205 protein-coding genes, 4 tRNA genes, 3 pseudogenes and 1 riboswitch (2 of these 213 cut by a window edge) are annotated in these 228,863 nt (G+C 69.6%); of the genes and pseudogenes, 94 read left to right on the top strand and 118 right to left on the bottom strand.

Features of this window, described 5'->3' with window-relative positions:
* Window positions 1-728, top strand: the 3' portion of a protein-coding gene (locus tag ABZ532_RS03860) for a DUF5937 family protein (protein WP_361279355.1). Its footprint begins 271 nt before the window's first position; the window shows 728 of its 999 coding nt (coding positions 272-999); its start codon lies off the left edge, out of view; the stop codon is at window positions 726-728.
* A 179-nt stretch (window positions 729-907) separates the two neighbouring features.
* Here ABZ532_RS03860 and ABZ532_RS03855 read toward each other — a convergent pair whose 3' ends face one another.
* On the bottom strand, window positions 908-1,540 hold the full coding sequence (locus tag ABZ532_RS03855; RefSeq protein WP_361279353.1) for a hypothetical protein: 633 nt from the start codon (window positions 1,538-1,540) through the stop codon (window positions 908-910).
* 137 nt (window positions 1,541-1,677) lie between these two features.
* On the bottom strand, window positions 1,678-1,920 hold the full coding sequence (locus tag ABZ532_RS03850) for a hypothetical protein (protein WP_361279351.1): 243 nt from the start codon (window positions 1,918-1,920) through the stop codon (window positions 1,678-1,680).
* A 448-nt stretch (window positions 1,921-2,368) separates the two neighbouring features.
* On the opposite strand from ABZ532_RS03850, the gene ABZ532_RS03845 reads away from it, so the two are divergent.
* Complete coding sequence (locus tag ABZ532_RS03845; RefSeq protein ID WP_361279349.1) at window positions 2,369-3,307, top strand: aminoglycoside phosphotransferase family protein; 939 nt, start codon at window positions 2,369-2,371, stop codon at window positions 3,305-3,307.
* Window positions 3,308-3,563: 256 nt separating this feature from the next.
* Window positions 3,564-4,829 carry a hypothetical protein gene (locus tag ABZ532_RS03840; protein ID WP_361279347.1) on the top strand — a complete coding sequence of 422 codons (1,266 nt, stop codon included), beginning with the start codon at window positions 3,564-3,566 and terminating at the stop codon, window positions 4,827-4,829.
* A 36-nt stretch (window positions 4,830-4,865) separates the two neighbouring features.
* Here the strand turns inward: ABZ532_RS03840 and ABZ532_RS03835 are convergent, their stop codons facing one another.
* Entirely contained in the window at window positions 4,866-5,459 is a 594-nt protein-coding gene (locus ABZ532_RS03835; RefSeq protein WP_361279450.1) for an XRE family transcriptional regulator, read from the bottom strand.
* A gap of 287 nt (window positions 5,460-5,746) precedes the next feature.
* Between ABZ532_RS03835 and ABZ532_RS03830 the strand changes: the two genes are divergently transcribed.
* Window positions 5,747-5,944, top strand: coding sequence for a hypothetical protein (locus tag ABZ532_RS03830; RefSeq protein ID WP_361279345.1), 198 nt, complete (start codon window positions 5,747-5,749; stop codon window positions 5,942-5,944).
* 424 nt (window positions 5,945-6,368) lie between these two features.
* On the opposite strand, the gene ABZ532_RS03825 is transcribed toward ABZ532_RS03830, so the two are convergent.
* Window positions 6,369-6,662, bottom strand: a complete 294-nt coding sequence (locus ABZ532_RS03825) for an MTH1187 family thiamine-binding protein (protein ID WP_361279343.1) — start codon at window positions 6,660-6,662, stop codon at window positions 6,369-6,371.
* Entirely contained in the window at window positions 6,659-7,003 is a 345-nt protein-coding gene (locus ABZ532_RS03820; protein WP_361279341.1) for a DUF3817 domain-containing protein, read from the bottom strand. Before ABZ532_RS03820 ends, ABZ532_RS03825 begins: the two co-directional genes overlap by 4 nt.
* Window positions 7,004-7,202: 199 nt before the next feature.
* On the opposite strand from ABZ532_RS03820, the gene ABZ532_RS03815 reads away from it, so the two are divergent.
* The 4 genes from ABZ532_RS03815 (at window position 7,203) to ABZ532_RS03800 (ending at window position 9,853) form a co-directional block, all read left to right on the top strand.
* Window positions 7,203-7,835, top strand: a complete 633-nt coding sequence (locus ABZ532_RS03815; RefSeq protein WP_361279449.1) for an AIM24 family protein — start codon at window positions 7,203-7,205, stop codon at window positions 7,833-7,835.
* A complete protein-coding gene (locus tag ABZ532_RS03810; RefSeq protein WP_361279339.1) occupies window positions 7,835-8,485 on the top strand; it encodes an AIM24 family protein in 651 nt (216 codons plus the stop codon). The genes ABZ532_RS03815 and ABZ532_RS03810 overlap by 1 nt, the downstream gene beginning before the upstream one ends.
* Window positions 8,482-9,258: an AIM24 family protein gene (locus ABZ532_RS03805; protein ID WP_361279337.1), complete on the top strand. Its 777-nt coding sequence runs from the start codon at window positions 8,482-8,484 to the stop codon at window positions 9,256-9,258. The genes ABZ532_RS03810 and ABZ532_RS03805 overlap by 4 nt, the downstream gene beginning before the upstream one ends.
* A gap of 118 nt (window positions 9,259-9,376) precedes the next feature.
* Window positions 9,377-9,853, top strand: a complete 477-nt coding sequence (locus tag ABZ532_RS03800) for a MarR family transcriptional regulator (RefSeq protein WP_361279335.1) — start codon at window positions 9,377-9,379, stop codon at window positions 9,851-9,853.
* 54 nt (window positions 9,854-9,907) lie between these two features.
* Here ABZ532_RS03800 and meaB read toward each other — a convergent pair whose 3' ends face one another.
* Both meaB and ABZ532_RS03790 read right to left on the bottom strand, forming a co-directional pair.
* Entirely contained in the window at window positions 9,908-10,864 is a 957-nt protein-coding gene (gene meaB, locus ABZ532_RS03795) for a methylmalonyl Co-A mutase-associated GTPase MeaB (protein WP_361279333.1), read from the bottom strand.
* 71 nt (window positions 10,865-10,935) lie between these two features.
* Window positions 10,936-12,138, bottom strand: a complete 1,203-nt coding sequence (locus tag ABZ532_RS03790) for an acetyl-CoA C-acetyltransferase (protein WP_361279331.1) — start codon at window positions 12,136-12,138, stop codon at window positions 10,936-10,938.
* Between the two features lie 148 nt (window positions 12,139-12,286).
* On the opposite strand from ABZ532_RS03790, the gene mce reads away from it, so the two are divergent.
* The 7 genes from mce to ABZ532_RS03755 all read left to right on the top strand — a co-directional run bounded on the left by mce (window position 12,287) and on the right by ABZ532_RS03755 (window position 22,730).
* Entirely contained in the window at window positions 12,287-12,727 is a 441-nt protein-coding gene (gene mce / locus ABZ532_RS03785) for a methylmalonyl-CoA epimerase (protein ID WP_361279329.1), read from the top strand.
* 178 nt (window positions 12,728-12,905) lie between these two features.
* Complete coding sequence (gene scy, locus ABZ532_RS03780; RefSeq protein WP_361279327.1) at window positions 12,906-16,859, top strand: polarized growth protein Scy; 3,954 nt, start codon at window positions 12,906-12,908, stop codon at window positions 16,857-16,859.
* Between the two features lie 858 nt (window positions 16,860-17,717).
* Window positions 17,718-18,653 (top strand): cellulose-binding protein, encoded by a 936-nt coding sequence (locus tag ABZ532_RS03775; RefSeq protein ID WP_361279325.1) that lies wholly within the window; start codon window positions 17,718-17,720, stop codon window positions 18,651-18,653.
* 184 nt (window positions 18,654-18,837) lie between these two features.
* Complete coding sequence (locus ABZ532_RS03770) at window positions 18,838-19,794, top strand: ATP-binding cassette domain-containing protein (protein ID WP_361279323.1); 957 nt, start codon at window positions 18,838-18,840, stop codon at window positions 19,792-19,794.
* 3 nt (window positions 19,795-19,797) lie between these two features.
* The gene (locus ABZ532_RS03765) at window positions 19,798-20,577 is read left to right on the top strand and encodes an ABC transporter permease (protein WP_361279320.1); all 780 of its coding nucleotides are present in this window, start codon (window positions 19,798-19,800) and stop codon (window positions 20,575-20,577) included.
* A gap of 120 nt (window positions 20,578-20,697) precedes the next feature.
* On the top strand, window positions 20,698-21,903 hold the full coding sequence (locus ABZ532_RS03760) for an ABC transporter ATP-binding protein (RefSeq protein WP_361279318.1): 1,206 nt from the start codon (window positions 20,698-20,700) through the stop codon (window positions 21,901-21,903).
* Window positions 21,900-22,730 (top strand): ABC transporter permease subunit, encoded by an 831-nt coding sequence (locus ABZ532_RS03755; protein ID WP_361279316.1) that lies wholly within the window; start codon window positions 21,900-21,902, stop codon window positions 22,728-22,730. Before ABZ532_RS03760 ends, ABZ532_RS03755 begins: the two co-directional genes overlap by 4 nt.
* Window positions 22,731-22,742: 12 nt before the next feature.
* Here the strand turns inward: ABZ532_RS03755 and ABZ532_RS03750 are convergent, their stop codons facing one another.
* Complete coding sequence (locus tag ABZ532_RS03750) at window positions 22,743-23,072, bottom strand: ATP/GTP-binding protein (RefSeq protein ID WP_361279448.1); 330 nt, start codon at window positions 23,070-23,072, stop codon at window positions 22,743-22,745.
* Between the two features lie 215 nt (window positions 23,073-23,287).
* On the opposite strand from ABZ532_RS03750, the gene ABZ532_RS03745 reads away from it, so the two are divergent.
* Window positions 23,288-24,328 (top strand): LLM class flavin-dependent oxidoreductase, encoded by a 1,041-nt coding sequence (locus tag ABZ532_RS03745; protein WP_361279313.1) that lies wholly within the window; start codon window positions 23,288-23,290, stop codon window positions 24,326-24,328.
* 164 nt (window positions 24,329-24,492) lie between these two features.
* Here the strand turns inward: ABZ532_RS03745 and ABZ532_RS03740 are convergent, their stop codons facing one another.
* Entirely contained in the window at window positions 24,493-24,885 is a 393-nt protein-coding gene (locus ABZ532_RS03740) for an SCO5389 family protein (protein WP_361279311.1), read from the bottom strand.
* 450 nt (window positions 24,886-25,335) lie between these two features.
* Between ABZ532_RS03740 and nucS the strand changes: the two genes are divergently transcribed.
* Complete coding sequence (gene nucS / locus ABZ532_RS03735) at window positions 25,336-26,007, top strand: endonuclease NucS (RefSeq protein WP_361279309.1); 672 nt, start codon at window positions 25,336-25,338, stop codon at window positions 26,005-26,007.
* 59 nt (window positions 26,008-26,066) lie between these two features.
* Here nucS and ABZ532_RS03730 read toward each other — a convergent pair whose 3' ends face one another.
* The 4 genes from ABZ532_RS03730 to ABZ532_RS03715 form a co-directional block, all read right to left on the bottom strand.
* The gene (locus tag ABZ532_RS03730; protein WP_361279447.1) at window positions 26,067-28,541 is read right to left on the bottom strand and encodes an ATP-binding protein; all 2,475 of its coding nucleotides are present in this window, start codon (window positions 28,539-28,541) and stop codon (window positions 26,067-26,069) included.
* A 435-nt stretch (window positions 28,542-28,976) separates the two neighbouring features.
* A complete protein-coding gene (locus ABZ532_RS03725; protein WP_361279307.1) occupies window positions 28,977-29,300 on the bottom strand; it encodes an STAS domain-containing protein in 324 nt (107 codons plus the stop codon).
* 255 nt (window positions 29,301-29,555) lie between these two features.
* Entirely contained in the window at window positions 29,556-30,404 is an 849-nt protein-coding gene (locus ABZ532_RS03720) for a 3-hydroxyacyl-CoA dehydrogenase family protein (protein ID WP_361279305.1), read from the bottom strand.
* 125 nt (window positions 30,405-30,529) lie between these two features.
* A complete protein-coding gene (locus tag ABZ532_RS03715) occupies window positions 30,530-31,171 on the bottom strand; it encodes a TetR/AcrR family transcriptional regulator (protein ID WP_361279303.1) in 642 nt (213 codons plus the stop codon).
* A 79-nt stretch (window positions 31,172-31,250) separates the two neighbouring features.
* Between ABZ532_RS03715 and ABZ532_RS03710 the strand changes: the two genes are divergently transcribed.
* From ABZ532_RS03710 to ABZ532_RS03700, 3 genes are all read left to right on the top strand, one after another.
* On the top strand, window positions 31,251-32,033 hold the full coding sequence (locus tag ABZ532_RS03710) for an ATP-binding cassette domain-containing protein (protein WP_361279301.1): 783 nt from the start codon (window positions 31,251-31,253) through the stop codon (window positions 32,031-32,033).
* A 90-nt stretch (window positions 32,034-32,123) separates the two neighbouring features.
* Window positions 32,124-32,873 carry an ABC transporter permease gene (locus tag ABZ532_RS03705; protein ID WP_361279299.1) on the top strand — a complete coding sequence of 250 codons (750 nt, stop codon included), beginning with the start codon at window positions 32,124-32,126 and terminating at the stop codon, window positions 32,871-32,873.
* Window positions 32,874-32,934: 61 nt separating this feature from the next.
* The gene (locus ABZ532_RS03700; protein WP_361279297.1) at window positions 32,935-33,507 is read left to right on the top strand and encodes a cob(I)yrinic acid a,c-diamide adenosyltransferase; all 573 of its coding nucleotides are present in this window, start codon (window positions 32,935-32,937) and stop codon (window positions 33,505-33,507) included.
* Window positions 33,508-33,561: 54 nt separating this feature from the next.
* Here the strand turns inward: ABZ532_RS03700 and ABZ532_RS03695 are convergent, their stop codons facing one another.
* On the bottom strand, window positions 33,562-34,902 hold the full coding sequence (locus ABZ532_RS03695; RefSeq protein ID WP_361279295.1) for a cytochrome P450: 1,341 nt from the start codon (window positions 34,900-34,902) through the stop codon (window positions 33,562-33,564).
* Between the two features lie 306 nt (window positions 34,903-35,208).
* On the opposite strand from ABZ532_RS03695, the gene ABZ532_RS03690 reads away from it, so the two are divergent.
* Window positions 35,209-36,606, top strand: coding sequence for a cytochrome P450 (locus tag ABZ532_RS03690; protein WP_361279293.1), 1,398 nt, complete (start codon window positions 35,209-35,211; stop codon window positions 36,604-36,606).
* A gap of 115 nt (window positions 36,607-36,721) precedes the next feature.
* Here the strand turns inward: ABZ532_RS03690 and ABZ532_RS03685 are convergent, their stop codons facing one another.
* The gene (locus ABZ532_RS03685) at window positions 36,722-37,297 is read right to left on the bottom strand and encodes a hypothetical protein (RefSeq protein ID WP_361279290.1); all 576 of its coding nucleotides are present in this window, start codon (window positions 37,295-37,297) and stop codon (window positions 36,722-36,724) included.
* Window positions 37,298-37,526: 229 nt separating this feature from the next.
* Here ABZ532_RS03685 and ABZ532_RS03680 point away from each other — a divergent pair, with 229 nt between their 5' ends.
* The 3 genes from ABZ532_RS03680 (at window position 37,527) to ABZ532_RS03670 (ending at window position 41,486) form a co-directional block, all read left to right on the top strand.
* Window positions 37,527-38,744: a histidine kinase gene (locus ABZ532_RS03680; RefSeq protein ID WP_361279288.1), complete on the top strand. Its 1,218-nt coding sequence runs from the start codon at window positions 37,527-37,529 to the stop codon at window positions 38,742-38,744.
* Window positions 38,741-39,397 (top strand): response regulator transcription factor, encoded by a 657-nt coding sequence (locus tag ABZ532_RS03675; RefSeq protein ID WP_361279286.1) that lies wholly within the window; start codon window positions 38,741-38,743, stop codon window positions 39,395-39,397. Before ABZ532_RS03680 ends, ABZ532_RS03675 begins: the two co-directional genes overlap by 4 nt.
* 286 nt (window positions 39,398-39,683) lie before the next feature.
* Window positions 39,684-41,486, top strand: a complete 1,803-nt coding sequence (locus tag ABZ532_RS03670; protein WP_361279446.1) for a glycoside hydrolase family 18 chitinase — start codon at window positions 39,684-39,686, stop codon at window positions 41,484-41,486.
* A gap of 11 nt (window positions 41,487-41,497) precedes the next feature.
* Here ABZ532_RS03670 and ABZ532_RS03665 read toward each other — a convergent pair whose 3' ends face one another.
* The 27 genes from ABZ532_RS03665 to ABZ532_RS03535 form a co-directional block, all read right to left on the bottom strand.
* Window positions 41,498-42,226 carry a 4'-phosphopantetheinyl transferase superfamily protein gene (locus ABZ532_RS03665; RefSeq protein WP_361279284.1) on the bottom strand — a complete coding sequence of 243 codons (729 nt, stop codon included), beginning with the start codon at window positions 42,224-42,226 and terminating at the stop codon, window positions 41,498-41,500.
* 10 nt (window positions 42,227-42,236) lie between these two features.
* Window positions 42,237-42,683 (bottom strand): DUF2550 domain-containing protein, encoded by a 447-nt coding sequence (locus ABZ532_RS03660; protein ID WP_361279282.1) that lies wholly within the window; start codon window positions 42,681-42,683, stop codon window positions 42,237-42,239.
* A gap of 145 nt (window positions 42,684-42,828) precedes the next feature.
* Window positions 42,829-43,200 (bottom strand): F0F1 ATP synthase subunit epsilon, encoded by a 372-nt coding sequence (locus ABZ532_RS03655; RefSeq protein WP_361279280.1) that lies wholly within the window; start codon window positions 43,198-43,200, stop codon window positions 42,829-42,831.
* A gap of 155 nt (window positions 43,201-43,355) precedes the next feature.
* Window positions 43,356-44,801 (bottom strand): F0F1 ATP synthase subunit beta, encoded by a 1,446-nt coding sequence (gene atpD / locus ABZ532_RS03650; RefSeq protein ID WP_361279277.1) that lies wholly within the window; start codon window positions 44,799-44,801, stop codon window positions 43,356-43,358.
* Window positions 44,801-45,724 carry a F0F1 ATP synthase subunit gamma gene (locus tag ABZ532_RS03645; protein WP_361279275.1) on the bottom strand — a complete coding sequence of 308 codons (924 nt, stop codon included), beginning with the start codon at window positions 45,722-45,724 and terminating at the stop codon, window positions 44,801-44,803. The genes atpD and ABZ532_RS03645 overlap by 1 nt, the downstream gene beginning before the upstream one ends.
* Before the next feature lie 20 nt (window positions 45,725-45,744).
* Entirely contained in the window at window positions 45,745-47,343 is a 1,599-nt protein-coding gene (atpA, locus tag ABZ532_RS03640; RefSeq protein WP_361279273.1) for a F0F1 ATP synthase subunit alpha, read from the bottom strand.
* 163 nt (window positions 47,344-47,506) lie between these two features.
* Window positions 47,507-48,322, bottom strand: coding sequence for a F0F1 ATP synthase subunit delta (locus tag ABZ532_RS03635; protein WP_361279271.1), 816 nt, complete (start codon window positions 48,320-48,322; stop codon window positions 47,507-47,509).
* A complete protein-coding gene (locus ABZ532_RS03630) occupies window positions 48,319-48,873 on the bottom strand; it encodes a F0F1 ATP synthase subunit B (RefSeq protein WP_361279269.1) in 555 nt (184 codons plus the stop codon). Before ABZ532_RS03630 ends, ABZ532_RS03635 begins: the two co-directional genes overlap by 4 nt.
* Before the next feature lie 41 nt (window positions 48,874-48,914).
* The gene (gene atpE / locus ABZ532_RS03625; RefSeq protein ID WP_361279267.1) at window positions 48,915-49,172 is read right to left on the bottom strand and encodes an ATP synthase F0 subunit C; all 258 of its coding nucleotides are present in this window, start codon (window positions 49,170-49,172) and stop codon (window positions 48,915-48,917) included.
* 77 nt (window positions 49,173-49,249) lie between these two features.
* Window positions 49,250-50,059 carry a F0F1 ATP synthase subunit A gene (gene atpB, locus ABZ532_RS03620; protein ID WP_361279265.1) on the bottom strand — a complete coding sequence of 270 codons (810 nt, stop codon included), beginning with the start codon at window positions 50,057-50,059 and terminating at the stop codon, window positions 49,250-49,252.
* A 225-nt stretch (window positions 50,060-50,284) separates the two neighbouring features.
* Window positions 50,285-50,722 carry a hypothetical protein gene (locus tag ABZ532_RS03615; RefSeq protein WP_361279444.1) on the bottom strand — a complete coding sequence of 146 codons (438 nt, stop codon included), beginning with the start codon at window positions 50,720-50,722 and terminating at the stop codon, window positions 50,285-50,287.
* A 329-nt stretch (window positions 50,723-51,051) separates the two neighbouring features.
* Entirely contained in the window at window positions 51,052-52,413 is a 1,362-nt protein-coding gene (locus tag ABZ532_RS03610) for an MraY family glycosyltransferase (protein WP_361279263.1), read from the bottom strand.
* Between the two features lie 157 nt (window positions 52,414-52,570).
* The gene (glyA, locus tag ABZ532_RS03605) at window positions 52,571-53,899 is read right to left on the bottom strand and encodes a serine hydroxymethyltransferase (RefSeq protein ID WP_361279261.1); all 1,329 of its coding nucleotides are present in this window, start codon (window positions 53,897-53,899) and stop codon (window positions 52,571-52,573) included.
* 411 nt (window positions 53,900-54,310) lie between these two features.
* Window positions 54,311-54,958: a protein-tyrosine-phosphatase gene (locus tag ABZ532_RS03600; protein WP_361279259.1), complete on the bottom strand. Its 648-nt coding sequence runs from the start codon at window positions 54,956-54,958 to the stop codon at window positions 54,311-54,313.
* Window positions 54,959-54,986: 28 nt separating this feature from the next.
* Window positions 54,987-55,634, bottom strand: coding sequence for an L-threonylcarbamoyladenylate synthase (locus ABZ532_RS03595; RefSeq protein WP_361279256.1), 648 nt, complete (start codon window positions 55,632-55,634; stop codon window positions 54,987-54,989).
* Window positions 55,635-55,730: 96 nt separating this feature from the next.
* Window positions 55,731-56,612, bottom strand: coding sequence for a peptide chain release factor N(5)-glutamine methyltransferase (gene prmC / locus ABZ532_RS03590; RefSeq protein WP_361279253.1), 882 nt, complete (start codon window positions 56,610-56,612; stop codon window positions 55,731-55,733).
* 77 nt (window positions 56,613-56,689) lie between these two features.
* Window positions 56,690-57,763, bottom strand: a complete 1,074-nt coding sequence (prfA, locus tag ABZ532_RS03585; RefSeq protein WP_361279251.1) for a peptide chain release factor 1 — start codon at window positions 57,761-57,763, stop codon at window positions 56,690-56,692.
* A 153-nt stretch (window positions 57,764-57,916) separates the two neighbouring features.
* Complete coding sequence (rpmE, locus tag ABZ532_RS03580; RefSeq protein ID WP_361279249.1) at window positions 57,917-58,141, bottom strand: 50S ribosomal protein L31; 225 nt, start codon at window positions 58,139-58,141, stop codon at window positions 57,917-57,919.
* Window positions 58,142-58,330: 189 nt separating this feature from the next.
* Window positions 58,331-59,422 carry an LCP family protein gene (locus tag ABZ532_RS03575; protein WP_361279247.1) on the bottom strand — a complete coding sequence of 364 codons (1,092 nt, stop codon included), beginning with the start codon at window positions 59,420-59,422 and terminating at the stop codon, window positions 58,331-58,333.
* A gap of 396 nt (window positions 59,423-59,818) precedes the next feature.
* Window positions 59,819-61,681 carry a trypsin-like serine protease gene (locus ABZ532_RS03570; RefSeq protein WP_361279245.1) on the bottom strand — a complete coding sequence of 621 codons (1,863 nt, stop codon included), beginning with the start codon at window positions 61,679-61,681 and terminating at the stop codon, window positions 59,819-59,821.
* 282 nt (window positions 61,682-61,963) lie between these two features.
* Window positions 61,964-63,961 carry a transcription termination factor Rho gene (gene rho, locus ABZ532_RS03565; RefSeq protein ID WP_361279242.1) on the bottom strand — a complete coding sequence of 666 codons (1,998 nt, stop codon included), beginning with the start codon at window positions 63,959-63,961 and terminating at the stop codon, window positions 61,964-61,966.
* A 388-nt stretch (window positions 63,962-64,349) separates the two neighbouring features.
* On the bottom strand, window positions 64,350-65,267 hold the full coding sequence (thrB, locus tag ABZ532_RS03560) for a homoserine kinase (protein ID WP_361279240.1): 918 nt from the start codon (window positions 65,265-65,267) through the stop codon (window positions 64,350-64,352).
* A 474-nt stretch (window positions 65,268-65,741) separates the two neighbouring features.
* The gene (thrC, locus tag ABZ532_RS03555) at window positions 65,742-66,809 is read right to left on the bottom strand and encodes a threonine synthase (protein WP_361279238.1); all 1,068 of its coding nucleotides are present in this window, start codon (window positions 66,807-66,809) and stop codon (window positions 65,742-65,744) included.
* Between the two features lie 7 nt (window positions 66,810-66,816).
* Complete coding sequence (locus ABZ532_RS03550) at window positions 66,817-68,106, bottom strand: homoserine dehydrogenase (protein ID WP_361279442.1); 1,290 nt, start codon at window positions 68,104-68,106, stop codon at window positions 66,817-66,819.
* 127 nt (window positions 68,107-68,233) lie between these two features.
* On the bottom strand, window positions 68,234-69,625 hold the full coding sequence (gene lysA, locus ABZ532_RS03545; protein ID WP_361279235.1) for a diaminopimelate decarboxylase: 1,392 nt from the start codon (window positions 69,623-69,625) through the stop codon (window positions 68,234-68,236).
* Between the two features lie 19 nt (window positions 69,626-69,644).
* Window positions 69,645-70,631 carry an ArgS-related anticodon-binding protein NrtL gene (gene nrtL / locus ABZ532_RS03540; protein WP_361279233.1) on the bottom strand — a complete coding sequence of 329 codons (987 nt, stop codon included), beginning with the start codon at window positions 70,629-70,631 and terminating at the stop codon, window positions 69,645-69,647.
* A 60-nt stretch (window positions 70,632-70,691) separates the two neighbouring features.
* Complete coding sequence (locus ABZ532_RS03535; RefSeq protein ID WP_361279441.1) at window positions 70,692-71,171, bottom strand: response regulator; 480 nt, start codon at window positions 71,169-71,171, stop codon at window positions 70,692-70,694.
* Between the two features lie 162 nt (window positions 71,172-71,333).
* Here ABZ532_RS03535 and ABZ532_RS03530 point away from each other — a divergent pair.
* Window positions 71,334-71,405: transfer RNA gene (locus tag ABZ532_RS03530), tRNA-Arg, on the top strand.
* 214 nt (window positions 71,406-71,619) lie between these two features.
* Here the strand turns inward: ABZ532_RS03530 and ABZ532_RS03525 are convergent.
* From ABZ532_RS03525 to ABZ532_RS03475, 11 genes are all read right to left on the bottom strand, one after another.
* On the bottom strand, window positions 71,620-72,993 hold the full coding sequence (locus ABZ532_RS03525) for a site-specific integrase (protein ID WP_361279231.1): 1,374 nt from the start codon (window positions 72,991-72,993) through the stop codon (window positions 71,620-71,622).
* On the bottom strand, window positions 72,990-73,163 hold the full coding sequence (locus tag ABZ532_RS03520) for a helix-turn-helix domain-containing protein (RefSeq protein ID WP_361279440.1): 174 nt from the start codon (window positions 73,161-73,163) through the stop codon (window positions 72,990-72,992). Before ABZ532_RS03520 ends, ABZ532_RS03525 begins: the two co-directional genes overlap by 4 nt.
* Window positions 73,164-73,174: 11 nt before the next feature.
* On the bottom strand, window positions 73,175-74,554 hold the full coding sequence (repSA, locus tag ABZ532_RS03515; RefSeq protein WP_361279229.1) for a replication initiator protein RepSA: 1,380 nt from the start codon (window positions 74,552-74,554) through the stop codon (window positions 73,175-73,177).
* Window positions 74,551-74,745, bottom strand: a complete 195-nt coding sequence (locus ABZ532_RS03510) for a hypothetical protein (protein ID WP_361279227.1) — start codon at window positions 74,743-74,745, stop codon at window positions 74,551-74,553. The genes repSA and ABZ532_RS03510 overlap by 4 nt, the downstream gene beginning before the upstream one ends.
* A 91-nt stretch (window positions 74,746-74,836) precedes the next feature.
* Window positions 74,837-75,148 carry a SpdD-like protein gene (locus ABZ532_RS03505; RefSeq protein WP_361279225.1) on the bottom strand — a complete coding sequence of 104 codons (312 nt, stop codon included), beginning with the start codon at window positions 75,146-75,148 and terminating at the stop codon, window positions 74,837-74,839.
* Window positions 75,149-75,172: 24 nt separating this feature from the next.
* The gene (locus tag ABZ532_RS03500; RefSeq protein ID WP_361279223.1) at window positions 75,173-75,331 is read right to left on the bottom strand and encodes a hypothetical protein; all 159 of its coding nucleotides are present in this window, start codon (window positions 75,329-75,331) and stop codon (window positions 75,173-75,175) included.
* A 16-nt stretch (window positions 75,332-75,347) separates the two neighbouring features.
* Window positions 75,348-75,542 carry a mobile element transfer protein gene (locus ABZ532_RS03495; protein ID WP_262006108.1) on the bottom strand — a complete coding sequence of 65 codons (195 nt, stop codon included), beginning with the start codon at window positions 75,540-75,542 and terminating at the stop codon, window positions 75,348-75,350.
* Window positions 75,543-75,560: 18 nt separating this feature from the next.
* Window positions 75,561-76,196, bottom strand: coding sequence for a DUF2637 domain-containing protein (locus tag ABZ532_RS03490; protein WP_361279221.1), 636 nt, complete (start codon window positions 76,194-76,196; stop codon window positions 75,561-75,563).
* A gap of 22 nt (window positions 76,197-76,218) precedes the next feature.
* Entirely contained in the window at window positions 76,219-76,386 is a 168-nt protein-coding gene (locus ABZ532_RS03485; protein WP_361279219.1) for a hypothetical protein, read from the bottom strand.
* A 79-nt stretch (window positions 76,387-76,465) separates the two neighbouring features.
* Window positions 76,466-77,824 carry an FtsK/SpoIIIE domain-containing protein gene (locus ABZ532_RS03480; protein ID WP_361279217.1) on the bottom strand — a complete coding sequence of 453 codons (1,359 nt, stop codon included), beginning with the start codon at window positions 77,822-77,824 and terminating at the stop codon, window positions 76,466-76,468.
* Window positions 77,825-77,826: 2 nt separating this feature from the next.
* A complete protein-coding gene (locus ABZ532_RS03475; protein ID WP_361279215.1) occupies window positions 77,827-78,183 on the bottom strand; it encodes a hypothetical protein in 357 nt (118 codons plus the stop codon).
* 145 nt (window positions 78,184-78,328) lie between these two features.
* Here ABZ532_RS03475 and ABZ532_RS03470 point away from each other — a divergent pair, with 145 nt between their 5' ends.
* From ABZ532_RS03470 to ABZ532_RS03460, 3 genes are all read left to right on the top strand, one after another.
* Entirely contained in the window at window positions 78,329-78,697 is a 369-nt protein-coding gene (locus ABZ532_RS03470) for a winged helix-turn-helix domain-containing protein (protein ID WP_361279213.1), read from the top strand.
* Between the two features lie 233 nt (window positions 78,698-78,930).
* Entirely contained in the window at window positions 78,931-80,145 is a 1,215-nt protein-coding gene (locus ABZ532_RS03465; protein WP_361279211.1) for a helix-turn-helix transcriptional regulator, read from the top strand.
* 19 nt (window positions 80,146-80,164) lie between these two features.
* Complete coding sequence (locus ABZ532_RS03460) at window positions 80,165-80,650, top strand: NUDIX hydrolase (protein WP_361279209.1); 486 nt, start codon at window positions 80,165-80,167, stop codon at window positions 80,648-80,650.
* A 50-nt stretch (window positions 80,651-80,700) separates the two neighbouring features.
* Here ABZ532_RS03460 and ABZ532_RS03455 read toward each other — a convergent pair whose 3' ends face one another.
* The gene (locus tag ABZ532_RS03455; RefSeq protein ID WP_361279207.1) at window positions 80,701-81,555 is read right to left on the bottom strand and encodes a nuclease-related domain-containing protein; all 855 of its coding nucleotides are present in this window, start codon (window positions 81,553-81,555) and stop codon (window positions 80,701-80,703) included.
* 479 nt (window positions 81,556-82,034) lie between these two features.
* Here ABZ532_RS03455 and ABZ532_RS03450 point away from each other — a divergent pair, with 479 nt between their 5' ends.
* The 4 genes from ABZ532_RS03450 to ABZ532_RS03435 all read left to right on the top strand — a co-directional run bounded on the left by ABZ532_RS03450 (window position 82,035) and on the right by ABZ532_RS03435 (window position 86,305).
* Entirely contained in the window at window positions 82,035-83,105 is a 1,071-nt protein-coding gene (locus ABZ532_RS03450) for an ATP-binding protein (protein ID WP_361279205.1), read from the top strand.
* Between the two features lie 1,331 nt (window positions 83,106-84,436).
* The gene (locus ABZ532_RS03445) at window positions 84,437-85,366 is read left to right on the top strand and encodes a restriction endonuclease (protein WP_361279439.1); all 930 of its coding nucleotides are present in this window, start codon (window positions 84,437-84,439) and stop codon (window positions 85,364-85,366) included.
* 60 nt (window positions 85,367-85,426) lie between these two features.
* Window positions 85,427-85,512, top strand: a tRNA-Arg gene (locus ABZ532_RS03440).
* A 226-nt stretch (window positions 85,513-85,738) separates the two neighbouring features.
* A complete protein-coding gene (locus ABZ532_RS03435) occupies window positions 85,739-86,305 on the top strand; it encodes an SUKH-4 family immunity protein (RefSeq protein ID WP_361279202.1) in 567 nt (188 codons plus the stop codon).
* Window positions 86,306-86,753: 448 nt separating this feature from the next.
* On the opposite strand, the pseudogene ABZ532_RS03430 reads toward ABZ532_RS03435, so the two are convergent.
* Window positions 86,754-87,261, bottom strand: a pseudogene (locus tag ABZ532_RS03430) (helix-turn-helix domain-containing protein); the annotation flags it as partial.
* A gap of 427 nt (window positions 87,262-87,688) precedes the next feature.
* Here ABZ532_RS03430 and ABZ532_RS03425 point away from each other — a divergent pair.
* Window positions 87,689-89,350, top strand: a complete 1,662-nt coding sequence (locus ABZ532_RS03425; protein WP_361279199.1) for a DUF262 domain-containing protein — start codon at window positions 87,689-87,691, stop codon at window positions 89,348-89,350.
* Between the two features lie 444 nt (window positions 89,351-89,794).
* Entirely contained in the window at window positions 89,795-90,265 is a 471-nt protein-coding gene (locus ABZ532_RS03420) for a GNAT family N-acetyltransferase (protein WP_361279197.1), read from the top strand.
* A 7-nt stretch (window positions 90,266-90,272) separates the two neighbouring features.
* Here the strand turns inward: ABZ532_RS03420 and ABZ532_RS03415 are convergent, their stop codons facing one another.
* The 17 genes and pseudogenes from ABZ532_RS03415 to ABZ532_RS03335 all read right to left on the bottom strand — a co-directional run bounded on the left by ABZ532_RS03415 (window position 90,273) and on the right by ABZ532_RS03335 (window position 108,102).
* Window positions 90,273-91,703: a DUF6177 family protein gene (locus tag ABZ532_RS03415; RefSeq protein ID WP_361279195.1), complete on the bottom strand. Its 1,431-nt coding sequence runs from the start codon at window positions 91,701-91,703 to the stop codon at window positions 90,273-90,275.
* Entirely contained in the window at window positions 91,700-95,704 is a 4,005-nt protein-coding gene (gene eccCb, locus ABZ532_RS03410) for a type VII secretion protein EccCb (RefSeq protein WP_361279192.1), read from the bottom strand. The genes ABZ532_RS03415 and eccCb overlap by 4 nt, the downstream gene beginning before the upstream one ends.
* Window positions 95,701-96,960 carry a hypothetical protein gene (locus ABZ532_RS03405; RefSeq protein ID WP_361279189.1) on the bottom strand — a complete coding sequence of 420 codons (1,260 nt, stop codon included), beginning with the start codon at window positions 96,958-96,960 and terminating at the stop codon, window positions 95,701-95,703. The genes eccCb and ABZ532_RS03405 overlap by 4 nt, the downstream gene beginning before the upstream one ends.
* Window positions 96,961-97,005: 45 nt before the next feature.
* Window positions 97,006-98,370 carry a type VII secretion integral membrane protein EccD gene (gene eccD / locus ABZ532_RS03400; RefSeq protein WP_361279438.1) on the bottom strand — a complete coding sequence of 455 codons (1,365 nt, stop codon included), beginning with the start codon at window positions 98,368-98,370 and terminating at the stop codon, window positions 97,006-97,008.
* A gap of 22 nt (window positions 98,371-98,392) precedes the next feature.
* On the bottom strand, window positions 98,393-98,668 hold the full coding sequence (locus ABZ532_RS03395; protein ID WP_361279187.1) for a hypothetical protein: 276 nt from the start codon (window positions 98,666-98,668) through the stop codon (window positions 98,393-98,395).
* A gap of 2 nt (window positions 98,669-98,670) precedes the next feature.
* Window positions 98,671-99,138 (bottom strand): RDD family protein, encoded by a 468-nt coding sequence (locus ABZ532_RS03390; protein ID WP_361279185.1) that lies wholly within the window; start codon window positions 99,136-99,138, stop codon window positions 98,671-98,673.
* Between the two features lie 69 nt (window positions 99,139-99,207).
* Entirely contained in the window at window positions 99,208-100,092 is an 885-nt protein-coding gene (locus ABZ532_RS03385; protein ID WP_361279183.1) for an immunity 49 family protein, read from the bottom strand.
* A gap of 13 nt (window positions 100,093-100,105) precedes the next feature.
* Window positions 100,106-102,760: a hypothetical protein gene (locus ABZ532_RS03380; RefSeq protein WP_361279180.1), complete on the bottom strand. Its 2,655-nt coding sequence runs from the start codon at window positions 102,758-102,760 to the stop codon at window positions 100,106-100,108.
* Entirely contained in the window at window positions 102,757-103,251 is a 495-nt protein-coding gene (locus ABZ532_RS03375) for a DUF6507 family protein (RefSeq protein ID WP_361279178.1), read from the bottom strand. The genes ABZ532_RS03380 and ABZ532_RS03375 overlap by 4 nt, the downstream gene beginning before the upstream one ends.
* A 103-nt stretch (window positions 103,252-103,354) precedes the next feature.
* The gene (locus ABZ532_RS03370; protein WP_361279176.1) at window positions 103,355-103,663 is read right to left on the bottom strand and encodes a pore-forming ESAT-6 family protein; all 309 of its coding nucleotides are present in this window, start codon (window positions 103,661-103,663) and stop codon (window positions 103,355-103,357) included.
* A gap of 19 nt (window positions 103,664-103,682) precedes the next feature.
* Window positions 103,683-104,015 carry a hypothetical protein gene (locus ABZ532_RS03365; protein WP_361279173.1) on the bottom strand — a complete coding sequence of 111 codons (333 nt, stop codon included), beginning with the start codon at window positions 104,013-104,015 and terminating at the stop codon, window positions 103,683-103,685.
* A 641-nt stretch (window positions 104,016-104,656) separates the two neighbouring features.
* Entirely contained in the window at window positions 104,657-104,980 is a 324-nt protein-coding gene (locus ABZ532_RS03360) for a transposase family protein (protein WP_361279437.1), read from the bottom strand.
* Between the two features lie 67 nt (window positions 104,981-105,047).
* Window positions 105,048-105,119: pseudogene (locus ABZ532_RS03355) on the bottom strand (hypothetical protein); the annotation flags it as partial.
* Entirely contained in the window at window positions 105,116-105,415 is a 300-nt protein-coding gene (locus ABZ532_RS03350) for a transposase family protein (protein ID WP_361279171.1), read from the bottom strand. The pseudogene ABZ532_RS03355 and the gene ABZ532_RS03350, both read right to left, overlap by 4 nt.
* A gap of 327 nt (window positions 105,416-105,742) precedes the next feature.
* Window positions 105,743-106,501 (bottom strand): hypothetical protein, encoded by a 759-nt coding sequence (locus ABZ532_RS03345; protein ID WP_361279169.1) that lies wholly within the window; start codon window positions 106,499-106,501, stop codon window positions 105,743-105,745.
* Between the two features lie 364 nt (window positions 106,502-106,865).
* Window positions 106,866-107,435 carry a hypothetical protein gene (locus tag ABZ532_RS03340; protein ID WP_361279167.1) on the bottom strand — a complete coding sequence of 190 codons (570 nt, stop codon included), beginning with the start codon at window positions 107,433-107,435 and terminating at the stop codon, window positions 106,866-106,868.
* A gap of 313 nt (window positions 107,436-107,748) precedes the next feature.
* Window positions 107,749-108,102, bottom strand: a complete 354-nt coding sequence (locus ABZ532_RS03335) for a DUF805 domain-containing protein (RefSeq protein ID WP_361279165.1) — start codon at window positions 108,100-108,102, stop codon at window positions 107,749-107,751.
* A gap of 684 nt (window positions 108,103-108,786) precedes the next feature.
* Here ABZ532_RS03335 and ABZ532_RS03330 point away from each other — a divergent pair.
* The 5 genes from ABZ532_RS03330 to sbnA all read left to right on the top strand — a co-directional run bounded on the left by ABZ532_RS03330 (window position 108,787) and on the right by sbnA (window position 117,909).
* On the top strand, window positions 108,787-111,423 hold the full coding sequence (locus ABZ532_RS03330; protein ID WP_361279163.1) for a Pls/PosA family non-ribosomal peptide synthetase: 2,637 nt from the start codon (window positions 108,787-108,789) through the stop codon (window positions 111,421-111,423).
* Between the two features lie 11 nt (window positions 111,424-111,434).
* The gene (locus ABZ532_RS03325) at window positions 111,435-114,743 is read left to right on the top strand and encodes an amino acid adenylation domain-containing protein (protein WP_361279161.1); all 3,309 of its coding nucleotides are present in this window, start codon (window positions 111,435-111,437) and stop codon (window positions 114,741-114,743) included.
* A 29-nt stretch (window positions 114,744-114,772) separates the two neighbouring features.
* Complete coding sequence (locus ABZ532_RS03320; RefSeq protein ID WP_361279159.1) at window positions 114,773-115,768, top strand: TauD/TfdA family dioxygenase; 996 nt, start codon at window positions 114,773-114,775, stop codon at window positions 115,766-115,768.
* A complete protein-coding gene (sbnB, locus tag ABZ532_RS03315; protein ID WP_361279156.1) occupies window positions 115,765-116,835 on the top strand; it encodes a 2,3-diaminopropionate biosynthesis protein SbnB in 1,071 nt (356 codons plus the stop codon). Before ABZ532_RS03320 ends, sbnB begins: the two co-directional genes overlap by 4 nt.
* Before the next feature lie 75 nt (window positions 116,836-116,910).
* The gene (gene sbnA, locus ABZ532_RS03310) at window positions 116,911-117,909 is read left to right on the top strand and encodes a 2,3-diaminopropionate biosynthesis protein SbnA (RefSeq protein WP_361279154.1); all 999 of its coding nucleotides are present in this window, start codon (window positions 116,911-116,913) and stop codon (window positions 117,907-117,909) included.
* 4 nt (window positions 117,910-117,913) lie between these two features.
* Here sbnA and ABZ532_RS03305 read toward each other — a convergent pair whose 3' ends face one another.
* Entirely contained in the window at window positions 117,914-119,137 is a 1,224-nt protein-coding gene (locus ABZ532_RS03305) for a cytochrome P450 (protein WP_361279152.1), read from the bottom strand.
* A gap of 379 nt (window positions 119,138-119,516) precedes the next feature.
* Between ABZ532_RS03305 and ABZ532_RS03300 the strand changes: the two genes are divergently transcribed.
* Together ABZ532_RS03300 and ABZ532_RS03295 are read left to right on the top strand one after the other, a co-directional pair.
* The gene (locus tag ABZ532_RS03300; RefSeq protein ID WP_361279150.1) at window positions 119,517-120,368 is read left to right on the top strand and encodes an NAD(P)H-binding protein; all 852 of its coding nucleotides are present in this window, start codon (window positions 119,517-119,519) and stop codon (window positions 120,366-120,368) included.
* Between the two features lie 188 nt (window positions 120,369-120,556).
* Window positions 120,557-121,084 carry a hypothetical protein gene (locus ABZ532_RS03295; protein WP_361279148.1) on the top strand — a complete coding sequence of 176 codons (528 nt, stop codon included), beginning with the start codon at window positions 120,557-120,559 and terminating at the stop codon, window positions 121,082-121,084.
* A gap of 109 nt (window positions 121,085-121,193) precedes the next feature.
* Here ABZ532_RS03295 and ABZ532_RS03290 read toward each other — a convergent pair whose 3' ends face one another.
* Window positions 121,194-122,930, bottom strand: coding sequence for an MFS transporter (locus ABZ532_RS03290; RefSeq protein ID WP_361279146.1), 1,737 nt, complete (start codon window positions 122,928-122,930; stop codon window positions 121,194-121,196).
* 226 nt (window positions 122,931-123,156) lie between these two features.
* Here ABZ532_RS03290 and ABZ532_RS03285 point away from each other — a divergent pair, with 226 nt between their 5' ends.
* Window positions 123,157-124,266 carry a winged helix DNA-binding domain-containing protein gene (locus ABZ532_RS03285; RefSeq protein WP_361279144.1) on the top strand — a complete coding sequence of 370 codons (1,110 nt, stop codon included), beginning with the start codon at window positions 123,157-123,159 and terminating at the stop codon, window positions 124,264-124,266.
* Between the two features lie 52 nt (window positions 124,267-124,318).
* Here the strand turns inward: ABZ532_RS03285 and ABZ532_RS03280 are convergent, their stop codons facing one another.
* Window positions 124,319-125,371, bottom strand: a complete 1,053-nt coding sequence (locus tag ABZ532_RS03280) for a Ku protein (RefSeq protein ID WP_361279141.1) — start codon at window positions 125,369-125,371, stop codon at window positions 124,319-124,321.
* An 81-nt stretch (window positions 125,372-125,452) separates the two neighbouring features.
* On the opposite strand from ABZ532_RS03280, the gene ligD reads away from it, so the two are divergent.
* Both ligD and ABZ532_RS03270 read left to right on the top strand, forming a co-directional pair.
* Window positions 125,453-126,337 (top strand): non-homologous end-joining DNA ligase, encoded by an 885-nt coding sequence (gene ligD / locus ABZ532_RS03275; RefSeq protein WP_361279139.1) that lies wholly within the window; start codon window positions 125,453-125,455, stop codon window positions 126,335-126,337.
* Between the two features lie 258 nt (window positions 126,338-126,595).
* Window positions 126,596-127,450 (top strand): DNA ligase, encoded by an 855-nt coding sequence (locus tag ABZ532_RS03270; RefSeq protein ID WP_361279137.1) that lies wholly within the window; start codon window positions 126,596-126,598, stop codon window positions 127,448-127,450.
* A gap of 51 nt (window positions 127,451-127,501) precedes the next feature.
* Here ABZ532_RS03270 and ABZ532_RS03265 read toward each other — a convergent pair whose 3' ends face one another.
* Both ABZ532_RS03265 and ABZ532_RS03260 read right to left on the bottom strand, forming a co-directional pair.
* Window positions 127,502-128,674, bottom strand: coding sequence for a DUF6596 domain-containing protein (locus ABZ532_RS03265; protein WP_361279435.1), 1,173 nt, complete (start codon window positions 128,672-128,674; stop codon window positions 127,502-127,504).
* Window positions 128,675-128,682: 8 nt separating this feature from the next.
* Complete coding sequence (locus ABZ532_RS03260) at window positions 128,683-129,090, bottom strand: YciI family protein (RefSeq protein ID WP_361279135.1); 408 nt, start codon at window positions 129,088-129,090, stop codon at window positions 128,683-128,685.
* Window positions 129,091-129,327: 237 nt separating this feature from the next.
* On the opposite strand from ABZ532_RS03260, the gene ABZ532_RS03255 reads away from it, so the two are divergent.
* The 5 genes from ABZ532_RS03255 (at window position 129,328) to ABZ532_RS03235 (ending at window position 136,873) form a co-directional block, all read left to right on the top strand.
* The gene (locus tag ABZ532_RS03255; RefSeq protein ID WP_361279133.1) at window positions 129,328-131,592 is read left to right on the top strand and encodes a HEAT repeat domain-containing protein; all 2,265 of its coding nucleotides are present in this window, start codon (window positions 129,328-129,330) and stop codon (window positions 131,590-131,592) included.
* A 273-nt stretch (window positions 131,593-131,865) separates the two neighbouring features.
* Complete coding sequence (locus ABZ532_RS03250) at window positions 131,866-132,582, top strand: hypothetical protein (RefSeq protein WP_361279432.1); 717 nt, start codon at window positions 131,866-131,868, stop codon at window positions 132,580-132,582.
* Window positions 132,579-133,967 carry a HAMP domain-containing sensor histidine kinase gene (locus tag ABZ532_RS03245; protein ID WP_361279131.1) on the top strand — a complete coding sequence of 463 codons (1,389 nt, stop codon included), beginning with the start codon at window positions 132,579-132,581 and terminating at the stop codon, window positions 133,965-133,967. Before ABZ532_RS03250 ends, ABZ532_RS03245 begins: the two co-directional genes overlap by 4 nt.
* Window positions 133,968-134,015: 48 nt before the next feature.
* Window positions 134,016-135,410 carry an FtsW/RodA/SpoVE family cell cycle protein gene (locus ABZ532_RS03240; RefSeq protein WP_361279129.1) on the top strand — a complete coding sequence of 465 codons (1,395 nt, stop codon included), beginning with the start codon at window positions 134,016-134,018 and terminating at the stop codon, window positions 135,408-135,410.
* Window positions 135,407-136,873: a penicillin-binding transpeptidase domain-containing protein gene (locus ABZ532_RS03235; RefSeq protein WP_361279126.1), complete on the top strand. Its 1,467-nt coding sequence runs from the start codon at window positions 135,407-135,409 to the stop codon at window positions 136,871-136,873. The genes ABZ532_RS03240 and ABZ532_RS03235 overlap by 4 nt, the downstream gene beginning before the upstream one ends.
* 71 nt (window positions 136,874-136,944) lie before the next feature.
* Here the strand turns inward: ABZ532_RS03235 and ABZ532_RS03230 are convergent, their stop codons facing one another.
* Window positions 136,945-137,562, bottom strand: coding sequence for a Uma2 family endonuclease (locus ABZ532_RS03230; protein ID WP_361279124.1), 618 nt, complete (start codon window positions 137,560-137,562; stop codon window positions 136,945-136,947).
* 190 nt (window positions 137,563-137,752) lie between these two features.
* Complete coding sequence (locus ABZ532_RS03225; RefSeq protein WP_361279429.1) at window positions 137,753-138,820, bottom strand: ferritin-like domain-containing protein; 1,068 nt, start codon at window positions 138,818-138,820, stop codon at window positions 137,753-137,755.
* 179 nt (window positions 138,821-138,999) lie between these two features.
* On the opposite strand from ABZ532_RS03225, the gene ABZ532_RS03220 reads away from it, so the two are divergent.
* The 6 genes from ABZ532_RS03220 to ABZ532_RS03195 all read left to right on the top strand — a co-directional run bounded on the left by ABZ532_RS03220 (window position 139,000) and on the right by ABZ532_RS03195 (window position 145,494).
* Entirely contained in the window at window positions 139,000-139,935 is a 936-nt protein-coding gene (locus ABZ532_RS03220) for a diiron oxygenase (RefSeq protein WP_361279122.1), read from the top strand.
* Window positions 139,936-139,990: 55 nt separating this feature from the next.
* Entirely contained in the window at window positions 139,991-140,737 is a 747-nt protein-coding gene (locus ABZ532_RS03215) for a helix-turn-helix domain-containing protein (protein WP_361279120.1), read from the top strand.
* A 33-nt stretch (window positions 140,738-140,770) separates the two neighbouring features.
* Window positions 140,771-141,046: a hypothetical protein gene (locus ABZ532_RS03210; RefSeq protein WP_361279118.1), complete on the top strand. Its 276-nt coding sequence runs from the start codon at window positions 140,771-140,773 to the stop codon at window positions 141,044-141,046.
* A 39-nt stretch (window positions 141,047-141,085) separates the two neighbouring features.
* Window positions 141,086-143,578, top strand: a complete 2,493-nt coding sequence (locus tag ABZ532_RS03205) for a PQQ-binding-like beta-propeller repeat protein (RefSeq protein ID WP_361279116.1) — start codon at window positions 141,086-141,088, stop codon at window positions 143,576-143,578.
* Between the two features lie 154 nt (window positions 143,579-143,732).
* Window positions 143,733-144,884, top strand: coding sequence for a C40 family peptidase (locus ABZ532_RS03200; protein ID WP_361279114.1), 1,152 nt, complete (start codon window positions 143,733-143,735; stop codon window positions 144,882-144,884).
* A gap of 13 nt (window positions 144,885-144,897) precedes the next feature.
* A complete protein-coding gene (locus ABZ532_RS03195; protein ID WP_361279112.1) occupies window positions 144,898-145,494 on the top strand; it encodes a dihydrofolate reductase family protein in 597 nt (198 codons plus the stop codon).
* A 29-nt stretch (window positions 145,495-145,523) separates the two neighbouring features.
* On the opposite strand, the gene ABZ532_RS03190 is transcribed toward ABZ532_RS03195, so the two are convergent.
* The 5 genes from ABZ532_RS03190 to ABZ532_RS03170 are packed head-to-tail and all read right to left on the bottom strand — an operon-like array spanning window position 145,524 to window position 151,032.
* Window positions 145,524-146,768, bottom strand: coding sequence for a styrene monooxygenase/indole monooxygenase family protein (locus tag ABZ532_RS03190; RefSeq protein ID WP_361279110.1), 1,245 nt, complete (start codon window positions 146,766-146,768; stop codon window positions 145,524-145,526).
* 26 nt (window positions 146,769-146,794) lie between these two features.
* The gene (locus ABZ532_RS03185; RefSeq protein WP_361279108.1) at window positions 146,795-147,418 is read right to left on the bottom strand and encodes an ATP/GTP-binding protein; all 624 of its coding nucleotides are present in this window, start codon (window positions 147,416-147,418) and stop codon (window positions 146,795-146,797) included.
* Window positions 147,399-147,851, bottom strand: a complete 453-nt coding sequence (locus tag ABZ532_RS03180; RefSeq protein ID WP_361279106.1) for a DUF742 domain-containing protein — start codon at window positions 147,849-147,851, stop codon at window positions 147,399-147,401. Before ABZ532_RS03180 ends, ABZ532_RS03185 begins: the two co-directional genes overlap by 20 nt.
* Complete coding sequence (locus ABZ532_RS03175; protein ID WP_361279104.1) at window positions 147,848-148,327, bottom strand: roadblock/LC7 domain-containing protein; 480 nt, start codon at window positions 148,325-148,327, stop codon at window positions 147,848-147,850. The genes ABZ532_RS03180 and ABZ532_RS03175 overlap by 4 nt, the downstream gene beginning before the upstream one ends.
* Complete coding sequence (locus ABZ532_RS03170) at window positions 148,324-151,032, bottom strand: nitrate- and nitrite sensing domain-containing protein (protein WP_361279102.1); 2,709 nt, start codon at window positions 151,030-151,032, stop codon at window positions 148,324-148,326. Before ABZ532_RS03170 ends, ABZ532_RS03175 begins: the two co-directional genes overlap by 4 nt.
* A 407-nt stretch (window positions 151,033-151,439) precedes the next feature.
* On the opposite strand from ABZ532_RS03170, the gene ABZ532_RS03165 reads away from it, so the two are divergent.
* Window positions 151,440-152,243, top strand: a complete 804-nt coding sequence (locus ABZ532_RS03165) for a hypothetical protein (protein ID WP_361279100.1) — start codon at window positions 151,440-151,442, stop codon at window positions 152,241-152,243.
* Window positions 152,244-152,288: 45 nt separating this feature from the next.
* Here the strand turns inward: ABZ532_RS03165 and ABZ532_RS03160 are convergent, their stop codons facing one another.
* Both ABZ532_RS03160 and ABZ532_RS03155 read right to left on the bottom strand, forming a co-directional pair.
* Entirely contained in the window at window positions 152,289-152,729 is a 441-nt protein-coding gene (locus ABZ532_RS03160) for a MarR family transcriptional regulator (protein WP_361279427.1), read from the bottom strand.
* A 310-nt stretch (window positions 152,730-153,039) separates the two neighbouring features.
* On the bottom strand, window positions 153,040-155,889 hold the full coding sequence (locus ABZ532_RS03155; protein ID WP_361279097.1) for a M4 family metallopeptidase: 2,850 nt from the start codon (window positions 155,887-155,889) through the stop codon (window positions 153,040-153,042).
* Between the two features lie 152 nt (window positions 155,890-156,041).
* Here ABZ532_RS03155 and ABZ532_RS03150 point away from each other — a divergent pair, with 152 nt between their 5' ends.
* From ABZ532_RS03150 to ABZ532_RS03140, 3 genes are all read left to right on the top strand, one after another.
* On the top strand, window positions 156,042-156,992 hold the full coding sequence (locus tag ABZ532_RS03150; protein WP_361279095.1) for a helix-turn-helix domain-containing protein: 951 nt from the start codon (window positions 156,042-156,044) through the stop codon (window positions 156,990-156,992).
* A gap of 51 nt (window positions 156,993-157,043) precedes the next feature.
* Window positions 157,044-157,874, top strand: coding sequence for a trypsin-like serine protease (locus ABZ532_RS03145; protein ID WP_361279092.1), 831 nt, complete (start codon window positions 157,044-157,046; stop codon window positions 157,872-157,874).
* A 95-nt stretch (window positions 157,875-157,969) separates the two neighbouring features.
* Complete coding sequence (locus ABZ532_RS03140) at window positions 157,970-158,413, top strand: gamma-glutamylcyclotransferase family protein (RefSeq protein WP_361279090.1); 444 nt, start codon at window positions 157,970-157,972, stop codon at window positions 158,411-158,413.
* Between the two features lie 433 nt (window positions 158,414-158,846).
* On the opposite strand, the gene lon is transcribed toward ABZ532_RS03140, so the two are convergent.
* The gene (lon, locus tag ABZ532_RS03135; protein ID WP_361279088.1) at window positions 158,847-161,261 is read right to left on the bottom strand and encodes an endopeptidase La; all 2,415 of its coding nucleotides are present in this window, start codon (window positions 161,259-161,261) and stop codon (window positions 158,847-158,849) included.
* Between the two features lie 341 nt (window positions 161,262-161,602).
* Here lon and ABZ532_RS03130 point away from each other — a divergent pair, with 341 nt between their 5' ends.
* From ABZ532_RS03130 to ABZ532_RS03100, 7 genes are all read left to right on the top strand, one after another.
* Entirely contained in the window at window positions 161,603-162,289 is a 687-nt protein-coding gene (locus ABZ532_RS03130) for a spermidine synthase (RefSeq protein WP_361279085.1), read from the top strand.
* Between the two features lie 111 nt (window positions 162,290-162,400).
* The gene (locus ABZ532_RS03125) at window positions 162,401-163,144 is read left to right on the top strand and encodes a response regulator transcription factor (protein ID WP_361279083.1); all 744 of its coding nucleotides are present in this window, start codon (window positions 162,401-162,403) and stop codon (window positions 163,142-163,144) included.
* A gap of 125 nt (window positions 163,145-163,269) precedes the next feature.
* Window positions 163,270-164,364 (top strand): HAMP domain-containing sensor histidine kinase, encoded by a 1,095-nt coding sequence (locus tag ABZ532_RS03120; RefSeq protein WP_361279425.1) that lies wholly within the window; start codon window positions 163,270-163,272, stop codon window positions 164,362-164,364.
* Between the two features lie 369 nt (window positions 164,365-164,733).
* Entirely contained in the window at window positions 164,734-168,546 is a 3,813-nt protein-coding gene (locus ABZ532_RS03115; RefSeq protein WP_361279081.1) for a multifunctional oxoglutarate decarboxylase/oxoglutarate dehydrogenase thiamine pyrophosphate-binding subunit/dihydrolipoyllysine-residue succinyltransferase subunit, read from the top strand.
* Between the two features lie 113 nt (window positions 168,547-168,659).
* Window positions 168,660-168,842 (top strand): DUF6104 family protein, encoded by a 183-nt coding sequence (locus ABZ532_RS03110; RefSeq protein WP_089511158.1) that lies wholly within the window; start codon window positions 168,660-168,662, stop codon window positions 168,840-168,842.
* Between the two features lie 142 nt (window positions 168,843-168,984).
* Complete coding sequence (locus ABZ532_RS03105) at window positions 168,985-169,836, top strand: DUF4097 family beta strand repeat-containing protein (RefSeq protein WP_361279079.1); 852 nt, start codon at window positions 168,985-168,987, stop codon at window positions 169,834-169,836.
* 1 nt (window position 169,837) lies between these two features.
* Window positions 169,838-170,761, top strand: a complete 924-nt coding sequence (locus ABZ532_RS03100) for a helix-turn-helix transcriptional regulator (protein WP_361279077.1) — start codon at window positions 169,838-169,840, stop codon at window positions 170,759-170,761.
* Window positions 170,762-170,896: 135 nt separating this feature from the next.
* Here the strand turns inward: ABZ532_RS03100 and ABZ532_RS03095 are convergent, their stop codons facing one another.
* From ABZ532_RS03095 to ABZ532_RS03085, 3 genes are all read right to left on the bottom strand, one after another.
* Entirely contained in the window at window positions 170,897-172,270 is a 1,374-nt protein-coding gene (locus ABZ532_RS03095; protein ID WP_361279075.1) for a cellulase family glycosylhydrolase, read from the bottom strand.
* A 62-nt stretch (window positions 172,271-172,332) separates the two neighbouring features.
* Window positions 172,333-173,298 carry a zinc-binding dehydrogenase gene (locus ABZ532_RS03090; RefSeq protein ID WP_361279072.1) on the bottom strand — a complete coding sequence of 322 codons (966 nt, stop codon included), beginning with the start codon at window positions 173,296-173,298 and terminating at the stop codon, window positions 172,333-172,335.
* Between the two features lie 186 nt (window positions 173,299-173,484).
* The gene (locus ABZ532_RS03085) at window positions 173,485-174,717 is read right to left on the bottom strand and encodes an NADP-dependent malic enzyme (protein WP_361279070.1); all 1,233 of its coding nucleotides are present in this window, start codon (window positions 174,715-174,717) and stop codon (window positions 173,485-173,487) included.
* Between the two features lie 581 nt (window positions 174,718-175,298).
* On the opposite strand from ABZ532_RS03085, the gene ABZ532_RS03080 reads away from it, so the two are divergent.
* From ABZ532_RS03080 to ABZ532_RS03070, 3 genes are read left to right on the top strand one after another with little or no spacing between them, the layout of a single operon-like run.
* A complete protein-coding gene (locus tag ABZ532_RS03080) occupies window positions 175,299-176,261 on the top strand; it encodes an ABC transporter substrate-binding protein (protein WP_361279068.1) in 963 nt (320 codons plus the stop codon).
* 46 nt (window positions 176,262-176,307) lie between these two features.
* The gene (locus ABZ532_RS03075) at window positions 176,308-177,303 is read left to right on the top strand and encodes an amino acid ABC transporter permease (RefSeq protein ID WP_361279065.1); all 996 of its coding nucleotides are present in this window, start codon (window positions 176,308-176,310) and stop codon (window positions 177,301-177,303) included.
* 1 nt (window position 177,304) lies between these two features.
* Entirely contained in the window at window positions 177,305-178,066 is a 762-nt protein-coding gene (locus ABZ532_RS03070) for an amino acid ABC transporter ATP-binding protein (RefSeq protein ID WP_361279063.1), read from the top strand.
* Window positions 178,067-178,152: 86 nt separating this feature from the next.
* On the opposite strand, the gene ABZ532_RS03065 is transcribed toward ABZ532_RS03070, so the two are convergent.
* The gene (locus ABZ532_RS03065) at window positions 178,153-178,923 is read right to left on the bottom strand and encodes a class I SAM-dependent methyltransferase (RefSeq protein ID WP_361279060.1); all 771 of its coding nucleotides are present in this window, start codon (window positions 178,921-178,923) and stop codon (window positions 178,153-178,155) included.
* An 89-nt stretch (window positions 178,924-179,012) separates the two neighbouring features.
* On the opposite strand from ABZ532_RS03065, the gene ABZ532_RS03060 reads away from it, so the two are divergent.
* Window positions 179,013-179,642, top strand: coding sequence for a CGNR zinc finger domain-containing protein (locus tag ABZ532_RS03060; protein WP_361279057.1), 630 nt, complete (start codon window positions 179,013-179,015; stop codon window positions 179,640-179,642).
* On the opposite strand, the gene sodX is transcribed toward ABZ532_RS03060, so the two are convergent.
* Window positions 179,546-179,965, bottom strand: a complete 420-nt coding sequence (gene sodX / locus ABZ532_RS03055; RefSeq protein ID WP_361279055.1) for a nickel-type superoxide dismutase maturation protease — start codon at window positions 179,963-179,965, stop codon at window positions 179,546-179,548. The two genes, ABZ532_RS03060 and sodX, sit on opposite strands and share 97 nt — an antisense overlap.
* A 148-nt stretch (window positions 179,966-180,113) precedes the next feature.
* Here sodX and sodN point away from each other — a divergent pair, with 148 nt between their 5' ends.
* On the top strand, window positions 180,114-180,509 hold the full coding sequence (gene sodN, locus ABZ532_RS03050) for a superoxide dismutase, Ni (RefSeq protein WP_361279053.1): 396 nt from the start codon (window positions 180,114-180,116) through the stop codon (window positions 180,507-180,509).
* Between the two features lie 160 nt (window positions 180,510-180,669).
* Window positions 180,670-180,849 (top strand): annotated as a pseudogene (locus ABZ532_RS03045) (ergot alkaloid biosynthesis protein); the annotation flags it as partial.
* A 72-nt stretch (window positions 180,850-180,921) separates the two neighbouring features.
* Here the strand turns inward: ABZ532_RS03045 and ABZ532_RS03040 are convergent.
* The 3 genes from ABZ532_RS03040 to ABZ532_RS03030 form a co-directional block, all read right to left on the bottom strand.
* Window positions 180,922-181,362, bottom strand: coding sequence for a DUF6304 family protein (locus ABZ532_RS03040; protein WP_361279051.1), 441 nt, complete (start codon window positions 181,360-181,362; stop codon window positions 180,922-180,924).
* A 127-nt stretch (window positions 181,363-181,489) separates the two neighbouring features.
* Window positions 181,490-181,699 carry a hypothetical protein gene (locus ABZ532_RS03035; protein ID WP_361279049.1) on the bottom strand — a complete coding sequence of 70 codons (210 nt, stop codon included), beginning with the start codon at window positions 181,697-181,699 and terminating at the stop codon, window positions 181,490-181,492.
* A gap of 62 nt (window positions 181,700-181,761) precedes the next feature.
* Window positions 181,762-182,346: a dihydrofolate reductase family protein gene (locus tag ABZ532_RS03030; RefSeq protein ID WP_361279046.1), complete on the bottom strand. Its 585-nt coding sequence runs from the start codon at window positions 182,344-182,346 to the stop codon at window positions 181,762-181,764.
* A gap of 135 nt (window positions 182,347-182,481) precedes the next feature.
* Between ABZ532_RS03030 and ABZ532_RS03025 the strand changes: the two genes are divergently transcribed.
* Window positions 182,482-183,057, top strand: coding sequence for a TetR family transcriptional regulator (locus ABZ532_RS03025; RefSeq protein WP_361279044.1), 576 nt, complete (start codon window positions 182,482-182,484; stop codon window positions 183,055-183,057).
* A 25-nt stretch (window positions 183,058-183,082) separates the two neighbouring features.
* Here ABZ532_RS03025 and ABZ532_RS03020 read toward each other — a convergent pair whose 3' ends face one another.
* From ABZ532_RS03020 to ABZ532_RS03010, 3 genes are all read right to left on the bottom strand, one after another.
* Entirely contained in the window at window positions 183,083-183,691 is a 609-nt protein-coding gene (locus ABZ532_RS03020; RefSeq protein ID WP_361279042.1) for a GNAT family N-acetyltransferase, read from the bottom strand.
* A gap of 394 nt (window positions 183,692-184,085) precedes the next feature.
* A complete protein-coding gene (locus ABZ532_RS03015; protein ID WP_361279423.1) occupies window positions 184,086-185,126 on the bottom strand; it encodes a family 2 encapsulin nanocompartment cargo protein polyprenyl transferase in 1,041 nt (346 codons plus the stop codon).
* A 186-nt stretch (window positions 185,127-185,312) separates the two neighbouring features.
* Window positions 185,313-186,746: a family 2B encapsulin nanocompartment shell protein gene (locus tag ABZ532_RS03010; protein ID WP_361279040.1), complete on the bottom strand. Its 1,434-nt coding sequence runs from the start codon at window positions 186,744-186,746 to the stop codon at window positions 185,313-185,315.
* Between the two features lie 184 nt (window positions 186,747-186,930).
* On the opposite strand from ABZ532_RS03010, the gene ABZ532_RS03005 reads away from it, so the two are divergent.
* On the top strand, window positions 186,931-187,902 hold the full coding sequence (locus ABZ532_RS03005; protein WP_361279038.1) for a pyridoxal-phosphate dependent enzyme: 972 nt from the start codon (window positions 186,931-186,933) through the stop codon (window positions 187,900-187,902).
* On the opposite strand, the gene ABZ532_RS03000 is transcribed toward ABZ532_RS03005, so the two are convergent.
* Window positions 187,893-189,491 (bottom strand): Na+/H+ antiporter, encoded by a 1,599-nt coding sequence (locus ABZ532_RS03000; protein ID WP_361279036.1) that lies wholly within the window; start codon window positions 189,489-189,491, stop codon window positions 187,893-187,895. The two genes, ABZ532_RS03005 and ABZ532_RS03000, sit on opposite strands and share 10 nt — an antisense overlap.
* Window positions 189,492-189,534: 43 nt before the next feature.
* On the opposite strand from ABZ532_RS03000, the gene ABZ532_RS02995 reads away from it, so the two are divergent.
* The 3 genes from ABZ532_RS02995 (at window position 189,535) to ABZ532_RS02985 (ending at window position 191,527) form a co-directional block, all read left to right on the top strand.
* On the top strand, window positions 189,535-189,795 hold the full coding sequence (locus tag ABZ532_RS02995) for a UBP-type zinc finger domain-containing protein (protein WP_361279034.1): 261 nt from the start codon (window positions 189,535-189,537) through the stop codon (window positions 189,793-189,795).
* Between the two features lie 242 nt (window positions 189,796-190,037).
* A complete protein-coding gene (locus ABZ532_RS02990) occupies window positions 190,038-190,451 on the top strand; it encodes an anti-sigma regulatory factor (RefSeq protein ID WP_361279032.1) in 414 nt (137 codons plus the stop codon).
* Between the two features lie 80 nt (window positions 190,452-190,531).
* Complete coding sequence (locus ABZ532_RS02985) at window positions 190,532-191,527, top strand: RNA polymerase sigma factor SigF (RefSeq protein WP_361279421.1); 996 nt, start codon at window positions 190,532-190,534, stop codon at window positions 191,525-191,527.
* 51 nt (window positions 191,528-191,578) lie between these two features.
* Here ABZ532_RS02985 and ABZ532_RS02980 read toward each other — a convergent pair whose 3' ends face one another.
* On the bottom strand, window positions 191,579-191,971 hold the full coding sequence (locus ABZ532_RS02980) for a hypothetical protein (protein WP_361279419.1): 393 nt from the start codon (window positions 191,969-191,971) through the stop codon (window positions 191,579-191,581).
* Between the two features lie 146 nt (window positions 191,972-192,117).
* On the opposite strand from ABZ532_RS02980, the gene ABZ532_RS02975 reads away from it, so the two are divergent.
* Together ABZ532_RS02975 and ABZ532_RS02970 are read left to right on the top strand one after the other, a co-directional pair.
* Window positions 192,118-193,086, top strand: coding sequence for a diacylglycerol kinase family protein (locus tag ABZ532_RS02975; RefSeq protein ID WP_361279030.1), 969 nt, complete (start codon window positions 192,118-192,120; stop codon window positions 193,084-193,086).
* A gap of 316 nt (window positions 193,087-193,402) precedes the next feature.
* Entirely contained in the window at window positions 193,403-193,660 is a 258-nt protein-coding gene (locus tag ABZ532_RS02970; RefSeq protein ID WP_003953983.1) for a WhiB family transcriptional regulator, read from the top strand.
* A gap of 154 nt (window positions 193,661-193,814) precedes the next feature.
* On the opposite strand, the gene ABZ532_RS02965 is transcribed toward ABZ532_RS02970, so the two are convergent.
* Window positions 193,815-195,281 carry a PAS domain-containing sensor histidine kinase gene (locus ABZ532_RS02965; RefSeq protein ID WP_361279027.1) on the bottom strand — a complete coding sequence of 489 codons (1,467 nt, stop codon included), beginning with the start codon at window positions 195,279-195,281 and terminating at the stop codon, window positions 193,815-193,817.
* A gap of 363 nt (window positions 195,282-195,644) precedes the next feature.
* Between ABZ532_RS02965 and nagB the strand changes: the two genes are divergently transcribed.
* Entirely contained in the window at window positions 195,645-196,430 is a 786-nt protein-coding gene (nagB, locus tag ABZ532_RS02960; protein ID WP_361279025.1) for a glucosamine-6-phosphate deaminase, read from the top strand.
* A 150-nt stretch (window positions 196,431-196,580) separates the two neighbouring features.
* Here the strand turns inward: nagB and ABZ532_RS02955 are convergent, their stop codons facing one another.
* The 4 genes from ABZ532_RS02955 to ABZ532_RS02940 all read right to left on the bottom strand — a co-directional run bounded on the left by ABZ532_RS02955 (window position 196,581) and on the right by ABZ532_RS02940 (window position 201,354).
* Window positions 196,581-198,098: a glycoside hydrolase family 3 protein gene (locus ABZ532_RS02955; protein ID WP_361279023.1), complete on the bottom strand. Its 1,518-nt coding sequence runs from the start codon at window positions 198,096-198,098 to the stop codon at window positions 196,581-196,583.
* Between the two features lie 9 nt (window positions 198,099-198,107).
* A complete protein-coding gene (locus tag ABZ532_RS02950) occupies window positions 198,108-198,962 on the bottom strand; it encodes a carbohydrate ABC transporter permease (RefSeq protein ID WP_361279020.1) in 855 nt (284 codons plus the stop codon).
* A 5-nt stretch (window positions 198,963-198,967) separates the two neighbouring features.
* Window positions 198,968-199,975 carry a sugar ABC transporter permease gene (locus ABZ532_RS02945; protein WP_361279018.1) on the bottom strand — a complete coding sequence of 336 codons (1,008 nt, stop codon included), beginning with the start codon at window positions 199,973-199,975 and terminating at the stop codon, window positions 198,968-198,970.
* A gap of 95 nt (window positions 199,976-200,070) precedes the next feature.
* Window positions 200,071-201,354, bottom strand: coding sequence for an extracellular solute-binding protein (locus ABZ532_RS02940; RefSeq protein ID WP_361279016.1), 1,284 nt, complete (start codon window positions 201,352-201,354; stop codon window positions 200,071-200,073).
* 236 nt (window positions 201,355-201,590) lie between these two features.
* Between ABZ532_RS02940 and ABZ532_RS02935 the strand changes: the two genes are divergently transcribed.
* From ABZ532_RS02935 to ABZ532_RS02905, 7 genes are all read left to right on the top strand, one after another.
* The gene (locus tag ABZ532_RS02935) at window positions 201,591-202,358 is read left to right on the top strand and encodes a GntR family transcriptional regulator (protein WP_361279416.1); all 768 of its coding nucleotides are present in this window, start codon (window positions 201,591-201,593) and stop codon (window positions 202,356-202,358) included.
* 214 nt (window positions 202,359-202,572) lie between these two features.
* Complete coding sequence (locus ABZ532_RS02930) at window positions 202,573-202,872, top strand: DUF3311 domain-containing protein (protein ID WP_361279013.1); 300 nt, start codon at window positions 202,573-202,575, stop codon at window positions 202,870-202,872.
* Window positions 202,869-204,494, top strand: coding sequence for a monocarboxylate uptake permease MctP (mctP, locus tag ABZ532_RS02925; RefSeq protein ID WP_361279010.1), 1,626 nt, complete (start codon window positions 202,869-202,871; stop codon window positions 204,492-204,494). The genes ABZ532_RS02930 and mctP overlap by 4 nt, the downstream gene beginning before the upstream one ends.
* A 101-nt stretch (window positions 204,495-204,595) precedes the next feature.
* Entirely contained in the window at window positions 204,596-205,099 is a 504-nt protein-coding gene (locus ABZ532_RS02920) for a GNAT family N-acetyltransferase (RefSeq protein ID WP_361279008.1), read from the top strand.
* 71 nt (window positions 205,100-205,170) lie between these two features.
* Window positions 205,171-205,367, top strand: a riboswitch (cobalamin riboswitch).
* A 129-nt stretch (window positions 205,368-205,496) separates the two neighbouring features.
* The gene (locus tag ABZ532_RS02915; protein ID WP_361279006.1) at window positions 205,497-207,872 is read left to right on the top strand and encodes a ribonucleoside-diphosphate reductase subunit alpha; all 2,376 of its coding nucleotides are present in this window, start codon (window positions 205,497-205,499) and stop codon (window positions 207,870-207,872) included.
* Window positions 207,863-208,909, top strand: coding sequence for a ribonucleotide-diphosphate reductase subunit beta (locus ABZ532_RS02910; RefSeq protein WP_361279004.1), 1,047 nt, complete (start codon window positions 207,863-207,865; stop codon window positions 208,907-208,909). The genes ABZ532_RS02915 and ABZ532_RS02910 overlap by 10 nt, the downstream gene beginning before the upstream one ends.
* A gap of 261 nt (window positions 208,910-209,170) precedes the next feature.
* Window positions 209,171-210,178, top strand: a complete 1,008-nt coding sequence (locus ABZ532_RS02905) for a helix-turn-helix domain-containing protein (RefSeq protein WP_361279001.1) — start codon at window positions 209,171-209,173, stop codon at window positions 210,176-210,178.
* Here ABZ532_RS02905 and def read toward each other — a convergent pair.
* The 8 genes from def to ABZ532_RS02865 all read right to left on the bottom strand — a co-directional run bounded on the left by def (window position 210,154) and on the right by ABZ532_RS02865 (window position 217,716).
* Entirely contained in the window at window positions 210,154-210,780 is a 627-nt protein-coding gene (gene def, locus ABZ532_RS02900; protein WP_361278999.1) for a peptide deformylase, read from the bottom strand. The genes ABZ532_RS02905 and def overlap by 25 nt on opposite strands.
* Before the next feature lie 66 nt (window positions 210,781-210,846).
* A complete protein-coding gene (locus tag ABZ532_RS02895; protein ID WP_361279414.1) occupies window positions 210,847-211,827 on the bottom strand; it encodes a hypothetical protein in 981 nt (326 codons plus the stop codon).
* 135 nt (window positions 211,828-211,962) lie between these two features.
* Window positions 211,963-213,336 carry an HD domain-containing protein gene (locus ABZ532_RS02890; RefSeq protein WP_361278997.1) on the bottom strand — a complete coding sequence of 458 codons (1,374 nt, stop codon included), beginning with the start codon at window positions 213,334-213,336 and terminating at the stop codon, window positions 211,963-211,965.
* Window positions 213,333-214,727 (bottom strand): HD-GYP domain-containing protein, encoded by a 1,395-nt coding sequence (locus ABZ532_RS02885; RefSeq protein WP_361278995.1) that lies wholly within the window; start codon window positions 214,725-214,727, stop codon window positions 213,333-213,335. Before ABZ532_RS02885 ends, ABZ532_RS02890 begins: the two co-directional genes overlap by 4 nt.
* Window positions 214,728-214,906: 179 nt before the next feature.
* Window positions 214,907-215,224, bottom strand: coding sequence for a mycothiol system anti-sigma-R factor (rsrA, locus tag ABZ532_RS02880; protein WP_361278993.1), 318 nt, complete (start codon window positions 215,222-215,224; stop codon window positions 214,907-214,909).
* Window positions 215,221-216,033 carry a sigma-70 family RNA polymerase sigma factor gene (locus ABZ532_RS02875; RefSeq protein ID WP_361278991.1) on the bottom strand — a complete coding sequence of 271 codons (813 nt, stop codon included), beginning with the start codon at window positions 216,031-216,033 and terminating at the stop codon, window positions 215,221-215,223. Before ABZ532_RS02875 ends, rsrA begins: the two co-directional genes overlap by 4 nt.
* A 111-nt stretch (window positions 216,034-216,144) precedes the next feature.
* Entirely contained in the window at window positions 216,145-216,780 is a 636-nt protein-coding gene (locus ABZ532_RS02870; RefSeq protein ID WP_361279411.1) for an alpha/beta family hydrolase, read from the bottom strand.
* 120 nt (window positions 216,781-216,900) lie between these two features.
* The gene (locus ABZ532_RS02865; RefSeq protein ID WP_361278989.1) at window positions 216,901-217,716 is read right to left on the bottom strand and encodes an SOS response-associated peptidase; all 816 of its coding nucleotides are present in this window, start codon (window positions 217,714-217,716) and stop codon (window positions 216,901-216,903) included.
* 49 nt (window positions 217,717-217,765) lie between these two features.
* Between ABZ532_RS02865 and ABZ532_RS02860 the strand changes: the two genes are divergently transcribed.
* The 4 genes from ABZ532_RS02860 to ABZ532_RS02845 all read left to right on the top strand — a co-directional run bounded on the left by ABZ532_RS02860 (window position 217,766) and on the right by ABZ532_RS02845 (window position 221,472).
* Window positions 217,766-218,458, top strand: coding sequence for a M50 family metallopeptidase (locus tag ABZ532_RS02860; RefSeq protein WP_361278987.1), 693 nt, complete (start codon window positions 217,766-217,768; stop codon window positions 218,456-218,458).
* A 105-nt stretch (window positions 218,459-218,563) separates the two neighbouring features.
* The gene (gene aroA / locus ABZ532_RS02855) at window positions 218,564-219,904 is read left to right on the top strand and encodes a 3-phosphoshikimate 1-carboxyvinyltransferase (protein ID WP_361278985.1); all 1,341 of its coding nucleotides are present in this window, start codon (window positions 218,564-218,566) and stop codon (window positions 219,902-219,904) included.
* 16 nt (window positions 219,905-219,920) lie between these two features.
* On the top strand, window positions 219,921-220,958 hold the full coding sequence (gene rsgA, locus ABZ532_RS02850) for a ribosome small subunit-dependent GTPase A (RefSeq protein WP_361278983.1): 1,038 nt from the start codon (window positions 219,921-219,923) through the stop codon (window positions 220,956-220,958).
* Between the two features lie 190 nt (window positions 220,959-221,148).
* Entirely contained in the window at window positions 221,149-221,472 is a 324-nt protein-coding gene (locus ABZ532_RS02845; protein ID WP_361278981.1) for a multidrug efflux SMR transporter, read from the top strand.
* On the opposite strand, the gene ABZ532_RS02840 is transcribed toward ABZ532_RS02845, so the two are convergent.
* On the bottom strand, window positions 221,438-222,097 hold the full coding sequence (locus ABZ532_RS02840; RefSeq protein ID WP_361278979.1) for a TetR/AcrR family transcriptional regulator: 660 nt from the start codon (window positions 222,095-222,097) through the stop codon (window positions 221,438-221,440). The two genes, ABZ532_RS02845 and ABZ532_RS02840, sit on opposite strands and share 35 nt — an antisense overlap.
* A gap of 130 nt (window positions 222,098-222,227) precedes the next feature.
* Between ABZ532_RS02840 and hisN the strand changes: the two genes are divergently transcribed.
* The 3 genes from hisN to ABZ532_RS02825 all read left to right on the top strand — a co-directional run bounded on the left by hisN (window position 222,228) and on the right by ABZ532_RS02825 (window position 224,199).
* Complete coding sequence (gene hisN / locus ABZ532_RS02835; RefSeq protein ID WP_361278976.1) at window positions 222,228-223,028, top strand: histidinol-phosphatase; 801 nt, start codon at window positions 222,228-222,230, stop codon at window positions 223,026-223,028.
* A 198-nt stretch (window positions 223,029-223,226) separates the two neighbouring features.
* Complete coding sequence (locus ABZ532_RS02830) at window positions 223,227-223,628, top strand: CBS domain-containing protein (protein WP_361278973.1); 402 nt, start codon at window positions 223,227-223,229, stop codon at window positions 223,626-223,628.
* A gap of 154 nt (window positions 223,629-223,782) precedes the next feature.
* On the top strand, window positions 223,783-224,199 hold the full coding sequence (locus tag ABZ532_RS02825; RefSeq protein WP_361278971.1) for a transcriptional repressor: 417 nt from the start codon (window positions 223,783-223,785) through the stop codon (window positions 224,197-224,199).
* Window positions 224,200-224,309: 110 nt separating this feature from the next.
* On the opposite strand, the gene ABZ532_RS02820 is transcribed toward ABZ532_RS02825, so the two are convergent.
* From ABZ532_RS02820 to ABZ532_RS02805, 4 genes are all read right to left on the bottom strand, one after another.
* Window positions 224,310-224,383: transfer RNA gene (locus tag ABZ532_RS02820), tRNA-Met, on the bottom strand.
* Between the two features lie 73 nt (window positions 224,384-224,456).
* The gene (locus ABZ532_RS02815) at window positions 224,457-226,637 is read right to left on the bottom strand and encodes a sel1 repeat family protein (RefSeq protein WP_361278969.1); all 2,181 of its coding nucleotides are present in this window, start codon (window positions 226,635-226,637) and stop codon (window positions 224,457-224,459) included.
* Window positions 226,638-226,875: 238 nt separating this feature from the next.
* A tRNA-Met gene (locus ABZ532_RS02810) sits at window positions 226,876-226,949 on the bottom strand.
* A gap of 107 nt (window positions 226,950-227,056) precedes the next feature.
* Window positions 227,057-228,863, bottom strand: partial view of a UPF0182 family protein gene (locus ABZ532_RS02805; protein ID WP_361279409.1) — the 3' portion only. Its footprint extends 1,160 nt past the window's final position; 1,807 of the gene's 2,967 nt are visible here — the last part of the coding sequence; its start codon lies beyond the right edge, outside the window — the gene reads right to left on this strand; it ends in the stop codon at window positions 227,057-227,059.

Below are 228,863 nucleotides of genomic sequence, written 5' to 3'. Positions count from 1 at the left end.
AGATCGCCCGGGTCAGGGCCACGGATCCGGAGCTGGCACGGGACGACCTGGCGCGCGCCCTGGCCGACGCGGGCACGACGGACCGGCCCGAGGCACGGGCGATGCTCGCGGACCCGGCAGGTGCGCTGCGGGAACTGGCCGCACTGATCGAGCGGGCCTGGCGGACCCTGGTCGCCCCGGACTGGCCCCGGCTCCGGGCCCTGCTGGAGGCGGACATCGCGTACCACTCGCGGCGGCTGGCGGAGGTGGGCCTCGAAGGGCTGCTGCGGGAGCTCCATCCCCGGCTGGAGTGGGACGGTACGTCGACCCTGACCCTCGACACCGCGAGCAGCCACCACCGCGATCTGGACGGCGCGGGCCTGGTGCTGATGCCCAGCGTCTTCTCCTGGCCCGACGTGGTCAGCGGCTTCGACCCTCCATGGCAGCCGACCCTCGTCTACCCCGCCCGCGGCATCGCCGGCCTCTGGTCCACCCCGTCCGCCCGCACCCCGGAAGCCCTGTCCCGCCTCCTCGGCCGGGTACGCGCGGAGGTCCTGTGCGCCCTGGACGAACCCGCCGGCACCACAGCCCTGGCGCACCGCCTGGGCCTCGCACCGTCGAGCGTCTCGGCACATTTGTCGGTCCTGAGGGACGCGGACCTGCTGCGCTCTCGGCGCTACGGACACCAGGTGCTCTACGAGCGCACTCCGCTGGGCATCGCACTGGCGGCGGCGCCGGGCACGGACTGAACGCGGAGAGAGGGCTCCCGATCCGGGCTGTTCGGCACCTGTCTTCGCCCACCTGCAAGCAGCCTTGCCTCAGACACCCGACGAAATCACTGACCTGCCGAACTACCGCACGGGATACACCAGGTTTACCGTGCCCCGATGCCGACCAGAGCTCCTTGTTCAGGGTGCGTCGAGTGAAATCAGCGGCGCAACGACTCGATCAGGGCGCCGCGGGCCGCCGCTGTGCGGGTCGCTCGGTAGTAGAGCCGTTTATGGGAGGAGTAGCGCCACGGAACAGCGCCAACGTATCCGTCCACCTTGCGGAACTGTTCCAGCGCTTCCTGGCGGCGGCCCTGTTCGTACAAGCAGTGAGCCAGCAGATGACGCACCTCCGGCAGGCGCGGGTGTCCGTCGGCCGCGTCTACGTCTCCCAGTGCAGCATCCACCATGGCGCGGACTTCGGAGGAGCGATAGCCAAGCACCTCAGTGCGCTGGGCAAGGATGGTCTCGTACCAGGCGAACAGAGGCAGCGCGGCCATCAGGCTCCCTCTGGGCGCCCCGCTGGAGGCCTGTCGTGCGAACGTGCGCGCCAACTCGTCGGAGCCGCGCCACTTGGCGCTCCAGTACTGGACGGCGCTGAAGTGAGCCTCGAAGTGATGAGGTGCCCGTGCGGCGATGTCCGCCCACAACTCGCGCATCTGCTGGTGGGAATAGCCGAGGCCGAGCGCCGTCCAGATCTCCGCGACGTACGGGGTGGGGTCGTCGGGATTGAGGGTGGCCGCAACCGCTATCTCCTCGCGGGAGGCCATCAGCTGCCGGTGGAAGCGCCTCATTCGCCGAGCGGGTGTCTGACGGGCAAAGGCCGCACCGCGCAGCTTCCACGCGTAGTGGACCCGGGCGCGTGCTTTGAGTAGTGCCACATCTGGGTCACCGGGACGGGCTGCATCCCAGCCCCGCAGCCACCGGCCCCCTATTCGTCCAGTGAGAGATGACAAGTGCTCGGCGTAGAGGGCACGCTGCCCCAGTCCTGGCCGGCCCCGGCGAGCAGCTCCGCAGCCGGCTTCCAGGCGCCGAGGTGGGCGGCGGCGAGCGCGCGTCGCAGGTCGGGATCGGGACCCGCGAGCTTCCCGTTCTGGGGCCGCAGAGGGAAGAGCAGGAACCAGATGAGGGCGCCACACACCAGTAGGCCAACCGCGATGTCGTCACGTGTCACGTCGGAATGCCGTTTCTGGTGTGAGAGGCGTAGGGAGCAAGGGCACGCCAACGGCGGGACAGCGCCGGCCTCGGGCGAATGAGCCGAGTCCCGTTACTCCAGCCTGGCGTGGTGTCGGCGCGGACCGCCCTACCTCGACCCGGCATGGACCACTCAACCGGCTCATCCGGACTCCTCCGCGTCCAGCCGGCGACGGGCATCGCAAGCGCACCACAGCAGCGAGCCCCCAACTCTACGAGCATGTGTTCCCCCTCAGATCGGGAGGACACTAGAGCATTCGGACGAGTGTCGTCAGATCCCTTTCCGGCGATGACAGACGCCCGCCCGTCCCGAGAAGCGGCGCGCTTCGTTCCGTCATCCCGGCCGGAGCCCCGCATTGCCTCGGTGATCCGCTGGAGCACGGGCGCACTTGACACTCCCGCCGTACGCTGGTGAAGCTGATCCGGCTATGAGTGGATCTCAACTCCCGCAGGATCACGAGCCCTTCACCGAGGAATCAGCAGCTCGGGCACTGCGCGCGGCAGTCCGAATCATCGGTGCGGCTCTACCCGCCGACATTCGCCTACTGCGGCTTGGCGAAAACGCCCTCTTCGTCAGTCCAACACTGAGCCTCGTATACCGGGTCGCCCGCTCAGACGCCTTGATCGAGAAGGTCGAGAAAGAGCTGGCGACAGCGGCTTGGCTGCTTTCACAGGGGTATCCGGGGCTACCACCCCGGGACGACTTGCCCCAACCCGTCAACGCGGAGGGGCGCCTCGTCACCTTCTGGGAGTACGTGCCGCCCAGCGGGACGCCTGCCTCCTTCACCGATCTGGCTGTGTTGCTGCGTGAACTCCACGCGCTTCCGCCACCGGACTTTCCTGTCCCTGACCTCGATCCCTTCCCTGTCATGCGCCTGAGGCTCGACCGGGCGTCCGAGGACAACGGCAACGGCGGTGTCCCGGAGAAGGATCTGGAGTTCCTGAGCGCGGCGTGTACAAGCGTCGAGGCCGGCTTCAAGGACTTTGTATCCTCGGATCCGACCAGGGGTCTCATACACGGTGACGCTCACCGTGGCAATGTCCTGCGCCGCCGCGACGGTGTCGCGTTGCTTATCGATTTCGAGGCCGTGGCCCTGGGGCCACGGGCCTGGGATCTCATGCCCACTGCCATGGCTGTGGACCGTTTCGGGCTCGACCCTGCGGAGTACGCGGAGTTCTGCGACATCTACGGGGCCGACGTCACGAAGGATCCTGGATATCGCGTCCTGCGTGCGGTCCGTGAGCTCGGAATGACGACGTGGCTGATGCAGAACGTATCCCACTCCTCGGCAGCAGCCCAGGAGTTCACCGTGCGCATGGAATCACTGAGGAAGGGGGACCATGCCGCGCGCTGGCATGCCCGCTGACCCCTCCCAGCCGCAGCCGATTCCGTTTGCACCGGATCTGCTCAACCCGGATCGGAGACCTGGCTCGCCAAGGGCGCTCTACGACCCCTATGCCTCACGAGACGGGGTCCGGTTGACCACGGTGTACGCGACATCGTGGACGTATGCGCCGGGGCAGGCGGCAGACGAAGGGCCCTCATCGCTCCCGTCCGCCCTACTGAACCTGGGCAGACTTGCTGTCTCATATGACCGGCACGCCGACCAATTACCCAGGGTGTTGCACCGCCACAAGCTGGACGTCGCCACCTTCCGTTCCAGGCGCTGGAACAGTGTGAGCCGTGACGCCCCCACGGCGGCGATGCTGTGGCAGTTCATAGCCCCTTCCGGCCAGATCCTGCTTGCTCTCACGCTGGATCTGGCGGTGTCACTACTCGACTGCATCCCCCTGCTCGAGGATCTGTACTACGCGGACGTCAGCTTTGGAGGTGCGGGACTGGAGGGACTCGCCGCCACGCGCATCGGCGCCGCATCCTCGCCACTGCTGCCCGAGCGGCATCAGTTGGTGTTCCACGCTTCGCCGACTCCTGAGGACGTTCCACCGCCCGACATCGTCCAGCGCATCATCTACCGGGCCGACCTTCCCGTTCGTGCCGGACTGGACGCGCTCTGCGCACCGGACGAGCTCAACCGTCGCCCCACGACGTCCGGCAGTTTAGGTCCTTATGTGAGCCTCCTGACAGGCCATCAGGACTACGTGGAGAATGCGGCGTTCCTCTCCGCCGTCCAGGCCGTGGCATCCGCTGCGCGGCTGCGTGAGATCCGGCTACTGGCAGAGAGGTACGTGCGTCGCTTCCGCACCCGTCCGGAGAATGTACGCCCGCACGAGCGCCGAGCGGTCCTGGAGCACATCACAGGAGCCCAGAGCCATCTTGAGCTCGAGCTCGGCTACAGCGTCGAGATCCCGGCGGACCTGGCCACGCTGATTCCCTCCCTGCGGCCGGCCTCCTACCACTCCGCCCTGTACGAGGCGATGGGACTGACCGAGCGGGCTGCTGCCGTCAGCCAGACATTGCAGCGTCTCGGCAACGCCACGGCGGCAGAGCTGACCGCCGTCGAATCGGTCGAGCAGCGGGCTGCTGACCGTCGGCGGGTACGGACGGTGGCGGCAGTCACTTTTGTGACAACGGTGACGGCAACACTTGGTCTGCTGTTCGCGTTCTTCGGCATCAACGCGGCCGAGGTGGACGAGCGCCGCTCGATGTTCGATCCGGCCTACGCTCCCGTGTATGCGCTGATCAGCACGGTACTCGTACTCGGATTCCTGCTCTACGCGGTGGTCCAGGCGTTCGACCGGACCGTCCTTCGACGCGCCACCGCTCCGATGCCGAGCTGGCACGGCACACGGGGGCTGCTCGCGACTGAGCTGGGCACGGCGCTCCTCGACGAAGGCATCTTCCAGGTACCGCCACAGAGACCGCCTGTGACTGACCGAGGACAAGTCAGCCCCGAGCCGGGCAGGACTCCTGCACCGCCCACGCCATGACGTCAGCGGCGACCGGCGGTGCGATGGCGGGCGCGTTCACGCACGGGTCTCACGATTCCGCGTCTGCGCCCGCCTCCACAGTTCCTCGCTGTGCTCTGCGAACCGGTCGAACATGCCTCCGTTACCGTGCCGACTCAGATGCAGGAGCGGGGAGTCGTGGCCGACGAGGCGCGCGAGATGCGGAGTGACCAGAGCGTCGTCATCGAACCTGAATACGGACAGGCTCACGTGGTTGATGGCGTCCGATGGAGCGGAGAATCGCGTTTCCAAGCCCGCCTGCGGTCCAAGGCGGTCAAGGTGCTCCAGGGTGATCCTGATGCGCGTGGAGACGGACAGAGCCACGTCCTCGATCGCCTCCCGCTGACGTGTCACTTCCCCGTCGGGGTCCCCCAGCAGGAAGCGGACCCGGCACCCCGACTCGGCCTTGCGCCGGATCGTGTCGGCAAAGTGGGGCACCTGCGTCCAGAAGAAGTAGTTCGTGTACCCGGCAAGGAACAGTTCCGTGTGCGCTGACTCCACCAGCTCGGTCCAGACAGTCGAAGGGCACGCGGACCGGTAGGGGTAGCTATGGACCAGCTCACGGTCGGTGCCGGTTTTCACTCGGTTCTGGACAGCCTTTGGCCACAGCATTTCTTCGTCGACTCCCAGCGCCTGACAGGCGTCCGCTCGGTTTCTAGCGTGCGGTGTGAGATCACGATTGCTGATCCATCGTTCCACCTGCTTCGCGGATACCCCTACCCGGCAGGCGAGCTGACGTGCGGACAAGCCAGCGTCGTCTATGGCGGACCGAAGCGCATCGTTCACGTCAACCCCCGCACTCCGGCCTTTTGGGCTTTCTTCGACCCTAGCGCTCCAACATCCCAACCGTCCCCAATATGGGACGAGATACGTCCTCCAGAGTCGGTCACGATCGCAGCATGACCGAACCCGTGCGATACAGCATGCCCCCGCTCGAACTGCCGTTGCGCCTGGAATCCGAGCCCGAGCCCACCGAAGGGTGCGCTGGGTGCACCGAACTCGCGGCGGTCCGCGACCGAGCCCGCGCGGGCGGCGACATGACCACCGTGTCCGACTGCAATGTCTACTTGCGGCGGCACCCCGAGGGGCATCAGTGACGGCCCAGAACAGCGGTGGAGGCCGGACGGGCGCCCGACAGCCCCTACTGACGCTGCGGGTATCCCGGGACAGCGGGCGCACCTGGGGACCCGAGAAGGTTGTTCGGAGCACCGACGGCCTGCCGCCGCTGCTGTCCTCCGTGTGGCCACCGTGCCAATGCCCTCGCTGCCTGAACACACATAGCACGGGCACGCGCGGCCCGTAGCGCGCCGGCGGAACCGCAGTCGGGCGGTCGGGCGCAGGCACTGCCTCCTGTCGGCGTCATACGGCCGACATCCGCTGCGGCAGCTTCCTCGCTGCACTGGACTCCAGTGCAGCGAGAGCCCTGCGCCACGCCCCGGGCTCCTGGAGCGGTCGCTCGATCCCCCCGGACACGAAGAAGCCCCCGGCGCAGGCCGGAGGCTTCTTCGCACATACGGCAGGTCAGGCGGACAGGTGCCGTTCCACCGTCTCGACCTTGGACGTCAGTCCGTCGGTCACGCCGGGGCGGATGTCCGCCTTGAGGACCAGCGACACCCGCGGTGCGCGTTCCTCGACGGCGGCCACCGCGCGCTTGACGACGTCCATCACTTCGTCCCAGTCGCCCTCGACCGAGGTGAACATCGCGTCGGTGCGGTGGGGCAGTCCGGACTCGCGGACGACGCGGACCGCGTCGGCGACGTACTCGCCGACGTCCTCGCCCACGCCCAGCGGGGTCACGGAGAAGGCGACGATCATGCGTTGACCACGCCTTCGCGGCGGGCGCGGGAGGCGATCACAGCCGCCTCGGCCTCGCGCTTCAGCTTGCGTTCGGCGACGAAGCCGCCGAAGGGGAGCACCGACAGGACGAAGTAGAGGGCGGCCGTGCCGAAGCTCCACTTGGTGCGGTTCCAGGCGTCCAGCCAGAAGAGAACGTAGACGACGAACAGCAGGCCGTGGATCGCGCCCATGACCGGGACCGCGTTGAACTCCGTCGTGCGCTTGAGCACCGAGCAGACGAGCAGCAGCAGGAACGACACGGCCTCCGGGGCGGAGACGAGCCGGAGGCGGTGGAGGGAGGAGGCGGTCTTGATGTCCACGTGAGGCACCTTCGTGTCGAGGGAGTCGAGGGGGTCGGGCGTCCCGACAATCTTGTGAACGGGTGCACAAGCGGTTCCATTGTGGCATCGGTCTTTTCCTGCCCTTTACCCGGGTGGACTCAGGGACGGCTCAGGGTCAGGTTCATTCCGGGGGGCCTGTCCGGGAACGTACCCCGCCGAGTACCTTCACCCCGTGGCAATGTTCCGACTTCAAGGCAGCAAGGTGCTGGCCGTCGACATGACCGGGGACGCCGTCAAGGCCAAGAACGGGTCGATGGTCGCGTACGACGGCCAGATGGCCTTCAAGAAACTGTCCGGCGGCGGTGAGGGCATCCGCGGCATGGTGACCCGCCGGCTCACCGGCGAGCAGATGACGATGATGGAGGTGAAGGGCCAGGGCACCTGCTACTTCGCCGACCGCGCGTCCGAGATCAATCTCGTCTCGCTGCACGGCGACAAGCTGTATGTCGAGTCGAGCAATCTGCTCTGCACGGACGGTGGGCTGCGCACCGGCACCAGCTTCACCGGGATCCGCGGCGGCGCGACCGGGAACGGGCTGTTCACGACCACCGTCGAGGGCACGGGCCAGGCCGCGATCATGTCGGACGGTCCGGCGGTGGTGCTGAGGGTGAGCCCGCAGTACCCGCTGTCCGTCGACCCCGGCGCGTACATCGCCCACCAGGGCAACGTACGGCAGAGCTTCCAGTCGGGGGTCACCTTCCGCACCCTGCTGGGCGAGGGCGGCGGCGAGGCGTTCCAGATCCGGTTCGAGGGCGACGGGCTCGTGTACGTGCAGCCGAGCGAGCGGAACACCATCGGAGGGGACGTCTGATGCCGTTCCGCGAGATCAACTCCAAGATGGTCGAGGCGACGATCGTCCCCGGCCAGAAGATGTACAGCCAGCGCGGCGCGATGCTCGCGTACAAGGGCCAGGTGTCGTTCACTCCGAACATCGCCGGCGGCCAGGGTGGCCTGATGTCGATGATCGGGCGGCGGGTGGCCGACGAGGCGACCCCGCTGATGACGGTCGAGGGATCGGGGACCGTGATGTTCGGCCACGGCGGGCATCACGTGCAGGTGATCGGCCTGACCGGGGACACCCTGTACGTGGAGGCCGACCGGCTGCTCGCCTTCGACGGCACCCTCCAGCAGGGCACGATGTTCATGGGCTCGCAGGGCGGGGTCATGGGCATGGTCCGCGGCCAGGTCACGGGGCAGGGGCTGTTCACCACGACCCTGAAGGGCCATGGCGCGGTCGCGGTGATGGCGCACGGCGGGGTGATCGAACTGCCGATCACCCCCAGCCGCCCCGTCCATGTCGACCCGCAGGCGTATGTCGCCCACCACGGCGATGTGCGCAACAAGCTCTCCACCGCGCTGGGCTGGCGCGACATGGTGGGGCGCGGCTCGGGTGAGGCCTTCCAGCTGGAGCTGAGCGGCAACGGTGTGGTCTACGTCCAGGCGTCGGAGGAGAAGCTGTGAGCGCCCCTGTCATCTTCGACCCGATGACCCTGCCGAGCGATGACAACGTCAACGCGTACACCTTCTGCGTGGAGCTCAAGAGCTCCCAGTGGTTCCTCCAGAAGGGCAAGATGATCGCCTACTACGGGCAGATCGAGTTCAACGGGATCGGCCGCGGCAGGCTGGACCGGCTGATGCGGACCAGCTTCCACTCGCCGTTGCACGCGAGCGACTGGGTGGTGGCCGAGGGCAGCGGCAAGATGCTGCTCGCGGACCGAGCGTTCGACGTCAACTCCTTCGATCTCGACGAGGGCAATCTGACCATCCGGTCCGGGAACCTGCTGGCGTACCAGCCCTCGCTCGCGCTCAAGCAGTCGATCGTGCCGGGCTTCCTGACCCTGATCGGCACCGGCAAGTTCGTCGCCGCGTCGAACGGTCCCGTGATGTTCGTGGAGCCGCCCATCCGGGTGGACCCGCAGGCACTGGTGGGCTGGGCGGACTGCCCGTCCCCCTGCCATCACTACGACCACGGCTACATGAGCGGGGTCATGGGCGGGCTGCGGCAACTGACCGGGATCGGCGGGGTGTCGGGCGAGGAGCACCAGTTCGAGTTCGTCGGCGCGGGCACGGTGCTGCTCCAGTCGTCGGAGGCCCTGATGCCGGAACAAGCCACCGGCACGGTTCCCTACGCCGACGGTGTGCCCGGTGGGGGCCATGGGGCGTCTGGCCACCACGGTTCGTCGCCGCGCCTTCCCGGCCAGCTTGGGGACCTCCAGCGGCGCTTCGGACTGTGAGCGGTAGTCTGCGGAGTGTGACGTCGAACGTCCGCACCCGTGTTCGGGGGACCCGGGTGCCCGAGGTCACACTCCCAGACTTCGTACGGATTTCAACTTCTTAGGGTAGTATGCATATATGGAGACCGAAACTGCCACCCGCTGGCTGACCGACGCGGAGCAGTGCGCCTGGCGCACCTACCTGGATGTCACCAGGCTGTTGACCTACCAGCTGGAGAGGGACCTTCAGCCGTTCGGCCTGACCATCAACGACTACGAGATCCTCGTGAACCTCTCGGAGTCGGCGGACCTGCGCATGCGGATGAGTGACCTGGCCTCGGCCACGCTCCAGTCCAAGAGCCGGCTCTCCCACCAGATCACCCGCATGGAGAACGCGGGCCTGGTCCGCAGGGAGAACTGCGAGTCCGACCGGCGCGGGCTGTTCGCCGTGCTCACCGACCACGGCATGGAAACCATGCGCAAGGTGGCCCCGCACCACGTCGAGTCCGTCCGCCAGCACTTCATCGACCTGCTGTCGCCCGAGGCCCTGGCCGACCTCCGGGCGTCACTGACACCGGTCGCGGAACACCTGCGCGGGCGCCGCGGCAAGGTCTAGCCAGGCCGCGCCCGGGCCCCGCAGTCCGGCCCGGGCTCAGAAGCACTTCCCGGCCTAGGAGTCGATCAGTCCGGCGACCAGCTCGTCCGCCGCCGCGTACGGGTCCGTCTCGCCTGCGACGATGCGGGCGGCCAGGGTTTCCAGGCGGCGGTCGCCATGCAGGTCGCCGATGCGTTCACGGAGACGGGTGACGGCGATGGTCTCGACCTCGTGGGCCGCGCGGCGGGTGCGGCGCTCGGCGAGGACGCCGTGCTCCTCCATCCAGGCACGGTGCTTCTCAAGGGCCTCGACGAGCTCGTCGATGCCTTCGGCCCGCGCAGCGACCGTCTTCACGATCGGTGGCCGCCAGTCGCCCGGAGCCCTCGATTCGCCGAGGCCGAGCATGTGGTTGAGCTCGCGGGCGGTGGCGTCGGCGCCGTCACGGTCCGCCTTGTTGACGACGTAGACATCGCCGATCTCCAGGATGCCCGCCTTCGCCGCCTGGATCCCGTCGCCCATGCCGGGCGCGAGCAGGACCACCGACGTGTCGGCCTGCGACGCGATCTCCACCTCCGACTGGCCGACGCCGACGGTCTCGACCAGGACGACATCGCAGCCCGCGGCGTCCAGCACCCGGATCGCCTGCGGTGCGGCCCACGCAAGGCCGCCGAGATGGCCGCGGGTGGCCATCGAACGGATGTAGACGCCCGGGTCCGAGGCGTGATCCGACATCCGGACCCGGTCGCCCAGCAGCGCTCCGCCGCTGAACGGCGACGACGGGTCGACGGCGAGCACGCCGACCCGCTTCCCCGCCTTCCGGTACGCCGTCACCAGCGCGGAGGTGGACGTCGACTTGCCGACACCGGGCGAACCGGTCAGCCCCACCACATACGCGCCGCCGGTCAGGGGAGCGAGCTCCGCCATGACCTCGCGGAGCTGGGGGGCCGCTCCCTCGACGAGGGAGATCAGCCGGGCCACGGCCCGCGGCCGGCCTTCCCTCGCCTGGGCGACCAGCTCGGGGACGTCCACCATCACGCTGCTCCGTTCGACGGTTGGGACTCGATGATCTCGATGACCCGATGGTTACGTGGCCGACTCGACGGTCACTTGGCCGGGACGCGGACGATCAGCGCGTCGCCCTGACCGCCGCCACCGCACAGCGCCGCCGCACCGACACCGCCGCCACGCCGCTTCAGCTCCAGGGCCAGGTGGAGCACGATCCGGGCGCCGGACATGCCGATCGGGTGGCCGAGCGCGATCGCGCCGCCGTTGACGTTCACCTTTTCCGGGGAAACCCCGAGGTCCTTCATCGACTGCACGGAGACCGCGGCGAACGCCTCGTTGATCTCGATCAGATCGAGGTCGGAGACCTCCAGGCCGTCCTTCTTCAGCGCGTGCTTGATCGCGTTGGACGGCTGGGACTGGAGCGAGTTGTCCGGACCAGCCACATTGCCGTGGGCGCCGATCTCGGCGATCCACTCGAGGCCGAGCTCCTGGGCCTTCGCCTTGCTCATCACCACGACCGCCGCGGCGCCGTCGGAGATCTGCGAGGAGGTGCCCGCGGTGATCGTGCCGTCCTTGGCGAAGGCGGGGCGCAGCTTGCCGAGGGACTCCACGGTCGTCTCGGCGCGGATGCCCTCGTCCTTGCTGAAGAGCACCGGCTCGCCCTTGCGCTGCGGGATCTCCACCGGGGTGATCTCGGCCTCGAAGAGACCGTTCTTCTGCGCGGCGGCGGCCCGCTGGTGGGACTGCGCGGCGACCTCGTCCTGCTCGGGACGGGCGAGGCCGAGGCGGGTGTTGTGCTTCTCCGTGGACTCGCCCATCGCGATGCCCTCGAAGGCGTCGGTGAGGCCGTCGTGCGCCATCGCGTCGAGCATCTCGACCGCGCCGTACTTGAAGCCCTCGCGGGACTTCGGCAGCAGGTGCGGGGCGTTGGTCATGGACTCCTGGCCACCGGCGACGATCACGTCGAACTCACCGGAGCGGATCAGCTGGTCGGCGAGGGCGATCGCGTCGAGTCCGGACAGACACACCTTGTTGATGGTGAGCGCCGGGACGTTCATCGGGATGCCGGCCTTGACGGCCGCCTGACGGGCCGGGATCTGGCCCGCGCCCGCCTGGAGCACCTGGCCCATGATCACGTACTGGACCTGGTCGCCGCCGATCCCGGCCCGGTCCAGCGCCGCCTTGATCGCGAAACCGCCCAGATCGGCGCCGGAAAAGGACTTGAGGGAACCGAGCAACCGCCCCATGGGGGTACGGGCGCCGGCGACGATCACGGAGGTGGTGCTGTTCGTACCAGACATGAGATGGGGATCCCCTTCCAGCGCGGCGGCTGAGGAGTGAACGAGGGTTTACTTGAACTGTACTGAGGGGTTCGCATCCCGGTCACCGGCCAGCCGGTGTGATGGCGCGCACGTTGCGTAACCATCACACGGGCGCTCCACTGGAGCCATGCTGACGCGAATCGACCACATCGGGATCGCCTGTTTCGACCTCGACAAGACCGTTGAGTTCTACAAGGCCACCTACGGTTTCGAGGTCTTCCACACCGAGGTCAACGAGGAGCAGGGCGTCCGCGAGGCCATGCTCAAGATCAACGAGACCTCGGACGGCGGAGCTTCGTACCTCCAGCTCCTCGAGCCCACCCGGGAGGACTCCGCGGTCGGGAAGTGGCTGGCCAAGAACGGCGAGGGTGTGCACCACATCGCCTTCGGCACCGCGGACGTGGACGGTGCCGCCGGTGACATCCGGAGCAAGGGCGTACGCGTGCTGTACGACGAGCCGCGCATCGGCTCGATGGGATCCCGTATCACCTTCCTGCACCCCAAGGACTGCCATGGAGTCCTGACCGAACTCGTCACCTCGGCCGACCCGTCATCGGCGGAGCACTGACCTCTGGATTCCCGGCCCGGTAGAGTGGGCGGCTCCGGGCCGGGGCCGGATCGGAGCCGCGCCACAGCGCTGTCCGAGGGCGATGTTCGATCTGCCACCATGTCCCCGGGGGGCCGTTCGCCGGGGAACGGTGCTCGTCTGTACAGAGTTGCGACCAGGGGACGGATGGGACGGCGCAGTGCGGGGCTACGAACGCCAGGAGAGCCACCGAGCTGACGACGACCATCTCTCGCGGTTCGAAGCCGAGATGGAGCGGCTGCGGACCGAGCGGGAGAAGGCCGTCCAGCACGCCGAGGACCTCGGTTACCAGGTCGAGGTGCTCCGGGCCAAGCTGCACGAGGCGCGCCGCACGCTCGCCACGCGCCCCGCGTACGACAGCGCGGACATGGGCTACCAGGCCGAGCAGCTCCTCCGTAACGCCCAGATCCAGGCCGACCAGCTGCGCTCCGACGCCGAGCGGGAGCTGAGGGACGCCCGGGCGCAGACCCAGCGAATCCTCCAGGAGCACGCCGAGCACCAGGCACGGCTCCAGGCCGAGCTGCACGCCGAGGCCAACCAGCGCCGCCAGCGTCTTGACCAGGAACTGGCCGAGCGCCGTCAGACCGTCGAGGCGCATGTCAACGAGAACGTGGCGTGGGCCGAGCAGCTGCGAGCCCGCAGCGAGGCCCAGGCCCGCCGGCTGCTCGACGAGTCCCGCGCCGAGGCCGAACAGAAGCTGGCCGCCGCGCGCACCGAGGCCACCCGGGTCGCCGAGGAGACCCGGCAGCGGATCTCGGCCCAGGCCGATACGGCCCGCGGCGAGGCCGAGGCGATCCTGCTACGGGCCCGCAAGGACGCCGAGCGGCTGCTGAACGCCGCCTCCACGCAGGCCCAGGAGGCCACCAGCCACGCCGAGCGGCTGCGCTCGTCCAGCTCGGCCGAGTCGGACCAGGTCCGCCAGCAGGCCACCGAGCTCGGCCGGGCGGCCGAGCAGCGGATGCAGGAGGCCGAGGAGAAGCTGCGCGAGGCGCGCGCCGAGAGTGAGAAGCTCGTCGCGCAGGCCAGGGAGTCGGCGGCCAAGTCGCTGGCGAGCGCCGAGTCGGCCAGCGAGCAGCGGACCCGTACGGCCAAGTCGGAGGTCGCCCGACTGGTGGCCGAGGCCACCAAGGAGGCCGAGGCCCTCAGGAGCGACGCCGAGCAGGCCCTCGCGGACGCCCGCGCGGAGGCGGAGAAGGTCCTCGCCGAGGCATCCGACAAGGCACGCACCGTCGCCGCCGAGGACTCGGCGGCCCAGCTCGCGAAGGCCGCCCGTACCGCCGAGGAGGTCCTGAACAAGGCCTCCGAGGAGGCCAAGGCGACCACGCGCAAGGCCGCGGAGGAGGCCGAGCGGATCCGCCGGGAGGCGGAGTCCGAGGCCGAACGGCTGCGCAACGAGGCCAACGACACCGTCGAGGAGCTCAAGGGCGCCGCGAAGGACGACACCAAGGAGTACCGCGCCAAGACGGTCGAGCTCCAGGAGGAGGCGCGGCGGCTGCGCGGCGAGGCCGAGCAGCTGCGGTCGGAGGCGGTCGCCGAGGGCGAGCAGATCCGCGGCGAGGCGCGACGCGACGCCGTCCAGCAGATCGAGGAGGCGGCCAGGTCGGCGGAGGAGCTGCTGACCAAGGCGAAGGCGGACGCTGACGAGTTGCGCTCCGGGGCGACGACGGACAGCGAGCGGGTCCGTACGGAGGCCATCGAGCGCGCCACGACCCTGCGCCGGCAGGCGGAGGAGACGCTGGAGCGCACTCGCGCGGAGGCGGACCGGCTGCGCACGGAGGCCGAGGAGCAGGCCGACGAGATGAAGGCCGCGGCCGAGCGCGCCGCGGCCGAGGTACGCGAGGAAGCGGCGCGTGCCGCGGTCGCCCGCCGCCGGGAGGCGGACGAGGAGCTGACCCGGCTGCACTCCGAGGCGCAGACCCGCAGCGACGCGGCCGAGCAGGCGCTGTCCGAGGCCCGTGTGGAGGCCGAGCAGCTGCGCCGGGAGACGGCGGAGGAGTCGGAGCGGCTGCGCACCGAGGCCGCCGAGCGGATCCGGACGCTCCAGGAGCAGGCGGAGCAGGAGGCCGAACGGCTGCGTGACGAGGCCGCGTCCGACGCGTCCGCTTCGCGTGCCGAAGGCGAGTCGGTGGCGGTGCGGCTGCGCACCGAGGCCGTCACCGAGGCCGAGCGGCTGACGACGGAGGCGCAGGAGACCGCCGACCGGCTGCGGACCGAGGCGGCTGCCGCCGCCGAGCGCGTCGGTCAGGAGGCCACGGAGGCGCTGGCCGCGGCGCAGGAGGAGGCGTCCCGGCGCCGCAGGGAGGCCGAGGAGATCCTCTCCGCGGCCCGTTCCGAGGCGGACCAGGAGCGTGAGCTGGCCCGCGAGCAGAGCGAGGAGCTGCTCGCCGCCGCCCGCAAGCGGGTCGAGGAGGCACAGGCCGAGGCGCAGCGGCTGGTCGAGGACGCGGACCGGCGGGCCACCGAGATGGTCACGGCGGCCGAGCAGACCGCTCAGCAGGTACGGGATTCCGTGTCCGGTCTCCAGGAGCAGGCCGAGCAGGAGATCACGGGGCTGCGCAGCGCAGCCGAGCACGCGGCCGAGCGTACGCGGACCGAGGCGCAGGAAGAGGCGGACCGGGTCCGCGCCGACGCGTACGCGGAGCGGGAGCGGGCCACCGAGGACGCCAACCGCATCCGGACCCGTGCCCAAGAGGAGGCGGAGGCCGCGACGGCACTCGCCGAGCGGACCATGGCCGACGCGATCGCGGAGAGCGACCGGCTGCGCGCGGACACCTCGGAGTACGCCCAGCGGATGCGTACGGAGGCGTCGGACGCGCTGGCATCGGCCGAGCAGGACGCCTCGCGGACGCGCGCCGATGCCCGCGAGGACGCCAACCGCATCCGCTCCGAGGCCGCAGCCCAGGCCGACCGTCTGATCGGCGAGGCGACGAGCGAGGCCGACCGGCTCACCACCGAGGCCGCCGAGCTGCTGTCGGTCTCCGAGGAGGACGCGGTACGGCTGCGCAGCGAGGCGGAGCAGGCCAAGGCCGAGGGCGAGGCGCAGGCCGAGGAGCTGCGCGCCGCGGCCCGGGCGGACGGGGAGAAGGTGCTGGACGAGGCCCGCAAGGCCGCGGACAAGCGCCGTACCGCGGCGGCCGAACAGGCCGACCAGCTCATCGCCGAGGCGACCGCGGAGGCGGAGCGGATCCGGGCCGAGGCGGCGGAGGCAGTGGGCTCGGCCCAGCAGGCCGCCGACCGTGTCCGGGCGGAGGCGAAGCGACTGCACGCGGAGGCCGAGAACGCGGCCGAGCAGCTGCGGGCGAAGGCCCGGGAGGACGCGGAACGCAGCCTCGACGAGGCGCGCGCGGACGCGGCGAAGCGCCGCGCGGACGCCGCCGAGCAGGCCGACCAGCTCATCGGCAAGGCCCAGGAGGAGGCGCTGCGCGCCACCACCGAGGCCGAGGAGCAGGCCGACACCATGGTGGGCGCCGCCCGCAAGGAGGCCGACCGGCTGGTGGCCGCCGCCAGGGTCGAGGGCAACGGGCTGGTGGAGAAGTCCCGTACGGACGCCGACGAACTGCTCGTGGGTGCCCGACGCGACGCGACCGCCGTCCGGGAGCGTGCGGAGGAGCTCCGTACCCGTGTCGAGGGCGAGGTCGAGGAGCTGCACGAGCGGGCCCGCAGGGAGGCCGCCGAGCAGCTGAAGGCCGCGGGCGAGCGGGCCGACCAGCTGGTCAAGGCCGCGATCGAGCAGCAGGAAGAGGCCGCGGCGAAGTCCAAGGAGCTGGTCTCGGAAGCCAATTCAGAGGCCGGCAAGGTGCGGATCGCCGCGGTGAAGAAGGCCGAGGCGCTGCTCAAGGAGGCCGAGCAGAAGAAGGCGGAGCTGGTCCGCGCAGCCGAGGCCGTCAAGGCCGAGGCCGACCGCGAGGCCGACCGTCTGGTCGGGGACGGCAAGCGGGAGCTCGAAGTCCTGGTGCGCCGGCGCGAGGACATCCAGGCCGAGATCTCCCGGGTGCAGGACGTGCTCGAGGCGCTGGAGTCGTTCGAGACACCGACCGGGGGGAAGGACGGCGGGGTCAAGGCGGGTGCGTCCGCAGGGGGCACGCGTGCGAACGGGAAGTCCTCCGAGAGCTAAGGGCTGTCCCGTAATCCCCGGTGGATCAGCGCACGGCGTCAGATGCGGTGCATCGCAAGGCGGAGGGTCGTCCTCATACTGGGCGTATTCGGGCGATTCGACAACGCAGCGAGGTGCCGTAGCTGTCGTCGTGAGCCCGCCGGGGGTTACGGGACAGCCTTAGGCCGGTTCTAGAACTCCCGCCTGGCTCGCGACTCCCCCAGAACTTCGCCCGGAAGGGCCCCCGGCACGCACCTCGCTGCGCTGTCGGGATCGTCCACGTACGCCCAGTACGAGGACAAGTCCCCCCGACCTTCGGTCGGGGCACCCCCCACCGCATTGCGATGGCACGCACCAGACTCCGCGAGCCCCGCCCTCCGGGCGGACGGCGCCAGTTCTCCAACACGGCCCGGGTCCCTTCCCGGCGGTCTGCGAGGATCAGCGGACGGCGCCGGACGCACGGGGCCGCCGCTGGAAGCCCGGTGGTGCCCGGGGTTTCCCGGGCACAGTCCAGGGAAGTCCTTCGTGGCTGGTCGCGCAGCCCCACCGCGTCTCTCCGGGCACTGCCCGACCGCACCCTGCGACGTGGCGGCGCGGCCGGTCCTCGCTGACGCGGCGCCCCTTCGGCCTTCGGTCGGTGTGCCTCCACCGCCTTGCGGCGGCCCTGCGGCCTGGGCGGATCAGGCCGCGGTCCCCGGGAGCCGGCAGGGATCTCACGCACTGGACTCCGCGCGCACCGGCGAACCCTCCCGGTCAAGGCAGTATCCACTCAAAAGGCTGGACATTCTCCATACCAAACGGGCATCTGCCCGGTGACACGCCGCTCGGGCCCCTAGGATTCCCTCTAACACCTCACCGGTCTCATTCGACAGGAACCCCATGAGCGACACATCCTCCCCCTTCGGCTTCGAGCTCGTGCGGCGTGGGTACGACCGCGGTCAGGTGGACGACCGCATTACCAAACTCGTCGCCGATCGTGACAGCGCTCTCGCGCGGATCACCTCTCTGGAAAAGCGCATCGAGGAGCTGCACCTCGAGACGCAGAATGCCCAGTCCCAGGTCAATGACGCGGAACCGTCTTACGCAGGACTGGGTGCGCGTGTCGAGAAGATCCTCCGGCTGGCCGAGGAGGAGGCGAAGGACCTGCGTGAGGAGGCCCGCCGCGCCGCCGAGCAGCACCGGGAGCTCGCCGAGTCCGCCGCGCAGCAGGTGCGCAACGACGCGGAGGCGTTCGCAACCGAGCGCAAGCAGAAGGCCGAGGACGAGGGCGTAAGGATCGTCGAGAAGGCCCAGAGCGAGGCCAACTCGCTGCGCGCCGATGCGCAGAAGGACGCGCAGTCCAAGCGCGAGGAGGCGGACGCGCTCTTCGAGGAGACCCGTGCGAAGGCCGCCCAGGCCGCCGCGGACTTCGAGACGAACCTCGCGAAGCGCCGTGAGCAGTCCGAGCGTGACCTGGCGTCGCGTCAGGCCAAGGCGGAGAAGCGCCTCGCGGAGATCGAGCACCGTGCCGAGCAGCTGCGCCTGGAGGCGGAGAAGCTGCGTACGGACGCTGAGCGCCGCGCCCGCCAGACGGTGGAGACCGCGCAGCGGCAGGCCGAGGACATCGTGGCGGACGCCAATGCGAAGGCCGACCGTATCCGCAGCGAATCGGAGCGTGAGCTGGCGGCGCTGACAAACCGTCGCGACTCCATCAACGCCCAGCTGACCAACGTCCGCGAGATGCTGGCCACGCTGACCGGTGCGGCCGTCGCGGCGACCGGTGCGCCGGACGACGAGCCGGTCTCGCGCGGCGTCCCGGCCCAGCAGACCCGCTGACGCCCGGCCGTACGTTTCGCCCGTGCCCGGCGCCCCAGGGGGGGTGCCGGGCACGGGTGTTTGCGTCCTCAGGGCGCCCGCGAGCCACCGGAGGCGCTTTCCGGCCATTGTGGGGGCGGGACCCGTACCGTTTCGTTAGCCAAACCCGGTGGCGTATGCCATCGCGCACCTTTAGCGTGAACGCATGATCGAGATCGAGGGCCTCACCAAGCGCTTCGGCGCCAAGGTCGCCGTGGACCATCTCTCGTTCCAGGTCCGGCCGGGGGTCGTCACCGGCTTCCTCGGGCCCAACGGGGCGGGGAAGTCGACGACGATGCGCATGATGCTGGATCTGGACAACCCCACCAGTGGGACAGTCCGGATCGACGGCAAGCACTACCGGGACCTTCAGGAACCGCTCAAGTACATCGGCGCACTGCTCGACGCCAAGGCGATGCACGGCGGACGCACCGCGTACAACAATCTGCTCTGTCTCGCCCAGGCGAACCGGATCCCGGGCAGCCGGGTGTCCGAAGTCCTCGATCTCGTCGGTCTGACCGCGGTCGCCAAGAAGAAGTCCAAGGGATTCTCCCTGGGTATGGGGCAGCGGCTGGGAATCGCCTCGGCGCTGCTCGGTGATCCCCGGGTGCTGCTCTTCGACGAGCCCGTCAATGGACTGGATCCCGAGGGAATTCACTGGATCCGCAATCTGATGAAGCTGCTCGCGTCCGAAGGCCGGACGATCTTCGTGTCGTCGCATCTGATGAGCGAAATGGCCCTCACCGCGGACCATCTGATCGTCATCGGGCAGGGCAAGCTGCTCGCGGATACGTCGATGGCCGATTTCATTCAGCAGAACTCCCGGAGCTTTGTGCGGATGCGCTCGCCACAGCAGGAACAGCTGCGGGATGTGCTCCATGAGCAGGGCCTCACCGCGATCGAGGCGGGCAACGGCACGCTGGAGATCGACGGCGCCGCCGCCGAGAAGCTCGGTGAGCTGGCCGCGGAGCACCGCATCGTGCTGCATGAGCTGAGCGCCCAGCGGGCTTCGCTGGAGGAGGCGTTCATGCAGATGACGGCGAGCGCCGTGGAGTATCACGCGCAGCCGACCGTAACGGGAACCGGTGCCCCGCAGTGGGGCCCGCGCGACAAGGGAGCCTGAACCATGGCAGCGGCAACCGCCGTCCTCCAGTCCGAATGGACCAAGATCCGCACGGTGGCCTCCACCACCTGGACCCTGGCAGCAGCGTTCCTGGTGACGGTCGCCCTGGGCGCCGGGATCTGCGCGCTGATGGCCGGGACCTTCGACGATCTGCCCGATGCCGAGCGGCTCACCTTCGACCCCACGCTGATCAGCTTCTCCGGGATGGTGCTCGGGCAGCTCGCGATGGTCGCCTTCGGTGTGCTGGTGGTGAGCACCGAGTACAGCTCGGGGATGATCCGCACCTCGCTCGCGGCGGTCCCGCAACGTGCCACCTTCCTGTTCAGCAAGATCGCTGTGGCAGGGGCGCTGGCGCTGGTGGTGGGTCTGACGACCAGCTTCCTCTCCTTCTGGCTGGGGCAGGCGATCCTGGGCGAGCACGGCACAAGCCTCGGCGAGGAGAACGTACTGCGGGCGGTGGTGGGCGCCGGACTCTATATGGCCCTGATGGCGGTCTTCTCCATGGGCGTGGCAGCGATGCTGCGCAGCTCGGTCCTGTCGCTCGTCATCCTGATGCTCTTCTTCTTCCTGCTCTCCGGGATCCTGACGGTCGTGCCGTACGCGAAGGACGTGGCCAAGTACTTCCCCGACCAGGCCGGCTCCAAGATCATGCAGGTGCTGCCTGACGCGATGAACAGCGATCCGGCGCCGTACGGGCCCTGGGGCGGCCTCGGCATCATGGTGCTGTGGGTGGTGGCGGTGCTGCTCGGCGGATACGCGGTACTGAAGACACGCGACGCGTGACCGAACCGTAAGCCTTGGCCGGAACCGTCAAGTGCTGGATATCCTCCTAACTCTTACGGGGGTCATGCGGCCTGCTCCGGCCCGGGCCCCGACGACCTGACCTGTCGATGGGGCTGGAGAATGATCGAGGCGATCGGCCTGACGAAGCGCTACGGCGCCAAGACGGCCGTGCACAACCTGTCCTTCCAGGTGCGGCCCGGTGCCGTGACCGGTTTCCTCGGCCCCAACGGCTCGGGCAAGTCGACGACGATGCGCATGATCGTCGGCCTGGACAAGCCCACTTCCGGCCAGGTCACGATCGGCGGCCATCCCTTCCGGCAGCTGCCGAACGCGCCCCGGCAGGTCGGCGCACTGCTGGACGCCAAGGCCGTGCACGGGGGACGGAGCGCGCGCAGCCATCTGCTGTCGCTCGCCCAGCTCGCCGGGATCCCGGCCCGCCGGGTGGACGAGGTGCTCGGCGTCGTCGGCCTCCAGCATGTCGCCAAGCGGCGTTCCGGCGACTTCTCACTCGGCATGGGGCAGCGGCTCGGTATCGCCGCTGCCCTGCTCGGTGATCCCCAGGTGCTGCTCTTCGACGAGCCCGTCAACGGACTGGACCCCGAGGGCATCCTGTGGGTCCGCAACCTGATGAAGTCGCTGGCGGCCGAGGGGCGCACGGTCTTCGTCTCCTCGCACCTGATGAGTGAGATGGCGCTCACGGCCGACCGGCTCATCGTGATCGGGCGCGGCCAGCTGCTCGCGGACATGAGCGTCAAGGACTTCATCGCGGCGAATTCGGCCGGCTTCGCCCGGGTGCGTACGCCCGACGCCGAACCTCAGCAGCGGGAGAAGCTCACGGCCGTGCTCAGCGAGGCCGGTGCGCAGGTCATGCCGGAGAAGGACGGCGCGCTGCGGGTGATGGGACTCACGCTCCCCTCGATCAGCGACCTGGCGCACGGGGCGGACGTCCGGCTGTGGGAGCTGTCACCGCACCAGGCCTCGCTGGAGGAGGCGTACATGCGGATGACGCAGGGCGCCGTGGACTACCGCTCGACGGACGACCAGAAGGCCGGACTGATGGAGCTCCAGCCGCCCGGCTATCTCCCGGGCGCGGAGCCGGTGGTGGTTCCGGATGTGCCGCAGCAGGGCTGGTACGCCCCGCCACCGCCCGGACAGAACCCGTACATGACCCAGCCCGCGCCAGGCGCACCCGCGGCTCCGGCGGCCTCCCCCGCGGCACCCTCAGCCGCACCGGCACCCGCTGCGGCTGAGGCACCGGCGGCAGCCGCACCCGCGCCGCCCGCCGGGCACTCCCCCGCTCCGATCAAGCCCGAGGACGCCCGATGACCGCCCCCGCCCCGTACGAGCAGCCGGGCGCCACCTACGCCTCGCCCATTCCGGTGCGCAGGGCCCACCTCGGTGACGCCCTCGCCTCCGAGTGGACCAAGATCCGGTCCGTGCGCTCCACCGTGTGGACGCTCGGCGTGATGATCCTGCTGATCACCGGCTCGGCGCTGGCCATCGGTGTACTCGCCTCGGGCGTGGGCAACGAGGGCGGTGTGGAGGAGGAAGCGTCCGCCCTGGGCTTCGGCTTCTTCGGTGTGCTGCTGGGCTCGCTCTGCGTCATCACCCTGGGCGTGCTCACCATCGCATCCGAGTTCGGCACGGGCATGATCCGTACGACCCTGACGGCCTGCCCCACCCGGGAGCGGGTGCTGTCCGCCAAGGCGATCGTGCTCTTCACGCTGGTCTTCGTCATCACGACACTGGCCACAGCCCTCGCCGGGGCGATTCTGTCCGGACTGGTGAACGCGCCTTCGGCCGACGCCGGCGAGTGGCTGCGCTCGACGGTGGGCGTCGGAGCCTATGTCGGACTGCTCGGACTGCTCGGGCTGGCTCTCGGCACGATCATCCGCCACTCGGCCGGTGCGATCACCGTCATGGTCGGCGTGATGCTGCTGCCCCTGGTCGCGGCCATGTTCATGTACTCCGAGCGGCTGGCGGGCCTCCAGGGCTGGCTGCTGCGCTACTCCATCCCGAGCCAGATCGTGGCGCTCTACGGTGACCTCGGCCCCGGCGGTCCCCACGGCTGGGACTCGCTGTGGATCATGCTCGGGGTGACCGCCGTCGCCCTGGCCGGCGCCTACTGGAGCCTGTACAACCGCGACGCCTAGGGGATCTCGGACTCAGTACCGAGGCGCGTTACGGGGCCGCCGCACCCTCGAGGTGCGGCGGTCCTTCGCGTTCCAGCACGCCTTGTGCCAGTGACGGCGGTCGTCCACTCCCCCGTGCTCCGGCCAGGCCACCACATGGGGCACTCCTGAAGGGATCTCCTGATCGCACCCGGGGCAGCGGTAGCGCTTGCCGACGGAGCTCGCCCCGGCCACATGGCGCACCCACCAGTCCTCGCCCTGCCAGCTCTCGGTCTGCTGCACACCGCCGTAGCGGGTACCTGCGTCACCGGCGTGGTCAGTCGGCTTCTCGCCGCCACGGGGGCGGTTGTGGCGCGGGGACACGTAACACCTCATGGGACAGACCGGACGTTGCCCTTCCAGCCTACGGGCCATACGGGTGGGTAGGCGCCCCGTACGGCGCGGTAGGTCCGGTACCCACAAGGGTCAGTTACCGGAAAATCGCAACAACTTCTCGCGTGGCCGTGCCTTTGGCACGTGTCAGACGTTATTGCCCGTGTGGGGGGAATGCCGCGTCGGCCGCAAGGAGGCATAAGGCGATGCGCGTTGGAGCATTTGTACTGGCGGCCCAGTTTCCGGGCCAGGGACATGGGGAGGCGCTGCACCGGGCGGTGCGGTCGGCGGAGGCCGCCGAGGCGGCAGGGCTCGACTCGGTGTGGCTCGCCGAGCACCACTTCGTGCCGTACGGGGTCTGCCCGTCGGCGGTGACCCTGGCCGCGCTGCTGCTCGGCCGCACCGAGCGGATCCGGGTGGGCACGGCGGTGAGCGTACTGCCCAACACCCATCCGGTGGCCCTCGGCGAGCAGGCGGCGCTGCTGCATCTCACCTCCGGAGGACGCTTCTCGCTCGGCGTGGGCCGTGGCGGTCCCTGGGTCGATCTGGAGGTGTTCGGGTCCGGACTCGAGGCGTACGAGCAGGGCTTCACCGAGTCGCTCGACCTGCTGCTGCGCTGGCTGCGCGACCCTCGCGTGAGCGCCGGCAGCGAGCGGTTCGCCTTCCGTGAAGTCCCGGTCGTCCCGCGCCCGGACGAGCTGCTGGACGGTGACGGCGGGAGCGCCGAGGGACCGGAGGTCGTCGTGGCCTGTACGTCCCCGGCCAGCGTCCGGCTCGCCGCCGAGCGCGGGCTGCCGATGCTCCTCGGCATGCACTGCGGCGACGAGGACAAGGCGGACATGGTCGCACTGTGGCGCAGGCACGCGCGCGCCGCCGGACACACGCCGGAGCACATCGCGCGCGCCGGGCATGTGTCGGCCGGGGTGGTCCAGATCGCCGACGGCCGCGAGGAGGCGGAGGAGACCCTGATGAAGGCCATGCCGGGGTGGCTGAAGAAGGGTCTCGACGCCCATGTCACGGTTGACGGGCGCCGGCGCTCCATGCGGGACCCCGTGGCGTACACCGAACTGCTCTGCGGGCTGCACCCCGTGGGCACCCCGAAGCTGGCCGCCGACCGGCTGGCGGCGACCGCGGAGCGCACCGGCATCAGCCGCTTCGCGCTCCTCGTCGAGGGTTCCGGCGATCTGGCCACGACGGAGGAGAACGTGCGACGGCTGGGCGCCGAGGTGCTCCCGCTACTGGTCTGAGGGTGCGGGCCGTATGTCGCATACGGCCCGCACTCCCCGCGTCGCCAGCCCGTCCTTCTGGCGAATGCTGCCGCTCCGGAACCCGTGGATCCATTGGACTCCGCGGTCTCCGTGTTCCTTGTGGTTCTGGTGGTTCTGGTGGTGCGGAGCGGCAGCAAAAGACATCAGCAGTCGCGCAGTTCGGGCGACTGATTGAGCAGCTGGGCCCGGGCGGAGGTGAAGCGGGCAAGCCGCTCATCCACGGACGGGTCCAGCGGGAACACCGCGACGCGGTGGCAGTTCTGGAATGCGAGCCGTACCCCGAAGTGCCGCTGAAGGGCCCCCCGGATAGCGTCACTCGCGAGTGCGCGCAGCAGCTGACCACGTGCCTGCTCGTCCGGCGGCGGCGTCTGGTTGTCGGCGAAGTCGCCGCCGTCCACCTTCAGCTGAGCCACCAGAGAGCTGATCATCTCCCATGCGAAGGGCAGGGAGGTCCGGACGCAGTCGACGAAGACGGCTTCGTCGACCTCGCCTCGCTCGGCCTGTTCCAACAGCGCCGGTGAGACGTCGAGCGACATGGGTTCTCCTCTCGCGACCCCGGGGTGGCCGGGGTCTTACGGGCAGGGAAGCAGGAGGACCTGCCGACCGGACTGACCGGCATTGACCGCATGTGGCCGATCATGACGACGCAGAGTGCGCGGCCGACAACCTCCTGCTTCCACGTTAGGCGTGCCGCCTGGTCCGCACCAGGAGAATGGGAACACAACCGGCCAATAACGTAAGGGGACAAGAGGGGCGACCCGTAGGGACTCGCACGCACGTGACTCAGGGGAGACCAGAGGGCGGCCCCAGGGAGGACCGCGCGCGGCCGGAGCGAAAGCGGAGGAAGACCGGAGCGACATCTCCGGCGTACCGGGGACGGCCGGTGCGGGACCCGGCTGGCGGGCCGCTGGGGGAAACCGGAGCAGGCCGGGGCGCCCAGGGGCGGAATCGCGCGGGGGCCGGTGCGTCGAGTAGCGTTGCCGACCATGCGTCTCGTCATCGCCCGCTGCTCCGTGGACTACGCCGGCCGGCTCACCGCCCATCTGCCCTCCGCACCCCGGCTGATCCTGATCAAAGCCGACGGCAGCGTCTCCATCCACGCCGACGACCGCGCGTACAAACCACTGAACTGGATGTCCCCTCCCTGCTCGTTGAAGGAGGGCTCCGAGGGCTCGGAGCACGTCTGGACCGTGGTGAACAAAACGGGCGAGAAACTGATCATCACCATGGAGGAGATCCTCCATGACTCGTCCCATGAACTCGGTGTGGACCCGGGGCTCATCAAGGACGGCGTGGAAGCGCATCTCCAGGAGCTCCTCGCCGACCGCATCGAGACGCTCGGCGAGGGATACAGCCTGATCCGCCGCGAGTACCCCACGGCCATCGGCCCGGTGGACATCCTCTGCCGTGACTCGGACGGCGCCACCGTGGCGGTCGAGATCAAGCGGCGCGGTGAGATCGACGGGGTCGAGCAGCTGACGCGCTATCTGGAACTGCTCAACCGCGACCCTCATCTGGCCCCGGTCCGCGGTGTCTTCGCGGCCCAGGAGATCAAGCCCCAGGCCCGGGTGCTCGCCACCGACCGGGGCATCGGGTGCGTGGTGCTGGACTACAACGCCATGCGCGGCATCGAGGACGACAAGCTCCGCCTGTTCTGAGAACAGGGCCTGGCAACAGGCCGACCAGGCGGAGCGATCCGTGGGAGCTGTGCGGCGTCCTACGCGGCCGGGGTTTCCGCGGAGTCCGCGTCGGCCACCCCGTCGCTCCCCGTGTCGCCGCTGGCCGAGCCCCCGTCCGCAGTTCCGGCGGTCGTACCGCCGGTGGTCACGCCGCCCGTCGACTGCGATCCGGATGTCGTGCCCGCGGTCGACGGCGAGGGCGAACCGCTGCCACCGGTCGACGGTGACGGCGAACCGGACGTGCTACCGGACGGCGAGGGCGAACCGCTGCCGCCCGTGGCCGACGGTGACGGCGAACCGGACGTACCCCCGGACGTGTGCCCACCGCCCGACGTCGAGCCAACGCCGCCCGAGGTCGTACCGCCGCCGGACGACGAGGGCTCCCCGCCCCGTGTCGACGTAGGACCGGGCGAGGCGCCCCCGCCAGCGCCGGTCTCCGGCGACGGCTCGGGATCGGCCGGCTGTGCCGCGTCGTCGGTGCCGCTCGGGCTCGGGGTGGCGTCGCCGGCCGGCTGGTCCCCGATCAGCCCCTCGATGGTGGCGTCTGTGCCGTCACCGGTGGCCGGCTGCTCGTTGGTCACCCGGTTCGCGGGCTGGTCGCCGTCGGACGCCGCGGTCAGGGTGACGGCCGTGCCGAGCACCGCGACCAGCAGCGCGCCCGCACCCGCGGCGAGCGCGTTGCGGCGGGCACCGGACAGAATCGTGCGGCGCCCCGCGGCAGCTCCCGACGGGGCCTGGTCCCGGTGGGTGACCAGCGTCTCCGCCGACGGCGCCGGCAACTGTCCCTTGCCCGGCTTCAGCAGGGCCACGGAGCGGTTCGGGGACGCGGACGCGCCCTCACGCGGCTCCGGGGTTTCCTCGTCCGCCGTGTGCGCGGCACTGCGGGCGCGGTCCGAGACCAGGGCCAGCGCGCGGCGCCCGGCCACCGTCCCGCTCTTGTCGGCGAGCGCGCCGCGCAGCGCGATGGACGCTTCGAGTTCGGCGCGTGCCCGCTCCAGGCTGCCCGAGCAGAGGGCGAGCACGCCCAGCTCATGGTGGAAGTACGCCTCTTGTGCGATCTCGCCCGCGATACGGGCCGCTTCCTGGCCGGCCCGCAGGGACCGCTCCCACGCTGTCCAGTGCAGCCCCGCGGCGAAGGCCGGTGAAGCGCTGCGGGCGGCGAGCACCGCCGTCGCCGCGTCCGCCTCGCCGCCCTGCTGCACCAGGAGGGTCATCGACACCAGGATGGCGTCGGCTTCGGCCACCACCCGGTCGGGTACGACGGAGGGGTGGGCGGCCCACCAGGCGTAGTGCTGTGCCGCGGTACGGGCCCGGTCCACCGCGCCCTCGGCGTAACCCGCGGCCTCCAACTGGGCGAAGACGCCCGCCGCCAGCCGGTAGCGCGGGCCGACGGGTGTCAGCAGTCCGCAGTGCTTCAGTTCACCGATGGCGGCGTCCGCGTGGGTGTCGCCGACGAGCGCCGGCAGATGGGCCTGGTGCGGCACCTCCCCGCCGAGTGCGACGGCGAAGCGCAGGGTCTCGCGCGCGGATTCGCTGAGCCGGGAGGCGAGCAGCGGGGCGGGGGCGGCTGCGTCGCCCAGGCCCGGCAGCGGGGTGGGGTGGACGGCCGCGAACACGTTGTCGTCGTCGCTGACGCCGTCCTCGCCGTCCGTGTCGTCCACGTCGGGGCCGGGGGCGCGCTGTGCGTCCCGCTGCCGAAGCAGTGCCCCGGCCTGGACGAATCGCAGCGGCCTTCCTTCTGACTCGAACCAGAGGTCGCCCGCCCAGTTGGCCTCCTCGTCGGTGAGCGGCCGCTCCACCATGCGCTCCAGCAGCTCGAGCGCGGTGCCGCGGCCGAGTCCCGGGAGGAAGACCTCTTCGAGTTCCGATTCGGCCGAGGGCGCGGGGACCTCGGGTGTCACGGCGACCAGGAAGGCGCATTCGGGGGTGGCGTCGAGCAGTTCGTCGAGCGCGCTGCCGCCGAATTCGAGGTCGTCGATGACGACGACGGCGCCTATCTCGCGGACCAGTTCGAGCAGTCGCGTCCGGTCGGGGCGGCGCAACGGCGCGTCGTGGACCGCGGCGAAGAGTTCATGGAGCAGCTCGGTGGGTGTCCGGCCATGGCCGGAGAGACGGACGACGCCGTCGGGGGCGAGGTTCGCGCAGTCCTCGGCGACCTGGTCGATGAGCGTGGACCGGCCGGATCCCGCCGGTCCGGTGAGCCGTACCGAACGGCCCCGGCCGAGCAGCCGTACGAGCCGCTCGCGCGGTTCGTCGCGTTCGAGCAGCGGCACGGCCGGGGCGGGAGGTCCCGCGGGCTCCGGGGGCTGCGCGGCGTGGCGCTGCTCTTCGCGTGCTGTGTCGCTGCGCCGGGGGGCGCGGTGGGAGCCGGCCGAGAGGGATGTCTGGTCCCCGGGTGGGCAGGGTTCGATCTCGCTGCCGTCGAGGGGATTGACGGTGAGCAGGAGGTCGCCGGCGACGAGCTGGACGGTCCGTACGGGGGCGGGTGCCTTCTGGGCGAGCTCGGGGGCGATCGCGTCGCGCGGCGGGCGCTGCGGGGCGGCGGTTTCGCCGTCGCCGTCGCCGGTGCGGACGTTGGCTGCGCTGTCGGCGTTGCCGCTGTCCGCATTGCCGGCATTGCCGGCAATGCCGGTGCGCTCGCCGTGCTCCTGCGACCTCTGGTGTATCGGGTCCAAGGTTCAAGCCCCCCAGATGGCGTCTCGTGCGGAAGTCCCTAACGGTCTGTCTGCACGTGCTCCGCTCGCTTCCGGTTCGGTGCCTGTCGGTGCCTTGCGCCGTCCCCCGGAAGGGTCACGGCACATGTCGCAGGGGTTGCGCGCCGGCAGCCGGTCGAACCCAAGACCGTCGGAAATTATCGCGGAACAGCCACGTCCGCAGGACGCCGGGAGGTCACGGTCTAGTGAGGATTGTGCGTCCCCGCTCCGCGTGTGGCGTGAAACCGGACCGGCTCAGACGCGAGGCAGGGACTCCGCGGCGATTCCGCCCTCGATGGCCAGGATCCGGTGCAACCGGGTGGCGACCAGGAGCCGCTGCATCTGCGGGGGCACACCGCGCAGCACGAGCCGCCGGCCGCAGCGGCCCGCCCGTCTGTGCGCGCCCATGATGACCCCGAGGCCGGTGGCGTCCCAGGATTCGAGATCGCTCAGGTCGAGCACGAGGTCGCCGACTCCGCGGTCGACCGCCGCATGCAGGACCGTACGGGCGTCCGCCGCGCTGCGGACGTCGAGGCGGCCCCCGACGACCAGCTCGGCATGGTCGCCCCTGATGTGCATATCCGCTCCCCGAGAGTGCGTGGGTCCGTCAGATCTCTCTGCTGTCCTGTGCCGTGCCGCGCGGTGGCTGCTGCGCCGCCCGCGCCGGTCCTGTGCCGTGTCGCCGTCCGTGTGACCGCCGAGTGACCGTCCACGGATTTTGTTTTGCAATAACTGACTGCCGTACAGGCAGAGTAGTTGCCGTCTGTAAGCGAACCGATACCCAATTCACCCGGGAGGGTGAAGGCGCACAGGACCGCGCGGTCGGTCGCCCGATCAGTACGTGTAGAAGCCTTGCCCGCTCTTGCGACCGATGTCACCCGCGTCCACCATCCGGCGCATCTGCTCCGGCGGCGCGAACTTCTCGTCCTGGCACTCGGTGTAGATGTTGCTGGTCGCGTGCATCAGGATGTCGATGCCCGTCAGGTCGGCGGTGGCCAGCGGGCCCATGGCGTGACCGAAGCCGAGCTTGCAGGCGATGTCGATGTCCTCGGCGGTCGCCACGCCCGACTCCTGCAGCTTCGCGGCCTCGACCACGAGTGCCGAAATCAGTCGGGTGGTGACAAAACCGGCGACGTCCCGGTTCACGACGATGCAGGTCTTGCCCACGGACTCGGCGAACTCACGAGCGGTGGCGAGGGTTTCGTCACTGGTCTTGTAGCCGCGCACGAGCTCACAGAGCTGCATCATCGGCACCGGTGAGAAGAAGTGCGCACCGACGACACGCTCCGGACGCTCCGTCACAGCGGCGATCTTCGTGATCGGAATCGCGGAGGTGTTCGAGGCGAGCACGGCGTCGTCCCGTACGAGCTTGTCCAGTGCCCGGAAGATCTCGTGCTTGACCTCGAGCTTCTCGAAGACCGCCTCGACGACGATGTCCACGTCGGAGACCGCGTCCAGCTCGGTGGTCGTGGTGATGCGCGCAAGCGCCGCTTCGGCGTCCGCCGCTTCAAGCTTGCCCTTGGCGACAAAACGGTCGAACGACGCCTTGATGCCATCGGTGCCACGGGTCAGCGCCTCGTCGGTGACATCGCGCAGCACGACCTCCCAGCCCGCCTGGGCGGATACCTGCGCGATCCCGGACCCCATGAGTCCGGCCCCGATGACGGCGAGCTTCCTGGCCACTGCCACACCCCTTAACACACGTGTATTTTTCGGCTCTCGGCCGGAGGTTAGCGCTCGTGAGGGGCCATGTGGCCGCGAAGAGATGCGCGTCACGTCTCAGATGACGGACATCACATCGGACGGGGTCACTCCAACGGGCGCACCGCGTACTCCAGCACCTTCCGCCCCAGCAGTTCCTCCATGTCGTCGAGGAGGCCGAGGGCTTCGCGCGAGACGGTGACGGCGTCCCGCCCGGCGCACATCTCGCGTCCGATCCATCCCATCAACGTGCTGTGGATCCACGCGAGCTGACCGGCGACCAGGCCGGGCAGCTGGTCGCCGGAGGTGGCGCCGGTGTCCTCCCGGAGGGTCTCCGTCAGCTTCTCCAGCTCCTCCTGCTGGATCCGCCAGAGCCGGGAGCGCAGGGCGGGGGCGTCGTTGATCACCCGCATGAACGCGGTGTACCCCTCGAAGAGCCCGACGGTCGGCGACACGGCCTCGACCACCTCGCGCAGTTCGCGCAGCACCGCGGCGCAGGCCGACTCCCCCTTGGGACGGCCGCGCACATACCGCGAGAGGCGGTCAACGACGCCCGCGCCGCGGTCGAAGAAGAGGTCTTCCTTGGCGGGGAAGTAGTTGTAGACGGTGTTGACGGACACATCGGCGGCCTCTGCGATCTCCGCGATGGTCACGGTGTCGAATCCGCGCTCCAGGAAGAGCCCGGTGGCCATGTCCGAGATGTGCTGCCTGGTCTGCCGCTTCTTGCGCTCCCTGAGCCCTTCTGCCATGCGCCCATCGTAACTTCGCTGCGCCCGCTTAAAACTTGGGGTCGTTGCAAAGTTTCAGAGATTCTGTTTTTCTGAGGTCATGGCAATCATCAGTACGGCCGGGCTCGCCCGGACCTTCCAGACCTCGAACGGCCCGGTGGAGGCGGTTCGCGGGATCGACCTGTGTGTACGGCCCGGCGAGATACTCGGCTTCCTCGGTCCCAACGGCGCGGGCAAGACGACCACCCTCCGGATGCTCACCACGCTGCTCCCGCCGACCGGCGGGGCCGCCACCGTCGCCGGCTGCGACCTCGCCCGCGACCCGGCCGGGGTGCGGCGCAGGATCGGCTACGTCGCCCAGTCCTCGGGGACCGATCCGCGGATCCGCGTGCACGAGGAACTGATCACCCAGGCGCGGCTTTACCGACTGCCGAAGGCACGGGCCGCCGCCCGCGTCGGGGAGCTCGCGCACGAGCTGGAGCTGACCGCACTGCTGGACCGGCCCTGCGGGGCACTGTCCGGTGGTCAGCGGCGACGGCTCGACATCGCCATGGCACTGACCCACCGGCCCGATGTGCTCTTCCTCGACGAACCGACCACCGGACTCGATCCGGGCGCCAGGGCCGCCCTGTGGCGGCTGGTCCGGCGGCTGCGGGACGACCACGGCACCACGGTCTTCCTCACCACGCACTACCTGGACGAGGCGGACGAGCTCTCGGACCGGCTGGTGATCGTCGACCGGGGCGTCGTGGCCGCGGAGGGCACACCGGCTGCGCTCAAGGAACGCCACACGGGCTCGGCGCACACCTCGCTCCAGGACACCTTCCTCGCCATCACCGGGCGCGGTGCCGCCCCCGCCGACATCACGCCCGTCGCCGTATAGCCGCCGCCTCGAACCTCACCGCGCACGGCCCCACGGCACGGCGCGCCTCCCGCCGCACGCCCCGCACGGAACACCCTTCACGGAGTCACCATGCTCGTCCATGACACCCTGCTGGTCTTCGGGCGCTATGCCCGCCAGACCCTTCGCTCCCGCTTCCAGATGCTGTTCAGCATGCTGATGCCCCTGCTCTACCTCCTGTTCTTCGGCCCGCTGCTGACCGGTCTGCCACTCGGCTCCCCGGGTGACTCCTGGCAGGTGCTGGTCCCCGGACTCCTGCTGCAACTCAGCCTCTTCGGAGCCTCGTTCGCCGGATTCGCGGTGATCATCGAGAAGCAGTCGGGGGTGGTGGAGCGCATGCGCGTGACCCCTGTGAGCCGGCTGGCTCTCCTGCTCGGCCGGGCCCTGCGGGACACCGCGGTCTTCGTCTTCCAGGCGGTGCTGCTGGTCCTGGTGGCGGTGGCCCTGGGCTTGCGCGCGCCGCTCGGTGGCGTGCTCATCGGCTTCGGCTTCGTGGCGCTGCTGACCGTGTCGCTCGCGTCCCTCTCGTACGCGCTGGCGATGAAGCTGTCCACGCCCCAGGAGTTCGGACCGGTGATCAACGCCATCGCCATGCCGTCCATGCTGCTGTCGGGGCTGATGCTGCCGATGGCGCTCGCGCCGGGCTGGCTCGACGCCCTGTCCCACGTGATGCCGCTGCGCTATCTCGTGGACGCGATGCGGGACGCGTATGTGGGCGCGTACACGTCCGCGTCGATGCTGTACGGGTCACTCGTCGCGGCCGGCTTCGCGGCCCTCGCGCTGACGGCCGGGACCGCGGTGTTCCGCAGAGCGGGCGGGTGAGCAGGCGCCGTACGGTTCGCGAGCCAGGCGGGTTCTGGCGAACACGGCCTAGGCTGGCCCCATGGTCAATCTGACGCGCATCTACACCCGCACCGGTGACAAGGGCACGACGGCGCTCGGCGACATGAGCCGTACCGCCAAGACCGATCTGCGGATCTCGGCGTACGCCGACGCCAACGAGGCCAACGCGGTCATCGGCACGGCGATCGCGCTCGGGCAGCTTCCGGAGGAGGTCGTCAAGGTCCTCGTCCGGGTCCAGAACGACCTCTTCGACGTCGGCGCGGACCTGTCGACGCCGGTCGTCGAGAACCCCGAGTACCCGCCGCTGCGCGTGGAGCAGTCCTATGTCGACAAGCTGGAGGCGGACTGCGACCGCTTCCTCGCGGACCTGGAGAAGCTCCGCTCGTTCATCCTGCCGGGCGGCACACCCGGCGCGGCGCTGCTGCACCAGGCGTGCACGGTGGTGCGGCGGGCCGAGCGCTCGACCTGGGCCGCACTGGAGGCGCACGGCGAGACGATGAACGTACTGACGGCGACGTATCTCAACAGGCTCTCGGACCTCCTGTTCATCCTCGCCCGGACGGCGAACAAGGAGATCGGCGACATCCTCTGGGTCCCGGGCGGCGAGCGCTGACCCGGCACGCCGGTGGGGGCGGCCAGGGCCGCCCCCACCGGCGTGCCGGTCGTGTCAGTCGCGGGGCCGCACGGTCATGGGGATGCGGTCGGCCTTCGGGACCGCCGAGGGCACCTGCTTGGGGCTGTGGCCGGGCACGGGCACCAGCTGCCACTTGGCGATGACGGTCGCGACGGCGATGACCGCCTCCGCCCATACGAAGGCGTCGCCGATGCACTTGCGGTTTCCGGCACCGAACGGGAAGTACGTCTTGCGGCCCACCTCCGACTCCCGCTGCCGCTCGGGCAGCCACCGGTCGGGGTCGAAGCGGTCGGGGTCCGCGAACAGCTCCGGGTCGCGGTTGAGGGCGTAGAGGCTGAAAGCGACCTCGGTGCCCGCCGGGAACGTGACCCCGCCCAGCTCGACGGGCTCGGTGGCACGGCGCATCAGCAGGGTGACGCCGTGCAGCCGGAACGCCTCTTCCAGCACACGCCGTACGCCGCTGAGCCGCGGCACGTCCGCGATTGTGACGGGCCGGTCCCCGACGACCTCCCGCACCTCCGCCGCGAGTCGCCGCTCCGCTTCGGGACTGGCCGCGAGCTCGTGGAAGGTCCAGGACAGCATGGCCGTGGTGGTCTCGGCTCCGGCGAACAGGATCGTGCTGAGCTCGTCGCGGACCTCCGTGTCCGTCATGCCCTCGCTGCTCTCCGCGTCCTGGGCGGCGAGCAGCAGCGACAGGAGGTCCCCTTCGCTGTGGCCGGTGCGGCGTGCGGTGGCGACCACATCGTCGATGACACCGCGGAGGTTGGCCGCCGCCGTGTCGAAGTCACGGTTCGCCCGGATCGGGAACCGGTCGAGGAACGCCGGTGACGCCGCCCGTATCAGCAGGTTCTTCAACAGGACGGGCAGGTCGCGCCGTACGGCCTCGACGGCGGGCAGACCGATGTCCGTGGAGAACAGCGTGGAGGCCAGGGTCCCCACGGTGAACTCGGCCATCTCGTGCTCCACTTCGATCTCCTGACCGGGGGTCCAGGAGTCGGCCATGGCCTGCGCGTGCCGGGTCATGATCTCGGAGTACCCGGTGATGCGCTCCTGCGAGAACATCGGCTGCATCAGCCTGCGGTGCTTGCGGTGCACCTCCCCGTCGGAGTTGGCCAGGCCGTTGCCCGCGAGCGGCCTCAACCGGTCGAAGAAGCGCCCCTTCTCGAAGCTGCGCGCCTTGCCCACCATCACCTCGTGGGCCAGCTCGGCCGAAGTGACCACGTACATCGGCATCGTGCCGAGGTCCACCCTCACCAGTTCCCCGTGCGAGCGCAGCGACATCAGAAAGCCGAAGGGGTCGCGCCACAGCTTCAGGGCGTGCCCGAGCAGGGGAACCGCCCCGGGAACACGGGGAACTGACGACGCCGATGACACCGCTGACTCTGCCGATCGCAGCCCAACTGACACGGGGGGTCCTCTCTACAGGGTGTACCCGGGCGGTACGTGGGGGTGGTGGGCACCGCGGTGGCACGCGCCACCCGGTCAGACAGGAATCGTCTCTACCCAAGTGCGCGCGAGCGTAGACCAGTTGCCGCGGGCACCGGCCCCGCGAGGGTCGGCGAGCAGCGGGAAGTATGCTGCGGGTCGCTGCCGACTCGTCACTGTGTGCGAAGGCGACAGTCCCCTGAAGACGATAGACGACCGTCCACTTCGGTACCCGCCGCTGCTTTCGGAGGCCCCGTGACCACCCCACACCACGACGGCACTACCACCAGCCCCCCACCCGGATGCCCGGCCCACGCCAGCGGGTGGGACGGGCTGCGCAGGCTGTACGGGCCCGAGGTGGAGGAGCCGTACGCGCTGTACCGGCAACTCCGCTCGGAATACGGGCCCGTGGCCCCCGTGCTGCTCCCCGGCGACGTGCCCGCCTGGCTGGTACTGGGGCACTGGGAGAATCTGGAGGTCATGGGGTCGCCGCAGCGGTTCTCGTCGGACTCCCGGTACTGGCGGGTAAGCGCCGAGGGGCGGTTGGCGGAGGACTCCCCGCTGCTGCCGCTGACCGCGTGGCAGCCCCTGGTGGCCTTCACCGACGGTCCGGAGCACGCGCGCCTGCGCAGCGCTGTCACCGAGAGCCTGGAAAAGATCAGTGCTCATGGCACACGCCGTTACATCACGCGCTACGCCGACCAGTTGATCGACTCGTTCGGTCACCGGGGCCAGGCGGATCTGATGAGCGACTTCGCCCAGATACTCCCGGCGATGGTCGTGTGCCAGCGCTTCGGGATACCCGAGCAGGAGGCGCTGCGGCTCGGCACCGCCGTCCGCGACATGATCAGCGGCAGCACGACGGCGTTCGAGAGCAATCTGGTCGTCGAGGAAGCCATGCGGGAGCTGGTCGCGCGCAAGATTGGGCATCCCGCGGAGGATTTCGCGAGCTGGCTGCTCAAGCATCCCTCCGGGCTCAGCCCGCAGGAGGTGGCCGAGCATCTGCGCCAGGCCCTGGTGGCGGCGATGAGTACGGTCAACCTGGTCGCGGGCACGCTGCGCAAGGTACTCACCGACCGCAGGTTCCGTGGCAACCTCTCCGGCGGGACCATGACCCTGCCCGACGCGCTGGACCAGGTCCTGTGGGACGACCCGCCGCTGGCCGTGGTGCCGACCCGCTGGGCGGTGCGCGACACCACCCTGGCCGGAAAGCAGATCCGGGCAGGCGACATGGTGATGCTCGGCATCGCCGCGGGCAACGTCGACCCCGAGATCCGTCCCGACCTGAACATGTCCGTGCACGGCAACCGCTCCCATCTGGCCTTCGGCGCGGGACCGCACCAGTGCCCCGGCATGGACATCGGCCGTGCCATCGCGGACACCGGGATCGACCGGCTGCTGACCCGCCTCCCCGACCTCGAGCTCGCCGTGTCCGAGGACCAGCTCACCGTGGTCGGCAGCTGGATGACCCGGGGCCTGACCAGCCTGCCCGTCCGGTTCACCCCGCTGAAGCAGACCCGTCAGACCGCGGCACCCGCCTCGGTCATCGGACCCGCCCTCCCCGCGGCCGTTCCTCCGCCGCCGCCGCCCCTGCCCGCACCGCAGCCCCAGCCGAAAGCGCGTTCGCGCTGGTTCGGATGGTTTCGGCGCTGAAGCACGCTGACCGAGCGGAAGGGCCGGAAGGACCGGAAACAGAAGTGGCCCCGGAGCGCACAGCCGGCATCACGGCTGTGCGGTCCGGGGCTGCCGCTCGTACACATCCGGGTCCCTACGAGGCGTCCCGCACCGCCTCGCCCCGGGAACGCCCGCTGTCCGGGGCCTTCTTCGGCCAGAACGCGTAGCTCAGCGCGATCAGCCCGTGGATGCCCGCCGCCCGCCACGCACCGTACATGCACTGCTGCAGCGACGTGGTCCTGGCCGGGGCGCCGACGTACCAGATGGCGAGCAGCAGCAACGCGGTGGCGACGGCGGCACCGATCAGGGTTCCCAGCCACACCCTGCCCTCGTACCTGGCCCGCGCCATTCCGTGACGGGGCGGCTTCACGGGCGGCGGGCCGCCGGCGAGACGGTGCGCGGCGTGTCCGTCGAGCCACTTGATGGTGCGGTGGCCGTGGCCCACGGTGTAGCCGATGTAGAGCGCGGCGATCCCGTGCTTGAGGCTCGGGTCGGCGCCGTTCCTGAGGTCCAGCGCGGCGACGACGAAGAGCACGAGCTCGAGCACCGGCTCGCACATCAGGATCGCGATACCGGTCCTCGGCAGCTTCAGCAGATAACGCGCTGCCAGTCCCGCTGCCAGCAGCACCCAGAATCCGACCTCACAGATCACGATCAACGTGACGACCACGGCAGTGCTTCCTCTCCTCGACTCCGTTCCATCGTCGGGTCCGGGGCCGCCCGTCTCGTCGGCGTGCCGGAGGAATCCCGGCTGCACCCTTCGATGTACCGGGGCGGGCCCGTGCTTCGTCCGCCGGACCGAGGCCCCGCCCGTACCCGCTTCCTAGGCTGGGGGCATGATTCCGGCGTCGCAGGCACAGCCTGTGCGCGCCCCAGGCTCTACGTGCTGAGATGGGTCCATGTCCCTGCCCGCATTGCCCCGGCCCCACCGCGAAGACGTCCTCATCGCGGTCAGCGGCCTCGCGGGCGGGCTGCTGCTGTGGTCACTCGGGCTGGACAACTCCACCGGCGTCCGGCCCCTGACCGATTCCTGGATCTCTCTGGTCCCGCTCGTGGTCATGGCCGGTATGGAGCTGCTGCGCCGGACCAGGCCGCAGACGGCTCTCACGGTGGGCACGCTGGCGCTGGTGCTGGAACTGCTCACGCCCGGCAATCTCGTGACCCTGCTGATGTTCACCGATCTCGTGTACGCGGCCGTCGTCTACGGCACGCCCGAGGCGGCAAGGCGGCTGCCCTACTCGACGGCGCTGGTGACCATCGCCGCGACCATCGGGCTGCTGGCCTGGTACCGGGAGCCGCACGCCCTGCTGGTGGGGCTGGTCATCGGGCTGGTGTCGTTCGGCCCTGCGACCACCGGCGTCCTGGTCCGCAACCACCGCGAGGCGGCTGAGGCAGCCCGGCTGCGTGCCGAGCAGACCGCACTGCTGGCCGAGATGGACCGCACACAGGCGGTGACCGCCGAGCGTGCCCGTATGGCACGCGAGCTGCACGACCTGGTGGCCAACCACCTCTCGGCGATCGCCATCCACTCGACCGCCGCGCTGTCACTGGACAGGCCGGAGACCACGAGGCAGGCCCTCACGGTGATCCGCGAGAACAGCGTGGCCGGGCTCTCGGAGATGCGCCGGCTCATCGGCCTGCTGCGCGACAGCGGCGGCGAAGGGGAACCGGTCGCCGCTCCCACGCTGGACGCCGTGGACGCGCTGATCGCCCAGGCGAGGACGAACGGCGAGGCGAGCGGGCTGCGGTTCTCGCTGTACGACGAGCGTGACGGTGAGGGAGCGCTGCCCGCTCCGGTGGGACTGGCGGCCTACCGGATCGTTCAGGAGTCGCTGACCAACGCGCTGAAGCACGCCGGCGCCGGCCAGGTCACGGTGTATCTCGCGGGGGCGCCGGGGGATGCACTGACGGTGAGGGTGGACAGCCCCTTCGGGCAGCGTCCGGGGCCGCGGGCGCCTGGTTCGGGGGCGGGTCTGGTGGGGATGCGCGAGCGGGTGGCGCTGCTGGGCGGGGAATTCGAGGCGGGGCCGGTCGAAGGCCCGGCCGACGGCGAAACGAAGGTCTGGCGGGTGAGGGCGCTGCTGCCCATGGAGAAGGACAAGGAGCCGTCGGCGTGAGCACCGTGATCCGTGTCATCGTCGCTGAGGACCAGAGCGCCGTACGGGCCGGGCTGGTCCTGATCCTCGGCAGCGCCGCCGATATCGAGGTGGTCGCGGAGGCCCCGGACGGGGAGGAGGCGGTACGTCTGGCCCGGGAACTGCGTCCGGACGTGGTGCTGATGGATGTGCAGATGCCCCGGCTCGACGGGGTGTCGGCGACCCGCCAGGTGGTATCGGAGCGCCTCGCGGACGTGCTGGTACTGACCACGTTCGACCTCGACGAGTATGTCTTCGGGGCACTGCGGGCCGGGGCCGCGGGTTTCCTCCTGAAGAACGCCGAGGCCGGTGAACTGCTGGCGGCGGTACGGACGGTGGCGCGCGGCGAGGGGCTGATCGCCCCCGCGGTCACCCGGCGGCTGATCGCCGAGTTCGGCGCCCCCACTCCCGTACGGTCGCCCGACGCGCCCGATCCCTCGGTGCTCGACGCCCTGACCCGGCGCGAGCGCGAGGTGCTGTCCTGCATCGGACAGGGGCTGTCGAACGCCGAGATCGCCCGGCGGCTCGATATGGCGGAGGCCACCGCGAAGACCCATGTGAGCCGTCTGCTGGGGAAGCTCGAGCTGCGCAGCAGGGTCCAAGCCGCCGTTCTGGCCCAGGAGTTGGGGATCTGACCAGCTGAGCCCGCCCGAGCCCTGTCCGGGCGGACGGAACCACTCCGCGACTATGGTCTGGACCTATTGACGATTGGTCCAGACCTTCCTACTCTCACCGCACAGCGCACATCGCGTGAGCCTCGCGGTGTGCCCGCACGGACACGAGCACCACCTCCCCCGGTCCGTCCGCACACTCGAGGAGCATCCCTTGAGCACGAGTTCCCCCCGCAGAACGCGCAGAACGCGCGGCACCCCCGGCAGAAGCAGCCTCCGAGCACGGTGTCGATCGAGGGCCACGGCGGGAATCACCGCCCTGCTGCTCCCGTTCGCCGCGCTGGTCGGGCTCGCGACCCCCGCCGAGGCGGCCGCCTCCACCACCGCCACCTACGCCAAGACCCAGGACTGGGGCAGCGGCTTCGAGGGCAAGTGGACCGTGAAGAACACCGGCACCACCGCGATCACCTCATGGGCGGTCGAGTGGGACTTCCCCTCCGGCACCTCCGTGACCACCGCCTGGGACGCCGATGTCACCAGCTCAGGCACCCACTGGACGGCCAGGAACAAGAGCTGGAACGGCAGCCTCGCCCCCGGCGCGTCCGTCTCCTTCGGCTTCAACGGCGCCGGGCCGGGCGCCCCGTCCAACTGCCGTGTCAACGGCGGCTCCTGCGACGGCGGCGGCGTCCCCGGTGACAGCCCGCCGTCCGCGCCCGGCACCCCGTCGGCGACCGCCGTCACCGACACCTCCGTGACACTGAGCTGGACCGCGGCCACCGACGACAAGGGCGTCAAGAACTACGACCTGTTCCGCGGCAGTACGAAGATCGCCACAGTCACCGGGCTCACGTACACCAACACCGGGCTCACGGCCGGAACGGACTACTCGTACACCGTCCAGGCCCGTGACACAGCCGACCAGACGGGCCCGGTCAGCGGCTCCCGCGCCGTGCGCACCACGGGCGGCGGCACGGATCCGGGACCCGGCCCAGGGCCCGGTGGCAAGGTGAAGCTCGGCTACTTCACCAACTGGGGCGTCTACCAGCGCAATTACCATGTCAAGAACCTCGTGACCTCCGGCACCGCGGCGAAGATCACCCATATCAACTACGCCTTCGGTAACGTCCAGAACGGCCGCTGCACCATCGGCGACTCCTACGCGGACTACGACAAGGCCTACGGCGCCGACCAGTCGGTCGACGGCGTCGCCGACACCTGGGACCAGCCGCTGCGCGGCAACTTCAACCAGCTCCGCAAGCTGAAGAAGGCGTACCCCCACATCAAGGTGCTCTGGTCCTTCGGCGGCTGGACCTGGTCCGGTGGCTTCCCGCAGGCGGTCCAGAACCCGGCCGCGTTCGCCGAGTCCTGCTACCAGCTCGTCGAGGACCCGCGCTGGGCCGATGTCTTCGACGGCATCGACCTCGACTGGGAGTACCCGAACGCCTGCGGTCTGTCCTGCGACAGCAGCGGACCGGCCGCGTTCAAGACGATGATGCAGGCCATGCGGACCAAGTTCGGTACGAACAACCTGGTCACGGCTGCCATCACGGCTGACGCGAGCAGCGGAGGCAAGATCGACAAGACCGACTACGCGGGTGCCTCGGCCTACTCCGACTGGTACAACGTGATGACGTACGACTTCTTCGGCGCCTTCGACGCGGACGGGCCCACCGCACCGCACTCACCGCTCACCTCGTACCCCGGGATCCCGCAGGCCGGGTTCAACTCGGCCGACGCCATCGCGAAGCTGAAGGCCCAGGGCGTCCCGGGCGGGAAGCTGCTGCTCGGCATCGGCTTCTACGGGCGCGGCTGGACGGGCGTCACCCAGTCCGCACCCGGTGGCACGGCGACCGGGCCCGCGCCGGGCACCTACGAGCAGGGGATCGAGGACTACAAGGTGCTCAAGGCCTCCTGCCCGGCGAACGGCACGATCGCGGGCACCGCGTACGCCCGCTGCGGCTCGAACTGGTGGAGCTACGACACCCCGTCCACGATCAACGGCAAGATGAGCTGGGCGAAGGGCCAGAACCTGGGAGGAGCGTTCTTCTGGGAGTTCTCCGGTGACACCACGAACGGCGAACTGGTCAGCGCCATCAACAGCGGCCTCGGCTGACAGCTCCTGGTTCAGCCGACCCGTACCAGCGGGTGGTGCACCACATCGACGCGGTCGTCGTCCCCCACGACGGCGACCGCCGCCCGGTAACCCGCACCGGCGTCGAGGTCCTCGAGCCGCACCGGAAGGTGCGGCTCGGGGCGTTCGCGCCACTCCAGCAGCCGGGCGGGAGCGCCCGGACCGGTGACCGTCAGTGCCGAGGGTTCCACCATCAGTCCGTCGCCGGTGGCCTTGAGCACGGCCTCTTTGCGCGCCCAGTAGCGGATGAAGGCGGCGGGGCGCTCCTCCGGGGCCAGCAGCTCCAGCTCGGCCCGCTCGGGTACGGAGAGCACGTCCAGGGGCAGGTCCCGGCCCTCGGCGATCTCCTCGACGTCCACGCCGACCGGACCGGCTGCCGTCAGGGCGACCATGACCCGCTGTCCCGAGTGGGACAGCGAGAGCTCCAGCGAGGTCCCCGGCAGGGTCGGCTTCCCGTGCGGCCGGTCTCCAGGACCGGTGCAGTGCTTGCACACGGGGACGACGACGACCTCACGCGGGTCGAGCGACAGCTGCGCGCCGACCACCTGGCGGGCGAGCACATGCGCGGTCAGATAGAGCGCACGCGCCCCTTCCACGCGGAACTGTGCACAGCGCTCCCGCTCGTCGTCGTCGAGCAGATCGAGGAGTCCGGGCGTCCAGTGGGCCTCGGCGGACCAGACATGGCACTCCCCCGGCCCGACCGGCGAGATGTCAGCGGTCATCCCTGAAACCTCACGCAACGTTGACTCGCTGGCCAGGAGGCGCCGCCTCCAGCCAGGCGAGGAAACCGGTGAGCGCGTCCTCGCTCATCGCCAGCTCCAGCCGGGTCCCCCGGTGCAGACAGGCCAGGATCACGGCGTCGGAGAGCAGCGCCAGCTCCTCTTCGCCCTCCGGCAGCCGGCGCGCCAGCACCTCGATCGCGGCGCGTTCCAGCACGCGGCGGGGGCGGGGTGCGTACGAGAACACCCGGAACCACTCGATCCGGTCCCCGCTGTAGCGGGCGACCCCGTACACCCAGCCCTTACCGGAGTGGTCGTCCTTCTCCGGTACGTTCCAGCGCAGGCTGCAGTCGAAGGTGCCGCCCGAGCGCTGGATCAGCCTGCGGCGCAGACCGAAGACAAACAGCCCGACCAGCACCAGGGCGACCACCAGACCGCTGACGAGCAGAGCGAGGACCATCTCCACCGACCTCCTCGTTTCGTCCCGTAGCGGTATTCGGTATCAGACCTGCGCCCTACACCTGCACGTGCATCGCCTCAGCCGCGACCCGGTCTGGAGAAGTCCAGCCTGGCCGCGGCTGAGGGTGGTACATGGTCTCGGAGCGCTAGTGCACCGCGACCGCGCGCAGCCGGACCTCGGCGCGCCGCTCGGCAGCAGCGTCGTCGTCCGCCTTGGCGCGCTCCAGCGCACGCTCTGCGCGCTGCTGGTCGATCTCGTCCGCCAGCTCGGCGATTTCCGCGAGCAGCGACAGCTTGTTGTCGGCGAAGGAGATGAAGCCGCCGTGCACAGCGGCGACGACCGTTCCCTCGCTGGTACGGATGGTCACCGGGCCCGACTCCAGCACACCGAGCAGCGGCTGGTGACCGGGCATGACGCCGATGTCGCCGGACGTGGTGCGCGCGACGACCAGGGTGGCCTCGCCGGACCAGACCTTGCGGTCGGCGGCGACCATCTCGACGTGCAGCTCAGCAGCCAAGGGTGGCTCCTCGGGTCACCACCCAGCGGTTCAGCCGGGTGTTGGGTCATAAGTCTAGTAGGGCTCGGGCGCGGGAAACGCCCGGGCGAGTGCGAAGGGGGGCGGGACGGCACCCGCCCCCCTTCAAGAGTCAGCTCACAGTTGAGTCAGCGTACTCAGGAGACGCCGAGGTCCTTCGCGTTGGCCTTGAGGTCCTCGAGGCCACCGCACATGAAGAACGCCTGCTCCGGGAAGTGGTCGAACTCGCCGTCGCAGATCGCGTTGAACGCGGCGATCGACTCGTCCAGCGGCACGTCCGAACCGTCCACGCCGGTGAACTGCTTCGCCGCGTGGGTGTTCTGGGACAGGAAGCGCTCGACACGACGGGCGCGGTGCACGACGAGCTTGTCCTCTTCGCCGAGCTCGTCGATACCGAGGATCGCGATGATGTCCTGGAGGTCCTTGTACTTCTGCAGGATGCCCTTGACCCGCATGGCGGCGGAGTAGTGGTCCTGCGAGATGTAGCGCGGGTCCAGGATGCGGGACGTGGAGTCCAGCGGGTCCACCGCGGGGTAGATGCCCTTCTCGGAGATCGGACGGGACAGAACCGTCGTCGCGTCGAGGTGGGCGAAGGTGGTGGCCGGCGCCGGGTCGGTCAGGTCGTCGGCGGGGACGTAGATCGCCTGCATCGAGGTGATCGAGTGACCGCGGGTCGAGGTGATGCGCTCCTGGAGGAGGCCCATCTCGTCGGCGAGGTTCGGCTGGTAACCCACCGCGGACGGCATACGGCCGAGCAGGGTGGACACCTCGGAACCGGCCTGGGTGAAGCGGAAGATGTTGTCGATGAAGAACAGCACGTCCTGCTTCTGCACATCGCGGAAGTACTCCGCCATGGTCAGACCGGCCAGGGCGACGCGCAGACGGGTGCCCGGGGGCTCGTCCATCTGACCGAAGACCAGCGCGGTCTTGTCGAGAACGCCGGACTCCTCCATCTCCGCGATGAGGTCGTTGCCCTCACGGGTGCGCTCACCGACACCGGCGAACACGGAAACACCCTCGTGCAGCTTGGCCACACGCATGATCATTTCCTGGATGAGGACGGTCTTGCCCACACCCGCGCCACCGAACAGACCGATCTTTCCACCCTTGACGTACGGGGTGAGAAGGTCGACCACCTTCAGGCCGGTCTCGAACATCTCGGTCTTCGACTCGAGGTCCTCGAACTTCGGGGCCTTGCGGTGGATCGCCCAGCGCTCGGTCTCCTGACCGTTCGCCTCGGGCTCGTTCAGCACCTCACCGAGGGTGTTGAACACCTTGCCCTTGGTGAAGTCGCCGACCGGGACGGTGATGCCCGCGCCCGTGTCGGTCACCGCGGCCTGGCGGACCAGACCGTCGGTGGGCTGCATCGAGATGGTGCGGACCACGCCCTCGCCGAGGTGCTGGGCGACCTCGAGCGTCAGCGTCTTCGTGGTGCCCGGGTTCGCCGGGTCCGGCACGTCGACGTTCAGGGCGTTGTAGATCTCCGGCATCGCGTCGACGGGGAACTCCACGTCGACGACCGGGCCGATGACCCGGGCGACGCGGCCAGTGGCCACGGCGGTCGGCTCAACAGTGGTGGTCATTAGTAGTCACTCCCCGCGGTCGCGTCGGCCAGGGCGCTGGCGCCACCGACGATCTCGCTGATTTCCTGGGTGATGTCGGCCTGGCGGGCCGCATTGGCAAGTCGGGTGTACGTGTTGATCAGGTCACCGGCGTTGTCGGTGGCCGACTTCATCGCCTTGCGCCGGGACGCGTGCTCGGACGCGGCGGCCTGAAGCAGGGCGTTGTAGATACGGCTCTCGACGTAGCGCGGGAGAAGGGCGTCGAGGACGTCCTCCGCCGACGGCTCGAAGTCGAACAGCGGGAGGATCTCGCTCTTCGCGCCCTCCGCCTCGGCTTCGCCGCTCCCGTCGAGGCTGAGCGGCAGCAGCCGGTTGTCCACCGGGGTCTGCGTCAGCATCGAGACGAACTCGGTGAACACGATGTGGAGCTCGTCCACACCGCCCTCGGCCGTGTCCTTCTCGATCGCCTCGATCAGGGGTGCCGCGACCGCCTTGGCGTTCGCGTACGACGGGTTGTCGGTGAATCCGGTCCACGAGTCCGCGACCTTCAGCTCACGGAACCCGTAGTAGGCCACGCCCTTGCGGCCGACGATGAACGTGTCGACCTCCTTGCCCTCCGCGCGCAGCCGCTCGGTGAGCCGGGCAGCCGCCTTGATGGCGTTGGAGGAGTAGCCGCCGGCCAGACCGCGGTCGCTCGTGATGAGCAGGACCGCGGAACGAACCGGGGACTCGGCCTCCGTGGTGAGCGGGTGCCTGGTGTTCGACCCGGTCGCCACCGCCGTGACCGCGCGGGTCAGCTCGGTCGCGTACGGCGTGGAGGCCGCCACCTTGCGCTGCGCCTTGACGATGCGCGAGGCGGAGATCATCTCCATTGCCTTGGTGATCTTCTTCGTCGCGGTAACCGACTTGATGCGACGCTTGTAGACCCGGAGCTGGGCTCCCATGAGTCAGGTCCCTTCCGTCGTCACTTCGAGACGTTGACGGCGGCCGGGGCTTCCTCACCGAGCAGCTTGCCGTCCGACGTCTCGAACTGATTCTTGAAGGTGGCGATCTCTTCCGCGACCTTCCCGAGAGTGTCGTCGGACATCTTCCCGCCCTCACGGATGCTGGTCATCAGCGAACCGTGCTCGCGGTGCAGGTAGTCCAGCAGCTCGCGCTCGAAGCGGCGGATGTCCTCGACCGGAACATCGTCCATCTTGCCGGTGGTGCCGGCCCAGATCGAGACGACCTGGTCCTCGGTGGAGTACGGGGCGTACTGCGCCTGCTTCAGCAGCTCGACCATGCGCTTACCGCGCTCCAGGGCGGACTTGGACGCGGCGTCCAGGTCGGAACCGAAGGCGGCGAACGCCTCCAGCTCACGGTACTGGGCGAGGTCCACACGGAGCCGGCCGGAGACCTGCTTCATGGCCTTGTGCTGGGCGGAGCCACCGACGCGGGAAACCGAGATACCGACGTTCAGGGCCGGGCGCTGGCCGGCGTTGAACAGGTCGGACTCCAGGAAGCACTGGCCGTCGGTGATGGAGATGACGTTGGTCGGGATGAACGCCGAGACGTCGTTGGCCTTGGTCTCGACGATCGGCAGACCCGTCATCGAGCCGGCACCCATGTCGTCGGAGAGCTTGGCGCAGCGCTCCAGCAGACGGGAGTGCAGGTAGAAGACGTCACCCGGGTAGGCCTCACGGCCCGGCGGGCGGCGCAGCAGCAGCGAAACGGCGCGGTAGGCGTCGGCCTGCTTCGACAGGTCGTCGAAGATGATGAGGACGTGCTTGCCCTCGTACATCCAGTGCTGGCCGATGGCCGAACCGGTGTACGGCGCCAGGTACTTGAAGCCGGCCGGGTCGGACGCCGGGGCGGCGACGATGGTCGTGTACTCGAGGGCGCCGGCCTCCTCCAGGGCACCGCGCACGGACGCGATGGTGGAGCCCTTCTGGCCGATGGCGACGTAGATGCAGCGGACCTGCTTGTTCACGTCGCCGGAGCGCCAGTTGTCGCGCTGGTTGATGATCGTGTCGATGGCCAGAGCGGTCTTGCCGGTCTGACGGTCACCGATGATCAGCTGACGCTGACCACGGCCGACCGGGGTCATCGCGTCGACGGCCTTGTAGCCGGTCTCCATGGGCTCGTGCACCGACTTGCGCTGCATGACCGTGGGTGCCTGCAGTTCAAGGGCGCGGCGGCCCGAGGTCTCGATCTCGCCGAGGCCGTCGATCGGGTTGCCGAGCGGGTCGACCACACGGCCGAGGTAGCCCTCGCCGACGGCGACGGACAGCACCTCGCCGGTGCGCTGGACCGGCTGGCCCTCCTCGACACCGCTGAACTCGCCGAGAACGATGGCACCGATCTCGCGCTCCTCGAGGTTGAGGGCGAGACCGAGTGTGCCGTCCTCGAACCGCAGCAGTTCGTTGGCCATGGTCGAGGGAAGACCCTCGATCTTCGCGATGCCGTCGCCGGCAAGGCTGACCGAACCGACCTCCTCGCGCGAGGCCGCGTCCGGCTTGTACGCCTGGACAAAGTTCTCCAGCGCGTCCCGGATCTCCTCCGGCCGGATCGTGAGCTCCGCCATCTGGGTTCCCTGCTCTCCTTGTTGGGCCCGAAGTTTCTTTGGGGGTCTGGGGCTGTATCCCTCAGCGGCGTCGCCGCGGGACCCCCCAGGAATCCTCTGCGGCCCAACCGGGCCGCTGTGCCATGCGTGTTTCTGTTGTGGCCTGGTCGCCTGTGGTGACCGGTCAGCCGCTGATACGGCGCTGCGCCTCGGCGATCCGGTCAGAGATCGTGCCGTCGATGACCTCGTCGCCGACCTGCACCGAGATCCCGCCGAGGACCTCGGGGTCCACGTCCAGGTTCAGGTGCATCTCGCGGCCGTACAGCTTCGCCAGCACGGCTCCGAGGCGCTGCTTCTGCTGGTCGCTCAGCGGCACCGCGGAGGTGACGACGGCGACCACGCGGTTGCGGCGCGACGCGGCGAGCTTGGAGAGGGACTCGAGTCCCTGTTCCAGGCTACGTCCCCGGGGCGCGGTCACCAGACGGATGACCAGGCGCGCGGTGACCGGGTTGGCCTTGCCGCCCAGCAGCCTGCGCAGCAGGTCGCCCTTGGCGGCCGCCGTGGCGGACCGGTCGGTCAGCGCGGCCCGCAGCTCGGGGCTGGAGGCGACGATCCGGCCGAACCGGAACAGCTCGTCCTCGACGTCGTCCAGTGCCCCGGCCCGCTGGGCCGCGATGAGGTCGGCGGAGTTCGCCAGCTCCTCGATCGCGTCCACCAGGTCCCGGGACCGGGACCAGCGGGAGCGGACCATGCCGGAGACCAGGTCGACGGTCTCGCCGTCCACCTGACCGCTCAGCAGTCGCGCGGCCAGCTCGGCCTTGGCCTCGCCGGCCTGCGCCGGGTCGGTCAGGACCCGACGCAGCGACACCTCGCGGTCGAGCAGCGCGGTGACGGCGGCCAGCTCCTCGGCGAGCTTCGCAGCGTCGACCGACGTGTTGTCGGTCAGCGCGTCGAGACGCTCACGCGCAGCAGCCAGTGCCTCGCGGCTCGCTCCGTTCATCGGGCGGCCCCAGTCGACTCCGCCTTGTCCTCGAGCTCGTCGAGGAAGCGGTCGATGGTGCGGCTCTGGCGGGCGTGGTCCTCGAGGGACTCACCCACCAGCTTGCCGGCCAGGTTGGTGGCGAGCTTGCCGACGTCCTGGCGCAGCGCGGTGGCCGCGGCCTTGCGGTCGGCCTCGATCTGGGCGTGACCGGCGGCGACGATCTCCTCGCGCTGCCGCTGGCCTTCCGCGCGCATCTCGGTGATGATCGCGGCGCCCTGCTCTGTCGCCTCCTGGCGCAGACGAGCGGCCTCGTGACGCGCCTCAGCCAGCTGGGCCTTGTACTGCTCGAGGACACTCTGGGCCTCGATCTGGGCCGATTCGGCCTTCTCGATGCCGCCCTCAATGGCCTCGCGACGCTCGTCCAGAACCTTGTTGATGTTCGGGAGGAGCTTCTTGGCGAGGAAGCCGAAGACGATGGCGAAGGCGATCAGGCCGATGACGAGCTCGTCGAGATGCGGGAGCAGAGGATTCTGCGCTTCCTCAGCCTGCGCAAGAAGCAGAGCTTTCACATCAGTGCCTTCCGTGAAGGGGGTTGGGCTGTCGGTCCGGCTTACTGGTAGACGAAGCCCATGACGATGCCGATGAGGGCGAGCGCCTCACAGAAAGCGAAGCCCATGATCTGGTTGGTGCGGATCAGACCGGCGGCCTCGGGCTGACGCGCGAGGGCCTGGGTGCCGTTACCGAAGATGATGCCGACGCCGACGCCGGGGCCGATCGCGGCGAGGCCGTAACCGATGGAGGCGACGTTGCCGACGACGTTCTCCCTGGCACCGGCGGCGAGGTTGACCATCTCGAGAGCAGCGGACATGCCGTTACTTCCTTCTCTTTCACGAACCGGTGGGGGTTGGCCACCGATGATTGCTGGTATCGGGGGAGCGGGCTGGCTCAGTGGTGCTCGGCGAGCGCGCCCTGGACGTAGCTGGAGGCCAGGAGCACGAAGACGTACGCCTGGACGGCCTGGATGAAGAGCTCGAAGGCGGTCATCACGATGACCATGACGAACGAGGCGCCGGCGTAGACGAAGCCGAGGCCGTTCATCAGGTACCAGGTGGCCAGAGTGAACATCACGATCAGCAGGTGACCGGCGAACATGTTCGCGAACAGTCGGACCGCGTGCGTGAAGGGCCGGATGATCAGGTTCGAGAAGAACTCGAGGACCATGATCAGCGGGAGGATCGCGCCGAGCGACTTGTCGTAGCCCAGGATGTTCTTCCAGCCGCCCACGAAGCCGTGCTTCTTGAAGGTCAGGGAGACCCAGAGCACGTAGACCATCAGGGCCAGACCGGCCGGGAAGGCGATCAGCGAGGTCACGGGGAACTGGGCGAGCGGGATGATGGACCAGAGGTTCATGATCCATACGAAGAAGAACAGCGAGACCATGAAGGGGACGTACTTCTCGCCGTCCTTCTTGCCGATGATCTCGTAGACGATGCCCCGGCGCACGAAGTCGTATCCGGACTCGCCGACCATCTGGAGCTTGCCCGGGACGACCTTGGGCTTACCGAAGGCGGCCCAGAAGAACGCGACGACCACGATCGAGCTCAGCAGCGCGAGCAGCATTGGCTTGCTGAACTCGAAGCCGCCCACGGTGAAGATGGGCTCGTACAGGAAGGTGTGCAGGCCCGGAGCAGGGAATCCACATCCGGAGAAGATGTGGCAGCTCGCGTCAAAGGCAAGCGTCTGGTCAGCACTCACCGCGGGCTCCTTCAGCGTGGCGCATAGGTACGGCAACCTCGTTGTGTCGGCGCGGCACACAGCCGCGGGTCGGCACTGGACTGGTCTTGCAGGTAAGGGGGCGGCAGTTCGGCATCATGCCTCGCGCTGGGACAGGCGTCAGCTGTGATGCCCGCGCCCGCAGTGCCGCAGTTGGCACCGGACGATAGCAGGATCGTGAACGGGCATTTATCCCGCCCCTACCCCTCATGCCGTCGACCCAGTCTTCTCGGGCCTTTCGGCCGTCGAGGACTCGGGGTCGACGTAAAGGATCTTGGCCTTCATGTAGGCGCGGGCCTGCGCGGCGACCCAGACGATGGTCGTCGCGAGCAGGGTGAAGGCCATGGCCTTCGAGTGGAACAGGGTGGTGTTGCGGAAAGCCGCCATGAACACGAACAGCAGCAGCAGTTGGGCCGTGTAGAGCAGCAGCCCCATCGCCTGGAACAGGTGCGGGAACTGCTTGGCGGTGCGCTGGAGCACCACCATCCCGGCGCCCATGAAGGCGATGACCACCACGGTGCCGACAACCGCTCCGACGGCACCCTTCCCCCCGGCGACCACCCCGCTCACAACCGTCGCGATCACGCCGACGGCGGTGGTGGGTACGGCGGCCTGGAGGACTGTGCGGGCGTCGTTGGACAGCATGGCGGCAGCTCCGCTGAGTGGTGGGGGCAGTGGTGTCGTCATGGACGAGCGTAGAGCCGGTCCGAGGCGAGTCTCGGGGCCAAGGGGACCGTCGCACTACGGTCCTTCGGCTCTGTATCCGGTTCTCGTGAACCGTATCACAAACTATTTGAATAGGTCTTTACCCAGAGGTGTGCCAACTCTCACACATGAGAGTGACCGCGCGCGTGTGTGCACGACAGAAGGGCTGTTTGTCTGGTATTAGCCGCGAATGTGGCGTGCGGGTCCGCGCCGTCATGCTCTTGCGACCCACGCGCACCGCACGGCACCGCCCGTGCGGTGAACTTCCGTCAACCCGGCGTTCCAGCCTTACGCCGATCCGTGAACCGCGAACGGGCACCGATGGCCGTTGCCCCGTTGATCCCCGCGGGAACCGGAACCCGCTCCTCCGAGTCTTTCGCGCCCTCCGCGTCCAGCAGGGCCGCCGTGATCCCGTCCAGTTCCTCGTACGGCGACGCGGCCGCGGACCGCACCCCCCCGGGTCGGCGACGGCGGTAGCGCGGCGGCACGAAGGCCTCCGCCCATCGCGGCGCGCGCGGAGTGAAGCGCGGCAGCAGCAGCAGGACGAGCCCGAGTGCGCTCAGCACCACGATCGCGAACACGATCCACATCGAGGCGCTGTGCACCGAGTACAGCACCACGCCGAAGGCGATCAGCGCCGACCAGAAGTACATGATCAGCACGGCACGGCTGTGCGAGTGCCCGATCTCGAGCAGCCGGTGGTGCAGATGGCCGCGGTCGGCGGCGAACGGCGACTTCCCGTTCCAGGTGCGGCGGACGATCGCCAGCAGCAGGTCGGCGAGCGGGATCGCGATGATGGTCAGCGGCAGCAGCAGCGGGATGAAGACCGGCAGCGCCGCGTGGGTGGCCTCTCGCGTACCGCCCTCGAAGAGCTTCAGCGCGTCCGGGTCCACCTGGCCAGTCACCGAGATCGCGGACGCCGCCAGCACCAGTCCGATCAGCATGGATCCCGAGTCGCCCATGAAGATCCGGGCAGGATGCATGTTGTGCGGCAGGAAGCCCAGGCACATGCCCATCAGGATCGCGGCGAACAAGGTCGCGGGAGCGGCGGCCTCGATCGTGTAGCCGTACCAGATGCGGTACGCGTACAGGAAGAACGCGGCGGTGGCGATGCACACCATGCCCGCCGCGAGGCCGTCGAGACCGTCCACGAAGTTCACGGCGTTGATGGTGATGACCACCAGGGCGACCGTGAGCAGGGTGCCCTGCCACTGTGTGAGTGCGACCGTGCCGATGCCCGGGATGGGCAGCCACAGGATCGTCAGGCCCTGGACGACCATCACGCCGGCGGCGATCATCTGGGCACCCAGCTTGATCAGCGCGTCGATCTCGAACTTGTCGTCAAGCACACCGATCAGCCAGATCAGCGCGGCGCCCGAGAGCAGGGCGCGCGGCTCGTTGGAGAGCTCGAAGACGCTGTTCAGGTTGGACAGGTGGTCCGCGACCAGCAGCCCCGCGCACAGGCCGAAGAACATGGCGATGCCACCGAGCCGCGGAGTCGGTTCTCGGTGTACGTCGCGGGCGCGGATCTCCGGCATCGCTCCGGTCGCGATGGCGAACTTCCGCACCGGACCGGTGAGCAGATAGGTCACCGCGGCCGTGACACAGAGCGTCAGCAGGTAATCACGCACGGGCTGCCCCACAGGTATCGCTGGCCATCTAAGCCCCACACCCTAGCTTTGTTGGCCCTGTGAGTGAGGACTTCCGGATGGTGAGGTCGGTTGCACCAGGCTCGATCCTTGCTCGAACCGCTGCTCGGCCGGGGCTCGAACCAGGCTCGGCCCGGGCTCAGTAGGGCGGGAATCCTCCGGCCAGTTCCCGCACCTCTTCGCGTATGCGGCGTGCGTCGTCACCGTCCCCCGGCGCCCGAAGCGCCAGGCCGAAAAGCATCGCTATCCGGGCCATCTCCGCCTCGCCCATGCCCTGGGTGGTGACGGCCGCGGTGCCCAGCCGGATCCCGCGCCCGTCACCGTAAGGAAGCGCACACGTGTCCAGGACCATCCCGGCGGCGGCGAGTCGTCCGCGGACCACGCGCCCGTCCAGGTCCAGGGGGGCGGGATCCGCCGTGATCAGATGGGTGTCCGTGCCCCCCGTGGTGACGGCGAAGCCCTCCTCGGCCAGGGCCCCGGCGAGCACCTGTGCGTTGGCCACGACCTTGCGGGCGTACTCCGCGAAGGCCGGCGTGGCCGCCTCACCGAAGCCGACCGCCTTGGCGGCGATGGTGTGCATCTGGGCGCCGCCCTGGGTGAACGGGAAGACGGCCCGGTCGATGCGCTCGCCGAGATGGCTTCCGCACAGCACCATCCCGCCGCGCGGGCCGCGCAGCACCTTGTGGGTCGTGGCGCACACGACATCCGCGTACGGGACGGGGTTCGGTGCCACTCCCCCGGCAATCAGGCCCATCGGATGGGCCGAGTCCACGATGAGATACGCGCCCACCTCGTCGGCGATCTCGCGGAACGCGGCGTAGTCGGGGTGCCGGGGGTAGGAGATCGACCCGCAGACGACGGCCTTGGGCCGGTGCTCCCGGGCCAGCCCGCGGATCTGCTCGTAGTCGATCAGACCGGATTCGGCATCGACGCCGTACGGGACGAAGTCGAACCAGCGGCCGGAGAAGTTGGCCGGGGAGCCATGGGTCAGGTGTCCGCCGAAGGCCAGGCCCATAGCCAGCACCGTGTCCCCGGGGCGCAGCAGGGCGGCGTAGGCGGCGAGCACCGCGGACGAACCGGAGTGCGGCTGTACGTTCGCGTGCTCCGCGCCGAACAGCGCCTTCGCCCGGTCGACGGCGATGCGCTCGGCGGTGTCGACGAGCTCGCAGCCGCCGTGGTAGCGCGTGCCCGGGTAGCCCTCGGCGTACTTGTTGGCGAGCCGCGAGCCGAGTGCGGCGAGCACGGCGGGCGAGGCGAAGTTCTCGGCAGCGATGAGCTGCAGGCTGTCGGACTGTCTCACCGACTCGCCAAGGATGACCTCGGCGATCTCCGGATCCTGCCGGCGCAGTGCCTCGAGCTCGGGTGAGCGGACGGCGGCCGCGGCGGCCGGCCCGTGCGACGGGGCTGGCGCGTTCGTCACGGCTGAGGCGGGTGACGCGGCTGATGCTTCAGTGCTGCTGACCGGCATCGTGTGCTCCGGGCATCAGAAGGGCTCGTGCGATCCAATGTAGGCCGGTGCGAGCCCGGCTGCGCGCCCGTTCCACGGTTACGGTCCGGAATGAGGGCTGTCCGTCATCCCGAGTGGGCCGGCGTGCGGCGTCAGATGCACGGGTCTCCCCGGCCCTCCGGAGCCGGGGGGTGGGGGCCGAGGGGACACATCGCGGCGGCGGGGCCCATCGAAGGTTGGTGGAGGTCGCCCTTCTACGGGGCCGCCCAGGAGGAGTGCCGCAGCCGGCGTGTGCGCCGCTGGGGATGACGGGACGGCATCAAGGCCGGGTTCGGACGGGACAAGGCCGCTGGACGCCCCCAGGGCGCCGGGCTCCGCCCCTCAGCGGCTCCGCTGGGGCGTTCCCCGGTCGGCACCCGCGCGGCGCACCCGTCAGCGGCCTGCGGGCACGCCGGTGAGCGCCGTCACCACCGGGTCCAGCGCCAGGTTGATCTCTTCACCGATCGAGCGGAAGAACGTGATCGGCGCGCCGTACGGGTCGTACACCTCGTCCGCCTCCGCGCTCGGCGCGAGCAGCCACCCGCGCAGCGCGGCGGCGGCCCGCACCAGTGCCCTGGCCCGCTCCACAAAGCCGTCGCAGCGCGGATCCGGCAGCGTCGCCGGGTCTATGGCGCGGACCAGCCGGGTGAACTCCTTCAGCGTGAACGTGCGCAGTCCCGCGGAGTGGCCCATGGAGATCACCTGCGCTCGGTGGTCACGGGTCGCCGTCAGCACCAGATCGGCCCGGATGACGTGCTCGTCGAGCAGCTCCCGCCCGGTGAAGCCGCTCGGGTCCGCGCCGAGGTCCGTCAGGACCGTCTCCGCGTTGGGCTCCATCGGGGCGCCCTCGTGCCCCCACGTGCCCGCGCTCTCCACGATCAGCCCGCCCGCCAGCGGATCCCCGAGCCGGTGGCTGAGGGCATGCCGGGTCAGCCGCTCGGTGATCGGCGAGCGGCACACGTTGCCCGTGCTGACGTGAAGGATTCTGAAGGTGTCGACGCCGTTCGCCACACCTATGCCACGCCTCTCAGGGGCGATCACTGGGCCGGTCCTCGGCCGTGCGCCTCACTCATGGCGCCACCTCGAGGTCGGGTACCACCTTCCGCAGCTCGTCCGCGTCGAGCGCCCCGGCACGCAGCAGCACCGGGATCTTCCCGGAGACGTCGACGATCGAGGACGGCACGATGCCGGGGGTCGGTCCGCCGTCGAGGTACACGGAGACGGAATCGCCGAGCATGTCCTGCGCGGCGTCGCAGTCCTCGGGCGCCGGGTGCCCGGTCAGGTTCGCGGAGGACACCGCCATAGGACCGACCTCCGTGAGCAGCTCGATCGCGACCGGGTGCAGCGGCATCCGGATGGCGACCGTGCCCCGGGTGTCGCCCAGGTCCCACTGCAACGACGGCTGGTGCCGGGCGACCAGCGTCAGCGCGCCCGGCCAGAAGGCGTCGACGAGCTCCCAGGCCTTCTCGGAGAAGTCCGTGACCAGACCGTGCAGGGTGTTCGGCGAGCCGATGAGCACGGGCGTGGGCATATTGCGGCCACGGCCCTTCGCTGCCAGCAGATCGCTGACGGCCTCACTGCTGAACGCGTCCGCGCCGATGCCGTACACGGTGTCGGTGGGCAGCACCACGAGCTCGCCGCGGCGCACGGCCGATGCCGCTTCGCGCAGACCGGTGGTGCGATCCGTCGCGTCGTTGCAGTCGTATCGCCGAGCCATCAGCGGGCCTCCTCGTATGTGGTCACTCGTTCTCCCCGTGTTCGTCGGCCGGGGAGACCCCCACCGGGGCGCCGCACATCACCGGGTGCGGGCACGTCACGGCATCGCCTTGCGCGCGGTCGCGAACCGCGGGCGCTTGTTCAGGTCGGGGTGGTCGGCCGCGTCCGCCCAGCCGGCCTCCTCGTTGAAGATCCACGGCACCTGACCGCCCTGGGTGTCGGCGTGCTCCACGACGACGAGGCCGCCGGGGCGCAGCAGCCGGTGGGCGGTGCGCTCGATGCCGCGGATGGTGTCGAGGCCGTCCTCGCCGGAGAACAGCGCCATGTCCGGATCGTGGTCGCGTGCCTCGGGGGCGACGTACTCCCACTCCGTGAGGGGGATGTACGGCGGATTGGAGATCACCAGGTCGACCTGGCCGTCGAGCTCGGGCAGGGCGCGCAGCGCGTCCCCGTGGTGGACGCTGACCCTGGAGCCCTCGGCGTTCTTGCGGGTCCAGTGGATCGCGTCGTCCGACAGCTCCACGGCGTGCACGCGGGAACGCGGCACCTCCTGCGCGATGGCGAGGGCGATGGCCCCGGAGCCCGAGCACAGGTCCACGACCAGCGGCTCGACCACGTCCATCGCCCGCACGGCGTCTATGGCCCAGCCGACGACGGACTCGGTCTCGGGCCGCGGCACGAACACACCGGGGCCGACCTGGAGTTCCAGATAGCGGAAGAAGGCACGTCCGGTGATGTGCTGGAGCGGTTCGCGGGCCTCGCGGCGGGCGATCGCCTCCCAGTAGCGGGCGTCGAAGTCCGCGTCTTTGACCAGGTGCAGCTCACCGCGCTTGACGCTGTGCACGAACGACGCGAGCTCCTCCGCGTCGAAGCGGGGCGAGGGCACGCCGGCGTCGGCCAGCCGCTGGGTGGCCTGGGCCACCTCGGCAAGCAGCAGGGATCGGGGGTACGGGGGTCGTCCCCCCGGGAGCGACTGCACGCTGGTCCTCCGGGCCGGTCGGTTCTGTCTTGCTCGGCTAACTACTGGACGTTCTCGGCTCGCCCGCCCCGTAACGCTTACGCGGCGGCGAGCTTCGCTGCGGAGTCGGCGTCGACACAGGCCTGGATCACCGCGTCCAGTTCCCCGTCGAGCACCTGGTCCAAGTTGTACGCCTTGAATCCGACGCGGTGGTCCGAGATCCGGTTCTCCGGGAAGTTGTACGTACGGATCTTCTCGGAGCGGTCCACGGTGCGGACCTGGCTGCGGCGGGCGTCGGCGGCCTCCCGCTCGGCCGCCTCCTGCGCGGCGGCGAGCAGCCGGGAGCGCAGGATACGCAGGGCCTGCTCCTTGTTCTGGAGCTGGCTCTTCTCGTTCTGGCAGGACGCGACGACACCGGTCGGCAGGTGTGTGATGCGCACCGCGGAGTCGGTGGTGTTGACGGACTGCCCGCCGGGGCCGGAGGAGCGGTAGACGTCGATCCGCAGGTCGTTGGGGTTGATCTCGACATCGACCTCCTCGGCCTCAGGGGTGACGAGCACACCCGCGGCCGAGGTGTGGATACGGCCCTGGGACTCGGTGGCCGGCACCCGCTGCACGCGGTGCACCCCGCCCTCGTACTTCAGCCGCGCCCAGACACCCTGGCCGGGCTCGGGAGTGGCATTGCCCTTGAGCTTCACCGCGACCTGAACGTCCTTGTAGCCGCCGAGCTCGGACTCGGTGGCGTCGATGATCTCGGTCTTCCAGCCCACGCGCTCGGCGTAGCGCAGATACATGCGCAGCAGATCGCCGGCGAAGAGCGCCGACTCGTCGCCACCCGCACCCGCCTTGATCTCCAGGATGACGTCCTTGTCGTCGCTGGGGTCGCGCGGGACGAGCAGCAGCCGCAGCTTGTCGGTGAGCTCCTCGCGCTGCTTGTCCAGCTCCTTCACCTCGGCGGCGAAGTCGGGATCGTCGTTGGCGAGCTCACGGGCCGTCTCGATGTCGTCCCCGGTCTGCTTCCAGGAGCGGTACGTCGCGACGATCGGGGTCAGCTCGGCGTAGCGCTTGTTGAGCTTGCGCGCGTTGGCCTGGTCGGCGTGGACCGCGGGGTCGGCGAGCTTGCTCTCGAGATCGGCGTGCTCGCCGATCAGTTCCTCGACCGCCTCGAACATCGGGGGCTCCTGGTATGCGTACGAAAGTGCTGCGGGGACGACGCTGTCGCCGGTCCGGGGTGGTGTCCCGGGCCCTCGCGGAGAGCGGTGACGGCAAAGCGCCGGTCCCGGCCGCCCCGCGCGGGGGTGGCCGGGAACCGGCGCAGTGGCTCGCTACTTGTTGGCGGAGCCGGCAGCCTTGCCGAAGCGGGCCTCGAAGCGGGCCACACGGCCACCGGTGTCGAGGATCTTCTGCTTGCCCGTGTAGAACGGGTGGCACTCGGAGCAGACCTCGGCACGGATGGTGCCGCTGTCGATCGTGCTGCGAGTGGTGAACGACGCGCCACAGGTGCAGCTCACCTGGGTCTCGACGTACTCGGGGTGGATGTCGCGCTTCAAGGGTTTCTCCTAGATTCGGGAGGGCACCGGGTCGCACGCGCGGGGTGCACGTACGTGAACCGGGGCCGACGTACCAGTCTGCCAGGACCGGCCGTATCTCCCAAAACCGGGGTGAGGCAGCAGCTATTCCCGGCTTCCCCGAACGGGGCCTCCGTCTGCGCCGGGGCTTCGTCGCGGGCTACCGCACGACTACTGCACGATGCCCTTCGCCTCGCCCTCGATGGCGCCCTTGGTAGCGGAGGCGGGGATCGGCTTGTCCGCGGCGAGGGCCTTCCAGACCTGCTGGGACTGCTTCTCCAGCGGCTTCACGCGGTTGGGGTCGATCTTGTCGTACTCGACGGGCAGCGTGATCATGTTGACGTCGTCGGCGCCGAGGCCCTTGAGGCCGTTCGCGAAGCTGATGAGCTCCTTGACCGAGTCGAGCTCCGAGTCCGGGGTGATCGCCTTGGTGGCGCTGTCGGCGAGGCCGTACAGCTTGTCCGGGCTGCTGAACACTCCGACGCTCTTGACCTGCTGGATCAGTGCCTTGATGAACGCCTGCTGGAGCTGGATCCGCCCCAGGTCGCTGCCGTCGCCGACGCTCTTGCGGGTACGGACGAGGCCGAGGGCCTGCTCGCCGTCGAGGGTGTGGGTGCCCGGTTCGAGATCGAGATGGCTCTTGCCGTCCTTGATCGCCTTGCTGGTGGTGACCTTGACGCCGCCCAGCTCGTCGATGATCTTCTTGAAGCCGGTGAAGTCGACCTCTATGTAGTGGTCCATGCGGATGCCGGACATCTGCTCGACGGTCTTGACCGCGCAGGCGGGGCCGCCTGCCTGGTACGCCGTGTTGAACATGGCGCGGGACTGGCCGCTGGTCTCGTTGCCGTCGCCGTCGGTGCAGTCCGGGCGGTCTATGAGGGTGTCGCGGGGCACGGAGACGACCGCGGCCTTCTTGTGGCCCTCGTAGACGTGCACGATCATCGCGGTGTCGGAGCGCGCGCCGCCCTCGTCGGGGCCGTACTCGGAGTTGGCGCCCGCGCGGGAGTCGGAGCCGAGGACGAGGATGTCCATCGAGCCGTTGTCCACGTTGTCGGGACGGTCGGCGCCGAGCTGGGCGTTGATGTCGACGCCCTGGATGTTGCCGTTGAGCTTGAAGTAGAGGTAGCCGATGCCGGATCCGCCGACGAGCACCAGACCGCCGGCCACCCAGGCGGTGGCCGTCACGGCGCGGCGCCGCCCCGTGGGCGGCTTGCGGCGCTTGCCGGTCGCGCGTATTCGACTGCCCTTGGTCTGATCGGCCATATCCCCTCGAGTCCTTGTCGGTCCTCTGTCCCCGCCGTCGCGTTCCCGCATGGTTTGTCCACCATGTCAAATTTTGTTACGCCACTTGTATGACGGCAGGGCGATGAGAAGGGTTGCACAGGGACCTAAGAGGACCGTGAGAGTCACGTAGCGACCGCAGAAGGAGGAGCGGTGCGTTCCCTGTGAAATGGCGCACACAGACCTCGATTCACCTGCGGTTTCCGCGGCGATCTGCGAGACGCGGCTACGCGCCCGCCGCCGGGCTCCGGGGGCGGCGTGTGGCGAACGTCCCACCCTTGAGCACGGGGGGCGGCTCAAAAACGACGGTGCCCGCCGTGCGTGACGCACGGCGGGCACTCGCACCCGGACCGGCTGCCGGGTCTGGCTCAGTGGGACTCAGCCGAACAGGTTGTAGGCCTGCCAGCCGGTACCGAAGTCCTTGCGGGTGCCGAAGATCCCGCCGGAGGACTTGCCGTTGCCCGGGTAGAGCCACATCTTGCCGGTGGAGTCGCGGACCAGCAGGTCGGCGTGGCCGTCGCTGTTCACATCGCCCACGGTGATCAGGGCGTTGAAGCTGCTCGGGCTGAACTTGCCGACCAGGACGCGGGGCTCGAACGCCGTGGACTTGCCGTTGCCCTTGTAGAGGTAGGTGGACCCGTCAGCACCGCGGGCGATCAGGTCGGGCATTCCGTCAGCGGTGAAGTCACCGTGGCCGCGGACCATGCCGTACTGGCCCCAGCCGCCGCCGAGCTTGACGGGGGCGCCGAAGCCGCCGTTGCCCTTACCCGGGTAGAGGTAGATGTAGCCGGTGGAGTTCACGGTGAGGAGGTCGGGGAGCTCGTCGCCGGTGACATCGCCGGGCAGCACGAAGTGCTTGTTCTTGGCCCAGCCGGTGGACAGCAGCTTGCTCTCCCACTCCTGCGTCGCGGGCACGTAGTGGTCCCAGTAGACGGAGCCGTTGCTCGCGCGGACGACCATGTCCTGGTAGTCGTCGCGGTTCAGGTCGCCCTGAACGAGCATGTTGTAGCCGCCGAAGTAGCCGTCGTTGAGGGTGCGGCTGAACGAGGTGACCTTGGAGGTCCACCCGAACAGGGTGTTGTCCGAGGCCCTGCGGGCCTCCAGGTCGGCAGTGTGGTCGTTGCTGCGGTTCGCGTCGTCGACCCGGGACTGGACCGGAGCGGAGTACGTCGACATCTTCGCGTACACGCCGTACTTGCCCTCGGCCGAGCAGTCGATGTCACCCCAGGAGACGACACCGGCGAGCTTGCCGTTGACGACGAGCGGGCCGCCGGAGTCGCCGTTGCAGGTGGTCTCGGTGGTGGCGTCGTCCCCGGTCGGGGCGGCGCCGGCGCAGAGCATGTGGCCCTTGATGAACTTGGCGGCGGTCTCCGTCGCCTCCGGGTACGCGGCGGCGCAGGAGGTGTCCGAGACGATGTCGGCGTCGGCGACCTTCAGCACGTCCGAGCCGCTGTTCGGCTCGGTGGAACTGGTGCGGCCCCAGCCGTAGACCTTGCCGTCGTTGCCCGCCTTGTACAGGCCGCTGTCGGAGGGCTGCGCCAGCGGCAGCGGCTTGACGGAGACCGCCTCGTCCAGCGTGAGGACGGCCACGTCGTTGTCGATGGCGATGCCGTTGTACGACGGGTGGTTCCACTGACGGTAGGCGCCGCGGAGCTGGCCACCGTGCGCGTTCATGGTGCCGTCGTCGTTCAGGGTGGCCATCTGGTCGGCGCCGACGATGACCGCACCGTCCCGGTACCACTTGATGCCCTTGACGCAGTGCGCCGCGGTGGCGACCTTCGTCGGGGCGATGACCGCGCCACCGCAGAAGTAGCCGTTGCCCTCGGCATCCCAGAAGTGGAGCTGGGCCATCCACGGCGCCTGGGAGATCGTGGTCTCCGTGCCGCCGATGATGCGCGCGCTCGGCGCGCTGCGGGCGGCCGTACCGGACCCGGCGGACTCGGCGGTCTTACCGGATTCGGCGGGCGCGGCGGCCTCCGGCTCCGGCTGCTTGACGAGCGTGCGCTTGCTCCGCTGGTCGGCCTTGATCGCGGCCGCCACGCGCTTGCTCAGCTCGGCCTTCGACAGCGGGGCGGGCTTCAGCACCTGGCCAGCGATCGGTGTCACCGCCTCGCCGGCTTCCGCCGAGTCCGATCCGGTGAACGCGATGCCCGCTCCTGCGAGCGCGACTGCTGCGGCCACGGCCGGGAGCGCGAGCTTCAAACGGCGCTTGTGCCGACCACCACGGGTGCGTATCTGCACTCGTAACCCCTCGTGAGAACCGGCGGAGCGCAACCGCCCGCCGGAAGAAACTGTGCTCGTGGTGGGGCAACACACAGGTGTGGGCAGCACCGCCGTCAAGGCCCCCCGACCTCGGCGGTACTGCGTGGTGGAATCCCCCCACGTCGATCAGCAGATGATACGCACGTCAACTACAGGTTGACCAGTGCGGGATGGTACCCAGCAAAACAAGCCGCCCCATCACTCGAAAGTGATGGGGCGGCCTTGTAGAGCGCTCTTACGAGCCCGGCCTGTGATCCGACGTCAGTCGCCGTTGCCCGGCGCCGGAGTCGTCTTCTGGATCTGGAGCAGGAACTCGGCGTTCGACTTCGTCTGCTTCATCTTGTCGAGCAGCAGCTCGATGGCCTGCTGCGAGTCGAGCGCGTGCAGCACCCGGCGCAGCTTCCAGACGATCGCGAGCTCGTCGCTGCCGAGCAGGATCTCCTCCTTGCGGGTGCCGGACGCGTCGACGTCCACTGCGGGGAAGATGCGCTTGTCGGCGAGCTTCCGGTCGAGCTTGAGCTCCATGTTGCCGGTGCCCTTGAACTCCTCGAAGATCACCTCGTCCATGCGGGAGCCGGTGTCGACCAGCGCAGTGGCGAGGATGGTCAGCGAACCGCCGTCCTCGATGTTGCGCGCGGCACCGAAGAAGCGCTTCGGCGGGTAGAGCGCGGTGGAGTCGACACCACCGGACAGGATGCGTCCGGATGCCGGAGCCGCCAGGTTGTAGGCACGGCCCAGACGGGTGATCGAGTCCAGCAGGACGACCACGTCGTGCCCCAGCTCGACCAGGCGCTTGGCGCGCTCGATGGCCAGCTCGGCGACGGTGGTGTGGTCCTCGGCCGGGCGGTCGAAGGTCGAGGAGATGACCTCGCCCTTGACCGACCGCTGCATGTCGGTGACCTCTTCCGGACGCTCGTCGACAAGGACGACCATCAGGTGGCACTCGGGGTTGTTGTGGGTGATCGCGTTGGCGATCGCCTGCATGATCATGGTCTTGCCGGTCTTCGGCGGGGCCACGATCAGGCCTCGCTGGCCCTTACCGATCGGCGACACGAGGTCGATGATGCGGGTGGTCAGCACGCCCGGGTCGGTCTCCAGACGGAGCCGGTCCTGCGGGTAGAGCGGGGTCAGCTTGTTGAACTCCGGGCGGCCACGGCCGGATTCGGGCGCCATGCCGTTGACGGAGTCGAGGCGGACCAGCGCGTTGAACTTCTCGCGGCGCTCGCCTTCCTTGGGCTGGCGGACCGCACCGGTGACGTGGTCACCCTTGCGCAGACCGTTCTTGCGCACCTGCGCGAGGGACACGTACACGTCGTTCGGGCCGGGCAGGTAGCCGGAGGTCCGGATGAACGCGTAGTTGTCGAGGATGTCGAGGATGCCCGCGACCGGGATCAGGACGTCGTCCTCGGCGACCTGCGGCTCGCTGGCGAACTCCTCGCGGCCACGACGGCCACGGCGGTCGCGGTAACGGCCGCGGCGGCCGCGCCGGCCGCTCTCGTCGTCGAAGTCGTCCTGGGGGCCCTGCTGCTGACGCTGGCCGCCGCCCTGCTGCTGACGCTGGCCGCCGCCCTGCTGGTCGTCGCCCTTGCCACCCCGGCGGTCACCGCGGTCTCCGCGCTCACGCTGACGGTCGCGCTGGCGGTCGCCGCGCTCACCCCGGTCGCGCTGGCGGTCGCCGCGGCGGCCCTCGGCCGTGTCGGTGGCGGCTTCGGCCTGGGTGTCCGTCTTGGCCTCGGCGCGCACCTCGGTCTTGACGTCGCCCTTCGCCTCCGCGGCGGTCTCGCCCTCGGGGCTGCCCGCGGGTGACGTGGCACGGCGGCGACGGCGCTCACCGGCCGGGGCGTCGTCGCTGGCCGGCTGGCCGGGGATGTCGATCTGCTGCTGAGCCACGGCCTTCTTCTCGGCCTTCGGCTCGGCTGCCGCGGCGCTGTCGTCGCCTGTGCGGGCCTTGGAGGTGGCACGGCGCTTCGGCTTGGTCTCGGCCGCGGCGTCGGCGCCCTTGGCCGGGGAAGCGGCTTGTCCGCCGCCGGCCTGGGCCTCCTTGATGACCTCGATCAGCTGGCTCTTGCGCATCCGCGCGGTGCCCCTGATGCCGAGGCCGGACGCGACCTGCTGGAGCTCGGCCAGAACCATGCCATCGAGGCCAGTGCCGGAGCGGCGGCGCCGTGAGGTGGTGCCAGAGGCAGCACCTGCGGCGGGCGCGGTGGTGTCGACACTCTTGTCGGCAGTCACGCCCATCAGATCGGTGGTGTCGCTCACGAAGGGTCCTTCCCTGGAGCGGACGTCGGCCTTCTGGCTCGGCGACCGGTTGTGCTGTCCGGCGTTGGTCCGTGATCTTTCGGATCGTGGACCGAAGCCGGGGCGGTAGTCCCGCCGGGTAGGCGGAGGAAATGTACGTGCAAAGTCGGCCCGAGCCCCCTGCTCGGCCCTCTCCCGGTATGAGCGAGGGGTGTCGTGCCGTTTCCGGAGCGTGCTCGAAACTGCTCAGGCAGGCTGCTCAGGCAGTTGGGGAGGCTCCCGGAAGAATGGGTGGTCCCGGATCGGGACACAAAGCACCGCGCCACAAGAATGTGGGCTGCGTACTTGAGGTTAACACTACCGGCTCCAACAAACATTCCCCCTCTCCATCACCGGCAATCCCGTGTCGCTACGAGGCGAGCGGAAGCACGCTGGCCCCGCCCCCGTCGAGGTCCAGCCGGTTCGCCGCCCAGCCCTCACCCGCGAGCCGTGAGACCTTGTCGGCCGTGCTGTCGTCGACCAGCGCGAGCACCGTGGGGCCCGCACCGGAGATGACCGCGGGAACGCCGTCCGCGCGCAGCCGGTTGACGAGGTCGGTGCTCTGCGGCATCGCGGGAGCGCGGTACTCCTGGTGGAGGCGGTCCTCGGTGGCCGGCAGCAGCAGCTCGGGGCGGTTGGTCAGAGCCTCGACGAGCAGCGCGGCACGACCCGCGTTGGCCGCGGCGTCGACATGCGGGACCGTACGCGGAAGGAGCCCGCGGGCGGTCTCGGTGAGCACCGGATTCGACGGCACGAAAACCACCGGAACGATGGAATCCGATGGATCCATCCTGATGGCGCGGGCCGCACCGGCCTCCGTCCAGGCCAGGGTGAACCCGCCGAGCAGACAGGCCGCGACATTGTCGGGGTGCCCTTCGATGTCGGTGGCGAGCTCCAGCAGCGCGGCGTCGTCGAGCCGGGCGTCGCCGCCTATGGTCACCGCGCGGGCGGCGACGATACCGGCGCAGATGGCGGCGGAGGACGAACCGAGCCCGCGGCCGTGCGGGATGCGGTTGGCGCAGACCACCTCGAGGCCGCGCGGCTGCCCGCCGAGCAGCTCGAAGGCGGTGCGCAGCGAGCGCACGAGCAGATGGTTCTCGTCCCGGGGCAGGGTCTCGGCTCCCTCACCGGCGATGTCGATATGCAGACCGGAATCGGCCACCCGGACGACGACGTCGTCGTAGAGCCCCAGCGACAGGCCGAAGGCATCGAAGCCCGGCCCGAGGTTCGCGCTGGTGGCGGGGACGCGCACCCGGACGGCGGCAGCACGGAATGCGGGACCGGCCATCGCTCGACGACACTCCTTGGTTCTTGGATCGGATTCTGGTCGACGGAATTCTGATTCTGATCGACGTGAACATCGGGCCTGACGCGCACTGGCGGACGAGGACCCGTGGGCCGAAACGGCAGCAGCACCGCGGCATATGCGGCGGGCCGGCTGAGCACAGCCTAGCGAAGGAAGGTTCAGCGGCGACATAGGGCGCAGGGGAGGCACGCGATGCGTGTCGCACACCCGGCAGCCCCGGTCACTTCCCGCACGGGGCCCGTGCGCGCCCCCGCGATTCCCGTGCGCCCGTGTCCGGCGCCGGGAGCCTCGCGGCTGCGGTGTCCGGCCGCGGCGCATTTCCGCCTGGGCGGAAACACGCCGCGCCGGACGCGGCAGCACCCGAAGGAGCGCGAAGAAGGGCACGACAGGACCGCGGGGACGGCACCACCAGCCACGGCTGCGCCGCAGCCGGCCGACGGCACTTCGGCGCAGCGCCTACGCGAGGCCCAGGCGCTCAGCCGCCGCGTCCGCGTCCACCGGCACCGTGAGCGGCTGGGGGGCTCCGGCGACCGCCCAGTCGGGGTCCTTGAGGCCGTTGCCCGTGACCGTACAGACGATCTTCTGGCCGGGGTCGACCTTCCCCTCCTCGGCCGCCTTGAGCAGGCCCGCCACGGACGCCGCCGACGCGGGCTCCACGAAGACGCCCTCGCGGGAGGCCAGCAGCCGGTAGGCGCGCAGGATCTGACGATCGGTCACCTCGTCGATGAAGCCGCCCGACTCCTCCCGGGCGGCCAGGGCGTACTCCCAGGAGGCCGGGTTCCCGATCCGGATCGCGGTGGCGATGGTCGACGGGTCCTTGACCACCTCGCCGCGCACGATGGGCGCGGAGCCGGACGCCTGGAAGCCCCACATCCGCGGGGTGCGGGTGGACACCGCGTCCGCGGCGTACTCCTTGTAGCCCTTCCAGTAGGCCGTGATGTTTCCGGCGTTGCCGACAGGGAGCACATGGATGTCGGGGGCGTCGCCGAGCGCGTCCACGATCTCGAACGCGGCGGTCTTCTGACCCTCGATACGGACCGGGTTGACCGAATTGACCAGCGCCACCGGGTAGTTCTCGGAGAGCCCGCGGGCAAGCACCAGGCAGTCGTCGAAGTTGCCGTCGACCTGGAGGATCTTCGCCCCGTGGACCAGGGCCTGCCCGAGCTTGCCCATGGCGATCTTGCCCTGGGGGATCAGCACGGCGCTGACCATCCCGGCGCGCCCGCCGTACGCGGCGGCGGAGGCCGAGGTGTTTCCGGTGGAGGCGCAGATGACGGCCTGCGCGCCCTCCTCCTTGGCCTTGCTGATCGCCATCGTCATCCCGCGGTCCTTGAAGGACCCGGTCGGGTTCGCACCCTCGACCTTGAGATATACCTCACAGCCGGTGACCTCGGAGAGGGTACCCGCGGCGACGAGCGGCGTACCGCCCTCGCCGAGCGTGACGACCGGCGTGGTCTCCGTGACCGGGAGCCGGTCCCGGTACTCCTCGATGATGCCGCGCCACTGGTGCGTGCGAGTACTCATTGGGTGCCTACTCTCCTTCAACCCGCATGATGCTGGCGACACCACGCACGGTGTCGAGTTCGCGCAGCGCCTCGACCGTCCCGGAAAGGGCGGCGTCGGGCGCGCGGTGGGTGACGACGACCAGTGAGGCCTCGCCGTCCTTGCCCTTCTGGCGCACCGTGTCGATGGATACGCCGTGCTCGGCGAAGACCGTCGCGACCTGGGCGAGCACACCAGGTTTGTCGGCCACGTCGAGGCTGATGTGGTACCGCGTCACGACCTCGCCCATGGGGCTCACGGGCAGCTGGGTGTACACGGACTCACCGGGTCCGGTGGCCTCGGCGAGCTTGTTGCGGCAGACCGCGACCAGGTCGCCGAGCACCGCGGACGCGGTCGGGGAGCCGCCGGCGCCGGGACCGTAGAACATCAGCCGCCCGGCGGCCTCGGCCTCCACGAACACGGCGTTGTACGCCTCGCGGACGGAGGCCAGCGGGTGGCTGAGCGGGATCATCGCGGGATGGACCCTGGCGGTGACCGACTTCCCGTCGGCCGCCCGCTCGCAGATCGCCAGCAGCTTGATGGTGCAGCCCATCTTCCTGGCGGAGGCGAAGTCGGCGGCGGTGACCTCGGTCATGCCCTCGCGGTAGACGTCGTCGAGGCGTACCCGGGTGTGGAAGGAGATACCTGCGAGGATCGCGGCCTTGGCCGCGGCGTCGAAGCCCTCGACATCGGCGGTCGGGTCGGCTTCGGCGTATCCGAGTGCCGTGGCCTCGTCGAGGGCCTCGGAGTATCCCGCGCCCGAGGTGTCCATCTTGTCGAGGATGAAGTTCGTGGTGCCGTTGACGATGCCGAGCACACGGTTGACCTTGTCACCGGCGAGCGACTCGCGCAGCGGCCTGATCAGCGGGATCGCCCCGGCGACCGCGGCCTCGAAGTAGAGGTCGCGGCCGTGCTTCTCGGCGGCGGCGTACAGCGTGGCGCCGTCCTCGGCGAGCAGCGCCTTGTTGGCGGAGACCACGGAGGCGCCGTGCTCGAAGGCCGCGGTGATCAGCGCCCGGGCGGGCTCGATCCCGCCGATCACCTCGACGACCACGTCGATGTCGTCGCGGGAGACGAGCGCCATGGCGTCCGTGGTGATGAGCTCCCGCGGGATCCCCTCGCGGACCTTGGAGGGGCGGCGGACGGCGACCCCGGCGAGCTCCACCGGGGCCCCGATCCGTGCGGCGAGGTCATCGGCGTGCGTCGTCATGAGGCGGGCCACCTCTGAGCCGACCACACCACAGCCCAGGAGCGCCACCTTCAGTGGACGCGTACGCATCATCCGACCTTCGCCTTTCATCGAGCACAGCCGTTTCTTCATTCAGGGTGCGAACCAGTCTCACTCACCTGTTGGCGGATTCCGGCGCACCGTCCATATCCCGAGACAGATATTCCATCACCCGACATCACCCGACATCGAGGCGCAGTAGATCCTCCTCCGTCTCACGCCGGACGATCACTCGCGCCTCCCCACCCCCGACCGCGACGACGGGCGGGCGCAGGGCGTGGTTGTAGTTGCTGGCCATCGAGCGGCAGTAGGCGCCGGTGGCCGGCACGGCGATCAGGTCGCCCGGTGCGAGATCGGCAGGCAGGAAGGCGTCCCGCACGACGATGTCACCGCTCTCACAGTGCTTGCCGACGACCCGTACGAGCATCGGCGCGGCGCTGGACGTACGCGAGACGAGCGCGACGCTGTACTCGGCGTCGTAGAGGGCCGTACGGATGTTGTCGGACATTCCGCCGTCGACGCTGACGTAGGTCCGCAGCCCGGCGAGCGGCTTGATGGTGCCCACCTCGTACAGCGTGAAGGCGGTGGGTCCGACGATCGCCCGTCCGGGCTCGACGGAGATCCGGGGCGTACGCAGCCCGGCCGCTTCACACTCACGGGTGACGATCTCGCTGAGGGCCTTGGCGATCTCGTGGGGCTCGCGCGGGTCGTCGTCCGGGGTGTACGCGATACCGAGACCGCCACCGAGGTCGATCTCGGGCAGCTCGACCCCGTGCTCGTCCCTGACCTCGGCCAGCAGCCGCACCACGCGCCTGGCCGAGACCTCGAACCCGGCCATGTCGAAGATCTGCGAGCCGATGTGCGAGTGGATGCCGATGAGCTCGATGCCGTCGAGCTTCAGCGCCCTGCGGACCGCTTCGGCCGCCTGTCCGTCGGCGAGCGCGATACCGAACTTCTGGTCCTCGTGCGCGGTCGCGATGAACTCGTGGGTGTGGGCCTCGACGCCGACGGTGACCCGGATCTGCACCCGCTGGCGCTTGCCGAGCGACTGGGCGATGTGCGCGACCCGGACGATCTCCTGGAAGGAGTCGAGCACGATGCGCCCGACCCCGGCGCGTACGGCCTTCTCGATCTCGTCGGCGGACTTGTTGTTGCCGTGGAAGGCGATCCGCTCAGCGGGCATCCCGGCGTCGAGGGCCGTGGCGAGCTCCCCGCCCGAACACACATCCAGATTGAGGCCCTCCTCCGTCAGCCAGCGCACGACCGCGCGGCTCAGGAAGGCCTTGCCGGCGTAGAACACGTCCGCGTCGTTGCCGAAGGCGTCGGCCCAGGCGCGGCAGCGGGCGCGGAAGTCCTCCTCGTCCAGGAAGTAGGCAGGGGTGCCGAACTCCTCGGCCAGCCGGGTGACTTCCACCCCGCCGACACTGACGACCCCGTCCCCGTTCCTGGTGACCGTACGGGCCCACACCTTCTCGTCGAGTGCGTTGAGGTCGGCGGGCGGGGCGGAGTAGTGCCCCTCGGGCAGTACGTCTCCGTGGCGAGGTCCTGCGGGGTGGGCGGAACGGCTCATACTGTCTTTCTCACATTCCCTACACGTATTCGGGCGCGCTGATGCCGAGCAGGGACAGGCCGCCTGCCAGCACCGTCCCGGCGGCTTCGGCGAGGGCGAGCCGGGACCGGTGGGCGGCCGAGGGTTTCTCGTCGCCGCGGGGCAGCACGGTGTGCTGGAAGCCGAGGAAGGCGTCGGCGGTGGTCTCCAGATGCCGCGCGAGACGGTCGGGGGCGCGGTGGCCGGCGGCGGAGACGAGCACACGCGGGTAGTCGCCGATGGCACCCAGCAGCGCCGGCGCGTCGACGGTCTCCTCGTGGGAGACGGGAACGGCGAGCCGCTCGGCGGCCCGCAGCAGGGCGCGGGCGCGGGAGTGCGCGTACCGCACGCGGAAGAACGGACTGGCCTCGCCCTGCACGAGCAGCCCGTCGTCCAGCTTCGGCCGGTCGTGCGCGGCGGCCCGCAGCAGGGCCCAGCGGGTGGCATCGGCCCCGAAGCGCCGCAGCAGCTCTTCCGCACCGGCCCCGGCGGGCACGGGGCGTACCTCGATGGCCGCCTCGGCCCCGTCCTGTACGACGGCACCCTGCGCGAACGCCAGCCTCCGCAGGGCATCGGCCATCACGGTGGCCCTGACCTCGGCGCAGTGGCGGTACGCACACCGCTCACCGGCCATGCTCTTGCCGTACCCGTACCGGCCGCCCTGCTCGAGCACCGTACGCACCAGGGAGCCCTCGGCCCCGCTGACCAGCGTGATGTTGAGAAACCCGGGCCCGGTGACCTCGACCCCGGAGATCATGGGATGACGGACAAGCTGCTCACCGAGCACTTCGGCGACCCGCAGCGCGGGCATCCCGGCGTCACGGGCGAGCCGCAGTGCGGCGTTGGTCGTGTAGTCCCCCCGGCCCCCGGGCCGCGGTCGCTCCACCGTGACCCTCTCGGGCACCGCCACCGGCCCCACGAGGGCACCCTCCTCAACCGCACGGCGCACGGCGCCCAGCACGGTACGGGAGAGATCTGCGGGGGTCACGGGTCCAGCGTATGGGAGGAGGGGGGTGTGATCGCGAACCGGTTTCGCCATGCGGGCAGCTCAGCCCCGCGCAGTCCCCGCCCACCCGGCCCCGCGCCTGCCGTCAACCGACGGCGGCCCCTCCCCGCGCAGCCGGCGCACCAACCGCACCAACTCGCCCGGCTCGAAAGGCTTCGCGAGAAACGCGTCGACCTCGGCGGTGACACCATCCTGCGCCTCGTACTGCGTGCAGGCACTGATGATGGCCACGGGCACCTGCCGCGTCCGCGGATCGGCCCGCAGCCGCGCGGCGGTCCGCAGCCCGTCGAGCCGCGGCATCACCACATCAAGCGTGATCACATCCGGCCGCACCCGGTGCACGACCTCCAGGCACTCGGCACCATCAGCGGCGGTCACGACCTCGAAGCCCTCCAGCTCGAGATTGACCCTGATCAGCTGCCGAATGACCCTGTTGTCATCCACAACAAGCACCCGGCCGGACGCGCCTGACACAACTCGAGAGTAGGTCGCACACCCCTCCGGCGTCCGGCTTTTCCCCACTTCCACCCCCACCAGGGGTACCTGCCGCCACCCCGGATTCCCCCCGGCCACCCCCACGCACCGCCCACCGGATCCACCCCGGTCACTGCCTGGAAATACCTGTTCACGGGCACCCCTCCCAAGCTGGTAGGGTTCTACCCGTCGCCGCCGAGAGCGGCGAACGCCCCCGTAGCTCAGGGGATAGAGCAACGGCCTCCGGAGCCGTGTGCGCAGGTTCGAATCCTGCCGGGGGCACCCTGTACGAGGTGCCCAAAGACCCCGCCATCAGCGCTTTCGCTGAGAACGGGGTCTTCGCGTATGTGCAGCCAACTGCCATGCTGTGCAGCCGTATGACAGCCTCTGCGGCCTATTCGCGGCCTGGTTCCTGCCAGAACCTCGCAGGTCAAGCCCGGAAATGCGAAGGCCCCCGGGATTCACCCAGGGGCCTCGGACCGCAGCGGCTCCGCTCTCACTCATACTCGCGCAGCAGCTCCTCGATGCGGCGGTTGCCGACCTCCTGCCGACCGTCCAAGCACTTCGCGTACCGGCCCAGGAGGACCTCCACGCTGTTGCCGGCCCGTGCGGCGACCTCAGTCGGATCCACACCGGCGTTGAGCCACGTCGAGAGGGCCGAATGCCTCAGGTCGTACGGACGCTGGGCCAGCGGCGAAGCGACCGCGGCCGGTGGCAGGGCGAGAAGCCGCGCCTCCCGCCAGGCCCTGTAGTAGGTGGACGACGACACCACTCCCCCACCCTCGCTGAAGAAGAGCCGCCCGTCCTCGGCGGTCCCGAAGGTGTCCACGTGGTCCCGCAGCACGGCAACCAGCTGCGGCGGAATCGGCACCCGGCGAACCTCCTCGGCAGGCCGATTCTTCAGCCCGCGGTCGTCGTGGCTCTCACCAGAATCGGTCCACTGCTTGCCGACGCTGGGCCGGGACCGGTGCAGCACAGCCTCACCCCAGCCAGCGGAAGGGAGCGTGAGGTCTGGCAGCGCCAGGCCCACGGCTTCGGCCGGGCGGAAGCCTCCGAAGTACATACATGCGAAAAGCCCGACCAGGCGTCTGCCGCGTGCCCTTCGGTAGCCGCCGACGTAGGAAACCGCGCAAAGCAGCGAACGCGCCTGATCCGGATTTGCCACCACCCGCGGATCCACGTCATTGGCAACCTTCGGCTTCTGCCACCGCACGGCCGACAGCGGATTCTCCTGAAACTCACCAAGGTCGACGGCGTAGAGGATGGCATTGACCAGCGTCCGCCTCTTCCGACGAACCGTCTCCGCCGCTGCGGCAGCACCATCCAATTTGATCTTCAGAGAATCAAGCACGGCCCTTCCCGCGACAGGGTCGGCTAGATCCGCAAGCGGGCGGGAAGCCTTGCCGACCCAATGCAACGCGTTGGCGACCTCATCCGGCAGGTCACGGTCATCCGGTCCTGGCAGGACAAAGGCCCAGTTACGCAGGGCTTTCCTCAGGAGGGCATCCGCAGGTCGGCCAGGACGCTCATCCAGGAGTGCGAGTGTCACGGAGGTCAACGACTCGTTGATCCCGTCGCGGGTGTTCGGAGCGGCGTGAGGCCACTTCATGGCGAGGTACTTCAGAGCGAAGGCGTACCAGCTCAGGCTCGCCTTTCTCTCCACCATGGAATCCGGTAGACCGGATGTCGTGTCGAATTCCTCACCATCACGCGCTGCCCTGAGCAACTTGGACCGAAAGCTGTCAGCGAGCGCCTTCGTCTTTCGAGTCTCGGAAAAAGGCTGTCCCGCAACCTTCCAGCGCACTTCGTAAGAGGGACGTTTCCCAGGCTTCACGCGGATGGACCACACCCTCACATCCGTTGACTTCACGCGACCGCCCCTTCCCGCGATCGCAGCCAAGCCTGAAAGTCGGACCGCCACACCCTCAGCTCACCGTTTGGAAGCGTAAATGCCTTTGGAGCCTTGCCGAGTTCACGCCACCGGTAGAAGGTGCGCCGTGAGATTCCCTTCAGCTCGGCAAGGACCTCGGCCGTGGTCATCAGCTCATCCTTCACGTCACAGCCCCTTCCAGAGCGAGTCGTTCGTGCAGTGCTTCGCGGGCGGTTTCACGGTTGAGTTGGATGCCTCGGGCAATGGTGGCGGCGAGTGCGGATTCGCCGGGGGTGTGGCCGTGTCCGGCGTACTGCCAGGAGGCGAGGACGAGGACGGTGTCCGGGTCGCCGAGGGCGTCGTGTTCTTGGGCGGCGCGGTAGTCGGCGCGGATCTGGCGCAGCGCGCCGAGGGTGGTGGAGTAGCGGCGGGATTTGGTGGAGAAGTGGCCGCGGAAGCCGAGCATGTGGGCCCAGGCGCCCAGTTTCCGGTCCGGGTAGAGGGGGGCGAGGTCGAGGCATGCCTCGATGAGGCGGCGGGGGTGGTAGGGCACGTCCAGGAGGTGGAGGACTTCCCGGTTCCCGATGCGGCGGTCGAGGCTGCCGGTGGATTCGGCTGCTTTGGTGGCGTACTTGGCGACGTAGGAGGCGACTGCCTGTTCGGTGATGTCGGAGCCGGCGCCGAAGGCTTTGACCGGTCGGATGTCGAGCTGGGTGCCCCAGCGGAAGGGCCGGTGGGGTTGGTCTCCGGCGGCTGGGACGGTGATCGAGGTGTAGGAGTGGGCGACGGCGGCGCGGATGGAGTCGGTGAGCAGCTGCACGGTGGCCCACGAGGGTGGGGCGGTGTCGGGGCCGTCGGGTCCATCGAGGCGGATCACGGCGTGGAAGTGGATCGCTCCGCGTTTCTGGAACTCGGCGACCTTGCCGTAGGAGAGGCGCAGCATGTCTTTGAGTTCGCGCTGGGTGAGTCCGGCTCGGGCGGCGATCTCGCGGCGGAGCCGGGTGGTGAAGCGCTGCCAGAGCTGTCCGGCGTGGTTGTTGAACAGCACCGTTCCGGCGTAGTCGTAGGTGGCTGGGTCGAGGGCGGTGCCCAGGGCGGGGTCGGTCTCGGCGTGCCGGGTGCCGCAGCGGCAGAGGCCACGGTCGGGGCGGTTGTGGACCGGGCCGAACGAGGGTGCGGTGAGGGTGGCGAAGACGCGGGGGTGGTCGCGGACGGTGGCGGGGATGTCCTTGGACTCGTCGCCTGCGAGTCCGGCGCGGATGAGGTGGTAGGTGTCTCCGGCGTAGGTGTAGGCGCAGGTGGGGCAGCGGGAGGCGCGGCGGTTGCCGCAGGCGACTCGTAAGCGTCCGCCGGGTTCGGTGTCGGTGGAGTACCGGCGGAGGGTCTCGCCGGTGGTGCGGTCTTTGGCGAGGGTCCAGCCGGTGAGGTGGATCGGGTCGGAGCAGCCGCCCGTGCGGTGCACTTGGTCTTTCCAGCGGTCGAAGCCGGGGGACCCGGCCACCCGCAGCACGTCGCTGAGGATGACCGGGTCCAGGCCCGCCGCGGTGGCGGTGTCGGTCACGCGGCCACCTCGATGCGGGACGTGGCAGGGCGGCGGACCGGGCGGGTGCCGGTGCCGTGGCAGGCCGGGCAGCAGACAGTGATGGTGCGCAGGTTTCCGTGTCGGTCGCGTCCGCCGAGGGTGACCCTCACGGTGGGGAAGCCGTCGCAGTTCGAGCAGACCCGCACGGCGGGACTGGTGGGCTGGGCCATGATGGGTGTTCCTCCGGATCGGTTGGTTCGGGCAGGGGAACGGCTTCCGGGGCGGCGGATACTTGGCGGTTGAGACCGCCCCGGGGGCCGGTCAGCGGCGCTTGGTCTCGGAGGCGAGCAGCGAGCGGAGCACGACCGCGCACACGGCGACCGCGGTGGCGGTGAGGGCGACCGCGAGGAGCATCGAGACCAGGACCGCGCCGACGACCAGGACGACGGCGGTGCCTCCGCCGACGAGGGCGACCAGGGCACCGGGGGTGAGCTGGACCGTGGGCCGGGCCGGGGCCGCCGGGGCGACGGGCGCTGGGGCGGGGGTGTGCTGGACGATCGCGGTCGGCTCGACGGCGGGCGGGGTGGCGATGCCGGTGGGTGTCGGCATGGTGGGGATCTTCGGGCGGAGCATGGTTGTTCTCCTTTCTGCGGTGGGCTACTTGTCGATGGCGGTGTCGATGACGGGGGCCAGGAGGCTGTCGGCGAGGAGGAAGCCGCCGAGGAGGAGCACGGCGATGAGCCACCAGGGCGGGCGGATGAGCTTGATGCCGAGGGCGCCGACGACGATCAGGGCGAGCCAGAGCGGAACGTCCATGGCGGTGTTCTCCCGTTCAGTCGGTGATGCGGCAGCGGTGAGTGCGGGCGGCGAGCTGGGCGGCGGTCTGGCTGGCGTAGTCGGCGGACCAGCCGCAGCGGTCGGCGGTGCAGACGGCGGCGTGCTTGGTGCGGCCGTGCCGGTCGCGGTGGGTGCCGATCTGCACCGGGCCGATCCGCATCACGGAGTGGAAGTGGTCACGAGCGGGCATGATGGCCGTCCTTTCTGGTCAGGCGAGTTGGGCGGCGATGGCATCGGCCATAAGTGCGGGGACTCCGAGACGGGCGCGCAGGGTGTCGGTGTCGATCGGTGTGCCGGTGCGGGCGTGGTGGTCGTCGGCGACCTTGCGGGCGTGGTCGACTAGCGCGGCCGGGACGGCGGGAGCCGGTTCGGGTGCGGGCAGAGCCGGGGCAGGCTCCGATGGCTCGATGGGCGCAGGCTCAGCAGCGGGGACGGGTTCGGCCGGCAGACCGGTCGTTTCGGGGCCGGGTTCGGGGTCGACCGCGGCGGGTGAGTGGGCGAGGAGTGTGCCGCCGAGGAAGGCGAGTGCGGGCCATCCTGCGATGCCGAAGCGCAGCCAGGCGGGTGGGTGGGCGAGGTCGAGGAATCCGGCGGTGGCGACGTTCGCGCCGAGCGAGGCGACCAGTGCGATCAGGAACCAGCACCAGGCGAGCCGGGAGGGTCCGTCGTTGCGGAGCCGACGCCAGGCTGCGACCAGGAGCAGGTCGACACTGACCGGGTAGGCCCATGCCTTCCATCCGGTCTGCCCGGCAGCGGCGGCGAGGTCGTGCAGGTGGGCGAAGGACAGGGCCCCAGCGATCACGGCTTGCACCAGGACGGCGTCGACGCGGAGTGAGCGGGTCATGTCTCCACCTCCTCTTGGGGTGTCAGGCGGTCGGAGCGGTACCGGAGCCGAAGCAGGTCAGGCAGAGTGCGGCCTGCCGGTCGGCGGTCTCGCGGAGCTTGCGGACGGAGCCGACACGGACGGTTTCGGCGATCTCGCCGACGCCCTTGCAGTCCGGGCACTTCTTCGGCCGGGGCTTGCGAGTGGGCATGAGCGTTCCTTCCGGTTTCAGGCATGACGGGGGTAGGGACTTGGCGCGGGGCGGTCGCGCCGACCGGGGTACGGGTGGATCAGACGGAGGCGGGTGCCTCGGTCGGGGCCGGGATCTTGACGAGCGAGACCGTGGGCGGCAGTTCGGGCCGGAAGGCGGCGAGGCCGGGCAGCTCGGGGGTGCGGTGGGCGTGCCGGTTGCAGGCGTTCACGGCCTGGCGCATCGAGGTGTGCGGGGTGCGGATGCGGGCCCAGCCGCCGGTCGAGTCGCCGGTGACGGCGAGGCCGGGGGTCTCGGTCGGGATGGAGATGGCGGCCAGGACGGCGTCGGGTGCGATGTCGCCGAAGGCCATGTTGGCGGAGGTTTCGTCGTTGACGCGGTGCGCGGTGCGGCCGGTGAGCTGGGCGCGGAGCATGGTGATGCCCTTGCCGAGTTCGGAGCCGAAGCGCTGTCCGCAGATCTCCAGGTAGATGCCGGAAGCGCGGCCGAGCTGGGCGAGCCGGGCGAGAGCGGTGATGATCCGGTCGCGGCGCTTCTCCTCGTCCTTGGTGGCGAACAGGGCGAGTTCGGCGACTTCGTCGATGAGCAGGACGATCGGGGTCGGACGCAGGCGGGCCGGGAGGTCCCAGATGTCGGCGGCGATCTCAGCATCAGGCACGTCGGCGGTGATGCGCTGTTCGACCCGGATCAGCTGGTAGACGCCCTCCATGTGTGTGACGAGTGCGTCGAGGAGTTCGGCGGCGGTGTCGGGGTTGTCGGCCAGCGCGGAGAAGCGGCGGGCCAGCGGGAACAGCTCCACACCCTGTTTGCAGTCGATACCGACCAAGGCCACGTCCTGTGCGGCGAGTTCGGTGACCAGGTTGCGCTGGTAGACGGACTTGCCGGACTTCGTGGCGCCCAGGGTCAGGGCGTGCGGGGTGCTGCGGTAGTCGCGGTAGTGGACGGAGCCGTCCTCGCGCAGGGCGACGGGGACGCGCATCGGGGCGGTGTCGACCTTGGCAGGCATCTGCACCCGGGCGAGTACGTCGTAGCCAGTCATCCGCAACTCGACGACACCCGAGCGCAGTTCCCGGGAGGTAACGCCGTACATCGCGAACGAATGCCGCAGCCGGTCACACGCGGCCGCCACGTCGAAGGCGTCCTGACCGGGCCGGAGCCCCAGCCGTAAGACGAGACCGGTCCGGGTCGGACGCAGCCGCAGGATCTTCGGGGCCCGCGAGGCAGGGGCAGGCCGGTTGGCCATCCGGGCGATGGCCAGCCGCCAGCGCGGCGGAGGGACGGTCAGCCCGCACGCCTCCATGACCGAGCTGTAGTGGACCACGACCCGCAGCGTGGCCAAGGTGATCCCGAAGGTCAGCCAGTACCAGGCGGGGCGCCGCCACCGCAGAAGACCCGCGGTGACGACGACCAGCACCAGGAGGGCGATCAGCCACGACATGATCAGGCCGCCTTCGGCTTCGCGGCACCGGCTGCGAGCGACGTGACGGCGACCGCGCGGAACGCGATGCCGTGACGACGCTGTCCGTTGAACTCGTTCTCCCACGGCCGAGCGATCAGCCCCGTGAGAGCGACCGGGGTGCCCATGGCCAGATCACCGGAGATACCGGTCTCAGGCACGGTCACCGAAAGAATCTCCACCTCACCGTTCGCCGCGAACATCACGTCCACGGTCGACAGCGCGGCACCGGTCTCAGCATCCATCGCCCGCTCACCGGTACGGCGATCCTTCACCTTCGGCTGCGGGGGCTGAGCCACCATCACCGTGGCGGCGGAGGTGTCGACAGGAATCTGACGCATAGGGTGCGCTCCTTCGATCAACTTGACGCACTTAGTACGTCGACTGACATTGAGACTGCACCTAACGCACTTAGTATGTCAAGTGATTCTCGACTCTTGTCTGTTCTGTGTGCTCCACTTAGTGCGACAACCACTGAGAGGGGCTATGGCCGACTTCACCGGGCGTGCGAGGTACTTGGAGATCGCCGACGACTTCAAGCGGCGGATCCGAGACGGGGAGCTATCCCCGGACGACAAGCTGCCGTCCGAGACAGAGCTGATGGCTGAGCACGGCGTATCCCGAACTGTCGCCAGGCAGGCGATCTCTCGCCTCCGGGAGGATGGCTACGCGTACTCCCACCAGGGCAAGGGCAGCTTTGCAACCCTCCCCAGCGAGGACCGCCCGCCCAAGCACAGCTCGGAGTTCGAGCAGATCACCGCGTACCTGGCGGAGGTCCGCCAGGACGTGCGCCGCCTCGCGGATCGGATGGACCAGCTTGAGCAGTTGGTTCGGAAGCATCCGCAAGACGGTTGACCATTGCGTCAGCGCGCCTCGCAAGATCGGCCACCTCCTCTCCAAGTGCCCTGACATCACGGATCAGTCCCACCACTTCGGCCGGGGTCAGCGCCATCGTGGCCCCTTCGTTGTAGTTCGATCTGACAGCCCTTCGGGTTGTCAGCAACGCTAGGACCAGACCGGCGCAGCACCCCGGAAAATCTCTCCGGGGTCGCATAGAGAGACGGGTGGACGCTCTCCCCATGCGAGGAATGACGACGAACCTGACGATCGGCGAACGAGTCGCGTGGTACCGCCGGAGGCGCGGGATGTCCCAGGAAGTGCTGGCCGGACTCGTCGGCCGCACCGTCGACTGGCTGAGCAAGGCCGAGAACAACCGGTTGGAGCTGGACAGGCTCTCAGTCATCAAGTCGCTCGCCGACGCCCTGGACGTCACCCTTGGCGACCTGCTCGCCGAGCCGACGCTCATGGACTGGAGTGCCGACAGCGGTACTCAAACCGTGCCAGCACTTCGTACAGCCCTGATGAACTACCGCCAGCTCACTCCCCTGTTACAAGTCACTACCGAAGGCGAACCGACGTCTCTCAACGAGCTGCGCAGTAACGTCGCCGAAGTCTGGGACGCCTACCAAGACTCCCGGTACGGGTTCGCCACCAGGCGTCTGCCCCTCCTGCTCGCGGACGTCTTCATCTCGACCCAGGCCTACGCTGGCCTCGAGCGCGAGCAGGCACACGGACTGATGGCGATGACCTACCAAGGTGCCGCCATGGTGCTGACCAAGCTGGGCGAAACTGACCTTGCGTGGATCGCGGCCGACCGAGGCCTGACGGCAGCTCAGCAGTCCGATGACAACGTCGTAACCGGCTCTCTGTTCCGGTCCGTGGCGCACTGTCTCCTGTCGAACGGAAGGTTCGACGCTGCCGTGCAGCTTGTAGGCGACGCTGGGGAGTACCTCCGACCGGGACTCGCCGAGCCCACCCCCGAGTTCCTGTCGATCTACGGGACCCTGTTCCTGGCAGGATCCATGGCGGCGGCCCGCGCGGAGGACCGTGCCACAACTCGGATGTTTCTCGGAGAAGCCGATCAGGCGGCGCGACGGCTCGGGCACGATGCCAACCACGTCTGGACCGCCTTCGGACCGACGAACGTCGCGATTCACCGCGTCGCCACTGCGGCCGAGCTGGGCGACATGCAGGTAGCCGCAGACCTCGGCCCGCAGATCGACACGGCTGCGTTGCCGACAGAACGGCGCACACGCCACAACCTCGAAGTTGCTCGGGCGCTCAGCGCGCACAACCGGATCGACGATGCCCTAGCCAAGATCCTTGAAGCGGAGAGCTGGGCGCCCGAGCAGGTACGGAGCCACTACCTCGCGCGCGAGCTCGTGCTTACCTGGGTCCGGAACCAGCGCGGACGACCGAGTCCCACTCTGACAGGCCTAGCCGACCGGCTGCATGTGGTCTGAGCTGGGTACCCTCGGCTGCATGGCAGCGAATGCACATGAAGCAAAGATGGCGCATCCGCGCATGGCCGCGGGTGCGCTCTTTTTCGATGACACTGGACGGATCCTCATGGTGGAGCCGACCTACAAGGACTACTGGGAGATCCCCGGCGGGTACGTCGAAACCGGCGAGTCGCCACTGCGCGCTGCCATCCGCGAGGTTCAGGAAGAGCTAGGGATCACCCCGCCACTCGGGCGCCTGCTGGCCGTCGACTGGGCGCCGAGCGAGGCGGAGGGCGACAAGGTCCTGTACCTCTTCGACGGCGGCCGGCTCACCTCAGAGCAGCTGGCTGGCGTCACTCTCCAGCCCGATGAGCTTCGAAGCTACGCGTTTCTTGCTCCGGACGAGATCCCAGATCGCACCATTCCCCGACTGGCCCGCCGCATCTTGGCCGCGGCAGAAGCCCGCGACGAGGCCGTGCCCGTCTACCTCGAACACGGGCAGAAGCCAGGCAACGAAGCCGCGTGACTGGGATAGAGACGGCTCTTTCCGCTGCACGCTTGTGTGGCGGTCGCCGTTCAGGCCGCCACCCAGGCTTGCCGGTGACGGGCAATCCTGTAGATCTCCTCCACCTGATCAGCAGTGAACACCCCGGAGAGCGGTGCCAAGGCGGATACCTCGCGCTCACGGTAGACGCGTACCTTGAGTTGGGTGGCCACGACCTTCAGATCGGTTACACCAACGAAGACGAGCACCGGCTCTACTGGCACGGGAAAGTCGCAGCACCGCTCGAGCACACGCTGCACACGTGCGGCCTCTGACCGGCTCTTGCGTACGTGAGGGACAGGTCGGCCACGGTTCACCTTGACCACATCGTCCCCGACCCACACCGACTTCTCGGGGTAGTGCTTGGTGTTGATGCTGAACACCCCACCAGTCCCGATCAGCAGGTGATCAACATCGACATCATGCGGCAACGGTATGGAGTGCAGAACGCGCCAACCCTGCCGCTCGAGTCGGCTGAGCTCGGAGCCCACGCGCCGCTCACCCGCGATGCCCTTGCGCCACGAGTCGCCGTCCACCGGTCGCCGTAGCAGCCAAGCGAGCGTCCGCTTCAGCAAGCCGGGGTCTGACTCAGCAAGCCGGGGTTGCAGGTTCGCCCCAGGCGAGGTCGCAGCGAGATCATCTGCCGGAGTCAACGGGGGGAGACGCACCGGTTCAGGACTCTGCACCGGCTCGGGTGACCGGGCATGGTCAACGTCCGGTAAGCGCCCCTTCAACATTGCTAAGACTTCCGCACGATAGCCAACGACCAAGATCGTGATGGCACCTGTCTTGCAGTCAGCCCAGCCAACGGCAGTGCCATCGGGCAAGTTCACGTATAAGCGATCATGCCCGAATCGCTTCCAACGAACGACTTTCAGCTCAGCCACGAGCCCCCCTCGAAGCTTAGAACACAGTTCCGCCATAGCAGCAGGAGCTAGACAGAGCCACAAGACCGCACCCGCGGTAAGAGTTTCTCTACTTCATCAAGGCGGCTCGCTCCGCTCGCCGCGCGCGCTCCCCGGCGTCACCGCCGGGGACGACGCTCCTGTCTCCGCCCCGCTCCGTCCCCGGCTACGCCGGTCGCGCGGCTAGAGCGAGCACCATGACGAGGTACAGGAAGGCCCGCGGGGGGCCGGTCGGCTCCACGGCTTTAGCCACCTCCCCGATTCGGGTCCCGCGTCGAGCAAGACCAGGGGGCCACTCGGACACATTGCGGGCAGGGGACAAGCCTGCCCGAGTTGCTGGCAAGCGTACGGCCCCCTGATCATGCTCGCCCCAACTCGGGCAGGACACCGGCCAAACCCGCTCCGCCGACCTTGGAGGCAACCCGATGGAAGACCGCGGACCTCTCTGAAATGATGGCGGCATGGCACTGCCCCTCAAATTTTCGGATGACCGGAGATCGATCACGGTCGACGGAATGGACATTGACCCGATGACCGTCCGGGCGGATAGCGAAGTGGAGGCTGAGGCAGGGAATGTCGCTGAGTTAAAAGTTGGGGACTTTCTTGGTGCTGTCTATGAATCATGTTCACCCAATAATGGGCATCCGGCCTACGTTATCCTGTTCGGTGAGCGAGAATATCGTTGGGCCGCACTCATCTTCGATGCCCTCGGCCCCAATCTGATTGACCTAAAAGTGGAAGTCAGATGCTTCCATGGAGAGCCGTCGCCGGTTGCCGTTTCAATGGCCAAGTCGATTGCTTCAAGGCTTTGCATAGGCGAGGCAAGCTTCACCTACTCTACCTCCTATTCGGACGGGGATTTTTGGGTCGGCAGGATGCGGATAGTGGATGCCGAATTCACCTTCCAAGATGCTTTCGAATGTTTCGACGGATTGGCCCGATTGGCCGACCTGGAGGACCCTCGGCGAGTCATCGACCTCAGCACGGCCTTGCGCGCTCTTAAGGGTGCGGTTCCCGAGCTTCTGGTTGGCTTGTACGAGAACCAGTGGCTTGAAGTGAAATCGCAGCCTTACGATCTAAACAAACATGCGGACCGTATTGAGTTGGCGAAGGACGTTGCGCAATTTGCCAACAGCCCTGAAGGTGGGCTTCTGGTTATGGGTGCACGCACAAAAGACAAGGGCTTCGGCGATCGAGTGGAAAGGCTGACCCCCCTATCCGTGCTGCCGAAAATTGAAGAGCGGTATCGCAAAGCTATTGATCAGCGTGTCTTTCCGCCGATTACGGGCCTCGATATCGTCCGGGTGGCCATGGCGAAGGGGGAGATTATTTACGTCCACGTGCCGCCACAGGCGGCCGCATATAGACCGTTCATCGTGGAGGGTGCTGTGGCGGACGGCAGTGCCTTTGAGAACTTCTTCATGATTCCGCAACGTCGCGGATCAAGCGTTCACGCAATCTCTGGCAGATCGCTGCACTCGTTGATTTCCGGGAAGCTCTTCCTTGACATCGACAATCTCCCAGGGGAATGATGCTCCGGGCCACCGGTGAACTGGGACTCAGGCCTTGCCTTTCCTCCACCAAAGAGCCGGGGGAGTCCCAGGGCACACAGGAAACCCATAAATGGGCCCGTTCCGCGCTGAAGAACCTGGAGTGGGGGGGCCTGGTCTTCGTCGGTGTAAGCGCCGTCAAGGCGATGCAGGGCGTCTTTGAAGACGCGAATCGGGAGTCGGTCTGACATCCGCAGGTGACATCAACGACCGCGGACAGCAGCGGCACCGAACGACCCTCAGCAGCGCTGTCACCAATGGTGTGAGCGAGTGAGGCGGCCGTGGGGTGGAACTCCCAAAGCGGTGCTCAGCATCGTGCCCGATCCGTGCCCGACAGGTCGGTAAGCCACGGACAACAGCGGGTGCCAGGACGAACCCCAGGATTCCCCCTGGCACCCGTTGCTGCTGGTCAGGGCACCAACTAAGCCCAGAAGCACGGTGATTCCCAAGCTCAGGGCTTTGAGGTTGCTACGGACTCAGCAGCGGTTCGTGATGGTGCCAAACCAGGTAGCGGTCCTCGTGACGGAGTTCGGCAGATCCCCACTCGACTCTCATGACACCGCGGTCCATGGAGCAGGCGTACGCGACGATCACGAGGTTGGCATCCGGCGGCAGCTGGGCGAGCGCCCGGTGAGGCTCCGGTTCGTCAAGTTCGAGCCCAAGGTCTAGCTCTTGCTGACGCGGCTCGGGGCCGTGACGCCTGATGAGCTCAGCTCGGAGGCCGACGTTCTTTTTGAGACGCGCTGAGGCGACCGGCGCATCTTGCTTCGCATAGCAAATGGGGTAGATCACTTGGCCGGACACGATCATCACGGTTCGCGCTTGCAGCCGTACTCCGGTTGCCCCAGGCAGGGACGCCAGGCCGGCCGCTAGCTCCTCGTACTGCACTGCGTGAAGCCCGTGCCCGTAGGCCTCAAGTGTCTGCGTGTGGACACCCTGGTGGCCGTTGCGTGCTCGATCATGAGCCCGCACTAAACAGGCGGGAATGATCTCAGACAACGGTCCAGCCAAGTCACCGAACGTCTTGAATGCCCATGGTGTCAACGGACCCACGCTTTAACACCCTTCCCCCAGGTAGCGCCGGCGCGCCGAGCAGCGACTTCCCAAACCGTGAGGCGAGCAACGGCGTTGCGCAAGGGCGCACAGGGGGCGCGACGTGCGCATGCCTCCCGCGGGAGGCTCTCTGCATGACCCGACAAACCGTCAATGTCCGATTTGGATAAAGGATTTCGGCATCTGATTTTGATGTGACATTCTCTTCACCACCCCCACCCGGGGTGCTTCAACGTGCCGAAGGAGGGCTCGTGATCGAGATGGCTACGCCTGCCGCAGAGTGGACGCTCCAGCCCGGCGACACGATCGAGCGCAAGCAACTGCACAGCGTCTTCGGGGGCCGGACTCAGGGCGGCATCGGGCCTTCGGCGAAGACCCCCAACGTGTTCGTCTTCACCGACCCCGTGGCCGGAGAGAAGCACGGCTACTACGACGACTGGATGCCCGACGGCCGCTTCCACTACAGCGGTGAAGGCCAGTACGGAGACCAGCGGATGGTCTCCGGCAACGCCAGCATCCTCAACCACCAGGCCGAAGGGCGCGCCCTGCGCGTATTCCAGGGAGCCCGCGGCACCATCACCTACCGCGGCGAGTTCGTCGTCGACCAGGAGAACCCCTGGTACGAGGCGGATGCGCCCGAGACCAACGATGGCCCGCTCCGCAAGGTCATCGTCTTCCGACTCCAACCAGTCGACACCGCACCGAGGAACCCCGCCACCAAGCTCGGCCGGCTCCTCGAAAGCCATCCCAACCCCATTGATGAGCTGCCCATCGAGCGGAACGAGACCGAGAAGACGTTCGTCAACCCGAACCGCGAAGCCTACGAGGCCGAGCGTAGGGAAGGCCGGCTCGTCACCGCGTTCGCCGGTTACCTCACCGGAACGGGCCACGAGACCTGCCGGCACCGCTTGCTCCCTCCCGGCGAGACCCGCCCTCTGTTCACCGACGTCTACTGCAAGCAGCTCGGCCTGCTCGTGGAGGCCAAGGGGAGCGTGACCCGCGAAAACATCCGAATGGCCATCGGCCAGCTCGCGGACTACAGCAGGTTCGTGAACCACACGACCCGTGCCATCCTGCTGCCCTCCAAGCCGCGCCAGGACCTCCTGGACCTCGCCGAAAGCCAGGGATGCATCGTGATCTGGCCGGAGGGAAAGGGCTACAGCGCCACGGACGCCACCGTCCTCCCGTAGTGCTACAGCCCCACCTCACACGCCGCGGCCTATGCGTGGACGGGTGAGGCAGTACAGGCTGCCCCTGGGTTCCTGACCTGCTGAAACGCGTGAGACACACGGGGCCTCCGGAGCCGTGTGCGCAGGTTCGAATCCTGCCGGGGGCACCCTGTACGAGGTGCCCAAAGACCCCGCCATCAGCGCTATCGCTGAGGACGGGGTCTTCGCGTTTGTGCATGCGGGTGCAGCCCGGAGCGGCCGTACGTCGGGGTCCGTGGACTATTCGTGGAAGGATCTTGCGGCATCGGCGCAGGTCAGTGCCGGGAACGACGAAGACCCTCGGACGGGTTCAGGCGGTAGGGTGCCGCCTCTCAATGGATGGTTGGGGGCTTCGTGTCACTGTTCTACGAGGATCTGCTTCATGAGGACCTCGTCGACTGGGCCGGTGAGAGGAACGTCGAGCGGGCAGAAGTCAGGACCGTCTCACGCTGGCACCTACCGGAGCAGGACAAGACCGTCCTCGTCAGCGTCGGCGTGCCGATCGTCGACCACGGTTTGATCTCTCACGTCTGCTTCCAGCCCGAAGCGGAGCCGACTCTACGAACCGGCGACGGCAAGCTGCTCTATTTGCTGGCCGAGAAGCGGAGCCCCTTCCCCTCAGGGACCATGACGTGGTCCTTCGGTGCAGAGCCGGGTACCGGCGTCGTCTATTACGTCATGCCTGACGGCGATGTCTGGTTCGCCAACTCCTCGATCACCTTGTGGGTGCAATGCCTGCACCACTACGGCCTGCGCGTCGACACCTGTGATCTCCTCCTTAATCCGGATTGCCACGAGGAGGAAGCCGTCCTGGCTGAACTCAACAAGCTAGCTGCCGAACTGGAGGAATTCGACTCAGCCGCCTTCGAGGGCTACCGCGGCTTCATCTGGGCGGAGTTCCTCAGCCGCTGGCTCTGGTAGACCCCGCTGCGCAACACGGATCACTCGTACTCTCGCAGTAGTTCGTCGATCCTCCGATCTGCAACTTCCTGCCTGCCGTCGCGGCACTTCGCGTGCCGGCTGAGCAGGACCTCAACACTGTTGCCCCGCACGCTCGGCCACCTCGGTCGCGTCCACCCGGCGTTGAGCCACGTGGAGTGCGCAGAGTGCCGTAGGACGTACGGGCGCCGGGCGAGCGGCGAGGCGACCGCGGCCGGTGGCAGGGCGAGAAGCTGCGCCTCCAGCCAGGCCCTGTAGTAGGTGGCCGACGACACCACTCCCCCGCCCTCGTGAAGGAGAGCCGCCTGTCCTCGGCAGCCTCGAAGGTGCCGACGTGGTTCCGCAGCACGGCAACCAGCTGCGGCAGAATCTGCACCCGGCGGACCTCCTCGACGGACCGGTTCTTCAGCCTGCGGTCGCCGTGCTCTCGATCGATCCGTTCCGGTTTGACGTCGAAGTCGGGTTCGGGGACTCCTTCCAGGTCTTCGAGCACTGAAGGAGATCCCGCGGCGGGCCAGTAAGCACCGCACGGCCTCGCGGCCGATCCGAACGGGCCTGACGATGTTCCGGCTCAGGCGATCGGCGAGTTTGCGGATCAACCAGCGGGTGAAGAGCTTGCCCAGCTTGGTCGGGCGGGTGGTGGCCGCCTCGATGACGAAGCCTCGTCGTCGCGACTCAGCATGCGGGGACGGCCTCCCGCCCACCGAGGTTGAGGCATGCAAGCCCGATCTCGTTGAAGCGGTGGATGACGTCGCGGACGGTGTCTTCGTCCGCCTGGACCAGGCGCGCGGTGACCGGAACCGGGTTGCCGCCGACCGAGGCCTGCAGGATCACCGCCCGCCTGAACCACACCAAGCTGGTACTGCCCGACCGCACGATGTGCTGGAGCTCTGTCCCTCATGTTCGGTCAGCCTGCGAACTCTGAGCGGTAGTGCTATCCCGCCTCCCCTGCTGGTTGGAAGCGTCATCGCTTCCAACCAGCGGGCAACCCGGCAAACCTTCTCGGTCACGGCACTAGGCAGTGATCTGGCGGGCATCGTGATCGCGCTGAGATGCGTACAGCTCGGACCGAGATCATCGCAACCACTGCCAGTCCCCAGCCGTAGCCTTCAACCATGCGCGGAGGAGCGATCACAGCGAGAGTTCGCGCTCAAGGGCGCTGCCGAGCAAGATGAGTTGGGGCGCGAGGCGTTCGGATTCGCGGCCAGCGTACGGGCGTCGACCTCTCGCCTCATGGCAGCTCCCGCCAAAACCGCTTCACCGACCTCTACTTGTGCCCACGGCCACACGGCGGACGGTAGCGTGATCTATGCCGAGCGCTACACCTAGCGAGTGCCTCGCGCAAACCGCACACTGGGAGGGGTCATGGAGGCGAGAAATCGCAGCCTTAGCGAGTGGCTTGCGGCTGTACGGGCGGGACACGTGCAACTCCCGCGGTTCCAGCGCTTCGAAGCGTGGAGCTACTCTCAGGTTCAGAGCCTTCTTGAGAGCGTCCTCAACGATCTGCCGATTGGGGCAATGTTCGTCCTGGAGGTGGAGGGAAATCCCCCCTTTCACCCTCGCCCGATCAACAGCGCTCCGGCTGGTGGGCGAGTGAGCGAGCTACTCCTTGACGGTCAGCAGCGCGTGACAGCTCTCTGGAAAAGCCTTCAGGGAGGGTACCCCGAACGGGAGTTCTTCGTAAGCTTTAATGAAAAGACCGACTACGAAGGAATAGCAGTTCATTCCGTCAAGGTCAGCGCCAAAGGCACCAAGAGATACCCCCTATGGCTGGACGAACCGGCGAGGCTACTCGCCCGCGGGTACATTCCAGTCAGACTGCTCCTGCCCGGCGAAGAGGCGAACAATGCGGCGCTGCAATGGATCAAGGAGGCGTGCGAGGGCGACCAAGAGAGTGTTTTCACTCACCTTATGCAAGTGAACGAATGGAGAGCGAGATTCTCTTCGTTCAATATCCCGTTCTTGTCGCTCCCCAAGAGCACTAGCCCAGCGCAGGTCCTCGAAGTCTTCACGAGGATCAACACGGGATCCACCCCGCTCTCGATCTTCGATATCATCACAGCAGATATCGAGCAGGCTGTTGGTGAATCTCTACATGACCTCCTAGAAAACTTGAATGGGCGAGTGCCAGGTCTCGCTCGCTACGGAGACGTCCAGGATATCGTCCTGCGGACTGCAGCGCTGATGCAGGATAAAACTCCTGACCGGCCGAGCATTCTGAATCTGGATTGGGAGCAGGTGGTACGAACGTGGCCACAACTGGTCGCAGGCGCAGAAAAGGCTGTCGAATTCCTCGAAGCTGAGAAGGTGGTGGACGGCTCCAGGCTACCGATCTTCACAGCCCTTCCAGCACTCATCGCACTGTGGTCGTACGGGGCAACTCTGAGCCCTGATCGCCTAGGAGCAACCCGTACCCTGCTGCGAAAGTTTATGTGGCGCGCGTTCTTCACCGAACGATACGAAAGCAGCGCACATACGGCGGTAATTCAAGATGTCCGTGAGCTGACTAAAGCGATCCGAGACAGCGCCACCGAAACTAAGCCTCCGATCTTCAGCTACGCGTTGCCATCCGAGGACGATCTACGCGAAGCCGGATGGCCGAAGAAGAAGGATCGCCTTGCGAGAGCGATCCTTCTAGTCAGCCTACAAGGTGGCGCCACCGACCTCGCTGACGGTGGCCCCATAACGGTTCTCAATGCGAACCAGAGAGAATACCACCACATCTTCCCCGATGGATACCTTAGAAACATTCAGTCGCAAATGCCAGCAAATCTCGCACTGAATTGCGCCTTGATTACCTGGAAAACGAACAGGACGATCCAGAATAAAGAGCCTCTCGTCTACATGCGGGACCGCGCCGAGGCCAACAGTCTCGGAGACGATGAGACTGTCTTCAGGTTGAAGTCACACGCCATCCCGGAAGAGCCGCTAAGGCAGAACGACTATCCTGAATTCATCCGCGCACGAGCGGTAGAGGTGGCCATAGCCATCAATGCACTCAGTGACGGTCGCCCCTGGAGTCCATAACACCAAAAGGTTTCCACCGCAGGTACTGCATCATCGAGAAGGTCGGTAGAGCCATGCCTGCGCCGGCCGAGCAACACCAGTGCGCCCGTCGATCGCTCACGGCCCATTAGTGGACCAATCGCGGTGGATAGGCCATCTATAACACGTTGACCTGCTAAGGCGCGCTGGACGCACGGAGCCGTATGCAGCGCTGGGCAGCCCTGGACAGGGTCTGTGGAGTATTCGTGGACCGGGTCTTGGAGCGTCTACCCAGGTCAAAGCAACTGCCGTCGGCGCGGGCACAGCCCGGCGTGCCAGTCCGCTCCGGGTCAGCTGTGTCGAATACTCTGCGAAGAAGTCCAACCTGACTCCGTGATAGTGCCCGCACATGACGGACTGCGTACGACGTCGGCTCTTCACCTCGGCCCGGATGGCGCAGCCGCCGGATACAGGAAGGGGTGTGGCATGAGGTCCTCAGGCGTGCACCTGCGGGAGATCACCGACGAGAACCGGGATGCCGTACGCGCCCTCCGCGTGCGACGGAACCAGAAGCAGTTCGTCGCATCCGTCTCCAAGTCGCTCAAGGAGGCGAGAAGGAAACCAGAGGCCAATCCCTGGTACCGCGCCGTGTACGTCGACGACGAGCCCGTCGGCTTCGTGATGCTGTCGTGGAAACCGCCCGGTGGTCCCTACAAAGGGCGACACTTCATCTGGCGCCTCCTCGTCGACAAGCGGCACCAAAGGCGAGGGATCGGCCGGGAGACGCTCAACCAGATCGTCGCCCTGGTTCGCGTGGACGGCGCCACCGAGCTGTTGACCAGCTACGACCCCGGCGAGGGCGAACCGTGGCCCTTCTACCAGAAGTTCGGGTTCGAGCCGACCGGGGAGGTCGACGACGGCGAGATCGTTCTACGGCTCGTCATTCCCGATCAGTGAGCTCAGCTCAGGTCGGCCGGTCTGTCTCCGCTTTGAGGTGCCGCAGCAGTGTCTCGAAGTCCTGCCACGTGCTTGGGTCGGTTCCGTCACCCAGTGGGTAGTGCACGGCTGGCCGTGCGTGGGGGCCGAGTCGGATGGGTGTGGTGGTCAGTGGCGGTCGGGTGGCGTACTCGAGGCCGATGCCGTGGATGTCGTCGGCGCCGACGCTGAAGGACACGGGGACGGGCGGAGCTTCCAGGTGGGGCGGCGTGGTGAGGTCGCGGCGGCCGGGGCGGAGGCTGGTCATCAGGCTGACCAGGCCGTGTTCGGCGGCGAGAGCGGCGGTGAGGGGCTCGATGGCCTCCAGGGGCGCGGTTTCGTCGGGGCCGTAGCCGAAGGCGAGGGTGGCTTCCTCCTCGATGCCGGCCGTGGTGCTGCGGACGGTGAGGGTGGCGAGGGCGGGGCGGTCCGCGTGGCCGACCGTGGTGAGCCAGGTGCGCTTGGGGGCGCGATCGCGTGCGAGTTCCGTCAGCCGGCGTGGTGACCAGGGGAGGTTGACGGGTTCGGCGGTGCCCCAGCCGGCCGGGGGACGTCCGGTGAGGGTCTGCCAGCAGGTCTCGATCGCGCCGCCGAGGGTGAGGTCGGCGTCGGCCGGGTGTCGGGTGCGCAGGGAGAGCAGGAGCTGGCGCTCGCCGACGGCTGCGGCGCCGGTCTTGAAGGCGTCGGCGAGTCGAGCCTCGCCGTCGGGTGTGCGCAGGGGGGTGAAGGCACCGTTCTGCCAGCGCAGGATGGCGCCGGAGAGGCCGTCGTAGTAGCCGCACCGCTCGTCACGGATGATCCAGCGGTTGGGGTGGCCGCCGAGCGCGGTGCGGGTGGGCAGGGTGAGGCGGGTGCCGGGTTGGGTGACGATCTGCAGGGCGAGTTCGGCGTCGGCTGATCGGCGCAGTACGTCGGTCAGGTGGGTGGTCATGGCGACGACCGGGCGGTCGTCGATGAGGACGGCTGCCTGCTGGGTGAGGACGTCGACGGACAGCTGCGCTTCGTCGGAGGCCGCGACGGTGGCGGTGGCGGTTTCCTCGGTGAGCTCGACGGCGTCCACGGTGGACGTGCCGGGCGGCCAGGTGGTGCCGCCGCGCAGGGCGTTGAGGCGCCCGGCGAAGGAGGCGGCCAGGCGCGCCGCCTCGGGCACGGCGGTGGAGGCGCGGACTTCGGTCCACCACACCGGCGCGTCCGGCGGCGCGGTGTCGCCGCCCAGCAGGCGGGCCGTTTCGCCGGGCACGTGGACCAGTATGGGCGCGTCCACCGAGAGCAGGGGACGTCCGGCGGGGGTGCTCAGTTGGATGACCGCACCGTCGTGGAGGGCCTCGGCGTCGAGGTCGGGGCCGCCCGCGTACAGGCCCATGAGGATGGTCATGGGGTCGGGCATCTTCTCGGTGAGGACGACGATGTCCTTGGTCACGAGCCTGCTGCTTCCTGCGTCTGTGGGGCGAGGGCGGTCTGGACGAGCTGGTGGCGCCGGCCCCGCCGGACCAGGGTGCCGCGGCCGGGCGGCTGCTGGGAGGCGTACAGGCCGGGGAAGAGCTGGCCCTCGGTACGCTCGCCGGTCATCAGCAGGGCGGTGGTGCCGGATTCGCGCAGGGTCGTCAGGAACGGCTCGTACAGGGCGCGGGACAGACCGGCGACGCGGCGGGCGATGACGAAGTGGAGGCCGATGTCCTGGGCGGAGGAGATGTAGGGCAGGAAGGGCTGCAGGGGCTGCTGGCCGGCGGTGGTGAGGATGTCGTAGTCGTCGATGAGGATGACGATGCGCGGCCCGGTGACGGCGATCGAGAGGTCGGTGAGGGTGTCGTGGTTGACGCTCTCGTCGGGCATGCGTTTGCCCAGTTCGGTGGCGATGCCGGTGGCCAGGGCGTTTGCGAGGTTGGTGTTGTAGGCGTAGCCGCCGCGGTAGGGCTCGGGGACCAGGCCGCGCAGGCCCCGGCGTGGGTCGAAGACGCCGAATACCAGTTCCTCGTCGGTGTAGCGGGCGGTCAGCTGGCCGACGATCAGCTTGAGCAGGTTGGTCTTGCCGCACTCGCTGTCGCCGAGGATCAGCAGGTGCCGGTCGCCACCGGCCAGGTCCAGGGTGACCGGCGCGAGGACGTCCTGGTCGAGGCCTATGGGGATGCGCCTGGGTTCGGCGTTCGGGCCGGGCAGCTTGTCCGCTGCCAGCTGGGTGGGCAGGACCCGCACGGGGGCGGCGAGGTCGCCGTGCCAGGCGGCGCGCACGGAGGCCGTCGCCTCCTCCACGGCCGCGGCCAGGTCGCCGGTGCTTTTTCGGCCGTCTATGCGGGGCAGGGCGACGTGGGCGAAGAGCTTCTGGTCGGTCAGGATGCGGCCCGGCTCGTCGGGGCTGAGGGTCTCGGAGAGCTTGCGGTCGATGGAGGAGTCGCCGGAGTCGTTGAGGCGTAGTTCGATGCGGGTGCCGAACAGGGCCTGGGTGGCGATTCGGACGTCGTTCCAGCGGAGCATGCCGGCCACCACGTGGATGCCGTAGCCGCCGCCGCGCTTGAGGAGGTCGTTGACGTCATCCTCGAGATCGGCGAATTCGTCGCGCAGGGCGCCGAAGCCGTCGATGAGCAGCACGACGTCCGTGGCGGTCAGGTCCGCGAGCTTGCCCTGTGAGCGCAGGTGCCGCAGTTGCTCGGGTGAGTCGATGCCGTGGGTGCGGAAGAGCTCTTCGCGTTCGTTGAGCATGGCGCGGACTTCGGCGACGGTGCGGGCGGCGCGCTCGAAGTTGGCGCGGCCGGCGATGCCGCCCACGTGCGGCAGCTTGGCGAGCGCGGCGAGTCCGCCGCCGGCCAGGTCGAGCCCGTAAAGGGCGATTTCGCGCGGCGTGTGGGTCAGGGCCAGCGAGATGGCCAGTGTGCGCAGGGCAGTGGTCTTACCGGCCTGCGGGCCGCCGATGAGGGCCACGTGGCCGCCGGAGACGGTGAGGTCCAGGCTCCATTGGCCCTGCCACTGCTTGGCCGGATCGTCCAGGATTCCCCACGGGACCCGCAGCCGCCCAGGCCGGCGGGTGAGGTGGAGTCCGCGCGGGGACACGTCCAGCGGCCCCGCGGCCTGGTCGAGGCTGATCACCGTCGGGAGCGGCGGCAGCCAGATGCGGCGCACCGGCTCAGCCGCGCGGGCAAGCTGGTCGACCATGACCGACATGACACTCGGGCCGGTCTCCCGCTCCCGCATCGCCGGCTCGCAGACCCCCGCCGCGACCTCGCTGCCAAGGGTGTTGAAGGTGGGATACGGCCAGGCCATCGGCTCGTCCTTGGGCTTCTCGCGCAGGGCGGGGCCACGGTAGGCGCCGGAGACGTAGCCGGCCTTGAACCGCTCGTACGTCGACGTGTCGACCTTCAGATAGCCGAAGCCGGGCAGCGGCGGCAGATTGAACGCGTCGGTGGTGTCCAGGACGGTCCGTGACTCGTCCGCGGAGAACGTCCGCAGCCCGAGACGATAGGACAGGTAGGTCTCCAGGCCCTTGAGCTTGCCCGCCTCGATGCGCTGGCTGGACAGCAGCAGATGCACGCCGATCGACCGTCCGATACGGCCGATGGACAGGAACAGGTCGATGAAGTCCGGCCTGGCGGTGAGCAGTTCACCGAACTCGTCGATCACCACGAACAGGTGCGGCAATGGCTCCAGGCCCAGCTCTGGGCGCTGGGCGTGCAGGGCGGCGTAGTGGCCGATGTCGGCGACGTTGCCCGCGTCCTTGAGGACCTGCTGACGCCGCTTGACCTCCCCGGCGAGGCTGGTGTGCACCCGCTCGACCAGGCCCGCCTGGTTCTCCAAGTTGGTGATCACTCCGGCAACGTGCGGAAGACGGGTGAACGGCGCGAAGGTGGCACCGCCCTTGTAGTCGACCAGTACCAGCGCCAGGTCGTCGGGCGCGTGGGTGGCGGTCAGGGCCAGGATCAGGGTGCGCAGCAGCTCGCTCTTGCCGGATCCGGTCGCCCCTACGCACAGGCCGTGCGGGCCCATGCCCAGCTCGGAGGACTCCTTCAAGTCCAGCAGCACGGGCTTGTGATGGTCGTCGACGCCGATCGGGACGCGCAGGAAGTCCCGCTCGGCGCGCTGCGCCCACAGCGTTGCCAGGTCCAGGGCGGCCGGATCGTCGACGTCGAGCAGGGCGGGGAAGTCGACCGGCCCGGAGACGGGGGTGCCGTCCTCGACCGACTCGGCCGACAGCCGCAGCGGCGCGAGCATCCGCGCCAGTCCCTCGGCGCCCGGGACACCCACATCGTCCGCGATGCCGTACGCCGCCGCCGCAACCGGCGCCCGCAGGTCCTCCACCTGTACCCGGTCGCCGTCGACGGTGATGCGCACCGAGACCTCATCCGGCTCGTGCACCTGCTGCTGAAGCAGGTGCAGCACGGTGACGCCCATGTCGACGAGCCCCACGGCCGCATCCGGCCTGGGGAGTTCGGCCGCCGTGCGGCCGTGCTCGTCGCTGATCACGAGCAGCCGGTCCGCGAGCTTCAGGGCACGCTGGTCGGACAGCCCTCGGCGTACTTCAGCGGCGTAGGAGGCACGGCGGCGCAGGTCCGTGCGGAGCAGGTCGGCCAGCTGGTCCATGCTCGGTGCGATCCGCCGTGCCGGGGCGGGCCCGTCCAACCGGTCCGGATCCAGCACGTGGGGGAGCCACTTGGCCCACTGCCAGTCCTGGATCCTGTCACCCGCGACGCCGAGGGCCAGGGCGACATCGCCGGGCGCGTGCAGCGCCGTGCTCTGCACGACCAGGGCCCGCGTCACACGCAGCACGGCCTCGCGGTCGGCGCCGACGATGGTGACGTTCCCCGCCCGGTCCAGCGGCACGGTCAGTGGGAAGTCGCTGGTGGAGACGTAACGGGCGAGCAGCGCCCGGGCCTCGTTGAGCATGAACGGATCCGGCGGCGTCATCACGCTGCCGCCGCTCTCTCCGATTGCCAGCTCCTGCACCGGCACCTGCCCGGTGCCCAGGCGGACGGTGAGGAAGTCCGCGTCGAGGCGGCGCCGCTCCCACACCCGCGCCGGATCGCGGACGACGTCGTACAACGCCGCCGGGTCAGGATTGAGCAACCTGGCCTGCTCGCGCCGGACGCCCTCGGCCGTGCTCAACTCCTCACGCGTCTCCTCGAGATACTCCAGATACCGTTCCCGCTGAGCACGCCGGGTCCGCTGCGCCTTGCCGCGCTGCGAGACGAACAGCGCCGCCGCTCCCAGCAGCGCGAAGACCAGCACGATGGCGCCGATCGCCGCGAACTGACTGTTACGGATCACGGTCATCATCACGACCGAACCCATCACGCCTGCCATCGGCAGCAACGCGGTCGCCGCATTACCGATCTTCCCCTCAGGGAGGTTCGGCGGTGCCTCGATGGTGCGCGCCCGCGCCGGGGCGGGCGGCCGCGTGGAGCGGGCCGGACGGTGGATGATCTGCTGGGTCATGGCGTCCTCACCGCGAACTGCAAGGCCTTGGCCGCGAGTTGCACGGCGGCCTGCTGACTGTCCTGGGAGAGCATCGAGTTGATGACCGGGCCTCCCGCGCCCAGGTGCCTGTCGTAGGGCACGTGGACCACGGACACCCCGGTCTCGCGCAGATGCCCCATGGCGGCCTTCACATCGAGACGGACGTGCGGGGAGCTCTCACACAGGGCGACCACCGTGTGGGCGAGCGCCGGCGCGGGCAGGCGGGCCAGCCAGTCAAGGACCTGCCAGGTGCCGCTGACACCCTCCGCGGTCACCGGCGCCACGATCACCCGGGCGTGCGCGGTGCCCATCGCGGTGCGCGCCACCTCCCCGGGCAGCGACTCGCAGTCCACCACCGTCACCCCGAAGTAGCGGCGCAGGGCGAGGCTCACACTGAGATACGTCGCCACATCCAGCGGCGGCCCGATCCGCCCCTGCCCGGCCGGCAACAGCCAGCCGCCATCCGTGACCGGCACCAGATAGCCGGTCACGTCCGTGAGCAGCATCGACGGCTCGAGGATCCCGGCCAGATCGGTGCACGACCAACGCACCGTATCCGCGCCGAGGCGCACCGGCAGGGTTCCGAGCGCAGCGTCCGCCTCCAGGGCGAGAACCGGGTCGTGACGGTAGTGGTTGTACGTGCGGGCCAGCAGCGCCGAGATGGTCGTCTTGCCCACACCACCGCGGATCGACGTCACCGCGATGACCCGGCCGGTGGTGACGGGCTGCTGCAATTCGCGGGCCAACTGTGTCTGCTCGGCCACATCCTGGGACGCGGAGGAGGTCAGCTTTCGCAGGGAGCGGCCCGTACGGCGTGCGGCTGAGTCACCGCGCACGGGGCGCGACAGAGCGCCGGCCAGGCGGGGATCGACCGTGGGCACCGACTCCGGGGTGGGCATGGGCACGCGGGGATCGCGCGGTGTGCGCTGGCTGGCCTGTCGTGCGGCCGGCCGCGGCTGAGTGTGCGCAGGCGACGGCGCGGTGCGCGGGTCGACCTGCGCCGGAGATGGCGGCGCGGGAACCTGCGCGCCAGGGGAAACCGCCGGTCCGGCGGCCCGCGGATCGGGCCCAGGCGCCGGTGCGGGGGCGGCAGGCCGCGGTGCGACGGGCGCCACGGCAGGAGCACCGGACGGCTTCCGTACGAGCTTCACGGTCCTGGTCGGCTCGATCGGCTGCTCAGTGCCCGCCTGCTTCAACTCACGCAGCACGTCCTGCTGCCAGTCGCCTCCGGCCATCGCCGCATTCCCCTCCAAGCCCGACAGGGCTGCACGCTCACCCGATCAGAAACTGTCGAGCAAACGCCCGTACACACCAAACACCCCGATGACCAGCGGGAACAGAGCAATCACACCCACCGTCTCGAGCAGATCGCCAAACCGGCGCAACCGCACCCGGACATGTTCGGCAGGCTGCACCGCCAGCACACCGAACGGGACCAGGGCGAGGGCAACCAGCACCGCCAGCGGCCCGAACGCGGTGCCCGCACGCTCCAGCCACACCATGACGAGTTCGAGCCCGACGACGCTTCCCGCGCCGAGCAGCACCACGACCTCGGCGATCAGGGGAAAGGCCCGCGCCCGCAGCCACAGCACCAACGCGACGATCACGGCCAGCGGCACGGTCCACGCGGTCGGCGTGCGCAGGAGGAAGACCCCGGCGGCGGCCGCGGACCCTGCGGTGACGATCGTGGCGAGTGCCAGGCCTCGATGGGTGGCTGTCAGGGCGCTTCCCACCTCATGCCGGCTCACTGAAGTCCCGCCCAGGCGGCGGTCGTCGAGCCCGGACAGCCCCGAGGCCATCAGGGCCAATCGCGGCAGCAAACCCAGCGCGACCAGCGACACCACAGCGAGCACCGCACCCACACGTGCCTGCTCACCCGCCACAGAGGCCCCGGCCTGAAGCGCCGCGACACCACCCCAGCACAGGCCCGCCGCGGCAACCGCCCCGGCACCGATGAGCCCGCCCCGCCCGAGCGGCGAAAACCAGCCCAGCAGCAGCAACGCCGCCGTCACCGCCAGCGCGACCACGCCGAGCCGCCCCGTTCCGGACCACAGGTGTGCGTCGGCCAGCGTCCACGACCCCAGCACGGCCAGGGCCCCGCCGGTCACGATCAAAGTGGTGGCCAGCCCGCGCTGCCCGGCCCGCCCGCACAGGGCGCCGCCGACCGCGGCCGCCGCACCGACCACCAGCAGCACCGTCGCGACGGTCGACAACGCGAACTCACCGCGCGCCAGCACCCCGGCAGCCAGGGCCCACACGAGAGCAGCGGCCCCCGCGGTCACCCGACGCGCCCGCGGCCGCCATCGCCAGCCGCGCAGCCCCAGATCCTCCGCCACCTCGTCGGTGACGTCATGCACCACAGGAGCAGACGGCGCATCCTCGACCCGCACCAGCCGCAGCACCGCGCCGTCGGCCACCTCGGCCGAAGCGAGCGTGCTGGCGTAGGGCAGCGCGGAGCCATCCGCGGTCACCAGATGACGGCTCGCCGGCCGCGCCGCGACCTCGTCGTCCAGGAGTCGCAGCACTTCCGGCAACAACCGGCCGATCGGCTCGTCCGACGGCAGCACCAGATCAATACGCCGACGCTCACCGACAAGCGTGACCCGGCTCAAACCCAACCGGCCCGCCGGACTCACTACCCCCATGCTCACCACGCGTTCGAACCTATCACCGGGTCGAAGGGGAAACAGAGGGCGAAGTGGTGGGCTGCTGCACGGACGGCCCGTACGGCGACTTCCCGATCAGCCGCTCAGAAATGAACGACCACCCCACACACCCCGCGCACAAAACGGCCGCAATCACAATCCCGGCAAACACCTTGCCCATGCGCTCGTCAAGAGACCGCCGCGCCCGCTCACTCCCGAACAGGAACGCGTCGCGTATCCGCCGACGCCGAACCGACACCGACTCGAGCAACTGGCTGTCGTACTCCTGCGCACCCATCGCTAAGCCTTGCGCCGTACAGGAATCACGGCGATCCAGGAAAACTCATGCACCACCGCACGCCAAGAACCCACACGCTGGCCAGCCTCGGGACGCACAATCCTCACGCTGCAGATCAGTTTACCGAATATACACCCGAACACGAATATGCAGACCGGGAAATACAGGACCAAGGAGCTGAGCAACCAAATGCCAACAGTGACTTCCGACAGCACCGCCGTAGTCCGATCGATCCACAGAGCGACAGGGAAGGCCACCACCCAATAGCACGCGATCCAGAAGCGCACATCCAGCACCCGGGCCCCGAGACGAGCCCTGAGCCCGGCCAAGGGCCGCACCTCACCAGCACCCACAGGAACGCCGTACCGCGGAACCGGGTAGTGATGCCAAGCAACCGGAGGCTCCGGGTGGGTCGGGTAGGGCCCCGTACGCGGCACACCCTGCGGGGCGACAGGAGGCAGATAAGACATATCATCCCTCAACGATGATCGACACGGCTGACCGCCGCGCATCGGGCGACGCACGCCGTCGCCACGGCATCAGGTATCGATTTCACCCACCCAGGCGAAGTTCAGCAGCGCCTTGGGCAGATAGTCGGACTCGACCTCGATGGGGAAACCCCGGTCTCGGGCCAGGCAGGCGATGGCCAGCGGGCCGAGGGCCACATAGCCTTCGCTACTGATGGCGCGATCATCATCCCCGCTCCAATACGACTTGTGCCACTTGATCGCGTCGACAAGGGCCTCATTGAACTCGGCGTGGTCCCCGCGCAGGTAGCGGTAGAACAGGATGATCGGCGGATACAGGACCATCGACATCAGCTCCTGGTCAGCGTGGCGCGCCGAATGAGGGCCGGTGCCGTCCACAGCGGCCACCAAATGGTTGCTCACACCCTCCAGCCCCAGCCAGAACCGCTGGAGGGTCTCCACCCACGAGTAGATGTACTCATCGAACGTCGCACCCGACGCGCGCAGCAATGAGACGGGTACCTGGGCCAGCTGACCCAGCCGCTCGTTCTCCCGGCAGATCAGCGCAAGATAGAAGGCCTTGATCCAGGAGCCGGCGTTCACATTCGGCTGCGCCCCGGTGCCGGGAAGATTCCACTCCTTCTCCTTGATCCGGCACATCACAGTGCTGCCCTCGGGCGCGGTGGCCATGGCGAACCGAGCGGATCCCAACTGCATCGCAGTGACCCAGGCTTCCCAGGTCTCGAACTCGTCGGCATCCGGGTCCACCTCGCATCGCGCTTGGGCCAGGGTCAACGTCGTGTCCAGCGCCCGACGTCGGGCCATGTCCGACCGCTCAAGGCGCTCCAGCAGTCCATTGGCGGTCGCCGTGAGCGCTTCCAAGCCTGCTGCCGTGTCAATGTCGGTCTCGACGTTGATGCTCGCTGGGTAGCCATGGCGGGGAATGCTCGTGACCACTGGTTCTCTCCTTTTAGCCAATGTCGAAATGTTCCAGCTTCGCACCAGCATAGGTGCCCGGATTCTCCGCGGCCTTCACCATGACGTATTTCAGCTTGCCAGCGTCCAGGGCGTCAGAGATCTGGCGCGCGATGTCGCTGTTTGTCACGGGTTTTCCTGTGGCGTCCAGAACTGGGTTACCAGCGCTGTCTTTCGCTACGAGTGACCCGCTCCTCTCCATCTGGGAGAGGATCGTCTCGATGTATGGCCGCGTGCCCTGCTGGACCATCCAGCCTTCCGCATCGCCAGCGCCCTTACGCCAGATAGGATTTGCCTTCGGCGCCTTGGCCTCAGCGATGACGAGAGTGCCGTCATCGAGCCGGTACAGCTGGTCGAACATGTTCGCGCCGTTGGCCGTCTTCGGCAAATCGATCCACTGGGCGCCCTTGAACGCCTGCGGAATGACGTGCCGCATGGCGGCCTGCTCGCCAAGTGCTTCGGCTATCGAGCTGTTGTTGGGTCGACCCGGCATCTGAGCGTCGAACGCGTCCTGCGCCTTGTTGAGCTCCACCAGGTTCTCAGCGGAGGGATCCTTCTTGTACGCCTGCTCAGCCTGAGTGAGGGCGTTCGAGACCTTGCGGTTCGACGCCGCCTCGTCGAGATGGCCCATCTGGCCATCCGGAACCGAATCGCGAGTGAACGGGCTCCTGGGATCGAGTGTGCCCTTCGCGCCCGGCTTCGGGGGCAGCGAGTCCTTTGCTATCCAGCCTCCGTCCGAGTCCTTGGCCAGAATGGGCAGCTCATCCCCGTTCTCGTCGAGCGTCTTGATACTTCTGCGGTGGCCGTCGGAACGGTAGTTTCTTTCGAACCAGGTCTGATCCGGATCGTTGGCCTTCTTGATCTGCTCCTCGATGATCTTCTTCTGCTCTTCAGCGGTTCGCTCACGCGGGGGTTGTTGCCCGTTGTCGACCGCCCCCGCATCGGTGTCCGCCTGCCCCCCGGGCAAGTCGCTCTCGTCACCAGCGCGCCCAGCATCGCCGAGGGCATCGTTGCCGCCGTGTCCCGGACCGTCGAGAGCGCCGCCTGTCCCACCCGAGCGGGCCGGAATGCCATTGTTGCCGTTGTCCGGCCCACGCCCCGCACGTTGTCCGGAACCGGAATCTACATTGCGCCCCGAGGCCAGGTCGCGGGCCGAGCCCGCGTCGTCGCCAGGTCCTCGGGCAGCACCCGGCTCGAGGCCGTCGCGGGCGTGAGCGGTGACCTCTCCTGTTCGTGCGCCCGCGCCTACCAGAGCTGGCTCTCGCGGAGGCACGGCTTCCTGCCCGGTCGCGGCCCGTTGAGTGTGCGCGGCCTCTGCTATCGCGGGTTTGCCCTTGTAGAGGGTGCCGTCCGGGTTGAGCCACTCCCCGCCGGCCTTGGGGGCGTAGATGGTGTTGCCCTCGAAGTCCACGAGCTTCTCGAACTTCTCGGGTGGGAAGGCAGCGGCCTCTGCCCGGGCACCGGGGGTGTTGTCGAGACGGTATGCGCCTTCGCCGATCCTCAGGTACTCGCCGTTGCTCAGCATCCGCAGGTTCGCCAGCGCGTCGCCCAGCTTGACCGCACCGAACCGGACACCGACTCCGGCGGCATGGACGACGTGGGTCATCGGGTCAATGAAGCGCGCCGTCTTGCCCGCCAGCGAGATCCCACGGGCGATCGCACCGCCCTTGACCGCGGCGCCTGCTCCGCCGGTGAAGATCGTGGTGATGACATTGCCGAAGGTGGCGCCTGCGGCGCGGGCGTTGTCTTTGCCCCACTGGTCCCAGGAGACCATCGCCTTCCCCGCCTCTTTCAGGGCGGTGCGGCTCTCCCGCAGGTGCTCCGGCATGTACTTGTCCGGCGTAGCGAGATACGGAAGGGCCATCGGGGAGACGAGGAGGCTGACGCCGGCGATGACCTTCCCCAGGTTTTCCCAGGCGCCTAGGGCAGCGTCGAAGCCGTCGGCGCCGAAAAGGGTGCCGATTCCGCGGATGGTGCCCCACCCGAAGTCGACGATGAGGCCGTCCCAGACGAAATGCTTGACCTGACGGTGGAGCTCGTACCAGTGGATGGACTCGTCCAGCCTGTCGCCCCAGGGCAGGCCTTCGGCGTCGTCGAGCATGTCGGCGCTGTAGCCGTACTCGTTGTCAGCACGCTTGTCGTCGCCGTTGTCGGGAACGAAACGGAAGTCGCTGAACAGCGCGTAGATCTTGTTGGCACAGGCAAGTTCCGCCGCCTGGAAGGCCACATAGGCCGCGTTGATCTCGCTGCGGCGCGCGTTGTTCTCATCGATCAGCGCGTCGTCGTAGGCCCATTCGCCGTCCCCGGCGATGCGGCTCTCGAAATCCGCCGCCTCACCCTTGAGACGTTCCAGCTTCTGCACGAGGGGGCGTACTTCACCGGCGTACGCGCCCAGAGCCTGGGCCACCGACTCCAACTCGTCGCAGAACTCGTTGGCCCCGGTGGCCACGGGCGCGGTGACCGCGAACAACTGCTCCGCTTCCGGGGCCTGGTAGTAGGAGGACAGCCCCCGAAAGGCGGCGTCGACCTTGGTGCCGGCCGACCAGATGGACGACCCGTCAGCGCTGATCGCCGAGACGTCCCTTTCCAACTGCTCCAGGCTGCCGGTGAACTCAGGGACCTCCGCCGCGGGGACGGCCTGCTCGCTCACTTCGCCCCCTGCCCCGCACCCGGCATATCAAGCTTGTCGGGTGCCCGCACGACCTCTTCCTGGGCGTTGTTCGCCATCGCGAGGTTGCCGTGCTGGTACCAGTTGGTGGCCTCGGAGGCTCCCTTGATGGCATTGCCGGTGCGTGCGGCCATCGACGACATCTTCGCGATCCGGTTTTCGAGGTAGGCGTTCAACGCCGCACCGACCGGGCCGATGGCCGGTGCGGACACCGCCACCTCGGGCCGGGCGGCACCCGGTGCCACGGGGCCGATCATGGGCTGCTTCGTGACATTCGGCCGCACCGCTCCCGGCGCGACCGGGCCCGCCGCCGGGTTGTAGTCGGCCCCCCTGAGCACGGTGCCCGCCGAAGCCGCGGCGCTCGCCAGGTCCTTCATCATCGATGTGAATGCGCTCTCCAGGTGGCCGGCCGCCTCTCCCGTCGTCGACAGGGTGGCCAGCACACCGACCGGTTCAATGTCCCACTTCGTCACGAACGCCCCCAGCACCCACGGCGGCCCCGGTCAAGCCCGACCGGCGCCGCCTGCTTCCCCGTTGCCTTTTCGATTGCCCGCCGTATCGGCCCTGCCAGCTCTGTCAGCCGATGTTGTCGACCGCGGCCTTCGCCCTCGCCAGCGTCGAACGGGCGGTCTCGTCGTTCTTCTCCAGCGTGGAGCGCACCAGCTTGATGATCTCGCGTACCTCGTTGGCCGCCTTGTTCCAGCGGACTTCCTTGCCGTGGTACTCCTCGGAGACCCCGTCGGCCTGGAACTCGGCCATCGCGGCCTTCACCGCCGCATCGCGGTCGCCGAGCACCAGCTCAAGGCGGCCCACGATCGCCAGCAGGCTGCCCTGCACCTCGGTCGAGGCAGCGATGTCATACGAGTTGCGGTCCTGGTTAGCCATGTCTGTGGTCCCCCCGGGCCTAGCGCGCGCCGAACCGGGCGGCGTCGAAGTTGGCAGCGCTCATGTGCTGGTTGACGTTGTCGGACTGCTCCTGCATACCGGTGGTGAAGGACTCGTCCATGCCTGCCTGACCACCAAGGATCGCGTGCAGCGACCCGTTCAGCGCGGCCGTGATCTCATCCGAGCGGTCCTTGAACGAGTCGAACGCGGCCCGGCCGGTCCCGTTGAACTTCCCCTCCAGCGGCTGCGCCGCCGCCACCAACTGCTGGATCAGGGCGCCCAGGTCGTCACTTGACCCGGCCGTGCTCTTGCCGAGCTGGGACAGGGTCGTCGACCCCATGTCGAACTTCATTCACACACCCCCGTGCGTCAGTTGTGAACCAGACCTGCTCCCCCGCACCGGCACGCACACACGTCAAATGCGACACGGGTTCGATCTTTTGTATCAACCAGGCGTTGCAGCCGCAACGCGTTTCGAGCCAGATCGGGCTTCTCAGCGTCACAACTTCGTCACCACGCGCCGAGACAGACCGCGAAGCAACGCCACGCCTCAGCAACGAGCAACCCTGAGGCTCCGATCCGGGAAGGCCTGGGTCAAACGATGCGGGCATGTGTGAGTTGAGCCAGCTAATCGACGCCGAGGAGCCCGTCTGGTCGGAGCTCAGAGAAACTCTCGACAGCGGGCCGGTGTCTGTCGAAGTGCTGCCACCCGACAGCGCACTGGCCAGGTCATCGCGGAACTGGCTGCTGGCCGCCCGACGCGCTATCGAAACCGCACATCACCGGTCCAGGGCAATGCCGCGGATTCCGTCTCGGAGCTGCGCCTCAGCAGCTCCTCCCAGCTCCATTGGACCGGACTGCCCATCAGCGGTGTCGTCACTCCCTCCGCTACGTCCGGTTCCACCTGGTTCTTGGCTGGGACCCGAATCTGCGACGTCATCCGTGGGCTCCTGCGTCATCGAGTGAGTCGTCGCCAGTGAGCTCTTTCCAACCTCATTTCGAGCAGGTCAGGTGCAGGGTGAGGACGGCTTGGACGAGGCTGGTGATGCGGGTTGTGGAGCATCGCAGCTTGCGCAGGAGCCGCCAGGTTTTGAGTGTGGCCATGGCCCGCTCGACGAGCGCGCGGATCTTCGCGTGCGAGCGGTAGACGGCCTGCTGCCCTGCGGGGGCGTCTCCCAGCGGCCCCAGTACGCACTCGTATGGTGCCGCCGGTGCCTCGGTAGCCCTTGTCGGCCAGCACTCCACGGCGGCTTCCTCCAGGGCATCGAAGATGCCGTGGGTTCGCGCGGCCGTGATGTCGTGGACCGCTCCAGGCAGCGGGCGATGCCCAGAGCATCCGCCCCGCCGGATGGGTGATCACTTGCACGTTCATGCCGTGTTTCTTGTGCTTCCCGGAGTAGAAGGGTCGGTCGGCGGCGATCCTGTCGATGGGCAGCAGCGCGCCGTCCAGGATCACGAATGCCTTGGTGGAGGCGGTCTCATCACTTCGGCGAGGGTCGGTGCAAGGGCGGCCAGGACATCAATGGCCTCGGCGATGTACCGGTAGGCGGTCGTGGTGCCGACACGGAATCCGGCTGCGAGCTGGGCGTAGGTGTGGCCAAAGCGCAGGTGCGCGAGGACGAGCAGGGCCTGGCGGCCCACGCTCACGCGGCGCCAACGCGTTCCGCGTTCCTGACAGCGGGCCCGCAGCCGAGCGGACAGGAAGCGCAAGGTCGAGGTGGACACATCGATGCCGGACGGGTAGACAAGCACGCGGAAGCTCCTGACAGACAGGCGATCTTGGTCGTGAACCCGTCTACCAGGAGCTTCTTCACGTCCGGACACCGCCCTTCAGCCCAACAACCCGCCCATCCAGCCAGTTGGAAAGGGCTCAGTGCGTCCCAGATCGTCCCAGCCGCCTCCGCCGGACCCACCCGTGCGGGGCGGTGTTCCGTTCAAGAAACCGTTCCGCCCTACCGTCAATCCCTGGTCACGCGATCGCTCCGGCCCAATGCCGGTCCGACAGCATCGCCAGCACCCGCCCTCCGCAAACACGCCTGGCGGCGCGATCCTGCCGTCCGGAGAAGCTCATGGTGTGACTCAAGAGGATCCAAGAATTTTCGTCGTCACCGACTCGATGAACGCGGCAGCCTCGATCTCTGTGATCTTGACATGGTCGACTTCATTGTGACCTAGGTCATACAGCTTGAGGTACTCAGTCGGCTCCCAGCGGAGACGCCGGGTAAAGGCTTCGCCATACGTCCGACTCTCGTCGACGCGACGACGGACGATTCCGCGCGGGTTGTGCCGAGGGTAGCCCTCGCTGACCTTCGCGTAGTAGGTGATCTGACCTTCGGCATCGAGTGCGTCGAGCGTGGTCGGGGCGAGCGTGAGGAAGGGCGCCGCGGAAGCATTGCTCTCCACGTTGCCGAGCATGATCATCACGCCGTTGAGGTCGAGATACTCCTCCAGGAAGTACCCGCCACCCCGTTCATACATAAGGAGAAGCGGTTCATAAGGGTCCGGCAGACCGGCAGGCAGGTCGTCACGGAGCACCGCCCACCGGAGAGCGGCCCGACAGGTCCGCTTCAACGAAGCCGGGGCGAGCCCCGCCAGGACTTCTTCCCCTTCGGTGGCAGCATCGGGGGGCACCTGGAGCTTCGCATCGACGTGTTCCGCGATGTCGAAGAAGGGCCAAGACTGCTCCGCGCCATAAGCACGCGCCCAAAGGGCCGCTCGTCGCAGGTACTCGCGCATGAGCAGAGCGCGCGAATTGGCGTGATCGGATGCCGCGGAATCGTCGGACCAGTCAATGGCTCGAAGTCGCTCCAACACGCTGCGTGAAGAATTCTCCACCACTTCAGCTCCACGCCCTTGGCTCGCAGTTCTTGCACAATATCCTTCACGAAGTCATCGATGTTGCATTCGCCTCCCGGTCCAGATACAGGCCATTCTCGCCTACCCAGGAACCATCGGACAGATTGCCTCGCGAGCCGTCTGGCAGGGACCCGCCGGGAATACCAAGCCCGCTCTCGTGGGGTGGGGGTGGCACGTCGGTTCTGGAATCGCCTGGGGCCACCGACATCCATCACCCGACAAGATTGATGTGCCGCACATTGAAGACTGTAGTACTCGCAGGGGAAAAGCTCCGGCGATCTCGCGGAATCCACCCGCCGGTCAGGATCCGGAGGGCCTCGCGCCGCACGCCGCTCGGACGAGCCGCTCACCGCAGATGGCGATGACGGCGGTGGTAGGAGTAGGCGACGGCGCCCAGCAGTGGGCCCCAGAGGAACGCAGGCAGGTAGCAGAGGACCATCACGGTGTTGGCAGTGCCGGTGAGGTGTCCGTCGGTACGGACTCCGGCGAGGACCTGGGCGATCACCACCGCGGTGATGGCGGTGAGCACCAGCGCCCCGAGCGCCGCGGGTATCAGTGCCGCCCTGGGGCGGACGTCACGGCCGCCGATGAAGGGGAGCCACCGCGGCAGCCGTTCGCCCCACGGCCGGACCAGGCCTAGCGTGAGCAGGGCCGCGAGCTCGATGAGCGCCGCGAGGCCGATCACGTACATCACCCCCCAGCCAGGGATGCCGTACTCCTCGCGCAGGACTTCTTCCGAGTAGCCCACCGGGATGCCGAGGGCCATGGCGATCCTCCACAAGCCGGACGGCAGGGTCGCCAGCGGTGCCGCATGGGCGGCCCACACCGCCCACCGAGGTGGGAGCGTGGCTGAACCGGGCGCGACTTCAAGGGAGTTCATGGTGGTCATCACGTCGCCATGCTCCCGATCGGTCACCGCTTCCACATCGACCCGTGGGATCAGCGGCGTCATCCGGCAGGAGGAGTTGCCTGGTGCCATGACAACTGGCCGCACATGACGGGAAGCACCTCCCCTGGCGGCCACCTCTTCCTCGCGACCCAGTCCCGCCCGGCGTTAAAGAGGATCTCCGCGACCCAGGCAGAGGCCACGGCATGCCACAGGCGTTTTCACCCGTCACCCGCTTCGAGCAGGTCCTGCCCTCGGGGTGACATGACGGAACGACGGTGGCCCGTCAGCCTCCTGGGCTGACGGGCCACCGTGGCACCGTGGCACCGTGAGAGGGCGTACCTCAGACGGTCGCGAGCTTCGGGTTCGAACCGTACTGGTTGTCCTCCGCCTTGCCCTCGCCGGCCAGGAAGACCAGCAGGATGATCGGGCCGACCAGCGGGATCAGGCCGAGCAGGACGAACCAGCCGGAGCGACCGGTGTCGTGCAGACGGCGGATGGTGACACCCAGGGCGGGGAGGAGGACGAGCAGCGAGTACAGCGGGGCGATGAAGCCCAGGTTGAGGACGCCGAGGTCGATGCCCATGAGCACGGCGTAGACGATCACGTTGATGAGCGTGAACATCCAGTACTCCTGGCGGCGCGCACGGCCGCTGAACACGGCGTACTTCTTGAGAACGTCGAGGTACCAGTGCATGGGTCTTCCCGGGGATCGAGCGGCAGGGCCGGTATGAAAAAACGAGCCAGCGCGGAATGTAGATGGCCTGATGTGCACTGGTCAATAAGTTATCTGGCAGCCACTGATCGGTGACCTGAGCGGTGCGTTCCACCCCGGTTTGCCCGGTTGTTGACGCTGAATCGGCGATTCCGGTTCACGGGCCAGATGGCGCGTAAGACGCTGGGCGCGCCGGCGACTGCCGCGGGTCGCGGAGACCGGGGGGCGAGCCCACCGCCGCAACGGCCCCGTCCGGAGTGCGACGCACCGACTCGGTCATGCGTGCCGCCAAGGCCTGGGTGGCGCCACCTCCGCTGCTCGTTTTCACCTCGTCTATTTCGTGCGCCTTTTTACCGGCAACATTATGAGCATTCGAGCCGGCATGTGTCTTTAATGGCAACTCTCCTGAATTCCCGTTCCACATTTCGACCGCGAGAGCAACGGCCGAATCGGCGTTCAGCGCATCACCTCATCATCACCCCACCCGTGTTAACCCGTTCGGCGCATTCCCGTCACACCCGGGCGCCGACCTTCAAACCCGCCGCACCCGCCGCCCCCGGGCCGTTCAAGGCCACCGACGGGCCGACACGAGCGAGTTCGAGTGGCAATGAGTCCGGAGACGACGGAGACTGGTAGCAGGGTTTTGTGATGAGAAAAGAGACTCGCATGGAGGAAAAATCTGTCGAGGTCTTGACGCCCGGGTCGGGCCAATCGAAAGACGCCAAAAACGGCGGCGTGGATCCGGCCAATGAAACCGAGAGAAGTTTCGCCGAGGTGCTTGCTGATGTCGTGAGCACCGAGCGGGTGTCGGTCGACAGTCACTTCTTCGATGACCTGGGGGCCAATTCTCTGGTGATGGCGCAATTCTGTGCCCGGGTCCGCAAGAGGGACGATCTGCCCTCGGTGTCGATGAAGGACATCTACAAGAACCCGACGATCCGCAGCCTGGCGAGCGCGCTTGCGGACGCGACTCCCCCTCCTGCCCCTGCCGGGTCCCCCGTGGCCACGTCCACCGGCACGGCCCCGGACGTCTTCGCGCTGGTGGCCACGACCGATGAGACGGTCGACGCCACCGGGGCAGCCGGGGTCGGCGAAGGCGCCGGAGCCGGAGCCGGAGCCGTGGAGCCTGCGGGCACGCTGCGGTACGTGCTCTGCGGAACGGCGCAGTTCCTGATCTTCTTCGGTTACTGCTTCGTCGCCGGTCTGATCACCGCCACCGGCTTCGAGTGGGTGTCCAACGCTTCCGGCGCGCTGGACATCTACCTGCGCTCCCTGGCATTCGGCGGTGCCGGACTCGTCGGCATGTGCACCTTCCCGATCGTGGCGAAGTGGCTGCTCGTCGGCCGCTGGAAGCCGCGCGAGTTCCCGGTCTGGGGCCTGACGTATCTGCGCTTCTGGACCATCAAGGCGCTGATCCATGCCAGTCCGATGATCCTCCTCGTCGGTAATCCGCTCTATGTGCTGTATCTGCGGGCCCTGGGCGCGAAGATCGGGAAGAACGTCACACTCCTGTCCCGCACCATCCCGGTCTGTACGGACCTGCTGACCATCGGCGACGGGACAGTGGTCCGCAAGGACTCGTACCTCCTCTGCTACCGGGCACACGCCGGGCGCATCCAGACCGGTCCGATCACGCTCGGTCGCGATGTCTTCATCGGTGAGAAGACCGTGCTCGACATCGACACGTCGATGGGCGACGGGACCCAGCTCGGCCACACGTCCGCACTCCAACGAGGCCAGACGGTTCCGGAAGGCGAACACTGGCACGGCTCCCCCGCCGAACGTACGGAGATCGACTACGTGCGGGTCGCTCCGGCGAAGTGCGGGGTGCTGCGACGGGCGAGCTACGGCTTCGTCACGCTGCTCCAGCTGTTCCTCGTGTACGTGCCGCTGGGCATCGGAGGGGCGTACATCCTGCTCACGGAGATTCCCTCCCTGGGCAGGCTGCTGGAGCCGGGTGCCGCGGCGGTCATGTCGCCGGTGATATACGTCGACGCCCTCATCGTTTCCCTCGTGCTGTTCTTCGGATTCGTCATCCTCGGCCTGATCGGGATGTTCACCGTGCCCCGGCTGATGAATCTGTTCATCAAGCCCGACAAGACGTATCCGCTCTACGGATTCCACTACTCGGTGCACCGGGCAATCGCACGGGTGACCAACATCAAGTTCTTCAAATGGCTGTTCGGTGACAGCTCATACATCGTCTATTACCTCAAGGGGCTGGGATACGACCTCTCACGGGTCGAGCAGACCGGTTCGAACTTCGGTACCGAAGTCCAGCACGAAACCCCCTATTTGAGCACCGTCGGCAGCGGCACCATGATCGCGGACGGTCTTTCCATCGTGAACGCGGACTTCTCCAGCACGTCCTTCCGCGTTTCCCCGGCGTCCATCGGTGCTCACAATTTCCTCGGCAACAACATCGCCTATCCCTCGGGGGCCAGGACCGGCGAGAACTGTCTGCTGGCCACGAAGGTGATGGTGCCGCTGGACGGTGAGATCCGCGAGGGTGTGGGGTTGCTGGGGTCACCGTGCTTCGAGATTCCCCGGTCGGTGGAGCGCGACATGCGGTTCGACCACCTCAGGGCCGGGGACGAGCTGCGCCGGCGCCTGCGGGCGAAGAACAGCTACAACCTGCGCTCGATGGCCCTGATGCTGCTCATGCGCTGGCTGCTCTTCTTCGTCATCACACTGATCGGTCTCACCACGGTCGACCGCTACGGCGCACTCGGGCAAGGGCTGATCGCCGTGTCCCTGGCGCTCGTGCTGGCGCTCACCATGCTCTATTTCGTCCTCGTGGAGCGCTTCATCGCGAGGTTCCGGCCACTCAAGCCGCAGCTGCGCTCCATCTACGACCCGTACTTCTGGTGGCACGAACGCCTGTGGAAGGTGCCGAGCGAATACTTCAACGTCCTCAACGGCACCCCGTTCAAGGCCGCGGTCTGGCGGCTGCTCGGGGTACGGATCGGCAAGCGCGTCTTCGACGACGGCTGTGTGATGACGGAGCGGACCCTCACCACCATCGGTGACGACTGCACGCTGAACGCGGGCAGCAAGGTCCAGTGCCACTCCCAGGAGGACGGCACCTTCAAGTCCGACCACAGCGTCCTCGGTGCCGGTTGCACGCTCGGTGTCGGCGCCCATGTCCACTACGGCGTGACGATGGGCGACGGTGCGGTGCTTGCCGCCGACTCCTTCCTCATGAAGGGCGAGGAAGTACCCGCGTACGACCAGTGGGGCGGGAACCCGGCGGCCCAGTTGCGGACCGCCGCGGTGCGGAACGCCCAGAGCCACCAGTCCTGAGGAAAGGTCCAATGGGAATGCGCATGGAGACCGCCATCGAAGCCCGTGACGGCTCCCGTGACTTCTGGCGCGGTGTGCTGGCGGACGGCGGACTCGCCGCCGTGCCCCGCTGGACATCTGCGCCCGTGCCGGGCGTGGGTGAGCAGGAGTCCGCGGTCCCCGACGAGGTCGCGTCGGCGTTGCCCCGGTTGGCGGGCGAGCTGGGGGTGCCGGTGGAGTCGGTGCTGCTGGCGGCGCACGCGAAGGTGTTGTCGGCCCTGTGCGGTGAGGACGAGGTGCTCGCCGGATACGTGGCGGTGGAGGGCGGGCCCGCTGTTCCGTGCCGGCTGGATCTGACGGTGTCGTCGTGGCGCGGGCTGACGCTGGGGGCCGCCCGGGCCGCACGTGACGTGCGGACGCATCTGGACTTCCCGTGGCGGGAGCTCGTGGGTGAGCTGGGGCTCTCGGTGGCGCCTTTCGAGGTGGTGCTGGACCCGTACGGCGCGGACGGCACGCCCGAGGGCGACACGGTGCTGCGGGTGGGGTTCACGCGCCGGGACGGGCAGTGGGCGGTGCGGGTGCGCTACCGCACCGACGTGCTGGACGCTGACGCGGGCGAGCGGATCGCCGGGTACCACGTCACCGCGCTGGGACTGCTGTGCGCGGACGTCGACGCCGGGCACACCGGCCAGGGCCTGGTGGGGGCGCGGGAGCTGCGTCACCAGCTCGAGGACCTGGCCGGGCCTGAGCGGGAGCTGCCGCAGGCACGGGCGCACGAGTTGTTCGAGCAGCGGGTACGCGAGCACCCGGAGTCGGTGGCGGCCGTACGCGGCACCGACACCTGGACCTATGGCGAGTTGAACGCGCGGGCGAACCGGCTGGCGCGGGCCCTGCTGGGTGCGGGGTTGCGGCCGGAGCAGCCGGTGGGGGTGGTCACCGAGCGCGACCTCGACTGGCTCGCGGCGGTGTGGGCGGTGTTCAAGGCCGGCGGGGTCTACCTGCCGGTCGAGCCGCACTTCCCGCCCGAGCGGATCCGCAGCGTCCTGACGCGCGCCAACTGCCCGCTGGTGCTCACCGAAGCGGGCAGCACCGACCATCTCGACCAGGCCCTCGCCCATCTGCCCGCCGTGCGGCGGCTGCTGATCGACGAGGCCGTGTCCGGGCAGACCGACGCGAGTGACCCGGATGTGGCGGTGGGCCCGAACCAGCTCGCGTACATCTACTTCACCTCCGGCTCCACCGGCGAGCCCAAGGGCGCGATGTGCGAGCACACCGGCATGCTCAACCACCTCCACGCCAAGATCGACGATCTGCGCATCGGTGAGGGCACCGCGGTCGCGCAGACCGCACCCCAGTGCTTCGACATCTCCTTGTGGCAGCTGATCGCCGCCCATCTGGTCGGCGGACGCACCGTCCTGGTCGCCCAGGAGACGATCCTCGACGTCCCGCGCTTCCTCGACACGATCGACCAGCAGCGGGTGAACGTCGCCCAGCTCGTGCCGTCGTACCTGGAAGCGGTCCTCACCCACCTCGAACGCCACCCACGCCCCCTGACCCACCTGCGGTACGTGTCAGTGACCGGCGAAGCGCTCAAGCGCGAGCTGACCGGCCGCTGGTTCGCCAACCAGCCGGCGATCGCCCTGCTCAACGCCTACGGACTCACCGAGACCAGCGACGACACCAACCACGAACTCATGCGCGCCGCCCCCGAGCGGGTGCTGCTGGGGCCCCCGGTCCCGAACGTGCGGATCTACGTCGCCGACGAACACCTCCATCCCGTCCCCCTCGGTGCCCCCGGCGAGATCGTGTTCTCCGGCGTCTGCGTGGGCCGTGGCTACATCAACGACCCCGAACGCACCCGCGCCGCCTTCGGCACGGATCCCTACCGCCCCGGCGCCCGCCTCTACCGCAGTGGCGACCGCGGACGCTGGCACCCGAACGGCAAGCTCGAATTCCTCGGCCGCCGCGACACCCAGGTCAAGATCCGCGGCTTCCGCATCGAGATCGGCGAGATCGAGAACACCCTCCTCACCCTCCCCGGCATCCGCGACGCCGCCGTCACCGTCGTCGACCACCCCGCCACGGGTCCCCACCTGACGGCCTACTACACCCGGCACACCCCCATGGACCAGGCCGAACTCAGCAGCGCGCTGGGGGCTCACCTACCTGCCTACATGGTCCCCACCACCTACCACCACCGCGCCGAGCTCCCCCTCACGCCCAACGGCAAGGTCGACAAGAAGGCACTTGTCCGCGAGACCGCCGAAGACGCCTCACCCGCTCCCACCCCCGTCACCAGCGCCCCCACCACCCCCACCGAACAACGCCTCGCCGCCGCGTACGCCGGCATCCTCGGCCTGCCCGCCGACCGGATCGGCCGGGACGACCACTTCTTCGACCGCGGCGGCACCTCACTGTCGGCCGTCAAACTCGCGATCGCCCTCGACCGCGCCATCACTCTCAAGGACATCACCGCCCACCCCGTGCTCGCCGAGCTCGCCGTCCTCATGGACACGAAGTCCGGCACGGCCGCAGGCACGGGACCGTCGTCCGAGCTGCTTCAGGCGCTCTCCCGCCCGCGGAGCGGACGGCCCGCCACGGCCCTGGTGTGCTTCCCGTACGCCGGGGGCAACGCGGTGAACTTCCAGGCGATGGCCAGGGCGCTCCAGGACAGCGGGCCCGTGGTGTACGGGGTCGAGCTGCCCGGTCATGACCCCGCCACCGCCGACAGCGCGTCGTTCGCCCCGCTGGACCGGCTGGTCGGGCAGGTGGTGGACGAGATCGAGGCACGCGGACTCGGCAGGATCATGCTGTGGGGCCACTCGTCGGGCACGGCGCCCGCGCTGGAGACGGCCAGGCGGCTCGAGGAGCGCGGGGTGGAGGTCCAAAGGGTGTTCCTCGGCGCGCAGTTGCTCGGCGACGCCGCCGCACGCCGCGCCGCGATCGACGAACTGGCCGCGCGCGACAATGCCGGGATCGCCGCCGAACTCGGCGGGGACAGCGGCTACTCCGAGCTCGGCGAGCAGCTCGATCCCCGGCATGCCGAGCAGGTCGGCGCCGCATACCGGCACGACTGCGTGTCCGCGCACCGCTATTTCGCCGACGCCATGGACGCACCGCCGGGCGTGAAACTGTCCGCGCCCGTCACGGTGATCGTCGCCGCCGACGACCCCCATACGGCCACGGCGGAGCCCGGCGAGGCGCATCTCGGCTGGCGGCTGCTGGCCGAGCGCGTAGAGCTGTTCGAACTTCCCGACGGCGGCCACTACTTCCTGCGCACCCGTCCCACCGAGGCGGCGAAAGCCGTGCTGCACGCCGCCGACTGGTCACCCACCCCGTGACAAGGCAACCAGACAGAAGGGAACGCGAGATGTCGTCCTCACCCCCCGCACCGCTGCTAGAGGTCGAGGTGCCCGCGGGCAAGCCCCCGATGCTGCGTGTCGACAACCCCGGCGGGGATGCCGCCGCGTGGGCGGCCGGGCACCGTGACGCGCTGCGGGCGGCCGTCGCCGAGCACGGGGCGCTGCTCGTCCGTGGCCTGGGCATCGGCGACGCCACGCAGGCGGCCGGGGTGTTCCGCGCTCTCGCCCCGGAGCTCATGGACCACAAGGAGGGTTTCGCCGCACGCGAGGAGTACGGCCAGGGGATCTACTCCTCCGCGACGTGGCCGACGAACCAGCCGATGTGCATGCACCACGAGCTCAGCTACACCCAGACCGTCCCTTCGCTGCTGATGTTCGCCTGTCTCAAGGCCCCCGCCGAGGGCGGGGTGACCGGTATCGCCGATGCCGCCGAGGTCTGCCAGGCACTGCCCGCCGAGCTGGTCGACCGGTTCGCGCAGCAGGGCTGGCTGCTGGAACGTTGCTACAACGACGAGATCGGCGCCTCGGTGGCCGAGGCGTTCGGCACCGATGACCGCGCCGCCGTCGAGGACTACTGCCGGGCCCACGCAATCGAGTACGCCTGGCACGACGACGGCAGCCTGCGCACCCGCCAGCACCGCCAGGCCGTCATCAGCCATCCCGTCACCGGCGCGCGCTGCTGGTTCAACCAGATCGCGTTCCTCAGCGAATTCACCCTGGCCCCCGAGGTCCGCGAGTACCTGATCGACGTCTACGGCGCCGACGCCCTGCCCTTCACCACCCGCTACGGCAACGGCGACCCCCTCGACCAGGACACCGTCGCCCTGATCAACAGCGTCTACGACGCCCACACCCGCCGCGAGCCCTGGCAGGACGGCGACCTCATGCTGGTGGACAACCTGCGCACCGCCCACAGCCGGGAACCCTACGAAGGCGACCGCACCGTCCTGGTCGCCATGGCCCACCCCCAGCCCACCACCAGCCCCCAGGGAACTCCTCGATGACCACGGACACGAATCCGGAAACGAACACGGACACGGACACGGACACGGTCGTGCCGCCGTTCTCCGTGATCTCCGGCGCACAGGTCCAGCGGGTCCTGCGAGGCCACGAGAAGCAGATCGTCGAGCTGGTCGAGGCCACCTACCTGCTCCACGGTGCGGGGCGGACCGTCAACCCGCCCTCGTACTTCCTCCGCTTCCCCGACCGCCCCGGCTCCCGCATCATCGCCCTGCCCGCCTCCCTCGGCGGGCCGGACGGCGTCGACGGTCTGAAGTGGATCTCCAGCTTCCCGCACAACGTCGAGGCCGGGATCCCCCGTGCCTCGGCCGTGCTGATCCTCAACGACCACGAGACCGGCTATCCCTTCGCCTGTCTGGAAAGTTCCATCATCAGCGCCAGCCGCACCGCCGCGTCGGCCGCGCTCGCGGCCGACCACCTCACCCGCCACACCACCAGGCCCACCCGGATCGGCTTCTTCGGCACCGGCCTGATCGCGCGCTACATCCACACCTATCTCAGCGCCACCGGCTGGACCTTCGACGAGATCGGCATCCACGACCTGTCCCCCGACAGCTCCGCCGGGTTCCGCCACTATCTCGAGGAGCACAACACCCCGGGCCGTGTCACCGTCCACGACAGTGCCGAGGAGCTGATCCGGGGCAGCGATCTCGTGGTCTTCGCCACGATCGCGGGCCAGCCCCATGTCACCGAGCCAGGCTGGTTCAGCCACCACCCGCTGGTGCTGCACGTCTCGTTGCGTGACCTCGCCCCCGAGATCCTGCTCCACTCCACCAACATCGTCGACGACATCGAACACTGCCTCAAGGCCGACACCTCACCGCACCTGGTCGAACAGCTCACCGGCAACCGTGACTTCCTCAGCGGCACCCTGGAGGACGTCATCAGCCGGCGCGTCGCGATCCCCGGCGACCGGACCGTGGTGTTCTCCCCCTTCGGGCTCGGTGTGCTCGACCTCGCCGTCGGAAAGTACGTCTACGACGAAACCGCCCGCGCCGGGGACCTCCACACCGTGGAGGACTTCTTCCACGAACGGCGCAGACACGGATGAGGGAGATGAGGACGATCGCGATCCGCCCACGGCCGGATGGACATCCGCACGGCCCTGCTTCATGAGGAGGCCATCGTGCCAGTCATATCCGATCCCTACGCCTTCAATGAGGACGATCTCTACGTCGACCTCAAGTCGGTCTTCGGTCACGGGCATGAGCTTTTCCTGAAGTGCGAGGGTTTCAACTTCGCAGGCTCGATCAAGCTGAAGGCCGCCGTCGAAATGGTGGAGGCCGCGGAGCGGGACGGCACACTCGGCCCGGATTCCATCCTTGTCGAGTCGTCGTCAGGCAACCTGGGTGTCGCGCTGAGCATGATCGCGGCGAGCAAGGGCTACCAGTTCCTGTGTGTCACCGACTCCCGCTGCAACCTGTCCACCAGGCTGATGATGGAAGCGCTGGGCAGCCAGGTGCACGTCATCGCGGGCCAGGAGGCGAACGGCGGCTTCCTCGGGGCACGGCTCGACTACGTACGTGCGCTGTGCGCGTCCGACGCCCGGTACGTATGGCTCAGCCAGTACACCAATCCGAGCAACTGGAAGGCCCACTACCGGACGACCGCCCCCGAGATCGCCAAGAGCTTCCCGCAGCTCGACGTGCTGTTCATCGGGGCCGGCACCACCGGGACCCTGATGGGCTGCGCGCGCTTCTTCCGGGAGTGGCACCGTCCGGTAAGGATCATCGCGCTGGACAGCGTGGGCTCGGTGGCCTTCGGCGGCCCGCCCGGCCGGCGGATGATCCCCGGCCTGGGCATGAGCATGCGCCCGCCGCTGCTCGACGAGGCGTACGTCGACGAGGTGATCCGCGTCGAGGAGGTGGACACCATCCGGGCCTGCCACCGACTGGCGCGCCACGGCTTCCTGTTCGGCGGCTCCACCGGCACCGTGGTGAGCGGGGCGATGAACTGGCTCGAGCAGCACCAGACGCCCGGGCTCACCGCGGTGGCGATCGCCCCGGACCTCGGCGAGCGCTATCTCGACACCGTCTACCAGGCCAACTGGCTGGAGGACCTGTACGGCGACGAGCTGTTCAGCGCGCCCGCCGAGCCCGCCGAGGACTCGTCCGGTGGGGTATGAGCCCTTACGCGGCCGGGTCGCCGTGCAGGTGGACGGGCAGCGCCACCAGGCGGTGGTTCACATCGCCCTGCTGCCAGGCGAGTTCCCCCTCCGGCACCGCCAGCCGCGCGTCGGGGTAGCGCCGGGTCAGCTCCTCGATGGCCACGGCGAGCTCGATCCGGGCCAGCGGTCCGCCCAGACAGCGGTGCGCGCCATGGCCGAACGAGAGGTGCGGGTTGTGGGTGCGGGTGAAGTCCAGCCGGTCCGGGTCGGTGAAGACGGCCCCGTCCCGGTTGGCCGACGCGAAGGCCAGGAAGACGGCGTCCCCGGCCGGGATGGTGACCCCGGCGATGGCGATGTCCTCGGTGGCGATACGGGGCAGGCCCGAGGTGTCGTCGCCGAGCAGGTTGACTCCGCGCAGCAGCTCCTCGACGGCCGCGGGTATCTCCTCGGGATGCCCGCCCAGCCGGTGCCAGACGTCCCGGTGGCTGGCGAGCAGGGTGAGCACCGAGTTGGCGAGCTGGCTGGCGGATGAGTCACCGCCCGCGCCGAGCAGGGTGTAGCCGAGCCCGATCAGCTCCTCGGTGCTGAGCCGGTCGTCGCCCAGCCGGGCCGCGATCAGGGCGGAGAGCACATCGTCTCCGGGGGTCTGTGTCTTGGCCATCACCAGGCCGGCCATGTAGGCACCGAGCTGCTCACGGGCCGCGACCGCCTCGTCCTGCGGGCCGCCCACGTCGGCGAACTGCCGTATCCAGCCGTGGAACGACGTCCTGTCCTGTCCGGGGACGCCCAGCAGTTCACAGATCACGGACAGTGCCAGGGGCCCGGTGAGGGCTCCGAGCAGATCCACCGGCCCTTCGGCCGCGTCCTTCTCGGCCTGGCCGAGCAGCTCGTCCACGAGCCGGCGCACCCTCGGCCGCATGCCCTCGATCCGTTCGGGCGAGAACGCCTGGACGGCCAGCGCCCGCAGCCGGGTGTGGTCGGGCGGGTCCAGCGAGATGATCATCCCGGGAGGTGCCTGGAAGAGCCCTTCGAACTGCGGCGCGGCCGGCTCGTACGACGCGGCGCGGCTCAGACGCGGGTCCTCCAGGGCGGTACGGATGTCCTCATGGCGGGTGATCAGCCAGGCGGGCGTGCCATTGGCGGTGGTCACCCGGACGACGGGCTGTTCGGCGCGCAGCCGGCTGAAGACCGGATCCGGGCCGCGATGGCTCGAGCCGGAGAACGGGAACAGCGGCAGTTCTGCCATGACGGAGTCTCCTCGGGCGGCGCCTGCGCGGCGGATGTCGCCAGCGAGCCTAGGGAGGAGGGCTGGAGCGGCGATGGGGGTGATGGTGGAGGCGGCGCCGCATGGCTGGAAGCGCACCACTGACGTACGGCTCGACGATGGCCGGAAAGGACCGGTAGCGGAATGGCCAAGGATGGCCGGAAACCGGCTCCGATCATCCACCCATACCACCAAAGACGCAGGCAGGCGCGGGACTCGAGCAACACCCGAGTGTCATTCGACCGAATTCCAGGGGCTAACCGGAACGGTGATTCAAGTGGTCTAGGCCGTCACCGGGCCCACGACCGCCCGCCCCTGTCCGGGGCCGTTGAAAGCACGTCGTCGAACACGGGAGTTTCTCGTGACCATTCTTGTCACAGGAGCGCGCGGCAACATCGGCAGCCAGGTCGTCGCGCGGTTGCATTCCATCGGACGTCCCCTGCGCGCCTCCAGCCGCAGAGCCAGCGGTCTCGCCGTCCCCCGTGGCGTGCAGACCGTCGCGCTCGACCTCCGGGAACCCGGCACCTTCCGGGCCGCGCTGCACGGTGTCACCCAGGTGTTCCTGTACGCGGAGCCGGACGGCGTCGCGGACTTCCTGAAAGCCGCGGACGAGGCGGGAGTACGCAATGTCGTGGTGCTCTCGTCCAACACCGTGATGCTGCCCGGCGCGGACAAGGATCCGCTGGCACAGCACCATCGTGTGGTCGAGGACGCCGTCTTCGCCTCGGGGCTGCCCCATGTGCTCCTGCGCCCTGGCGCGTTCGCGAGCAACGCGCTGGGCTGGAGCGCCGACATCCGGGAGGGCCGCGCGGTCCAGCAGCCGTTCGCGGACGCCCAGGTGTCCCCGGTGCACGACGCCGATGTGGCGGACGTGGCCGTGGCGGCGCTGGCCGAGGGGTCCCGGATGAGCGGGGTGGTCCCGCTCTCAGGGCCGCAGTCGCTGAGCTTCCGTACCGAGGTCGGCATCATCGCGGAGCTGCTGGGGCGGGAGATCCAGGTACGCGACCTGGACCGTGACGAGGCGAGGGAGACGATGGGCCGGTTCGTACCCCCGCCGGTGCTCGCCTCACTGCTCGACCAGTGGGAGGCGGGGCTTTCCCGGCCCGCGGACACCAACGCCACCTGCGGGCCCTGGACGGGCGCGCCCGCGCGCACCTTCAGGCAGTGGGTCGGGGAACACCTGGGCGCCTTCGGGGACATGCCCGCCCGGTAGGCCCGGGCCCGTCCCGCCGTGCGGCCGGCCAGGGTGATCGCGAACCCTGGCCGGCCGTCCGGCATGCCCGGGTCGTTCCGGTACGTCTCCACCCGCCCTGGACGTGATGTCGAGCAGCTGCCGCGACCCTACGCCCACCCAACCAACCCAACTGCCCACATCACGGGCGGAAACCAGGAGACGCACCGATGAGCGCTACCACCTCGACACGTGTCAGCCGCCGCACCGCAGGGGCCGTCGCGGCCGTGCTGCTCGCCATGATCGTGCCGGCCGCGGCTCCCGCTACCGCCGCCGCCACCGGCGCCGGGCACTCCGCGCCCGGTGCCGTGTCCCACAAGGCGGCGAGCCCGGTGGGCAAGTGGGACGTGTTGATCACCATCCACGCCCAGGACCCCCCGCTGTACTCGTGGATCATCTGCGATCTGACCGCGGACCAGAAGGTGCACTGCGTCAACAAGCCCGGTTCGGCCACGCCCCCGCTGGAGGGTACGGGCATCTGGAAGCCGGGCGCCGGGAAGGCGTTCAGCTTCTGGATCACCCACCACGCCCACCGCGACGAGAACGGCAACGAGCACGGCTCGATCAACGCCGTCCACGTCGGCAACTACAACCGGAAGAGCTTCGCCACCAGCGGGACCGCCTTCATCGACCTGGAGGACGGCACCCCCTGGACCGGCCCTATAGCCGTCGAGTCGAAGGCGACCCGCATCGGCTGACGTTGCCGCGGCCGACCGCACCGCCCCTGAGAACTGACGAGGAGGCCTCCGGACCGAATGGTTCGGAGGCCTCCTCGTCGGTGGTGCACGCGCAAGGAGATCTGGCTGGTCAGCCCTGTCCCGGTGCGCTCACCCGGCGGGGCAGCGCGCCTGCCGCCAGGAAGGCCACGACGATGAAGCCGAGACCTGTGTACAGCGTGATCTGGAAGGCGTCGGAGAAGGTCTGCGCACCCGCCCGCTGTACGTACGACTCCAGCACCGAGACGGCCTTCTCGTTGTCACGGACCGCCGGTGCCACACAGTCGGCGGGCTCGTCCGAGGCGTTCTCGCCGCCGTAGCGCTCGTTGACGCAGTGCTGGTAGGCCGAGGTCGCACCGCCGAGCTGGTCGGCCGGGACGCCGACCGCGGCCAGTTCCTGGCGCAGCTTGGGTGCCAGCTCGTCCCCGCTGGTCGTCGCGGAGGAGCCCAGCGGTGTGAAGAAGGACAGCGAGACAACGGCGATACCGATGGTGAAGCCGAGCTGCTGCATGGTGTTGATGAGTCCGGAAGCCGAACCCGCGTCCTCGTGCGGCACGTCCTTGAGGCCGAACAGGGAGATCGGGGTGGCCGCGGCACCGAAGCCCAGACCGATGACGAACAGGGCGGGGGCGATGCTCCAGCTGGTGATGTCCCCGTCGCTGCTGCCGTTGATCCACAGGAACAGCCCGAGACCGGCGGCGATACCCAGCGCACCCATCTGCACCACGGTGCGGCCGAACTTGGGAACCAACGCGATCACCGAAGCCGAGGCCGTGATGAACGCACCGAACGCGAACGCCAGCAGGGTCACACCGGCACGCAGCGGGGTCCAGCCCAGACCGAGCTGCATGTACATGTACAGGGCCAGCATGAACATACCGGTGAAGGTGAAGCAGGCCAGCATCAGTCCGAGGGCCGAGCTGAAGCTGCGCGCCTTGAACAGGTTGAGCGCCACCAGCGGCGAGCCGTTGGTCAGGCTCCTGCGGCGCTCGTACGCCACGAACGCGGCGAGCACCACGACCGCGGCGACCATGGAGACGAACGTCCACGCCGGCCAGCCGAGTTCACGGCCGAAGGTCAGCGGAGCAAGCACCAGCAGCAGACCGACGGTGGCCAGGAAGACACCGGGGAGGTCGATCCGGAGCGCGTGCGGCGCCTTGGACTCGGGGATGTACTTGAGCCCGAGGAAGAAGCCGACCACGCCCAGCGGCACGTTCACAAGGAAGATCGGACGCCAGTCCCAGCCGAAGATGTTGGCCGCGACGATCACACCGCCGATGAGCGGGGCGACGGTGGCGGCGATCCCGCCGACGGTGCCGTGGACGGCGAAGACGGTGCCCTTCTCGTTGTCCGGGAAGGTCACATGGATGATGGAGAGCACCTGCGGCACCATGATGCCCGCCGCGGCGCCTTGCAGCAGCCGGGACGCGATGAGCATCTCGGGGTTCATGGCGATACCGCAGAGCAGGGAGGCGATGGTGAAGCCCGCGACACCGAGCAGGAACATCTTCCTGCGGCCGTAGATGTCACCGAGCCGGCCGCCCGTGATCAGCATCAGGGCGAACGCCATGACGTAGCCGGCGGTGATCCACTGGACGGCGCCGTAGCTGGCGCCGAGGTCGTGCTGGATGGTGGGGATGGCCACGTTGACGATGCTGCCGTCGAGCATGTCGAGGAACGTGGCGACGGTCATGATGACGAACGCCGCCCAGCGGCGCCGGTCCGGGGCGGGCGAAACCCCCGCCCCGGAAGGCTGCACCGCGACGGCTTCGGCCGGGGGCGGAGCCTCGCTGTCGGTGTCCGTCGGCCGGAAGTTGGTGGAGGTCACGTCTCACTCCTCGTGATGACAGATGGTCACCATCCGGTATAGCCAGCGTGATTGGAGCGCTGCTAGAGCATGCCTGGAGTACTTAAAGGAAGGCGGCGGCCCCACGGGCCCTGTTCAGCGGCCGTTTCGAGGAGTCCTCAAGGTGTGTACGAGCGGGACAGGGCAGAGTGGGGGTGCACCGCATGTCGTCCGCCGCGTCTCACGGCACTCTCACAGGGGGCGTTCCATGACCACGCTCGGCCCGCGCGCCCTGAACCGCGCCCTGCTGGAGCGCCAGCTCCTGCTGCACCGGCACCAGCTCACGGCAGCCGAGGCGATCACCCGTCTGGTCGGCATGCAGGCCCAGGCTCCCGCGCCGCCCTACGTGGGCTTGTGGACCCGGCTGACCGGCTTCCGCCACGAGGAACTCGCCGGGCTGCTCACCGGGCGCGAAGCGGTACGCGTCGCGCTGCTGCGGGCCACCGTCCACCTGGTCACCGCCGAGGACTGCCTTGACTTGCGCCCGCTGGTGCAGCCCGTGCTGGACCGGCAGGTACGCGGGGTGGCGAGGTTCGCCAAGGCGATCGCGGGTCTGGCGCCCGATGAGCTGGCCGCCGCCGGCCGTGAGGCGCTGGGCGGTGAGCCGCTGACCACCAAGGAGCTCGGTGCGGCCCTGGCCGCACGGTGGCCGGAGCGCGACCCGGACGGGCTGGCGAACGCGGCGCGCGGACAGCTCCCGCTCGTGCAGGTGCCCCCGCGCGGCATCTGGGGTGTCGGCGGCCTGACCCGGTACGCGACGGCGGAGTCCTGGCTCGGCCGCCCCCTGGGCACCGGGGCGACCGTGGACGACCTGGTGCTGCGCTATCTGCGCGGGTACGGCCCGGCGTCGGTCAAGGACGTCCAGATGTGGTCCGGGCTGACCCGGCTGCGGGAGGTGGTCGACCGGCTCCGCCCAGGGCTGCGGGTGCTCCGAGGCGAGGACGGGCGAGAGCTGTTCGATCTGCCGGACGCACCGCTGCCCGATCCCGACTGCGAGGCGCCGGTTCGGTTTCTGCCGGAGTTCGACAACATCCTGCTGGCGCACGACGACCGCTCCCGCATGCTCGACGAGCGGCGGCGGTCGGCGATCTTCACCCGCAACGGCATCATCCGGGCCACCTTCCTGGTCGACGGGTTCGTCGCGGGCACATGGCGGGTCGACGGCAAGCGCGACACGGCGACGCTCGTGCTCGAGCCGTTCGGGCGGCTGTCACGGGCGTCCCGGAAGGCGCTGGAGCAGGAGGGCGCCGGTCTGCTCGAATTCATGACGCCCGAGGCGTCCGACCGTACGGTGCGCGTCGAACCACTCGGGTCCTGAGGGTGTGGGGGACGTCCGCCGCTCCCCCGCCCGACGGGCTGGGCCGGCCTCGTCAGGAGGCCTTCTTGCGGGGGGTGGCCTTCTTGGCCGTGGTCTTCTTCGCCGTGGACTTGGCGGTGGCGGACTTGGCGGTGGCGGACTTCGTCCCCGACGCCTTCTTGGCCGTGGACTTCGACGACCGGGACGCGGCCGTCTTCTTCGCCGTCGACGTGGACTTCTTGCCGCCTGTCTCCTTGGGCGCGGCCTTGGCCGACTTGGGCGCCGGCTTCGCGGCCTGTTCACGGGGCCGCAGCTCGGTAACCTCCCCACCGGCCTCCGCCTCGCCACCGCGCGCCTCCTGCGCCGCCCGGACACTGCTCTCCAGCGCGGCCATCAGGTCGATGACCTTGCCTCCGTCGGCGGCCGGGGCGCGCTCCGGCTCCAGCTCGACGCCCTCCGCCTTGGCGGCGATCAGCTCCTCGACCGCCGTCCGGTAGTCGTCGTGCAGCGAGCCGAGGTCGACGTCGCCGAGGGTGTCCATGAGGGCGTCGGCAAGGTCGAGTTCGGCCTCGCGGATCGTGACCTCGGTCTCCGGGGCCACACCTTCGGGCTGCCGGATCTCGTCCGGCCAGAGCAGACCGTGCATGGCGATCACATCGCCGACCACCCGCAGCATCCCCAGCCGCTCCCGCCCCCTCAGCGCGAACTTCGCGACCGCCACCTTCTTGCTCCGTTTGAGCGCCTCCCGCAGCAGTGTGTAGGGCTTGGCGGCCGGGACTCCGTTCGCCGAGAGGTAGTACGCGGCGTCCATCTGGAGCGGGTCGATCTGGTCCCCGGGCACGAACGCGACGATGTCGATCGTCTTGGCGGTGGGCAGCGGCAGTGCGGCGAGGTCCTCGTCCGTGATCGGGATCATCGTCCCGTCCGCGTCCTCGTACGCCTTGCCGATCTCCGCCGTGGGGACCTCCTCGTCCTCCAGCTCGCAGACCTTGCGGTAGCGGATCCGCCCTCCGTCGCTCGTGTGGATCTGGCGGAAGGAGATCGAGCGGTTCTCGGTGGCGTTCACCAGCTTGATCGGGATGCTGACCAGCCCGAAGGAGATCGCGCCGTTCCAGATGGATCGCACGTGCCATCCCTTTCATGCGGTATCGAGAGCTATTGAGAGGCAATAGGAGGTATCAGGGATTACGTATGGGATTCTCATCGTATGACGCCCATCACAGAGGTGGAGGGGCGGCGCCTGGCGCTCAGCAATCTGGAGAAGGTCATCTATCCGGCGACCGGAACCACCAAGGGTGAGGTGCTGCACTACTACGCGCTCACGGCCGACCCGCTCCTCGCGCACCTGAAGGACCGCCCGCTCTCGTTCCTGCGGTACCCCGACGGCCCGGACGGCCAGCGGTTCTTCACCAAGAACCCACCACCGGGCACCCCGTCCTGGGTGCGTGTCGCCGAGGTACCGCGCTCCTCGCGCGAGAAGGGCGAGCAGGTGGTCCTGGCGGATCTGCCCGGGCTCGTCTGGGCAGCGAATCTGGTGGTGGAATTTCACACTCCGCAGTGGCGGGTGGAGGAACCCGGCAGGGCCGACCGGATGGTCCTCGACCTCGACCCCGGCGATCCGGCGACCGTGGTCGAGTGCTGCGAGGTGGCTCTGTGGCTGCGCGAGCGGCTCGCCACGGACGGCCTGGAGGCCTATGCGAAGACCTCGGGCGCCAAGGGCCTGCACCTGCTGGTGCCGCTGGAGCCGACCCCGTCCGATGAGGTGTCGGCGTACGCGAAGTCCCTGGCCGTCGAGGCGGAGGCGGAACTCGGCGGCCTGGTGGTGCACCGGATGGCACGAGCGCTGCGCCCCGGAAAGGTGTTCGTGGACCACAGTCAGAACGCCGCCGCGAAGACCACCGCGACCCCCTACACCCTGCGCGCCCGGCCCGAACCCACCGTTTCCACGCCTGTGACCTGGCAGGAGATCGAGGCCTGTGGCTCCCCGGCCGAGCTGGTGTTCCGGCTGGGCGATATCGCGGGGCGACTCGAACGGCACGGGGACATGCTGGCGCCGCTGTTCGACCCGGGGCACGCGGGCAGTCTGCCGTGAGGTGATCGTCCGTTGGGGTGACCGTCGGTCCCGCACCGCGACCCAGGCGCACGACCTTCCTCCGCGCAAGGCGCTGAGCGGCGCCCAGGACCGGGATCCGCGCCCCCGCAGCGCATCTGCGGCTGACCGCTGAGGCTGTCCCGGTGACAGGCTCACGAGGACGGCGAGCCCCTCGCTGCCCCGAGGTTCCCGCGGGTTGAACCTGGCTGCATGGACGAGAGCTCGCCGAGAGTGGCCCTTCGGCCACCAGTCGACGTCATGCGCCCACGGCCGGTGGACGAGATCCCCGGGCACGGCAGCACGCCCGGGGGCTTTCAGTACTCCCTCAAGCTCGACGGATTCCGCGCCCTCGCCTTCGTCCTCGACGGCGGAAGGGTCTTCCTCCAGTCACGCTCACAAAGGGACCTCTCCAGGGAATTCCCCGGGATTGCCGCATACCTGCGAGATCACCTGCCACCCGGAGTCGTGCTGGACGGTGAATTGTGCGCCTACCGCGAGGGGCGGCTGAGCTTCACCGACCTGCTCAGGTCCCACAGTGATCGCGAGCGGTCGGGAGTCCCGGTGTCCTACATCGCGTTCGACATCCTCGCTGTCCCGGGCCGGGACGTCAGGGCCCTGCCCCTGAGGGACCGGTGGGAGCTGCTCGGAGCGGCGCTGCGGGACGTCGGCCCACCCCTTCAGCGTGTGCTGGCGACGCTGGACGAGGAAACAGCCCACGCCTGGTTTCGCGACATGAGAGCCGTGGGCGTCGAGGGGATCGTGGCGAAAGCACTGAACTCGCCCTATCGGGCAGGAGGAACCTGGTCCTGGAGGAAGATCCGGCATTCCGATACGCGGGACGGCGCGCTACTCGGCGTTTTCGGCCCGGTGGAGCGACCGCGGGCACTTCTTGTCCAGCTTCCCGATGATCGAACCGTGAAGACGTCGCCTCGCCTGACCCCGGTGCAGTCACGGCAGGTCGGCGAGCTGGTACGCGGTCGCTTGGGAGAGCTGACGGAACACCCGGACCACGGGCCCGTGCGGATACTCACCGAGCCTCTCCTCGTCGAACTGCGCCAGGGGGCCGGACGCCACGAGACGGCCCGCTTCGTGCGCGTACGGCCCGAGGGGTGAGCACGGGCTTCGTCGCCCTTCACGAGCGGCGGTATCCGGAGAGCGCCCCCGTCAGCGACGCCGGCGGGCGTTGAGCCGGGCGGCCTGGCGCGTCAGGTGGTCGCGCTCGGCGAGGTTGGGTGCCTTGTGGACCGCCTCGGCGTACAGCCGTGCCGCCGTCGCCAGGTCGCCCGCGCGCTCGTGGAGGTATGCCGCCACCGCGGCGTGGCGGGGCAGTGAGGCGTCCAGCGCCGCGAGCGCTGTCAGGCCGGCCCGCGGTCCGTCGGCCTCGCCGACGGCCACCGCCCGGTTGAGCCGGACGACGGGGCTGTCGGTCAGGCGCACGAGTTCGTCGTACCACTCGACGATCTGCACCCAGTCGGTCTCCTCGGCGGCGGGCGCGTCGGCGTGGAGTGCCGCGACGGCGGCCTGGGCCTGGAACTCGCCCAGCCGGTCGCGGGCGAGGGCCGCCTGCAGGATCTCGACGCCCTCGGCAATCGACTCGGTGTCCCACCGGCCGCGGTCCTGCTCGGCGAGCGGCACCAGGCTGCCGTCGGGCGCGGTCCGTGCCGCCCGACGGGCGTGGTGGAGCAGCATGAGGGCGAGCAGCCCCGCCACCTCGGGGTGGTCGACCTGGGCCGCGAGCTGCCGGGTGAGCCGGATGGCCTCGGCGGCGAGGTCGACGTCGCCGGAGTAGCCCTCGTTGAAGACCAGGTAGAGGACGCGCAGCACGGTGGCGACGTCGCCGGGCTGGTCGAGCCGCACGCCCGAGACGGTGCGCTTGGCCCGGCTGATGCGCTGCGCCATGGTCGCCTCGGGCACCAGGTATGCCTGGGCGATCTGGCGGGTGGTGAGCCCGCCGACGGCGCGCAGCGTGAGCGCGACCGCGGACGACGGCGTCAGCGACGGGTGAGCGCACAGGAAGTAGAGCTGGAGCGTGTCGTCCACCGCGGGGGCGGGCCCGGGCGCCGGCTCCTCGTGGACGAGGACCTCGCGCCGGCGGCGGGAGGTGTCCGCGCCGGTCGCGTCGAGGAACTTGCGCCAGGCCACGGTGACCAGCCAGCCCTTCGGGTCCCGCACAGGCTCTCCCCTGTGCGAAGAGCTCGGGGAGGCGGCGGGCCAGACGCGGAGGGCCTCGACCAGTGCGTCCTGCACGGCGTCCTCGGCCGCCGCGAAGTCGGCTCCGCGGCGGACGAGGATGGCGAGCACGCTCGGCGCGAGGCTCCGGAGCAGGAACTCGTTCACCTCGGAGGTCACTCCGTGATGGTGGGCGGTGCGGCCAGGAACGGGCGCAGCTCGAGCCACTCGTGGATGGGCTCCCCGCCCGCCCCGGGGGCGGCCGACAGCTCCCCGGCCAGCTCGACGGCGCGCTCGTGGCTGTCGACGTCGATCACCATCCAGCCGGCGATGAGGTCCTTGGTCTCGGCGAACGGGCCGTCGGTGACCGGCGGGCGGCCCTCGCCGTCGTACCGGACCCATGCCCCCTCGGGGGCGAGCGCCTGGCCGTCGACGAACTCGCCGGTCCCCTCGAGTCGGGCCGCGAAGTCGTGCATGTACTGCACGTGGTCCGAGATCTCCTCCGGCGTCCACTGGTCCATGGGCACGTCGTTGACCGAAGCCGGAGCGCCGCGGTAGTGCTTGAGCAGCAGGTACTTGGCCATCGTGTTTCTCCTCAGTGCTGGTGCGGCCATTCTGGCCGCGTTCACCACAGGGACGGAGCCGGCCACGGGTTCTCGACATCGCCGCCCGAATTCTTTTGGCTCTCGTGCGGGTGCGTCCGGCAGACCCGGACCCCGACAGGCCGGAAAGCCACGATGGGGTGCCGGTTTTCGAAGTCCTCGGCGTGGCCGCCGTGGTGCACACTCTCCCCAGGCACCTGGCGTGTGGGAGGCAACGGCGTGTTCACGGGGATCGACGAGGTCGACTGGTCGTCACTCGGGCACGCGTACGGTCCGGCGGACGACGTCCCCGGGCTGCTGCGCGGACTCGCGTCGCCGGATCCGGTGGAGCGGGAGGCCGCGCTTGACGGGATGTACTCCGCGGTCCACCAGCAGGGCGAGGTCTACGACTCGACGCTGGCCGCCATCCCGTTCCTGCTGGAACTCACCGCCAGCCCCGACGTGCAGGACCGGGGCGCGATCGTGGAGCTGCTGACCAGCATCGGCGGTATCGAGCTCGACGGCGACGACGAACCCGAACCAGGCGAAGCAGGGGAGTTCGAGGAGGCGGCCAACTACGCGATGGCCGCCGCCGCGGTCGCCGCGGGTGCGGAGGTCTTCCTCGGTCTGCTCGCGGACGACGACCCCGGGGTGCGGATCACCGTGCCGTGCGCGCTGGCGATACTGCACGACGAGCCCGCGCGGGTGCTGACGCTGTTACGGGCGCGACTGGACGCCGAACGGGATCCGGATGTGCGGCTCGCACTCGTCGAGGCGGTCGGGCGGATCGCCCTGCGCCACGCGGAGCTGCGCGCGGACGCGGTGCGGTGGCTGATCGGCCTGCTGGCCCGGCCCCACACGGCAGGGCTGCGCCTCGCCGCGCTGACCCAACTGGCCAGGTGTGCACCCGGGAGCCTGCCGCCGGACGTGGCCGCCGTGGCGACGGCCATGTTGCGGGACACCGGCGAAAGCGAGACCGGGACAAGGGAAGCAGGCGACCGGGAGACCGACTCACGGGAGACCAGAGCCCGGGAAGGAGGCGCACACGGGGCCGACGCACGGGCGACGGGAATCCCGGCCGGCGGACACGGGACCGGACCCCGCGAGGCCGACACATACAAGGCCGAGGTCAGGGAAACCGACCCACGCGAGAGCGACCCACACGAGACCGGCCCACGGACGCCCGGGAGCCGCGAGACCGGCACACGCAGGTCCGAGATCCGGAGAGCCGACGAACCCGGCCCCACGACTGACGGCGGCGCACAGGTCGGCTCCGGCACTGCCGAGCTCCTGAGCACGCTCTACGCGACACTCGGGGACCGGGTAGATGAGCGGATCACCCTGCTCGTGGGCAGGCTGACCAGTGGCGATCCGGCGCAGCGCACGGACGCCGTATGGATGTGCCACGGACTGATACGGACCTGGCGGGGCCCCTACGACGAGCTGGTGCGGTGCATCGGGGCGCAGCTCGGTCATCCCGAGCCCCGGTTGCAGGCCGCGGCGGCGAGCCTGCTGGAGAGCCTGTTCGCGTTGGCGCTGCCCGCCGCGGACGCGCTCGCCGCACGGCTCGCTCGGGGCGGTGCGGATTCGGTGGCGGGCGGGGACCGCGCGCTGATCGCGCTGGCCCGGCTGGGCGATCAGCGCGCGGTCCCCGCCCTGGCCGTCGCGCTGGAGGAACCGGAGCTACCGCGGGAGGCGGCGTTCGCGGTGCCCTACCTGGGCGCGGCGGCGGCGCCTCTCGTACCGCTGCTGCGGCGCAGACTGGCCGAGGTCGAGCTCGACGAGACGCTCTTCGACCGGGCCGGTCCGCTGCTGCCCGCCCTGGAGGCGCTGCGTGCGGCGGAGGCACTGCCCGAGGTGCTCAGGGTGCTGCGGGGCGCCTCGGCCCGGGGCGGCGCATGGGTGATGGAGTCGGTGCTGGAGTCCGCCCTGCGGACCCTCGCGGCCTTCGGGCCCGCGGCGCTGCCTGCCGCTCCGCAGCTGCGCGCGCTGCTGGGCAGTACGAACCCCTCGGTGGCCACGGCCGCGGCGCGGGCGCTGTGGGCGGTCTCGGGCGACGACGCCGCCGCTGCCGTACTGCCGCTGCTGCTGGAGCTGCTCACCGCGGACGGCCCGGACGAGCGCCGCTCGGCGGCCGCGGCGCTGGGCTGCCTCGGCCCGCGTGCCGTGACTGCGGCGCCCGCGCTCCGCGCACTCCTCGTCTCGCGTGAGCGCTGGCTCCGGATGGACGCGGCGATCGCCCTGTGGCGGGTCACGAGGGAGGCCCGCGACGCCCTTCCCGTGCTGGCCGCCGCCTGGGAGGAGAACCGTTACGGCCGGGTCGAGGTCGCCGAGTGCCTGACCGAGATGGGCCCCGCGGCCACACGGGCAATCCCGCTGCTGCGAGCGGAGCTCAGCCGCCCGCGGCGGCACAACGTGCTCGACGGCGGTTCGGGAGCGCATGACATCGAACAGGACGAGCGGCTGCTGAGGCTGTGCAGAAAGGCCCTGGCGAGCGGGGGCTGAGCACCGGCCGGACACCCTGATGGACGTTGCCGACACTGTTACACAACCGATGGATCACCGCAACAGCGGACAGATAGCCTCGAATATCCCCATATGCCGTCAAACCGCTCGGCACCGGCACGCCTCCGCATACTGTTATCGGCAAGTCAGAAAGTCCGAATGACAGACCGGCCCGAGCCCCTTCTGATTCTGACGCGGAAGACGGCGTCGTCATGGCATCAGCGAGGAGCCAGCCCCGTGGAACCGTCCCGCACCGTCGTCGCCGCCGCGCTCATGTCCGCGGCCGGCGTGGCGCTCCTGACCGGCTGCGGGGACGCGGGCGGCCTGGAGAGCGCGGGGGCCACCCCCACGGCCGAGGGGCCCCAGCAGCTCTGGCCCGAGCTCCCCGACATCTCCGCTCCACCGGTGGACTACGGGGAGAGCGACACCGCCCGCATCCCCGGCATCAAGGTGCCGGACGGGAACGTCCGGACCGTGAGCCCCGTGAAGATCGTCCAGGCGGATGTGGCCGCCCACCCTGAGCAGATCACCGGCGCCGACGGGCTGTACCGGCAGACCGCCGACCAGATCCGCGACTGCGGCACGCAGCCGAAGAGCTGCCCCGTACTCCAGCCGTACTACCGCGATCTCACCGGCGACGGGAAGGACGAGCTGATCGTCGCCATCAGGATGCCCGGGCAGCAGACCGCGATCCGGGTCTATCTCCCGGACAAGGACGGCGGGTTGACGCGGGTCATGACGTACTCGGACGCCATCGTCCGGGTGGAGCTGGCGGGCCGGGACCTGGTCACCCGCGCCGTGTCCGCGGGCATCCCGGGGTACGAGTACCGCACGGCCTGGTCCTGGGACGGCCGGCAGCACGCGATCCTGCCGACCCGCGACGAGATCATCCGCGTCAAACCGGCCACCCCCACGTCGACACCCCCCTCCTCGCCCACACCCTCCCCCACTCCCACCTCGGATTCACCGAGCCCGGGGGGCACCCCGTGACCGCTCCCGGCGCCGGCCGGGCCCGGCTGCGCCTGCCCGCCTGGACGGCGACGCTGACCTGGAAGGCGGCGCTGTTCATCACCGTGATGTGCTGCGCGCTCGCCGCGCTGCTCGGCGCACTGGTCCATGTGTCCGTGACCCGTGAGACCGTCGATGACGCCCGCGAGAAGGCCCTCATCCGGCTCGAAGAGGTCACCCACGCGTACGAGGCGGGCGAGCCGCTCGGCGGCTACGGCGCCATCGACCCACCCGGGCTCCCGGCCCGGCTGCGCGCGCTCGCCCTCTCGGGGCAGCGCGGCACGGTCGTGTCCGACTTCCGGGGCCGCCCCACCATGTGGGCCGCAGGACCCGCCGACGGCCAGGTCATCGCCGTACGGGTCGACTACTCGGTCAGCGCCGACACGATCAGCAATCTCGACCGGGCCATCCTCGGCTCCTCCGTGCTCGCCATCGGGGCGACCCTGCTCGTGGGCGCGTTCGCGGTGACACGGGTGACCCGCAGGCTCCATCTGACCGCGCAGGTGGCCCGGCGGATCAGCGCGGGCGACCTGGACGCCCGGGTCAACGACCCGCGCACCAAGGACCCGTCCCGGCCCGAGGACGAGGTCGCCACGGTCTCCGAAGCCCTGGACACCATGGCCTCCACACTCCAGGAGAAGCTCCTCAACGAGCAGCGCTTCACCGCCGATGTGGCGCACGAACTCCGCACTCCGCTGACGGGCCTGTCCGCCGCCGCCGAGCTGCTTCCGCCCGGCAGGCCCTCGGAGCTCGTCCAGGACCGGGTGCGCACCATGCGCGCGCTGACCGAGGACCTGCTGGAGATCTCCCGTCTTGACACGGGCGGCGAGACGGTGGACCTCGACATCCATGAACTCGCCCCGCTCACCGAGCGCGTCGTACGGTCCGTGCGCAGCACCGGCTGTGAGACCGAGCTGAGGATAGGCAGGCAGGTGCGCGTGGAGACGGACCAGCGGCGGCTCGAGCGGGTGCTGGGCAATCTGATCACCAACGCCCACAAGCACGGCGCCCGGCCGGTCGTGGTGTCGGTCGACGGTCCGGTGGTGACGGTTCGGGACCATGGCACCGGATATCCGCGGTATCTGCTGGAGCACGGCCCCCAGCGGTTCCGCACCGAGTCGGGCGGCAAGGGGCACGGCCTGGGGCTCACCATCGCCGTGGGGCAGGCGGCGGTGATCGGCGCGGAGCTGGAGTTCGCCAACGCGCCGGAGGGCGGGGCGATCGCCCGGCTGAGACTGCCCGAGTACGCGCACGCCGACCACGAGTCCGTTGCCCCCCACCCCGGTCTGCACCCGGGCCCGCATCCCGATCCGAACCGGGGCCCGCACCACCCCAGTCCGCGCCCTGAGGAACCCGACACCCCCTGAGTCCCCGGATAGGCGGACATAACACCCCCGCTTGCTACGTTGCCGGTCATGACCGCACCGGCAGCGGGCGCTCCCCCGCCCGCACTTCGTCTGCCGAAACGGCGCGGGGTCGAGCTCACGCTCCTCGTCAGCGCCGTCCTCATCTGCGTCTTCGGCTACGCCGCCGTCGGCCTCAACCGGTCCGGAGCCGTCCCGCCCGACGCCGCCTCCTACGGCGCGGGCCTCGGCCTGCTGGCGCTGTTCGCCCATCTCGCCGTGCGCTTCAGGGCCCCGTACGCGGACCCGCTGCTGCTGCCGATCGCGGTTCTCCTCAACGGTCTGGGCCTGGTCCTGATCTACCGGCTCGACCTGGAGGCCCCCGGCGCCCCCGCCGCTCCGGCCCAGCTCGTGTGGTCGACCCTGGGGGTCGCCCTGTTCATCGCCGTGGTGCTGGTGCTGCGCGACCACCGGGTGCTCCAGCGCTACGCGTATGTCTCGGTCGCCGCCGCCCTGGCCCTGATGCTCCTGCCGATCCTCTTCCCGCCGGTGAACGGAGCCCGTATCTGGATCCGGGTCGGGGGGTTCTCGTTCCAGCCCGGAGAGTTCGCCAAGATCCTGCTCGCGGTGTTCTTCGCCGCGTATCTCGCCGCCAACCGCAACGCGCTCGCCTACACCGGCCGCCGGATCTGGAGGCTCCAGTTCCCCACCGGCAGGGCACTCGGGCCCATCGTCACGATCTGGCTGATCAGCGTGGGCGTGCTGGTGCTGGAGCGGGATCTCGGCACCTCGGCGCTGTTCTTCGGGCTGTTCGTGATCATGCTGTACGTGGCGACGGGGCGCACCGGCTGGATCGCGGTGGGGCTGCTGCTCGCCGGTGTGGGCGCCTTCGCCGTCGGCGCGCTCGAACCGCATGTGCGCGTACGGGTCCAGGACTGGCTGGCCCCGTTCTCCTCCATCGACGCGGGGCTCGGACCGAGCCAGCTCGCCCAGTCGCTCTTCTCGTTCGCCGCCGGGGGGATGCAGGGCACGGGTCTCGGCGCGGGGCACTCGACCCTGATCGGTTTCGCCGCCAAGTCCGACTTCATCCTGGCGACGGCGGGCGAGGAGCTGGGACTCATCGGGGTCAGCGCGCTGATCCTGCTCTACGGGCTGCTGGTGGCGCGCGGCTACGAGGCAGGGCTCGCCCTGCGCGACCCCTTCGGGCGGCTCGTCGCCATCGGGCTCGCCTCGATCATCGCGGTGCAGGTCTTCGTCATCGCGGGAGGGGTGACCGGGCTCATCCCGCTCACCGGGATGGCCATGCCGTTCCTCGCGCAGGGCGGGTCGTCCGTGGTCACCAACTGGATCATCGTGGCACTGCTGATCCGCGTCAGCGACTCGGCCCGCGCCCCGCTGCCCGGGCCCGAGGACGGCGCCGCCCCGGCACCGTCCGTGATGACCACGGCCCCGGGGAACGGCCGATGACCCGCTATATCCGCCGCGCCGCGTTCTTGTGCCTGGTCCTGCTGGCGGCGCTGCTGGTGAACGTCGTACGGCTCCAGCTCTTCCAGGCCGCCGAACTCCGCGACAACCCGGCCAACCGCCGTCCCCTCATCGCCCGTTACGCCGCCCCGCGCGGTGACATCGTCGTCGGCACGCAGCCGGTCACGGGCAGCAAGGACACCCGGCAGCAGCTCCGCTACGAGCGGACGTACCGGAGCGGCCCCCTGTTCGCGCCCGTCACCGGCTACTCCTCGCAGCTCTACGGCACCACCCTGCTCGAACACACCGAGGACGAGTCCCTGGCCGGTACGGATCCGCTGCTCGCCCCGCTCCCCCTGTGGAACGACCTCACCCGCTCACGGCAGCCCGGCGGCAGGGTCGTCACCACGATCCGGGCATCGGTGCAGCAGGCAGCGTTCCAGGCACTCGCCGGGCGGCGGGGCGCGGTCGCCGCGATGGAGCCGTCGACCGGCAGAGTCCTGGCACTGGTCAGCAGTCCCTCGTACGATCCCGGGCTGCTCTCCGGGAACAGCGCGGAGGTGGTCGCCGCCTGGAAGCGGCTGAACACCTCGGCCACCCGCCCGATGCTCAACCGGGCCATCCGGCAGACCTATCCGCCCGGTTCGGCCTTCAAGATCGTGACAGCCGCCGCGGCGCTGGACGCGCGCGTCGTCACCGACCCCGACGCGCCCACGGACGCCCGCGACCCCTACATCCTCCCGGGCACCCGCACCCGCCTCCCGAACCGGGTGCCCCGCTGCGACCGGGCATCGCTGTCGTACGCGCTCCGGTACTCCTGCAACACGGTGATGGCGCACCTCGGGGTGAAGGTGGGGCTGAACAGGATGCGGGAAACGGCTGAGAAGTTCGGCTTCAACGACACGGGCCTGAGGATTCCCGCCCGGGTCGCCGCTTCCACCTTCGACCGCCATATGAGCCCGGACCAGCTGGCGCTGTCCTCCATCGGCCAGTTCGACACCGCCGCCTCCCCGCTCCAGATGGCCATGGTCGCGGCAGCCGTCGCCAACGGCGGCGAGCTCCTCCGCCCCTACCTGGTGGACCGGACCACGACCCGCGCCGGCCACACCGTGCGCGCCGCACTCCCCCGCACCTACGACCGCCCGATGAATCCGGTCACCGCTCAGCTGCTCAAGCGCCTGATGATCCAGGCCGTCGAGAAGGGCGGCGGCCGGCACGCCGCGATCCGCGGAGTCCGGGTGGGTGGGAAGACGGGCACGGCCCAGCACGGCGTCGCCAACGCCGGTGTGCCGTACGCCTGGTTCATCGCCTGGGCCCAGAAGCGCGACGCGACCCGCCCGGCGATCGCACTGGCGGTGGTGGTCGAGGACGCGGAGGCGAACCGCGACGACATCAGCGGGGGCGGCGACGCGGCACCGATCGCACGGGTGGTGATCGAGGCAGCCCTGAAGGGGGGCGCGACGTGAAACGGCCCCGCGTGACGGTCGCCGCGAAGCGCCCCGCCGTCGCGCCACCGGCGTGCGCGGCACCGCCCCGGTTACCCCCGTCCGCCGGGCCCACCGCGCCGGTCGACCCCGGTCAGATCAACGTCGATCGGGAACGGGGCATCGAGCTTGAGCTGCTTGTGGTGGATGCCCGTCAGGCCGTACGACTGCGTCGCCGGGTCGAGTTCGTACACGAACACGACAGGTAGCCCGTCGTTCTCCTCGACCCGCCAGAAGTGCGGGATGCCCGCGCGCGCGTACTTCCGGGGCTTGACCTCGCGATCACGTTCCACCGAGTCGTCCGACACGACATCGACCGCGAGAACGACGTCCTCCGGCTTGAACCAGGTCTGCCGGGAGCCGGTGTCCGCGTCGACGGGGACCACGAGCACATCGGGCTCAGGTCGGTTCCGGTTGTCGAGCTTGACCGTCATCTCGCCGATGGCTTCCAGGTGTTCCGGTGCCTGGCCGGTCAGCGCGGACACCAGGAGATGGATCGCACGTGAGTGGAATCGGGTCCGCGGACCCACGAGGACGAGGCTCCCGTCGATCAGCTCCGTATGAGGAGGGAGATTCGGAAGCCGGTCCAGATCGTCCGCCGCCCACCCGCCCACGGGCGGCCGCGGCCAGAGGTACTCCTCGTCCAGCCCGTGTTCGCGTGCGGCGCTCATGATCGCTCCCATGCGGTGGGGTCTGCCCGGTATGTCCAGCGTACCCAGCGGGTTCCCGGGCACGTCGACCAAACGGGTGAACGCCTCCCGACGACTCAGGCACTCCTCTGGTCCCGCCTCGACCCGCCGCCCGGCGCGCACCGGGGTTCCGCGCCGGGCAACCCGGTCCGCCCTGTCCCCGGCCCCGGACTCAGTCCGCGCCGCCCTCCGCGATCGCCTGTCCCACCTCCGCCACCCGCGCCGCCTCCTCCGTCGCGAAGCGCTCCTTGTCCAGCTCCTCAGCGACCTGCTCGTCCTGGCTCATCAGCAGGTCGAGGTTGGAGTCACCGAGCTCGAACACCCCCATGTCGACATACGCCCGCTGGAGCCGCTCGCCCCACAGCCCGATGTCCTTGACGCATGGCACGATCCGGCTGAACAACAGCTTCCTGAAGAGGTGGAGGAACTCGGACTGCTCGGTGTACTCCTCCGCCTCCGTGCGCGAGATGCCGAAGTCCTCCAGCACCTCGATGCCCCTGATGCGGTCCCGCATCAGATAGCAGCCCTCGATGACGAACTCCTCGCGCTCCCGGAGTTCCGCGTCCGTCAGCTGCTTGTAGTAGTCCCGCAGCGCCATCCGCCCGAAGGCGACGTGCCGGGCCTCGTCCTGCATCACGTACGCCAGGATCTGCTTGGGCAGCGGCTTGTCCGTGGTGTCGCGGATCATGCCGAACGCGGCCAGTGCCAGGCCTTCGATGAGCACCTGCATGCCGAGGTACGGCATGTCCCAGCGGGAGTCGCGGAGGGTGTCGCCGAGCAGGGCCTGGAGGTTGTCGTTGATCGGGTAGAGCATCCCGATCTTCTCGTGCAGGAAGCGCCCGTAGATCTCCGCGTGCCGGGCCTCGTCCATGGTCTGGGTCGCGGAGTAGAACTTGGCGTCGAGGTCGGGTGCGGACTCGACGATCCGCGCCGCGCAGACCATGGCTCCCTGCTCGCCGTGCAGGAACTGGCTGAACTGCCAGGCGGTGTAGTTGCGCCGGAGCTCGCCCTTGTCCTTCTCGGTCATCTTCGACCAGTGGCGGGTGCCGTAGAGGCTGAGGGACTCGTCCGGGGTGCCGAGCGGGTCGTACGGGTCGACCTCGAGGTCCCAGTCGATCCGCTTGGCGCCGTCCCACTGTTTGTCCTTGCCCTTCTGGTACAGGGCGAGCAGTCGGTCCCGGCCGTCGTCGTATTCCCAGGTGAAACGGGCTGAGCCCGACGCGGGTACGGACCAGTTCATATCGTCAGGGGTGTGGGTGTAGAAGTCACGTGTCGGCACGAACAGCTCCTTCGCGGTCCGTTGACCGTCTGACGGTCTGTCTGACGTCTTCAGGCAGGCTCACACGTTGGTAGACAGCGGGTCAACAAGTGCCGCGCAAGGGATTGACGACTTTGCTGACACGCAGTCTCATAAGTGCCATGACAACGGTGACCCCACGCGATCTCACGCTCCTCCGCGACGCCCTCGGCCCGCTCAGGGACCGCGAACAGGTCGCCGAGCGCCTGCTCGAGTCCTCGGCCAAGCACTCCTTCGACCCGGACAAGGAGCTGGACTGGGACGCTCCGTTCGAGGACGGCAAGTGGTTCTGGCCCCCTGAGCTGGTGTCCCTGTACGGCACCCCGCTGTGGAAGCGGATGCCGGAGGAACAGCGGATGGAACTGGCCCGGCACGAGTCCGCGTCGCTCGCCTCGCTCGGCATCTGGTTCGAGATCATCCTGATGCAGCTGCTGGTGAGGCATATCTACGACAAGCCCGTGACCAGCAACCACGTGCGCTACGCGCTGACCGAGATCGCGGACGAGTGCCGTCACTCCATGATGTTCGCCAGGCTGATCGAGAAAGGCGGCACCCCGGCCTACCAGGTGCCCCGGGTCTACCACAACCTCGCCCGTGTACTGAAGACCATCTCGACCACCCCCGGTTCCTTCGCGGCGACACTGCTCGGCGAGGAGATCCTGGACTGGATGCAGCGGCTCACCTTCCCCGACGAGCGGGTCCAGACCCTGGTGCGAGGGGTGACCCGGATCCATGTCGTCGAGGAGTCCCGCCATGTCCGCTACGCCCGCGAGGAGCTGCGCCGCCAGATGGTGACCGCGCCGCGCTGGGAGCAGGAGCTCACCCGGGTCAGCTGCGGTGAGGCGGCGCGGATCTTCTCCATCTGCTTCGTCAATCCCCAGGTGTACGAGAACGTCGGCCTGGACCGGCGTGAGGCCGTGGCCCAGGTGAAGGCGAGCGGCCACCGCCGCGAGGTGATGCAGACAGGGGCCAAACGGCTCACGGACTTCCTGGACGACATCGGCGTGCTGCGCGGCGCGGGCCGCAGGCTGTGGAAGAGCTCGGGACTGCTGGCCTGAGGACGGGGCCGGAAGCGTGCCCCCACGCTCCAGGGGCGGCGGTTACGCTGCCCGTATGACCACTCCTCGTGCTCCGAGTGCTCCCGCGGGGAACCGCGCCTACCGGAGGCTGAGCGTGGAGGAGCGCCGCAGCCAGCTGCTGCGTGCCGCGCTCACCCTGTTCGCGCACCGGGCGCCCGAGGACGTGTCCCTCGACGACGTGGCGGAGGCGGCCGGGGTGTCCCGGCCGCTGGTGTACCGCTACTTCCCCGGCGGCAAGCAGCAGTTGTACGAGGCGGCGCTGCGCAGCTCGGCCGACGCGCTCGTGCTCTGCTTCGCCGAGCCACCCACCGGGCCGCCCACAGAGCGGCTCGGCCGCGTACTGGACCGCTATCTCGACTTCGTCGTCCAGCACGATGCCGGATTCAGTGCCCTGCTGCGCGGCGGCAGTGTCGCCGCGACCTCCCGCGCGACGGCGATCGTGGACCAGGTGCGGCGCGCGGCGGCCGAGCAGATCCTGGTGCACCTCGGGGTGCTGCCCGGGCCCGGTCCGCGCGTGCGGATGATGGTCCGCACCTGGATCGCCGCGGTCGAGGCGGCATCCCTGATCTGGCTGGACGAGGAACAGCGCCAGCCCGCCGACCAGCTGCGCGACTGGCTCGTCGACCACCTCCTCGCGCTGCTGGCGGCGACGGCGGCGTCCGACGAGGAGGCCGCGGGAGTGGTCAGGAAGCTCCTGGCCCTGGAGGACGCGTCGGGCAGGGCGGGGGCGCTCGGGCGGCGGCTGCTGCCCCTCGTGGGCGACGCGGCCCACCTGCTGTGACGGACCCGGCGCAGCTGCTGTGACACTGGAGGGGTGAGAAGCGAGAACACCCCCTTCGCCGGCGGGCCGCTCGACGGCCGGGTGCTGCCCGTCCTCGTCGGTCCGACCGGCAACCCCCCGCTCTGGTACGAGGTGCCCGTGCCGGACGACGCGGGCGGGCCGCCCACCGTCCACGCGTACCGCAGGGTCCCGGCGGGACACACCAAGCGGCTCGGACTGCCGCGCGGATGGCGCTACGAGTACGCGCCGGGGGGCCGTGAGCGCCGCCAGATCAACTGGCCCTGGTCCAAGCCGAAGCGCGCCGAATAATAGGATCACCGCGACCGTACTACCGGGGGGAACTCGCCGATGAAGCCGCTTCAGCAGGACGATCCGCGCCACATCGGCCCGTTCACCACATTCGCCCGGCTGCGCGAGAGCGCGGGTGCGGTGCAGTACCTCGGCCACCCGGCCCACGGCACCGACGGCGGCGGCGCGGACGCCCCCACCACGGTCGTATCGCTCGCCCGGCCCGAGCTTGCCGCGCTGCCCGCCTTCCGCCGGCACTTCGAGGACGAGATCCGCACGGCCGACCGGCTCGCGGGCGGCTGGGTGCCGCCGCGAGCGGGCGCGTCGGCGGACGCACCTCAGCCGTGGACCGCCTGGGCCTACGTGCCCGCCCTCAGCCTGGCCGAGGCCGTCGCCCTCGCGGGGCCACTTCCGGAGCGGGCGGTGCGGACCCTGGGCGCCGGGGTCGCCGAGACCCTCTCCCGGGCCCACGCGACGGGCACGGTGCTGCACGGACTCACTCCGGAAACGATTCTGCTCGCTGCCGACGGTCCCCGGCTCACGGCCCTCGGCGCGCTCGGCGCCGCCGCCCGCGTCGAGGCGGGCGAAGGCGACCGGCTCTCCGTGCGGCTCGCCCACCCCTCCCCGGAGCAGCTCGCGGGCGAGCAGCCCGGCCCCCCGGCCGACGTCTTCGCGCTGGGGCTGCTCATGGCGTACGCGGCGACGGGCCGGATCCCGGGGCTCGCGGGGGACGGTTCATGGAGCGGTGCCTTCGACAGCGCCGAACTGCTTCCGGTCCACGAGGCGTTGCGCGGACTGGTGACCGACTGCCTGGCCCGGTCGGCGGCCGACCGGCCCACGGCAGGCGCGATCGCCGCCGCCCTGTCCCTGGCGGGCGCGTCGGCCCTGGCCAGGGAGGGCTGGCTGCCGGAACCGATCACCGCCGCGCTGGCCGCCCAGGCCGCCGCGGTGTCCGGGGCGCGGGAGCAGGGTGCCCAGCATCCTTTGTCGGGCGGGCTGTTCGCGCCGTCCGAACCGAAGGCCCTGCCTGCGCCGAGGACGCCCACGCTCCCCGTCGCGGGCCTCGAGGGTCCGCTGCCGTCGGGTATCGGCAGCACGAACACCATCGCCCTCGGCCCGGCACGGGGGAGCGCCGGCCAGAGCGCCGGCGCGCCCGGCGCACCGCTGCTCCCGGCCCGAGCCCTGCCCCCAGCCGAAACCACCGGCTATCCGCACCCCGCGGCACTCGTTCCCGCGCCCGTCCCCGGCCCTGGCGGCGAACCATCCGCCGCTCCGTCCGCCCCCAAGTCCAGCGTCACGGCCTCCGTCCTGGCCGCCCAGGCAGGGGCCCGTCGACGAGTGGTCGTGGCGGCGGGCGCGGCGGGTGCGGCGGGTCTGCTGCTGGGCGGGGGCATCGGGTTCACGGTCGCGAGTGGCCGCTCGAAGTCGTCCCCTGCCCCGGCGCCGGAGCCCCGGTCCATCCCCGGTGTGCCGCCCACCCCGCTGTGGGCCTACGAGCATTCGGGTGAGGACTCCGTGGAGCCCGTGGTCTGGCGTGACCGGGTGCTGGTGCTCGCCGAGGCGCACCAGTGCACGGGGGTGGACCTGCGCGGCGGTCACCGCCTGTGGACGCAGTCGGGTGCCCGGGCCGCGTTCGAGCCCATCGTCGTGGGCGACAGTGTGTTCGTGATCGGCCCCACGCAGTTCTTCTGGCTCTCCCCGGAGGACGGCACCGTCAAGAACAGTGTGAGCGCACCGGCCCATGTCACCGCCCTGGCCGGGTTCGAGGGGCCGGTGGTGTGGTTCAGCGGGACGGTGGGTGCGGCCACGTATCTGTTCGCGTACGACATGGCCGCCCGAAAGGAACTCTGGCGGTCCCAGGTCCCGAACGGCCGTTCCCGCAGCGCCCTGCCCGAGTACCAGGCCGTCGCCGTGATGTCCGACGGCATCCTCGTACGGCAGGACAGCGACTCGCTGACGACGCAGCAGCGCAAGGCGAGCAAGGGCCTGACACTGTTCGCGCTGCACGACCGGAAGACCGGGAAGCGCCTGTGGAGCAAGTACCTCGGAGGGGTGCGCGAGGAGGCCACCGTCGTCGGCGACGCGTCGGGCCGGGTCTACGCACCGGTCGGGGACGACCTCCAGGCCTTCGACGCAGGTGGCGGCAAGCGCGTCTGGCAGGCGTTCGGCCCGGGCACTCCGGGCGACGGCAATCGTGGGGGATTCGGCAAGGGCCTCATCCAGAACGGGACCCTCTACCTGGGGACCTCCGACCATGAGCTGTACGCCGTGGAGACGGCGACGGGCAAGGTCCGCTGGTCCCGTTCGACGGAGGCGGGTGGCGGCGGGCGACCGAGGCTGCTGCTGTCCGCCGGGGCTCGGACCGCGCTGGCTCTGGAGGCCAGCCAGGTGACGGCGTTCGCGACGGGTGACGGACGCCGGCTGTGGAAGTTCCAGTCCTCCGGTGCGGCCGACGGGGACGAGAAGTCGGGCCGCTACCGCGGCATCGTCGCCGGAGGCACGGCCGTGGTCTGGCGGGATACGACCTTGTACGCGCTGCCCATCGGCCGCTAGACCGCGTTCTCCACAGAGCCCCCCAGATCATCTGTCCATAAGACAAACGGACTTGAGGTGCTCGGGTGGTGGCCCCGCGTGGCGCGGCCAGCCTCACGCTCAACAGGAGTCGGCCGCAGCATCATCCCTCCCGTGACCAACGGGAGGTAGAGGGATGCCAGACAGACTGCTGCGTACGCTCCGGACCACCGCGCTCGCATCCGCGACCGCTGTCGTGTCCGCGACCGCGCTCGCGGCGGGGCCGGCCACGGCCGTGCCGGACGGTCCGGCGGAGCCGCGGACCGTACGCGAACTGCTCCCCGTGCTCCGGGAGCTCTACCGGCAGGCGGAGGAAGCGGGCGAGGCGTACAACGCGACAGCCGAACGCCTGAAGGTCCAGCGCGCCGAGACCGGGCAGCTCCAGGCCGCACTCCGCCAGGCCCGCGCCGCACTGGACCAGAGCCGCGACGAGGCGGGCCGGCTAGCCCGCCGCCAGTACCAGGGCGCCTCGGAACTCTCCGGGTATCTGCGGCTGCTGCTCGCCCGCAGTCCCCAGGAAGCCCTGGACGAAGGGCACTTGATGGAACGCGCGAACAGCGGGAACGCCGCCGCCATCGCCCGCCTGGAGAACAGCGAGCTGCGCGCGGACGACCTGGCCGCCCGCTCCCGCAAGGCACTCGCAGTCCAGCGGTCCCTAGCCGACCGTCAGCGCAGAGAACGCAGCACGGTCCAGGCCCGGTTGGAGACCGCGCAGGCCCTGCTCGCCAGGCTCTCCGCCGAAGAGCGCACCCAGCTCGAGCACCTGGAGCGGACCGGCATGGACCAGGCTCAGCGCGCACTGCTCGCATCCGGCGTCCTGGGCGCGGGCGCCCGGCTGCCGTCACGGCAGGGCGGCGCGGCGGTCGGCTACGCCATCCGCCAGATCGGCAAGCCCTACGTCTGGGGCGCCACGGGACCACTCGCGTTCGACTGCTCCGGCCTCACCTCCCAGGCCTGGGCCGCCGCGGGCCGCCCCATCCCCCGCACCAGCCAGGAACAGTGGGCCAGGCTGCCGAGGATCCCGCTGCACTCGCTGCGCCCGGGCGACCTGGTGATCTACTTCCCGAGGGCCACCCATGTGGCGATCTACCTGGGAAGCGGACTGGTGATCCAGGCCCCCCGGCCCGGCACCAGGGTGAAGGTCTCTCCCCTCGCGTCCAACCCCGTCCTGGGCGCCGTCCGTCCCGACCCGGCGAGCACCCCCCTGTTGTCATACACGCCGCCTATGCTCCCGAAGCATGCGGCAGCGGGCTCGGACACCGGGTACGCCTCCGCCACGGCCCCCTAAGGAGCGAGTCCCCATGCGCATCGTGATCAGTGAGTTCATGAGCCTCGACGGCGTCGTACAGGCCCCTGGCGGCCCCGAAGAGGACACCGACGGCGGCTTCGCCCACGGCGGCTGGTCGCACCCGTTCTTCGACCCGGAGGTGGTCGGCGGCGCCTTCGACACCGCCCTGACCAACGCCGACGCCCTGCTGTTCGGCCGCCGCACCTGGCAGACCATGGCGGCGGCCTGGCCGGAGCGCGCGGGCGACCCGTTCGCCGACCGGATGAACGCCGTCCCCAAGTACGTCGTGTCCAGCACCCTCAGCGAGGACCGTCTGACCTGGGTCAACACCCGCCGCATCCCCGGTGACGAAGCCCTCCCCCGCATCGCCGAACTCCGGGCGAAGGAGGGCCGCGACCTCCTGGTGATGGGCAGCCCCACGCTTGCGCGCACGCTGCTGGAGGAGGGCCTGGTCGACGAACTCCGGCTCATGATCATGCCGGTGCTGCTCGGCGGCGGAAAGACCATCTTCCCGGCCGGAGGCACCCGCCACACCCTCGAACTGGTCTCCTCGGTCACGAGCGGCACGGGCACCCAGGTGTGCACGTACCGCCCCGTCCCCGGGCAGTAGGCCGCCTGCCCGGGGACCGTGCACACGTGTCAGGACCGGGCCGCGCCCGCCACCTCGCCCAGGTACGCCGCAGCCTTCTCCGGGTCGTAGAAGTAGTCCTCGAAGTCCGTCGGGTTGTTGAAGCCGTTGGCGAACCGGTCGGCCACCGGCTGGAGTTCACCCGCCGCGCCGATCAGGTTCAGTACGTGCTCCGGGGGGACGCCGAGCATCGCGTTGGTCCACTTGGTGACGTACTGGGCGTTCTCCCAGTAGCGGTCGAACGTGGACCGCATCCACGTCTCGTCGAAGGGGCGGTCGCCGTGCTCGGTGATCGACGCGAGGTAGGAGGCGGCACACTTGGAAGCCGAGTTGGCGCCCTGGCCGGTGATCGGATCGTTGGCGACGACGACATCGGCGACACCGAGGACGAGGCCGCCGCCTGGAAGGTGGCCGACCGGGTTGCGGACGGTCGGGGCATAGCGGCCGGCCAGGGTGCCGCCCGCGTCCGTGAGTTCGACCTTGGTGGCCCGGGCGTACTCCCACGGGGTGAACGTCTCCATCAGCTCCAGCGTGAGGGCCACGTGCTCGGCCGGATCCTTCACTCCCTGGAAGGCGTCGAGCGGGCCGCCCGGGATGCCCTCCCAGAAGAGGATGTCGGCACGGCCGGAGGTGGTGAGGGTCGGGATCACGAAGAGCTCGCCGACGCCCGGGACCAGGTTGCAGCGGACCGCGTCGAAGTCCGGGTGCTCCGGGCGCGGGGCGAGGCCGTGGACGTAGGAGACCGCGAGCGCGCGCTGCGGCTCGGTGAAGGGGGAACGGGCGGCGTCCCGGGCGAACATGGAGACCAGTTCGCCCTTGCCCGCCGCGACGAGCACCAGGTCGTACGTACGCGAGAAGTAGTCCAGGTCCGAGACGGCCGCCCCGTGGATGACGAGCTGACCGCCGCGCTGGGCGAAGGTCTCCATCCAGCCGGCCATCTTCACCCGCTGGTCCACGGACTGGGCATAGCCGTCGAGTCTGCCCACCCAGTCGATGACCCGAGCGCTCTCGGGCCCGGCCACCGAGACACCGAGGCCTTCGATGTTCGGGGCCTGGGACTCCCAGAAGCCCAGCTGGAGGTCCCGCTCGTGCTGGAGGGCCGTGTCGAACATGCACTGGGTGGACATGACCCGGCCGGAACGGATCTCGTCAGCCGTGCGGTTGGACATAAGGGTGACGTCGTAGTTCTGCGCCTGGAGGCCGAGGGCTAGCTGCAGTCCGGACTGCCCGGCACCGACGATGAGGATCTTCCGCATGGCCGTCTCTTTCGTTGACAGGAAACTCATTCGGGCGTGACGTCGAGCGCGTGGCGCAGCAGTGCGAGCAGTGACTCGACCACCGTGATCCGCTTGCGGGCGTCCATGATGACCACCGGGATGTCCGCGGGGATGCTCAGAGCCTCCCGTACGTCCTCCGCCTCATAGGCCGGGGTTCCCTCGAAGTGGTTGACGGCCACCGCGTACGGCAGTCCGCAGCTCTCGACGTAGTCGAGCGCGGGGAAGCAGTCCTTGAGCCGGCGGGTGTCGGCCAGCACCACGACGCCGATCGCACCACGTACCAGGTCGTCCCACATGAACCAGAACCGCTGCTGGCCAGGCGTGCCGAAGAGGTACAGCACCAGGTCGTCGTCGAGCGTGATCCGGCCGAAGTCCATCGCGACGGTGGTGCTGAGCTTGCCGGGTGTCGCGGTGAGATCGTCGGTCTCCTCGCTGGCCCGGGTCATCAGCGCCTCGGTCCGCAGCGGAGTGATCTCGGAGACCGTCCCCACGAAGGTGGTCTTGCCGACTCCGAACCCGCCCGCCACCACGATCTTGGTGGCGATCGGCGCGCGGCTGCGGTCGTTCTGCCAGGGCTGTACGTTGTCGTCCTCGACGGGGGCGAGGAGGTCAGAGACGGCGGAGTCCACTCAGCACCCTTTCGAGCAGTGCGCGGTCGGGCTGACCGGTACCGTGCCCGGTCCCGTACACACGGATCTTTCCTTGATCCGCGAGGTCGCTGAGGAGCACCCGGACCACGCCCAGCGGCATCGTCAGCATGGCCGCGATCTCGGCGACCGTACGCATGCGGCGGCACAGTTCGACGATGGCCCGCATCTCCGGCATCACGCGGGAGGCGAGATTGCCGTTCGTCAGCTCCCTGCGCCCGGCTGCCCCACGGGGAAGGGCCCGTTCGTCGGCGTCGAGCGCGGCGACGAACGTCTCGACCAGCAGCACGTGCCCGAAGCGGGTGCGGCCACCGGTGAGCGAGTACGGACGCACCCGCGCGGGCCTCTTGCCCTCGCCGCGCACGGGAAGCCGCGGTGCGGGAATCCGGGGGGCGGGCTGAGCGGCGGGCGTCACCGGGCGCTCTCCAACGACTTGCGCAGCTCGCTGCGTACTTCGGGAGTGAGGACATGTCCGGCCCGGCCGACGAACAGCGCCATGTGGTAGGCGACGACGCTCATGTCGCAGTCCGGGGCCGCGTGTACGCCGAGCAGCGAACCGTCGCTGACGGACATCACGAAGAGGCTGCCCTCCTCCATCGCGACCATGCTCTGCTTCACCCCGCCGCCGTCCATCAGCCGGGCCGCCCCGATGGTGAGGCTGCCGATTCCGGAGACGATGGTGGCGAGGTCCGCGCTGGAGCCGCGCGGGCCCAGGGGGCGAGGGGCGTCCGCGGCGGAGTTGTGCGCCGGGTCGGACGACAGCAGCAGCAGTCCGTCCGACGACACGACGGCGACGGATCGTACTCCCGGAACCTCCTCGACCAGGTTTCCCAACAGCCATTGCAGGTTGCGGGCCTCGCTGCTGAGCCCGAATGTGCCGGTCGCGGTCAACGTCGTGCCTCCTCCTCGATAGTCCCCCCCGACTCGTGGCTTTCCTCGCTCTGCTGCTTCTCGGTTTCTGCTGCCGTCAGCTCTGCCTCCACATCACGGCGGCCCTCCTTGGCTCCCTGGTGGAAGCCGCCGAGACGGCGCCGAAGCTGCTCCGCGTCGACGGAGCCGCCGGTCCTGCGGGGCGGGGCGGGCTGGGCGACGACTTTGGGTGTGCGCTTGGGCAGGCCCTTGTCCGTGACCGGCTCGTCGATGCCGTCCACCCCGTCCACCCCGTCGTCCGCCCGCTCATGGGCGTCCGGCTCGGACGGTGACTCGGGCATGCGGAACCGGAGCGTGGTCTCGGTGGGCTCGGATCCCTCGGGCTCTTCGGGCGTCGGAGCCGGCACTCCCGTGCGGCGGCCCGGCAGCGTATTGGAGTTGGCCTCAGCCACCGAACCCGGCAGGTTCAGCGCGGGCGCCGCGCCTGGCACGGGTGCCGACTGCGGTGCGGCGGTGGGCGGCACCGTCGGCAGCATGGCCTCCGGGAGAACCACGACCGCGGTGATACCACCCTGCTTCTGCTCGCGCAGCTCCACGCGTACGCCGTGACGGCGGGCCAGCAGGGAAGCGACCCGCAGGCCGAGACCCTCCCCCTCAGCGGCATCGACGCGCGGATCGGACGCGGCGAGCCGGGCGTTGAGCTCGGCAAGCCGCTCCTGGGTCATGCCGATGCCCTCGTCCTGGACGGACAGCATCACCTCGCCACTCTCCAGCAGCCAGCCGGAGAGCTGGACCTGGGCGTCGGGCGGTGAGAAGGACGCGGCGTTCTCGAGGAGTTCGGCCACCAGGTGGCTGAGGTCGTCCGCGGCGAACCCGGCCACCTGGGTGTGCGGCGGCAGGGACTGGATGGTGACGCGCTCGTAGCGCTCGATCTCGCTCACGGCCGCGCGCATGACGTCCACCAGAGGCACCGGCCCCGGATGGCTGTGCCCGTGTTCCGCGCCCGCCAGCACGAGGAGGTTCTCGCTGTGGCGGCGCATGACCGTCGCCATGTGGTCCAGCTTGAAGAGGGTGGCGAGCCGCTCCGGGTCCTGCTCGCGCTGCTCCAGCTTCTCGATGACGCCGAGCTGCCGCTCGACGAGGCCGAGGGTGCGCAGCGAGAGGTTCACGAAGGTGTGGCTCACCAGTTCGCGCAGCCGCTCGAGCTCCGTGGTCAGCTCGGCCGTGCGTGCCTGGAGTTCGGAGCGCTGGGCGAACAGCTCCCCGCGCACCGCCGTCAGGTCCTCCTGGGAGGAGTCCAGCCGCGCGGCCCGTGCGGCGAGGTCGGCCAGCTTTCCGTGGAGTGTGTTGAGGCTGCGTACGACCTGGGCGAACTCGTCGTTGCGGCCGGTGAAGCGGATCGGTTCCTCGGTCTCGGGGACGGGCGCGGCGGCGATCCGGGCGGCGCCGATACGCAGCACCGCGAGCGGGCGGGTGAGCGTACGGGCGACCGCCGCGCTGATGCCGACGGCGATCAGCAGACAGCCACCGAGCAGCGCGATGCGCAGCTCCAGGGCGGTGACGTCGTCATCGCGGAGCTGCCCGAGCCGCCCGACCTGGGCGGAGGCGAGTGCGGACTCGACACCGCGCATCTGCTCGACGCGTGCGGACAGCGCCGACTCGACCTTGTCGCGGCCGGAGGCGCTTGCGGCGAGTTCGATTTCGCTGTCGGAGAGTTCGGGCTGGTCGGTGAGGCGGGCGAGGTACTCCTCGGCGGCCCTGACCTCGGGGCCCGTGACGGCGGACGAGAACCGTCCGCCGTCCTCGGGGTTCGCGGCCTGGTCGAAGTCGGCGAGGGCGGCGAGCTCCCGGACCCGGGCCTGCTGGGCGGCGGCGCTGAGCGCGCCCCGGGCGGCCTCCGCGGCCTTGTCCCCGCTGCCGCCCTTTCCGTTCTCGTCGTCTTCCGTGTCTTCGACGGGCAGCCCGGTGATCGGGTCGAAGGCCGGGCCTTCGTCCTCGGGCACGGGGATGGAGAGCGCGGCGGTCAGCAGCCCGCGGCTCGCGGCTGCCTGCTCGACGGCGAGGCCGAGTGCGGCGGGTGCGCGGACGGCGTCGGCGGCGCGCGGCGGGGTCTGCTCGGCGAGTTCGTCGGCGAGGGCGTGTAGGGCCTCGATGATGCCGGTGTACGCCTTGTGCGCCTCCAGGGCGGTGCCCTTGCGGCTGAGGGCGGTGCGCCGGATGGACGGCACGGTGCCGAGGTCGCGGCTCAGCTCGGCGTGACCGGACGCCACGCTGCCCCGGATCTCGTCGATCTGGCGGTCGACGCGGGCACTGCGGCTGTCGGAGATCTCCCGGTGCTTCTTCTTGTCGCCCTTCTGGTCCTCCCGGCCCGCGGCGATGTACGCGGTGACCTCGTCGCGCTCGTCGGCCAGGGAGTGGGCGAGAGTGACGGCCTGCCCGTTCAGCTCGGCGAGGGTGACGAGCCGCTGCGACCCGGTCAGGTCGGCGGAGGCGGCGAGGACGGCCGGGGTTCCGGCGGCGACCACCGTGAGGGAGACGGCGGCCACACCCGCGACAAGCCTGCGGCGCACCCGTACAGGGCGGCCGCTGGTGACGGTCCCGGGGCTCGCGCCGTCAGCCCGGACAGGTGGGACCTGAGAGGTCTCGGGGGTCCCGGAGGGCTCGACGGGGGTCGTGGGCGCGGTCGACTCCTGACCCGACTGACCCGACGACGCCGTGCTGGGCATGCTGCTTGTGCCCCGAGGCCGTTTCTCCTGCACCGGTGCTCGCAATCTCGACTCGTCCACCCATGAAGCAGAGGTGACGGCCGGTCATCTCACGACTAGCCCCCACCCCGGTACGGCTTACGACCATTCCAGCGCTTTTGGGAGCGGGACGCGCATCGCCCAGTCCGCCACCCGAACGAGTGAACATCACTCCGGAGTTGGTCAACAACTTGTCAGCAGGCCGGTCCGGCGGGCCCGCAACGCTTCGGGTGGACCTTCGGCGCAGGCTTTGGCAGGATGCGCGCCCGCACCTCGAGTGAAGTGATCATTCCGGCCAAACCCGCTGGTCGGAGTGGGTAGTACAGGCCTATTGCGGCTTCTGGCGGACTTCGTGAAGGTGTCGTGCCCACTGAGGCAGACTGCGGTTCATGCACCGCGCACTCGCCACACTCGCCTCAGAGCCCGGTCACCCCGAACGCCCCAACGAGGACTGGGCTTCCCTCGCGGTCCCCGCCTCGGGCCTGGGAGGTTGCCTGGTCGTCCTGGACGGGGTGACGCCACCACCGGGGGACGACGGCTGTGTGCACGGTGTGCCGTGGTTCACCGCGCGACTCGGTGGCGCACTGATCGAACTGTCCGGTTCGCAACGGGATATCCCGTTGACCGAGATCCTCGCCCTGTCCATCCGGCGCACCGCGGACGCCCACCGGCAGAGCTGTGACCTTTCTCACGCGCGCACCCCGCAGGCGACGGTGGTCGCCGCCCGCTGGGACGAGCGGTGGGTGGAGCACCTCGTGCTGTCCGACTCGACCCTGCTGCTGGAGTCACCGGACGGTGAGGTGTCGGCGGTGCGCGACGACCGTCTGGACCGGATTCCGCTCGAGACCCTCCGCTCGTCGAGCGCGACCGACGCGCTGCGCAATCAGGAGGGCGGCTTCTTCACGGCGGCGGCCGACCCGGAGGTGGCGGACCGTGCCGTGGCGGGCCGCACCCCCCGCTCCCGGGTGGGGGCGCTGGCGGCGCTCACCGACGGGGCATCGCGCTGGACGGATCTGTTCGAGAGGGGCGGCTGGCCTGAGTTGATGGGGCTGCTGCGCACGGAGGGCCCACTGGGGCTGATCGGGCGGGTGCGGGCCCTGGAGCGGGCCGACGCCGTACGCGAGGGAGCGCGGGCCGGGGCCCGGCGCTGGAAGGTCCACGACGACGCGACCGCTGTGTACGTACGCCTCTGAGCCGCGGCCGCGGCCGTACGTCACGGCGCGGTGCTCGGCCCCGGCTCAGCCTTCGGCGCGGGCGTTGAGCTGGTGCAGCAGCCGGGCCAGTTCGGCGACCTCGCCGCGGTCCCAGCCGGCCAGCTTTCGCACATACGTCTGGCGTCGTGCGTTGCGCACGCTGCGGAAACGCGCGAGGCCCTCGTCCGTGAGCCGGACCAGCGAGGCACGGCCGTCGGCCGGATCGGGTTCACGGGCGACGATGCCGAGCTGCTCCAGCGCGCGCAGCTGACGGCTCATGGTCGCCTTGCCGACCCCGAAGTAGACCGCGAGATCGGTGGCGCGCTGCCGGCCGGCCTCCTCCAGGCGTACGAGCAGTCCGTAGGCCGCGGGCTCCAGCTCGGGGTGGACCTCGCGGGCCATCTCACCGGAGTTCGCCCGTGCACGGCGCAGAAAGACGGCCAGCTCGCGTTCCAGGGCGAGGAACTCCTCGAAGTCGCGGTCCACGTCACTGCCTCCCGTGGGCTCCGCTCCACTCCCCGCACCGCTTACGGACACGTCAGCACTCCTCGCGCGCTCAGCCGGCGCCAGTCGACAAAGGTTTCTTCTCGCGGCGTCATCGCCGCAGCTCGTTCAGTATTTCGCAGCCGTGGACCGCCTGGGGCACCCGGCACCCCTCCGCCGTTCCAGGGCCCGACATCGGCGCATGCCACCGTCAGTACCCCGGCCACGCGGCGAAAGGCGGAGCCCCCGGCACGGCGGCGAGGCCGCGCCGGGGGCTCCTGTCACTGCGGGAGCGGGATTGCGGTGACCGGGGTCAGCCGCACAGTCCCGCGGGCCGGGAACGGGTGACCAGGTTGGTCCAGCCGGTGGAGCCGTCGAGCCACACCACCTGCTTGCCCGTGACGGCCGCGGGCGACAGCTGCTCGCCCCGGTTGCAGGAGACCCGCTCGAGGCGGCTGCCGTCGGTGGTGAGCTGCCACAGCTTGGGCAGGGTCTCGTTGCGGTACTGCGTGTCGGGCAGCTGGCTGCTGACGGTGACGGCCTCGTCGGACGCCGTCAGATCGAAGGCGATCAGCGCCCTGGGCTTGGCCTCGGGGTTGATGTCGACGACGTTGCCGCCGTCGAGGTCCGCGCGGCGCACGCCCATCTGGCCCTGGTCCTCCATGATCTCGTCGGTCAGCCAGAAGACATGGGTGCCGTTGATGCCGGTCTGCCCGATGCCCTGGGGCTCCCCGAGCTGACCGGTCATCTTCTTGCCGCCGGTCTTCAGGTCCAGGACCTCGATGCCGAGCTTGAACTCGGCGCCGTCCAGGTAGAGCTTGGCGTACGCCAGCTTGCCCTTGGCGATGGACGGCAGTGCGGTGCCGTCGAACCAGCCGCCGCCGTCCACGTAGGTGGGCCGGGTGTCGCCGGAGCGCAGGTAGGCCACATGCCGGTCGCCGAAGAAGCCGTACGACTCGAAGACCACCACGCCGTTCTCCACGCGCAGCCCGGAGACGTCGTTGTACGAGGTGTACAGCTTCTTGATCGGACCACCCGCGAGCGGCCGGGACAGGATGTCCAGGCTGGTGGTGCCGTACGCCACCCAGACGACGGTCTTGCCGTCGGTGGCCGGGTAGACGTGGTAGCGCCCGTCGTTGGGGCTGATCAGCTTGGGCGAGCCCTTGCCGTCGGCGCGGCCGGCCCAGACGGAGTACGGCTCGGAGCCGTCGTCGTTGGACTGGGAGACGGCGTACCAGCCGCCGCCCGCCTGGACGCCGGTGCCGCTGATGTTGAGCTTGCCGAGCAGCTGGTCGGAGTCGACGCCGATGGCGTCCTCCCAGCCGGGCACGATGCCATGGGCGCTGAACGACTTCTTGACGACGTTCAGCTGCTTCGTCGTGACCTTGAGGTCCTTGGCCGCGGCGAGCACCGCGTTGCGGCCCTCGGTGAAGCCGTCGAGCGGGGTCATGTACTCGGACAGCGCCTTGTAGGCGATCTTGTCGGCGAGTTCACCGCCCAGGTCCTGCCGGATGTCCCACAGCGCACCGGAGAAGATGGTGGAGTTGAGGTGGACGCCGCCGTTGTCCGTGCCGAAGGTCACGCCCAGGAAGTTCTTGGACGTGGTGGCGCCGTCGTTGAGGTTGCGGAAGGCGCAGTCACCCGCCCCCTTCGTACGGCACAGGTCCTCGCCGATCAGTCCGGCCTCGGGGTCGTCCATGGACTGCCCGGAGGCGGTGACGTCGATCGCGTTGCCGAAGTAGTCGGCGATGGCCTCGTTGAGGGCACCGGACTGGCCCGCATAGACGAGGTTGGCGGTGTTCTCGACCACGCCGTGGGTCATCTCGTGGCCGACCACGTCGAGATCGGCCGACAGCGGCCTGAACTCCTCGTCACCGGAGCCGTACACCATCTTCTGGCCGTCCCAGAAGGCGTTGACGTACGAGCCGCCGAACATCGTCACACCGACGAGGGAGTTGACGGTGGAGCCGCGTCCGTCCAGACCGTTACGGCCGTGGTGCTTCTTGTAGTAGTCGTACACCTGGCCCGCGGCCCAGTGCGCGTCGACCGCGCCGGCGTCCGTCGCCGCCGCACCGAACTCGGCGGCCGGGGAGCCGAACACCTTGATACCGGTCGGCCAGGTCCCGGCGGCGTCGTTGACATCGACGGCCGACGCGTCCCAGGTGCTGAGGGTGTTCTTGGTGCTGTCGGCCATCCGCGCGTAGTCGGTCATGACGTACTCGCCGCGGGTGGCGTCCTGGTAGAGCTCCAGGGGCACCTTCGCGCCGTTCAGCCGGACGCCGCTGCCGGTGGTGCCGGGGTGGGCGGCGGGGTCGTCCGCTGCCTTGCCCGCCTTGCCGGCCGTGCGCTCCGTGGCCTCGGCCGTCGACTTCGCGGGGGCGGTCAGCGTCCTGATCCCGCTGTACTGGAGCACGGGGTAGCCGGATCCGGCGTCCACGTACACCTGCTGGAGCACCGGCTCACCGGTCACCGGGTTCGTGCCGCGCACGGTCACGTGGTAAGCGAGCACGCCCTCGCCGCGCGGGATGACGACAAGTCCGCCGACGGAGCCACTGAGCGCCTGCGCCTTCTCGGACTTCTCGCCCTCCTTGCGGATCGCGTCGGCCTTGGTCAGCTTTCCGCCGAGCTGCCGTGCCGTGGCGCCGATGGCACGCTTCAGAGCCACGTCCTTGGCGACGGTGGGCTCGGTTTCGGCCTTCAGCCCGGTGAAGTACTTGCCGGAGGTGCCGGTGACGACCCGCTTGCCGTCCGCGCGCTCCATCCGTACGACGTACTGGCCACCGAGCACCGGCACTCCGTGGTGCTTCTGCTGGAGCCGTACGGTCTCGTCGGCGCCGTGCCGGACCGTCCCCAGGAGGGCGAGGTCACGCTTGGGCTCGGCGATGCGGTAGCGGCTCTCCTTGGCGGTGAGGTGCCCGATGGCCGCGTCGGCGGGTGCCGCCTTGGCGTCCACGGCCTCCCGCAGCCCGTCGACGAGGGCGGGAGTCGCCGTGTCCTCGCCCGGGATGACATCGGCGTGCGGCGCCTGGGGCGCCGCCGCGGTCACCGCTTGGGCCGGTACCGCGGTGACGATGAGTCCCGCGGCGGCCAGGAGCGCGGCGATACCCGCCCCCCTCGGTATCCCGGATCCGGGTCTCCCATGGTTGCTGCTGAACGTGCGCACAGTACGTACCCCTCCAGTGGCTTGGTCAGAGCCGGTTCAGGTGGTCATGGCCATGCAACATGTGGGACGCCAACGCGACAATGAGCCAAGTGCGTTCACAAGTGGGTATGCACACTTGTGTGTCCTGTGAATTCGCTGTGAGAATCCGGCGCATGATCGAGGCGGAATGGCGCACCCTCGGCCTGGAAGCGGCCGAGGAACGCGCATACGAGGCCCTGCTCACCGAACGCGCCACTGAGACGGAGGAGTTGGCGCAGCGGCTGGAACTGCCACAGGACCAACTGCAGACAACGCTCGACCGGCTCGTGGAGCACGGTCTCGCATTGCCGCCGCACTCCGGCGGAGCGTTGCCCCGCCCGGCGGCCCCGGCCTCCGCGATCCGCACCCTCATCCACCGGCGGCAGGCGGAACTCCATCTGCGGTCCGCCGAGCTGGAACGGCTGAGGATGGCCGCCGACCAGCTCGCGGACGGGCTGCCGCCGGGCAGCGGCATCGAGGTGGTCACCGGACGGCGGGAGATCGCGGAGCGCGCCGGTGTGCTGCTCGCCTCGGCGGAGCACGAGGTGGTCATCCTGGACCGGCTGTCGGGCCTGGACATCGAGGGACTGCTGGAGCGCGGGGTGACGGTACGCACGGTGCTCGACCGGGACGGTCTCTGCGCGCCGGAGCGTATGCGGGCGCTGACGGCGCTGGTGGAACGGGGCCTCAAGGCCCGGGTCGCACCCGCGGTACCCACCGGGCTCATCGCCGTCGACCGGCGCACCACCCTCCTGCCGCCGCACGAGCCGGCCGGACCGACCGCTTCGGCGCTGGTGATCGATGACGCCCTGCTGCGCAGCGCGCTGGTGCCGCTGTTCGAGACGGTGTGGGATCGCGCCACTCCGCTCGGCGGAGGCTCCGACGGGCCGCTGCCCGCACCGCAGCGGGAGCTGCTTTCCCTGCTCGCCTCGGGCCTCAAGGACGAGGCGATCGCCCGCAGGCTGGGGGTCCATGTGCACACGGCCCGCCGTCGCATCAGCCGCCTGCTGGAGTCACTGGGGGCGGAAACCCGCTTCCAGGCAGGGGCCCAGGCGACGTTACGGGGCTGGCTCACGGCCGAGTGAGCCAAGATGGAGCGCATGCACGAGAACGCCGGGCGAATACGTTTGAGGCATATGCAGGGGAACCGGACGGTGCTGTGGGCGGCGCTCACCATGCTGACGGCGGCCGCCGCGTGCGTGGCGCCGACCCACGCGGCCGTGTTGCGGCCTCCTTCGGCCGCGCCCCGTACCCAGGCCCAGCCGCCCGCACCCCAGTCATCGGCCACACCGTCGGCCGGGCTCCCGTCTGTGGGTGTGCTGGTGGACGCCGACAAGCACTGGTGCACGGCAAGCGTCGTGGCCAGCCCGCACGGCAACGTGGTGGCCACCGCGGCACACTGCGTCTTCGCCTACGGGACGTACGCGAGCGACTTCTCTTTCGCACCCGGCTTCCGGGGACCGGACAAGGGCGAGACCCCGTACGGCACCTGGCGGGTCGCCGCGATCCAGGTGGACGACCGCTGGCGCAAGGACGAGGACGAGAAGGCCGACTACGCCTTCCTGACGCTGGAGCCGGACGCCGGGGGACGCCAGGTGCAGGATGTGGTGGGTGCGGCCGCGCCCGACTGGTCGTCCGCGCCGCGCCGCCGTGTCACCGTGGTCGGATACCCGAACCAGGAACACAATCCGGACGGCCGCCCGATCGGCTGCACCACGGACAGCCGTCATGATCCGGACCAGGCGTCCGGCATGGCCCGCATCGAGTGCCAGGGCTTCTGGGACGGCACAAGCGGCAGCCCCTGGCTGGCCGACTACAGGGAACCGGCCAGTCCGGGGCGGCTGATCGGTGTGCTCAGTGGCGGCGACACGGACACGGAGTCGACCTCGGCTCTGTTCGACTCCCGGGCCCGCGCGCTGTACGAGAAGGCGGTACGGGCGACGACGGTGGAGCGCGCGGCACACTGAGCCGATCCGGCACCCCCTGGCACAGGGTTCAACGACGGAGAATGGCCGCTTGCGGCTGAAGCCGAGAATGCAGACACGTACGGGAGCACTGAACAATGCACACCACGCCTGACAACTCGCCGGACAGAACGGTCAGCGTCTTCTTCTACGGCCTCTACATGGACCCGGATGTGCTCAGGGCGAAGGAGGTCGAACCGCGAGATGGACGGCCGGCCACGGCAGAGGGCTACTCGCTCCGAATCGGGCACAGGGCGACGCTGCTCCGCGCGCCCGGAGCGGTGGCCTGCGGCATGGTCTACTCGATCACACACGCGGAGCTCGACCGGCTGTACTGGAGTGCGGGACTGTCCGAATACCGGGCGGAGCCCCTGATGGTGCGAACGCCGAACGGTGAAGTCATTCCCGCGCTCTGCTGCAACCTTCTGCAGCCGCCCGCGGAGCACGAGGAGAACCCTGACTACGCCCGGTCTCTGCACGAGGCGATGATGCGCGCAGGCCTCCCAGGGCCGTTCCCAGAGGTACCGAAGCTGGGCGACTAGAGATCTGTCCCGTAATCCCCGGTGGATCAGCGCGCGACGTCGGATGCACGGGGTCTGCCCAGGCCCCCAGGCCGAGGGGAAGCATCGCAAGGCGGAGAGTCATCCTCATCCTGGGTGTATTCGGATGATTCGACAACGCAGCGAGGTGCCGTGGCCGGCGTCGTGCGCCCGCGGGGGATTACGGGACAGCCCTCAGTGCCGCGTCAGTCGAGGTGCCCGTCGAGGAGCGGCGTCCGGTGCGGCGCATCGCGTGGCACCGGGGGCACCCCCACCGAAGGGCAGGGGGGATCGGCCTCGTAGTGGATCCACCCGGCCGGTTCGACAACGCCGCGAGGTCATCGCAGGAGGACCGGGACCGGCCCAGGCTAACGCCGCCGGGGCCTGACCCGTCGTCACCACTCGCGGGCGCGGGGCAGGCGCCCCGTCCCCGCCCTCACGCCGCCGCCGTCACCGGCACCTCCGCCGCAGCGAGCGCGAGTTCCAGGACCTGGCGGACATCCGTCACCGGATGGACCTCCAGTCTCTCCAGGACCTCGGCCGGGACATCGTCCAGATCCGCCTCGTTCCGCTTCGGGATCACGACCGTCGTGATGCCCGCCCGGTGGGCGGCCAGCAGCTTCTGCTTCACACCGCCGATCGGCAGCACCCGTCCGGTCAGCGACACCTCACCGGTCATCGCCACGTCCGTACGGACCAGCCGCCCCGACAGCAGCGACGCCAGCGCGGTGGTCATCGTGATGCCCGCGCTCGGACCGTCCTTGGGCACCGCGCCGGCCGGGAAGTGGATGTGGACACCCCGGTCCTTGAGGTCCGCCACCGGCAGCTCGAGCTCCGCGCCGTGCGAGCGCAGGAAGCTCAGTGCGATCTGCGCGGACTCCTTCATCACGTCACCGAGCTGACCGGTCAGGGTCAGCCCGGCCGCCCCCGTCTCCGGGTCGGCCAGCGACGCCTCCACATAGAGGACATCGCCGCCCGCGCCGGTGACCGCGAGGCCGGTGGCCACGCCGGGCACCGCCGTGCGACGCTCGGCCGGGTCCTGGGCGGACTCCGGGACGTGGTGCGGACGGCCGATCAGCTCGCGCAGGTCCGCGTCCGTGACGGAGAACGGGAGTGACCGGTCCCCGAGTTCATGCTGGGCGGCGACCTTGCGCAGCAGCCGGGCGAGCGAGCGCTCCAGGTTCCGTACGCCCGCCTCACGGGTGTACTCCCCCGCCAGCTTGCGCAGCGCGGACTCGTCGATGGCCACCTCGCCCTCCGCCAGGCCGGCCCGCTCCAGCTGACGCGGGAGCAGGTGGTCCCGGGCGATGACGACCTTCTCGTCCTCGGTGTAGCCGTCGAGCCTGACCAGCTCCATCCGGTCGAGCAGCGCCTCCGGGATGGCCTCCAGTACGTTCGCGGTGGCCAGGAACACCACATCGCTCAGGTCGAGTTCGACCTCGAGGTAGTGGTCGCGGAAGGTGTGGTTCTGCGCCGGGTCGAGCACTTCGAGCAGTGCGGCGGCCGGGTCGCCACGGAAGTCGGAGCCGACCTTGTCTATCTCGTCGAGCAGCACCACCGGGTTCATGGACCCGGCCTCCTTGACGGCGCGGACGATACGGCCCGGCAGCGCGCCGACATAGGTACGCCGGTGGCCGCGGATCTCCGCCTCGTCCCGCACCCCGCCGAGGGCGACCCGGACGAACTTCCGCCCCATGGCGTGGGCCACGGATTCTCCTAGCGAGGTCTTTCCGACCCCCGGCGGTCCGACCAGTGCGAGCACCGCTCCGCCGCGCCGTCCGCCGACCACACCGAGTCCCCGGTCGGCACGCCGCTTGCGTACGGCCAGGTATTCGGTGATCCGTTCCTTCACGTCGTCAAGGCCCGCGTGCTCGGCGTCGAGCACGGCCTTGGCGCCCTGGATGTCGTAGGCGTCCTCGGTGTGCTCGTTCCACGGCAGTTCGAGCACGGTGTCGAGCCAGGTGCGGATCCAGGAGCCCTCCGGGCTCTGGTCACTGGCACGCTCCAGCTTCTCGACCTCCTTGAGCGCGGCCTCGCGCACGTTCTCGGGGAGATCGGCGGCTTCCACTCGGGCACGGTAGTCGTCGGACTCCTCACCCTCGGACTCTCCGTTCAGCTCGCGCAGTTCCCTGCGGACCGCTTCGAGCTGGCGCCTCAGCAGGAACTCGCGCTGCTGCTTGTCCACGCCTTCCTGGACGTCCTTGGCGATGGACTCGGCGACATCCTGCTCGGCGAGGTGCTCGCGAAGTTGCTCGGTGGCGAGCCTCAGCCGGGCGACCGGGTCGCTGGTCTCCAGCAGTCCCACCTTCTGGGCGGTGGTGAGGAACGGCGAGTATCCGGAGTTGTCGGCGAGGGCCGACACGTCCTCGATCTGCTGCACACGGTCGACGACCTGCCAGGCGCCGCGCTTCTTCAGCCAGCTCGTGGCCAGCGCCTTGTACTCCTTGACCAGGTCGGTCACGGAGCCGGGCACGGGGTCGGGGACGGACTCCTCGATGACGGTGCCCTCGATCCAGAGGGCGGCACCGGGACCCGTCGTCCCCGCGCCGATGCGCACCCGGCTGCGTCCGCGGATCAGTGCGCCCGGGTCGCCGTCGGACAGCCGGCCGACCTGCTCGACGGTGCCGAGCACGCCGGTCGCGGCATAGGTGCCGTCGATCCGCGGCACGAGCAGCACCCGGGGTTTGCCGGGTTCGGCACGGGCCGCTGCCTGGGCGGCCTCCACCGCGGCCCGTACCTCGGCGTCGGACAGGTCGAGCGGCACCACCATCCCGGGCAGCACGACCTCGTCGTCGAGCGGCAGCACAGGCAGAGTAAGCGCGGTGTTATACGCCGAGGACTCAGCAGCCATGATCTCCCCTTCTGCATTCAAGTTGAGCTGTATGGACTCAATGCAGGGGACGGCCCGGATGTTCCCCGCCCGGCGTTCGCCGTGAGCGATCAGCGTCCGGCGCGCGACGGGGGAGGAACGCGGCGTCCCTCGCGGCCGGGAACCGGCGACAGCCGGAGGAGCAGGCCATGGATGGCCGCCGACGGGGCACACGGACCCTGCGGGCGCCGCCGGTGCCCGTGAAACGGTTTGTCCTGCCGGGTCCGTCGCGGACAGGATGTCCATGATCCGCGTCGCCCCGCCAGCCGCCGGAGGTATCCGCCATGCCGTTGCCCGTGCCGTCGCCGACCGAGGACCCCCTCATGCCCGTCACGCTCGACCGGCGAGACGGCCCGTACGGGGAGGTCGTGCTGCGGCGACGGGGCCCGGGCGGCGAGGACGCCGCCGCGCCCGGGATCTACGAGATCATCGCCAACGGCTGCTTCCTGATGGACACCTCCGACGGCCGCTCCGAGCGACTGCTGATCGATGCCGCACGCGGCGCCCTGGCGGACCGCCCGGCGCCCCGTGTGCTCATCGGCGGCCTCGGGGTCGGCTTCTCGCTGGCCCACGCCGCGGCCGACCCGTCCTGGTCCGGGGTCACGGTGGTGGAGCGCGAGCAGGCGATCATCGACTGGCACCGCGCGGGACCGCTGTCCGCGATCTCCGAGAGGGCGCTGGCCGACCCGCGTACCGAGATCATCGCCGGGGACCTCCTGGACTATGTCCATAACGCTTCGGACACGTACGATGCGCTCTGTCTGGACATCGACAACGGCCCCGACTGGACCGTCACCGAGGACAACGCGAGCCTCTACTCACCGGACGGACTGACCACCTGCGCAAGGAGGTTGACGCCGGGCGGAGTACTCGCCGTATGGTCTGCGAGGCCCTCCGCCGACTTCGAGGAGTCGTTGCGGAATGTCGGATTCACCAGGGTAAGGACCGAAGAGATCCGGGTTGCCCGAGGCGTACCTGACGTGGTCCATCTCGCCGTTCGCCCTGCGTAGCCGCGAGCCGATCGATGCCTTTACGCTGCTGACTTACCTGACACAACCGATGTACACGATCTACACGCAGACGAACAACACCAGCTCGCAGTGCGCGACAAGGGCGGGGCGATGGAGCAGACACACACCAGCAACAACGGCGCGGCGGCGCATGCGACCGCCAGCGCCCAGCGCCGGGTGCTGGTGGTCGAGGACGACACCACCATCGTCGAGGCCATCGGGGCGCGGCTGCGCGCCGAGGGCTTCCTGGTGCAGACGGCCTCGGACGGGCCAGCCGCCGTGGAGGCCGCCGATGCCTGGCAGCCGGATCTGATGATCCTCGACGTGATGCTGCCCGGTTTCGACGGGCTCGAGGTGTGCCGCCGGGTGCAGGCTCAGCGTCCGGTGCCGGTGCTGATGCTCACGGCGCGGGACGACGAGACCGACATGCTGGTCGGCCTCGGGGTGGGCGCCGACGACTACATGACCAAGCCGTTCTCGATGCGTGAGCTGGCCGCCCGGGTGCACGTGCTGCTGCGCCGGGTGGAGCGGGCCGCGCTCGCCGCCGTGACGCCCCGCAGCGGGATCATGCGGCTCGGTGAGCTCGAGGTCGACCACGCCCAGCGCCGGGTCCGGGTCAAGGGCGATGACGTTCATCTCACACCGACCGAGTTCGACCTGCTGGTCTGCCTGGCAAACACCCCGCGAGCGGTGCTCTCCCGGGAGCAGCTGCTCGCCGAGGTGTGGGACTGGGCGGACGCGTCCGGGACCCGCACGGTCGACAGCCACATCAAGGCGCTGCGCCGCAAGATCGGTGCCGAGCGGATCCGCACGGTCCACGGCGTCGGCTACGCGCTGGAGACCCCGGCCCAGTGAGCCGTGTGACCGGGCCGCGCGGACCGGGCCGACGGAGCGGGCTCACCCCCGAGCTCGGCGGACCGCGGTCCGGGCCGGGACGAGAGCCGTCCGGGCCGGGCCGGCCACAGTCCGCACCGGGCCGGCTGGGGCCCGGACTGAGGCGGTTGCGGTCCGGTCTTGGGACGGTCGGGATCTCGATCAAGACCAAGCTCATCGCTCTGGTCGTGACCTCGGTGCTGATCACCTGCGGGCTGGCGCTGGTCGCCATCAGGACCGGGGCCGAGCTGCGCTACATCACCGTCTTCGCGATGATCACGACCTTGCTGATCACGCAGTTCGTGGCGCACGGTCTGACGGCGCCGCTGGACGAGATGAACACCGTCGCCAAGGCCATATCCCACGGCGACTACACGGGCCGGGTGAGCGGCGCCGACCGGCGTGACGAGCTCGGCGACCTGGCGACCACCATCAATCTGATGGCGGACGACCTGGAGGACGTGGACCGCAACCGCAAGGAACTGGTCGCGAACGTCTCCCATGAGCTGCGCACGCCCATCGCCGCCCTACGCGCGGTGCTGGAGAACGTGGTGGACGGTGTCAGCGCCGCCGATCCCGAGACGATGCGCACGGCGCTGAAGCAGACCGAGCGGCTCAGCCGGCTGGTGGAGACGCTGCTGGACCTGTCCCGGCTCGACAACGGTGTGGTCACCCTCAAGTCACGGCGCTTCGAGGTCTGGCCGTATCTGTCCGGGGTGCTGAAGGAGGCCAATCTGGCTGCCGGACAGCGCAAGCTGCCCTCAGGCTCCGGCAGCCACACACGCAAGGACGTCCATCTGCATCTGGACGTGTCGCCGCCCGAGCTGACCGCGCACGCGGACGCGGAGCGGCTGCACCAGGTCGTGGCGAATCTCATCGACAACGCGGTGAAGCACTCCCCGCCGCACGGCCGGGTCACCGTACGGGCCCGCCGCGGACCGGACGCCGAGTCTCTGGTGCTCGAGGTGCAGGACGAGGGTCCCGGTATCCCGCGGTCGGAGTGGCACAAGGTGTTCGAGCGCTTCAACCGCGGCGGAGTTCCGTCACCGCACGGACCGGGCAGCGACGGTGGCACGGGCCTGGGGCTCGCGATCGCCCGCTGGGCGGTGGAGCTGCACGGCGGGCGGATCGGTGTGGCCGAATCGGCACGGGGCTGCCGGATCCTCATCACCCTTCCGGGAGCCCCGGAGCGCCGGGGTTGACGTAGGGTTCGAACCGGAAGGCCGCGTTCGGCATGCACACACGCGCGTTCGGTCCGTGTTCCGTCCGGTTTCCGTTCGCGTTCGGCGAATGTTCGGCACGCGTTCGATACGCGTACGGTTCGTGTTCGGCGCGATGTTCGGCGCGTACGCGGCCAGGGGGCGGGGGAGAGCGGGCCGCAGCCGCGCTGCCGCACACCCGTTTCGCAGCGGAACCAGGCTTGTTTCCCGCCATTTCCGGCCCTGAAACCGACCGTCAGGTGTGACTTAGGCGACGAAGGACATGCCCGGCCTGCACCTCCCGGCCGGGGAGGCGTAGCCTTTATTTCCGCTGTCCATCACCTTGTGAAGCGGAAGAGGGCGGTTACCGCCGTGTCGTCTCAGTCCCCCAGTAACACGAGTTCTTCGACCGACCCGGACGGGCAGGGGAAGCACCCCGCTGCCGCGTTCGGCGCCAACGAGTGGCTCGTCGACGAGATCTACCAGCAGTACCTCCAGGACCCGAACTCGGTCGACCGAGCCTGGTGGGACTTCTTCGCCGACTACAAGCCGGGCGGTTCCGCCGCCGCTGAGCAGACGCCGGGCACCGCACAGGCGCCGGCGCCCGCGGCCCCGGCGCAGCCCGCGGCTCCTGCGGCCACCGAGACACCCGCGGCCCCGGTACAGCCCGCTGCGGCCGTCCCGGCGCCCGCCGCCCCGGCAGCCGCCGCGCCCGCGAAGCCCGCCGCGGCCCCTGCCGCCGCTCCGGCCAAGCCCGCAGCGGCCAAGCCGGCCGCCGCCGCACCCGCCGCCCAGGCGCCCGACGGGCCCGAGATGCTCCCGCTGCGCGGCCCCTCCGCCGCCGTCGCGAAGAACATGAACGCCTCGCTGGAGCTGCCGACGGCCACGTCCGTCCGCGCCGTCCCGGTGAAGCTGCTCTTCGACAACCGGATCGTCATCAACAACCACCTCAAGCGCGCCCGGGGCGGGAAGATCTCCTTCACCCACCTCATCGGCTACGCGATGGTGCAGGCGATCAAGGCCATGCCGTCGATGAACTGGTCGTACGGCCAGAAGGACGCCAAGCCCGTCCTCGTCAAGCCGGCGCACATCAACCTCGGCCTGGCCATCGACCTCGTGAAGCCCAACGGCGACCGCCAGCTCGTCGTCGCGGCCATCAAGAAGGCCGAGACGCTCAACTTCTTCGAGTTCTGGCAGGCTTACGAGGACATCGTCCGCCGCGCCCGGAACAACAAGCTGACGATGGACGACTTCACCGGCGTCACCGTCTCGCTGACCAACCCCGGCGGCCTCGGCACGGTCCACTCCGTGCCGCGCCTGATGCCCGGCCAGTCGGTGATCATGGGTGTCGGCTCGATGGACTACCCGGCCGAGTTCCAGGGCACCTCCCAGGACACCCTGAACAAGCTGGGCGTCTCCAAGGTCATGACCCTGACCTCGACGTACGACCACCGTGTCATCCAGGGAGCCGCCTCCGGCGAGTTCCTGCGGATCGTCGCCAACCTCCTCCTCGGCGAGGGCGGCTTCTACGACGAGATCTTCGAGGCACTGCGCATCCCGTACGAGCCGGTCCGCTGGCTCAAGGACATCGACGCCTCGCACGACGACGACGTCACCAAGGCAGCCCGGGTCTTCGAGCTGATCCACTCCTACCGGGTCCGCGGCCACGTCATGGCGGACACGGACCCGCTGGAGTACCGCCAGCGCAAGCACCCCGACCTGGACATCACCGAGCACGGGCTCACCCTGTGGGACCTGGAGCGCGAGTTCGCGGTCGGCGGCTTCGGCGGCAAGTCGATGATGAAGCTGCGCGACATCCTCGGCGTGCTGCGCGACTCGTACTGCCGCACCACCGGCATCGAGTTCATGCACATCCAGGACCCGAAGCAGCGCAAGTGGATCCAGGACCGTGTGGAGCGGGGGCACTCCAAGCCGGAGCGCGAGGAGCAGCTGCGGATCCTGCGCAGGCTCAACGCCGCCGAGGCCTTCGAGACCTTCCTCCAGACCAAGTACGTGGGCCAGAAGCGGTTCTCGCTGGAGGGCGGCGAGTCCGTCATCCCGCTGCTGGACGCGGTGATCGACTCCGCTGCCGAGTCGCGTCTCGACGAGGTCGTCATCGGCATGGCCCACCGCGGCCGTCTGAACGTCCTGGCGAACATCGTCGGCAAGTCGTACGCGCAGATCTTCCGCGAGTTCGAGGGCAACCTCGACCCGAAGTCGATGCACGGCTCCGGCGACGTCAAGTACCACCTGGGCGCCGAGGGCACCTTCACCGGACTGGACGGCGAGCAGATCAAGGTCTCGCTGGCCGCCAACCCCTCGCACCTGGAGGCGGTCGACCCGGTTCTCGAGGGCATCGTCCGCGCCAAGCAGGACATCATCAACAAGGGCGGCACGGACTTCACCGTCCTGCCGATCGCCCTGCACGGTGACGCGGCCTTCGCCGGCCAGGGCGTCGTGGCCGAGACGCTCAACATGTCGCAGCTTCGCGGCTACCGCACCGGCGGCACGGTCCACGTCGTCATCAACAACCAAGTCGGCTTCACCGCCGCCCCGGAGTCGTCGCGCTCGTCGATGTACGCGACCGACGTGGCCCGCATGATCGAGGCCCCGATCTTCCATGTGAACGGTGACGACCCGGAGGCCTGTGTCCGGGTGGCGCGGCTCGCCTTCGAGTTCCGCCAGACGTTCAACAAGGACGTCGTGATCGACCTCATCTGCTACCGCCGCCGCGGTCACAACGAGGGCGACAACCCGCAGTTCACCAACCCTCAGATGTACAACCTGATCGACAAGAAGCGCTCGGTGCGTAAGCTCTACACCGAGTCGCTCATCGGTCGCGGCGACATCACGCTGGAAGAGGCCGAGCAGGCGCTCCAGGACTTCCAGGGCCAGCTGGAGAAGGTCTTCGCCGAGGTCCGCGAGGCCACCAGCCACCCGGCCCCGGCCCATGTCCCGGACGTCCAGGCCGAGTTCCCGGTGGCCGTCACCACCGGGGTCTCGCAGGAGGTCGTCAAGCGGATCGCCGAGTCCCAGGTCAACATCCCGGACCACGTCACCGTCCACCCGCGTCTGATGCCGCAGCTCCAGCGCCGCGCCGCATCCGTCGAGGACGGCACGATCGACTGGGGTATGGGCGAGACCCTGGCCATCGGTTCGCTGCTGATGGAGGGCACCCCGGTCCGGCTGGCCGGCCAGGACTCCCGCCGCGGCACCTTCGGCCAGCGGCACGCGGTCCTGGTGGACCAGGAGACCGACGAGGACTACACCCCGCTGCTCTACCTGTCCGACGAGCAGGCCCGCTACAACGTCTACGACTCGCTGCTCAGCGAGTACGCGGCGATGGGCTTCGAGTACGGCTACTCGCTCGCCCGCCCGGACGCGCTGGTCATGTGGGAGGCCCAGTTCGGTGACTTCGTCAACGGTGCCCAGACCGTCGTCGACGAGTTCATCTCCTCCGCCGAGCAGAAGTGGGGCCAGACCTCCGGCGTCACCCTGCTGCTGCCGCACGGCTACGAGGGCCAGGGACCGGACCACTCCTCGGCCCGCCCGGAGCGGTTCCTCCAGATCTGCGCGCAGAACAACATGACGGTCGCCATGCCGACGCTGCCGTCGAACTACTTCCACCTGCTGCGCTGGCAGGTCCACAACCCGCACCACAAGCCGCTGATCGTCTTCACCCCGAAGTCGATGCTGCGTCTGAAGGCCGCGGCGTCCAAGGCGGAGGAGTTCACCACGGGCGGCTTCCGCCCGGTCATCGGCGACACCACGGTTGATTCCGGAGCGGTGAACCCGGCCGAGGTCCGCAAGGTGGTGTTCTGCGCCGGCAAGGTCTACTACGACCTGGAGGCCGAGCGTCAGAAGCGCGGGGTCCAGGACACGGCGATCATCCGCCTTGAGCGCCTGTACCCGCTGCCGGGCGCGGAGCTCCAAGCCGAGATCGCCAAGTTCCCGAACGCCGAGAAGTACCTGTGGGCCCAGGAGGAGCCGGCGAACCAGGGTGCCTGGCCGTTCATCGCGCTCAACCTGATCGACCACCTGGACCTGGCCGTCGGCGCGGACGTCCCGCACGGCGAGCGGCTGCGCCGGATCTCCCGGCCGCACTCCTCGTCGCCCGCGGTGGGCTCGGCGAAGCGGCACCAGGCGGAGCAGCAGCAGCTGGTGAACGAGGTCTTCGAGGCCTGAGCGGCTTCTGAACCCTCCTGATCGACGGAACGGCTCCCGGCGCGGCAACCGCCTCGGGGGCCGTTCCCGTTCCGGCGTCAGCCGACGTCGGCGGGCGCATTAGGCTGTTTCCCATGTACTTCACCGACCGTGGCATCGAGGAGCTGGAGAAGCGGCGCGGCGAGGAGGAGATCACCTTCGAGTGGCTCGCCGAGCAGCTGCGTACGTTCGTGGATCTCAATCCGGACTTCGAGGTGCCCGTCGAGCGTCTGGCCACCTGGCTGGCGCGGCTCGACGACGAAGACGACGAAGACTGAGCGAGACCCTGATGCGGGCCCCTGTGCGTTCTCACGCACAGGGGCCCGTTTCCTTGCCTCTTGACTTCCCCAGTTCGCGATATATCGTATCGTCGTCAGCAAACGCGATATATTGCGTGAGGCCCTCCGGGAGGTCAGCACCATGCCAGAGTCGACGTGGACCGTTGCAGAGCCCCAGAAGCTCGTGTTCGACGAACCCGTGACCGCCCTGAACGTGCGCATCGTCAACGGCGCGGTGAACGTGGTCGGCACCGACGAGGAGACCGCCCGCCTGGAGGTGTCCGAGCTCGACGGCCCGCCGCTGATCGTGACCCTCAGTGGGTCCACGCTCACCGTGGCCTATGAGGACGTGCCGTGGCAGGACTTCCTCAGGCATTTCGACCGCAAGCGCTGGCAGCGCCGTGCCGTGGTGTCTCTCGCGGTGCCGTCCAGCGCCGCCGTCGAGGTGGGCGTCGTGGGAGCGGGGGCGGTCGTCTCCGGTATCCAGGGCCGTACGGACGTGCGCGGCGTCAGCGGGGACACCACGCTCACGCGGCTGTCCGGAAAGGTCCACGCCGAGACGGTCTCGGGCGGTCTCGAAGCCCAGGCGGTCACCGGCGACCTGCGCTTCAACTCCGTATCAGGGGATCTGACCGTGATCGACGGCGCCGGTCCCGCGGTGCGGGCGGAGACCGTCAGCGGCGACATGGCGATCGACCTCGACGGGACCCCCACGGACGTCCGGGTCGTCAGCGTCTCCGGCGAGGTCGCCATCCGGCTTCCGCACCCCGCGGACGCCCGGGTGGAGGCCAACACCACCAGCGGGGCCGTGTCCAACGCCTTCGAGGACCTGCGGGTCAGCGGAATGTGGGGCACGAAGAGGATCACCGGCACGCTGGGCTCGGGCAGCGGTTCGCTCAAGGCCACCACGGTCTCCGGATCCATCGCCCTGCTGCGCCGCCCGCCCGCCGAGGACGAGACGGCCGAGGCCGCCCCTACCGGAAAGGTGCTCTGACATGCCACCCGTCTTCGCCCACGGCCGGCTCCGCCTCTATCTGCTGAAGCTGCTCGACGAGGCGCCGCGTCACGGCTACGAGGTCATCCGCCTGCTGGAGGAACGCTTCCAGGGGCTGTACGCGCCCTCGGCGGGCACGGTGTACCCGCGGCTGGCCAAACTGGAGGCCGAGGGGCTCGTCACCCACACCACCGAAGGCGGCCGGAAGGTGTACGCGATCACCGACGCCGGCAGGGAGGAACTCGCGGGACGCGGCGGGGAACTCGCCGACCTGGAGCTGGAGATCCGCGAGTCCGTCTCCGAGCTCGCGGCGGAGATCCGCGACGACGTACGCGGGGCGGCGGGCAAGCTCCGAAGCGAGATGCGGGCCGCGGCGTCGGAGAGCCGGCGGGTGGACGCGGGCATCGGCGACGGCGACGCCTGGCGCACCGTGAAGGAGGAGATGCGGCAGGCCAAGGAGGAGTGGAAGGAGCAGGCCCGCCGCGCGAAGAACGAGTCCCGCCGCGCCCGCGAGGATGCCCAGACCGCGCGCCGCCAGGCCAGGGAGGCCCAGGAGCGGGCCCGCGAGGAGGTCCAGCGCATGGCCCGCCAGGTCCAGGACCACTTCGCCCGGGGCGACTGGCCGGCCGGTGTCCGCGACGGCATGTCGGAGCTCACCAGCCAGCTGGGGAACCTGGCGCGGGGTACGAAGGCGTGGCCACCGTTCACCAAGCCCGACGCGGCCGACGCGGACCCCGGCTGGGCGAAGGACACCCCGGACTCGGGCGATCCGGCCCGTGATCTGGAACGCATGCTGGACCGTCTGCGCGACGAGGTCCGCGACGCCGCCCGCGACCACGGCGTCACGGCCCCCCAACTCGCCGAGGCCCGCCGCCATCTGTCGTCGGCGGCGACCCATATCGTCGCGCTCCTCCGCAACGACTGAGCCAGGGGCGTGCCCCCACACAGTGGGGGCACGCCCTCGGCAGGCGAAACTCCGGCGTCCGAGAACGGCCGCTCCCGGCGTCGCCACCGGCCGCAGCACACCGGGAAACCCGGCCACCGCATAGCGGAGGCGCTGTCAGCCCCGGTCGACGAGCACCCGCACCCGTGCCCCCGGCCGCGCATACACCCGGTCCCCGCGCCGTGTACCGCCCGACACCTCAACCCGCCATCCCCGTCCGGCCGGCGGCAGCGACAGCCGGGTGACGCCCGGGCGGGCGTCGTACGAGAGCCGGTACACCCCGGCCAGGGAGTCCCACTCCTCGTCGCGCACCACGCCCGCCACCGCCGGGGCGTACGGGGCCGCCGTCTGCTCCTTGTTGGTACGGAAGCGGCCGTCCTCGCCCACCGCGCAGTACCCGCCCCCGTAACACCACACATAGCCCGCCCAGCCCGAGCTGTAGCGGGCGAGGGAGGCCAGCGCCTCGCGGTAGAAGCGGCCCATGTTCGGCAGGGCGTTGTTGAGCGGGCCCCACTCCCCCACGACGACCGGGACCCGGTACGCCTTCGGGTACGCGGTCACGGCGGCCTCGTACGCCTCGATCCAGCCGGCCGCCGGGTCGTAGTCCCGGCCCGCCTCCATCGCGGCGTTGTAGAAGTGCGGGGCGTAGACGACCCTGTGGTCCTCGATCTTCCCGAGCCCGGTGGGGACGCCCTCACCCACGATCGGCGTCGGCTCCACGAAGAGCCAGTTGTCCCGGTCTGCCGCGCGGACCGCGTCCGCCAGTCGGTTGTACATCGGTGTGAGCTGCTCGCGTTCGATGCGCCGGGCGGCGGACGGCAGGTCCTCGCCCTCCGCCATCTCGCCCATCGGCTCGTTGATGAGGTCGTAGCCGAGCACGGCGGGGTGGTCCGCGAAACGTCCTGCCAGCACCCGCCACATCCGGGCCTGTGCCCACCGCAGATCCGGGTCCTCGTACAGATGCGTGAAAGCCCGCTGCACGGCGGGCTCGAAGTACTCGGCGAACCAGTCGTCCGGGTGCGGGGTGAAGGGCAGCCCGTCGGTACGGGTCGCCCACTCGGGAATGCCGCGATGGCCGAAGGCGGGCCCGAAGACGTCCTGGTGGGCGTCGATCAGGACCTGGATCCCCTGCGCCTCGGCCCAGTCCAGGATCCGCTCGATCCTGCGCAGATACGCCTGGCTGTAGCGGCCCCTGACCGGTTCCAGATCGTCCCAGAACACCAGCAGCCTGGCGACGTTGAAGCCCTGGGCCCGCATGTCCCGCAGATGGCGTTCGGTGATCGCGGACAGGGCCTGCTCGCCCCGGTGGGTCTTGTCCTCGATGTTCCAGCCGCGCAGGGTGAGCACCCGGCCCTCGTCGTCGGTCATCCGGGGCACGCCCGGCGGAGCCGAAGCCGCCGCACCCGACGGCGTGGCCGGGGTGGCGGGTAGGGCCGGTAAGGCCGCAGCCAGAACCAGGGAAGAGACGGCAGCGGCGAGAAGGCGGTGCATGGCGACCTCCGGCACAGGCGTACGGCAGTGCCGGAGATCCCATCAGCTCATCTGACGGACCATCAAGGGTTGGTCAGGACAATCTTCCCGAACAGCTCGCCCGCCGCCAGCTTCTCGAAGCCCTCCCGGGCCCGGTCGAGCGGCAGCACCTCGTCGATCACCGGACGCACCCCCGTGGCCTCGCAGAACGCCAGCAGGTCCTCCAGCTCATCCTTGGAGCCCATGGTGGAACCGACGATCTTCAGCTCGAGGAAGAAGATCCGGGTGAGCTCGGCGTGCGAGGGCCGGTCGCCGCTGGTCGCTCCGGAGATGACCAGGGTGCCGCCGGGCCGCAGCGACTTGACCGAGTGCGACCAGGTGGCCGCGCCGACGGTCTCGATGACCGCGTCCACCCGGTGCGGCAGCCGGGCACCGGACTCGAAGGCGTCCACCGCGCCGAGCTCCACGGCCCGCTTGCGCTTGGCCTCGTCGCGGCTGGTCGCGTAGACACGCAGCCCTGCCGCCTTGCCGAGCACGATCGCCGCGGTGGCGACACCGCCGCCCGCGCCCTGGACGAGCACCGAATCCCCGGGACGTACGCCCGCGTTGGTGAAGAGCATGCGGTATGCGGTCAGCCAGGCGGTCGGCAGGCAGGCGGCCTGCTCGAAGGAGAGCGCCTTCGGCTTGGGCAGCACGTTCCAGACGGGCACGGCGACCTGCTCGGCGAAGGTGCCCTGGTAGCGCTCGGTCAGGATGGAGCGGGGCTCGTCCGGGCCCACGCCGTGACCGGTCTGGCCGATGACGGAGTGGATCACGACCTCGTTGCCGTCCGCGTCGACGCCCGCGGCGTCACAGCCGAGGATCATCGGTAGCTTGTCCCCGGACAGGCCGACGCCCCGCAGCGACCACAGGTCGTGGTGGTTGAGGGACGCTGCCCTGACGTTCACGACCGTCCAACCCGGGGGCACGTCGGACGCCGGGCGTTCGCCCAGTTCGAGTCCGGTCAGCGGCTGGTCACGGTCGATGCGTGCGGCGTAGGCGGCGAACATGACCTTGACGATAGGGCGGGCGGGCACACGGCGGGAACCGCGGGCCGGTGTGACACACACCCTCTTTTCACGGCGGGGCCGAAGTGCTCCCGCGGCGCCCGGCCCGGGAACGGCCGCGGGCCGTGCCCGGCACCCCGAAGATGCCTGGCACGGCCCGCCCGGAGCCTCGGATCCCGCCAGAGGCCGTCAGCGCCGCGCCACGCCCTCCGCGCGTGCCGCCGCGGCCACGGCGGCCGTGACCGCCGGAGCGACCCGCTCGTCGAACGGCGAGGGGATCACGTAGTCGGCGGCGAGGTCGTCGCCCACCACGTCCGCGAGCGCGTTGGCCGCCGCGATCTTCATGCCCTCGGTGATCCGGGACGCCCGCACCTGGAGGGCGCCCGCGAAGATGCCGGGGAAGGCCAGCACGTTGTTGATCTGGTTCGGGTAATCGCTGCGGCCGGTCGCCACGACCGAGGCGTACTTGTGCGCCACGTCCGGGTGGACCTCCGGGTTCGGGTTGGCCATGGCGAACACGAAGGCGCCTTCCGCCATCGAGGCCACCGCGGCCTCCGCCACCGTGCCGCCGGAGACGCCGATGAAGACGTCCGCACCGGCCAGCGCGGTCTCCAGCGAGCCGCTGAGCCCCGCGCGGTTGGTGATCTCGGCGAGCTCCCGCTTGACCGGGGTGAGGTCGTCGCGGTCCCGGCTCACGATGCCCTTGCGGTCGGCGACCGCGACGTCCCCGAGCCCGGCCTCCAGGAGGAACTTGGCGATGGCGACACCCGCCGCGCCCGCGCCGGAGATCACCGCGCGCAGATCGCCGAGGCCTCGCCCGGTCAGCTTCGCCGCGTTCCGCAGGGCCGCGAGCGTCACCACGGCCGTACCGTGCTGGTCGTCGTGGAAGACGGGGATGTCGAGCCGCTCCTGGAGCTTGCGCTCGATCTCGAAGCAACGCGGCGCCGAGATGTCCTCCAGGTTCACCCCGCCGAACGAGGGGGCGAGGCGGACGACGGTGTCCACGATCTCGTCGGCGTCGGTGGTGGCGAGCGCGATCGGCACCGCGTCGACGCCGCCGAACTGCTTGAACAGGATCGCCTTGCCCTCCATCACGGGGAGCGAGGCCTCCGGGCCGATGTCGCCGAGGCCGAGCACGGCCGTACCGTCCGTGACGACCGCGACGACCTGGGACTTCCAGGTGTAGTCGTGGACGAGCTCCGGCTGCTCGGCGATGGCGGTGCACACCCGCGCGACGCCGGGCGTGTAGGCGAGGGACAGGTCGTCCTTGTCGCGGATCGGCACCGTGCTCTGGACGGCCATCTTGCCGCCGCGGTGCAGCGCGAAGGCGGGATCGAAGGCTTCGCCGGACTCACCGGCGACGCTCTCCGCTTCCGCTTCCCTGGCGCTCTCGCTGTGGGGATTGACGATCTCGGCTGCCATTTTTGGTTGACCCCTTAAGTCTTCATCAGTTGAGGGTTGCCGCTCCTGGTTGAGGAGGGGTGGGCGGGCACCGCGTACGTTCCCTGCGCTGGGCGGGTTGGCCCGCCCGTCAGGGGGAGGTACGTACGCGCGGGCGCGCCGCACAACGCGCCCTGAGCCCCGGATGAGGGGTGTAAGGATCCTTCTTACCTGACGCACGGTATCGCCGACGAGTCCGTTAGACCGGCTCGGGGGCTCTGCGTGATGACACCTGGTGACATAACCTGACAAAAAACGTCAAGTCGGCCAACAGGTAGCAAATAGTCCGCCTACCGTTACTCCCCGCGTTGCCCGGATGATGAGACAACCCGAAGATTTTTCCGTCATTGGAAGGTAAAGCCGCAGATGATGCGGCTGGTCCGGTCATGTTGTACCGGCCTGTCGCAGTTCGGGGGTCACCCGTTATCCGATTTTGACATGCTGAGGCCACTGAATGGGCTAGTCCGAATGGCAAGATGCCGGAAACACACAGAGTCGTGACACTCAAAGACGAGTTCGCGACCGACTTTGGCTACACCCCGACATGCCGGAGGACCACGATCATGACCGCAAGCACCACCCGTCGTACGACCGCCGCACGGTCCCGGATCGCCGCGGTCGGCGCGATCGCGGTCGCCGGCGCGCTGGTACTCACCGCCTGTGGTGACCAGACCAACTCGGCATCGACCTCCACCAAGGAGACCGGCGCCGACAGCTCCGCCCCGCTGCACTCCAAGCTCCCGAAGAAGTACCAGGACGCCGGTGTCATCAAGGTGGGCACCGACGCCGCGTACGCCCCGATGGAGTACCAGGAGGGTGGCAAGATCGTCGGTATCGACCCCGACATCGCCGCCGCGCTCGGCAAGCAGCTCGGTGTCGAGTTCAAGTTCACCAGCGGCACCTTCGACGGTCTGATCTCCTCCCTCAACACCGGCCGCCAGGACATCGTGATGTCCTCCATGAGCGACACCAAGGCGCGCCAGGAGGGTCTGGACGAGACGGGTAAGAAGGTCGGCGAGGGCGTCGACTTCGTCGACTACTTCACCTCCGGTGTCTCCCTGCTGGTCAAGAAGGGCAACCCGCAGAAGATCGCTTCGCTCGACGACCTCTGCGGGAAGAAGGTCGCCGTCCAGCGCGGCACGATCTACGAGGACACCTTCAAGGCCCAGGCCGCCAAGTGCACCAAGGACGGCAAGGGCAAGCTCACCATCGAGGCCTTCGACACCGACGCCGAGGCCCAGACCCGCGTGAAGTCGGGCGGCGCCGCGGCGGACCTGAACGACTACCCGGTCGCCGCGCACATCGCCAAGACCGCGGGCGGCGGCAACGACTTCGAGGTCGCGGGCGACCAGACCGACGCCGGCCCGTTCGGCATCGCCGTCGACAAGGACAACACCGAGCTGCGTGACGCGCTCAAGCTGGCCCTGGCAGCGATCATCAAGGACGGCGAGTACGGCAAGGTCCTCGAGAAGTGGGACGTCAAGGACAGCGCGGTCACCGAGGCGACCATCAACGGCGGTAAGTAAGTCGCGGCGTACCCGCCTCGAGCGTTCCACCTGAAGGGCAGTCACTGTGACTGACAAGTTCGACAAGACGCCCGCCGACGAGCCACCGGCTGACAAGCAGCCGGCCGGCTCGCCGGAGGGCAAGGATGACAGCGCGGTCAGCAAGGAAGCCGCCGTCGCGGCGCACCCCGAGCAGATCAAGGCCATCCCGGTGCGGCACTACGGACGCTATGTGTCCGGCGTGGTCGTGCTGGCGCTGCTCGGCTGGCTGGGCTTCGCCTTCTCGCAGGGCGACATCCGCTGGGCCACGATCAGCGAGTACCTCTTCGACTCCCGCATCCTCGAAGGCGCGCTGAACACCATCATCATCAGCGTGCTGTCGATGATCATCGGCCTGGTGCTGGGCATCGTCTTCGCCGTCATGCGGCTCTCGAAGAACCCGGTCACCGGCGCGGTGTCCTGGCTGTACATCTGGTTCTTCCGCGGCACCCCGGTCTATGTGCAGCTCCTGCTCTGGTTCAACCTGGCGCTGATCTTCCCGATCCTGAACATCGGGTTCTACAAGGACGAGATGGTCGATGTCATGACCCCGTTCCTTGTGGCCCTGCTGGGTCTGGGTCTGAACGAGGGCGCCTACATGGCCGAGATCGTGCGGGCCGGCATCCAGTCGGTCGACGAGGGCCAGTCCGAGGCCTCGCACGCGCTGGGCATGTCCAACGGCAAGACCATGCGCAGGGTCGTGCTGCCGCAGGCGATGCGGGTGATCGTGCCGCCGACCGGCAACGAGTTCATCAACCTGCTCAAGACCTCCTCCCTGGTCTCCGCGGTGCAGTACACCGATCTGCTGCGCGCCGCGACGAACATCGGTTCGACTTCGTTCGCCATCATGGAGATGCTGATCGTCGCCTCCATCTGGTACCTGGCCCTGACCAGCGTCTTCAGCGTCGGCCAGTACTACGTCGAGCGGTACTACGCCCGCGGTTCGCTGCGCCAGCTGCCGCCCACGCCGTGGCAGCGCATCAAGGCGAACGTGTTGTCCCTTCAGAGCCCCAGGGGGGTGTGACATGACCGCCATGGTGAAGGCCGAGGGCGTACACAAGTCCTACGGCGCCGCCCACATCCTCAAGGGCATCGATCTCGAAGTCGCCCCCCGTGAGGTGTTCTGCCTCATTGGCCCCTCGGGCTCGGGCAAGTCGACCTTCCTCCGGTGCATCAACCACCTTGAGAAGATCAACGGCGGTCGGCTCTACGTCGACGGCGAGCTCGTCGGCTACCGCCAGAAGGGCGACAAGCTCTACGAGCTCAAGGACAGCGAGGTCGCCCTCCAGCGCCGGGACATCGGCATGGTGTTCCAGCGGTTCAACCTGTTCCCGCACATGACCGCCCTCGAGAACGTCATGGAGGCCCCGGTCCAGGTCAAGCGCGAGGCCAAGGCCGTCGCCCGGCAGCGCGCGCTGAAGCTGCTCGACCGCGTCGGGCTCGGCGACAAGGCGGGGAACTACCCCTCGCAGCTCTCCGGTGGACAGCAGCAGCGTGTCGCCATCGCCCGTGCGCTGGCGATGGAGCCGAAGCTGATGCTCTTCGACGAGCCCACGTCCGCCCTCGACCCGGAGCTCGTGGGTGACGTACTCGACGTCATGCGCGACCTGGCCGAGAGCGGTATGACGATGGTGGTCGTGACCCACGAGATGGGCTTCGCCCGCGAGGTCGGCGACTCACTGGTGTTCATGGACGGCGGTGTGGTCGTCGAGTCCGGCAACCCGCGCGATGTGCTGACCAATCCGCAGCACGAGCGGACGAAGGCGTTCCTGTCCAAGGTGCTCTGAGACCGGGCGGTTCCGTCACGGAAGGGCGGGTACCGGCGCGATGCGCCGGTACCCGCCCTTCTTCGCTCTGCCGACCCCCCGATTTCTCACTTCAGGGCGAGCACCATCGAGTCGGACGGAGACGCCCAGACCCCGCGTGCCTCGGCGAAACCCGCCTCGCGCAGGGTTCGGGCGTGCCACTCGAGTGAAGGGAACCCCCCGTCGGCGTGCTCCCCGTAGATCTCGAACCGGCGGGCGGTCGGGGCGGCGAGCACCGGGTCCTTGGCGGCCAGAGCCCACCACTCGGCCCAGTCGAGCACCCCGGCGGCCTTCTCCCGGTCCATGGCGGCATGGCGCTGGACGTGCTCGGCGGCGTTGATCCGGGGCGTGGTCTCGTCCTTCATGTGGTCGGCGTTCATGAACACCCCGCCGTCACCGACCAGCCCGGCGAGCTGGCCGTACAGGGTGGCCAGCGGGTCCAGGCGCAGCCAGTGCAGGGCGGTCGCGGTGAGGACGGCGTCGTACGAGTCGTGCGGCAGGGCCGCGGTCCAGCCGGGGTCGGTGAGATCCGCGGTGACGAAGGTGACGCGTTCGTCGCTCGCGAAGTACCCCTCGGCGATGGTGAGCAGGGCCGGGTCCTGGTCCACCCCGACGCTCACCGCGTTGGGGAACCGCTTGAGCAGCCGGTCCGAGATACTTCCCGTACCGCACGCGAGGTCCAGGACCCTGGGCTCGGGGCCGACCACGGCCTCGACCATGTCCAGCATCACCCGGAAGCGTTCCTCGCGGTCGGGCAGGTACCACTCCTGCTGACGGTCCCAGCTCTCCTGCCAGGCCTGCCAGTCGGTGCTTGTTTCCGCGTTCGCTGCGTCAGACATGGAAACCCTCCCCTTTGTAATACCCTGTTCGACGAGGCATCCATTACCTCCCCGACGGCGACACTAGACCCCATCCGTAAGGACTACAAGTGGAACTGGCCTCTTACTCGGACTATGCCGTGCGTCTGGTCAACACCGAGGAGCCGACCCGCAGCAAGGACTCACTCACCTCCGTGGAGGCGGTCCGCGAACTCTTCGGCGCGTCCACCCAGGCGGCCCGCCGCGCCACGGACGCGGACGTGACCCGGTTCCGCTCCGTACGGGCCAGGCTGCGGGCGGTCTTCAACGCGGCCGACGCGGGCGACCACACCCAGGCCGTCGACCTGCTCAACTCACTGCTGCTGGAGTTCCCGGTCAGCCCCCAGATCTCCGGCCACGACCATTTCGACGACGAGGGCCGGCCGCGCTGGCACATGCACCTGGCCGAGCATCCGTCCAACGCGACGGCGGGCTACGCGGCGATCGCCGCGATGGGACTGGCCTTCCACCTCACCGAGTTCGGCGTCGACCGGCTCGGGCTGTGCCAGGCAGCACCCTGCCGCAACGCCTATCTCGACACCTCGACGAACCGCTCACGCCGCTACTGCTCGGACCGCTGCGCGACGCGCGCCAACGTCGCCGCCTACCGTGCCCGCAAGCGCCTGGAGACCGAGCGGTCGCAGAGCACCGGCCGCACGGCGGACACCAACCAGGCCGTACGGGAGCGCAGCGAGCCCTGATCCCCGCCGCGCGGCCGGTAGCGCACCCTGACCCGCCCCAGGAGCAGCTCGTCCGGCACCACGCCGAACAGCCTGCTGTCCCCCTCGGTGTACGGATTGTCGCCCAGCACCCACCAGCCGCCCTCGCGGCGCTCGGCGAGTCGTTTCACGATCAGCAGGTCCTGCTGCAAGGGATGCCGCATCACCGCCACGTCCCCGCCCCGGAGCGCGGCACCGTAGTGCACCAGCAGCCGGTCGCCGTGCGCCAGCGTGGGGTACATGGAGGGACCCGTCACCTCCGCGACCCCGAAGCGCGCTCCGGGCTCACGCCCCAGGTCGGTCATCGTCCACCTCTCGGCTCTCACCGTACGTTCCGCGGGGTCCCGGCACGCCCCGGACTTTTGACCTAAGCCCCAGGGGCGCTCGCAAAAACCCGTCTGCCACGGAGTAATGTCCTACCTGAGAAGACGATCACAAGGAAGGACGGCTCAAATGCTCTCCCGCCTCTTTGCCCCCAAGGTGAAGGTCAGCGCCCACTGCGACCTGCCTTGCGGTGTCTACGACCCCGCCCAGGCCCGTATCGAGGCCGAGTCGGTCAAGGCCGTCCAGGAGAAGATGGCCGCCAACGACGACCCGCACTTCCAGGCCCGCGCGACCGACATCAAGGAACAGCGCGCCGAGCTCGCGAAGCACCACGTGTCGGTGCTGTGGAGCGACTACTTCAAGCCGCCGCACTTCGAGAAGTACCCGCAGCTGCACCAGTTGGTCAACGACACCCTGAAGGCGCTGTCCGCGGCCAAGGCGTCCACCGACCCCAAGACGGGCGAGAAGGCGCTGGAGCTCATCGCCGAGATCGACCGCATCTTCTGGGAGACCAAGAAGGCCTGAAGCCTTCGGTCCCCTCGCACCACCACCGCACCCGGTCCGCACACGGACGCCGATCACGGCGTCCGCGTCGGCCCGGGTGCGGTCTTTTCGCGGGCCGGTTTCGACTGCCTCCCTGATCGGCTCGCGACGGGCTTCGTACAGCCGTCCTCTGCCCGACAACCAGATGCGCGATCGCCTCACGGCGCTGATGCCCGTGGAGTTCGCCGCGATGCCGGCCGGCATGGACCGCACCATCGCCGAGGGAGCGGAGGACCGCGTCACCGACACCGTGCGGCGCCTCACCGGCCGGCCCGCGCGAACCTTCCGTGGCCTGCTCACGGATGAGCACAAGCGGGCCTGACGCACGCCAGGGCGGGAGCGGGAGGCCGTTCCCGGTCCCGCCCACGGGTGCGTCCCTGGTGCGTTCCGCGATTCAGGCGCGTTCGAGCAGCCCGCGCCCGAAGTCCGCCCCTTGGGGCAGCTGGCGCCGGATGCGCGCGAGCGCGTCGTCGAAGTCCCCGCCCGCGATTCCGGATGTGTACGCCGCCCCGCCGAAGTGCAGGGTCAGACTCAGGTCGACCCGGTCGGGGCGCCCGTCGGACCCGCGGTCGCCGAGGGTCAACAGGCAGCACAGTGTGGCCTGGTGCTCCGCTCCGGCCAGGACCACGGGCAGCGGCAGATCCCACTCCAGCACGCAACCGGCGAGCGCCTCACCTGAGCCCACCGCGGCCAAGGCGGCGAGACCCGAGCCCTCGTACTCGATTCCCCTGATGCGGGTGTGCACTTCCCGCCCGTGCACAGCGACCGCGATCGCTTCCGCACCCCGGCGGTCCCGGTACCAGCCGGTCCATACGTCCGTCGACTCCGATGACATGGCGCGGACTGTAGCGGTATGACTGGCTCCGCCGTACAGCCGGTCACCCCTTCGAATGCATCGAACGCCCGAACGGCCCACCCTCAGAGGGTTGCGAGCGGTGGCGGGACGGTCTCCCGAACCCGCCTCACGACTCCGCGGAACGGGGCGACTCGGAACGGGACGGCTCGGCGCCCAGCGCACAGCCCGCGTTGCGGCAGGGGCCCGGCACCCACTCCGGGACGAACGCCCCGAGTACCTTGCGCCGCTTGATGACGGTACCGACAGGCTTCCCGCAGGCCGGGCACACGAACTCGGCCTCCGGGCGGCGGACGGTCCGATGTCCTTCGCTGCCCATGCGTTCAAGGATAGGTCGGCACGCCCGGGACGGACACCGCTCGTCCCGGCGCGGTCGGATCCCTACCGCCGCCTGGTGTACTGCCGCACCAACGCACCGTTACCGAAGGTGCGCACGGTGTCCAGGGTGAAGTCGGCGAGGGTGAATCCGGAGCCGAACATCGGCATCCCCGACCCGTACACCTGCGGATAGGTCTTGATCACGAGCTCGTCGATCTCCTCGAACAGCTCACCGGCGATCTCCGAGCCCCCGCAGAGCCAGATACCGAGCCCGCCATCCTCCGCCTTGAGCTCACGGACCGCGGCGACCAGGTCACCCGACAGGATCCGCACACGCGGATCAGGGGGCGCGGCGAGGGTGCGCGAGGCCACGTACTCGCGCAGATGGCCGTACGGGCTGGTCATCCCCGCGTCCAGGCCCACTTGATAGCTTCCGCGGCCCTGGATCACCGTGTCGAAGCGCACGTTCTCGAGTCCGTCCAGGCCCAGCATCCTCCGGCCTTCGGCCGAGATGGTCTCCGGGTACTCGGCCTTGAGGAACTCCAGGAACTCCGTGTCCACGTAAGCGAACATGGACGACGCGTCGCCCTTCGGATCACCGATGAAGCCGTCGATCGAGCAGGCGATGAAGTACGTGAGTCTGCGCAAACCAGTTCTCCGCTTCCCTAGGGGCCTTTCGTGGGCCCACCCCGGAACCACTACAATTAGAGTACTCCGTACGTAGTGGTTGTGGCGGAATGATTTTCGGACAGAGCAGCGGATCACTGAGAGGTGGCTGAGGGGATGGTCAGAAACCCTGAGCGCAGGATCACCCTGGTGGACGCCGCCATCGAGGTGCTCGCCCGGGAAGGGGCACGCGGCCTCACCTTCCGGGCCGTCGACACCGAGGCCGGGGTACCGGCCGGGACGGCGTCCAACTACTTCTCGAACCGCGACGACCTGTTCACTCAGGCGGGTGCCCGGATCCATGTGCGGATGACCCCGGACCCCGGCCAGGCCGAGGCGGCGATGCGTCCGGCGCCGTCCCGCGAGCTGTACGTCGATCTGATGCGCTGGCTGGTACGCCGCATGACCGCCGAACGCACCGGCTATCTCGCCCTGCTTGAGCTGCGCCTGGAGGCCACACGACGCCCGGCGCTGGCGGCCGAGCTGAACAGGGCGGTCCGTGCCGAGCTGGACGCCAACCGCCTGCTGCATCTCCACTCGGGCCTGCCGGGCGACGCGGATGTCTTCCTGACCCTGTATCTGGCCATGACGGGCCTGATGCTCGAGCACTTCACGCTGCCCGAGGTGCTCGCCGACCGCGAGCTCGACGCGCTCGTGGAGACCGTGGTCAGCCGGATCATCCCGGAGAAGTGACCGGCGACCGGCCCCTTGCGGCCCGTCAGCCGCCCACGGGGATGGTGGCAGGCTCCCGCCACATGGGCCACATGCACGGGCCGTCGGGCAGCTCGACCAGGCGGTCCGTGAAGGCGAAACCGAGGCGCTCGTAGAGCCTGCCGCTGCGGGCGCTGCTGGCCTCCAGATACGCGGGAACCCCCTCGCGGTCGCAGCGCTCCAGTACCGGGGCCATCAGTGCGGTGCCGAGCCCCTGACCCTGGCGCTCCGGAGAGACCGCGATGAGCAGCAGATACTCATGGGCCCGGTCGTGCGGGTGAACAGCGCCGGTGAGCCGGCCGACGAGTTCCGCGCGCTCGTTGTCCGGATCCGCCGCCTCACGCATCCGGGCCGGTGTGTCGTCGTCGGCGTCCGGCGGCCCCGCGGGCACCTGGAGCCAGAGCGCCGCGGCCGTTCCGTCCTCCGTCATGTCCACCCGCCCCTCGGCGAGTGCGGTGTCGAGGAAGACGCCCATGAAGACCCCGTGCACCTTGCGGCGGTGGTTCTCGTCGGGGAACACCCAGCTGCTCACCGGGTCGTCCGTGAAGGCCTCGTCGAGCAGCCGCGCCACGCTGTCCCGGTCACCCGCCCCGGCCTGCCGTATCCGTACGTCCATGTCCGGACCTCTCCGCGCTCGTCAACAGGTCCTGGAGATCCTAGAGTTGCACCCCGGGTCCGGCCCCGGGGCATGGCGGGAAACCGCCCTGCCCCGGGACCACGCGGCGGGCCGTTCCTCAAGACCCCCGGACAGGACCGGGTGCCGTGGCAGGAGAGGTCACGGCACTAGGTCGTGTGAGAGCAGCGCCGTCCGCCCGGACGGCGGGGCTCGCGGCGTCTGGTGCGTGAATCGCAAGGCGGTGGGGGTACCCCCACCGAAGGTCGGGGGCAATCGTCCTCGTACTGGGCGTACGTGGACGATCTCGACAACGCAGCGAGTGTGCGTGCTGGAGGCACCTCCCAGGCGACGTTCTGGGGGAGTCGCGAGCCAGGCGATCGCTTTCAAACACGGCCTAGCGGTTGCGGCGAGTGACGAACTCGGCGAGGGCCAGGAGATCACCTGCCGCAGCGAGGTCCGGGACCGCCCGGGACAGCTGCTGCACCGCCCGCGCCATCCGGTCCGCGGCCTCGAGCTGGGCCCAGTCCCTGCCCCCCGCCCGCTCCACGGCGTCGGCCGCGCGGCGGATGGCCTCCGTGTCCATCGGGCGTCCGTACAGCTCGGCCAGCTCCCTGCCCGGCACCGTGCCCGAGCCCAGGGCCGCGACGATCGGAAGTGACTTCTTGTGCGCCACGAGGTCGGCCCCGGCAGGCTTGCCCGTGCGCTCCGGATCGCCCCAGATCCCGATCAGGTCGTCGATCAGCTGGAAGGCCAGCCCCGCCTCCCGCCCGAAGGCGTCCATCGCCGCGATCTCCTCCTCCCCCGCCCCCGCATAGAGCGCCCCCAGGGCGCAGGCGCAGCCCAGCAGGGCCCCTGTCTTCGCCGTGGCCATGGCGAGGCACTCGTCGAGGGACACCTCGTGCGGGTCGAGCTCCTCGAAGGCGCAGTCGGCCTGCTGTCCCGCGCACAGCTCGATCACACAGGCCGCGAGCCGGGCGGACGCCGCCGCGGCGGCCGGGTGCCGGTCCTCGGCGAGCAGCCGCAGGGCGAGGGCGAGCATCGCGTCGCCCGCGATGATGGCGTCGGGCGTGCCGAACACGGTCCAGGCGGTGGGCCGGTGCCTGCGGGTACGGTCCTCGTCGATCACGTCGTCGTGCAGCAGGGTGAAGTTGTGCGCGAGCTCGACCGCGGCAGCGGCCCGGACCGCATGCTGTGGATCCCCGCCGAGCGCCCGGGCTGCGGCGAGCACCAGGGCGGGGCGGATCGCCTTCCCGGCCGAACCGGCGGCCGGGCTGCCGTCGGCGTGCTCCCAGCCGAAGTGGTACATCGCGATGCGCCGTATGGATCCGGGCAGGGACTCCACGGTGTCCCTCAGTCGTGGTGTGACGGCGGTCCGGGTGCGTTCCAGAAGTGCCGCGGCCTCTTGTCCATCGGTGCCGGTGTCCGTACTGGTCATCGTCACGGTGTCTCCCTCTGTTCAAGGGTGGGGCTGCTCAAGGGGGCGGGGGCGGCCGGCGGGGCGCAGTGGCCGCCCCCGCGGGTGGGGTGTGGCTCGTGCTGACCGGTGCGGCACCCGGGGTCCCCTGCTGCCGCGGAGGACCCCAGGAAGACTTCCCGACGCACCGGATTTCCAGCGGAACGCTTATCGCCAGCGGCTCACTTCGACGTTCTCCAGCACGCCGAGGGCGTCGGGCACCAGAACGGCCGCCGAGTAGTAGGCCGTGACCAGGTAGGAGATGATCGCCTGTTCGTCGATGCCCATGAAGCGCACCGACAGGCTCGGTTCGATCTCGTCGGGGATGCCGCTCTGCCGGAGCCCGATCACGCCCTGGTCGTCCTCGCCGGTGCGCATGCAGATGATGGACGTCGTGCGGGAGTCCGAGATCGGGATCTTGTTGCAGGGGAAGATGGGCACTCCGCGCCAGGCCGGGATGCGGTGTCCGCCGATGTCCACCGTGTCCGGGTAGATACCCCGCTTGGTGCACTCGCGTCCGAATGCCGCGATGGCGCGCGGGTGTGCGAGGAAGAGCTTGGAGCCGCGCCGCCGGGACAGCAGCTCGTCCATGTCGTCGGGTCCGGGCACACCGTCGTGCGGCTGGAGTCGCTGCCCGTAGTCGCAGTTGGCCAGGAGTCCGAACTGCCTGTTGTTGATGAGCTCGTCCTCCTGGCGCTCCCGCAGTGCCTCCACCGTGAGCCTCAACTGCTGCTCGGTCTGGTTCATCGGCTGGTTGTAGAGGTCCGCGACACGGCTGTGCACCTTCAGCACGGTCTGAGCGACACTCAGCTCGTATTCACGGGGCGCCGCTTCGTAGTCGACGTAGGTGTGCGGCACGACGGCCTCGCCGATATGACCCGCCGACAGGTCGATGGCGGCCTCGCCGTACTTGTTGGTCCGCTGGTGGGGCAGGGACACCAGCGACACCAGATGGGCGGCCAGCGATTCGGACCGGTCGGCGAGGGTCAGCACGTCCTGGCGGGTCAGCTGCAACACCACACACGAAGTGGCGGCCCTGGCCGTCGAGTCCCAGACCGCGTCGCCGTCGACGAGTGACCGGTCGCCGAGATAGGAGCCGTCGGCGAGGACCCCGAGCACCGCCTCGTCGCCATAGGGACCGGCGCCGATCCGCTCCACCCGGCCGTGGGCGATCAGGAACACCCGGTCCGCCGTCTCCCCCTTCGTGGCCAGCACCTCTCCGGGCGCGAACTCCCGCTGCCGGCACCGCTGTGCCAGCTCGGCCAGCACCGCCGCGTCCTCGAACCCCCGCAGCGAGGGGAGCTCGCCGAGCTCCGCCGGGATGACCTGGACCTGCCCCCCGGTCTGGATGAAGGTGACCCTCCCGTCGCCCACGGAATAGCTGAGACGGCGGTTCACCCGGTACGCACCGCCCTGAACCTCGACCCACGGCAGCATCCGCAGCAGCCACCTGGAGGTGATCTCCTGCATCTGGGGCGCCGACTTGGTGGTGGTCGCCAGGTTCCGCGCCGCAGCCGTACCAAGACTCTGCTGCGGCAGGGCCGCGTCCTGGCCGCCATCGCGGACCTCGTCACCAACCGAACCAACCGAACCGACCGACATGCGTCCTCGCAATCACGACAATCATGGACTGACCTGCACGAAGAAGCCTTCCATCACGCAGAGTGGGCGCGCCATTACACAAATGAGTGGGACTAGTCCCGTACCAGTGGGGCATGGCCGGCGCGTTTCCACCCGCCCGGCCCAGCCCGGAAGCGCAGGCTGACGCGGGCGCGACAATGACTGGGTGAACGCGATCGACCTCGGCACCCTCCGCCCCCGGCTCCCGTCCCCTCTGGAGCCGGTCGAGGACGAACGCTTCGCCCGGCACGGCGTACGCCTGCTGCTCAAGCGCGACGATCTGATCCACCCCTCTCTCCCCGGCAACAAGTGGCGCAAGCTCGCGCCGAACCTGACCGCCGCGGCCGGCCGTCCGGTGCTGACCTTCGGCGGGGCGTACTCGAACCATCTGCGGGCCACCGCCGCCGCCGGCCGGCTGCTGGGCTTCCGCACCATCGGGATCGTCCGCGGCGACGAGCTCGCCGACCGCCCCCTCAACCCTTCGCTCGCCCGGTGCGCGGCGGACGGCATGCGGCTGCGCTTCGTGGACCGGGGCACGTACCGCCGCAAGACAGACCCCGACGTGCTGGCGTCACTGGTCGAGCGGTTCGGAGGCGGACACGGAGCACCCGGGGACTGCCGTGTCATCCCCGAAGGCGGGAGCAACGCCCTTGCCGCACAAGGCTGCGCGGAGCTGGGGAGGGAACTGCGCGGCGTTTCGGAGGTGGTCGCCGTGGCCTGCGGCACGGGCGGGACCCTCGCCGGGCTGGCCGCCGGACTGGCCCCCTCGCCCGGGGCGCCGGCAGAGAGGCCCGCGAGAGCCCTCGGGATCCCCGTGCTCCGGGGCGGTTTCCTGAGCGAAGCGGTCGCCGCCCTCCAGCGGCAGGCCTTCGGTGGCCCCGCGGGCGACTGGTGGCTGGACGAGCGCTTCCACTTCGGCGGCTATGCCCGGACCACCCCGGCACTCGACGCCTTCGCCGAGGACTTCGAGCAGCGGCACGGACTGCCCGTCGAACGCCTCTACGTCGCCAAACTGCTGTACGCCCTCGTCACCCTCGCCGACGAGGGCGCGTTCCGGCCCGGAACATCCGTGACCGCCGTGATCACGGGAAGCCCCGACCCGGTGGCACAGCCACCGGAACGGCCCGCTCAGTCCTGACCCTCCCGGTAGGCGGCGGCCTCCTCGAGGTCGAGCCGCCGCAGCAGCGTGCGCATCATCTCGTCATCGATCCGCCGCTGGTCGCGCAGTTGCACGAAGACCGCCCGCTCGGCGTCGATCACCTCCCGCGCGAGCCGCCGGTAGGTGTCGTCGGCGGACTCCCCGGTGATCGGGTTCCCCGCGCCCAGCCGCTCCCACACGGCGTTCCTGCGGCGCTCCAGCACCCCGCGCAACCGGTCGGCCAGCGGATCCGGCAAGGCGTTGCGCTCGTCGGCCAGCAGAGCGTCGAGACGCTCCTCCGCCTTGCGGGACGCCTCGCTCTGCGCTTGGGCCTCGGCGAGGGTCTCGGCCTGCGCGTCGCGATCGGGCAGTTTCAGCGCCCGGATCAGCGGCGGGAGGGTCAGGCCCTGCACGACCAGGGTCCCGATCACCGTGGTGAAGGTCAGGAACAGCACCAGATTGCGGGACGGGAAGGACTCCCCGCCATGGATGGTGAGCGGGATCGAGAAGGCGATCGCCAGAGAGACCACCCCGCGCATCCCGGCCCAGCCCACGATCACGGGCGCCTTCCAGTTCACCCCCGGCTCGCGCTCCCTGATCCGGCTCGACAGCTTCCTCGGCAGGAACGTCGCGGGGAAGACCCAGACGTAGCGGATCACGACCACCATCACGAACACGGCGAAGGCGTACCAGACGGCCTCGGCGACGCTGTAGGACCCGAGCCCCTGGACCACGTACGGCAGCTGCAGGCCGATCAGCAGGAAGACCGCGGACTCCAGGAGGAAGGACACCATCTTCCACACGGCCTCCTCCTGGAGCCGGGTGGCGAAGTCCACCTGCCAGGCGCGGTGCCCGAGGAAGAGCGCGACGACCACGACGGCGAGCACGCCGGACGCCCCGACCTGCTCCGCGGCGGCGTACGCGACGAACGGGATGAGCAGGGACAGGGTGTTCTGGAGCAGCGCCTCCTTCAGATGAGTGCGCAACCAATGGATCGGCACCATGAGGATCAGCCCGACCACGATCCCGCCGACGGCCGCGAGCAGGAACTCCCCGATGGCTCCCGCCCAGGTCACGCCCTCACCGATGGCGGCCGCGAGCGCCACGCGGTAGGCGGTGATCGCGGTGGCGTCGTTCACCAGGGACTCGCCCTGGAGGATCGTGGTGATGCGGTGCGGCAGCCGGAGGCGGCGTGCGATCGCAGTGGCGGCCACGGCGTCCGGGGGCGCCACGACGGCCCCGAGCACCAGGGCCGCGGTCAGCGGCAGTTCGGGCACGAGGAGGTACGCGAGATAGCCGACGGCCAGGGTCGCGAAGAGCACGTAGCCGACGGAGAGCAGGGCGATGGGCCGGATGTTGGCCCGGAGATCGAGGTACGAGCTCTCCACCGCCGCTGTGTGCAGAAGTGGGGGCAGCACCAACGGCAGCACGATGTGCGGGTCGAGGGTGTACGACGGCACGCCGGGTACGTACGAGGCGGCCAGTCCCACGGTCACCAGCAGCAGCGGCGCGGGTACCGGTGTCCTGCGGGCCGAGGCGGCGACCACCGCACTCACCGCGATCAGCGCCACCAGGGGAAGTGCGTCCATATCAGCGGCCTCACGTCGTCACGCTCGTCGTAGTCTGGCAATCATGAGCGAGTGCCTGCATGTTCTCGACCTGCCGCGCCCCGAACCCGCACAGCTGAGCGATACCTGTCGGGAGTGCCTGGTGGACGGAACACACCCCGTGCAACTGCGGCTCTGCCTGAGCTGCGGGCATGTGGGCTGCTGCGATTCCTCGGTCAACCGGCACGCCACACGGCACGCCGACGAATCGGGGCACCCGATCGTCCGGACCCTGGAGCCCGGGGAGAGCTGGCGGTGGTGCTACCCGGACGGTTCGATCGTGTGACGTCTGGGTACGTCAACCCTCCGCCGGGTTATCTCAATTGGGGGGCGCACACCTCTAGCCACTGTGCGTACCCATGGGCTTACCATGAGTGACAGCGTCGGGTAAGGGTCCGGCGACACGGCACCATGGATCGCGATAGCGTCGCCAGTCCAGGTAACCGACTGCGTACCGACGCGCAGCAATCGGCTCCGGGACCGTCTACCCGGAGCCTCGATCGACCTTGTGCCACCTTGGAGGTGAGGGTGTCCCAGATCGCAGGCGAGCCCGGGACCCAGGACTTCGTGGAAGTCCGGCTGCCGGCTGCGGGTGCCTACCTTTCCGTGCTGCGTACGGCCACGGCCGGCCTCGCGGCACGCTTGGACTTCACCCTCGACGAGATCGAGGACCTGCGCATCGCGGTCGACGAGGCCTGCGCGATCCTGCTCCAGCAGGCCGTTCCGGGGTCCGTCCTCAGCTGCGTCTTCCGCCTCGTCGAGGACTCCCTGGAGGTCACGGTCTCGGCCCCCACCACCGACGGCCGCGCGCCGGAGCGCGACACCTTCGCCTGGACGGTGCTCTCGGCGCTGGCCGGCAAGGTGGAGTCCTCCGTGGCCGACGACCGCACGGTGGCCATCAGCCTGCACAAACAGCGCGGCGCGGGACCCGGGCCGGCGTGAGGGACGGGGACGGTCCGGTGCGGGACGAGGAGCGCGTTCCCGGAACACCGCACGATGGTTGTGCGGTTCCGGCCGATCCGGTGTACGCCCCCACGGGCATCCCGGAGCAGCAGGCCAGGCCCCACCCCGCGGTGGATGGCCGTGACGGCGTGTCGGCCGCGGCACAGGCGGCGGAGCAGGCGCAGGCTGGGGGTACCTCCCAGGCGAAGGACTGGGGGAGGGCGGCCCATATGAGCGAGCAGCACGAGCAGCACTCCAAGAATCACGCGGATCGCGCGGACCAGGCGGTTCACGCGCAGGCGAGTCATACCCACGCCGGGGCGAACGACCGGAGCGAGGCCCGGTCGATGTTCATCACGCTGCGCGAACTGCCCGAGGGCTCCCCAGAACGCGCCGAGCTGCGCAATCAGCTCGTACGGATGCATCTGCCCCTGGTCGAGCACCTGGCCCGCCGGTTCCGCAACCGCGGTGAGCCGCTGGACGATCTGACCCAGGTCGCCACCATCGGTCTGATCAAGTCGGTGGACCGGTTCGACCCGGAGCGCGGTGTCGAGTTCTCCACGTACGCGACGCCCACGGTCGTCGGCGAGATCAAGCGCCACTTCCGCGACAAGGGCTGGGCGGTGCGGGTCCCGAGGCGACTGCAGGAGCTGCGGCTGGCGCTCACCACGGCGACCGCTGAGCTGTCCCAGCAGCACGGCCGCTCACCCACCGTGCACGAGTTGGCCGAGCGCCTCGGCATCTCCGAGGAGGAGGTGCTGGAGGGCCTGGAGTCGGCCAACGCGTACTCCACGCTGTCCCTTGACGTGCCCGACACGGACGACGAGTCACCCGCGGTGGCCGACACGCTCGGCGCGGAGGACGAGGCGCTGGAGGGGGTCGAGTACCGGGAGTCGCTGAAGCCTCTGCTGGAGGACCTGCCGCCGAGGGAGAAGCGGATTCTGCTGCTGCGGTTCTTCGGGAACATGACGCAGTCGCAGATCGCGCAGGAGGTCGGCATCTCGCAGATGCATGTGTCGCGTCTGCTGGCGCGGACGCTGGCACAGCTCCGCGAGAAGCTCCTCGTCGAGGAGTAGGCGGTGCGGGGTGGGCGGGTCTCCCGGCGTGCCGCACCCCGGGAGACCCGCTCACCCCCGCCGGAGGCCCAGCTCTCGGGTCGTTGCCGGGTTGAGCAGCACCACCAGACCGATCACTGCCACCAGCGCGAGCGCGATCCCCGCGGGGATCAGGGCGCCCGATGAGCGCAGGAGCGTCCAGGCCACGGGGAGGGCCATCAGCTGGGTGATGATCGCCGGACCACGGCTCCAGCCGCGGCGCAGCAGCAGGCCACGGGCGGCCAGCAGCGGGATGAGCCCCAGGGCGATCAGCGTGGCGCCGCCCGACTCCGCCTGGGTGGTGCTCTCGGGGGTGCCGACGAGCCCGGTCACCAGCAGATAGACACCACCGGCGACGAGCGCCAGGGCTTCCAGCCCGCAGACGGCCGCCGCGGCGGTGAGCCGGGGCGGGCGGGGGCCGGACACGGCCTCGGCGGACTGCTCGGCGGACTGTTCGGGGGTCTGGTCAGCACTGCTCACCCCTGAAGGGTAGCCGTCGGCCACCGGCTCCGGGCCTGACCGGGTGCCCCGGCAGGTACGCCGGGTACCCCCCGGTAGGTACTCTGGCGGCCATGCGCGCACTCCTCGTGGTCAACCCGGCAGCAACCACCACCAGTGCCCGCACGCGTGACGTACTGATCCACGCCCTCGCCAGCGAAATGAAGCTGGAGGCCGTCACGACGGAGTACCGCGGTCACGCCCGCGACCTCGCCAGGCGGGCGGCCGAGTCCGACGACATCGACCTGGTCGTGGCGCTCGGGGGTGACGGCACCGTCAACGAGGTCGTCAACGGCCTGCTGCACGCCGGCCCCGATCCGGACGCACTGCCCCGGCTCGCGGTGGTCCCCGGCGGCTCCACCAATGTGTTCGCACGGGCGCTCGGGCTGCCGAACGACGCGGTCGAGGCGACCGGCGCCATCCTGGACGCGCTGAGTCTGCGCAGTGAGCGCACCGTCGGGCTCGGGCTGGCGTCCGGCACGCCGGGGACGGATGACGAGGGAGCCCCGGCGCGCTGGTTCACCTTCTGTGCCGGATTCGGCTTCGACGCCGGAGTCGTCGGGCGGGTCGAACAGCAGCGCGAACGCGGCAGGAAGTCGACGCACGCCCTCTACATACGTCAGGCAGCCCGCCATTTCCTGGACGACCCGCACCGCAGGCGGGGCGCGATCACCCTGGAGCGCCCCGGCATGGAGCCGGTGCGCGATCTTGTGCTGTCGATAGTGTGCAACACCTCCCCCTGGACCTACCTGGGCAATCGCCCGGTGTACGCCGCCCCCGACGCGTCGTTCGACACCGCTCTGGACGTCATGGCACTGCGACGGCTGTCGGCTCCCACGCTGGCCCGTTACGCGACCCAGCTGCTCACCTCGACCCCGGAGCGCGGACCGCACGGCAAGCATGTGATGTCGCTTCACGATGTAGCGGACTTCACCTTGCATTCGAAGGCTCCACTGCCCTTCCAGATGGACGGAGACCATCTGGGGCTGCGTACGAGCGTGACGTTCACAGGCGTTCGCCGTGCACTGCGTGTGATTGTGTGAGTGGAAGGCCCTGATCTCCTTACAGTCGAACGTTTAGACGCGGATCCACCCCATGGAAGTACGGCTGTGATCTAGTCGACACCAAGGAATCAAAAAAAACTTTCCGGAAGGGGTTGTATCCGCCGCCGAGGTTTGCGAATCTCTACGTGGCGATCGGAACGGCCCGCAGGATCGGCCTCCCAGGCAGCCAGAACCCCTCCTCATCTCAGGACAGCAACCAGTTCAACTGGGCGTTGACCCTTCCCTTGCGGGGGGATTCGTGAAAGCGTTCACATTCACAAGCAATCAGTAAGTCATACCAAGAGAGGTAGCAGCCATGGACTGGCGTCACAACGCCGTTTGCCGCGAGGAAGACCCCGAGCTGTTCTTCCCCATCGGCAACACCGGTCCTGCGCTGCTGCAGATCGAGGAAGCCAAGGCCGTCTGCCGCCGCTGCCCCGTCATGGAGCAGTGCCTGCAGTGGGCGCTCGAGTCCGGCCAGGACTCCGGCGTCTGGGGTGGCCTCAGCGAGGACGAGCGGCGCGCGATGAAGCGCCGCGCTGCTCGTAACCGGGCGCGCAACGCCAGCGCCTGATCGCCACCGCTATGAGCCTGAGGCCGGCGGCGCGTACGGCGAGTACGCATTCACCGCCCCCGAGCCGCAGCGCGCAGCAGTAACTCACAGCGTTCGAGCCCCGGACCGTAGATACGGTCCGGGGCTCGCTGCTGTGCGCGCCCGGAAGGGGCGGTTACTTCTCGCTCTGTACGGGGATGTCCAGGACCACATGAGTGCCGCGCCCCGGGGCCGGCTTCATGTCGAAGGAGCCGCCGAGCTCCCCTTCCACCAGGGTCCTGACGATCTGGAGCCCGAGATTGCCGGCCCGCTGCGGGTCGAAACCCTTGGGCAGCCCGCGGCCGTCGTCCTGCACGGTGATCAGCAGTCGCTCCGCACCGCGCGGCCCGCCGCGGACCGCCGTGACATCGACCGTGCCCTGCTCCCCCGGGGCGAAGGCGTGCTCGAGGGCGTTCTGCACCACCTCGGTCAGAACCATCGAGAGCGGGGTGGCCACCTCGGCGTCGAGGATTCCGCAGCGACCGCTGCGGCGGCAGACCACCTTGCCCGGGGCGATCTCGGCCACCATGGCGAGGACCCGGTCGGCGATCTCGTCGAACTCGACCCGCTCGTCGAGATTGTGGGACAGCGTCTCGTGCACGATCGCGATGGAGCCGACCCTGCGTACCGCCTCGTTGAGCGCCTCCTTGCCCCGCACGGAATCCATCCGGCGGGCCTGGAGCCGCAGCAGGGCGGCCACGGTCTGGAGGTTGTTCTTGACCCGGTGGTGGATCTCCCGGATGGTGGCGTCCTTGGTGATCAACTCACGCTCACGGCGCCGGAGTTCGGTGACGTCCCGGAGCAGCACCAGGGAGCCGATGCGCGGCCCCTTGGGCTTGAGCGGAATGGCCCGGAGCTGGATCACGCCGCCGTTGCCCTCGACCTCCGCCTCCCGGGGTGCATAGCCGCTGGCCAGCTTGACCAGGGCCTCGTCGACCGGCCCCCGGGACGGGGCGAGTTCCGCGGTGATCCGCCCGAGGTGCTGTCCCACCAGGTCGGCGGCCAGGCCGAGACGGTGGTACGCGGAGAGCGCGTTGGGCGAGGCGTACTGCACGACCCCGTCCGCGTCGAGGCGGATCAGTCCGTCACCGGCACGGGGCGAGGCATCCATGTCGACCTGCTGGTCGGGGAAGGGGAAGGCACCCGCGGCGATCATCTGGGCCAGGTCGGAAGCGGACTGAAGGTAGGTGAGCTCCAGCCGGCTCGGTGTGCGGACCGTGAGGAGGTTGGTGTTCCTGGCGATCACGCCGAGCACCCGGCCCTCGCGCCGCACGGGGATGGACTCCACCCGGACCGGCACCTCCTCCCGCCACTCCGGGTCGCCCTCGCGGACGATACGGCCCTCGTCGAGCGCCGCGTCCAGCATCGGGCGGCGTCCGCGCGGAACCAAATGGCCGACCATGTCGTCCTGATAGGAGGTGGGCCCGGTGTTGGGGCGCATCTGGGCGACCGAGACATAGCGTGTGCCGTCCAGGGTGGGGACCCACAGGACCAGATCGGCGAAGGAGAGGTCGGAGAGCAGCTGCCACTCCGAGACCAGCAGGTGCAGCCACTCGAGGTCCGATTCACTCAGGGCGGTGTGCTGGCGTACGAGATCGTTCATGGAGGGCACCTTGTGAGCGTACCCTCGGTGTGAACGGGACAGACGGGGGCTCCGTGGTGAAGGATGGACCTCGGACTTCTCTCCATGTGGATGTCTAGTCCACAATGACCAGTAGAGCCTCCGCCCTCCCCGCACAGGAGGGTGGACCTGGGCGCCCGCGCTTTCTGCCCTGACTGCGTGGATGCCCTCCCAACGGCCGCACGGGACCGCACACCCGTCGGCCGGGTAACTCCGGGCTGCGGTGCCGGACGGGCTGAGGGTCCCGTCCCGGCGCCGCGGCCCGCGGGTGTTTTCAGGGCCCCCTCTGGTACATTGGTCTATACCAGATGTCTTTCGTATCTTCCGGCGATAGGCAGGCCCAGCGTGGAAGTTGTCATAGTCCCGGACGCCGAATCCGGCGGGGAGCTCATCGCCCGGGGCATCGCGGATCTCCTGCGCCGCAAGCCCGACGCACTGCTCGGAGTGGCCACCGGATCGACGCCCCTGCCCGTCTACGAAGCGCTCGCCGCGTTCGTGCGGGCGGGTGAGGCGGATACGTCGATGGCCAGGATCGCCCAGCTCGACGAGTACGTGGGCCTGCCCGCGGGCCACCCCGAGTCCTATCACTCCGTCCTGCTGCGCGAGGTCGTCGAACCACTCGGGCTGCGCCCCGACGCCTTCCTGGGCCCCGACGGTACGGCCTCGGACGTGCCGGCCGCCTGCGCGGCGTACGACGCGGCGCTGGCCGAGGCGGGAGGAGTGGACCTCCAGCTGCTCGGGATCGGCACCGACGGGCACATCGGGTTCAACGAACCGTGCTCGTCGCTCGCGTCCCGCACCCGGATCAAGACGCTCACGCACCAGACCCGGGCGGACAACGCGCGCTTCTTCGGCGGCGACATCGCCCAGGTGCCGCAGCACGTGATCACCCAGGGCATCGGCACCATCCTGGAGGCCCGCCACCTGGTGCTGATCGCCACCGGCAAGGGCAAGTCGGAGGCGGTCGCGGCGACGGTGGAGGGGCCGGTGGCGGCGGTGTGCCCCGCCTCAGCGCTCCAGCTGCACCCGCATGTGACGGTGGTGGTGGACGAGGAGGCGGCGTCGGGGTTGCGGCTGGCGGGGTACTTCCGGCACGCATACGCGAACAAGCCTGCGTGGCAGGGGCTGTAGGGCCGGTTTGCACGGTGCCCGTGCCCGCACCCTGTGCGGCCTCGGTGGCCCGTGGCGGGCGGGGCGCCCGGCGGCGTCCGGCACACCCGCGCCTCGCAGCGGTGAGCCGGAGTGTCCTCCACCGCTGCGGTTGACCGCGAAAGTGCCGCTCTAGAGGCGACCGCAGATCGCCTCGGCCGCCGCGACACCGCACACCCGCGCCGCTCCGAGTGTCGCCACATGGAGGGCGCCGCGCGGTGGGGCCTGGTTGAGGCCCATCTCGACCACGATCGTGTCCGGCCGGGCGGCCAGCAGGCCGTCGAGTGCCCGCGCCATCCACGGGTGCCGGTGGGCATCGCGCACCACCGCGACCACACGCCGGTCGCCAGCGGCGCGCAGCACCTCGGCGGTCGGGGCGGATTCGGCGTAGGTATCCGTCCGGGTGCCGGGAAACAGGCGGGCAAGTTCCGCGGCGACGCCCCACGGTGTCTCGTCGCCCACCGCGATGTTGGCCGCAGCGGTGAACGCGGCCACGTACGGCGCGGAGGCGAGGGGCGCGTGGGGCCGCGGCCCCGGGGTCACCCGTACCGCACGGCGCGCGGCCACGAGGCCGATCTCGGTGCCGGGCGCGGTCCCCTCCTGTGAAGCCGCGCCCGGCTCCGATGCCGCCCCCCTGGCCCCCCTGGTCCAGTCCGCGAGCGCACGCACCCGTGCGGCCGCGTCGGCCAGTCGTTCCTCGGGCAGCTCGCCCTGGCGCACCGCGGTGACGAGCGCGTCGCGCAGCCGCAGCACCGTGTCCTCGTCGGCCAGGCCGCCGCCGACGCAGATCGCGTCGGCACCGGCGGCGATCGCGAGGACACTGCCGCGCTCGATCCCGTACGTCTCGGCGACGGCCTTCATCTCCATACCGTCGGTGACGATGAGGCCGTCGAAACCCAGCTCCTGACGCAGCAGACCGGTGAGGATCCGCGGGCTCAGGGTCGCCGGGTGATCGGGGTCGAGCGCGGGTAGCAGGATATGCGCGCTCATGACCGACTTGGAACCCATTGCGATCGCCGAATGAAAAGGCAGCAGCTCACGGGCATGCAAAGTGGCCAACTCCACATCGATCCGGGGCAATGCGTGGTGTGAGTCGACCGATGTGTCGCCGTGCCCGGGAAAGTGTTTGGTGCACGCGGCCACACCCGCGGACTGCAAGCCCTCGACATACGCCGCGGTGTGCCGGGCGACGAGCGCGGGGTCCGAGCCGAAGGAACGCACCCCGATCACGGGATTGTTCGGATTTGAATTGACGTCGGCGGACGGCGCCCAGTTCAGGTCGACCCCGCACGCCGCGAGCCGGCGCCCGAGCGCGGCGGCCACCTGGCGGGTGAGGTCGGTGTCGTCCACGGACCCGAGGGCGTGGTTGCCGGGGAAGGACGAGCCCGTGCGTACCTCCAGGCGGGTGACATCTCCGCCCTCCTCGTCGATGGCGACGAGGACGTCATCCCGCTCGGCCCGCAGCTGCGCGGTGAGCGCGGAGAGCTGCTCGGGCGAGGCGATGTTGCGGCCGAACAGACCCACCGCCGCGAGGCCCTCCCCGATACGCCGCAGCAGCCATTCGGGAGCGGTGGTGCCGGGGAAGCCGGGCTGGAGGACGGCCAGGGCATCGCGGGTGAGGGTGTCGGTGCGGTGCGGAGTCGTCGTCATTCGGCGTCGTCATCCCTTCACTGCGCCGGCCGTGAGGCCCGCGGCCATCTTGCGCTGGACGAGGAGGAAGAGGATCACGATGGGGACGGCCATCATCGTGGCGCCGGCCATCATCGGGGCGTATTCGGTGCCGTGCTTGGTGGTGAAGTTGCCGAGCCAGACGGTGGCGGTCTGGTTCTGCTGGCTCATGAGCATCAGGGCGTACAGATACTCGTTCCACGCCTGGATGAACGCGTACACGGACGTCGCCACCATCCCGGGGGCCAGCAGCGGGAAGACCACCCGGAGGAAGGCGCCGGCGCGGGTGCAGCCGTCGACCATCGCGGCCTCCTCCAGCTCCCTGGGGATGTTGACGATGAAGCCACGCAGCGTCCACACGGTGAAGGGGAGGACGAAGGTGAGGTACGTGATGATCAGACCGGTCAGCCTGTCGTACTGACCGAGGTCGTTCAGCAGCAGGAAGACCGGAATGATCATGGCGACCAGCGGGACCATCTGGACGGCCAGGATGCCTACGATCACGATCTTCCGGCCGCGGAAGGCGAACCGGGAGATCGCGAGCGCGGCGAGCATGCCGACCGCGATCCCGACGGTCACCACGGCCAGCGACACGGCGAGACTGCGTCCGACGGGCCCCCAGAAGTCGGCCACGTCGAGGGCCCGGGAGAAGTTCTCGACGGTGAGGGTCCGGGGGAAGAAGTGCGGGTCCGGGTCGATCGCGTCCCTGGCGGGCTTGAAGGCCGTGTTGAGCATCCAGTAGACGGGGAATCCGGCGGTGGCGAAGACCAGCAGACCCAGCAGGTTCCAGCCGAGCCTGCCCCGGGCCGGTCTCCTGGCGGTGCGCACGGCAGCGCGTTTGACCACGGCACTCACTCGACTTCTCCGATCCTGAGCATCTGGCGCATGTAGACCGCGACCACACCGAGCAGCAGGAGCACGGTGACCAGGGCGATCGCGGAGCCGCCCCCGTAGTCGTTGACGACGAAGGCCTTGTCGTACGAGTACGTGGTCAGCAGCTGGAACTCCGCCTCGGGGTGGCCGTTGCGCATCACGAACACCTGCGGAAAGACCCCCATGTCCCAGATCACCGAGAGCGTCGTCAGCATCACGATGATCGGTTTGAGGACCGGCAGGGTGACGTAGCGGAACACGCCCCAGGCTCCGGCGCCGTCGAGGCGGGCGGCCTCCTCCAGTTCCCTGGGCACCTGGGTGAGCCCGGCGCTGAGGGTGACGGCGACGAAGGGCACGGCGCCCCAGACCACCAGCAGCATGATGACGGCGAGGCCCTCGGGCCCGCTGGCGAACCAGTTGTGACCGCTCATGTCGACCCCGGGGAGCCGGCTGAGCAGCCAGTTGAGCACCCCGTAGTCGGTGTCGAAAAGCCACTTGAAGATCGCGGTGGCGACGATGACGGGCATGCCCCAGCTCGCGACCAGCGCAATGTTGATCAGCGTCCTCACCCAGCGGGAAACCCGCTGGAGCAAGAGCGCGATCAGCATCCCGAGCACCATGGTGAGCACCACCGCGCCACCGGCGAAGACCACGGTGCGCACGACCACGGACCAGAACTCGCTGTCGCCCAGGATCCTGGTGAAGTTGGCGAAGCCCACCGACTCGGGCTCCTGGAAGCCCCACAGCTGCGGCTGCCCGAACTTCTGGAACGAGAGGGTGACCAGCCGGGCCAGTGGATAGCCGAGTACGAGGAGCAGGACGAGCAGGCAGGGCGCGAGCAGCGCCCACGGCAAGGCGGTCCCGCCGCCCGTGCGCCTTCGTCGCTGTCCCGGCCCTGCGGCTCCCCCGGCCACCGGTCCCGCACCGGGGGGTGTCGACGGCCGCGCGGGCGGCACCTTGGCAGTGGTTGTGTCTGCGGCACTCATCGGGCGCTCCTCGGCGGTCCCTCAACTCGTACGGGAGCAGGACCCCGTCGGCCGACCGGCGAACCGGTCGGCCGACGGGGTCCTGCTGGGGGCGGTCACTTGGTGTTGATGACCTTGTCGATCGCTTCGTCCGCTGCCTTGGCGGCCTCATCGACCGACTTCTTGCCGGTGCCGATCTCCTGGAGCATCGTCTTGAGGATCTGGGCCTTCTCGACCTGGCCCCAGCCCGGTGCCATCGGGACGAACCAGCTGGACTCGGCCGCGGTTGCCGGAACCGCCGTCTTCGGGTCGCTCTTCAACGGCGCCAGGTCGGTCTTGTTGTTGGGCAGATTGCCCTTGGAGACCAGGCCCTTCTGCCCCTGGGCGCCGGTGAAGGCGTTGATCCACTCGGCTGCCAGTCCCTGGGCCCGTGACTTGACCGGGATGGCGAGGTCGGAACCGCCGAGGAAGACGGGAAGGCTGCTGCCGGACGGTCCCGGCATCACGAAGTTCTGGAGGTTGCCCTTGAGCCTGCCGGTCTTGTCGTTCTTCGGGTCCTCGGCGGTCGCGCCCTCCCAGGCCGCGCCGAAGATCATCCCGGCGTTGCCCTGGCCGTACACGATGTAGCGGTCCGACTCGTCCTTGGTCTTGTCGGCCTTCATGTAGCTGTCGAGCACCTTCTTGTACTCGTTGAGGCCCTTGAGCGACTCGGGTGAGGAGAGTCCGGCCTTCCACTGGTCGCCCTCCTTCTTCGCGATCGCCCCGCCCGCGTCGTAGACGAAGGACATCGCGGCGTACCAGTCCGGCGAAGGCTGGTACCAGGCGCTGAACTTGGGACCCTTCTTGGCCTGGATCCGGTCCAGGGCGGCGGTCAGCTCCGTGTACGTCCTGGGCGGGGCCTTCACTCCCGCCTCGGCGGCCACGTCCTTGCGCCAGTTGCCCACGCGGCCACCGGCGTAGTACGGCACGCCATAGGTCTTGCCCTCGTAGCCGACGGACTCCTTGAGTCCGTCGAGCCAGGCGTCCGACTGCTCGAACTGCTTGGGGTCGACCTCGGCGAACGCGCCCTTGACCATGTAGCCGAGCATCTCGGTGTTGCCCATCTCGACGACGTCGGGGGCCTTGTCGGTGGCGAGGACGGCGTCGAGCTTGGTGTTCTTGTCGGGCCAGCCGTAGTACTCGTGCTTGATGGTGAGGCCGGGGTGCTTCTTGACGACCGCGTCGTCGGCCGCCTTGACCAGCTCCGGCCAGTTGTTCTGGGCGTCGACGGTGAGCCAGACGGTGAGTTCCTTGGCGTCGGCGCCTGCCTTGTCCCCGCCCTTGTCGCTGCCGGAGCCACATGCGGCTATGCCGACCACCATGCCCGCGACGCCGACCGCCGCGATGAGCTTGCGCTTCACGCCACCCTCCTCAGGGATGCTGCAACCCCCATGGCCCATATTGGTTTAGACCAGTAAGCGGAGCTTGGCCTAGACCTTTAGGGGTGTCAAGGGTGTATAAGGAGGGCTGTCGCGTCCGTTACCGGACCGACACCTGAGGGAGGGCGACGACCCGTGACCGGACCGTGCCACCATGTGATCCGCAACCAACGGAGGAGCCGGTGACGGCAGCAGCACACGAGTCGGGAAGGCGGACCATGGCCATGGACGGGGGCGGCACGGAGACCGGGAACGGGACGGCGACCCGGTCGGCCCGCGTGCCCAAGTACTACCGACTCAAGAAGCACTTGCTCGACATGACGGAGACGATGCCGCCCGGCACGCCCGTACCGCCCGAGCGCACCCTCGCCGCGGAGTTCGACACCTCGCGCACCACCGTGCGCCAGGCCCTCCAGGAGCTGGTGGTCGAGGGACGCCTCGAACGCATCCAGGGCAAGGGGACGTTCGTCGCCAAGCCCAAGGTCTCCCAGGCCCTCCAGCTCACCTCGTACACCGAGGACATGAAGGCGCAGGGCCTCGAACCGACGTCCCAGCTGCTGGACCTCGGCTACGTCACCGCCGATGACACGCTCGCCGGACTGCTCGACATCGCACCGGGCGGACGGGTGCTGCGGATCGAGCGGCTGCGGCTGGCGAGCGGCGAGCCGATGGCGATCGAGACGACGCATCTGTCGGCGAAGCGCTTTCCGGCACTGCGCAGGTCACTGGTGAAGTACACCTCGCTCTACACGGCGCTCGCCGAGGTGTACGGCGTCCATCTGGCCGAGGCCGAGGAGACCATCGAGACCTCGCTGGCCACCCCGCGCGAGGCAGGGCTGCTGGGCACGGATGTGGGCCTGCCGATGCTGATGCTGTCGCGGCACTCGCTGGACAGGAACGGCGAACCGGTCGAATGGGTACGGTCGGTGTACCGCGGCGACCGCTACAAGTTCGTGGCGCGGCTCAAGCGCCCCGAGTCGGACTGACGCAGACCCACCCCGCCGCGACGAGCGGTCGGTTTCGGGCGCCGAGTGGTCGGTTCCGGCCGCTCGGCGGCTGCGCCGACCGCCCGCCGATTGCCTGTCCGATATCCGGAACACAGGGTTCCCACACGCGAAGCCATCCCCTAGATTTCCTGCGCGCTACAGCAGCTGAGCGATTCAGCTGACCAGCAAGGCAACCGAGGGAACGGAGTCGCTCATGTCCGAAGTACCCGCGGGGAGCAGACCGGCCGTCACGCCGGTGCGGGTGGTCGTGGCCCTGTGCCTGATCGCACCGTTCGTCGCGATGCTCTGGGTCGGTTCGTACGCGAAGACCGACCCCGCGTTCGCCGGGATCCCCTTCTTCTACTGGTACCAGATGCTCTGGGTGCTCATCTCGACCGCACTGACGCTGGTCGCGTACCAGCTCTGGCAGCGCGACCAGCGCGCGAGGCGGGTCCGGCACGACCTGCCCGCCCAGCGCGCCGACCGCGGTGAGCAGGAAGGGGCGTCACGGTGAACGACGGTGTGAACGGCGTCGCACTCGCCGTCTTTGTCTTCTTCTTCCTGGCCGTCACGGTCATGGGCTTCCTGGCCTCACGCTGGCGCAGGGCGGCGAACGAGAACAGCCTGGACGAATGGGGTCTGGGCGGGCGCTCGTTCGGCACGTGGGTGACCTGGTTCCTGCTCGGCGGCGACCTCTACACGGCGTACACCTTCGTCGCCGTACCCGCGGCCATCTACGCGGCGGGCGCCGCGGGCTTCTTCGCGGTGCCGTACACCATCCTCGTCTACCCACTGATCTTCACGTTCCTGCCCCGCCTGTGGTCGGTCTCGCACCGCCACGGCTATGTGACGACATCGGACTTCGTCCGCGGACGGTTCGGCTCCAAGGGCCTCTCACTGGCGGTGGCGGTCACCGGCATCCTCGCGACGATGCCGTACATCGCTCTTCAACTCGTCGGCATTCAGGCCGTACTGGACGTGATGGGCGTCGGCGGCGGCGAGAACACCCACTGGTTCGTCAAGGACCTGCCGCTACTGATCGCCTTCGGTGTGCTCGCGGCATACACCTACTCGTCCGGGCTGCGGGCGCCCGCGCTGATCGCCTTCGTGAAGGACACACTCATCTACCTGGTGATCGCCGTCGCCATCATCTACATCCCCGTCAAACTGGGCGGTTTCGACGCGATCTTCACCAAGGCGGGCGACGCGCTCTCACAGACCAACCCGAAGACCGACAAGCCCTTCGGGGCTCTGGTGCCCGGCGAGATGGGTCAGTGGGGCTACGCCACGCTGGCACTCGGCTCCGCGCTGGCGCTGTTCATGTATCCGCACTCGATCACCGCGACGCTGTCCTCGCGCAGCCGCGCAGTGATCCGGCGCAACACGACCATTCTGCCGCTCTACTCGCTGATGCTGGGGCTGCTCGCCCTGCTCGGGTTCATGGCGATCGCTGCCGGGGTCAAGGTGACCAATGGCCAGCTCGCGATTCCGCAGCTGTTCGAGAACATGTTCCCCGACTGGTTCGCGGGGGTGGCCTTCGCCGCCATCGGCATCGGCGCACTGGTGCCGGCCGCGATCATGTCGATCGCCGCGGCGAATCTGTTCACGCGGAACATCTACAAGGACTTCCTGAAGCCGGACGCGACACCCGAGCAGGAGACAAAGGTCTCGAAGCTGGTGTCGCTGCTGGTGAAGGTGGGCGCGCTGGCCTTCGTCCTCACCATGGACAAGACGGTCGCCATCAACTTCCAGCTGCTGGGCGGCATCTGGATCCTCCAGACCTTCCCGGCCCTGGTCGGCGGGCTGTTCACCCGCTGGTTCCACCGCTGGGCACTGCTCGCCGGCTGGGCCGTCGGAATGCTCTACGGCACGGTGGCGGCGTACGGTGTCGCGAGCCCGACCCAGAAGCACTTCGGCGGCTCGTCGGCCGAGATCCCGGGCATCGGCGAGATCGGCTATATCGGCCTGACGGCGTTCGTGCTGAACGTACTGGTCACGGTTCTCCTCACCTTCGTCCTGCGCGCCGCCAAGGCCCCCGACGGGGTGGACGAGACCTCCCCCGGGGACTACACCGCTGACTCGGGTGACCCGGGCGTCGAGACGGAAGCCCCCAAGCTGACCGCCGCGACCCACTGACCCGTCTGACGGCGTCTGGCCGCCGCCCCCTCGGGAGGAGTGGCGGCCAGACGCCGCTTGTCCAGTGCGCTCCACCCCGTCGTGTGCGGCACACTGCCCGGATGGACGCGATCATCAGACTGGTGGAGCCTCAGGAGTACGACGCTCTCGGGGAACTCACCGCACGGACCTATCTGGACGACGGACTGCTGGCCTTCGGGGAAGAGGACCCCTATCTCCCGGTGCTGCGGGACACGGCGGAAAGGGCGGCGCAGTCGGAAGTGCTCGTCGCCGTCGACGGCTCCGGACGGCTGCTCGGCGGGGTGGCGTTCACCCCTGGAGCGAGGCCCTACGCCAATATCGCGGGCGACGACGAGGCCGAGTTCCGGATGCTGGTCGTCGCCACCGAAGCCCGGAAGCGGGGCGTCGGGGAGGCGCTCGTCATGGCCTGCGTCGAGCGGGCCAGAGCCATCGAAGGATGCCGCCGGCTGGTGTTGTCGACGGATCAGCAGATGCACGCCGCGCACCGCATCTACGAGCGCCTGGGCTTCGTACGCACCCCCGGACGTGACTGGTCGCCGTTCGCGGAACTGGAGCCCCTGCTGACGTACGCCCTTGAGCTCTGAGAACCGACACACCGGGGTGAGTCGCACCAGCGCGACACAACATGTGGGGGGCGCGGCAACGCCACCCCCCTACATGTATGCTCGACTCCGTTGCCGCAGCAGGGGAATCCGGTGGAAATCCGGAACTGTCCCGCAACGGTGAGTCGGTCTGTATTCGTTCCTTTCGCGTACCCATGAGGCATGCCCGCGAGGCGTACCCGTGCGTGCGTGCAGGCGAGTGAGCGCACACCCACGAGTCCGAGGACCTGTCGGCAACGCACCCGGTCCATCCGGCCCGGGTTCCGAGACGTCCGGGCCTCGCGGATCAGGCTGGTGGACGCGGCGCGTTGTGCTGCCCAGACACACGCCCGCACGCCACCTCCCCGCCGGCCCCGAGCCGAGCGAGGGAGAGCACCCCGTGACCATCGCGCCCCCAGATCCTGCTTCAACGCAGCTCGCCGATGGGCCAGGAACCGCGCTGCTGCGGATCCTGACCGACCTCACCGCGGACCTCCCCGACACCGACCCCGGCAGGGTCGCCGCCGCCGCGCTCCGGGGACGCCACGCCGGTTCGGACGAAGCCGAACTGCGGGAGCTGGCCACGGAGGCGGCCGCCGGGCTGATCTCCGAGGACCCGGCGTACTCCCGGCTCGCGGCCCGGCTGCTCAGCATCACCATCGCCGGTGAGGCGGCCTCGCAGGGGGCCACCGGCTTCTCTTCCTCCGTCGCCGTCGGTCATCTCGAGGGGCTGATCGCGGACCGTACGTCCGCTTTCGTCCAGGAGCATGCCGCCCGTCTCGACGCTCTCATCGACCCGGCCGCCGACGACCGCTTCGGCTACTTCGGACTCCGCACCCTCTACAGCCGCTATCTGCTGCGCCACCCGATCACCCGCAAGGTGGTCGAGACCCCGCAGCAGTTCATGCTGAGGGTCGCCTGCGGTCTCGCCGAGGACGGGTCCGCGCGCGCCGTGGACGAAGTCGCCGCGCTGTACGGGCTGATGAGCCGTCTGGACTATCTGCCGTCGTCGCCGACCCTCTTCAACTCCGGCACCCGGCACCCCCAGATGTCGTCCTGCTACCTGCTGGACTCGCCGCTGGACGAGCTGGACTCGATCTACGACCGCTACCACCAGGTGGCGCGGCTGTCGAAGCACGCGGGCGGTATCGGTCTTTCGTACTCCCGCATCCGCTCCCGCGGTTCACTGATCCGCGGCACCAACGGACACTCCAACGGCATCGTGCCGTTCCTGCGCACCCTGGACTCCTCGGTCGCCGCCGTCAACCAGGGGGGCCGTCGCAAGGGTGCGGCCTGCGTCTACCTGGAGACCTGGCACGCGGACATCGAGGAGTTCCTGGAGCTGCGCGACAACACGGGTGAGGAAGCGCGGCGCACGCACAACCTCAACCTGGCGCACTGGATCCCGGACGAGTTCATGCGCCGGGTGAACGCCGACGCCGAGTGGTCGCTGTTCTCTCCGGTGGACGTACCCGGGCTGGTCGACCTGTGGGGCGCCGAGTTCGAGGCCGCCTACCGCAAGGCGGAGGAGGCGGGGCTCGCCCGCAAGACGATCCCCGCCCGCGACCTGTACGGCCGGATGATGCGGACGCTCGCCCAGACCGGCAACGGCTGGATGACGTTCAAGGACGCCTCGAACCGCACGGCGAACCAGACCGCGGAGCCCGGCACCGTCGTCCACTCCTCGAACCTCTGCACCGAGATCATCGAGGTCACGAACGACGGCGAGACGGCCGTCTGCAACCTCGGCTCGGTCAACCTGGGCGCGTTCGTCACCCCCGAGGGGTCCATCGACTGGGAGCGTCTGGACGAGACCGTCCGTACGGCCGTGACCTTCCTCGACCGGGTCGTGGACATCAACTTCTACCCGACCGAGCAGGCCGGCCGCTCCAACGCGAAGTGGCGCCCGGTGGGACTGGGCGCGATGGGCCTCCAGGACGTCTTCTTCAAGCTGCGGATGCCCTTCGACTCCGCCGAGGCGAAGGCCCTGTCGACCCGGATCGCCGAGCGGATCATGCTGGCGGCGTACGAGGCGTCCTGCGACCTCGCCGAGCGCAGCGGCCCGCTGCCCGCCTGGGAGCAGACCCGCACGGCGCGCGGGGTGCTGCACCCGGACCACTACGGGGTCGAGCTCAACTGGCCCGAGCGCTGGGCCGCGCTGCGCGAGCGGGTCAGCACCACCGGGATGCGCAACTCGCTGCTGCTCGCCATCGCCCCGACCGCGACCATCGCGTCGATCGCGGGTGTCTACGAGTGCATCGAGCCGCAGGTCTCCAACCTGTTCAAGCGCGAGACTCTGTCGGGCGAGTTCCTCCAGGTCAACTCGTACCTGGTGGACGAGCTGAAGCAGCTGGGCGTTTGGGACGCGCAGACCCGCGAGGCGCTGCGCGAGTCCAGCGGGTCGGTGCAGGGCCTCAACTGGATCCCCGCGGACGTCCGGGAGCTGTACCGCACGGCCTGGGAGATCCCGCAGCGCGGCCTGATCGACATGGCCGCGGACCGCACCCCGTTCCTGGACCAGTCGCAGTCGCTGAACCTCTTCATGGAAACGCCGACCATCGGCAAGCTCAGCTCGATGTACGCGTACGCCTGGAAGCGGGGCCTGAAGACGACGTACTACCTGCGCTCCCGTCCGGCCACCCGGATCGCCCGCGCCGCGTCCGGCACTCCGTCGGCCGTCACCACCGCCCCCGTCCCCGCCCAGCAGGCCGCTCCCGACGCGGAAGCCGTCGCCTGCTCCCTTGAGAACCCCGAGTCCTGCGAGGCATGCCAGTAATGTCCACCGAAGCCACCAGCGCCACGACGGCGCGGGAGAAGAACCTGCTCGACCCCGGCTTCGAGCTGACGCTCCGCCCGATGCGCTACCCCGACTTCTACGAGCGCTACCGGGACGCGATCAAGAACACCTGGACGGTGGAGGAGGTCGACCTCCACTCCGACGTCGCCGATCTGGCCAAGCTCTCCCCCGGCGAGCAGCACATGATCGGCCGTCTGGTCGCGTTCTTCGCCACGGGCGACTCGATCGTCGCCAACAACCTGGTGCTCACCCTCTACAAGCACATCAACTCCCCCGAAGCGCGGCTGTACCTCTCCCGCCAGCTCTTCGAGGAGGCCGTGCACGTCCAGTTCTATCTGACCCTGCTGGACACCTACCTGCCGAACCCGGAGGACCGGGCCGCCGCGTTCGACGCGGTCGAGAACATCCCCTCGATCCGCGAGAAGGCCGCCTTCTGCTTCAGGTGGATGGACTCGGTCGAGAAGCTGGACCGCCTGGAGACCCAGGCCGACCGCCGCCGCTTCCTGCTGAATCTGATCTGCTTCGCGGCGTGCATCGAGGGCCTGTTCTTCTACGGGGCGTTCGCGTACGTCTACTGGTTCCGCTCCCGTGGTCTGCTGCACGGTCTCGCGACCGGCACCAACTGGGTGTTCCGGGACGAGACCATGCACATGAACTTCGCCTTCGAGGTCGTGGACACGGTCCGCAAGGAGGAGCCCGAGCTCTTCGACGACGAGCTCCAGCACCAGGTCACGGAGATGCTGAAGGAGGCCGTCGCCGCCGAGCTGCAGTTCGGCCGCGACCTGTGCGGCGAGGGACTGCCGGGCATGAACACCGAGTCGATGCGCGAGTACCTGGAGTGCGTCGCCGACCAGCGCCTGGTCCGCCTCGGCTTCGCCCCGGTGTACGGCTCACAGAACCCGTTCGCCTTCATGGAGCTCCAGGGCGTCCAGGAGCTGACCAACTTCTTCGAGCGCCGCCCGTCCGCGTATCAGGTCGCGGTCGAGGGCTCGGTGGACCTGGACGAGGACTTCTGACCGCTCGGGCGCCCGCACACGACCGATGGCCCGGACCGCACTGCGGTCCGGGCCGTCGCCCTTTCCGCATCACGCAGTTGCCGGTCGATCGCACGGTCCCGTAGATGGCCGACGAACGAGGGCAGGGTCACGACGGCAAGGATTCCGAGGACTGCGACATAGCTGATGAACGTACTCATGGCGTCCACTCTCGTCCCGGGACGCCGAGAAGAGCAGTGGCAGGACTGTCGACAACCATCGAATTACTGCCACACTCGCGGCATGCTCAAAAACGTGGCAGCCGTACTGCTCGACGGCGTACACCCCTTCGAACTCGGCGTGCTGTGTGAGGTCTTCGGCCTGGACCGCAGCGACGACGGGCTCCCCGTCTACGATTTCGCCGCGGTCTCCGCCGAGGGGCGCCGACTGCGCACTCATGCGGGGTTCACGCTCGAGGTGGAACACGGACTGGAACGGCTGGACGAGGCCGACCTGATCGCCGTGCCCACCGGCAGCGACTACACGCGGCGCGACTACCCCGAACCCCTGCTGGAAGCACTGCGGGCGGCCGTCGGCCGGGGTGCGCGGGTGCTGTCCGTCTGCACCGGGGCCTTTGTGCTGGGGGCCGCCGGACTGCTCGACGGCCGGTGCTGCACCACCCACTGGCGGCACACCACGGCGCTCGCGCACAGGTATCCACGGGCGCGGGTCGATCCCGACGTGCTGTACGTCGACGAGGGGGCGGTGATCACCTCGGCCGGGACCGCCGCCGCGATCGACGCCTGTCTGCACCTCGTACGCCGTGAGCACGGCCCCGAGGCCGCCAACACCATCGCCCGGCGCATGATCGTGCCCCCGCACCGCGACGGAGGGCAGGCGCAGTACATCGAACGGCCCCTGCCGCGCCACCGGTGCGACACGGTCGGAGAGGTGCTGGCCTGGATGGAGCGGCACCTCGACCGGGAGATGACCGTGGAACACCTGGCAGCACGGGCCCATATGTCTCCCCGTACGTTCGCCCGCCGCTTCCAGCAGGAGACCGGCACGACACCGTACCGCTGGCTGCTGCGCCAGCGGGTGCTGCTGGCGCAGGAGCTGCTGGAGGCGACGGACGAGACGGTGGACACGATCGCGGGCCGCGCGGGCTTCGGGAATGCGGCCGCCCTGCGCCATCACTTCCTGCGCACGCTGGGGACGACCCCGAACACCTACCGGCGCACGTTCCGCGGCCCGGTGCGGGTGGGCCTGACCGGTGCGGCGGCTGCTCAGTCGTTCGGCACGGTCTCGTAGCGCGCAGTGCCCTCCGCCATCTGCCGCAGCGCGTCCTTGCGCTCCCGCTTCGACAGCCGGTCGATGTAGAGGCGCCCGTAGAGGTGGTCGGTCTCGTGCTGGAGGCAGCGCGCGAAGTAGCCGGTGCCGCGGACCTTGACCGGGTTGCCCTGAGGGTCCTGACCGTGGACCTCCGCGTAGTCGGGGCGGGCCAGCGAGGCATAGGCCGTCGGGACGGACAGGCAGCCCTCGTTCGAGTCGTCGAGCACGCGCAGCTCAGGCGACAGCTCCTGGAGCACCGGGTTGCAGACCACTCCGGTGTGGCGCACGCCCTCGTCGTCCGGGCAGTCGTAGACGAAGACCTTCAGGTCCACACCGATCTGGTTGGCCGCCAGGCCCACGCCCTCGGCCGCGCGCTGGCTGGCGAACATGTCGTCGATCAGCGCCGCGAGCTTGTCGTCGAACTCGGTGACGTCCCGGCACTCCTTGTGGAGCACCGGGTTGCCCACGACGGTGATGGGGCGGGCCGTGCCGCGCACGCGGTACGCCTCCTCGCGCTCCTCGCAGTCCTCCGTGTCGACGACGAAGCCGTCATTGATCTGCTCGTCCGTCTGCTGCGCCATGCCGCCGTAAGCCTTCCTGCAAACCCTGTTCGGTGTCCCGTACAGCCTAAGGCCCTGCCGCGGTGGTCAGCAGACTTCCTCGAGATCCCGCCACTCACGGGTGTCCGGGCTGTCGGCGACCCAGCCGTCGAGCAGCCCCCGCACCAGTCCGGCGGGCGCGGCGATACCGCATTCGCGCTCAGGCACCCACAGGTCGCCGGCCGTGCGGTGGCCGAGCGGCCCGGGATGGCCGGGCTCACTGTGGTCGTGCGGGTCCAGGTGTTCGCCCTCGCCCTCGGCGCTCGGCATCTGGCTCTCGGAGCAGGCCCGGCACAAGAGCCGCACCGACGAGGACCAGTCCTCCGCGGCGTATCCGGCGTCGGCAGCCAGTCGCTCCAGCGCGTCCCGGTCCTCCTCCGCGGCCGCTTCGAGCAGCACGACCCAGGTGGGGACGGGCGAAGGAGCCCAGAGCTCGATCTCGTCGAACACCGGAAAGCTGTGGCCGGCGGCGGTGGTGCGCTCGCCGTGCGGGACGCCGTCGTGCAGCACCACCTCGCCCCAGCGGCGACCGGATGACGGCAGGGGGATCGACAGCACTTCTATCCGGGCCGGATCGAGCCGCTTGCCCCACACCACCTCGGCCTCGCCCTCGGGCGACAGCCGTACGGCGGCGCTGCCGAGCTGCATGCCGAGGGGCTCGCCGCCGGTCGCGGCCTCACCGGGGACCCGCAGCCCGTACGCCTGCCAGGCACGGCGGGCGAGCGGCCAGTCCTGGAGCGCGGTGGCGGCGATACCGACGTTCCACCAGTCGGGGGCTCCGGTCTCCTTGTCGAGCAGGGCCACGGCGCGCAGTCCCGCGGCGCGTGCCTGCTCCCAGTCGTGCCGGAACTTGTGCAGCAGCGCCAGGTTGAACCAGGACTCCGAAAGCCAGGGCTCCAGGTCCGCCGCGCGGGTCAGCAGCGCGCCCGCGTCCTCGTAACGGCCGTCACCGATCAGCGTGAACGCGCGGTCGGTGGCCTGCCGCCATGAGGCGGACGGCCGATGCCGTACCTTCCCGAAGATCCTCACGATTCCCGCCTGCCGGTCGCTCGGGTCACTTCCCCCGGACACGAATGTCGTCCTGTTTCCGTGTTGCCAGTCTCGCCGTGTCGCTTGTTTCTGCCGTCAATCGCATCCAACCATGCCCGGTCGGACGCTCGCTCATTACCCATGGGTTACCCAGACCGGAGGGGATCCACAGCCCCGGCACAGCACCCGTGCCAGAGACTCCACCACTTCCGGCTGGTAGTCGTGGGCCGTGCGCAGGCGCAGCCGCTCCAGCGCTCTCAGCGCCCCCATCGCGGTCCGTGCGTCTCCCCCGCGGGCACCGCTGAGATCGTCGTAGGCGTTGACGGCGCGGACGATCCGGGCGGCGAGCGGCTGCTCACGGTACGGATCCGCCTGCCGCTCCACAACCGCCGCCACGGCGGCGGGCGCACCGGTCTGGCGCACCACTGCCCCGCCGAGCAGGGCGATACGGCGCTGCTCCGCCTCGGGCAACAGGGCGGTCGCGCCTTCCGGTACGGGGTCGACCAGCGACAGCTGCCCGATGTCGTGCATCAGCGCCGCATGCTCCAGGACGGCGAGATCGGGCCCGGCGAGACCCATCTCACGACCGACGGCGGTGCTGAGCGCGGCGACCCGGCGGGCATGGCCGCGGGGCGTGTAGCCGGCGATCTCGGTGGCGCGGGCCAGTGAGGCGATCGTCTGCCGGTAGGTGGCGCGGACCCCGGCGTGGCGGCGGAAGGCGAGCTGCGCCAGCAGCAGGGGCACGCACAGCACGGGGAGCGCCCACAGTCCGGCGACCGCGGCCCCGAGTGCCATCACCGCGCCGGTCGCGCAGACGGCGGAGCTGACACCGGGGAGGGCCCGCAGCTCGTCGCGGAGCAGCGGGCCGAACGGCGTGGGGGCGGCCTCCTCGCAGCGCGCGCAGTGGGGGACGGCGCGGACGCGCTGGATGAGGGCGGCGAGCACGGCGTCACAGAGCGCGGTGAGGACGAGGACGAGCAGCAGGTAGAGCGCGTAGGCGGGGCCCTTGCCTATTCGCCCGACCAGTTCGCCCGAGTTGTAGAGCGGCTGGAAGCAGGCGGCGGCGAAACCCAACGTGAGCACCCGGCGGGCCATGCGATCGGGTGCCGGACCCCGTCCGCAGCGGGCGAGGTGCGACACGGCTCCGGCGAGCGTTCCGGTGACCACGACCGCGACGACCTGGAGGGCGCCGTGGCTGGTGACGCGGCCCGCGCACTCGCCGAGCAGCGCATAGCCCAGTGCCCCGGCGGCCCCGATCGGTGCGGGTTCCCGTCCCCAGGGCTCGTCGGACACGGGCGGGGGGCCGGCGAGCCGCGCCCGGGGGGCGCCCCCCGGGTGCGCGGGGCCCCGGCGGGCGAGCTCGCCGATGGCGATGAGCAGCGCGAACGCACAGGCGATGTCCGGGTCCTCGACGCCGTGCCACAGCGTCCAGACGAATCCCGTCCCCGCCAGCGCCGCCGCGGCCCCGTACACGGCGACGACGGTGGCCGGGGCCCTGAAGCGGGTCATACGCCGTGCCCGTCGGCGTTACGGGCCGCCGGCGCCGTCGCCCGGGGCTGCGGGGCGGACCGCGACGGCGGTACGGCCGCGGAGTCCGGCAGATGGGCCTCGTCCGCGGTGACCTCCGTCTGCCAGCCGTGGCGGGACAGGGCACGGACGAGCGCACTGACCATACGGGGGTCGAAGTGGGTGCCCGCACAGCGTTCCAGTTCCCCGACGGCCACGGAGACCGGTCTGGCCCTGCTGTACGAGCGGGACGACGTCATCGCGTCGAAGGCGTCGGCGACGGCCACGACGCGTGCCGACTCGGGGATCTGGTTCCCCGCCAGACCGTAGGGGTAGCCGTTGCCGTCCATCCGTTCGTGGTGGTGCAGGATCGCCGCCCTGGCCTCGCCGAGGAAGCCGATGCCGCGGACCATCTCGTGCCCGTACTCCGGGTGGAGCTCGATCACCCGGCGCTCGTCGGCGGTGAGCGGACCGTCCTTGCGCAGCACCCGGGTGGGGACCCCGAGCTTGCCGACGTCGTGCAGGATGCCGGCGAAGCGGATGACCTCGAGCCGCTCCTCGTCCATCCCCAGCTCACGTGCGATCAGCATGGACGCCCGCCCCACGCGCTCGCTGTGCCCGCGGGTGTACTCGTCCTTGATGTCGACGGCCTGGACCAGGGCGCGGATGGTGGCGCGGTGCGCACCGCGCTCGTGGTGGCACTGGGCGAACACCCACCAGGAGATGTACACCGGGAGCAGCACGAACAGCGCGGAGACCGGCCCGTAGGGGCTGTGCCACAGCACGGCCGCCGTCACCGCGGCGAGCCCGTGCACCAGGTGCGGGGCCAGCGAGCAGGGCAGCAGCCCGCCCCAGGTGGCGACCACTGGCGAGCGCTCGGCGGTGGCCAGGATCGCCGCGTCGAGGGCGGTGAGCACCAGGCAGAACGCCAGCGCGGAGGCCAGCGCCACCGGCACCGCCCGGGGAAACACCGGGGCGGTGCCGAGCCCTCCGCACAGGACAGCGGCCCAGGAGGCGGCCCATGCCGCCAGGGCGAGTTCGGCGGCCCGCCACAGCCGCCGCACGCCCACGGGGGTGCGGTCCACAGATGCTACGAGCGCACCCGGGATCGCGGCCAGCGCGGCGGCGGATGGTGGCAGCACGAGGGCCGCGGCGAGCAGTACGGGGAAGAACGATCCGGTACCGGACGGCGGAACCCGGTCAGCGGGCCGGCCCCGCAGGAGCCCCCGGAGCCGGCGCAGGGGCATCTCGCCCACCGCACAGGCCCCGGCGAGCAGGGCGACATCGGCCCACGGGACCCGTGCGCCGGGGCGCAGGGCGGGCAGCGCACTCGCGACGGCGCACAACACGGCGCACAAAATCAGCACGCGCGCCCTGCCTGGAATGCCTCTCACCCGCCCGGGCCCTCCTCGGCTCCCCCGGCTGCCCACAAACAGAGCGCCAGGCTAGCGAGTTGACCGGCGGGTGAGGGGGGAAGAGCAAGGGTTCGCACCATCGGGTGACGCAGGTACGCATAAGGGGCGCACCCCGCAGGTGCGCCCCTCACGGACATCGGATGCCCGACCTCCGGCGGCTACTGCGCGGTCGCGCCCGGCAGATCCGTCCCGACCGTCAGATCCTGCTCCGGCACCGCCTCACCGGCCCTGATCAGCTCGATCCGGCCCATGACCTTCGCCCGCAGGTCGGACGGCACGTCGTCATGCCCGCAGCAGCGCTTGACCAGCTTCTTCACCGCCTGCTCGAGCCCGTACTTCTCCAGGCACGGCGAGCACTCCTCGAAGTGCGTCTCGAACTTGGTGCAGTCGGCGTCGGGCATCTCACGGTCGAGGAACTCGTACAGATGGCCGAGTACCTCTGCGCAATCCGTCTCATGCGGCTCTCCGCAGCTCATGAGCCCGAGCCCTTCCGATCGTTCGTCGACTCCCCGGCGCCCGCGGGCACCAGCCCGCGCTCACGGGCGTAGTCCTCCAGCATTCCGCGCAACTGGCGACGGCCCCGGTGCAGTCGGGACATCACCGTACCGATGGGGGTACCCATGATGTCCGCGATCTCCTTGTAGGCAAAGCCCTCGACATCCGCCAGGTAGACCGCGATGCGGAACTCCTCGGGGATCTCCTGGAGCGCTTCCTTCACATCGGAGTCGGGCAGGTGGTCGAGCGCCTGGGACTCGGCGGAGCGCAGACCGGTCGACATGTGCGACTCGGCACGGGCGAGCTGCCAGTCCTCGATCTCCTCCGCCGCACTGCGCTGAGGCTCGCGCTGCTTCTTGCGGTACGAGTTGATGAAGGTGTTGGTGAGGATGCGATACAGCCAGGCCTTGAGGTTGGTGCCTTCACGGAACTGGTGGAACGAGCCGTACGCCTTGGCATACGTCTCCTGCACGAGGTCCTCGGCGTCGGCCGGATTGCGTGTCATGCGGAGCGCGGCCGAGTACATCTGGTCGAGGTAGCCGAGAGCGTCCCGCTCGAATCGTGCGTTGCGCTCGGCGGCCGTCTCTTCCGTGCGGCCGTCGTCGGTCCCAGTGACCGGACCCACCTCCTCCAACGCTGGGACGGGGCCGAAAGCGGACCCGCTCGAATCGGAGGATAGACGACCAACCCCTCCGCCCGCCGCCTGAATAGCCCCGCTCCTGGGCGTCGAAAGCACGGTCCAGTGCAGGTCAGAGGCGTGCGGGAGGCTCGGGCAGATGGTCGAACCCATGTGGCGGTCTTCCTCTCCAAGCTCGTGTGGTGACGTGGAGGTCAACGGAGACAACGCCCCGGGTATTCCCGCGCCCACACGGCTTCCCCCGCCGTTCCCGGCGGCCGCGCCTCACCGCAGAGCCGTGATCCACTTGCGTACCCCGCCGACCACCGCGGCCAGCGCTTCCTCCTGGCTGAGCGCCGCCCGCCTGGGTACGGACAGTCCGTGATCGGCGGAGTCCACCTCGATCAGCTCGTACTCCCCCGCGGGGAACTCCTCCGGTCTGCCGAAGGGGTCGTTCCCGCCCTGGACGACCAGCACGGGCACACCGGCGCCGAGCAGCTCACCGGCCCGGGACTTCTCCGGGCGGCCCGGAGGATGCAGCGGGAAGCTCAGCGCGAGTACGGCGCGGGCCCCGAGCTCACTCGCCGTACGGCAGGCCACACGCGCCCCGGCGCTGCGACCGCCCGCGACGATCGGCAGCCCCGGCTTCTCCAGCGCGGGCCACAGCCCCCGCCAGCCGGTGTCCAGCGTCTTCGGCGCGGGCGCGACCTTCTTGCCCGCGACCCGCCAGGGTTGCTCCACCAGAGCGACGCTCACACCGGAGGCGGGCAGCGCGGCGGCGAGCGCCTGCAGGTCGCTCGCCCCGATGCCGCCGCCCGCGCCATGGCTCACGGCCAGCACGAGCCGGGCCGTGCCCTGGGCAGGGTGCCAGGTGATCCGGGCGTCCCCGGCCGGCGTCTCGACGATCTCGCTCTGTGTCACGGAAGTCACGGACGCAGTCTCACATCCGTGCACGCCGTACGGCCGAAGGCCCGGGCCCTCACCTGGCGCGGGCCTTCGATGAGCGCGGCTTTCCCGGGGCTTCGCCAGGTCGCTCAGCGCTCAGAAGAGCGTGCCCACCTCGGGCGCCGCCAGCTCCTCCAGCAGCTCGGGGCCGTTGTTGCGTACGTTGCTGACGGCCGTCGCCACCGGATACGCCCGCATCAGCCCGGTCGGTGGCGGCGCGAGCAGCTCCCGCAGCTCGTCCACGTCCGTGCGCGACGGGTCGAGCCAGGCGTCCCAGCGGTCCTGCGTCAGCATCAGCGGCATCCGCGGATGGATCTCGGACAGCGAGTGCGGGCCGTCGGCGGGTGCGACCGCCAGTGGGCCCGTCTCTGCCTCGGTCGTGATCACCGAGCAGGTCACCCACCACGACTGCGGATGGTCGTCCGGGAGGGTCCGGTCCCGCCAGAACTCGTAGAGTCCGGCCATCGCGAAGACCGCCCCGTCGGCGGGCGTGACGAAGTACGGCTGCTTGCGCGGCCTCTTCTTCCTGCCCTGGACCTCCAGCTCCCGCTCGTCGGACCCGGTGACCCACTCGTAGTAGCCGTCCGCGGGCAGGATGCAGCGACGGGCGGCGAACGGGCGCCGGAACGAGGGCTTCTCGTGCACGGTCTCCGCCCGGGCATTGATCATCCGGGCCGCGCCCTCGGGGTTCTTGGCGAAGGACGGGACCAGGCCCCACCTGAGTTTCCGCAGCTGGCGAACCGGACGGCGGTCCTCCGCGTCCTTCAGAGGACGTTCGAGTACCGCGTAGACCTCCTTGGTGGGAGCCACGTTCCAGTCGGGGGCCAGGGTCTCCGCCGGCTCCCACTTCTCGATCTGGAAGAGCCCCGTGAGGTCCTCGGGCCTGCGACTCGCTGCATACCGTCCGCACATAAGTGCCACACTGCCACGACCCCCCGCGCCCCGAGGAGCCTCCCCGAAAATGGCCACAACCGAAATCTTCGGCACCCAGCCCGCCCCGGACATATGGCTGGTCATAGGCACCGCCGCCCTCGCCCTCGCCGCGGTGGCCCCGCGCGTGGTCTGGCGGCTGTCCAGGAACGCGATCACGATCGCCCACGAGGGCGGGCACGGCCTGGTCGCCCTGGTCACCGGGCGCCGGCTGGACGGTATCCGGCTGCACTCCGACACCAGCGGACTCACCGTCAGCAGGGGCAAGCCGACTGGGCTCGGCATGATCCTCACCGCCGCGGCCGGTTACACCGCCCCTCCGCTGCTCGGGCTGGGCGGCGCCTGGCTGCTTGCCGCGCACCGGATCACGCTGCTGCTGTGGGTGGCGACCGCGCTGCTGGTCGCGATGCTGGTCATGATCCGCAATGCGTACGGGGCGCTCACCGTGATCCTCACCGGCGCCTCCTTCCTGCTGGTTTCCTGGCTGACCGGCCCGCTGGTGCAGGCGGGGTTCGCGTACACGGCGGTGTGGTTCCTGCTGCTGGGCGGGGTGCGGCCTGCCTTCGAGCTCCAGTCGAAGCGACGGCACGGCGGTGCGCCCGACTCGGACGCGGACCAGCTGGCCCGGCTGACGCATGTGCCCCCCGCGATGTGGTTCTTCCTCTTCCACGCCGTGTCACTGTGCTCGCTGATCGGGGGCGGTCGCTGGATGCTCGGTCTGTGAGCCGCGTACGTCCCTGAGCGGCGTAGGTGACCAGCGCATGTGGCCGGTGTCCACGACCCGGCAGAGGAACGGCTCCTACTGCCGCGGACCACTAAAGTGATGGCCATGACCGACAGCTCCGTGCACCCCGACCCCTGGCCCGCCCCTCACGCAAGCGGGCCCGTCCGTGCGACGGTCACCGTGCCCGGATCCAAGTCCGTCACCAACCGCGCGCTGGTGCTCGCCGCGCTGGCCGCCGAGCCGGGCTGGCTGCGCCGCCCGCTGCGCTCACGCGACACCCTGCTGATGGCCGAGGCCCTGCGGGCGATGGGTGTCGGCATCGAGGAGCAGGTCTCCTCCAGCTCCACCTCGACCGGTGGCCCCGACAGCGGCGAGGCCTGGCGGATCATCCCGGCCGGGCTGCACGGCCCCGCCACCGTCGACGTCGGCAACGCCGGCACCGTGATGCGCTTCCTGCCGCCCGTGGCGGCCCTGGCCGACGGGCCGATCCGCTTCGACGGCGACCCGCGGTCGTACGAGCGTCCGCTCGGCGGCGTGATCGACGGTCTGCGCGCCCTCGGCGCCCGGATCGACGACGACGGCCGCGGCGCCCTTCCGCTGACCGTGCACGGCGGCGGTGCGCTGGACGGCGGACCGGTCGAGATCGACGCCTCGTCGTCCTCCCAGTTCGTGTCCGCCCTGCTGCTGTCCGCGCCACGCTTCAACCAGGGCGTGGAAGTGCGGCACACCGGCTCCACGCTGCCGTCGATGCCGCACATCCGGATGACCGTCGACATGCTGCGTGCGGTCGGGGCCCAGGTGGACGAGCCGGAGACCGGTGGCGAGCCCAATGTGTGGCGGGTCCGCAGCGGCGCCCTGCTCGGCCGCGATCTGACCGTGGAACCGGATCTGTCCAATGCCCAGCCGTTCCTGGCCGCGGCGCTGGTGACGGGCGGCAGGGTCACCATCCCCGACTGGCCGGAGCGGACCACCCAGCCCGGTGACGCGCTGCGGGAGATCTTCACGGCGATGGGCGGTTCCTGTGAGCTGACGGACGCCGGTCTGACGTTCACCGGCACGGGCAGGATCCACGGCATCGACGTCGACCTCGGCGAGGTCGGCGAGCTGACGCCGGGCATCGCCGCGGTGGCGGCCCTCGCCGACTCCCCCTCCACTCTGCGCGGTGTCGCGCATCTGCGACTGCACGAGACCGACCGTCTCGCCGCGCTCACCAAGGAGATCAACGAGCTCGGCGGCGATGTCACGGAGACCGCGGACGGGCTGCACATCCGGCCCAGGGCCCTGCACGGCGGGGTGTTCCACACCTACGACGACCACCGGATGGCCACCGCGGGTGCGGTCATCGGCCTCGCCGTCCCCGGGGTCGAGATCGAGAACGTGGCGACGACGGCCAAGACCCTGCCCGACTTCCCGAGGATGTGGACCGACATGCTCGCGGGCAACTGAGCGGGGACGGCAGGACATGCGCCGCTACGGAAAGCACACCGACGAGGACGACGTCCGCGTACGCCCCAACCGCAAGGGCAACCGCCCTCGTACGAACATCCGGCCCAAGCACGAGGACGCCGCCGAGGGCATGGTCCTCACCGTGGACCGCGGCCGGCTCACCTGCCTCGTCGACGGACGCACCATCATGGCGATGAAGGCCCGCGAACTGGGACGCAAGGCGGCCGTCGTCGGTGACCGGGTCAGCCTGGTCGGGGACCTGTCGGGGGGCAAGGACACCCTCGCCCGTATCGTCCGCATCGAGGAGCGCGCCTCCGTACTGCGGCGCACCGCCGACGACGACGACCCCTACGAGCGGGTGGTCGTAGCCAACGCCGACCAACTCGCCATCGTCACGGCACTCGCCGACCCCGAGCCCCGGCCCCGGCTGATCGACCGCTGTCTCGTCGCGGCCTACGCCGGCGGTCTGGAGCCTCTCCTGGTGCTGACCAAATCGGATCTGGCCGGGCCGGAGAAGCTGCTGGAGCTGTACGGGGCACTGGACATCCCCTATGTCGTGACCTCGCGTGAGGAGCTGTACGGAGGAGACGCGGCCGACCGGGTCCGCGAGCATCTGGGCGGTCGGACCACCGCGTTCGTGGGGCATTCGGGCGTCGGCAAGACCACGTTGGTGAACGCACTGGTGCCGGAGGAGCGGCGGCGTTCGACCGGCCATGTCAACGCGGTCACGGGCCGCGGCCGGCACACCACGACATCGGCCCTGGCGCTGCCGCTCGCGGGTGTGGGCGGAGCCACCCCGGTCGAGGGACGCGAGGGATGGGTCATCGACACCCCCGGGGTGCGTTCCTTCGGGTTGCACCACGTCGACCCCTCCCGGGTCATCCACGCCTTCCCGGATCTGGAGCCGGGCACGGAGGGCTGTCCGCGCGCCTGTTCGCACGACGAGCCCGACTGTGCGCTCGACGAGTGGGTGCAGCAGGGGCATGCCGATCCCGCGCGCCTCTACTCCCTGCGGCGACTGCTGGCCACCCGCGAGCGGCGCGACGGCGACTAGGGCGCGACGACCTGGGGCCGGTCCGGAGGTGTGCTGGCTCCCGAAGAGCCGGCGACACCGCGCGTTGCCGACGAAGGGACGGGCGACGCGCGGATGATCATGGCGTGCACGTTTGCGAGTGACCGCGGCTGGTAAGGGCATAATCGCACCAAGTGACACGAAGCAGTCACCGACGCGGGAGGCACTCACGATGGCGTGGCTGCTCGTAGTGGTCGCCGGGCTCCTGGAGACGGGATTCGCGGTCTGCCTCAAGCTCTCGCACGGTTTCACGCGGTTGTGGCCGACGATCGCGTTCGCGGTGTTCGCCCTGGGCAGCTTCGGCCTGCTCACCCTCTCCCTGCGCAAGCTCGACGTGGGTCCCGCGTACGCGGTGTGGACCGGTATCGGCGCGGCCGGGACGGCGATCTACGGCATGATCTTCCTGAACGAGGTCACATCCACACTCAAGATCGTCTCCATCACGCTGGTGATCGCCGGGGTCATCGGCCTCCAGCTCTCGGGTTCGAGCCACTGACGCCGCCGGCACCGCTACCGGCCATGTGACGGACCAGCGGACCGACGCCTGCGACGCCCCCGGGTGGTGGTGCGACGACGCAGGACAGCGCGAGCCTGATGGCCAGCTCACAGCGCCGCGCCAGCTGCACGGGCTCCTCCCTGCCGCGTCCCCTGCCGTCATGCTCGAACACGGCGAGGATGCGGTCCCGTACGGAGGCGACCAGCTCCCCGGGTGCCGGGTGGCCGGCGTCGGCCCGCCGCTGTGCGGGCACGATGGCGCGCGACACGGGCCGGGCGGCGCGGGGCGCGGGAAGGTGTTCTCCCCAGCAGCCGGTGAGCAGAGCGCGCAGCAGCGGCCTGGAGCGGGCCTCGCCCACGGTCCACTCGGCGATCACCGCCAGCCGCTCGGCGCAGTTCGCCGCCCGGTCCCGGCCCAGGAGCCGGTCCACCCCATGGAGATAACCATCGGCCTCGCGCCGTATGAGAGCGCGGGCGAGGCCGTCCTTGCTGCCGAACTCGTTGTAGAGCGTCTGCCGGGACACTCCGGCGGCGACGGCGACATCGACCATCCGGATCCCCGACCAGGGCAGCTCGGACAGCGCGGTCAAGGCGGCGTTCAGTAGTGCTTCGCGGGTTGTGGGCATCACGGCCTCCCGGGCGGGGCCTCGCGGGCCTCGCGTACCTGCGGCTCTGCGCCCAGAGTTGACGTATCGCCACACATCGTCAAGAGGGCCTCCGAATCCCACCCGTCCGCCACGGCAGTAGAGTGCGGCCATGGCCGACTACCACGATGATCTGCGTCTTGCCCATGTCCTGGCGGACGCCGCGGACGCGGCGACGATGGACCGGTTCAGGGCCCTTGACCTCAAGGTCGAGACCAAGCCGGACATGACACCCGTGAGCGAGGCCGACAAGGCGGCCGAGGAGCTGATCCGCTTCCAGCTCCAGCGCGCCAGGCCGCGTGACGCGGTCCTCGGCGAGGAGTACGGCATCGAGGGCACGGGACCGCGGCGCTGGGTCGTCGACCCCATCGACGGGACCAAGAACTACGTCCGCGGCGTGCCCGTCTGGGCGACCCTGATCTCTCTGATGGAAGCGGGCGAGGGCGGCTACCAGCCGGTCGTCGGAGTGGTCTCCGCACCTGCGCTGGGACGTCGCTGGTGGGCGGCGAAGGGCACCGGCGCCTATGCGGGCCGCAGCCTCCTGTCGGCGACACGGCTGAGCGTCTCCAAGGTCTCCCGGCTCTCCGACGCCTCCTTCGCGTACTCCTCGCTGAGCGGCTGGGAGGGGCGCGGCCGACTGGACGGCTTCCTGGATCTGACCCGTTCGGTGTGGCGCACGCGTGCGTACGGCGACTTCTGGCCGTACATGATGGTCGCCGAGGGCTCGGTGGACATCTGCGCCGAGCCGGAACTGTCCCTGTGGGACATGGCGGCGAACGCGATCATCGTCCAGGAGGCGGGGGGTACGTTCACCGGGCTCGACGGCACTCCGGGCCCCCACAGCGGCAACGCGGCAGCGTCGAACGGACTGCTGCACGACGAACTGCTCGGCTTCCTCAACCCGCACCACTAGAGAACTGCACACGGCCGGTTCGCCTGCGCGCCCCCGCACGCCCCCTGACGGGCCACGCGCCACCCCTTGTTGGCATCCGGAATCACTGCGACTCTGAGAGTCCCCCCACTTGTGAACTTGTGAAAGATTTCTCAGGCGCCCGCCGGGGCGCCGAGTCCCGTCCACCCCGGGGGGTTCACCAAGGAGGTGGCTCCATCCATGCTCGTCCGTGACGCCATGAGCACGGTGGTTCTCAGCATCGGCCCCGCCCACACCCTCCGGCAGGCAGCACGACTGATGGCCGGCCGCCGCGTCGGAGCGGCCATCGTCTTCGACCCCGACACCAGCGGCCTCGGCATCATCACCGAACGCGACATCCTCAACTCGCTCGGCGCGGGCCAGGACCCCGACCACGAGGCCTCAGGCGCCCACACGACCACCGACGTCGTCTTCGCCGCCCCCTCCTGGACACTGGAGGAGGCCGCAGCGGCCATGACCCACGGCGGCTTCCGCCATCTCATCGTGCTCGACGGCGGCGAGCCCATCGGCATCGTCTCCGTGCGTGACATCATCCGCCGCTGGGCACCGGCGCGTCAGCGAACCACGACGCTCACGGGGTAGGCGCGGCCAGGGACGGCTGGACGACCAAGCCGCAGCGGACAGGCGCATACGAGAGGGCCGGGCACCCGCGGGGGTGCCCGGCCCTCTCCTGACTGTGCCGGATCCTACAATGGACATCGTCTAAGTCCCGCCACTGACTGTTAGGCTGATAGGTATGAGTGACCTGTTGGAACGACTGCGCGGACGCGGTTGGCGTATGACCGCGCAGCGGCGCGTCGTGGCCGAGGTCCTCGACGGTGAGCACGTCCATCTGACCGCCGACGAGGTGCACGCGCGCGCCGTCGAGCGGCTGCCCGAGATCTCACGGGCGACGGTGTACAACACGCTGGGTGAGCTTGTCTCGCTCGGTGAGGTCCTCGAGGTGTCCACGGACCGGCGGGCCAAACGCTACGACCCGAACGCGCACCACCCGCACCAGCACCTGGTCTGCTCGCGATGCGGCACGATCCGGGACGTCCACCCGACGGACAACCCGCTCACCGCCCTCCCCGACACGGAGCGCTTCGGCTTCACCGTCTCCGATGTAGAGGTCACCTACCGCGGCCTCTGCCCGAGCTGCGCCGCGGCGTAACGCCCGGCCCCGCCCGTCCGGATGCCCGGACGGGGCGAGCAGGCGGACCAAATACGCCGGAACACGCCGAAGGCCCAGAAGCAGATGCTTCTGGGCCTTCGGCCTATCAGTAGCGGGGACAGGATTTGAACCTGCGACCTCTGGGTTATGAGCCCAGCGAGCTACCGAGCTGCTCCACCCCGCGTCGGTGAACCCAACAGTACGGGATACCGACGACCAGTGCAAAATCCCTTTCGCCCGGCCCCGGATCCCGCCCCTCAGGCCGTCAGCTCCTGGCGCAGGGCGTCCCGCAGCCGCGCGGCCCGCTCGGCGACCTCGGCAGGGCCCAGCGCCACCGCCCGGCCGCACCAGTGCTGCGCCTCCACCAGCTCACCGCGCCGCGCGCTCAGCAGCGCCAATCGCAGTGCAGCCCGCCCGTGGCCGGCGTCGGCGGCGCGCTGCCACCACAGCGCGGCCTCCTGCTCCTCGCCCTCACGGGCGAGCAGCAGCCCGAGGTTGAACGCCCCGTTCCGGCTGCCCGAGTCGGCCGCCTCCCGGTACCACCGCACCGCGTCGGCCAGGTCACCCCGGGCGGCGGCCAGCATGCCGACCCGCACCTGCGCCCGCCGGTGCCCCTGCTCGGCGGCCCGCTCGTACCACTCCTCGCACTCGGTCTTCTCGGCGACCGGCTCCCCGAGCACCGGCGCGCCGGGCGGCGGCTGGCGCGCGTCGAGTACGGTCGCGAGCCGGAACGCGGCCTCGGGACTACCGCCGCCCGCCGCGCAGCGCAGATAGCGCTCCGCCTCACCGTGCTCACCGTCGCGCAGCCGGGCCATCCCCACCTGGAGTGCCGCCTCGGTGTGCCCGGCCGCTGCCGCGCGCTCGTACCAGCACAGGGCGGTGCGGTCGTCGTCCCGACCGGCGTACAGGATGCCGAGGTTGAAGGCGGCATCCACACTGCCTGCTTCCGCGGCCTTGGAGAACCACGGCTCAGCACCGGTCGGGTCGCCCGCCTGGAGGAGCAGGACCGCGAGCGCGTTGGCCGCCTCACGGTGCCCGGCGTACGCCGCACGCCGGTACCACTGCTCCGCCTGGGACGTACGCTCCTGGGCCGCGCAGAGCAGACCCAGGTTGTACGCACCGTTGACGTCGCCCGCGTCCATCGCGGCGCGGTACCAGCGTTCGGCGGTCTGCTGCTCACCCCGCGCAGCGTGCAGTGCACCGAGCGCATTGGCAGCGTTGCCATCGCCGTCCTTGGCGGCCCGCAGCCACCACACGGCGGCGCTGTCCTCGTCGCCCGCGTCCCGCAGCAGGAACCCCAGTGCACAGGCGGCGCGGGGCTCTCCGTCCTTGGCAGAGGTGAGATACCAGCGTCCGGCCTCCTTGAGCTCGCCCCGCCGCTCGAGGACGGCCCCGAGCTGGAGCGCCGCTCGCCGGTGTCCACGCGCGGCGGCCTGGCGGTACCACTGCTCGGCTTCACGCCAGAGCTCTTCGGCTGCGCGGTCCCCGGCCGGGGACTCGTCCGCCGTGGCGGTGTCACCGGATGCACCACGGTCCGGGTCCCGGGGTTCGCTGCCCGCGACGGTGAACCGCGTGCCGGTGCCGCCGCCCACGGACACCATCGCGTCGTCTCCGTCGCCGTATCGCGGGTGGTCCTGTGCCGTGCCGAGGGCCAGCCCCGCAGCCGCCGGCCCGTCGCCCGCCCGGAGCGCGACACGCGCGCAGCGCTCGAGCACGCATGCCAGCCGGTAGGCGGCCTCGCGGTGCCCCTGCTCGGCCGCCGCGCGCAGCCATCGCTCCGCGCCCGGCTCGCTGCGGTGCTCCAGCAGATCGGCGAGGGCGTAGGCGCCGAGGGCATGGCCCTGCTCGGCGGACTGGCGCAGCCAGTACTCGGCCGCGGGGTCGTCGCCGCGCTCGCGGTAGTGCCGGCCCAGCGCATGTGCGGCAGCGGCGGAACCCGCGACGGCTGCGATACGCCACCAGCCCGCCGCCTCGTCCGGGTAACCGCGCTGGTGGAGCAACACACCCAGGTTGTTCGCGGCAGCGCGGTCCCCCTCGGCGGTCGCTGCCCGCAGCTGCGGCTCGGCACCGTCGAGGTCGCCGCGGCGCAGCAGCATGGCTCCGAGGATGCTCATCGATGCGATATCGCCGGCCTCGGCGGCACGGCGATGCCGGGCCTCGGTCTCCGCCCCGGCCGCCTCGACGGTGTCGCCCGCGTCTGCGGCGTCTGCGGCGTCTGCGGCGTCTGCGGTGTCAAGGCTGACGAGCGAGGCAGGGTCGGCGGGTGCGGCGGGCCCAGCCGGGTCAGGGGGCATGGGGGCGTCAAATATCTCGGCAAGCCGAAGAGCGCTCCCTGCCTCCACAGCATCGACTCCGACCGCTGCCATCGCGGTCCCGGTATGCCCCTGCGCAAACCGCCCTGTTCCCAACAGAGTTGCCCTGTCCCCCATAAATCCCATCGTCGCACCACCCGCAACCCGCGTACACCTGGTATATCGCAGCCAGTGAGGTCACTTCAGCGTTTTGTCGACATGCCCACAGAGAGACAAGTCAAACACGTCCCACCCCAACTCGGGCCCCTCGGCACGCGCTTCTCCCCCCGCGTGTTTCTCACACGCGCCAACTCGCATGAAAAGGCAGGAACATGCATGCATGAAGAAGGCCCGGATCCTGATGGATCCGGGCCCTCGACTTCAGTAGCGGGGACAGGATTTGAACCTGCGACCTCTGGGTTATGAGCCCAGCGAGCTACCGAGCTGCTCCACCCCGCGCCGTTGTGCGACTACCGTACCACGCCGCGTGGTGAGCCCTGGTCGGGGGCCGTGCGGGGCTTTCGGCCCACCGACCAGGGCATGGTGCCGATGTCCGTTCAGCCGCTCTACGGAGCCTGGGACGGGGCTGCCGAAGGCGCTGTGGAAGCAGCCGGCGGGGGTGCTGACGACGCGGGCGGTGACTGCGGCGGCTGCGCCCCGGACGACTGGGCCGCAGCAGCGCGCTCCAGCGCCGACTGAAGGTCCGCCTGGGCTCGGCCGTATGCCGTCCAGTCGTTCTTCTTGAGCGCCGCCTGGCCGTCCTCGTACGCCTTCTGGGCGTCCGCGATGGCCTGCTTCAGCGCCGCGTCACCGGTGGCCGGCGGCTTGGTGGTGTCGCCGGGTGGCTGCGGAGTCGTCGGCGGCTGCTCGACGTCGCCTTCGACGCCGAACACGGCGTTGAGCGCCTCCGCCAGGCTGTCCTTGAAGACGGGCTTCCCACCGTACGAAACCGCGACCTTCTTCAGCAGCGGATAGTTCGCGCTGCCGCCGCGTGCGTAGACCGGCTCGATGTAGAGGAAGCCGCCGTCCAGCGGCACCGTCAGCAGATTGCCGTACTCGATGTCCGAGTCCGTGCCTCTGAGGTCGCGCACGAACGTGGCGACCTCCGGTACACCGTTCAGCTCGGACTGGACCTGCTGGGGACCCTGCACGGTCGAGGTGACTCTCAACAGCCTTATCGACCCGTACTTGTCACTCGTCGCATCCGCGTCCACCGCCATGAACGCACCCAGGTTGGGACGTCCGCTCGGAGTGAAGGTCGTGGTGAGCGAGAACTTCTGGTCCGCTTCCCCGGGCATCTTGAGGCTCAGGTAGTACGGGGGGACCGTCCGGGCGTTCTTGTTGGTCGGGTCGTCCGGCACCTGCCAGGCGTCGCTGCCGCTGTAGAACTGGTCGGGGTCGGTCACGTGGTACCGGGTCAGCAGCTCGCGCTGGACCTTGAACATGTCCTGCGGATAACGCAGATGGGCCTTGAGCGCGGGGGCGATGTCGCTCTTCGGCTTCACCGTGTCCGGGAAGGCCTTCATCCAGGTCTTGAGGACCGGGTCCTCGGTGTCCCACTGGTAGAGGTCGACGGTGCCGTCGTACGCGTCGACGGTCGCCTTCACCGAGTTGCGGATGTAGTTGACCTGGTTCTGCTGCGCGACCACCGCCCGCTGGCTGTCGGTCAAGGAGTCGGCCGTGGTGTCGCCCAGCGTCGTACGCGAGGCATAGGGGTAGCCGTTGGTGGTGGTGTAGGCGTCGACGATCCACTTGATGCGTCCGTCGACCACCGCCGGATAGGCGTCGCCGTCGATGGTGAGCCAGGGGGCCACCGCCTCGACGCGCTCCTTGGGCGTGCGGTTGTACAGGATCCTCGAACCCTCGCCGATCGCTCCCGAGTAGAGGATCTGCGGCTCGCTGAACGCCACGGCGTACGCGGCACGGTTGAACGCGTTGGAGAGGTCGACCCCGCTCTTGCCCTTGTAGCTGGTGGTCGCCTCACCCTCGCCCTTGCGCTCGTAGTCGAGCTCCTTCTGCGGGCCGCCGACGATCGAGTACTGCGCGGTCTTCTCGCCGTAGTAGATCCGCTGCTCGTACGTCCCGAACTGGCCGGTCGTGGGCAGTCCGGACTCGGTGAAGTCGGGCGAGCCGACCGTCCCCTGGTCCTCGTTCGTGATCGTGTTGGTGCCCTTGGCCGCGATCGCGCCGTAACCGTGGGTGTAGGTGAAGTGGTCGTTGATCCAGTTGTGCTTCGGAATGCCCTGGACGTTGAGCTCGCGAAGACCGATCACCGTGTCCTGCGGCTTGCCGTCCGCACCCCGGTACCGGTCGACATCCAGCGTGGCCGGGAACTGGTAGTACTTACGCTCCTGCTGGAGCTGCTGGAAGGCC

The sequence above is a fragment of the Streptomyces sp. NPDC019396 genome (assembly GCF_040632375.1).
Classification (GTDB): domain Bacteria; phylum Actinomycetota; class Actinomycetes; order Streptomycetales; family Streptomycetaceae; genus Streptomyces.
The sequence above is the reverse complement of the archived record's forward strand: the minus strand, read 5'-3'. Positions and strand labels throughout refer to the sequence as shown.

Excerpts from the sequence above, each read along its gene's own strand:
- ABZ532_RS03615 (WP_361279444.1), bottom strand. The coding sequence starts at position 50,722 with ATGCTGTCCAACGACGCCCGCACAGTCCTCCAGGCCGCCGTACCCACC.
- ABZ532_RS03390 (WP_361279185.1), bottom strand. The coding sequence starts at position 99,138 with ATGTCTTATCTGCCTCCTGTCGCCCCGCAGGGTGTGCCGCGTACGGGG.
- ABZ532_RS03770 (WP_361279323.1), top strand. The coding sequence starts at position 18,838 with ATGATCGAGATCGAGGGCCTCACCAAGCGCTTCGGCGCCAAGGTCGCC.
- ABZ532_RS03240 (WP_361279129.1), top strand. The coding sequence starts at position 134,016 with ATGACCGCACCGGCAGCGGGCGCTCCCCCGCCCGCACTTCGTCTGCCG.
- ABZ532_RS03485 (WP_361279219.1), bottom strand. The coding sequence starts at position 76,386 with ATGCCCACTCGCAAGCCCCGGCCGAAGAAGTGCCCGGACTGCAAGGGC.
- ABZ532_RS02955 (WP_361279023.1), bottom strand. The coding sequence starts at position 198,098 with ATGACGACGACTCCGCACCGCACCGACACCCTCACCCGCGATGCCCTG.
- meaB (WP_361279333.1), bottom strand. The coding sequence starts at position 10,864 with ATGGTGGACGTCCCCGAGCTGGTCGCCCAGGCGAGGGAAGGCCGGCCG.
- ABZ532_RS03165 (WP_361279100.1), top strand. The coding sequence starts at position 151,440 with ATGCACCGCGCACTCGCCACACTCGCCTCAGAGCCCGGTCACCCCGAA.
- ABZ532_RS02975 (WP_361279030.1), top strand. The coding sequence starts at position 192,118 with ATGCGCGCACTCCTCGTGGTCAACCCGGCAGCAACCACCACCAGTGCC.
- ABZ532_RS03365 (WP_361279173.1), bottom strand. The coding sequence starts at position 104,015 with ATGAAGTTCGACATGGGGTCGACGACCCTGTCCCAGCTCGGCAAGAGC.
- ABZ532_RS03270 (WP_361279137.1), top strand. The coding sequence starts at position 126,596 with ATGCGCCCACGGCCGGTGGACGAGATCCCCGGGCACGGCAGCACGCCC.
- ABZ532_RS03105 (WP_361279079.1), top strand. The coding sequence starts at position 168,985 with ATGCCAGAGTCGACGTGGACCGTTGCAGAGCCCCAGAAGCTCGTGTTC.
- ABZ532_RS03490 (WP_361279221.1), bottom strand. The coding sequence starts at position 76,196 with ATGACCCGCTCACTCCGCGTCGACGCCGTCCTGGTGCAAGCCGTGATC.
- ABZ532_RS03505 (WP_361279225.1), bottom strand. The coding sequence starts at position 75,148 with ATGCTCCGCCCGAAGATCCCCACCATGCCGACACCCACCGGCATCGCC.
- ABZ532_RS02815 (WP_361278969.1), bottom strand. The coding sequence starts at position 226,637 with ATGGGATTTATGGGGGACAGGGCAACTCTGTTGGGAACAGGGCGGTTT.
- ABZ532_RS03080 (WP_361279068.1), top strand. The coding sequence starts at position 175,299 with ATGACCGCAAGCACCACCCGTCGTACGACCGCCGCACGGTCCCGGATC.
- ABZ532_RS03575 (WP_361279247.1), bottom strand. The coding sequence starts at position 59,422 with ATGGCCGATCAGACCAAGGGCAGTCGAATACGCGCGACCGGCAAGCGC.
- ABZ532_RS03740 (WP_361279311.1), bottom strand. The coding sequence starts at position 24,885 with ATGTCGCTCGACGTCTCACCGGCGCTGTTGGAACAGGCCGAGCGAGGC.
- ABZ532_RS02920 (WP_361279008.1), top strand. The coding sequence starts at position 204,596 with ATGGACGCGATCATCAGACTGGTGGAGCCTCAGGAGTACGACGCTCTC.
- ABZ532_RS03150 (WP_361279095.1), top strand. The coding sequence starts at position 156,042 with ATGATCGAGGCGGAATGGCGCACCCTCGGCCTGGAAGCGGCCGAGGAA.
- ABZ532_RS02865 (WP_361278989.1), bottom strand. The coding sequence starts at position 217,716 with ATGTGCGGACGGTATGCAGCGAGTCGCAGGCCCGAGGACCTCACGGGG.
- sodX (WP_361279055.1), bottom strand. The coding sequence starts at position 179,965 with ATGACCGACCTGGGGCGTGAGCCCGGAGCGCGCTTCGGGGTCGCGGAG.
- prfA (WP_361279251.1), bottom strand. The coding sequence starts at position 57,763 with ATGTTCGAGGCGGTCGAGGAACTGATCGGCGAGCACGCCGATCTCGAG.
- thrC (WP_361279238.1), bottom strand. The coding sequence starts at position 66,809 with ATGAGTACTCGCACGCACCAGTGGCGCGGCATCATCGAGGAGTACCGG.
- ABZ532_RS03220 (WP_361279122.1), top strand. The coding sequence starts at position 139,000 with ATGACAACGGTGACCCCACGCGATCTCACGCTCCTCCGCGACGCCCTC.
- eccD (WP_361279438.1), bottom strand. The coding sequence starts at position 98,370 with ATGGGGGTAGTGAGTCCGGCGGGCCGGTTGGGTTTGAGCCGGGTCACG.
- ABZ532_RS03305 (WP_361279152.1), bottom strand. The coding sequence starts at position 119,137 with ATGGCAGAACTGCCGCTGTTCCCGTTCTCCGGCTCGAGCCATCGCGGC.
- eccCb (WP_361279192.1), bottom strand. The coding sequence starts at position 95,704 with ATGACCCAGCAGATCATCCACCGTCCGGCCCGCTCCACGCGGCCGCCC.
- ABZ532_RS02945 (WP_361279018.1), bottom strand. The coding sequence starts at position 199,975 with ATGAGTGCCGCAGACACAACCACTGCCAAGGTGCCGCCCGCGCGGCCG.
- ABZ532_RS03665 (WP_361279284.1), bottom strand. The coding sequence starts at position 42,226 with ATGACCGCTGACATCTCGCCGGTCGGGCCGGGGGAGTGCCATGTCTGG.
- ABZ532_RS03445 (WP_361279439.1), top strand. The coding sequence starts at position 84,437 with ATGGCTACGCCTGCCGCAGAGTGGACGCTCCAGCCCGGCGACACGATC.
- ABZ532_RS03170 (WP_361279102.1), bottom strand. The coding sequence starts at position 151,032 with ATGCCCAGCACGGCGTCGTCGGGTCAGTCGGGTCAGGAGTCGACCGCG.
- ABZ532_RS03645 (WP_361279275.1), bottom strand. The coding sequence starts at position 45,724 with ATGGGAGCCCAGCTCCGGGTCTACAAGCGTCGCATCAAGTCGGTTACC.
- ABZ532_RS03125 (WP_361279083.1), top strand. The coding sequence starts at position 162,401 with ATGGAGCAGACACACACCAGCAACAACGGCGCGGCGGCGCATGCGACC.
- ABZ532_RS03215 (WP_361279120.1), top strand. The coding sequence starts at position 139,991 with ATGACCACTCCTCGTGCTCCGAGTGCTCCCGCGGGGAACCGCGCCTAC.
- ABZ532_RS03370 (WP_361279176.1), bottom strand. The coding sequence starts at position 103,663 with ATGGCTAACCAGGACCGCAACTCGTATGACATCGCTGCCTCGACCGAG.
- ABZ532_RS03425 (WP_361279199.1), top strand. The coding sequence starts at position 87,689 with ATGGAGGCGAGAAATCGCAGCCTTAGCGAGTGGCTTGCGGCTGTACGG.
- ABZ532_RS02890 (WP_361278997.1), bottom strand. The coding sequence starts at position 213,336 with ATGACCCGCTTCAGGGCCCCGGCCACCGTCGTCGCCGTGTACGGGGCC.
- ABZ532_RS03085 (WP_361279070.1), bottom strand. The coding sequence starts at position 174,717 with ATGGCAGCCGAGATCGTCAATCCCCACAGCGAGAGCGCCAGGGAAGCG.
- lysA (WP_361279235.1), bottom strand. The coding sequence starts at position 69,625 with ATGAGCCGTTCCGCCCACCCCGCAGGACCTCGCCACGGAGACGTACTG.
- rsrA (WP_361278993.1), bottom strand. The coding sequence starts at position 215,224 with ATGAGCTGCGGAGAGCCGCATGAGACGGATTGCGCAGAGGTACTCGGC.
- ABZ532_RS03205 (WP_361279116.1), top strand. The coding sequence starts at position 141,086 with ATGAAGCCGCTTCAGCAGGACGATCCGCGCCACATCGGCCCGTTCACC.
- ABZ532_RS02910 (WP_361279004.1), top strand. The coding sequence starts at position 207,863 with ATGCCAGTAATGTCCACCGAAGCCACCAGCGCCACGACGGCGCGGGAG.
- def (WP_361278999.1), bottom strand. The coding sequence starts at position 210,780 with ATGGCGCAGCAGACGGACGAGCAGATCAATGACGGCTTCGTCGTCGAC.
- ABZ532_RS03110 (WP_089511158.1), top strand. The coding sequence starts at position 168,660 with ATGTACTTCACCGACCGTGGCATCGAGGAGCTGGAGAAGCGGCGCGGC.
- nucS (WP_361279309.1), top strand. The coding sequence starts at position 25,336 with ATGCGTCTCGTCATCGCCCGCTGCTCCGTGGACTACGCCGGCCGGCTC.
- ABZ532_RS03715 (WP_361279303.1), bottom strand. The coding sequence starts at position 31,171 with ATGGCAGAAGGGCTCAGGGAGCGCAAGAAGCGGCAGACCAGGCAGCAC.
- ABZ532_RS03710 (WP_361279301.1), top strand. The coding sequence starts at position 31,251 with ATGGCAATCATCAGTACGGCCGGGCTCGCCCGGACCTTCCAGACCTCG.
- ABZ532_RS03250 (WP_361279432.1), top strand. The coding sequence starts at position 131,866 with ATGTCCGCGGCCGGCGTGGCGCTCCTGACCGGCTGCGGGGACGCGGGC.
- ABZ532_RS02860 (WP_361278987.1), top strand. The coding sequence starts at position 217,766 with ATGGCCACAACCGAAATCTTCGGCACCCAGCCCGCCCCGGACATATGG.
- ABZ532_RS03465 (WP_361279211.1), top strand. The coding sequence starts at position 78,931 with ATGACGACGAACCTGACGATCGGCGAACGAGTCGCGTGGTACCGCCGG.
- ABZ532_RS03225 (WP_361279429.1), bottom strand. The coding sequence starts at position 138,820 with ATGAACTGGTCCGTACCCGCGTCGGGCTCAGCCCGTTTCACCTGGGAA.
- ABZ532_RS03090 (WP_361279072.1), bottom strand. The coding sequence starts at position 173,298 with ATGTTCGCCGCCTACGCCGCACGCATCGACCGTGACCAGCCGCTGACC.
- ABZ532_RS03325 (WP_361279161.1), top strand. The coding sequence starts at position 111,435 with ATGGGAATGCGCATGGAGACCGCCATCGAAGCCCGTGACGGCTCCCGT.
- ABZ532_RS03200 (WP_361279114.1), top strand. The coding sequence starts at position 143,733 with ATGCCAGACAGACTGCTGCGTACGCTCCGGACCACCGCGCTCGCATCC.
- ABZ532_RS03475 (WP_361279215.1), bottom strand. The coding sequence starts at position 78,183 with ATGCGTCAGATTCCTGTCGACACCTCCGCCGCCACGGTGATGGTGGCT.
- ABZ532_RS03405 (WP_361279189.1), bottom strand. The coding sequence starts at position 96,960 with ATGGCCGGAGGCGACTGGCAGCAGGACGTGCTGCGTGAGTTGAAGCAG.
- ABZ532_RS03000 (WP_361279036.1), bottom strand. The coding sequence starts at position 189,491 with ATGGACGCACTTCCCCTGGTGGCGCTGATCGCGGTGAGTGCGGTGGTC.
- ABZ532_RS03790 (WP_361279331.1), bottom strand. The coding sequence starts at position 12,138 with ATGTCTGGTACGAACAGCACCACCTCCGTGATCGTCGCCGGCGCCCGT.
- ABZ532_RS03810 (WP_361279339.1), top strand. The coding sequence starts at position 7,835 with ATGCCGTTCCGCGAGATCAACTCCAAGATGGTCGAGGCGACGATCGTC.
- ABZ532_RS03095 (WP_361279075.1), bottom strand. The coding sequence starts at position 172,270 with ATGCACCGCCTTCTCGCCGCTGCCGTCTCTTCCCTGGTTCTGGCTGCG.
- ABZ532_RS02935 (WP_361279416.1), top strand. The coding sequence starts at position 201,591 with ATGGCCATGGACGGGGGCGGCACGGAGACCGGGAACGGGACGGCGACC.
- glyA (WP_361279261.1), bottom strand. The coding sequence starts at position 53,899 with ATGCCGGTCAGCAGCACTGAAGCATCAGCCGCGTCACCCGCCTCAGCC.
- ABZ532_RS03100 (WP_361279077.1), top strand. The coding sequence starts at position 169,838 with ATGCCACCCGTCTTCGCCCACGGCCGGCTCCGCCTCTATCTGCTGAAG.
- ABZ532_RS03755 (WP_361279316.1), top strand. The coding sequence starts at position 21,900 with ATGACCGCCCCCGCCCCGTACGAGCAGCCGGGCGCCACCTACGCCTCG.
- thrB (WP_361279240.1), bottom strand. The coding sequence starts at position 65,267 with ATGGCCGGTCCCGCATTCCGTGCTGCCGCCGTCCGGGTGCGCGTCCCC.
- ABZ532_RS03775 (WP_361279325.1), top strand. The coding sequence starts at position 17,718 with ATGAGCGACACATCCTCCCCCTTCGGCTTCGAGCTCGTGCGGCGTGGG.
- ABZ532_RS03635 (WP_361279271.1), bottom strand. The coding sequence starts at position 48,322 with ATGAACGGAGCGAGCCGCGAGGCACTGGCTGCTGCGCGTGAGCGTCTC.
- ABZ532_RS02825 (WP_361278971.1), top strand. The coding sequence starts at position 223,783 with ATGAGTGACCTGTTGGAACGACTGCGCGGACGCGGTTGGCGTATGACC.
- ABZ532_RS02875 (WP_361278991.1), bottom strand. The coding sequence starts at position 216,033 with ATGGGTTCGACCATCTGCCCGAGCCTCCCGCACGCCTCTGACCTGCAC.
- ABZ532_RS03130 (WP_361279085.1), top strand. The coding sequence starts at position 161,603 with ATGCCCGTCACGCTCGACCGGCGAGACGGCCCGTACGGGGAGGTCGTG.
- ABZ532_RS03800 (WP_361279335.1), top strand. The coding sequence starts at position 9,377 with ATGGAGACCGAAACTGCCACCCGCTGGCTGACCGACGCGGAGCAGTGC.
- ABZ532_RS03470 (WP_361279213.1), top strand. The coding sequence starts at position 78,329 with ATGGCCGACTTCACCGGGCGTGCGAGGTACTTGGAGATCGCCGACGAC.
- ABZ532_RS03855 (WP_361279353.1), bottom strand. The coding sequence starts at position 1,540 with ATGAGGCGCTTCCACCGGCAGCTGATGGCCTCCCGCGAGGAGATAGCG.
- ABZ532_RS03320 (WP_361279159.1), top strand. The coding sequence starts at position 114,773 with ATGTCGTCCTCACCCCCCGCACCGCTGCTAGAGGTCGAGGTGCCCGCG.
- aroA (WP_361278985.1), top strand. The coding sequence starts at position 218,564 with ATGACCGACAGCTCCGTGCACCCCGACCCCTGGCCCGCCCCTCACGCA.
- ABZ532_RS03495 (WP_262006108.1), bottom strand. The coding sequence starts at position 75,542 with ATGCCCGCTCGTGACCACTTCCACTCCGTGATGCGGATCGGCCCGGTG.
- ABZ532_RS03460 (WP_361279209.1), top strand. The coding sequence starts at position 80,165 with ATGGCAGCGAATGCACATGAAGCAAAGATGGCGCATCCGCGCATGGCC.
- ABZ532_RS03500 (WP_361279223.1), bottom strand. The coding sequence starts at position 75,331 with ATGGACGTTCCGCTCTGGCTCGCCCTGATCGTCGTCGGCGCCCTCGGC.
- ABZ532_RS03830 (WP_361279345.1), top strand. The coding sequence starts at position 5,747 with ATGACCGAACCCGTGCGATACAGCATGCCCCCGCTCGAACTGCCGTTG.
- ABZ532_RS02845 (WP_361278981.1), top strand. The coding sequence starts at position 221,149 with ATGGCGTGGCTGCTCGTAGTGGTCGCCGGGCTCCTGGAGACGGGATTC.
- ABZ532_RS03040 (WP_361279051.1), bottom strand. The coding sequence starts at position 181,362 with ATGTCATCGGAGTCGACGGACGTATGGACCGGCTGGTACCGGGACCGC.
- ABZ532_RS03065 (WP_361279060.1), bottom strand. The coding sequence starts at position 178,923 with ATGTCTGACGCAGCGAACGCGGAAACAAGCACCGACTGGCAGGCCTGG.
- ABZ532_RS03420 (WP_361279197.1), top strand. The coding sequence starts at position 89,795 with ATGAGGTCCTCAGGCGTGCACCTGCGGGAGATCACCGACGAGAACCGG.
- ABZ532_RS03845 (WP_361279349.1), top strand. The coding sequence starts at position 2,369 with ATGAGTGGATCTCAACTCCCGCAGGATCACGAGCCCTTCACCGAGGAA.
- ABZ532_RS03010 (WP_361279040.1), bottom strand. The coding sequence starts at position 186,746 with ATGTCGGTCGGTTCGGTTGGTTCGGTTGGTGACGAGGTCCGCGATGGC.
- ABZ532_RS03705 (WP_361279299.1), top strand. The coding sequence starts at position 32,124 with ATGCTCGTCCATGACACCCTGCTGGTCTTCGGGCGCTATGCCCGCCAG.
- ABZ532_RS03025 (WP_361279044.1), top strand. The coding sequence starts at position 182,482 with ATGGTCAGAAACCCTGAGCGCAGGATCACCCTGGTGGACGCCGCCATC.
- ABZ532_RS03815 (WP_361279449.1), top strand. The coding sequence starts at position 7,203 with ATGTTCCGACTTCAAGGCAGCAAGGTGCTGGCCGTCGACATGACCGGG.
- ABZ532_RS02995 (WP_361279034.1), top strand. The coding sequence starts at position 189,535 with ATGAGCGAGTGCCTGCATGTTCTCGACCTGCCGCGCCCCGAACCCGCA.
- ABZ532_RS03295 (WP_361279148.1), top strand. The coding sequence starts at position 120,557 with ATGAGCGCTACCACCTCGACACGTGTCAGCCGCCGCACCGCAGGGGCC.
- ABZ532_RS03835 (WP_361279450.1), bottom strand. The coding sequence starts at position 5,459 with ATGCTGTGGCCAAAGGCTGTCCAGAACCGAGTGAAAACCGGCACCGAC.
- ABZ532_RS03015 (WP_361279423.1), bottom strand. The coding sequence starts at position 185,126 with ATGACCAGTACGGACACCGGCACCGATGGACAAGAGGCCGCGGCACTT.
- atpD (WP_361279277.1), bottom strand. The coding sequence starts at position 44,801 with ATGACCACCACTGTTGAGCCGACCGCCGTGGCCACTGGCCGCGTCGCC.
- ABZ532_RS03700 (WP_361279297.1), top strand. The coding sequence starts at position 32,935 with ATGGTCAATCTGACGCGCATCTACACCCGCACCGGTGACAAGGGCACG.
- ABZ532_RS03070 (WP_361279063.1), top strand. The coding sequence starts at position 177,305 with ATGACCGCCATGGTGAAGGCCGAGGGCGTACACAAGTCCTACGGCGCC.
- ABZ532_RS02840 (WP_361278979.1), bottom strand. The coding sequence starts at position 222,097 with ATGCCCACAACCCGCGAAGCACTACTGAACGCCGCCTTGACCGCGCTG.
- ABZ532_RS03520 (WP_361279440.1), bottom strand. The coding sequence starts at position 73,163 with ATGACCACGGCCGAGGTCCTTGCCGAGCTGAAGGGAATCTCACGGCGC.
- ABZ532_RS03480 (WP_361279217.1), bottom strand. The coding sequence starts at position 77,824 with ATGTCGTGGCTGATCGCCCTCCTGGTGCTGGTCGTCGTCACCGCGGGT.
- sodN (WP_361279053.1), top strand. The coding sequence starts at position 180,114 with ATGCTCTCCCGCCTCTTTGCCCCCAAGGTGAAGGTCAGCGCCCACTGC.
- ABZ532_RS03510 (WP_361279227.1), bottom strand. The coding sequence starts at position 74,745 with ATGGCCCAGCCCACCAGTCCCGCCGTGCGGGTCTGCTCGAACTGCGAC.
- ABZ532_RS02970 (WP_003953983.1), top strand. The coding sequence starts at position 193,403 with ATGGACTGGCGTCACAACGCCGTTTGCCGCGAGGAAGACCCCGAGCTG.
- ABZ532_RS03550 (WP_361279442.1), bottom strand. The coding sequence starts at position 68,106 with ATGCGTACGCGTCCACTGAAGGTGGCGCTCCTGGGCTGTGGTGTGGTC.
- ABZ532_RS03260 (WP_361279135.1), bottom strand. The coding sequence starts at position 129,090 with ATGGCCAAGTACCTGCTGCTCAAGCACTACCGCGGCGCTCCGGCTTCG.
- ABZ532_RS03335 (WP_361279165.1), bottom strand. The coding sequence starts at position 108,102 with ATGCACTGGTACCTCGACGTTCTCAAGAAGTACGCCGTGTTCAGCGGC.
- ABZ532_RS03020 (WP_361279042.1), bottom strand. The coding sequence starts at position 183,691 with ATGGACGTACGGATACGGCAGGCCGGGGCGGGTGACCGGGACAGCGTG.
- atpA (WP_361279273.1), bottom strand. The coding sequence starts at position 47,343 with ATGGCGGAGCTCACGATCCGGCCGGAGGAGATCCGGGACGCGCTGGAG.
- ABZ532_RS03765 (WP_361279320.1), top strand. The coding sequence starts at position 19,798 with ATGGCAGCGGCAACCGCCGTCCTCCAGTCCGAATGGACCAAGATCCGC.
- ABZ532_RS03450 (WP_361279205.1), top strand. The coding sequence starts at position 82,035 with ATGGCACTGCCCCTCAAATTTTCGGATGACCGGAGATCGATCACGGTC.
- ABZ532_RS03230 (WP_361279124.1), bottom strand. The coding sequence starts at position 137,562 with ATGAGCGCCGCACGCGAACACGGGCTGGACGAGGAGTACCTCTGGCCG.
- ABZ532_RS03285 (WP_361279144.1), top strand. The coding sequence starts at position 123,157 with ATGACCACGCTCGGCCCGCGCGCCCTGAACCGCGCCCTGCTGGAGCGC.
- ABZ532_RS03235 (WP_361279126.1), top strand. The coding sequence starts at position 135,407 with ATGACCCGCTATATCCGCCGCGCCGCGTTCTTGTGCCTGGTCCTGCTG.
- mce (WP_361279329.1), top strand. The coding sequence starts at position 12,287 with ATGCTGACGCGAATCGACCACATCGGGATCGCCTGTTTCGACCTCGAC.
- ABZ532_RS03745 (WP_361279313.1), top strand. The coding sequence starts at position 23,288 with ATGCGCGTTGGAGCATTTGTACTGGCGGCCCAGTTTCCGGGCCAGGGA.
- ABZ532_RS02965 (WP_361279027.1), bottom strand. The coding sequence starts at position 195,281 with ATGAACGATCTCGTACGCCAGCACACCGCCCTGAGTGAATCGGACCTC.
- rsgA (WP_361278983.1), top strand. The coding sequence starts at position 219,921 with ATGCGCCGCTACGGAAAGCACACCGACGAGGACGACGTCCGCGTACGC.
- ABZ532_RS03595 (WP_361279256.1), bottom strand. The coding sequence starts at position 55,634 with ATGGCTCGGCGATACGACTGCAACGACGCGACGGATCGCACCACCGGT.
- hisN (WP_361278976.1), top strand. The coding sequence starts at position 222,228 with ATGGCCGACTACCACGATGATCTGCGTCTTGCCCATGTCCTGGCGGAC.
- ABZ532_RS03145 (WP_361279092.1), top strand. The coding sequence starts at position 157,044 with ATGCAGGGGAACCGGACGGTGCTGTGGGCGGCGCTCACCATGCTGACG.
- ABZ532_RS02930 (WP_361279013.1), top strand. The coding sequence starts at position 202,573 with ATGTCCGAAGTACCCGCGGGGAGCAGACCGGCCGTCACGCCGGTGCGG.
- ABZ532_RS03680 (WP_361279288.1), top strand. The coding sequence starts at position 37,527 with ATGTCCCTGCCCGCATTGCCCCGGCCCCACCGCGAAGACGTCCTCATC.
- ABZ532_RS03190 (WP_361279110.1), bottom strand. The coding sequence starts at position 146,768 with ATGCGGAAGATCCTCATCGTCGGTGCCGGGCAGTCCGGACTGCAGCTA.
- ABZ532_RS03035 (WP_361279049.1), bottom strand. The coding sequence starts at position 181,699 with ATGGGCAGCGAAGGACATCGGACCGTCCGCCGCCCGGAGGCCGAGTTC.
- atpE (WP_361279267.1), bottom strand. The coding sequence starts at position 49,172 with ATGTCCGCTGCTCTCGAGATGGTCAACCTCGCCGCCGGTGCCAGGGAG.
- ABZ532_RS03330 (WP_361279163.1), top strand. The coding sequence starts at position 108,787 with ATGGAGGAAAAATCTGTCGAGGTCTTGACGCCCGGGTCGGGCCAATCG.
- ABZ532_RS02830 (WP_361278973.1), top strand. The coding sequence starts at position 223,227 with ATGCTCGTCCGTGACGCCATGAGCACGGTGGTTCTCAGCATCGGCCCC.
- ligD (WP_361279139.1), top strand. The coding sequence starts at position 125,453 with ATGACGCCCATCACAGAGGTGGAGGGGCGGCGCCTGGCGCTCAGCAAT.
- ABZ532_RS03725 (WP_361279307.1), bottom strand. The coding sequence starts at position 29,300 with ATGCACATCAGGGGCGACCATGCCGAGCTGGTCGTCGGGGGCCGCCTC.
- ABZ532_RS03760 (WP_361279318.1), top strand. The coding sequence starts at position 20,698 with ATGATCGAGGCGATCGGCCTGACGAAGCGCTACGGCGCCAAGACGGCC.
- ABZ532_RS02905 (WP_361279001.1), top strand. The coding sequence starts at position 209,171 with ATGCTCAAAAACGTGGCAGCCGTACTGCTCGACGGCGTACACCCCTTC.
- ABZ532_RS03660 (WP_361279282.1), bottom strand. The coding sequence starts at position 42,683 with ATGGTCCTCGCTCTGCTCGTCAGCGGTCTGGTGGTCGCCCTGGTGCTG.
- ABZ532_RS03140 (WP_361279090.1), top strand. The coding sequence starts at position 157,970 with ATGCACACCACGCCTGACAACTCGCCGGACAGAACGGTCAGCGTCTTC.
- ABZ532_RS03825 (WP_361279343.1), bottom strand. The coding sequence starts at position 6,662 with ATGATCGTCGCCTTCTCCGTGACCCCGCTGGGCGTGGGCGAGGACGTC.
- sbnB (WP_361279156.1), top strand. The coding sequence starts at position 115,765 with ATGACCACGGACACGAATCCGGAAACGAACACGGACACGGACACGGAC.
- ABZ532_RS03395 (WP_361279187.1), bottom strand. The coding sequence starts at position 98,668 with ATGGGTGCGCAGGAGTACGACAGCCAGTTGCTCGAGTCGGTGTCGGTT.
- ABZ532_RS03195 (WP_361279112.1), top strand. The coding sequence starts at position 144,898 with ATGCGCATCGTGATCAGTGAGTTCATGAGCCTCGACGGCGTCGTACAG.
- lon (WP_361279088.1), bottom strand. The coding sequence starts at position 161,261 with ATGGCTGCTGAGTCCTCGGCGTATAACACCGCGCTTACTCTGCCTGTG.